Genomic DNA, 225,876 nt, shown 5'->3' with positions numbered 1-225,876 from the left:
ACGGTGCCCGACTGCTCGACGTGCACTGGCGTGTCTTCGAACGCACCGAAGAGGGAAGCGCCCCCGACCACAGCCGTCGTCGCGCCGTGCAGTCCGAAGACCCCCGTGCGCCGATCGTCGAGCAGTCGCGCCACCGGCAACGGGATGCCTGCCGCACCGAGCATCGTGTCGTCCGCGGCCGACACCGCAAGCCGGATCAGCGAGACCATGCGGGGATCGCGCAGGATGCCGGCCTTGCTCTTCAGCAGCCCGCCGACATCCCGTAGGAACGCCTGCGGGGACCCCGTCGCGATCGACCCGACGCCGAGCGTCGCGGCCGCGGCGGTCAGGATGCCCGGCAACGCCGCCAGCGCCGCCAGTGCGGCGAGCGGCGCAAGGCCGCCGAGCGCCCACCCCGCCACCTCGCTCAGGCCGGTGAGGAACGAGTTCGCCCCACGCTCGGCCGCGCCGTAGCGCTCCGCGGCATCGTTCAGGCTGCGAGACAACTCTCGCGACTGGGCGGACGCGGACCCGATGCGCGACGCGGCGGCACCCACCAGTCGCGCGGTGTCGGGTGCGACGACCAGCCCCTGCGCAGGAGACAGCTCCCCGATGAGGTCGGCCAGGATGCCTGCGAGGGCTGCGAGCGTGCGCTCGGCCGTCAACAGCGCATCCGGGGCCACCTCGGTGCTGCCACCACCCGAGATGACGATGTCATCGGACACGTGCACTCGCCTCCGCTGGTTCGTTCTGTCTGTGCATCGCCTCGCGCTCGTTCTGCTGGTTCTGATCGTTCTGGACCCGAACGAGCTGAGCGCTCAGGTCCTGGTCAGCAAGATCCAACGCAGCGATCGCGTCTTTCAGCAGGCCGGACAGCTCGTCGAGTCTCGTTTCGAAGAGCCGCTCCGCGCTGGATCGCCAGCCGAGCTGCGAGGCATCCGGAATCTGAGCGGTTGCCGCGGTGAGCTCCGAACGCACGTATCGCACCGCCGCTTGGGCCGTGTGCAAGGTCGTCTGGTGCAGACGATCACCTCCTTCGACGGCATCAGCTTGGCGACGATCGTGAGGTCGTGGGCATGAGATCGGGTCGTTTGCGCACAATTCACCGGATCCGTCGCCTGTGGAGGGGAGTCGCGGGGCACCGCACTGCAGCAGAATGGAGTCATGACCTTCGCGCCCGATTCGCTGGAGGCGCAGGATTCCCTTCGCGAGCCGTCGCGATTCCGAATCTGCTTCGTCTGCAGCGGCAACATCTGCCGCTCGCCCATCGCCGAGGTGGTGTTCCGGCAGCTGGCCGAGGATGCCGGACTCGGCGACCGTGTGCAGGTCTCCTCCGCGGGAACCGGCGACTGGCACGTCGGCGAGCAGGCCGACCCGCGCGCGCTGGAAGTGCTGCACGCCCACGGATACGACGGGTCGACTCACCGCGCACGGCAGTTCGACTCCGGCTGGTTCGACCGCCTCGACCTCGTGGTCGCATTGGATCGCAGCCACGAACGCATTCTGAAGGCATGGGCGACGAACGACATCGACCGCAGCAAGGTGCAGCTTCTGCGCAGCTTCGAGTCGCCGCGCTCCGATTCACTGGATGTGCCAGACCCTTATTACTCGGACCACACGATGTTCGCGGCCGTGCTCGGCATGATCGAGCGCGCGAACCGCGCCCTGCTCGCCCAGTTGGCACCGGCCCTGCGCCTGCCACCCCAAGAACAAGGACGACCATGACCTCCCTTCCTCCCCAGCCGATCAGCCCGCTCGACGGCCGCTACAAGGCCGCCGTCGTCGAGCTCGGCGACTTCCTCTCCGAGGCCGGGCTCAACAGGGCTCGCGTACAGGTCGAGGTCGAGTGGCTGCTGTACCTGACGTCGCACAGGATGTTCGGGAGCGAGCCGCTCACGCAGGCACAGGCATCCGCTCTGCATGCGCTCGTCACCGACTTCGGTCAGAGCGAGATCGACCGCCTCGCCACACTCGAGGCGACGACCCGGCACGACGTGAAGGCCGTCGAGTACCTGGTGCGCGAGAAGCTGCACGAGCTCGGTCTCGACTCCATCGCCGAGCTGACCCACTTCGCCGCCACGAGCGAAGACATCAACAACCTCTCGTACGCGCTGACCGTGAAGCAGGCCATGACCGAGGTGTGGCTGCCGAAGCTGCGCACGGTGATCGATGCGCTGCGCGATCTCGCGGTCGAGCTGCGGGATGTTCCGATGCTCGCCCACACGCACGGCCAACCGGCGACGCCGACCACCATGGGCAGGGAGCTCGCGGTGTTCGTGTACCGGCTGGAGCGGGTGGCGTCCCTGGTCGATGCGAGCGAGTATCTGGGCAAGTTCAGCGGCGCCACCGGCACGTTCTCGGCGCATCTCGCCGCCGACCCGAGCGCCGACTGGCCGGCGATCTCGCAGGAGTTCGTCTCCTCGCTCGGCCTCACCTGGAACCCGCTCACCACGCAGATCGAATCGCACGACTGGCAGGCCGAGCTCTACGGCCGCGTTGCGCACGCGAACCGCATTCTGCACAACCTGGCGACGGATGTCTGGACCTACATCTCGCTCGGCTACTTCAGGCAGATTCCGCAGGCCGGTGCAACAGGGTCGTCGACAATGCCGCACAAGATCAACCCGATCCGCTTCGAGAACGCCGAGGCGAACTTCGAACTCTCCAGCGCGGTGCTGGACTCGCTGGCATCCACGCTCGTCACCAGCCGTCTGCAGCGCGATCTCACCGACTCGACGACCCAGCGCAACATCGGCGTCGGCCTCGGGCATTCGTTGCTGGCGCTCGACAACATCCGTCGCGGACTCGACGAGATCGCGATCAACGAGGATGCCCTCGCCGCCGATCTCGACGCCAACTGGGAGGTGCTCGCCGAGGCGATCCAGACCGTGATCCGCGCAGAGGTCGTCGCTGGACGTTCGTCGATCAGCGACCCGTACGCACTGTTGAAGGAACTGACGCGCGGCAAGCGAGTGGACCGGGAGGGTCTCGCCGTCTTCGTCGAGACGCTCGACATCGGGGCGGATGCGAAGGCACGACTGCTCGCGCTGACCCCCGCCGGTTACATCGGGCTCGCGTCACAGCTCGTCGACTACCTTCCGCCGGCGGAGTAAGCGCCGCGGCATCGCCCGCCGCTGGTCGAGTAGTGCCCGCGAAGCGGACACGTATCGAGACCTTCCCTCGAGAGGTCTCGATACGCGACGCCTTCGGCGGCGCTACTCGACCAGCGGGGAGCGGCTCAGCCGTGCGGGTTGCGCGGGGCTTTCGGGCCGGCATCCGTGCCGTCCGTGCCGCCGGGAAGCTCGGGATGCTCGTGGTTCTGCTCCGCGAGATCGCGTCGCTCCTCGTCGTCGGGCTTGAGTCCGAGCACGAAAAGGGCGATGACGACGAGCGTCACGATGAATGCGATTCCGAAGAAGATCAGGGCGAGGATCGGCTCGCGGCTCGCCATCAGCACGATCAGGAAGACGAAGATCGAGAGCACGCCGGCGATGCCGAGGAACTCGACCGGACGCATCCTGTCGCGCAGGCTCGGCTTGCGCCCTTCTGGCGTCTTGTTGTCGTCGGTCACGCGTGTTTCTCCGATGCGTTCTCGTCGTCGGTGTTCGCGTGTGCGAGGCCGAACTTGAGGGTGAAGGCTCCGATTCCCACGTAGACGCCGACGATCACTGCGTAGGCGCCGAAAAGTCCGACGGCGAGCAGAGCGTCGGGCGGGATGAACAGGTAGACGAGGGCGAGCACTACGGTGAGCACGCCGATGACCATCCAGTCGCGTGCCGATTCGGATCGACCGCGAGTACGGATGCCGCAGTACAGCTCTGCGAAGCCCGTGAGCAGCGCCCACACGCTGACGCCGTAGAGCAGCACGCCGAGGCCGGCGCCGTTCAGCGACAGCGCCGCGATGCCCACGATCACGCCGAGGATTCCCTGCGCCACGAACAGCCACTTGGTGACGGCATCCTTCAGCAGGAGCGCGCCGAGACCGACGACGATGCCCTCCACCAGCGCGTAGGACCCGAACACGATCAGTCCGACTCGCGCCGAGTGCTCGGGGTCGAACGTGATGAAGCCGCCGGCGACGAGAGCGACGATCGCGCGCACGAGGGCGACGATCCAAAAACGGTCCGGGCTGACGCGCGGAGACGCGGCTGTGCTCACGTGACTTCTTTCGTGCGGGTGATGGCGGCATTCCGGCTCGCTGGGATCGGCGGATGCCCGGGTTCGATTGTATCCGTCGCGTCTGAGCGGTTTTCCAGGAGTCGGCGCTGCCGCATGCCCTGCCCGACTCGCCGCGCATCAGCCGGCCGGGCCGAGGCGGCCGATCACCGCCGTGCCGTCCACCTCGTCGTCGCGCACGATCGCCACCGACAGGCCGGCGTGCTCGAGGATGCCCGCCGTCGCGGATGCCTGCCTCTCGCTCGTCTCGATGAGGAGGTGACCGCCGAGCGTGAGCCATTCTCGCGCTCCGTCCGCCACCCGCCGGTGGAGCGCCAGTCCGTCCGCACCGCCGTCGAGTGCCGCACGTGCCTCGTGATCTCGTGCCTCCGACGGCATGAAGGCGATCTCGTCCGTCGGCACGTACGGAGCGTTCACCGCCAGGACGTCGACGGTGCCCTTCAGGGAGGCGGGAAGCGGGGAGTAGAGGTCGCCGGTGTAGACATACGGGGGTGTGGGGTCTCGATACGCGTCGCGTTCGGCGGCGCTACTCGACCAGCGGTGAGCGTCACCTCCGGCGGCACTACTCGACCTGTGCTGGGCGGCGAGGGTTCGGCGTGCGCAGTCCGTCGCCGCGGGGTCGATGTCGGCGGCGTAGACCGAGGCATCCGATCGAGCGGCGAGGATCGCGGCGCCGATCGCGCCTGCTCCACAGCAGAGGTCGAGCACGACGGGACGTCGCGGCGCGACCCGCAGCGCCTCGCGCACAAGGAGAGTGGTGCGCTGCCTCGGAACGAAGACTCCGGGCGCGACGCTGACGCGAAGACCGCAGAACTCGGCCCAGCCGACGATGTACTCCAGCGGTTCGCCCGCGACGCGGCGTGCGACGCGGGACTCGAGTTCGGCGGGGGTGGCGGCATCCGCGAGAAGGACCGTTGCCTCGTCTTCGGCGAAGACGCAACCTGCGGCTCGGAGGCGGGTGGTGATCGCTGCGGGGGTGAGGGCTGGTGGGGAGGGGCTCATGCGGGCGGCTCTTCGACTCGCGCCGTTCGCTCAGGGGACTGGAGCGTGAGGAGCTGGGATAGCCGCTCTGCGGCATCCGTTCCGGGTACGGGGGTGTAGATGACGATGTGCAGGTCGGGGTGGTCGGACGGCGAGAGCTGGTGGTGCTCGAGCGTCAGCAGGCCCGCGGTCGGATGCCGGAACAACCGCTCGCGCGACGCGAATCCCTCGATGTCGTGCGCGGCCCATGCTGCACGGAACTCGGGGCTCGCCTGCTCGAGGCGCGCGACGAGATCGAGGTAGGCGGGATCGCCGAGGCGAGGGCCGGCATCCGCTCGGAACTCGGCCACGAAGCGCCGGCTCGTCAGCTCCCAGTCGGGCAGCAGCTCGCGCACGTAGGGATCGGTGAAGACCAGCCAGAGCAGATTGCGATCCTCGCCGCGGGCGGTGGCGACGCCCGGGTAGAGCGCGGCGTACGCGGCGTTCCAGCCGGCGATGCGCCAGTCGGCCGTCACCGTATAAGAGGGGGAGCCGGCGAGGGCATCCATCAGGCGTTGCACCTGCGGCGGCGCGATCGCGACCGGCGGTGTCGCAGAGGTGACGGCGGGGGAGTAGCCGGCGAGTGAGAGCGCGTAGGCGTGCTCCGTGACGGTGAGACGAAGGGTGCGGGCGAGCGCGTCGAGCACCTGTCGGGACGGGTGGATGTCCCGCCCCTGCTCGAGCCAGGTGTACCAGGTGACGCTGACGCCGCTGAGGTACGAGACCTCTTCACGTCGCAGTCCGGATGTGCGTGCCCGCCCGATCGTCGGAAGCCCGGCATCCGAGCGCGACAGGCTTTCACGCCGGGCACGAAGGAATGCGCCGAGTTCAGCCCTGCTCCGGTCCTCGATCGCCACGCGACAAGGGTAGTGCGGGCGGTGCTAGTGGTGGCGTCGCATCCGTCCCCGGTCATCCCGCACTGCGGCGACGCGAACGACGCTCGCGGACGGCACGACGGCTCAGCGTCGGCCGGAACGGCAGCAGCAGGAAGACCGCAACGGCCAGATAGCCGAAGATCGAGACCTTCGGGAAGAACGCGCCGAGCACGATGAGCAGGGCGTATCCACCGAGCCCAGGGGTGAGCCGTGTGGTCAGCAGGCTGATCTCGTCGTCATCGAGATCGGGCGAGACGAGCTTGGCACCCACGGCGTATCGCCATACCGCGGAGAGCAGCACGGAGCACAGCAGCAGCATGATGCCGTAGGTGACCGACGCAACGCGCTCGGCGCCGTCGGTCTTGAAGAACTCGGCGAGCAGGCCGGTCGCGAACGGGAGCAGGCAGACGAAGAAGAGCAGAAGCAGGTTGAGTCGCAGTATCGCGGGATCGACGTGGTCCAGGTACTCGGTCATCGTGTTGTGACCGAGCCAGATCGCGCCGATCGTCGCGAAGCTGACCAGGAAACCGAGGTAGCCGGGCCACTCGTCGGCGAGAGCGCCGATCAGATCGCGAGAGCCGCTCGCGAACGGAATCGCCAGGTCGAGCACGAGCAAGGTCATCGCCACAGCGAAGACTCCGTCGCTGATGGCCTCCATCCGGCCTTTGCCCTGCCGGAGGTGCCGCCGCGGATGCTCGGAGTGCTCGTCGCTGTCGGCCACGGGCTCATTATCAAGCGCGAGCGACGGCACCACGGTCACCGACAGACGTTTCGGCGGACAGGCATCCGCGGGGCTCGACGATCGCGCCGCCGGTCAAGGCGTCTCAGACTGGACGGCTAGCATCGAGCCCGTGCTGAACGTGCCGACCGGCATCGAACTCGCCCGCGCCTACTACGTCGAGGTGGTCGGGCCGCTGCTGGCATCCGCGTTCCCGGGGATGCCGCACGCCGCCGGCCGCTTCGGTTCCGGTTCCGACGTGCTCGGCCTCGACGACGCGATGTCCCGCGACCACGATTGGGGTCTGCGACTGAGCCTCTTCGTTCCGCCCGCCATGGTTCCGGCTGTGGATGCGGAACTCGCACGCACGCTGCCGCCCTCGTTCAGCGAGCTGCCGACGCGATTCGCTTTCAGCGGACAGGTCGATGAGCGGCATCACGTCGACGTCGGCACGCTCTCGGGGCTCCTGCGCGACCGGCTGGGCTTCGATCCGCGAGCGGGGATGTCGACATCCGACTGGCTGTCTGTCACGGGTCAGGCCGTGCTCGAGGTCACGGCAGGTCCCGTCTTCGCGGATGAGACGGGCGCGGTCGCCGAAGTGCGCCGCGTGATCGAGTGGTACCCCGACGACGTCTGGTGCTACGTGCTCGCGAGCGACTGGTCGCGTCTGGAGCAGGAACTCCCGCTGATGGCCCGCGCCGCCGACGCGGGAGACGAGCTCGGCTCGCGCGTGATCGCCGCACGGCTGGTGCACGTCGCCATGCACCTCGCATTCCTGCTCGAGCGCCGCTGGGCGCCGTACTCGAAGTGGTTCGGCACGCTCTTCGGTCAGCTCTCCCTTGCGACCAGCACCGCCGATCGGCTTGCGGGCGCAGCGAACGACGAGACCTGGCAGCAGCGGCAGGAGCACTTGGCATTCGCACTCCAGGTGCTCCTCGACGCGCAGAACGGGCTCGGCCTGAGCTCCGTGGCCGAGGCGACGGTTCCGTTCTGGGACCGCCCGTACGTGCACCCCGACCCGCGCATCATCCCCCAGCTGATGGACGGGGTGACCGATCCGGGCATCCGGGCGCTCCCCGTGGGTGTCGGCAGCGCGGAGCAGCGCACCGACAACGTCGCGTTGCTGACGGATGCCGCGGCGCGGCGCAGACTCGTCGGCTAGCCGAGCGCGACCGCGAGCACGGCGACCACCGACAGCATGAGGCCGGCAACGTGCATCCTGGTCCAGTGCTCATGCAGCACGAATCGCGCCAGAAGCACCGTCGCGGCGGGATACATGGCGGTGATCACCGCGACGACCACCAGCTCTCCGAGTCCGGTCGCGATCAGGTAGACGAGACCCGCGAGGCCGCCCGTGAGCCCAGCGACGACCGCGAGCCAGACCGCGGGTCTGGACGGCGGGCTCGAACGCAGGCCGCGGAGCACGAGCGGCGCCACGAGCAGGCACGCGACGAGTTGGCCAGCCGTCAACGGCCACGCCCCAGATGCCGTTCCCGCCTGATCGAGTGCGATGAACAGCAACGCGAACGCGGCACCGGCGATGACGCCGTAGAGGGCACCGCTCCGTCCTGCGCCCGACGCGCGCGGCGTCCATGAGGTGAAGCCGACGGCAACGACGGCAACGATCAGACCGATCGCCATGAGCACCGAGACCCTGTTGCCGAGCAGGATGCCCACTACGGCCGGCACCACCACGGTCAGCACACCCGCGAGTGTCGCGACGATGCTCATGCGGCCGACGGCGAATCCCTGGTACAGCGCCAGTGTGCCGACCGCGCTGCCGATGCCGCTCACCGCGCCCCAGATCAAGGCCTGCGAGGTGGGTCCGGAGCCCGGAAAGATGGCTGTTGCCACGATCGATGCCAACAGCTCGACGATCAGTGCGATGGCCGTCACGTTGGTGGCCGTCGAACGGCGGCTGGCGAGTCCGGCGACGAAGTCGGAAGCGCCGTACGCGATCGCGGCGATCAGTCCGAGCAGCGCACCCATCGTTCGGACACTACTCGGTGACCGCCACGCAATGGCGACGTCAACGTGGCAGGCAGCCGAGCCGCCCGTCTCCGGTACCCCTGGAACCTCCCTTCATGTGACGGGCCGGCGTGGCATCCGAGGGGCCGACTCCGTCAGCCCACGACGCCGGCGACGCTTGGCACGAGGTGCCGAGGGAAGAATCTCGTGTCGAAGCGCTCCGTCGGCACCCGGAAGTGGCCGCCCGGGAACGCGTGCAACGTCTTCTCCTGTGAGCCGAACGCGTCGAAGACCGCGAGACCGTCTTCACGGGGGAGCTCGGCGTCGTCGAGCGGCAGCAGGAACTCGACAGGGATCGTGATCCGTCGCGCATCCTCGAGAAGGGACTCGTAGGCGAGAACGCCTCCGAAGATCGCCGCTCGGATGCGCGGCTCCACCGCGGCGAGCGCAATGCCGATCGTGCTCGCCAGGGTCATGCCGGTGTAGCCGATCGGGGCATCCTGCGTGATCTCCGGAAGGGCTTGCAGTCGGTCGATCGTCGCCTGCCATTCGGGCACTGCGCGCCGTGCGAGTGACGTGTTGAACTCCGCGACGATAGCGCCGATCGGCTCGCCCGCTTTGCGGGCATCCATCATCGCGTCGACCCAGCGCTGGTCTTCGTCGGAGCGGGGCCGGGCTCCGTGGCCCGGAGCGTCGATGGAGGCGACGACGTAGCCGTCGTCGACCACGGCGGCGCGGGCACGCGCTACGAGCCCCGGCGCTCGCTTGTGAAGACCGCCGCCGTGCCCCATGAGGATCAGCGGAGTGCCGGGTGAAAAGGACGGTGGCGACCAGAGAACGCCCGGAACATCGCCGATGGCGAAGTCGCGCTCGAGGACGCCGTCAAGCGTCGTGCGCGCAGAGAACTGAAGTTGATTCATGGTGTTGCCTTTCGGAATTGCCGTTATGAGGCACTCCCGGCGACACCGAAGTCAGTCGCGCGATCGTGAACTCGAGGGGAGCACCCACAGGGATACGCAGTTCATGGGTCTCACCTCCGAAAGTCGTGTCACGAACTCGACGACGGTAGCACCTGCACGCCGCCGAGACCAGGGATTCGTTGGTACGGATGCCCGGGTAGGCGTCGATCAGCGCTCCGACGTCCGTCTCCAGTCCGCGACGAGACGCTCGAGTTCCACCATGAAGTTCGACGGATTTCCGCTCGAGCGGATCCAGTCGATGTGCGATCGGTAGTTGTCGAAGACCGAGACGAGGCGCGGTCCGACCAGGGCGTGCAAGACGTCCGCGTCGAGAACGCCGAACCGCACGCCTGTGGCGATCGTCTCCCAGTAGTTGAGGTAATCGCGTATTGCGAGGCGATGCGTCTCATCCGTCATCGCGGTCGCAACGAACGCCGCAATACCGTCGGCATCGCTGTCACGGGGAAGCCCGACGTTCGAGGTCCGTCGGCTGTCTTGGGTGGCCGAGTACAACCGCAGAGTCTCTTGGCGCCGAAGGAAGGTCGTCTGCGCCTTGCGCGCCCGTGTGCCGTCGACGAGCTGCCACACCACGAAGCCGGCGCTGAACAGCGTGACGGCGGCCAGTACCCAGGTCGCGATTGCCGTTGCATCCATGTGCATCACGCGTCTTTCTTGGTCGGCGAAACGTCGCGGACTGCCGTGCGCGCAGTGGCGCGCGCTGGCCGGACATCAGCTCGAACTTAGTGGGCGGAAGCGCTGATGCGAGACTCAAAAAGGCGCCTACCGCTCGAAAGGACCCACCCCGGTGCCTACTGCCGTCACCCTGATCCGCTCCGCCGAGCTCTATCCCGGAGCGCCGTACGCCTACGCCGCGACGGCGCCGTCGGATGCTCGGCTCATCTTCCTCGCCGGCTCGTGCCCCCTCAATCAAGACGGCAGCACCGCCGCAGTCGGCGATTACGCCGGGCAGACGAAGAAGTGTCTCGAGAACTTGACCCTCGCGCTGAAAGCCGCCGGAGCATCCCTCGACGACGTCATCAGCACCCGCGTGCTGGTCGCGTCGTCGAAGCAGGAGGATCTCGGGGCCGCCTGGGCCGTCGTGCATGACACGTTCGGCGAGCACGACGTTCCGAGCACGCTGCTGGGCGTCACGGTTCTGGGCTACGACGACCAGCTCGTCGAGATCGAGGCGGTCGCCGCCGTTCGCTAGTTGGCCGACAACCACAACTTACGTCGGCCGAGCGGATGTCGCGAGTCCTGCGGACGCTTGATGCTCGCCTGTCGAATGCTGGTGCCCGTCGAAGACGCCGGCCGGTTGCCCTCCTCGTTGGCAGACGGAGGGACCCGCTGACCCACCGGGTTCGCGGCTGGCTGGCGGCTCGTCAGACGATCCGGCCACCCAGCGCGTGGGCGAGCCGGAAATCTGCCAGGGACGGGCCACTCTCGCGTCGATTTGGAGAGAACGTATCTTCTATTTATGCCGAGCTGGTTCGAACAGTCACAAACTTTCCGTCCCCGTTAACAAGGGAATAACTTGTCCACAGTTCGCAGCTATCTACTAATCTCACGGCTACGATAGAAGCATGTCATCCAACCTGAGTCGCCTCACCGCCGTGGTCGGCCACGTGTGTGCTCTGGTCAACGAGATGGATGACGGCGAGCTCACCGTCATCCACTCGACACCCGGTGTTGTGCGCCCTCAGCGAGCAGCGGCGGCAGAGTCTTTGGTCGAGTCGATTCGGATGCTCTCCGACGACCACCTGCAAATGTTGCTTTCCGAGGCCGGTTCGGGTCGCGCCGAGCTCGATCGGGTGATCTCCATCGCTGCCGGCGAGATCGCCAAGCGTTCACGTCGCGAGCTCGGCCATTCCGGGCTGGCCCAGCGCGCCGGCCATCCGTCCGCGACCCGACTCGTGCAGGTTCTGACCGGCGAGTCCCCCACTGAAGCCCGTCGCCAAGTGCGCATCGGAGAACTGCTCGGCGAAGCTGACGCAGTGCCTCCGGCATCCGAATCGTCGACGCCCCTTCGCGATGCTCCGGTGTTGCCTTGGCAACACCCCGTGACCACAGCCATCAACTCCGGCGAAATCTCGCCAGAACTCGGTCACCTGATCGTGCGAACGCTGGACGACGTATCGGAGTCGTGCCCGGTCGAGGATCGTCGGGCCGCCGCGAGCGAATTGGTCGAGTACGCCACGCGAGAGCCCGGTTCGGGGAACGCAACTGACACGGTCGCAGGAATGCCTCGCGATGATCTGCAGCGACGCGCTCGACTGGTGCGCGACCGCATCGACGCCCACGGCGTTGCCGACAGGTTCGAACGCCGGTACCAGAAGCGCTCGCTCAAGACCTGGCGGGACGCCGACGGCTCGTTGAATCTGCTCGCAGTCGCCGACGACGAGTCCGGTGTCTTCCTCACCCAACTGTTCGACCTTGCGCTGAGCCCCCGGCGCGGAGGCCCGCGATTCATGTCGAGCGAAGACAGAGCGTGGGAGAACGCTCTATCCGAAGATCCCCGCAGCAACACCCAGCTGATGTTCGACACGTTCATTCAGGTCGTACGTGACGGCGCTGGTTGCGACGAGAGTTCGGTCTTCCGCGGCAAGCGCCCCGGTGTACGCGTGATCACGGTCGTCGACACAGTGGGCGTCGACGGCGTCCACGACGACGAGCACGACGGAGTGCTCGAGGGCTCAGCAGACGCTGTCCCCGCGGCTTTCATTCAAGCAACGGCATGCGACTGCGGAATCGTGCCGATCACCGTAGATCGCAGTGGCCGCGCTTTGAACCTGGGCCGCACACAACGCACGTTCTCGGCAGCGCAACGGGTTGTGCTCGCCGCACGCGACGGCGGATGCCTCTGGCCCGGCTGCGAGATTCCGGCTTGGCAGACCGAAGCCCATCACAATAACGAGTGGGAAGCCGATCACGGACGAACTGACATCGCCGACGGCGTGCTGCTCTGCAAGTTCCATCACCTGAACCTCCACAACAATCGCTGGCGAATCAGGCGCAGGGGCACGGAATATGAGCTCGTCCCGCCGCCAGTACCGGGCGCCGTTCGCCGACCGATTCCGCTTCGACCGAAGTCGACCACGTGGGAACGCGTGAGAAGCAGCGCATGAACGGGCGAGGTTCGCGATGGACCACTCACTCGTGCAAGCCCGCGTCCACGGTCTTTGCCACGATGCAGGCCAGTGCCCGCCTCCTAGCCGTCCGAGACGTTCCCCCTCGCCTAGACCGATCCCATCGCCGCGAGCCGGGCGTCACGATCACGAGCCCGCGCATCGAGCGCTTCCGCGGCCGCGAGGATCGACGGCGAGACATCCGCTGCCTCAGTCAAGGCGGATGCTTGCGGCACCCCCGCATGCACCGCGAGCGGCAGCACCCCGGCCCACACCCCGTGGTCCTCGCCGTCGTCGGCGGCCTCTCCGACACCCGCGAACCGCACCTTGACGCTCACCGTGTCGAGCGGAAGCTGGAGCACCTGCGTCGCGGCGATCTCCTTGTCGGTCATCTCGCGAACCTCGGCGCGACGCCCGGGCATGAGGTGATCCGCGATCTGCCAGAGCGCCTCGGCCCGTTGCTCGGCCGGAACGACGGTCGCCCGCCCGAACACCATCGCGCTGCGATAGTTCGCCGAACTGTCATTGGTGGAACGCGCGTATACGAGGCCGTCGAGATGCGTGATCGTGACGGCCACGGGCATCCCTCGGCTGCCGGCTTGGATGAAGGCTCCGCCACCGGTCGACCCGTGCAACAGCAGGCGCGGACCTTCACCAAGGTCCCCGACCGCGTAGAGATAGGGGAGCACAACGGGCAGTCCGTCGCGCACCATACCGACGTGGGCGAAGTAGCCCTCCTGAAGAATCTCGTCCAGCTGCTCGGGGTCATGCGACTGGCGTTCACGCTTGCGGCGCACGGTCATGGAAGGGGTTCGGGATGCCTCGTCACGGGCGGCATCCGAGGTCTCGGGAATCACACTCATGCCATCACGATATGGTGCAGCTGGACCACTCACTTGGTCCAGATAGGGGCTATGCGAGTGGACCAGTCCGGAAAAGTCGCTGATGTTGCAAGTCGCGTCCGCGAGATGGTGCATTCCGGCACGCTGCATGCCGGGGACGCACTGCCCTCGACGCGCTCGCTCGCCGTACAACTCGGTGTCGCGCGGGGAACCGTGGTCGCCGCCTACGAACAACTCGACGGCGAGGGGTACATCCGCACCCGCCAGGGCGCCGTTGCGCGAGTGGTGTCGGACGTCTCCATCGGTGTCGCGGCGCACGCCGGATCGAACGCAACCCAGGGCGGAGCACCTCGAGCGCCGAGGACCATTCCACCACCCACTGACACGAGCACAAGTGCAAGGTCGAGCACAAGCACAAGCACAAGCACAAGCACAAGCACGAGCCCGAGCACGAGCACGACCACGACCACGAGCCCGACCACAAGCCCGCCCATGAGCCCGCCCATCGACCTGCGCCCCGGTATCCCAGCGGTCACGGCCTTCCCAGCCCGCGACTGGCGCGCGGCCTGGCGCGCCGCTGCCGAACTCCCGCTGACCAACGCGCTGAGCGACCCGTTCGGTACGGCCCTGCTACGCGAGCAGGTCGCCGCGCTCGGCCTCACGCGAGGGTTCGTCCCTGACCCGTCGCGGGTGATCGTGACCGCCGGCACGTCCGAGGCGCTGTCGCTGGTGACAGATGCCCTTCGCACACTTCACCAACGCACCCCGCGCTTCGCGGTCGAGGACCCCGGCTACCGCTCCGGCCGCCGCGCGATTCTCGGCTCCGGCGGCGAGCTGGTCGGCATCCCCGTCACCGACGAGGGTCTCGATCTGGATCGCCTCGAAGCCGTCTCCCGCGAGCGCGGCCTCCCCGACGCGGTGATGGTGACGCCGACGCACCAGTATCCGCTCGGCTCCGTGATGCCGGTCTCCCACCGCCGACGACTGCTGGAGTGGGCGGGTGCGAACCAGGTCGTCGTCATCGAGGACGACTACGACTCCGAGTTCCGTCACCGCGGTGTTCCGATGCCGGCACTGGCATCCCTCGACATGGAGGGCGTGGTGCTGCACCTCGGCGGCTTCTCGAAGATCCTCGACCCGCGACTCCGGTGCGCCTACATGGTGCTGCCCGCCGCCGCGATGCCGGGCTCCAGCGGACCGCCCGACACCAGTGGACCGCCCGACACCAGCGGCCAGAAGGACGAACGCGGCGAGCGCAGGGGCGGCGAGCACATCGGCGCGCGGTTCGCGGATGCCCTCACGCGGGCCCGCGCCGCCCGCGGCCCCGTAGTGTCCGAGGTCGCGCAGCAGGCGCTCGCTCACCTGATGCGCACGGGCGCACTCCGCCGCCACCTCGGCCGGGTGCGCCGCGACTACGTGCACCGGCGCGATCGGATCGCGACGCGGCTCGCCGACGCTGCGATCCCGGGACTCCAAGTACGCGCCCTTGCCGGCGGACTGCACGCCGTGCTGATGTGGCCGCTGCCAGGCGACGTCTCCGTGCCGCGGCCCGACGACACGGCCGCGCCGATACCCACTCCGCTGCCGGATGCCGCGAGCATGCGCACGCGACTGGCGCGCGATGGCATCCTCGTCGAGGAGCTCGCGAACTACGCGGTCTCTCCCGCCACAGCGCTCAACGGTCTCGTGCTCGGGTACGGTGCCGCATCGCTGACCCGGCTCGATCGGGCACTCGACATCATCCTGCGAAGCTGAAGCCCCGACCCGGCCTACGCTGCAATGCTCTATGGAGTTCTCCGCGGTGGCGCAGTGCAAGTGCTCGCCAGGAGGGGAGTACACCGTCCCGCCACGCGGCACGGACGACCCGGCCGTCGTGCGTTCCGACCGGCGCCACGCCCTCCGTGATGTGCAGGTGCCAGAACCGTGGCGTCGCACACCGGCGAGGCATCCCTCGCACTACCCGTGAAGCACGCGCCACAACACACGCGCCGAGCGGCCGACGATCTCCTGAAGGCGATCCGGCCGAACGTCGATGGCCCATCTGACGACATCCAGCGCATTCAGAACGGCAAGCTCGTTGAGCATCGCTTCGGCCTCGGCTTCGGCCTCGGCTTCGGCCTCGGCTTCGGCTTCGGCCTCGGCCTCAGCCACGCCCGCCCCCGCGAGCACCTCGCGCCATGCCCTGTCGCTGACCGGCGATTCCTGGTCGTCGAGCAGCTTCCAACGATGAATCTGCTCGAGGTCGCTCCAAGGAGTCGGCCCGACGTGAGCCGATCCCCAATCGATCAGGGTGTAGTCACGATCCGCGACAAGATTTCGCGTCGACATGTCACCGTGCACGAGGCCTTGCACAAGAGTCCGCCGCTGGAGCGAGGCGAGCATGGCTTGCAATCGGTCCTGTCGATCACGTTCGTAGACACCGAGGTCGATGAGCGGATCGCCGTCGGCGAGCGCCGCCCGGTTGTAATCGAGGTGGGCCCGCCACGCTGCGTCGAGATCGCGACCGAACCGGGGGAACAGCGCATCGGGTGCGTTCGAGACGTCCACTCGTGCGAGCGCGGTCGCGAATCGACCAAGCGCGCGCCAGGCCTCCGGGTCGTCCGGTGATGCGGTGACGCCGTCGACGTATTCGACAGCAAGGTACGAGACCTCTGCCAGCCACCCGCGCGAAACGACCCTGGAGCTGCGGATGCCCACCTGCGCCACCGCCTTCAGGCACCACTCCTCGACGTCGAACGGATCGCCCGTACGTTCCGGGGCCTTCGCGAATCGCACGACCACGTCGCGACCTTCGCCGATCACACGAATGACATGGTTCTGGTTGCCGCCCGGCAGCTCGGCTATGCGAGTGGCGACGATATCCAGGGTGTTCGCTATCGCTTCCGCGCGCTCCCGGGGTTCCACCTCTCGACGGTATCGCGCTGCCACTCCCGCTCCTGCGACTGAGCAGAGCCGCTGAAGGTGTATCGCCGCCATATCGAAAACCGCATACCTCGTCGCAACACCCCGCTGTCTTGACTGGATCGCATGGCCGGCAGCAAGCAACCACGAACAACCTCATGGCACGTCCGCACGTCGCCACCACGGTCCGCCGTACCTGAATGGAGCCACAGCGACGCCCGGGGCACGACGCAAGCGCTCGCGCGACGCGTCGGGATATCCCTGTACGGATGCGAGCCGGACGAGGCCGCCCTGTTTCGTGAGGTCGCGCCCCGCTTCGGCGTCGAGCTCAGTATCACCGAGGCGGCGGCATCCGAGTCCACCGCCGAGTTCGCGACCGGGAACCGATGCATCAGCGTCGGCCACAAGACCCGCATCACGAATCCCGCGCTTCGCGCGCTCAGTGACGTGGGCGTCTCATACATCTCGACCCGAAGCACCGGGTACAATCACATCGACGTCGACTTCGCGCGCAGCCTCGGCGTCGCGGTCGAGGGCGTCGCATACTCGCCCGACAGCGTCGCCGACTACACGCTGATGCTCATGCTGATGGCCGTGCGGAACGCGCGATCGACCGTCACCAGCGCCGAGGCCCACGACTTCAGACTGCAGCCGGTTCGCGGCAGGGAGCTCCGCGACCTGACCGTCGGAGTCATCGGAACGGGACGCATCGGCTCGGCGGTCATCGACAGACTGCAGGGTTTCGGATGCCGCGTGCTGGCCTTCGACCGACCTTCCAAGGTCTCAGCGGACTACGGCGAGCTCGACGAGCTGTTGCGGCAGAGCGACATCCTGACCCTGCACACGCCGCTCAACGACGAGACGAAACATCTGCTGAACCGCACGCGGCTCGGGCTCCTGAAGCCCGGAGCGTTCGTCATCAACACGGGGCGGGGGCCCCTCATCGACACCGAGGCGCTGGTGTCGGAGTTGGAGAGCGGCAGGTTGGGAGGCGCCGCGCTGGATGTCGTCGAGGACGAGGAAGGCATCTTCTACACCGACCACAGCCACGACCCGATCGACAGCGAACTGTTCCTGCGCCTTCAGCGACTCCCGAACGTGATGATCACCCCGCACACCGCGTACTACACGGATCACGCCCTGAGCGACATCGTGCAGAACACCCTCCTCAACTGCCTCGAATTCGAAGGAACTCCGAATGCCTAAAGCGAAGGTCGCGATCGTCTTCGGCGGCGCATCCGAAGAGCACCCCGTCTCCGTAAAGTCAGCGCACGAGGTTGCACGCAATCTGAATCTCGCGAAGTACGAACCGTTCTATGTCGGGATCACGACGCACGGTGAGTGGAAGCTCTGCGAGAGTCCAGGTCCCGACTGGGAGAGCAGCGGATGCCGTCCGGTGACGCTGTCGCCCGACCGAGCCGTGCACGGTCTGCTGGTCGACGAGGGCGACCGCACCGCGATCATCCGTCTCGACGTGGTGCTCCCCGTCCTGCATGGCAGGTTCGGCGAAGACGGCGCAATCCAAGGACTGCTGGAACTCGCCGGGATCCCCTACGTCGGCTGCGACATCCAAAGCTCCGCCCTGTCCATGGACAAGTCGCTCACCTATCTCGTCGCGAGAAGCGCTGGCATCGCCACCCCGAACTTCTGGACCATCACCGCCGACGGCCACGTCGACGCGGTCCGCATGTCCTATCCCGTCTTCGTCAAGCCGGCGCGCTCCGGGTCCTCGTTCGGCGTGAGTCGCGTCGACGCCAAACAAGACCTGCCTCGCGCGGTGGATGCCGCCAGCCGGTTCGACTCCAAGATCCTGATCGAGGAGGCGGTCGTCGGCAGCGAGGTCGGGTGCGCCGTGCTCGAAGGCGACACCGAACTGATCGTCGGCGAGGTGGACCAGATCCGCTTGTCGCACGGCTTCTTCCGCATCCATCAGGAGGACGAGCCGGAAGTCCGCTCCGAGAACTCGATGATCGTCGTTCCCGCCGAGATCTCCACGGAGGCTCGTCTCCTCGTGCAGCAGACGGCACGGACCGTCTATCGGGCGCTCGGATGCCGCGGGCTGGCGCGCGTCGACATGTTTCTGAAGGCAGACGGAGACGTCGTGCTGAACGAGGTCAACACCTTTCCCGGCATGACGTCGTACAGCCGCTACCCGCGCATGATGGCCGCTGCCGGCATCCCGCTGGCAGAGATCCTCGACCGGCTGATCTCCTTCGCCACCCGGGAGCGGGGCCGATGAACAACGAATTCGTGTATCTGGACGAGCAGCTCCCTGGCATCCGCTGGGATGCGAAGTACGCCACCTGGGACAACTTCACCGGCCGGCCCGTCGACGGGTACCTGGCCAACCGGATCGTCGGCACCAGGGCGCTGGGTGAAGCCCTCGAGCGTGCACGCGACGAAGCCGCGTCGCACGGCTTCGGGCTTCTGATCTGGGATGCCTATCGCCCGCAACGCGCCGTCGACGACTTCGTGCTGTGGTCGAGGCAGCCGGAGGACGGCCGCACCAAGCCGCGGCACTATCCGAACATCGAACGGGCCCAGATGTTCGACCTCGGATACGTGGCAGCGAAGTCCGGGCACAGCCGAGGCGGCACCGTCGACCTGACGCTCTATCGCAAGGCGACCGGCGAGTTGGCGGCGATGGGCGGCGACCACGACCTGATGGATTCGGTGTCGCATCACGGCGCCGACGGCATCCCGCAGGTCGAGGCTCAGAACCGGCTGCGGCTTCGCTCGATCATGGAGGAGAGCGGATTCCGTTCGTATCCGGCGGAGTGGTGGCATTACACGCTGCGGAACGAGCCGCATCCCGATACCTACTTCGACTTTCCGATCACCTAGGAAGCGGTGGCACCGAGGAAGCGGTGGGCACCGAGGAAGCGGTGGGCACCGAGCGAGCGGCCGGCGCTCAGGGAGCGGCCGGCAGTTCCACGGTGACGCGCAGACCGCCGGTCTCCACCGGCGAGAGGGTCAGTGTTCCGTCGTGCGCTTCGGCGATGCTCTTGGCGATCGCCAGTCCGAGGCCGACGCCCGCATGGTCGCTGCGGATGCGTCCGCTGCCGCGCTGGAACGGTTCCGTGAGTGTCGCCACCAATTGCGGCGAGAGCATTTCCCCGGTGTTCTCGACCGTGAGCACTGCCGACCCGGCGTCGGTGGCCGTCTGGACCTGAACAGTGCCGTGCTCCGGAACGTTGTGGACGATGGCGTTGTGCACGAGGTTCGTGGTCAGCTGCAGCACGAGCGAGTAGGAGCCGAGGGCGAACGCCGCTTCTCCTGACGTGTCGATGGCGATGCCGTTCTTCTCCGCGAGGGGAAACAGGGCTTCCGACGCGTCTTCCGCGACGAGCGACAGGTCGACCTTGCCGCGGGCGAAGGAGCGCTGCTCGGCGCGGCTGAGCAGGAGCAAGGCCTCTGTGAGTTCGATCGCCCTGACGTTGACGTTCCGAAGTCGCTCGAGGAGCTCGGCGGTGTCGCGGTTCGGATCGCTTCTCGCGACATCGAGCAGGGTCTGCGTGACCGCCAGGGGCGTGCGCAGCTCGTGGGACGCGTTCGCCGCAAACCGGCGCTGCTCGGCGTCGTGCGCCTCGATTCGAGCGAGCATGGCGTCGAAGCTGTCGGCGAGCTCGCGGAACTCGTCCGCCCGGCCCTCCAGTTCGATGCGATGCGAAAGGGATCCGTTGGCAGCCTTGCGCGTGGCATCCGTGATTCTGGTCAGCGGCGCGAGCATACGGCCTGCGAGCACCCACCCGCCCAGCAGACCGAAGAGCAGCAAAAAGACCAGAGCCCCCGCGGCCGGAGGAGCGAATGCCCGCCAGAGGTCGTAGCGGCCCGGCATGAAGAATCCGGGAATGCTGATCGCGTTCACTGGTACGTAGCGCAGGATGAACACCCACACCACTGCGAGCAGCAGGGCACCCGCGACGATGAGGAGCACCGCGTAGCTGAGGGTGAGTTTCAGACGAACGCTCACGCCGGGCTTCCTAGTCATGCTCGGCTCCCTCGCCAGCGGATGCCGGTCGCACGTCGATGCGGTACCCGACACCCGGCACCGTGGCGATCAGCCATGGTTCGCCGAGCCGCTTGCGCAGTGCCGAGACTGTGATGCGCACCGCATTCGTGAACGGATCGGCGTTCTCATCCCAGGCCCGTTCAAGCAGCTCCTCCGCGCTGACGACGCCACCACCGGCGGATGCGAGCACCTCGAGCACCGCGAACTGCTTTCTGGTGAGCGCGACGTACCTGCCGTCCCGGTAGACCTCGCGGCGGAACGGGTCCACGCGCAAGCCGGCGATCTCGAGCACGGGCGGCCGTTTGTGCACGCGCCTGCGGTCGAGCGCTCTGAGTCTCAGTACGAGCTCCCGCAGCTCGAACGGCTTGGTCAGGTAGTCGTCGGCGCCGAGCTCGAATCCGGATGCCTTGTCGTCGATGCGATCCGCCGCCGTCAGCATCAGAATCGGCATGCCGCTGTCTGAGGCCACGATGCTCTCGGCGACCTCGTCGCCGGAGGGCCCAGGGATGTCGCGATCGAGAACCGCGATGTCATAGGCGTTGATGCTCAGCAGCTCCAGAGCCGTGTCGCCGTCGCCCGCGATGTCGGCTGCGATCGCCTCCAGACGCAGCCCGTCGCGGATCGCCTCCGCCATATAAGGCTCGTCCTCGACCACCAAGACACGCACCCTCCCCATGCTAGGAGCCGGCACATATCGTCGGCCTATCGAAAACCGCAGTCGGCGCCGTCGCCGTCACCAGGGCGCTTCGGTCACCACCGGCCGTTCCTGGCTCGTGTCGTACACGCGGACCCACCTCGGTCGCACCACGACGAGCGACATGGTGTCGGATGCCGCGCGCGAGCCGGGCGACTGGCGCTCGTACTCCGCTGCGAACCGAGCGCGCGATTCGCCCTGCGTGACGGTCGCGTCGCCTTCGAGCTGCACTGTGACGGCGCCGTCGACTCCGACGACCAGAGCAATGCGCGGGTGCGCCAGCAGATTGGCCATCTTGCGGGTGCTGCTGAAACTGTTGAAGAGGATGGATCCGTCGTCGAGCGCCGCCAGGCCGACGAGTGCAGCTTCGGGATGCCCCTCCGGCGACACGGTCGCCACCACGCCGCGCCCGCACTCCCGGATGAACTGCGCGATCTCGCGTGGTGACTGAGGGTCGAGTGCCATGACGCCAACCTAACCACCTGAGCCAGCTGAGCACCCGAGCCAGCTGAGCACCCGAGCCGCCGGAGCTACCGGAGCCAACCAAACGACCCGCGCCAACCAAACGACCGTGCCAACCAAACGACCCGTGCCGCCGGGCCTGGCATTGACGCGAGATTCGAAGATGACAAGTCTCCTTGACTAGACCGCCATCCGCTCGTACCATCGAGACATGACAAGCGACCTTGACTCCGGCGGAGAATCCCCGACCGAACGGCGGCGCCGGCGCAGCTTCCGTGTGCGGCTCTGGGTGGGAACCGCCTGCTATCTGCTCGCGAGCTTCGCGCTCTTCGAATGGGGTCATGCGACCAGCCCGTGGCGTGTTGTCTGGGCGGTGCTGCCCCTGCTGTTCATGGTCTGGGTGATCGTCGTCATCGTGCTGCGTGTGCGCCGGCTGGACGAGTACCAGGTCAAATTGCTCTTCCCCGGGCTGGCGGTCGGCTTCACCGTGGCGATGTTCGCCGCCGTGACCTTGGGCACCCTCAGCGGAGCCGGCTTCGACGTACCGAACGCGGGCTGGCCTGTCGCCTTGATCGGGATCGTGGCCTGGGAGTTCACCAACCTCGTGACCGGGGCATCCAGAGCCTGATGCAGAATCTGATCCGTTCTGAACGCGAAGCGCGCGGGTGGACCCAGGCTGTGCTCGCCGAGCATCTGCAGGTGTCGCGCCAGACCGTCGTCGCCCTCGAGACGGGAAAGTACGATCCCTCACTCCCGCTCGCGTTCCGCATCGCCCACCTCTTCGACAAGCCCATCGAAGTCCTCTTCACACCTGCGCTCACGTCCTGAGCGCGGTGGAAGAGCTGGTCCGTCAGTGCGAGGAACGCCGGAACGGCTGAGGTCTGCTGCAAGCATCCGCGGCGCGACCTGACCCGTCATATGGAGAGCTCGGGCCCGACCTCGTTCCCGTTGTTGTGCTTGCGCGACATCACGGCGATCCCGATCGCACCGAGCAGGCAGTAGAGAGCGGGCATCAGGAAGACGAGTGGCAGGCCGACCACCCCGACGCCGAGACCGCCGGTCAGTCCGCCGAGAGCGCTGGCGATCGCGGTGGAGCTCATGAAGATCGCCGACGCGGTGGCGACCGCCTGCGAGAGGAGCCGTTGCGCGAGGATGATGCCGAGCGCGGCGAAAATCCCCCAGACGCCGCCCATGAGGACCTGGCCCGCGAACATCCCCACGACGTTGTCGGTGAGCGCGAAGCACAGGTAGGCGCCGACTCCGAACACGGCGCCGACCACCATCAGCCGCATCATGCCGGTGCGGCGGGCCACGATCACGCTGAGTGGCATGAGAAGCAGTTCGATGAGCGGCTGGATGCCGATCACGGCTCCGCTGACCACCGCAGGAAGGTGCATGTCGTCTCGCATGTAGATGGGCAGGTAGCCGTACTTGATGGGTTCGCCGGCATAGACCAGGATGTACAGCCCGGTGAACACGAGCAATGGCCACATCGCCTTCAATCCGGGACGCTGGTGGACCACGACAGGAGTCGTCGGAGTCGTCGGAGTCGTCGCCGTGCCCTCCGCTGCCGGTGGCGCGTCGCGCAGGAATCCGATCGGAATGATCTGCGCGAGATTGCAGGCCGCGATGACGAACAACATCGCGTGGTAGCCGAATGCGGATGCCAAGAAGGAACCGACGACCGGGCCGATCACCCACCCAGCCGTGACAGACATCCGCACGATCGCAACGATGCCTTCGCCATCCGGATGCCCCTTGGCATAGTCGTGAATGGCGGCGAACAGCTGCGACCCGGCAGCGCCGGCGAAACCGAGCACAACGGCACTGATCGCGAACGGCATCCAGATCTGAGTCGAGAACGCGATGCCGATCCAGCCGAGGAACCCCGCCAGGGCGCAGAGCCGGAACAGATTCAGTCGCTTGCCGGTGTGGTCCGATCGCGATCCGACGAGATAGCCGGCGATCGGTGCAGTGAGGTTGGTCAGGTAATAGAGGCCCGCCACCGTCAGGGATGCGTGCAGATCGTTGACCAGGAACGACGCGATCTGCGGCGCGGCAGCAGAGACGCCCAAGCTGGAGATGAAGACCGCGATCGTCGCCCCACGGAACATCGGTGACGACATCGTCGTGACGAACGACGATTGCTTCTTCTGGGTGGTTGGGGCAGCGGGCACCGGGCTCCTCGGCGCTGAGAACAGAATGGAAGACAGCTGGCCCACGGTGAGTCGAATCGATTCGAGCAGGAGCTGACTGGTCAATCATGGCACCGCGCGGAGCAAGCTCCAAGAAAATCTTTACAGCGTACGTTTTTCACGCACGCGACGAGTGTCCCCGGAGCATCTTGCGCATCAGAATCTCGCGCCCCGATCCGTCGCGGAGCAGATCGCCGAGTTCAGGTACCGGCTCGAACCCGTGACGCGAGTACAGGCCGATGGCGCGATCGTTCGCCGGCACGACGGCCAGCCACAGCTCATCAGCCCGACCGGATGCCCACCGCTCGATCGAATCGATGAGCCCGTCCCCGACGCCCGCACCACGTGCCGAGGGATCCACCCACATCGAGATCAGTTCGATCGTCCCGGCGCGTTCACCGGGCATCCCGCTTGCCATGCCGACCGGTGATTCGTCGAGGTAGGCGATGAGGTTCAGCGCCTGCGCGGTCTGCAGTCGCTGCCGCCAGCGCGATTCCGGCGCATCCCTCCAGTCGTCGTACGTCGAGCCGAAGGCGAAGGATGCCTCCCGCAGCGCACGCAGGCGAAGCGCTCGCCACGCCATCCAGTCGTCCGCGGAGACTGCCCTGATATCGATCATCCCCGCCAACATGCCACACTCCGTCGGGCCGCGTACGCGACAGCCGGGCGATGCGCCGGCTACCGCGCCGCGAGCAGCGCGAGTACCTCGGCCGTCGTGCCGAGCTCGCCCAGCTTCGGGAACTGGTGTGCGATCGACGCCTCGTGCGCCTCGGCGTTGTCGGACATCGCATCGGTGACGAAGGCCACGTGGTAGCCGAGCTCGTACGCCGAACGGGCGGTCGACTCGACACCCGAGGTGGTCGAGACGCCGGTCAGCACGATCTGCGTGGCGCCGACCGCCTTCAGCTGCGCGTCGAGATCGGTCGAGAGGAAGGCACCGAGGGTTCGCTTCGTGACGGTGATATCGCTCGGCTGCTGGTTGAGCTCCGGCACGAGCACCGTCGCCTCCGCCGGAAGCGTCTGCGCCCCCGACCGTCCGGAGGCCTTTCCGCGCTCGGTGCGGCCGGGCGCAGTGCCGGCGACATTCACCAGAACAACGGGAAGACCCTTGGCGCGGAACGCCTCGGCGAGCTTCGCGGAATTGCCGATGATGGTCTCCAGCGGGTGTGCAGTCGGATGGCCCAGGATGCCTGACTGCAGGTCGATCACGACGAGTGCCGGGGTCTGTTCGAGTTCGATGCTCACGCTGTTCTCCTTCGTGGGGCGCGTGCCGGTGATGCCGGAACGTTCTTGGACACAATAGTCGGTAGTGCCGATGATTTGCACAAGGTATGATTCCGTCATGGTGAGTCAGAGCCGACCGGCGCGCGATCCCGGCGACATGCTCGGATACCTCGTCAAGCACGTGCAACGTCGCCTCAGCGCGCAGGCCGACGCCGCGCTCGAACCACTCGGCATCGATCGCGCGGAATTCGGCGTCCTCTGGGTTCTCGCTCGAAGCGAGCCCCTGTCGCAGCAGGGGATCGCAGCGAATGCCGGCGTCGACGCAACGACCATGGTCGCCTTGATCGATGCGCTCGAGGCAAAGGGCATGCTCACCCGCCGGCCCGATCCAGGCGATCGCCGACGCAACCTCATCGAGCTCACCGCGGCGGGGCAAGCGACATGCCGTGAAGCTGAAGTCGCTCACACCGCCGCGGAAGAACAATTCCTCGCCCCTCTGAGCAGCACACAAGCCACGCAGTTCCGCCGCATGCTGCGAGCTCTTCTCGAGTCGGATGCCGCTCCGGGCCCGGGCTGACGGCTGCGCGTCACCCAGGCGCGGGCATCCTGCAACGCGAAATCGCTCAGCTGATGACCGTGAGCGGCCCTTCGTCCTCCGTGGGCGGCTCGAAGTGATCGAAGTACGCTGCGGCGAGTTCTTCGTCGAGCCGGTAGTCGTCCCCGCCTGCCGCGGCACGAGCGTGCACCCGGCCGAGCGCGACGTCGCGGGGCGTCGCCAGATAGACGGTCTCGGGCTCGACGCCCAGCGGGCGCAGCAGCTCGCGGTATTCGGTTCGTGCGCGCTTCGACCAGAACGAGAAGTCGAGCACCACATCGGCGCCGGCCGCCACCAGATCGAAGAGCCTCGAACGAAGGTGACCCTCGATCTCGCGGTGCAGTTCCGGCGGCAGAGGCATCTCGTGAATTCCGCGCTCCCACGCTTCCTGATCGAAGGAGAGGCGCGTCATGCCCTGCGCTTCCAGATGTCGGGCCACCGTGGACTTGCCCGCGCCCGCCGGACCGCACATCAGCACCACTCTGCTCATCGCGTCGACATCCTCTCAGCGACCGCTGCCATCGGGCGGGCTCTGATGAACGACGCGATAGTCGACGAGCAGATACCCGGCCGGTGAGCGCTCGCTCCGGATCGGCTCGAGCCGGATCGACGGAAGACCGTCGAGAAGCCGACGTCCACTGCCCGCAATCCTCGGGGCGATCACGAGCCTGAGTTCGTCGACGACATCGGCGGCGAGCAACGCCTGGGAGACCGAGATGCTCGCGTGCACGCCGACGTCGCCTCCACTCTGCTTCTTGAGATCGCGAACGAAGTCGACCAGCGTCCCGTTGATCGCGGTCGCGCTTGCCCATTCCCGGTCGAGCGGTGTGGATGTCACGACGTGCTTCGTGACCCCGTTGATGAATGTCGCAAAGGGCTCGGTCGTGCTGCTCGGCCAGTACTGCGCCCACTCGTCGTAGCTGCGGCGGCCGAGGATGACGGCATCCTGCGACGAGATCACGCTGGCGAGGTTGGCATCCATCGCGTCGTCCCAATCGAGGACGAACTCATCCGGATCTTCGGCGACCCCGTCGAGGGACATCAACTCGTACACGACGATCTTTCCCATGCCACTCATGCTGCGCCTTCATCGACGATCCCGCACGATCGGATTCACGGGGAGACCAAGCCGACGCTGCGCGAACGCCCCGACCACGTCGAGCGCTTCCGAGGCACGAGCGAGCCCACTACGGCCTGGGAAGACGTGCGGCATGCCGGCGCCGACCACGAGATCCACGTCCACATCGGCAGCCGCGGCACGCGCCACGAGAGCGAGAGCGTCGTCGAGCAACAGCTCGTGCGTGCCCGCCACGACGAGCAGCGGCGGCAGCCCGCGCAGGTCTGCGTGGAGCGGGCTCACTCGCGGGTCATCGAGCGGCACACCATCGGCATACGCACCGAACACCTCGGAGAGAAGGGCCGGCGTGAGGGCATCGTCGACATCGACCTTCGTACGGTGACTCGCTCCCGTCATCGCCAAGTCGGTCGGCGGCGAGTACAGCACCACGCCGCGTGGAAGCGGCAGCCCTGCGTCACGTGCCGCGAGTGCCAGGCCGAGTGCGAGTCCAGCGCCCGCGGACTCGCCACCGATGATCAGCTCATCGGCCGGCACTTCCTCGAGCACAGCGCGGTAGGCCGCGAGCGCGTCGTTGGGGGCCGCGGGGAACGGATGCTCGGGGGCGAGCCGGTACTCCACGCTCCGTACTCGCATCTTCGTCGCACGTGCCGTCGCCGCGGCCTTTCCGATCGTGACGTCGGGCGTCCCCGCGACGAATCCGCCGCCGTGGAACCAAAGCAGAGTCCCGCGAGGCTCGACACCCTCGATCGTGATGTCGAGCACCGGGACGCCCGCCAACCGGCTGGTCGATCGACGTACCCCGTCCGGTACGGGTCGCGACCCCATCACTTCGTCGAGTGCTGCGCGGATCCCGAGGAGACGGGCGTGCGATTCGCTTTGGACGTACGGCTCGGTGTTCGTGTCGTCTGCGGTGGTGCGTTCTGTAGTCATGTACCGTGATTACATGTTTCCCGCGATTATTATTCCCAGGAATGTAAATTGAGTACGGCGGATCTTCCGCTGCTGCTCTCGCGGCTCATCGCCGTGCAGGTCGAGCTCTTCGACGCGGCCGACACCCGGCTGCGCGCGGAGGCCGGGATGCCGCTCGTCACCCTGCTTCCACTTCGAATCGTCCGCGCGACACCGGGATGCCGCGTGCAGGAGCTCGCCGCAGGGCTCGGCCTGAGCGTCGGGGGAGCGAGCAAGTCGGCCGACCGCCTCGAGCGGCGCGGATGGCTGACGCGAGTCGCACATCCGTCCGATCGTCGCTCTCTGCTGCTCGAACTCACGGATGAGGGGCTCGCCGCCGCGGCTACCGGCGACGAGATCGTCGAAGGTGTCATGCGCGAGCTGGTGGTCCCCGTGATCGGCGAGGTCGAGGCCGAGCGCCTGTCATCGAATCTCGAGCGGTTGCGTCGCACCACCGTCTAGCGATTCTCTTGCGGTCGAACTGTCGCGCAACGCTACTCTGACCGTAGACGCGGGGGCAGGGGCGACCATGGCGGAAGCGGGCGATGATGCATCGGGCACGGCGGAGCCGGGGGACTCGCCGCAGCACGGTCCGGCTCCTGATCGTGGCAAGAAAGCCAAAACACCCCGAGCCATCCGGCCCCCGTCGCTCGCAGACGCACTGATCCCGCTGATCTGTCTCGCGATCCTGATCGCCGGAAGCCTGGCGCTCTTCGGACTCGACGCGTTGGACGGTCCAATCCAGGTGGCCCTGATCCTCTGCGTCATGATCACAGCGCTGATCGCGCTCAAGAACGGCCATTCGTGGAGCCGGGTCGAGCACGCCGGGCAAACCGCGCTGTCGTCGTTGACGAGCGCGATCTTCATCCTGCTGGCAGTCGGGGCCCTGATCGGCACGTGGAATCTCTCCGGCACCATTCCGACGCTCGTGTACTACGGCATTCAGGTGCTGTCGGCCTCCTGGTACTACGCGGCATGCGCGCTGATCTGCGGAATCATCGCGCTGTGCATCGGCAGCTCGTGGACCACGGCCGCCACGATCGGCGTCGGCATGGTGGGCATCGCGGGGATGCTCGGCGTCTCGACCGCGATCACCGCGGGCGCCGTGATCTCGGGCGCGTACCTCGGCGACAAGCTGTCTCCACTGTCGGAGACCTCGATCCTCACCGCTCAGATGGTGAAGGTCGACATCTACAAACACATCCGGGCCCAGGCATGGACGTCGATTCCCGCCTTCGCCATCGCGTTCGTCGCGCTTCTCGTCATCGGATTCGCCGGAGCGCCTGCCGTGCATGCACCGCTCTCCGAAGAGGTCGAGCTCGCCAGCCTGAACGGCATCTACTGGATCACCCCGCTCAACCTCCTGCCGCTCCTTCTGTTGATCGTGCTCTCGATGCGCAAGGTGCCGGCACAACTCGCGTTGATGACATCCGCCGTCTTCGCCGGCATCCTCGGCGCATTCACCCAACCGTCGGTTATGCACGATTTCGTCACGGGCTCGGGGCAGGGCCCGGTGCTCGGTTCCATCAAGGGCATCTGGCTCGCGATGGCGAACGGGTTCCGTATCGATACGCCGTTCGCGGACATCAATCGGCTCCTGAGCCGGGGCGGCATGGAGAGCATGCTGCTCACGATCCTGCTCATCATCGGCGCCGTCACGCTCGGTGCGATGCTCGAGGAGTTCGGACTCATCTCCAGAATCCTCAACCCGGTCATCGCGGCGGCGAAGTCTCGCGGCGCTCTCTACCTCACGGTGTTCGGCACCGGATTGGGTCTCAACCTCGTCGCCGGCGACCAGTACATCGCCCTCGTCCTGCCGGCGCGGATTTTCCGGATGGAGTTCGAACAACGGGGTCTCGCACCGACGAACCTCTCCCGGCTGGCCGCCGACAGCGGTACAGTGACGTCCCCGCTCGTGCCGTGGAACTCGTGCGGCGCCTTCATGAGCGCTGTCCTCGGCGTGGCGACACCGCTCTACCTTCCGTTCGCCATCTTCAACTATGCGAGTCCGATTCTCAGCGTGCTCTACGGCGTGACCGGTTTCAGAATCGAGAAGCTGCCTGAGGCCGCGACGGATGCCGCAACAGCAGCCGACGCCGACCCTCCCGTCTGACTCACGCCCGGCGCCGGCCCCGAGTGAGCTGTCGTCTCAGAAGTCCACAGCATCACGAGAGATCGGACACGTCATGCAGTGGCCGCCACCGCGTCCGCGTCCCAGTTCAGCGCCGACGATCGTGATTACCTCGACGCCCGCTTTGCGAAGTTCCGTGTTGATGTGGGTGTTCCGGTCATAGGTGAAGACGACACCCGGTTCGACCGCGACGGCGTTGTTGCCGCTGTCCCACTGCTGACGTTCTCCGGAGTACCAGCCACCGCCGGGCTCGATGGCGCGCAGGGCGGGCAGGCCGAGCGCATCCTTCACGACGTCGAGGAACGCGTCCTTCTCGTCGGTGACCTCAACCGTGCCGTCGTCCGCCGGGCGCAGCGAGAACGCGTGGATGCCGTCGACGATGTCGGGGTAGTACGTCACGAGATCGCGGTCGGCGAAGGTCATCACCGTGTCGAGGTGCATCGCAGCACGCAGCTTGGGCATGCCCGCGACGACCACCCGCGTGGCGGTACCCGACTCGAAGAGCTTCGCAGCGACCTGCGTGATGGCCTGACGGGAGGAGCGTTCGCTCATGCCCATCAGCACGGCGCCGTTGCCGACCGGCATGATGTCGCCGCCCTCGAAGGTGGCCTGACCCCAGTCCTGCTCCGGGTCGCCCCACCACACGGTGTTGCCGGTGTAGCCGGGGTGGAAATCGTAGATGGCCTTCATCAGCAGCGTCTCGTCGTGTCGTGCCGGCCAGTACAACGGGTTGAGCGTGAGACCGCCGTAGATCCAGCACGTGGTGTCACGGGTATACAGCGTGTTGGGCAAGGGCGGCAGCAGATATTCGTTGACGCCCGTGGACTCGCGGGCCAGAGCGACATAACCGGGTCGGAAGTCATCCGGTAATTCACGCGTCGAGAGTCCGCCGATGAGATATTCGGCCAGAACGGCGTTGTCGAGCGACTCGAGAAAAGAACGAGTATCGGCCAGAAGCCCGAGCCCGACCTCGTTCGCGGTCACCTTGCGGTCGAGGATCCACTCCTTCGCTCCTGGCACGCCGAGCGTCTGCGCGAGCAGGTCGTGCAACTCGACGACGTCGACACCGCGGGCCTGCATCTTGCTCACGAAATCGGCATGATCCCGTTTCGCGTTCTGCACCCACATCAGATCATCGAACAGCAGGTCGTGATTGTTCGTCGGGGTCAAGCGTTCGTGGGCGAGCCCAGGGCGGCACACAAGCACCTTGTTGAGCTTGCCCACTTCGGAGTACACGCCGTATGGCTGGTTCGGCATCGGGGATCCTCGGTTCTCTGTCTCGGTTCCGGTCGGTTGGTCAAGTACACCGCGAGGGCGCCACGCGTCAGTGGTCCAGCGTCGGTCAGTGCTCCAGGTAGTCGACGGGCGCCGGCGGAGCGATCTCCACGACCCCTGTCGCGAGCAGAACGATGCCCACGATCGCGAACACCACGAGCACGATGAACACGACCCAGCCTGGTCGCGTGAAGATCCTCACGCGCTCCCCGGGCAGCGCCGACGCCTGTCGCTCCCGTCGGGCGAAGTAGTACAGCACCGTCGCCGGCGCGAGCAGGATGCCCGAGAGGATCATGAACACGTACCCTGCCGCCCACATCAGGAACAGCGTGTACACGGTCGAGATGATGGCGATCACGAGCTCGCCGACTCGGCGGCCGGGTTTGTCGCGCGCGTATCCGTCGCGCTGAAGTGCGATCTTCACCGCGTATCCACTCGCCAGCGCGTAGGGCACCAGGGAAAGCGCGGCCGTGAGGTCGAGCGTGAAGTCCAGGGCGTTGTGCAGGAACTGCACGACGAACAGGATGATGGTGACCAGGATCGACGTCCACAACACCGCGTTCGCGGGCGCGTCGTGTTTGTTCAGCCGACCGAAGTACTTCGGCATGTCCTTGTCGCTCGCTGCGGCGAACACCACGTCGGCGGCAAGCAGCTGCCACGCGAGATAGGCGCCGAGAACGGAGATGATGAGGCCCACGCGAATGAACGCGCCGCCCCACGGGCCGACGGCCGCTTCGAGCACGCTTCCCACTGAGGGCTGCGGCAGCTGAGCGATCTCGGCTTTCGGGAGGATGCCGTACGACAGGATCGAGATCGAGGCGAACAGCGCCAGCACGGACAAGAACCCGATGACCGTCGCCTTACCGACATCCGACCGCTTCTTCGCGTGGCGAGAGTACACGCTCGCACCTTCGACGCCCAGGAAGACGAAGACGGTGATCAGCATGGTGCCCTGAACCTGGCTGAAGAGGCTGTCACCGCCCGGCAAGTCGTATCCGCCTGTCAGGTTGTCGACGAACACCTGGGGGTGGAAGAAGAAGATCACCAGGACGAGGAACAAGGCGAGCGGCACGAGCTTCGCCACCGTGACGATGGCGTTGATCGCCGCGGCCTCCTTCACGCCGCGAACGATCAAGAGGTAGAACGCCCACACCGCGACCGCCGAAATGGCGAACGCCGGCCACGTGTCGCCATCGCCGAGCACCGGCTTCAGTCCCGGGAAGAGCTGACTGACCGTCGTCATGATGAGGATCCAGTAGAAGGCGTTGCCGGCACACGCCGACCCCCAGTAGCCGACCGCCGACAGGAACCCGGGATACACCCCGAACCCCTCGCGCGCGTAGACGTAGACGCCGTTGTCGAGCTTCGGCTTGCGGTTCGCGAGGTTCTGGAAGACCAGGGCCAGCATCAGCATGCCGACGCCGGCGACGGCCCACGCGACCAGCGCGCCGACCACACCCGTCTCCCGGGCGAATCTCGACGGAAGGTTGAACACCCCCGCACCGACCATCGAACCCACGACCATGGCGGTCAGGGCGGGAAGGCCCAGCTTGCTTGACTTCGTTACTGTGGCCGTCTCCGTCGACATCGGTGGGAGTCTCCCTCAAAGCTAGGTGGAGCCGTGATCGTCGCTTTTCATCCTTATCCTGGCCCCGGCGCGCGCACCACTGGGGAGGAAAAATGAACATCACCCGTTTTGCGTCTTCGCTCTCCTACGGCGACATCGGTCCGGATGCGTCTACTGCGCAGGCCAGTAGCGTGAGCGTCATGATTGCCGAACCGTTCCGCATCGACGTGCCCGACGAAGTCCTCACAGACCTACGCGACCGCTTGTCGCGCACCCGTTACGCCGCTCCGCTCGGCGGCGGCTGGTCGGCCGGCATCGACTCGAGCACGCTGCACGAACTCGTCCGCGCCTGGCTCAACGACTTCGACTGGCGGGCGCAGGAAGCCCACCTGAACTCCTACGACCAGTTCGTGGCGCAGGTGAATGAGCACAGCATCCACTTCGTCAAGATCGCCGCGGCGGGCTCTGCGGAGTTGCGCGTTCCCATCCTGTTGCTGCACGGATGGCCGAGCTCCTTCATCGAGTATCTTCCGCTCGGCGACCGGCTGGCGAACCCGGCCGCGTTCGGTTCCGATTCGCACATCGCCTTCGATGTCATCATCCCGTCGTTGCCCGGCTTCGTCTTCTCAGAGCTGCCCGATCCGCCGCTCACCCGCCAGGCGATCGCCGACGATCTGCACGAGCTGATGACCGCGGTTCTCGGCTACGACCGTTACGCCGCATTCGGGGGAGACATCGGCGGCGCCGCGGCAACGTGGCTCGGCGTCGACCATGCCGACCGGATGCTCGGGGTGCAGCTGCTGAACGCCCCATTCCCGTCTGACACATCTTCGGTCACTCCCGAGGAACGGGCCTATCTGGATGCCGTCGACACGTACGACGTCGGCGACGGCGGCTACAGCGAGATCATGTCGACCAGGCCTGACACGATCGCAGCGGCCCTCGTCGACTCGCCTGCCGGGCTGCTCGCCTGGATCGTCGACAAGTGGCACGACTGGGTGGACGGCGACCTCGATCAGGTGATCGAGCGTGACGCTCTGCTCACCCTCGCCACGCTGTACTGGGTCACGGAATCGATCGGCACCTCGTTCCGCCAATACTTCGACTACGAGTCGAACCCGCCGCGGCCGCCCATCCGTGCACCGCTCGGCGTGTACTTGAACCGGGAACCCGTGATGCAGGGATTCCCACGATCCCTCGCCGAGCGTGCCGCACGCGACCTGCGCGAGTTCGTCGAAGCACCGGCGGGAGGGCATTTCCTGGGGCTGGAGCGGCCGGAGGAAGCGGCCGACGCCATCCGCGGGTTCGTCGCATCCCTCAGCTGACGGACTCACACCCGCAGGGTCAGGAAGTGACCTCGACGGCGAGCGCGGAGATCCGGTCCTCGAGTTCCTCCTCGTGCCCCGTGATCGTGACGACGGCGTCGCCGTTGATGACGACGAACTGGCCGTACCGACCTTCGAAGCGCCAGGCGTCTCCCGGACCGGCCCAGGTGGCGATCCCGTAGCGGTCCATCGGTGCCGGGTTTCCGGTTTCGACCAAGGACGCGTGCATCGCGTCCACCCATCCGGCGCTCACAAGACAGCGGCCGTGCCACGTGCCGCGGTCGAGGAGCAGGTCTCCGATGCGTGCCAGCTCATCGGTGCGCAGCTCGAGACCGGTGCCGCCGATGATCCAGCCGAGTGGACAGCGATGCCACTGCGGATTATCGATCTCGAGAGGATCGAAGAGCCGGGGGAGCAGCCAGTCGCGCACGTCGCCCACGACCGATCCGAGCATCCGCATGGCCACGTAGGTGCTCGCGTCCGAGTATTGGAATCGCCCACGGACCGAAGGGCGCGACAGCATCTCGGCCGCGAGGTCGGGCCAGACCACCGGTTCGTGACCGAACCATCGGAAGTCGATGCCACTGCTCATCGTGAGAAAGTCGCGCAAGGACGCATCAGGGACACCTTCGCCGAGGGGGATGCCTGTGAAGACCTCTCCGACTGTCAGGTCGAGCGAGATGAGTCCCTCGTCGATCGCGATCCCGGTCGCGATAGCGCTGACACCCTTCGACACCGAATAAAGGTTCTCTCGATCGTCACTGCGCCATCGGCGCGAGACCGACTCGTCGCCGATCCGGATGCGCACGCCGTAGACGCCCAGCCCTTCAGAATCGACGGCGGCCGAAAATCGCTCGAGAGCCGATTCAGCGGAGGCCACGTGTTCCCCTTTCGATCGCACGATGGAACAAGGGCGAGCTTAGGATGCCTCGCCCGCGCGTGACGAGAGCGGCCTCGCTCGATGTGCGCGCCGCATCCGACCGCATACGCGTCCCGCAACCAGCCCACGAACACCGATGTCGCCCTTGGGTCGGGCTCCCACGAACCCTCGTCGCAACCCCTTGAAGGTGACCGGGCCCGACTACTGTCGAGCGCAGAAGGCGTGAGGGAGTGGACTGATGGGCGAGGCGCACAGTCAGGCCCGTCGCTCGTCATTCGCCCGTTATTGGACGGCTGCCACGATCAGTTCCTTCGGCACGGCCGTGACAACGGTTGCGATGCCCGTGCTGGTCGTACAGCTGCTGGATGCGACCCCGTTCGAGGTCGGCGTTGTGAACGCGGCGCAGTTCGTACCGTATGCGCTGCTGGGGCTCCTCGCTGGCGTGTACACGGATCGGTGGCGTCGCAAGCCCATCCTCGTGTGGGCAAGTGTCGGGCGTGCTCTTTCGCTGGGTGCGATTACGGTTCTGTGGCTGCTCGGCATCCTGCAGATCTGGATGCTGGTCGTCGCCCTTCTGCTGTTCGGTTCGTTCTCCGTCTTCGGGTTCGCCGCGACCCAATCGCTGCTTCCCCGCCTGGTGCCGCGTGCGCGGCTGCTGTCGGCCAACGCACGCCTCGATCAAACGGACGCGGCCGCCCAAACCCTCGGCCCGGCACTCGGCGGTGGGCTCGTCGGCCTGCTCGGCGCGCCCGTGGCGATCGTCGTCGACTCGATCAGCTACCTCGTCGACGCGGTGCTCAATGCGGGCATCCGTGTGGACGAGCACCGACCGTCCTCCCGCACTCGGAATCTCGGCAAAGAGATCCGTGAGGGTCTCGCGTGGACATACCGTCACCGCACGCTTGGCCCGTTGGCGGTGTCGACGCACATCTGGTTCATCGCCAACGGCGCAGCGATGACGGTGCTGTCGCTCCTCGCCCTCAGGTCCCTCGGGTTCTCGGCTTACGCGTTCGGACTGTTGTTGACGGTCTTCGGCATCACCAGCCTGATCGGTGCGTCTCTCGCGCCACGGTTCGGTGCGCGACTCGGACCGGGACGCGTGATAGTCATCACGCGCGTGGCCTACCCGATCGTCTGGATTCTCGTGGCGATAGCCCCTCCAACGGTCGTCGGCGGGGTCCTCCTGTTCGTCGCGCTGGCCCTCCAGGGGCTCGCCATGGGCACAGAGAACTCACCCGAGCAGGTTCTGTGGCAGACACTCACGCCAGACGAACTCCTCGGCCGCACCAACGCAACCAGACGCTCGGCCAATCGAACCCTGGCTGCGATCGGAGCCCTCGCCGGTGGCTTCCTCGTCGGGCTGATCGGTCCCCGACTCACGCTCGTCGGAATGATCCTCGTCTTCGCGGTCGCCGCGCTCACCGCGGTGCTGTCGCCACTACGCGAAGCACGCCCGGCTAGTCGACCGCCGACTACGCGCGAACAGCCCGGTCGCTAGAGTCTTCGGATGGCGCACCGCACCCTCCTGCCGCGATCATCGCCGGCCGCCGTGGGAGTCTCCTCTCGTGCGATCGGTGCACTTCTGGACAGGCTCGGCGAGCGCTCGATCGAGTGTCACTCGCTCATGGTCGTGCGCGGCGGACGCGTCATCGCCGAGGGCTGGTGGGCGCCGTACTCGGCGGAACGCCCCCACCTGCTGTACTCGCTGACGAAGTCGTTCACGTCGATCGCTGTCGGGCTGGCCGTCGCCGACGGCGTGCTGTCGCTCGAGGACCGCGTGGTGGATCTGCTGCCGGACCATGTGCCCGGCGACGTGTCGGACCAGGGTCGTCGCATCACGGTCCACCATCTGCTCTCGATGACGGCAGGGCACCCGACAGACAGCCTCGAAGAGGCCTGGCAACTGGAACCGAACGACCTGGTCAAGGGCTTCCTGCGGATGCCAGTGGCCACGGCAGAGGGAACGCGTCACACCTACGACAACGCGACGACGTTCATCCTGGCCCGGATGGTGGAACGTGCCACCGGCCGCAATCTTCCGGAGTTCCTCGACGAACGGCTCTTCCACCCCATGGGCATCGAGGATGCCGAATGGGACCGAGTGGGCAACGGTGCCGCGTTCGGATTCCACGGGCTGCACCTCAGGTCCGAGGCGGTCGCCGCGTTCGGTGAACTGCTGCTGCGTGGCGGTCGCTGGGGCGACCAACAGCTGGTTCCGCGTGACTGGGTCGAGCTTGCGACCAGCAAGCGAATCGACAGCCGACACTATGCGGAAGGTGCTGACGGTGCCGATTTCCTCTGTGGTTACGGCTATCAGTTCTGGATGTCGCGCCACGGCTTCCACGGCAGTGGCGCGTTCGGACAGCACTGCGTGGTCGTCCCCACCCATGATCTCGTGGTGGTCGTGACCTCGGCCCAGCGCGAGGTTAGACAGGCGCAGGACGTGCTCGACGCCATCTGGGAGTGCCTGCTTCCCGGCATCGAGCACGCGGACAGTGCGCGCGACGACGGGTCCCTGGCGGTGCGGATGCGCAGCCTGTGTCTGCCGCTGGTGCAGGGCTCGGCTGGACCGCTGCGATCCTTCGCCGCAAGGCTTGACGCGTCGGCCCAGGATTCCGCCCTGCCTGATGGCACCCCAGTACTGCTTGAGCACATCGACGGCGGCTGGCTGCTGCGTTTCGAGGGCCTCTTCGCTGTCGAGATCGGCCATGAGAGATGGAGGGAAAGCTCGCCTCTCAGCCGCCCGGTCTGCGCGAGCGGCGGCTGGCGGGGGGACGTGTTCGCCGCAGACCTCTACATCATCACCAGCCCGCACCACGTGCGGCTCGTACTGGATGCCGACGCGCAGACTGCGGTCGCGACCTGGACCACGGTCCCCCTCACCGGTCCCGACCTTCTCGTGCACCTGCGTTCACCACTGATGACCCGACCTGACGTCGAGCTCAGCGCGGTCGGACCGCAACCGCCGACGTTGGTATACACGTCAGCGTTCGGAGGACCCCGCCGCCCGTACGAGTCCTGAGCCCAGCGGCAAGAGACTGTGACGCATGCCGTTGCGGTCGCGAGTCGAGGTGATCAGGCCGACCGATCGCAGAGTCGAGGCGTGCTCACTCGCTGACGCCACTGATATGCCGAGGCTGGCAGCCAGCTCGGTCGTCGTCAGATCCGGCCGGAACCCGATCGCGACGAGAACGCGGGCCCTGGTCCAGCCCAACAACCTCACCAATCGTGGACTTGTGGCGGCGTCCGACGAGTCGAGAGGAGGACTTGCGCAGATCGGATATCCGATCGTCACCGGCTCCCAGGGATTGATCATCGTGGTCACCGTGCGCATGCGCCCGATCCCGGGAACCAGCACGATCCCTTGGCCGTGTCGCTCATACTCGCCGTCGTAGCTGTTGCCGCTGATCGTGAGCACTGGCCGTCGCCAGTGGACCGAAGGATGAATCGTCGACAGCACGTAATCGAGGCCGTGATCTTCTAGCTCCTGGCGGCGGCGATCAGCCTCCGCGCGCAACCTTCGGTGCGCGTCGCCCCACGAATCGCCGTACGCGGCACGATGGAACGCCAACACAGCATGAATGACGCGAGCACCTACTTGCCGGTCCCCGGCGACGAGCGCATCGACGATCTCGCTGCGGCCGGCGAACGGCTCGAGGTGCCGCGAGTCCCGAGCCACGCGCCAGGCTGGTGCGGACATCGCCAGGTCCAACTCGTCGCCGATGGAATTGTCGTCGCTCATCGGTGACGGAGTCAGGAAATCGGGCACATGGAATCCGTCGAGTTCCAACAGCCGTGCCAACGGCGCACCCGGTCTGCCCGCGCGCCGTACAAGCCGCGACCGCTCGGCATGAACCACGGCCGGCTCGCTCGACCCAGCCGCCAATGCCTCTGTGATGGTCTGGAACAGAGGGGAGACACTGATGCGGATCGCATCCAGGTCCGAAGAGGAGAACAAGATTCTGAGCATCGAAAGTCCGATCGCTAACGAATCACGAGCAGCCTAGCGAGACCGTTATCGGATGTCATTCGGCCTGGCCCGAAACAACTGGCGGCTCCGCCTGACCACTGGTTCTCTTGGAGGGTGTTCAGCTCGCAAGTCTGACCGATCAGGGAGCATCAACAATGGGTCGATTCGTCAACTCCACGTACATCACGCTCGACGGCGTCATCGAGAATCCGCAGGACTGGCCGTCGCTCGGCAGCTTCTCCGAGAGTGGGAATCGCATCCAGACCGAGTTGCTGCTCGCGAGTGACGCCGTCCTCATGGGACGACGGACGTACGACGGCTTCCTTCCCGTGTGGCCCACGATGTCGGGCGACCCGTACAGCGACCGCATCAACGCGATGCCGAAGTATGTCGCCTCCAGATCCCTCACCAACCCGAGCTGGAACAACACGACAGTGATCGAGAGAGACCTCGTCGACCGGGTGGCCGAGCTCAAACGTCAGACAACCGGCAATATCGTCCAATACGGCTTCGGCGACGTCTCGCGCGAGTTGCTGCGCGCCGGACTGATCGACGAACTGCGGCTGTGGTTGCACCCGTTCTTCGTCGGAACCGGCGGTACTGACTCACTGATCTACCGAGACTCACTCGCCGCCACCTTCGAGCTCACTGACACCACACGCCTGGACTCCGGCATCGTCATTCTCAGCTATTCGAGAGCGGCGACCCACGACGAGCCATGAGTACCTCGACCGGGCTATCTTTGTCGCCGTGAGCGATGACCCCTGGGCCAGCACGAGCCTGGCGAATCTGTTCGTGGATGAGACGTATGCCTCTGTGAAGGGATACGTGCGCACCTACGTGCTGCACCACCACCTGTTAGAGCATCTGCCGAAGCCGCCGGCCAAACTGCTCGATGTCGGCGGCGGTGCGGGCAACCAGTCATTCCCGCTCGCCCAGGCCGGGTACGACGTCACGATCCTCGACCCATCCTCGGCGATGCTGGACAAGGCACGGCAACGCCTCGAGCTCTTGCCCGTCGACGCGCAGCAGCGGGTGACGCTGCTTCAGGCCGACGGCGAGCACGCGTACGAAGCTGTGGTGGGCCAACGATTCGCCGGCGTCCTGTGCCACGGGGTGCTCGGGTACCTGGAGGATCCCGAGCCGTTGATCGCAGAGCTGTGCCGGTGCGCCGAGCCCGGCGGCATCGTCTCGATCATGACCGGCAACGCCAACGCCATGGCAGTCCAACCCGCACTCGAAAGACGGTGGGCTGACGCGCTGGCATCCTTCGACGTCCGCACCGGGATCGGCGTGCTCGGAGTTCGCGGACGCGCAGACACAGCGGAAGAACTCAGTGAGATGATCGCACGTCACGGGGTCGATCCGGAGCGCTGGTACGGAACGTGGCTGTTCGTCGATTGGCTCGAACTCGGCGGAACCAAGCTGGACCCGACCGACACGACAGAAATCGCGGCCATCGCCGCCGTCGAGCTCGAAGCAAGCCGACGCGATCCGTATCGCCAAGTCAGCCGCGCCTTCCACCTCATCGGTCGGAAGATCCGGGATTCCTGAATCTCGGGTCGGCGGTGGGGCACTACTACCAGGGAAGATGCCGAATTCCTACACGTGGGCGCACCGTGACTCACGTGCGGATGGGCTGCTTGGGTTGAGCCGATATGGAGAGGTGCCGGAGCCGTGGGGGAATCGCCGGGAGGTTACGAACGCATGGTGATGATGGTCTTGCCCTTGTGTCGCTGGGTTGGGTTCAGTGCCGCGAGGGCGTCATCGAGGGTGCTCACCGTGCCGATGTTCGTGCGGAGGCGGCCGTCGCGCGCCCGCTGCGCGATCTCGGCCAGTTGAGCACGGTCTGACTCGACAACGAAGTCGATGGTCCGTCCGTTTTCGGGCCGATGCTCGGTCGGGCCGACGATCGTGACGAGCGTTCCGCCCGCTCGGATGACGTCGGCCGACTGCGCCTGGACGTCGCCGCCGATGACGTCGAATACCAGGTCGACTTGCCCGACGTCCTTGAGGTCGTCGCTGCCGAGGTCGAGGAACTCGTTGGCGCCGAAGTCCAACGCAGCCTGACGGTCGGTGGCTCGGCCGGTGCCGATCACGTAGGCACCGAACTCGCGAGCGAGCTGAGTCACTGCCGATCCAACTGCGCCGGCCGCGCCGTGAGCGATGACCGTCTGTCCTGACCGAAGGTGTCCGTGTTGGAGGAGTCCTTGCCATGCGGTGAGGCCGGAGATGGGAAGGCTCGCACCCGCCACGAAGTCCATATCACCGGGCAACGGGGCGAGATTACGCGACTCCACCGCCGTGTATTCGGCCAAGGTGCCGTCGCGATGCCAGTCAGTGATCCCGAACACACGCTGTCCCAGGGACAGTCCGGTGGTGCCATAGCCCAATCCGGACACCACTCCAGCGAACTCGTGGCCGATCACCGCCGAAGTGCGGTCGTGGCCGGCGCGATCAACCCAGGTAGAGGGCCACTCCCACTCGGCCGGGACGAATCCCGACGCATGTACCTCCACGACGACGTCGTTGATCGCCGGTTCCGGCTCAGGCAGTTCCGCCAGCGTCAGTCCGGCGGCTTCGGCGGTGTGGTCCGTCGCAATGATCGCCTTCATCAGTTCCTCCTCATGTCAATGCGCGAGATCGGTGTTCGAGAGCAGTTGCAGATGGGCCAGCGACACGTCGACCGCGGCCGCCATGGGAGCCACATCACCGGCGGTCTGCGCGAGCAAGTACCCGCCCTGCACTGCCGCCACCAGACCGGTCGCGAGCTGTGCGACATCGGCATCCGCGGGGATCAACTCGTTGCTCTGGAAGCGGCGGAGGACATCCTCGAAGAGCTCCCCCCACGTCGTGAACAGTGCCTGAAGCTGTGCGCGCGCAACCACGTCATGATCTGAAACCTCGTTCGCGAGTGAGCCCAGCGCGCATCCGTACCGGCCCTGCTCGAGCGCGTTGTTGGCGATGAGCCCATCACGCCAGCGTTTCAGTCCCGCGAACGACTTGACCTTGCCTAGGCGTTCGCGCTCCCCGCCGACGGTGCGCTCACCCACGTACTCGATGACAGCACGCACCAGTGCCGCTTTATCGGCGAAGTGGCTGTAAAGCTGCGACTTGCTCACACCGCTGGCACGGACGATGTCGTCCAGAGTTGTTCCGCCAACTCCTCGCACGCGCATAAGTTCGGCGGCCGTCGAGACAATGCGGCCCCGCGTTTGAACTCCACGCGCGGTCCGTTGCGCGGGCTGTGCTGCGGTCGTCAGAATTTCTTCCACGCACCCATTGTACGCACACAATGGACTATATCGTCCATTTAGAAGACGAGGAGATCGATATGACAACAGACCGACGAGACGAAGCCCCCGATCAGAACGAACCCCTTCAGCACAGCCAGAAGGACTCGAAGGTCGAGGGAGCTGTGGAGTGGCTCGACGAGAGACTCCGTGGAACGCGGGATCACCACGCTTCTCCTGCCGCGACCGACATCACCGAACGACGAACGCTTTGACGCTGTACTTCAGCTCGCGATCTGAGCTCCCCAGGCCAGCCGTCACCCGGCCGCCGTGTAAGGAGTCCGGCATACGACGACGCTCTGCTGAGCGCCTTTGTCGCGGGATGAGCAAGCGCGCCAAACAGCTCGGGATCCGTTCGCTGTCAGGCCGATTCTCTTGCACGACAACACCCATCATCGAGCGGGAATCGATCGTTCGCGAGGTTGGCTGCATTCGCCGTCGGTGACCACCTCTACCATTCACACATGCAGACGGACGCTTTGGACAGCGGTACGCACCTCGATGAGCAGCGGCAGGCCCACCTACGCAGGCGCTTGACGCACAACCTCATGGCATGGTTGACAACCGTTGACCCTCGCGGACGTCCGCACTCCGTGCCTGTGTGGTTCCTCGTGCTTTCCGACGAGCAGATCTTGGTGTATTCACGGTCAGGCAAGCAGAAGCTCGATAATCTCGCGGCCAATCCCTGGGTGTCGCTCACACTGGATGTCACGGATATCGGACGGGATGTCGTTCGCATCGAAGGTCAGGCTCGTCTCGATCCGAGTCAGCCGGCAGCCGATCAGAACGTCGAGTATTGCGCAAAGTACGCCGAACGCATCGGTGCGCTGTTCGACACCCCGGCCGACTTCGCCCAGCAGTTCAACGTGCCGCTCGTGATCACACCGCGACGCGTGTTCGCTTAGGCAAAGGTCCGCGAATTCCTACCTGTCCCACCGACGACGTGTTTCCAAGTGAATCCGCGTGCGTGCGTCGGGCTACGGCGCGGAGGTAAGGTCTCGACGCTTGATGTATCCGTTGCTGCTGACGACGCAGTTGGCTGGGACGTCTTTTGCAATGACGGCCCCTGCGGCGATGACGGAACCAGCACCGATGCGCACTCCGGGTGTCACGGTCGCGTTCGCACCGATCCAGACGTTGGACTCGATCACGATAGGCGCGACGGTAATGCCGTCGAACCGCTCCGCAGGCTCGACGGGATGCCCAGCGGTGCTGAGTGTGACGCCGGGTCCGATCATGGTTCGATCGCCGATGGTGATTCCGCCGAGATCGTAGAACGCGCAATTCTGGTTCACGAACACCCGGTCGCCGAACTCCAGGTTGAGACCGTAGTCGCAATAGAACGGCGGGTACACGGTAAGTGTCCCGGGTACAGGCCGGCCGAGTATCTCGCTGAGAAGCGCCCTGCGCCCATCGATGTCGTTGTGGCGCAGCACGTTCAGGCGCGAGGTCAGATCCATGACCAACTGAACCCTCTCGACCACGGCGCGTGACTCGGGAGTCCGCCTCGGGATCAGACGTTCATTTCGCATCGTCTCATGATGACACCGCACTCCTTGCACGCTTGGCATCGGCGCGGGGCCCTGACGACGGAACATCCGCAGGCTGGCCCCCAAGGCGAGCGAGCCCTCATGACAGCAGTACCGAGGGCCATAGTGCGCCTGCGAGCAGCGTGTGCTGCGACGAGTTCGACGGTGGGAGCGTTCCGGGTGCGAAGTTTCGTGTCGGTGGCAGAGGAATGGGTACACGTTGGCCCCGGCTTGACGGCCTGACTTGGCCCCGATCATGGTCACTATGTTGTGTTCGTGACCTCATACGATTCTCAAGCGACAGCGCGTTCCGCCGGGTCCGGCGGAGGAGACTCGAGCAGACCGTGGACGGAGCTTGCCTCGGGTTACGAACGAGCACGAGCCAAGGAGGACTCACTCGATCGGCTTGTCGAGTGGCCCGCGCAGCGCGATCTTCTCGGCGACGTCGACGGGCTGTCAGTGTTGGATGCCGGCTGTGGGAACGGCGGCAAGGTAGCCGAACTGGTCCGTCAGGGCGGCGCGGTGGCGTCGGTCGGGGTCGATATCGGTGGCAGCTTCATCACTGCGCCACCGGCAGGTCTGGAGCTCATCCAAGGTGATCTTTCCAACCTGGCCTCGGTCCCCGGCCTTGCTGATCGATGGTTCGACCGGATCGTGTTCCTGCAATCGTTCGGGTACGCGAAGGACCCCGTCGGTGTGTTGCAGACGGCGCGGAGGATGCTCGCCGAGGGCGGCTTCATCCTGCTGACCAGGACTCAACCGGTCCGATATGCGATCGAACGGGCCGAGCAGAATGGGACCTCGCTGGGCGAGGAGTACTTCTCCACTGCTTCGTTCTCCTACCGGCACCAGGGCTGGAACGAACAGATCAATCTCACGAAGCGGCCGTACACGATGTCAGATCTGCTCAACATCTTCAGCGCAGCAGGGTTGTGGATCGAGACTGCGGTAGAGCCCCAGATGCCTGAGGAAGCCCGCCAGCGGTATCCGCACAAGCAGGCAGTGTTGAACAAGTATCTCGGCATCCTCATGTTCAAGCTCAGGCCACTGCCGAGCTGATCGCTCCGAGAGACGTGCAGCACCCGATGAGTTCAGCGGCGGCTGCACCCGCTGTGCTCTACAGGGTTGCGATCGTGACTGTCGATTCGCACAACCTCATGTGGCGTCCGATGGCCGCACCCCACCGGCTTCAACCGCACCACTCCTGTGGCAGGGGGATGAACTCGACCACGGCCAGAAGACGGCCATCAGCTCCGGCGCCTCGGGCCAATACACCGAGGACTCCACCAGGCATCGGATGGCTGATGCTCACTGCCGTCACATCGTGCTCTCACGCGGAGTGATCGGATAGGGATCGATCAGCGGGCAGTTCGCGTACGGAATCAGGATCGGACGCTGACCGCGTTCCCAGTGCGAGGCGGCGCACTGCAGCGAGGTCGAGGATGTGCAGCGCGAGGGCCAATGGCACCGCCGTCGTCGGAATAAGCACGAGCGGGAGCAGTGTGAGTTCGGCGCTCGACGGCGTGGTGGCGATCAGTTGCGTTGCCGCGCTGAGACCGGTCAGAGCGCCAAGAGTAAGTGCGACGAGGAGGTCCAGGATGCCCAGCACATTGAACCAGACGGCGCCCCGGTGCGCACCCCGCGCCACCCGACGCATGGCGAAGGGGGCGGCGATGCCCACGGCGATATCGCCAACGCCCGCCGGGAGTGCGAACAGCCACGGCAGGCGGCCCAGCATCATGGCCAGCAGGAAGATGAGACCAGCGATGCGTAGCGTCTGGGGAGAGGTGAGGAAGGACGCTGCTCCCGACGCGCGAAGGGCCGTCGCCACAACCGGCATCCGCGACCATCCGAGCACGGCGAGCAGCCAGAGGGCAGCTCCGACCGGCATCAGCACGGTCGTGTGCGTGAAGAGGCCGGATGCCGCGGCCCAGCAGATCACGGTGATCCACACGACCGCGCAGGCCGCCGAGATGAGGACGGTGGCCACGGCGGCACGTCGATCCGAACCGTTCGACCGTGCGCCTCGATAGACGACTGCGAGAGTCACGGTGGGAATTCCGAGAACGGCCACGGCGACCAGAACGAAGAAGTACCAGGGCAGAGTAGTCATGAGTCGACCCGTTCCCGAACTAGTGTGGTGTTAACGAACATTACGTTCGACTATGGGTCGAGACCGCGGCGGTCCGCCAGGGTCAATCAATGTCCTTTGTCGGATAGGGGACGAATGCACTGATTTCGTTCCGAAACGGCACGCGGAAGGAAAGGCCGATGACCACTCTTGTCGAGGATCGCCGGGTGCGGCGATCGAAGGCCCTGATCGTGCGGGCGTTCGCCGATCTCGCCGTCGAAAAGGATTACGGACGCCTGACGGTACAGGACATCATCGACCGCGCGGACGTCGGCCGTTCCACGTTCTATGCACACTTCCGCGACAAGCAGGCAGTGCTGCTGTCGTGCTTCGACGAGGTCGAGACCGGTCTGGCCGTCTTGGCAGACAGCCCCTCGTCCACGAACTCCGCGGCGGCCAACGTGGTGCTGAACCACGCATGGGAGTACCAACGCGTCTATCGCGCGGTGTGCGCGAGCTCGGCGAGCGGGCTGGTCCAACGCCACCTTCGACAGCTGCTGCTGCCGTTCCTTGATCGTTCCCTCCCTCAGGACACCCGACCGGGCGAACGCGTCATCGCCAGAGAGTTCTACGTGAGCGCCCTCATCGGACTGCTCACCTGGTGGGTTACCACGGGATTCCGTATCGATCCCGATGAACTCGCTGCGGACTTTCAATTGCTTGCAGCGCGAGGCATCCCCGGACTCAAGGCCTGACGCGCCGGCCACTCGGATCGCGGACCCCCACTGGGCAGCCTCGCCGACTCAGCCGCCGGCTACTCGGCGCCGTTGTTTCACAAGGGGATCCTCCTCAGCGTCGCAGGTTGCGTTGCGCCCACACACCGAGTTCTTGCATCGTCGGCACAAGTTCCGCTCCGGCCGAAGTGAGCTCGTAACTCACTGTCACGGGCGGCCCCACGGCAACCTTGCGGGACACGAGTCCCACCTCGACGAGCTCGACGAGCCGGTCGGACAGCACGGTGTCGCTGATGCCGGCTACCGCTTTGCGCAGTGAGACGAAAGATGAAGGTCCAGGTCCGAGCACGCTCAGAATCATTCCGTTCCAGCGTTTGCCGAGCACAGAGAAAGCGAGCGTGATCGCCGAGTCGCACGCATGGACTTCCTGTTCAGCCTCGGGCATGCCATCCATGATATCCGTGCTACGCTCCAGCTAGTCACTTTGTTTTTATTAGTCACTAGTTTCTTGGAGTCCTCATGTCGTTGTTCCGGCTCGATGCGAGCATCACCCCCACCACATCCCAGAGCCGCGCCCTGGCCGACCTAGTCGAGGCAGAGTGGTCCGCCGAGCATCCGGACTCGGTCGTCACGCGACGCGATCTCGGTTCCTCCCCACTGCCCGCGACGGCATGGCGGGACATCATCACAAGCACGGGTGTCGCGGACCCCGACCTCAGCGACGAACAGCGACATGCCCGCGCACTCGCGACGACGCTGGTGGATGAGCTGATCGAAGCCGACGCGCTGCTGCTTGCGATTCCGCTGTATAACTGGGGCGTCGCCGCCCACGTGAAGTCCTGGTACGACATCGCCTACACAGATCCCCGCATCAGCGGCGGCGCCTTGAAGGGCAAGCCCACGGTGCTCGCCACGGTTCTCGGCGGCAACTACAGCCCAGGAACCCCGAAGGAAGGGTGGGACCACTCGACCCCATGGCTGCGCCACGTGATCGAAGACGTGTGGGGCGCCGATCTTCTGATCGTGCAGCGACAGTTCACCCTCGTTGGCGTGAACCCGGCCCTGGACCAGTTCACAGAGCAGGCCGCCCACATCAAGATCGCGGCCGAGGAACTCGCCGTCCAGCACGGCCGCTCCCTCGCCGCGCGACAACACGCGACCGCCGGATAGGCGCACCCGCTCAACCCAGACGCACGGATGCCTCGCCCACCAGCAACACGATCGGTCAGCGATGTGGATGCGTCGCGAAGAATGCCCAGATGTCCGGTGCGCCGAACCCCTTGGCGGCGACCCACGGGATCTCATGATCCATGCCATCGATGGTGACGACCTCGACAGTCCGACCGTGCGCACAGGCCGCGATCGAGCGGTGGACACCCCCGCTCTGCGTCACATTCGGCGGATCGCAGTTGTCGGACTTGCGCCACGGCGCCTCTGAGCCAGAGTCGAAGGCCACGGTACTGTCCGCCAGCCCGTGAACATGCAGCACGGAGGCCGCAGCGGGATGGTTGCAGCCGCTCTCCACATCACCGGCGATCGGCGCGATCGCAGCGAACAGATCCGTCTCGCAACCGAGCCGGTACGCCATCATCGCGCCGTTGGAGAATCCGGTGACATAGACCCTTTTCGGGTCGATCTTCGTTCGCGCCTCGACCCGCTTCACGACCGAAGTGAGGAATGCGACATCGTTCGTGTCGTTGTCCGCCGCATCGCCGCAGCAGCCGCCGGCATTCCACGATCCGTCGAGTCCATCGGGATAGGCCGCCACGAACCCGTCAGCGTCGACCAGCGGATCAAAGCCATAGCCCATCGCCAAGGCTCCGCTTCCGGGGAACTCGTGCAACACCAGCACCAGCGGCGCAGGCCCGGCGAGATGAGCCGGCACGTGGACCGTCACCAGACGGCCACCCTTCATAGCGACTGCATGGATCCCGGCCTTCAGCGGCGGCTCGGCTGGGGCGTGGGCCGAGCATCCGGCGAGAAGGCCGCCGAAGAGCAGGATCATCAGCGCGGCTGCAACCGCCCGCAGGTTCGCACGCATCACGGAACTGCACTCACCGGCGTCGGCATGGACACAACAGTCGGACACCGAGAAGGTCCGCGTCAAGCGGATCACGCTGCCTTCTGGAGTGAACAACGAAGTAGGGTGCCCACCAGCTCTCGGCGATAACGCTCCCCGTGGCGCATCACCGTGATCGAGTGGCACTCGATCTGCTGGACCCCGATGTGATCGAGGAAGGCTTCGAGCGCGTCCGATGGGCCTTTGATGTCTCTATGCCCTCGCGGATGGCGAAGCCGGCGATCATCTCTTTTAGCCGGCCGTCTTCTCGACCTGCTCGAGCCAGGTGGTCGTCGACGACGGGTCGTCGCTGGTTTCGAGGATCGCGTAATGCTCCATGAAATCATCGGCGGTCGCGCCGTGCCAGTGCTCTTCGCCGGGCGGTGTGTAGACCGTCTGACCGGCGTGTGCGACCAGGATGGTGCCATCGCGTCCGCCTATTTGTGCGGTGCCGCTGACGATGTGGAGGTATTGGCCTCGGGCATGGGAATGCCAGGCCGTGCGGGCGCCTGGGGCGAACCGGACGAGTCCGACGGTGGTGCGTTGATCGGCGTCGTGCGGTGCGACGATGGGGGTGAGCCAGACGTCGCCGGCGAACTGCTCAGGCGGGTTCTTGACCGTCGGTTGCTGTTTTTCGATGTTCACGATCTTCTTCCTTCAGCGGCGGCGGGCGTGGGCGGTCAGCTCGGTAGCGCCGTAGCTGTTGTCGTCGGGGTTGATTGTCACGCCTGGGGTGACGATCTCATCGATGCGGTCAAGGACGTTGTCGCTGAGGTCGAGGTCGAGGGCGGGCAAGTAGGACTCGAGCTGTTCCATCGTCCGCGGCCCGACGATCGCGGAGGTGACGGCGGGATGCCGGATCACGAACGCGATTGCGAGTTCGATCAGGCTCGTTCCGTTCTCCTCGGCAAGGACCGCGAGGTCTTCGACGACGTCGAGCTTGCGCAGGTTCGCGGGTTGCGACATGTCGAACCGTGCCGGCGGTCGGTTCGCCGAAGCCGGCGTGCCGGGTCGATCCTTGCGCCACTTGCCGGAGAGCCATCCACCGGCAAGCGGACTGTACGTGAGGCAACCCATACCGTGACGCTGAATGGTCGGGAGAACATCCTCCTCGATCCCGCGAACCAGTAGCGAGTACGGCGGCTGCTCCGTCACGAACCGCGACAGGTTCCGGTCACGGGCGAGGACCTGCGCTTCGACGATCTGGCTGGCTGAATACGAGGAGGAGCCGATATAGCGCACCTTCCCCTGGTGCACGAGGTCGGTGAGTGCAGAGAGCGTCTCCTCCACATCCATCGTCGGGCTGGGGCGGTGCACCTGGTAGAGGTCGATGTAGTCGGTGCCGAGCCGGCGCAGCGAATTCTCAACCTCGCGGATGATCCACTTCCGGGATCCGCCTGAGTGGTTCACGGTGCCGTCGTCCATCGGCATGAAGAATTTCGTGGCGAGGACGACATCGTCGCGACGACCCTGCAATGCCGCACCGACGATCTCCTCGGAGCGGCCGGCGGAGTACACATCGGCGGTGTCCACGAAGTTGATGCCCGCGTCCAAGGCGCGGTGAATGATGCGGATCGCGTCCTGCTCATCGTCGTTGCCCCACGGCCCGAACATCATCGTGCCGAGGCAGAGGGGGCTGACCTGCACTCCAGTGCGGCCTAGCAGTCGATACTCCATGAGTTTCTCCTAGTCGATCGGGATGATACCGACGGTGACGTGATGCGCAGCAGGGCCGACGACGCTGTCAACGGTGTGGCCGTAGCGGCCGTACTTGGCGCGGTATGCCGCGTCGATGCCGGCGTGGTCGGCGTCCTCGGATGCATCGACGTAGCGGACCTCGAATTCAGTGTCGACGACACGGATCCGGCCGTGCCCGGACGCGAGGGCGCGACGATACCAGGCGCCCCGCGCCCCGCGCGCGGAGCGGGCGTAGAGCTGGCCGTCGTGTTCGACAGCCCAGACGATGACGAAGCCGCCAGGCGTGCCGTCCTTCCTGTCCGGGGCGACGCGGATCTCGTCGGGGCCGACGACCGCCGCAAGGTCAGCCTTGTTCCACGGCATCAGCTCTCCTCCCTTTCGAGGACGGAGCGGGCGACGGTGACCGCCGAGAGACTCTTGGGCCAGCCTGCGTAGAACGCGAGGTGCGTGAGGACCTCAGCGATCTCGTCCCGGGTAAGACCGTTGGTGATGCCGCGCTGCAGGTGCCCGGGGAGTTGCTCGGTGTTGCCTCCCATGATGAGCGCCGCGATGGTGATCAGGCTGCGGTCCCGAGGGGAGAGCTCCGGTCGTTCCCAGACGTCGCCGAAGAGGACGTCGTCGGTGAGCTCGGCGATTTTCGGGGCGAAGTCGCCGACGATTCGCTGGATTGGGGTGGGGTCTGCCATGGGGTGCTCCTTCGTGAATCAGTGGGTGGGGGCCGCGCCGGTCTCTGTCGACAGAACATCCGATCCGGTCGGGACTGCTGTGTGGTCCCGACCGGTCGCGGGCACGAGAAGGACGAGGCTGAGGACCAGCCCCATCGCGAGGGTGAGGCTTCCGGCCGTCAGCGCACTCGACACCCCCGCGCCCAGACGAGCGCCGCCCGTGTGCCGGGGGCGGTGCCCGCCGCTGTCGCGGTGGCTGCCGTGCACGAAGACCGTGGAGACCTCCGTCGCGCCCACCGGGGTCACGCCTCCGGGATGTCGCGGTGGAAGGACTCCAGGGTGATGGATGCCGGCTCCGGCCCACCGCGCACACCAGTGTCCAGGCCGTCGATCCGGGCGAGCTCGATGCTGGTGAGCTCGAAATCGAAGACGTCGAAGTTGGCGGCGATGCGCTCCGGGTTCACAGACTTCGGGATCGCGGAGCGGCCCTCCTGCAGGTGCCAACGCAGCATCACCTGCGCAGGGGTCTTCCCGTGCGCAGTCGCGATCTCCCCGATGATCGGGTCGTTGAACGTGGATCGGGTGGAGTCGCCGCGGTAGCTGGTGATGCCACCCATCGGCGACCACGCCTGGGTCACGATGCCGTGCTGCGCGTTCGCCTTCTGCACGTCGGGCTGGGAGAAGTACGGGTGGCATTCGACCTGATTCACCGCCGGCACCACACTGGTCTGCTCGAGCAGGTTCGCCAGGACGTCTGGCATGAAGTTGGAGACACCGATCGCGCGGACCTTGCCGTCACTGAGGAGCGTCTCGAGCGCCTTGTACGCGCCGATCGTCTTCTCGAAGTCGGTGGACAGCGGCTGGTGCAGCAGCAGGAGGTCGATCTGGTCGACGCCGAGCTTGCCGGCAGACTTCTCGAAGCCGTGCAGAGCCCCGTCATAGCCGTAATCGCTGATCCACAGCTTCGTCTCGATGAAGACGTCCGACCGGTCGATGCCGGACTGGCGGATGCCGTCGCCCACCTCGGGCTCGTTGAAGTACGACGCGGCGGTGTCGATCAGCCGGTAGCCGACCTTGAGGGCTTCGGCGACGGAGGCGACGGTCTGCTCGGGCGGGGTCTGGAAGACGCCGAAGCCCAGCGCCGGCATCTCGACACCATTGTTCAGGGTGATGTTCGTGCTCATACCTTCCACGCTAGGCACGCCGGATCGGGTCAGGAAGGAACTGCTAGTTCACCTTTGCGGGCTGCTCGGTGGCAGCGAGGCTGCCCAGCAGCAGGAGCCGCTCCGCCGTAGGCGAGCCGGGTACCGCGGTGTACGCGAACATGAACCAGTCCGGGTTCGCAGGGAACTCCATCGCCTGATAGCTCAGCTCGAGATCGCCGACGGCGGGGTGGTGGATGCGTTTGAGGCCGGCACGGTGATGGCGCACGTCATGCCGTGCCCACCGGTACCGGAAGGTGTCGGAGCGGGTGACGAGTTCGCCGATCAGGTCCGTAAGCGGCTTGTCCAGCGGGTTCTGCCCGGCATAGGTACGCATCGTCGCCACCAGGTCGTCGGCGTTCGCCTCCCAGTCCGGGAAGAAGATCCGGGAGGCCGGGTTCAGGAACGTGAACCGCGCCGTGTTGCCCTGGTTTGCCGGATCGTCGAGCATCGGCGCGTACAGGGCACGGCCGAGCGGGTTCGCGGCGACGAAATCCATACGTCGATCCCGCACCCACATCGGAGCACCGGTCACCGCGTCCAGAAAGTGCTGCAACTCGGGTCTCACCGTCGGCACTGACGGACTGCCATGACGGCGCCGCGGCGGCGTGGGACCGGCAGCACGGGCGAGATCGGCGAGGTGATCCTTCTCCGCGTCGTCAAGTCTCAGGGCCCGGCCCAGGGCATCCAGCACTTCCAGGGACACCCCGGCCAGGTCGCCTCGTTCCATCCGGGCGTAGTACTCAACGCTGACCCCGGTGAGCATCGCCACCTCTTCCCGGCGCAGCCCGGGGACGCGGCGGCGCCCCCCGCCGATGATTCCAGCCTGCTCCGGGGTGATCCGATCCCGCCGGGTGCGAAGGAAGTCGGATACCTGCTCTCGATGATCCATGCCCTCCACGGTAAGCGCGGATGCGGCCACGGTGGGAGGAACTGGCAGTGCACCGATAACCGGTGCCTTCTTCGTCGTCGCCCTTGGATCCGCCGCTCGCGGCGCGGGTGGGCTATCACCCACTGGCCCGACGCCCACGAGAAGGGGAACTGCCAGTCCCTTCCTCAACCCACACCGGGCTGGTGCGATGGAAGAGGACATACCCGCCCTTGACGAATCGAAGGAACCACACCCATGAGCACCAACCTGAACACCGGTCGCGTCGCCGTCATCACCGGCGCATCCTCCGGAATCGGCGCCGCAACCGCCCGAGCCCTCGCCGCCGACGGCTACACGATCGCCCTCCTAGCTCGACGCCTCGATCGCATCCAGTCGATCGCTGCCGAGCTCGGCAACGGATCCATCGCGATCCAGGCGGACGTCACCGACCGCGATCAGCTCCTTGCCGCCGCAGTGCGCGTGCACGACGAGCTCGGCGGAGCCGACGTCCTGATCAACAACGCGGGCGTCATGCTGCTCGGCCCGTTCTCGCCCGAGCAGCACCAGGACTACCGCACCATGATCGAAGCGAACCTGCTCGGCGCGATCACGGCCACTGAAGTCTTCCTCGACCAACTCACGCGGAACGGCGCTGGGGATGTGGTGAACATCTCGTCCGTCGCCGGCCGCACCGCTCGCGCCACCAACGGCGTCTACGCCGCCACCAAATGGGGCATCAACGGCTGGTCCGAATCCCTCCGCCAAGAACTCCTCCCCGGCGTCCGCGTCAGCCTCATCGAACCCGGCGTCGTCGACACCGAACTACCCACCCACATCACACACGAAGCCACCCGCGAAGCCGTCCAGAAAGGCTACGACCAGGCCACCGTCAAGCCCGAAGAAGTCGCGGAGATTATCGCCTTTGTCCTCTCCCGCCCCCGCCACCTCGCCGTCAACGAGATCCTGCTCCGTCCAGCCGACCAACTCGGCTAAGAGCCAACCCGAAGGACGGCAGCGCGGGTATTCCGCGCAAATGTCAGATCCGACATTCTCCGACATCGGGAGTGTTCGCCATGTGCTTGTCATTAAGTCGAGAATTCGCCACGCTTCGGGAAAACCTACGACCTACACAAAGCGGACCTACCCCGCCGCCATGTCTGCGAACCGCGAGAAGTGCCCCTGGAACGCCACGGTCACGGTGCGGGTCGGGCCGTTGCGGTGCTTGGCGACGATGAGGTCGGCCTCGCCGGCGCGCGGGTTGTCTTTCTCGTAGGCGCTCTCGCGGTGCAGCAGGATGACTACGTCGGCATCCTGCTCGATCGATCCCGATTCGCGCAGGTCGGAGAGCGCCGGCAGCTTGTCGGAGCGCTGCTCCGGTCCACGGTTCAGCTGCGAGAGCGCCACGACGGGAACCTGCAGTTCCTTGGCCAGGAGCTTCAGCGCACGGGAGAATTCGCTGACCTCTTGCTGGCGGCTCTCCACGCGCTTGCCGCTCGTCATGAGCTGCAGGTAGTCGATGATGACCATCTTCAGGCCGACCCGCTGCTTGAGCCTGCGGCACTTCGCGCGGATCTCGACGAGCGTCATGTTCGGGCTGTCGTCGATGTAGAGCGGTGCGTCGTTGATGCGGCCACGGGTGGCGGCGATAGTCGTCCAGTCGCGCTGGTCGACGGTTCCCTTGCGCATGTTCTGCAGTGGAACGGATGCCTCTGCAGACAGCAAACGCATCGCGATCTCGCTGCGCCCCATCTCCAACGAGAAGAAGATGGTCGGCATGTCGTGCTTGATCGCTGCAGCTCTTGCGAAGTCCAGCGCGAGCGTCGACTTACCGAGCGCGGGACGCGCGGCGACGATGACCATCTGCCCGGGGTGCAGACCGTTGGTCAGGTCGTCGAGGTCCGCGAAGCCGGTCGGCACCCCTGTCATCGTGCCGTCTTTGTGCTTGGCGGCCTCGATCTCGTCGATGGCGACGGTGACGGCATCCGTGAGCGGGATGTAGTCCTCTGTCTCGGTCGAGCCGGTGACGGAGTAGATCTCGGCCTGAGCCTGGTTGACCAGGTCGAGCACCTCTCCCTCGCCCGAGTAGCCCATCTGAGTGATGCGGGTGCCCACCTCGACGAGTCGGCGCAGCAGCGCACGCTCGGCGACGATCTCGCCGTAGTATCCGGCGTTCGCCGCGGTCGGCACCAGGCTCGTCAGAGTGTGGAGGTACTCCGGTCCGCCGGCGCGACTCAGATCGCCGACCTTGGTCAGCTCGTCTGTCACGGCGATCACATCGGTGGGCTCGCCGCGTGAGTACAGCGAGAGGATCGAATCGAAGATGACCTCGTGCTTGGGAATGTAGAAGTCGCCGCCGCGCACCGTCTCGACCACGTCGGCGACGGCATCCTTGCTGAGCAGCATGCCGCCGAGGGAGCTCTGCTCGGCGAGCAGATCATGCGGAGGAACGCGCTCCGACGACCGACCTTCGGGTAGGTGAGCGATCGACACCCGGACCTCCTGTTTCCCCTGGCGCCGCTGTGACGCCCATGAGTCGTACTACTTCGTGCTTCGCCCCCGTCGCGAGTTCTACTCTCGGGCACGGCAATGCCGCGATGGCTTTCAGCCGTGCACCTCTACGGTCTCAGCCACCCCCGACAAAGACCGTTCCCTTGGCCTGGAACTCCACCGCTACGCGACGCTGATTCACCCTAGGGAGTGCCTGCACACCCCCACAACTCGACCTGTGGATAACTCTGTGCACAATCTGGGCGAAACGCCGGGCGCCGTGTGCAGAAGGTGTGAGTAGTTGTGTGGATAACTAGAAACTTTTGGTACCTAAACACCGATTGACCAGCCATTTAGTTTCCCCACACCTGTGTGTAGAAACTGGTCGGATGCCTGTGGCAACGCCGTTGCGCGACACTCCCGACATGTGGACAAAGGTTGCGGAATACCCCTTCGGGTGGTAACCCGCCCGAGAAAATCGCCGCGCTCAGATGAGCGACGAGCGCCAGTTAAACGCATGTAGCGGCGGGCATGCAACCCGCCGCTACATGCGGCTTCAGGAGTACGTCCTCAGACGTCCCCGGAACTACTTGGCAGCGACCACCTGAAGGGTGATCGTGGCGTTGATGTCATCACGCAGGCGAATGGTCGCCTCGTGCACGCCGACCGACTTGATCGGAGCGCCGAGCTCGATCTTGCGCTTGTCGATGGAACCGATGCCGGCGGCCTGCACCGCATCGGCGATGTCGCCCGTCTTGACCGAACCGAACAGACGTCCCTCGGCGCCGGCCTTGACGGCCAACTTCACTTTGGTGGCCTCGAGCTTCAGCTTGAGGTCCTGAGCCTCTTCGATCGTGGCGTGCTCGCGTGCGACGCGAGCCGACCTGATCTGCTCCACCTGCTTCTCGCCGCCACGGGTCCACGCGATCGCGTAGCCCTGCGGGATGAGGAAGTTGCGGGCGTAGCCGTTCTTGACGTCGACGACGTCGCCGGCCGAACCGAGGCCGGAGACCTCGTGCGTCAGAATGAGTTTCGACATGGGTGACTCCTAACGGCCAGAGCCTGCGTAGGGCAGAAGAGCCATCTCGCGGGCGTTCTTGACGGCCTTCGCGATGAGGCGCTGCTCCTGCACGGAGACACCGGTGATGCGGCGAGCGCGGATCTTGCCGCGCTCGGAGACGAACTTGCGCAGGGTTGCGACGTCCTTGTAGTCGATGACGCCGACGTGGACGGTCTTCGCCGGAGCGGCGTTCTTGCCGTCCTTGCCCTTGCGGATCGGCTTGCGGCGATCGCCGCTCGACTTTCCAGCCATGGTTCTTCCTTATTTCGTTGATCGAGTAGCGCGCGAAGCGCGCGTATCGAGATCTGAGCTATTAAAAGGGGGTCTCGTCGTTGAAGCTGCCCGGCGCGTTCCACACGTCGGCGCTCGCTTCGGACGAGGGCGCGGATGGTGCCCACTGGTCGTCGCTGGGCGCGCCGCCGCTGCGGCCGCCTCCCGATGACTGGGCTCGCGTGATGGAGGCGGTGGCATAACGCAGCGACGGCCCGATCTCGTCGATCTCGAGTTCGATCGAGGTGCGTCGCTCGCCTTCCTTCGTCTCGTACGAGCGCTGCTTGAGCCGCCCGCTAGCGATGACCCTTGAGCCCTTGGTCAATGAACCAGCGACGTGCTCGGCGAAATCACGCCAGACGCTCGCGCGCAGGAACAGAGCCTCGCCATCCTTCCACTCGTTGTTCGCACGGTCGAAGGTGCGGGGAGTGGATGCGATGGTGAAGTTGGCAACCGCCAGCCCGTTCTGCGTGTACCGCAGTTCCGGATCTGCCGTGAGGTTGCCGACCACGGTGATGATGGTCTCGCCTGCCATGGGACTAGGCGCTCTGCTTCGTCGGGGCCGCGGCACCTTCGACAGGCTCGGGACGGCGCTTGCGGGCCGCCTTCTCGTCGGCGCGCTTGGTGGCGGCGTCGACCTGTGCGATGGCTTCCTCGGCACGCAGCACCTTCGTGCGCATGACTGCCTCGGAAAGGTTCAGCTGGCGATCGAGCTCTTGCGTGGCATCCGATTCCGCCGTGAAGTCGACGACGGCGTAGATGCCCTCGGCCTTCTTGTTGATCTCGTAAGCCAGACGGCGCTTGCCCCAGATGTCGACCTTGTCGATGGTTCCACCATCCGTGCGGATGACGTTGAGGAACTTGTCAAGGCTGGGAGCAACGGTGCGCTCATCGATTTCCGGATCGAGGATGACCATCAACTCGTACTGATGCATGACTAACCCACCTCCTCTGGACTAGAACGGCTGCAGACTTTCTGCAGCAGGAGGGTATGTGCATCGTCATCCGCGTTCGAACGATGCTCGCACGGCAGACAACCTGGTCATCTTAGCTGACCGGCAGCCGATCGGCCAACTCGAGGCTGGGGGCTGCCTGCGCGTCATGGTACTTAGGCTGGACCCATGCCTGCAGGTCGTCTGAGCATCGCGGTCGTGGCGCTGCACACCTCGCCGTTCGCCGCGCCCGGATCCGGTGACGTCGGCGGCATGAACGTGCTGGTGCGGGCGACGTCGGAGCGCATGGCATCCGCCGGCCACCACGTCGAGGTCATCACACGGCGCTTCTCGCCGACGCTGCCGCCGGTCGCCACGCTTCCCTCGGGCGTCGTGCTCCGCTTCATCGACGCCGGGCCCACGGAACTGCGCCCGAAGGCCGAGCAGGAGCATTACATCGAAGCTTTCCGGGTGGGACTCGACGCGATCGGCGACATCGACATCGTGCACTCCCATCACTGGCTCGCCGGGATGTCGGCACTCCCGTTCGCGCACAGCCGTCACCTTCCGCACGTGCAGAGCTTCCACAGCATCGCGGCCGAACCGATGACGGACCTGAGCGAGGGGGAGCGACCCGAGTCATCAGGACGCCTCGACGGAGAGGCCTGGCTCGCTCAGTCCTCGGATGCCATCGTGGCAGTGAGCCACGCGGAGCAGCGCACGATCATCGAGCGACTTCACGCCGATCCCACCCGCGTGCATGTCGTGCTCCCCGGTGTCGACGCCTCATTGTTCCACCAGGGCGAGCGGCGCACGTCGCCCCGGCCGTACGTCGTCGCGGCCGCACGCATCGAACCTCTCAAGGGACTAGACCTGGCGATCAGAACCGTCGCGGGCATCCCGCCGGAACTCCGGCCCGACCTCGTGATCGCCGGCGGCCCCACCGACGGATACCAGTGGCACCTCGACGAGCTCCGTGCCCTCGCAGCAGAGCTGGGCATCACGGAGCGAGTGCACTTCGCCGGGCCGCTCTCGCGCGACGATCTCGCAGATCTCTTGGCGCACGCATCTGCGGCGCTCATCCCTTCGCACTCGGAGACCTACGGGCTGGTCGCGCTCGAAGCAGCGGCGAGCGGCGTGCCGGTTCTGGCCGCCCCGTCCGGCGGGCTGCGCGAGGGGGTGAACGGCAAGAGTGCGGCTCTGCTGCCATCCCGAGACCCGCGTGAGTGGGCGGACCGACTGTCGGAGTTGCTCTCAAACGACGAAATCTGGCGGGCACGTTCGGCGGAAGCACATCGTTTCGCTGCGGAGCGCACCTGGGCTCGCTCTGCCGAAGAGACGGTGGATGTCTATCGCCACCTTCTCGACAGCATCGGCACGCAAGCGCCCCGGCGCGAGCGCGCGTGAACCCGTTCGCCGCGGCGGGGTCCGTGCTCTTCGTTCACGCGCATCCCGATGACGAGACGCTGTCGTCGGGGGGACTGATCCTGTGGCTCGTGTCGCGCGGCGTCCGTGTCGACCTGCTCACGGCGACGCGGGGGGAACGGGGCGAGGTCGTGCCCGCGTTGCGAAGCCAGGTCGGCGATGACCCGGCGGAACTCACACGCACACGTCTCGCGGAGTTGGACCGCGCAGTGCGCTCGCTCGGCATCACGGATGCCTTCTACCTCGGCGACCCGCCTGCCCGCGCCGCCGGCCTTCCGCCGCGCCGCTACAGCGACTCCGGCATGCGCTGGGTGACACCGGTCCTCGCCGGCCCCGTCGACGACGCGCCCGAGGAGGCGCTCACGCGTGCGCCGGTCGGCGAGGTGGTCGCTGATGTGACCGCCCTCATCCGCCACCTCGGCAGTGCCCTCGTCATCAGCTACGACGACGAGGGCGGCTACGGGCATCCGGATCATCGGTACGTCCGCGTGGCCGCCCTGCAGGCGAGCCGGGCGGCCGGCGTACCGTTCGCGGAACTCGTGCCGCCCGAGACGCCCGGCGCCTTCGTCGTCGACGCGACGGATCGCGCCGGCGAGCTCGCGGGTGCCCTCGGCGCCCACGCCACGCAGTTCACCGTCGACGGCACAGACGTCGTGCACTCCGGCGGTCAGCGCGAGCCAATTCGCTTGATCTACGGGGTGCGACTGCTCCCTGCGCCCCCAGCTCCCTGAGCGAGTTGGCGGTCGGCGGGGGCACGCTCAGCGCTCCTGCGCCGCCCACCACGTGCGCAGCCGGCCCTCGGCGTCGTCGGGGTCGAGCGGCCCCTCGTCGAGCCGTAGCTCGAGCAGGAATCTCATGGCCCGCCCGACCTCCGGCCCCGGCCGCAGGCCGAGGATGCGCATCACATCCGTTCCGTCGAGGTCCGGACGCACGGCATCCAGTTCCTCCTGAGCCTTCAGCTCCTCGACCCGCGCCTCGAGGTCGTCGTAGGCGAACCCGAGACGATCGGCCTTGCGACGATTGCGAGTCGTGACGTCGGCGCGGGTCAGCTCGTGCAGCCGCTCGAGCTGGTCGCCGGCATCCCGCACATAACGTCGGACCGCCGAATCGGTCCAGGTGCCGTCCGAATAGCCGAAGAACCGCAGGTGCAACTCGATCAGCCGGCTGACGGCATCCACCGTGTCGTTGTCGAAGCGCAGAGCCTTCAAGCGCTTGCGCGCGAGTTTGGCACCGACCACGTCGTGGTGGTGAAAGCTCACCACTCCGCCCGGTTCCAGTCGCCTCGTCGCGGGTTTGCCGATGTCGTGCAGCAGAGCGGCGAGCCGCAGCACCAGGTCGGGCTCTTCGCCCGGATGCCGTTCCTTCTCATATCCGATCGCCTGGTCGAGCACCGTGAGGGTGTGCCGATAAACGTCCTTGTGGTGGTGATGCTCGTCGATTTCGAGTCGCAGAGCGGGAAGCTCGGGCAGGATGCGCTCGGCCAGGCCGCTCTCCACCAGCAGTTCCAGTCCGGCACGAGGGTTGTCGCTGGTGAGCAGCTTCACCAGCTCGTCGCGAATGCGCTCGGCGCTGACGATCTCGATGCGATCCGCCATGGCACTCATCGCCGCGACGGTGTCGTCACTCACGGCGAAGCCGAGTTGCGATGCGAAGCGGGCCGCGCGGAGCATCCGCAGCGGGTCGTCGCCGAACGACACCTCTGGGGAGATCGGTGTTCGCAGCACCCGTGCCATCAGGTCGTCGACGCCGCCGGACGGGTCGACCAGCACGATCTGCGGCACCCGCAGTGCGAGCGCGTTCACCGTGAAGTCGCGTCGCACCAGATCGCCATCGAGCGTGTCACCGAAAGCCACCTCGGGCTTGCGAGTCGCGCCGTCGTAGCTGTCGGCGCGGTACGTCGTGATCTCGACCGTCTCGTCGCCAATGCGGGCTCCGACTGTGCCGAACTGGCGTCCGATGTCCCACCAGGCACCCGCGAGCGGCTTCACGATCGCGATCGTGGCCTCGGGACGCGCATCCGTCGTGAAGTCGAGGTCGTGCACGGCACGTGCCAGAAGCGCATCCCGCACCGGACCACCGACCAGAGCAAGTTCATGCCCGGCCTCCGCGAACGCCGTCGCGAGACGCGAGACGACGGGGGATTCGGCCGTTTCGCGCAGGCGCGCGAGTGACTCGGCGACGCTCTGCATAGTGCTGAACAGTGTACCGGGGGCCACCCGCACGAGACGACGTGCCCAGCTCCGCTGGGAGGCGGGCAGCGGATGCCTGTGAGCCCGGGCCATCCGCCGCCTCACCCGGCCTTTCACGACCGCACGACCCGTACAATTGCGGTCATGCTCCCCGACGACCCCTGCGCTGCCGCATGCGTGTAAGGGGTCGTCGCATGGGAATCGGTCGGGGCGCGCTGGTCGCGGCGTGCGTCGCTGTGATGCTCGGGGCGCTCGCGCCGGCGCCTGCGCCTGCGTCGACCGAGGCGTCGTCGTTTGCTGCAGCGGATGCCGCTTCGGCGACCGTGTCGATGTACGCGGGCAACGCGGGCACCGAGACGGCCGGGGAGTCCGTCACCGTCACGATCTCGATCGACAACACCTCGGGAGCGTCGATCGCTCCAGGAACCGCGACGGTGTCGATCACCGAGGAGCCCCTGACCACCCGCGACGCACTGGATGACTGGACCAAGCACAGCGGGGACGAGCCGGCCACCCGGGTCATCAACACGACGGCCACGATCGGCATCACCGCCGGCACCTCGAGTCGGGTCGCCACCGTCACCATCCCCGCATCGGCCGTTGCGCTGAGCGGCGAGGCCGCTGTCTATGGGCTGAAGGCTACGGTGAAGCAGGCATCAGGAGACGTCGGAACCGCGTATTCGACGCTGGCGTATTCGGCGGCCACCGACTCGGCGCAGGTCGGACTCGCGGTCGCGATGCCCATCACGGTGCCACCGGTCTCGACCGGTCTCATCCCGTCGGATGACCTCGCGACCTACACCGCGAGCGACGGCCTGCTCACCAAGGAGCTCACGCTCGCGCGCAACCACCCCTCGATCGCCATCGGTATCGACCCGATGATCATCGCGTCGATCCGCGTGCTGGGGTCCTCAGCACCACCGAGCGCGCGCACCTGGCTCGAGAACCTGGAACTGCTCGACAACGATTCCTTTCCGCTGCAGTACGGTGACGCCGATGTCGCCACCGAGCTCCAGTCCGGCATCACGCCGTTGCTAACCCCGACGTCGTTCGGGTACGCGCTCGATCCCAAGAACTTCCCGACGCCCATCACCGTCGGTGAGACGCCGGAACCGACACCCACCCCGACCACCAACCCGTTCATCACACCGACGCCGACGCAGACCGCGGCTCCGACGAACGTTCCGACCATCGAACAGCTGCTCTCGTGGCCCTACACGTTCAGCGGAATCGCCTGGCCCGCCGATAAGAGCCTGCGCAGCGCTGACCTCCAGACCCTCGCGACACAGGGATATCAGTCCACGATCGTCTCCGGCTCGAACACGAACGCGTCGTCGCTCTCGACCACTCCGAACGCCCCGCTGGCGGTCAAAGGCGGCACTGCCCTCGTGACAGACCAGGGCATCAGCACGGCACTGCGAAAGGTCGTCGGCGCCACGACGGTCGACGAGCAGAACGCGGCACTGGCATCCGTCTCCTCGCAACTCGCCGTGGTGAGCGAGCAGGGCTCGGGCGGAACGATCGTGCTGGCGGGTCTGGACCGCAACTGGCCGAGCAATGCGAACACGACCTCCGACGCGCTCGACGCCGTGTACTCGCTGCCGTGGGCTCACGCGTCATCGCTGCGCGAGGCGTTGACAGCGCCGATCACCAGCGGCCTCGCGCTGACGGATGCCACGCAGGACGCCACACGCACGGCCTCGGTGACAGCGCTCACCAGCTCGGCGGGCGACCTCGATGCGTTCTCAACGGTGCTCGCGGATCCGACCCTTCTCACCGGCCAGACGCGCAACGAACTGCTGTCGCTGCTCGGGGTCGGATGGCGGCAAACGGACGAGAATTGGGCTTCGTCCGTAACCGGCTTCACCGGTCATGCCGCGAGCACCGTGGCCTCGGTGAAGATCAACCCGACCGGCAAGATCACGGTGGCCAGCGCGCAGAGCCTCATCCCCGTCACCGTCACGAACGGCTTCGATCTGCCGGTGAACGTCGTGCTCAGAGCCACGCCGTCGAACGGTCGGCTCGACGTCGATTCCGACACCGCCAAGACCATCCCGGCGAATTCCAGCGCAAAGGTGCTCGTTCCCGTCAAGGCCAAGCTCGGCAACGGCAGCGTCAAGCTCGGGCTGCAGCTGTACAGCCCGACCGGCATCACCATCGGTGGCGGTGCGACCGCGGCCATCGAGGTGCATGCGGACTGGGAAGGCCTCGGAGCCCTCATCTTCGGCATCGCCGTCGTGCTGTTCTTCGGGTTCGGCCTGGTGCGCAGCATCCTGCGCCGTCGCTCCGCCCGGCGGCGCGGCAGCGAACCGAGTACCGACGACACAGATGACGCCGCAGACACGGATGCGGTCGGCGACGACGCCGTGACGGATGTCGGCACCGACGCCGCAGAAGCGGAACCTTCTCGTGACGAGCAGTCCGTCTCCGAGCACGCCGCCATCGAGTCGGCCGACGGAGACGAGTCCCGGAACGGAGCGCCGCGTGGCTAGCATCGGCCGCGCCAGCGCGATGCTGGCCTCCGGCACCATGGTCTCCCGCGTGCTCGGATTCGTGCGCTCGTGGATTCTGATCCAGGCCATCGGCGCCGTCGCCCAGGGCGCGAACGCATACAGCACGGCCACGGTGGTGCCGAACGGCATCTACGCGATCATCGCGCAGGGCATCCTGAGCGCCATTCTCGTGCCGCAGATCGTGCGCGCCTCCGTCCACAAGGACGGCGGCAAGGCGTACATCAACAAACTGGTCACGCTGGGGATTCTGATCTTCTTCGTCGTCACAGTCGTCGCCACGCTGATGGCGCCGTGGTTCGCTGCGCTCTACGGTGCGCACGGAGCCTTCGGCGAGTTGGTCACCGCGTTCGCGTACTGGTCGCTCCCGCAGATCTTCTTCCTCGCGCTCTACACCCTGCTCGGCGAGGTGTTGAACGGGCGCAAGTCCTTCGGACCGTTCACCTGGGCCCCCGCGATCAACAATGTGGTCAGCATCGCGATGCTCATCGTGTTCATCGTCGCGTTCGGCAGCGACCCGAAAAGCCTCCGTCCACTCGAGGCCTGGACGCCTGGCATGATCGCGCTGCTCGGCGGCGGCGCCACTCTTGGCATCGCAGTCCAGGGACTCGTGCTGTTCCTGTTCTGGCGCCGGGTCGGACTCACGTTCCGCTTCGACTTCAAGTGGCGTGGCGTCGACTTGGGCAGCGCGGGCAAGGCCGCCGGATGGACGTTCGCCATGATCGTCGGCACCCAGATCGCCGGCATCGTCGAGACCAACGTGGCGAACACCGTCGCAAACGACCACTTCGCCTCCGTCACCGTGATGGCGACCGCGTGGCTCATCTTCATGCTGCCGTTCTCGATCGTCGCGGTCTCGATCGTCACCGCCTATTACACGCGCATGGCCGAGCACGCCCGAGCGGACGACATGGGCTCGTTCCGGTTCGATTTTTCCACGGCAATGCGCACGATTTCGCTCCTGATCAGCTTTTTCTGTGTGTCGATCATTGTCGCTGCATATCCCATCTCGGTCATCTTCACCACCTTTTCGTACTCTCAAGTGGGCAATGTCCTCATCGCCTACGCGATCGGCATGATTCCGTTCTGCATGCTCTTCGTCGTGCAGCGCGCCTTCTACTCGCTCGGAAACACCCGCACCCCGTTCGTCTACACGGTGGTTCAGACGGTGATCGTCGTCATCGGTGTGATCGCATGCCTCTTCGTCGCCCCCGAGTTCCGTGCGATGGGCATTGCGCTCGTGGTATCGATCGGCGGAATCGTGCAGGCGCTGATCGCCGCGGCGCTCCTGCATCGCAGGATGGGTCGTTTCGACGGTCGGCGCATCGTCCGCGGTCTGTGGCGATACCTGGTCTCCGCGGTCGTCGCTGGAGCCTTCGGCCTCGCCGTCCTGGCAGTGCTCGGCGGGACCTCAGACGGCTTCGCGGTCTCAGGCAAGCTCGCTGCGATCGTCTCGATCGCGGCCATCGGCGTCGTCATGCTCGCGGTGTACGTGGGCATGCTCAGGATGCTCCGCACCGAGGAGCTGGACGTCGCGATCGGCGCCCTGCGCGGTCGCATTTCGCGGCGCTCGGGACGCTCGGGCGGCGCGGAATAGCATCCGCCTACACTGTGTTTCACACCACAGTGAGCGCTTTTCCCGCGGGTGACGCGCTTGCGAGGCGCACCGGCGCCGCGACTGAAGGAGTGCACGTGCGGCAGATCATCATCATCGGGTCCGGCCCTGCCGGGTATACGGCGGCGATCTATGCCGCCCGAGCCAACCTCGAGCCGCTCGTGATCGCGAGTTCGGTCGAGGCCGGCGGCGAATTGATGAACACCACCGAGGTCGAGAACTTCCCTGGCTTTCCCGACGGCATCATGGGCCCGGATCTGATGGCGAAATTCCAGGTCCAGGCCGAGAAGTTCGGTGCAGAGGTGCTGTACGACGACGTCGTATCGCTCGACCTGTCGGGCGATGTCAAGACCGTTCGCGTCGGCAGCGGCGAGACGTTCGAGTCGAAGTCCGTCATCTTCGCGACGGGTTCCGCCTACCGCAAGCTCGGTCTGCCCGAAGAGGAGCACCTTTCCGGCCACGGCCTGTCGTGGTGCGCCACCTGCGACGGATTCTTCTTCCGTCAGAAGACGATCGCGGTCGTGGGTGGCGGAGACTCCGCCCTCGAAGAGGCGACGTTCCTCACGCGCTTCGCCGACAAGGTCTACGTGATCCACCGTCGCGACTCGCTGCGGGCATCCAAGATCATGCAGAACCGCGCGTTCGAGAACGCCAAGATCGAGTTCGTCTGGAACAGCGAAGTCGCCGCGATCAACGGCGAGGGCGCCGTCAACGGCGTCACCCTGCGCAACACCGTCACCGGTGCAACCAGCGACCTCCCGCTGGAAGGCGTGTTCGTGGCGATCGGAAACGACCCACGTACCCACCTGATCCATGGCCAGCTCGACCTCACCCCGGCCGGAACGATCGCCGTCGACGGCCGTAGCTCCCGCACGAACCTGCCGGGCGTCTTCGCCGCTGGCGACGTGATCGACCCGACGTATCGCCAGGCGGTCACCGCCGCGGCGAGCGGGACGGTCGCCGCCCTCGACGCGGAGCACTTCCTCGCGGCGCATGAGCAAGACGAGCTCGAAGCTCTCACGCTCGCCAACTGAATACCGCCGGACGATCGATCGCCCGGCGACTAGACCGATAGAAGGAGAAACACATGTCCACCGCCAAGTCCGTCACAGACGCAACGTTCGACCAGGAGGTCCTGGGATCCGAGAAGACGATCCTGGTCGACTTCTGGGCCGAGTGGTGCGGTCCGTGTCGCGCGGTGTCGCCGATCCTCGACCAGATCGCGGCCGAGCACTCCGACAAGATCGAGATCGTCAAGCTCAACGTGGACGACAACCCGCAGACCGCGGCGAAGTACCAGATCACCTCCATTCCCGCGATGAAGGTGTACCAGGGCGGCGAGGTCGTCAAGACCGTCATCGGCGCCAAGCCGAAGCCCGCCCTCGAGGCAGACCTGGCCGCCTACATCTCGTAGTCGGCACTGGCTTCCACGCCCGTCCGGCTCACGCCGGGCGGGCGTTTTTCTTTACCCGCCAACAGCCTCGGCGCCTGTGCTCCCGACCTCTCCGGCCGGTGCGGGCATACATCAGGCATCCCATAGCATGGAATTCACGCCCAGAACGGAATGACACGTGATCGAAAACGGCCGCCAGCACGGCACTGGCAACAATCTCGACCCCTGGTATTCGCACTACGCGCAGCGCACGGCCGGCCTGGCCGCGAGTGAGGTTCGAGCTTTGTTCGCCGTCGCCTCGCGGCCGGAAGTGGTCTCGCTGGCGGGCGGGATGCCGTACGTCTCGGCTCTGCCCGAAGACCTCGTCGTGGGTGCGATGGACAAGGTCATGCGAGAGCAGGGCGCAGTGGCCTTGCAGTACGGCTCAGGCCAGGGGGTTCCGCTCCTTCGCGAGCAGATCACCGACGTGATGGCGCTGGAGGGCATCAGCGCCAGCGCCGACGACGTCATCGTCACGACGGGATCGCAACACGCGCTCGAACTCTTCGCGAAGCTCTTCATCGATCCGGGCGATCTGGTGCTCGCCGAGGGCCCGAGTTACGTGACTGCACTGGTGATCTTCAAGTCCTACCAGGCTGAGGTCGACCACGTGCCGATGGATGAGCACGGGTTGATTCCCGAGGCGCTGCGTGAGCACATCGCGAACGCCCGCGCCATCGGACGTCGCGTCAAGTTCCTCTACACGGTCCCCACCTTCCACAATCCCGCCGGTGTCACCCTCACGTGGGAGCGCAGGCTCGAGATCCTCGAGATCTGCCGCGAGAACGGCATCCTGGTGCTCGAGGACAACCCGTACGGTCTGCTCTACTTCGGTCAGAAGCCGCCGGCAGCCATGCGGTCCGTCGATGACGAGGGTGTGGTCTACCTCGGAACGTTCTCCAAGACGCTCGCCCCCGGATTCCGCGTCGGCTGGGCGCTCGCACCGCACGCGATCCGCGAGAAGCTCATCCTCGCCAACGAGGCGGCGGTGCTCAGTCCGAGCTCGTTCACGCAGCTCGTCGTCTCGCAGTACCTCTCAGAGGCCGACTGGCGCGGCCAGATCGATTCGTTCCGCGATGTCTACCGCGAACGCAAGCAGGCGATGATCTCCGCACTCGAGGAGCACCTGCCCGAGCTTAACTGGACCGATCCGAACGGCGGGTTCTACGTGTGGCTGACGCTGCCCGAGGCCCTGGACTCCAAGGCGATGCTGCCGCGCGCCGTCACGGAACTCGTGGCCTACACGCCCGGAACCGCGTTCTACGCGAACGGCGACGGCACCCAGAACATCCGTCTCTCGTTCTGCTATCCGACACCGGAGTCCATTCGGGTCGGCATCCGCAGGCTCGCCAATGTCGTGAACGGCGAACTCGACTTGCTCGATACCTTCGCCGGGACCGGCTCACTTCGCCAGGAACGCACCGCGGCGAACACGTTCCCTCCCACCGACCTCCGCTGACACGCACGAGAGAAGCGCACCGATCATGACCGATTTCGAACGCCTCAACGTGCTCGTTCTCGCCGGCGGCATCTCCCACGAGCGCGACATCTCACTGCGATCGGGCCGACGAGTCGCCGACGGCCTCGCCGCGCATGGGCATCGCGTGACCGTTCGGGAGCCGGATGCCTCACTGCTGACCGCGATCAACGACATCCGCCCCGACGTGGTGTGGCCCGCATTGCACGGTGCGAGTGGCGAGAACGGCGCCCTCCGTGCACTGCTCACAGCTGCCGGCGTTCCCTTCGTGGGCGCCGACGCCGAATCGGCCCGCCTCGCATGGCTCAAGCCTGTCGCGAAGACCATCGTGACCCGAGCCGGTGTCGATACGCCGGCCTCGGTGACCCTCCCGACCGAGACGTTCCGCGAACTCGGCGCCGTGAGCGTGCTCGAGGCGTTGGGCGACGCGCTCACTGCACCGCTCGTCGTCAAGCCCGCCGAGGGCGGGTCGGCACAGGGCGTCACCTACGTCGATGACGTCACCGACCTGCCGCGAGCCATGGTCAACGCCTACACCTACAACGACGTCGCGCTGATCGAGCGACGTGTCATCGGCATCGAGGTCGCCGTCGCGGTGCTCGACACCGGCGCAGGCCCGGTCGCACTTCCGGCCGTCGAGATTGTTCCGCGCAACGGGATCTACGGATTCGAAGCGCGGTACAACGCGGGGGAGACCAACTTCTTCACGCCTGCCAGGCTGACGGATGCCGCAGCCATCGCGGCAGCCGACGTCGCCGTGCGCTCCCACCAAGCCCTCGGACTCCGGCACCTCTCCCGCGTCGATCTGATCGTCGATCCCGAAGGCACGCCGTGGTTCCTCGAGGCGAACGTGCTCCCCGGACTCACAGAGACCTCACTCGTTCCGCTTGCCATCGAGGCCGCCGGATTCGATCTCGGTGCCGTCTACGCCGGTCTGGCTGAGCAGGCCATTCGTGACACTCTCGACTTCGCCGGCTGACCACCATTCTCGGCTACGCCCTTCGCCGACGCGATGTTTCACGTGAAACATCGCGTCACGGAACCATCACATCTCCGCAGATTCGCTTGGCGGGTCGCCCTCCATCACCCACCTTTCGCGTCAGATCGGCTGAGGTCAGATCATGTGCCGCGAATCTGAAGCATCACGCCGAGTGCTGCCGACTGGCGCAGCGCCACATCATGCACGCCGCCCGAGCACAGGGTCACGCCGAGAGGCGATGGTGCACCCATCCATCAGCACCGAGGTCGTAACGCAGACGCAGATGGTCGCGACTCGGATCGCCCTGCCAGAATTCGACGCTGACGGGTGCGATCCGCCAGACACTCCAGTCCGAGGAGCCGGTATCGGGCGCTGAAGCGACAAGCCGCCTGGCCTCCACCAGAGACCGTTCGTGCTCCGCCGTGTCGTCGATGATGCTGCCCTGCGCGCCGGCGAGCACGAGCGCTCTGGCATCCGGGTGCCGAGCGGCGAAGTCGGTTGCTGCGGTCGCCGGGTCCGCCCGTTCGGCCACGCCCCGGATACGCACGGCTCGAGCGAGAGATGCCCAGTGGAACGAGAGCGCGCAGCGCGGGTTGTTCTGTAACTGGAGCCCCTTGGCGGAGCCGAGCGTGGTGGCGATTTCGAAGGCGCCGTTCTCGGTCACATTCTTCAGGATGAGCACGCGGGCATCCGGCCATCCGTCGGCATCGACCGTCGACAGTGTTGCGGCGTGGGGCTCGGTGACTCCGGCGTCGATTGCGGCGAGCAACCACTCGACGGTGAGGTCGCGCGGGTTCTCCGGCGCATCATTGAGATCGAATGGCAGCGGCACACCAACGATCGACGGCAGGGCTCTGAGGGATTCACGCAGTGAGGGCACGACGACAGCCTGTCACCGGCAGACGACGGGATCCAAACCGGCCGACGGCTGAACGATCCCACTCGCCCCGCCTCGAACGACGGGCGCCGAACGACTGGCACCGATCACCGATGGCCAGACTCCGGTGTTCGACGGCCAGACGTCGGGTCACCACTGTGCGTGGCGGGCAGCCGAGCACACGCCCGTTCCGTCAGAGCTCGGCGACGTCCGTACTCATGGAATGTTTCACGTGAAACATCGCGCGGGGGAGCGGTCTCCGCCCGGGCGGCCGAAATCCTGCGTAATCAACCGACTATCGGCGGCAGTCAACCGGCGAAGGGATCTTCGCCGATCTCCTGCAGAATACGGTTCAGATCCTGCACCGAGGCGAACTCGATGGTGATCTGCCCCTTGCGTACGCCGAGTGCCACCTTGACCCGAGTGTTGAGGCGGTCACCGAGCCGATCGGCGATGCCGTCGAGGTGACCCTGTCGCTTTCCCGCTGCGGGGCGAGGCTTCGCTTCCTTGGGCTTCGCACTCACGAGTGCCTCGGCCGACCGCACCGAAAGGTCTTCGTTGACGATCTTGTCTGCGAGCTTCTGCATCGCCGCGACGTCGCCCGCCGAGAGGATCGCACGAGCGTGTCCTGCGCTGAGCACGCCTGCGGCAACCCGCTGCTGCACCGGCGCCGGCAGCTTCAGCAACCGGATCGTGTTGGTGATCTGCGGGCGGGATCGACCAATCCGGGTAGCGAGCTCATCCTGCGTGATGCCGAAGTCGGCCAGGAGCTGCTGGTACGCGGAAGCTTCCTCCAGCGGGTTCAACTGCGACCGGTGCAGGTTCTCGAGCAAGGCATCCCGCAGCATGTCCTCGTCAGCGGTGTCTTTCACCACGGCGGGAATGGCGGACAACCCGACGATCTTCGTCGCGCGAAGCCGTCGCTCGCCCATGATCAGTTCATACTTGCCGGGCGTCGCGGTCAGCGGCCGCACGACGACCGGCTGCAGCACGCCTACCTCGCGGATGCTCGCAACGAGCTCGTCCATCGCGTCCGCGTCGAACTCGGTGCGGGGTTGCTGAGCGTTCGGCACGATGTCATCGGGGGAGAGGCTGGCAAGCCTGGCCCCCGGTACTGCCACCAGTCCATCCGGCTCCGCGCGGGTGTCTCTGTCCTCGGAGAAGAACACGTCGATGGGACGCTGCCCCTCGGTGTCGGTCGTGGGGATCAGTGCCCCGATCCCGCGTCCCAAGCCGGTGCGCTTCGCTGCCATGGTGGCCTTTCCTCGTCTGCCGCGCGAGCGCGGCGCTGTCAACGTCGTGTTCGGTTCAGCGGACCGACTCCTCAGCGCGGTACCCCGCGACGTGCAATCTCCGCCGCCGCCTCCAGATACGAGAGCGCACCGGGTGAGGCCACGTCGTAGCTGATCACGCTCTGTCCGTAACTCGGCGCCTCGGAGATGCGCACCGACCGGGGGATGATCGTCTCCAGCACCTCCTTCGGAAAGTGCTGGCGCACTTCTTCCGCGACTTGGTGCGCGAGGTTGGTGCGCGAATCGAACATCGTCAGCAAGATGGTCGACACCTTCAATTTCGGATTGAGGTGCTTCTCGATCATCGAGATGTTCTTCAGTAGCTGACCCAGGCCTTCCAACGCGTAGTACTCGCACTGAATCGGAATGAGCACCTCGGTCGCAGCCACGAAGGCGTTGATGGTGAGGAGTCCCAGCGACGGCGGGCAGTCGATCAGCACGTAGTCGATGCCCTCGGCGATCTCGTCGAGGAACGTCCGCAATGCGCGGGACAGCCGTTGCTCACGGGCCACCATCGAGACGAGTTCGATCTCGGCGCCCGCCAGGTCGATCGTCGCTGGCACACAGAACAGATCCGCTTGCTCAGGGGACTCCTGAACCACCTCGGCCATCTCGGTGTCGTTGACGATCACGTCATACACGCTCGGGGTGCCCTCACGGTGCTCGACTCCGAGCGCCGTGGAAGCGTTGCCTTGCGGGTCTAGGTCGATCACCAGAACACGAGCACCGGAGCGAGCCAACGCAGCAGCGAGATTCACAACCGTCGTGGTCTTCCCGACGCCTCCCTTCTGGTTGGAGACGGTGAAGACGCGAGTCCGCGACGGCAAGGGCAGGGTCGTCTCCTCGAGGGCTTGGCGGCGGCGATTGAGGTCGCTGATCTCGCTTGCCAGGGGCGTCGACATGTCCAACGGCGAACGCACCTCCGTGTCCTCGGTGTCGGGATGTTTCACGTGAAACCTGGTGACTTTCTGAACTACTGTCGGGCTCGGCCGGCGTGCGAACGGGCTATCTCACTGTAGCCCGGATGATCCTCGTCACCTCGTCGACGACGCCCTCGCCGAGCACTTCGACGTGAACATCACTGAGGTGCAAACGACGAATCTCCTTGGCAGCAGCATCGATCTCAGCGCTCGCGTTCTCGCCCTTCATCAGGACGAGTTCTCCGCCGTCTCTCACCAGGGGTGCGGCGATCGGCGCCAGCTTGCGGAAGGCGCTCACTGCGCGAGCCGTCACCTGGTCGAGTTTGCGCGGAAGCTTCACGTCTTCCGCGCGCGCACGTACCACCTCGACGTTGTCCAGGCCGAGTGCTCGCACCTGCTCCTCGAGCCACACGACGCGACGTTCCATCGGTTCGATCAGTACGAAGCGAACGTCCGGCCTGGCGATCGCCAACACGATGCCCGGTAGCCCGGCCCCGCTCCCGATGTCGCCGACGACACCGGGCGATAGGACCGGCGCGACCAAAGCACAGTTGATAACGTGCCGCGTCCACAGCCGGGGAGGCTCGAGCGGGCCGATCAGACCGCGCTCCTCGCCTTCGCGGGCCAGCGCATCCGCGAAGGCTCGAGCGGAGTCGATACGCGCGCCGAAGATCGCAGCGGCGGCCGCGGGTTCAGGCTCGACGATTGTCGTCATGTTTCACGTGAAACTATGCGCGAGTGACGACCGTGTGGCGGTCGGATGCCTCGCCGACGGAATGCGATGAGAACCCACGCTCGGCCACCACGTCATGCACGATCTTGCGCTCGTACGATGACATCGGGGGGAGAGCAGCCTGCGCCGACCCCTCCTCGATGCGAGCGATCGCCCGATCGACCAGCACCGTCAACTCCTGCTTGCGCGCGTCACGCGAACCGCCGATGTCGAGGATCAGACGCGAGAACGCGCCCGTCTTCGACTGAACGGCGAGGCGCGCCAGTTCCTGGAGTGCATTCACGGTCTCTGCACGGTTCAGAAGACGAAGAGCCTCGGGATCCTCGGCGGTCACGGACACATAGGGGCGTCCGTTCTGAACGTCGATATCGATGTCACCGTCGAGGTCGCAGATGTCGAGGAGTGCCTCGATATAGTCTGCGGCCACATCGCCCTGGGCCTCGAGACTCTCGGGACTCGTCGGCTCGTCAAGGGTCTGGGGTGCCGATTCCTGCGCCGACACCGGGGACTCGTCTGTCATGCTCACTATTTCTTTCCGCCGGTCGACTTCTTCGCCCGGGACTTGCTCAATGGCTGCTGCCTCTGCGTGGTGACGGGCTTCGCGGGAATCTCGTCGACGATGAGCACGGGTGCTCCATCCGCCGCCGCCTTCAGCTTGCCCTTGCGTGCCAGTCGCGCTTCGCGGGCCTTCTCGGCCTCGCTACCGGGCGTCGGCATATTGCGGATCACCAGGAATTGCTGACCCATCGTCCAGAGGTTCGAAGTGAGCCAGTAGAACATCACGCCGAGCGGGAAGGCGACACCTGAGAACAGGAAGACGAAGGGGAGTAAGTAGAGAAGGATGCGCTGCTGGCGGAACTGCGGGCTCGCCTTGGTCTCCGGCGACATGTTCTTCGAGACGATCTGCAGCTGAGTGAGGAACTGCGAGCCGGTCATCAGAACGACCATCGTCGCCGCGATGATCATGACTTCCCAGCTGAAGGGTTTGCCCGCGACCATGAGCGACCACTGAGATCCGAACGACGCGTTGAGCGGCGCCCCGAACAACTGCGCATGCTGGAACGACTGGACCAGGCCGGCCGAGCTGAGCAATCCCACGCTGTCGTGGCCGCCCTGCGCGTCGTTGAGAACGTGGAAGAGGCTGAAGAACACCGGCATCTGCAGCAGCAGAGGAAGACAGGAACTCAGCGGGTTCGTCCCGGTGCGCTTGTAGAGCTCCATCGTCTCGCGCGACATCGCCTCGCGGGAGAGCTGGTCCTTCTTGCCCTTGTACTTGTCCTGGATCTTCTTGAGTTGCGGCGCCACCTCGAGCATGCGCCGCTGGTTCTTGATCTGGCGCACGAAGATCGGAATCAACGCGGCGCGGATCACGGCGGTGAGGCCGACGATGGACAGCACCCAGGTGAGGCCCTGCGTGGGATCGAGTCCCGCGGTCGTCCAGAGCCAGTGCCAGCCGATCAGGAGCAGCTGAACCAGCCACTCGATCGGCCAGAGGATCGTATAGATGAAGTCCATCTGTTACTCGGTCATCCTTTTGCGTGGCCGCGTGCCACCACGAACCCGAATGGGGTGACGGAATAGCGGGGGGTCTTCTTACGGGGAACGTCGTCTACACCGCCGGCGGCCCACGGGTGGCAGCGAGCGATGCGCGCCGTTCCCAGTGCCACGCCGATGATCAGGCCGTGTTCTTGGATCGCCCTCAGCGCGTACGCCGAGCACGAGGGGTAGTAGCGACACACGTCGCCGTACAAAGGGGAGATCACCTTTCGATAGGCGCGCAGAATCAACACAGCGACGTTCCTCGGAATGAGGATGACGGTGGTGATCAGGGCATGCATCGGGCGCCTACTTCGTCGACGGCTCGGCGGATCTCACCTTGCAGGGTAGTCCAGGATGCCTGCACGGACGCTGGCAGCGCACGCACCACGATGTCGTGGCCGGGTGCCAGCTCGGGTAGCAACTCACGGGACACCGCTTTGAGGCGGCGACGCACGGTGTTGCGCACGACAGCGATCCCGACGGCCTTGCTCACGACGAAGCCGAACCGCACAGGAGTCGCGTCGGAGACACGACGCACATACGTGATCGTGTTCGGAGCGTGCACACGCACACCGCGACGGATGGTCAGCCGATAGTCAGCGCCGGTCCTGATTCGGTTCGCCTTGGCGAGCACCGCACTGCTGCTACGCGGAGAGTTCGGTACGGCCCTTGCGACGACGGTGCGCCAGGATCGCACGACCGGCACGCGTACGCATGCGCAGGCGGAAGCCGTGCACCTTGGCGCGACGACGGTTGTTCGGCTGGAAGGTTCTCTTGCTCATCAGACAGGTCTCTCGATCGATATCAGTTCTTCGTGAGGCGATCCCGATGGGAGACGTTCGCCCTAGGCGCCCGGAGAAGGAAGATGTGCCGCTGGTGCGGCCTGCGGTCAACCCATTAACGGTACGGGCTGGTTCGCCACAGGTCAAACCGGCGTACCTCGAGCCGTTGATTATCCACACGGAGAGGACTAAGCCTGGAGAGGCACGCCGACGATCCGAAGATCTCGCCTGCTCCATGATTTGAGCGGGCGGGCTCGATTCGTTAGCGTGACATGCGAAGTTATCCCCAGGTTGTGAATCAACCGGTTCGAAGCACCGCGCGGACGTTGAGAATGCCGTTGCAACACGTTGGGGATAACCATGTGGATAAGAGCGGCCGGGACATGCTGCATCCGGCCGGAAGATTCACAACGGGGTGGATCGGGCTGCCGGGCAGGGTCCGTGAGAAATGATCTAGGGGAACTATGGCTGACGGCAATGCGTCGTTGACGAGCGCATGGAGGTCGGTGCTGTCGACCCTCGAGACCGATGAGAGGGTCACTCCGCAGCTCTACGGATTCCTCAGCCTCGTCGAGCCGAAGGGCATCATGGCCGGCACCTTCTATCTGGAGGTTCCGAACGAGTTCACCCGGGGCATGATCGAACAGCGCTGCCGCGTTCCACTCCTCAATTCGATCGGCCGTCTCGACGACGCACTCTCGGTATCCAACTTCGCGATCGTGGTCAACCCGAGCATCACGCACGATGCACCGCAGCTCGAGCCTGAGCGTATGGAGTCCGGGTACATCGACACACCCGAGACAGTGAGCCAGCCATCGGCCCCGATCACCGACATCACCGCCGCTCCCCGCAACGCCGACTCGAGGCTCAACCCGAAGTACAGTTTCGACAACTTCGTCATCGGCCAGTCCAACCGGTTCGCGCACGCCGCTGCAGTGGCAGTGGCCGAAGCACCGGCGAAGGCGTACAACCCGCTCTTCATCTACGGCGACTCCGGGCTCGGCAAAACTCACCTGCTGCATGCCATCGGTCACTACGCCATGAGCTTGTATCCGGGCATCCGGGTTCGCTACGTCAGTTCAGAAGAGTTCACGAACGACTTCATCAACTCGATCGCGAACAACCGCGGTTCCTCGTTCCAGGCGCGCTATCGCAACATCGACATCCTGCTGATCGACGACATCCAGTTCCTGCAGCGCGCGGTCGAGACGCAAGAGGCCTTCTTCCACACCTTCAACACGTTGCACGACCACAACAAGCAGGTCGTCATCACGAGCGACCTCCCCCCGAAGCACCTCACCGGGTTCGAAGACCGCATGCTCACACGGTTCGAGTGGGGCCTCATCACGGATGTCCAGGCTCCCGACCTCGAGACCCGCATCGCGATCCTGCGCAAGAAGGCGCAGAGCGAGCGCATCCTGGTGCCGGACGACATCCTCGAATTCATGGCGACGAAGGTCTCAAGCAACATCCGCGAACTCGAGGGAACACTCATCCGAGTCACCGCGTTCGCCAGCCTCAACAAGACTCCGGTCGACATGAGCCTCGTGCAGACGGTACTCAAGGACCTCATCACCCTCGATGACGACAACGTCGTGTCGCCGGCCGACATCATCACGGCCACCGCCGACTACTTCAAGCTCAGCGTCGACGATCTCTACGGCTCCTCACGATCGCAAGCCATCGCAACGGCACGACAGATCGCGATGTACCTGTGCCGTGAGCTCACCAATCTTTCCCTGCCGAAGATCGGACAGCTCTTCGGCAACCGCGATCACACCACCGTGATGTACGCGAACAAGAAGATCAGCGAACTCATGAAAGAGCGCCGCTCCATCTACAACCAGGTCACGGAGCTCACCGCTCGCATCAAGCAGACCCATCGCTGATGGCGCTCTCGGTGGTCGAGTAGCGAGCCGAAGGGTCCGCGGGCGCTACTCGACCAGCGGTGTCGTGCGATCAGCACGCATATTCACACTGTGGATAACCCTGTTGAAAGTTAATGAACAACAGGCGTCAGGGTGTGGGCAGGGTGGACGAGCTTGTGAAATGTGAGCCGTCACGCCAGCGTCGCTCCTCCCCGCGTCAGACGTTTCATCAACAGTCGTTCGACAACTCACACAGTTGTAGTTCCCATGTGCCGCCTGCCATCCACCGAGTTATCCACAATTTCCACAGCGGTTAAGCCGATTAAGAGAACAAGATTCTTTAAGCAGGCGATGCGACAACCTGAACGCTTGGCTCGTCGTCACCGTCCTCGCCGCTGTGCTGTCCTCGTCGGGGGATAGCATTGAGCGGATGCATCCGTGTGCGTACCGACAGGGGAGAACTTCGTGAGGTTTCAGGCCAACCGCGATGTGCTGAGCGAAGCGGTTTCTTTCACAGTCAAGCTGCTGCCTCAGCGCACGACCCTGCCGATTCTCAGTGGTGTGCTGATCAGCACGACCGATGACGGCATCTCGCTCTCGGCCTTCGACTACGAGGTCTCGGCGCAGACCCAGATCTCCGCAGCCGTCGAGGAACCTGGCAGAGTCCTCGTGTCGGGACGCCTGCTCGCCGAGATCGCATCGAAGCTGCCGAACGCTCCGGTCAGCTTCGCCACCGACGACAACCGCATCGTCGTGACGTGCGGCAGTGCGAGCTTCACGCTGTTGTCTATGCCTGTTGAGGAATATCCGACGCTCCCGCAGATCGAGGGCGAGTCCGGTCTGGTTCCCGCCGACGAGTTCTCGGAGGCCGTCGCACAGGTGGCCGTGGCTGCGTCACGCGACGACGTCACGCCCGTGATCACCGGTGTGCAGCTCGAGATCAGCCAGAACAGGTTGAGCCTGGTCGCGACAGATCGGTACCGAGTCGCGGTTCGCGAGATCGACTGGGACGGTTCTGTCGGTCGATCGGAACCTTCGACAGCGCTGATTCCTGCACGCACCCTGCAGGAGATCGGCAAGACATTCGGCCACAACGGCAACATCCAGGTGACGCTGGTGGCCAAAGACGATCGCGAATTGATCGCCTTCACCGCCGAGAAGAAGACGGTGACGTCGTTGCTGATCAAGGGCAATTTCCCTCCGGTGAAGCGATTGTTTCCGGAGACCGTCGAGAACTACGCCGTCATCAACACCGCGGACCTGATCGAGGCGACCCGACGTGTGTCGTTGGTGCTGGAGCGCGAGGCAGCGCTGCGTTTCACGTTCAACGTCGACGGGCTGACGCTCGAGGCCATCGGTTCCGAGCAGGCACAGGCATCCGAGAGCGTCGAGGCTCTCGTCACCGGCGACGACACCGTCGTGTCTCTCAAACCGCAGTTCCTGCTCGACGGGCTCAGCGCCGTGCACTCGGAATTCGTGCGCATCTCGTTCACGAAGACCGACAACCCCAACAAGCCCGGCCCGGTTCTGGTCACCAGTCAGACCAGCAAGGAGCAGGCCGGAAGCGACAGCTACCGTTATCTGCTGCAGCCGAACCTGCTGTTGCGCTGATCCGGGACATCTCCGGTTCGGTTCCCATTCGGCCCAGACGACAAAAGGATTCATCATGCACATCGGTCTCATCGGTCTCGGAAAAATGGGCAACAACATGCGTTCGAGGCTCGAGCGCAAGGGCATCGAAGTGACCGGCTACGACACCAATCCGGCTGTCTCCGACGTCGCATCGCTTGCCGAGCTCGCAGCCGCACTGCCCACCCCGCGAACGGTCTGGGTGATGGTTCCGGCAGGCAAGATCACCGACTCCGTCGTCGACGATCTGGCCGGCGTCCTCGAAAAGGGCGACCTGATCATCGACGGGGGCAACTCGAAGTTCACCGACGACTTCAAGCACGCCGAACAGCTCGCGAAGACGGGTGTCGACTTCATGGACGCCGGTGTCTCCGGTGGCGTGTGGGGACTCGACAACGGTTACGGGCTGATGGTCGGTGGCAGTGCTGCGCAGGTCGAGCGTGTGATGCCGGTGTTCGACGCGCTTCGCCCTGACGGTCCTCGCGACGAGGGATTCGTCCACGTCGGCGAGGTCGGCGCCGGTCACTACGCGAAGATGGTGCACAACGGCATCGAATACGCGCTCATGCAGGCGTATGCCGAAGGCTACGAGCTGCTCGACACACGCAAGGACATCGTCAAGGACGTCACCGGCACGTTCAAGGCGTGGCAGCGTGGAACCGTCGTTCGGTCGTGGTTGCTCGATCTGCTCGTGCGGGCTCTCGAGCAGGATCCCGAGTTCGAGCAGATCGAGGGGTACGTCGAAGATTCCGGCGAGGGCAGGTGGACGGTCGAGGAAGGCCTGAACAACGCCGTCCCGATGCCGACGATCAGCGCCTCGATCTTCGCGCGTTTCGTCTCACGCCAGCAGGACTCTCCCGCCATGAAGGCGGTCGCTGCCTTGCGCAACCAGTTCGGTGGGCACGCCGTGAAGGCCGTCGACTGACCGTCGATGTTCGCCGGTTCGAAGTGGGCCGGACTCCAGTGATGCGAACGACGGGCGCCCGGCGATGAAGGTGACGCACCTGTCGCTGACCGACTTTCGCAACTACCAGCATGCCGAAGTCGAGTTCGCGGCCGGCCCGAACCTCTTCGTCGGCAGCAATGGCCAGGGCAAGACGAATCTGGTCGAGTCGTTGGTCTACCTCTCGACATCGGGATCGCATCGCACCCCCGTCGACACTGCGATGATCCGCCAGGATGTCGGTGCGGCGGTGATTCGGTGCAGGGTCGAGAGCGAAGGCCGTTCGGTGCTTCTCGAGCTGCAGCTGAACAGGTCGTCCGCGAACAAGGCGATGCTCAACCGGTCGGCGTCGAAGCCGCGCGAGTTGGTCCGCTACCTGTCGACGGTGTTGTTCGCGCCGGAAGATCTCGCACTCGTGCGCGGTGAGCCGGCCGTGCGCCGGCGCTTCCTCGACACGGTGTTGATTCAGAGGGCACCGCGGCTCGCGGGCGTTCTGGCGGATTACGACCGAGTGCTGCGGCAGAGGAACACACTACTCAAGTCAGCTCGCGCATCGGGTGTGCGGGGTTCGGCGTTGTCGACACTGGATGTCTGGGACGAGCGACTGGTCGCCCTCGGTTCCGAGATCATCGACGAGCGATCCGCACTGATCGCCGATCTCGTCGATCCGGTGCGCGACGCCTATCGTGCCGTCGCGGGCGGTGATCACGGCCCGCGCCTGGTTCCACTTCTCACGGTGGACGGAGCACAGCCAGACGACGACGATGCGAGCGATGTTCGCGCCGAGGCGGCATCAGGGTCAACGAGAGATCGCTTCGCCTCCGCGATTGCGGGTCTGCGCAGCAGGGAGCTCGATCGAGGGGTCACGTTGGTCGGGCCGCACCGTGACGACGTGCGGTTCGAGCTCAATGGACTGCCGGCGAAGGGATATGCCAGCCACGGTGAGTCGTGGTCGTTCGCGCTTGCGTTGAGGCTGGCATCCGCGCAGTTGTTGCGGGAGCGGTCGACGACCGGTGACCCGGTGCTGATTCTCGACGACGTGTTCGCTGAGCTCGATCAGGCGAGGCGGGCGCGACTGGCGGCATCCGTGCAGGGATACGAGCAGGTGCTCGTCACAGCGGCGGTGTTCGAGGATGTTCCGGCCGCGCTTCGAACGCACACCGTCAGGATCAGTGCGGGCACGGTGGTCTCGCAGGGAGACGAGTCGCAAGAATGGGCGCCGGACGAGATCGTGCCGAGCGACGTGGGAGCCTCGGATGAGTGAGTCGGCGGAGTTCTACCGTCACCTCAAGCAGTTGTTCGGTGCCGATCCGGGACGAGGACAGCGCAACGCACGCCGTGAAAGTGCACGTCAGGGGCGCAACACGAGTCAGCCGTTCGAACCCGGACGGGAACCGCTAGGACTCTCCGGCGCAATCGCGTCCCTCGCCGACGAACTCGGCTGGAGCTCGCCGCTGGCGAAGTCCGAACTGCTCGCGGCATGGGCGGAGGTGGTCGGGGAAGAGACGGCGAAACACTCCGATCCGGCCGGAATCGAGGGCGGAGTACTCACTGTGCGGTGCGACTCCACCAGCTGGGCGACACAGCTTCGCCTGATGCGTGGAGAGTTGCTGCTGCACATCCAGAAGCGCTATCCGGACGCGGCTGTGGAAAGCATGCGGTTCGTGGGCCCTGACGTCCCCTCATGGAAACGCGGCCCCAGGTCGATCCCAGGGCGCGGTCCACGCGACACCTACGGCTGAGCAGACAAATCTGGTCAACCGAGCATTTTCATCGCGTCAGACGGCCGTTTCTCGCCCGATCGTCAGCCACTACTTGATAGACTGAGTAGTCACCAAAATAGTGCGGTCAGGAGCTCAATTCCCGATGACGACGGAACCGAAAACGGCTGGATCCGACAACGAGTACGGCGCAAGCCAGATTCAGGTTCTCGAAGGCCTCGAGGCGGTACGCAAGCGCCCCGGCATGTACATCGGCTCGACAGGGCCGCGAGGACTTCACCATCTCGTGACGGAGATCGTTGACAACGCCGTTGACGAGTACCTCGCTGGCCAGGGCGACCACATCGACGTCACGTTGACCGCGGACGGCGGGGTGCGAGTCGTCGACAACGCGCGCGGCATCCCCGTCGGCATCCATCAGCCCGAGGGCATCTCGACGGTCGAGCTCGTGCTCACCGTGCTACATGCCGGTGGCAAGTTCGGAGGCGGCGCCTACGCGGTCTCCGGCGGCCTGCACGGTGTCGGCTCGTCTGTGGTCAACGCCCTCTCGAGCCGGTTCGAGGTGGAAGTGAAGCAGCAGGGCCACGTCTGGAGGCAGAGCTACCACATCGGAGTTCCGGATGCCCCGCTGAAGCAGGCTGAAGAGAGCACCGAGACCGGAACGACCATCACGTTCTGGCCGAACGCCGAGATCTTCGACAGTGTCGAGTTCGACTACGACACACTGCGTACCCGCTTTCAGCAGTACGCCTTCCTCAACAAGGGTCTGACGATCAGCCTCCGCGACGAGCGTCCGCAGGAGACGCTCGACGAAGACGGCGAACCGATCCAGGGCCGGAACGACACCTATCTCTATCAGCGTGGTCTCGAGGACTACGTCGAGTACCTCAATTCGGCGAAACGCGCTGAGGTGGTGAACGCCGAGATCATCTCCTTCGAATCCGAAGACACCAATCGCAAGATCGCACTCGAGGTCGCGATGCAGTGGACCACTGCATACACCGAGAGCGTGCACACCTACGCGAACACCGTCAACACTCACGAGGGCGGAACCCACGAAGAGGGATTCCGCGCCGCGCTGACGACGCTCGTCAACAAGTACGCCCGTGAGAAGGGCATCCTGAAGGAGCGCGACGACAACCTCTCGGGCGAAGACGTGCGCGAAGGTCTGACCGCTGTCATCTCTGTGAAGCTGGCCGAACCGCAGTTCGAGGGTCAGACGAAGACCAAGCTGGGTAACACCGAGGCGAAGGCATTCGTGCAGAAGGTCGTCGGCGACCAACTGGGCGACTGGTTCGATCGCAACCCTCTGCAGGCGAAGGAGATCATCCGGAAGGCGATCCAGGCGGCGACCGCCCGTTTCGCGGCTCGCAAGGCGCGTGACACCGCTCGCCGCAAGGGGCTTCTCGAGGGCGGCGGCATGCCGGGCAAGCTGTCCGACTGCTCCAGCCGCAACCCCGCCGAAAGCGAGATCTTCCTGGTCGAGGGCGACTCGGCCGGCGGTTCGGCGAAGCAGGGGCGCAACCCGGCGACTCAGGCCATCCTTCCGCTGCGCGGCAAGATTCTGAACGTCGAGAAGGCGCGACTCGATCGCGCCCTGGCGAACGCCGAGATCCAGGCGATGATCACGGCTTTCGGCACGGGCATCGGCGAGGACTTCGACGGCTCGAAGGCCAGGTACCACAAGATCGTGCTGATGGCGGATGCCGACGTGGACGGCCAGCACATCACCACCCTGTTGCTCACCCTGCTGTTCCGCTACATGCGGCCGTTGATCGAGATGGGCTACGTCTACCTCGCGCAGCCGCCGCTGTATCGCTTGAAGTGGTCGAATTCGGAACATCAGTTCGTGTACTCGGACCGTGAGCGCGACGCGCTGCTGGTCGACGGTCAGGCCAAGGGATGGCGGCTTCCGAAGGACAACGGCATCCAGCGCTACAAGGGCCTCGGTGAGATGAGCTACCAGGAGCTCTGGGAGACGACGATGGACCCCGAGACACGCACACTGCTACAGGTGACCATGGATGACGCGGCCGCCGCGGACGAGATCTTCGCAACCCTCATGGGCGAAGACGTGGAGTCCCGTCGTCATTTCATTCAGAAGAACGCGAAAGACGTGCGCTTCCTCGACATTTGAGCGGGTCTCGATACGCGGGCGACTCCGTCGCGCGCTACTCGACCAGCGGCAACATGGAAACGCAAGAAGAGAAGTAGAGAGATAGATGGCAGACGAGACCGGCGACGTGGAGAGCACGCAAGCATCCGACGGCATCGTGCACGGCAACATCGAGCCCGTCGATCTGCAGCTGGAGATGCAGCGCAGTTACCTCGACTACGCGATGAGCGTGATCGTGGGCCGCGCGCTCCCCGAGGTGCGAGACGGACTGAAGCCGGTGCACCGCCGTGTGATCTATGCGATGTACGACGGCGGGTACCGCCCCGACCGGGCATACTCCAAGTGCTCTCGAGTCGTCGGCGACGTGATGGGCCAGTTCCACCCGCACGGTGACTCGGCCATCTACGACGCGCTCGTGCGCCTCGTCCAGCCGTGGAGCCTGCGGTATCCGCTTGCCCTCGGCCAGGGAAACTTCGGCTCGCCCGGTAACGACGGCGCTGCCGCCCCTCGATACACCGAGACGAAGATGGCCCCGCTCGCGCTGGAAATGGTGCGCGACATCGACGAGGACACCGTCGACTTCCAAGACAACTACGACGGCCGTACGCAGGAGCCGGCCATTCTGCCCAGCCGGTTCCCGAACCTGCTGGTCAACGGTTCTGTCGGCATCGCCGTCGGAATGGCCACGAACATCCCACCGCACAACATGCGTGAGGTGAGCGCCGGCGCACTCTGGGCCCTCGAACATCCGGATGCCACGCGCGAGGAGCTGCTCGAGGCTCTGATCGAGCGCATCAAGGGACCGGACTTCCCGACCGGCGCGCAGATTCTCGGTGTGAAGGGCATTCACGACGCCTACCGAACGGGTCGTGGCTCGATCACGATGCGCGCAGTGGTCAATGTCGAGGAGGTTCACGGCCGCACCTGCCTGGTCGTGACCGAGCTGCCGTACCAGGTGAACCCCGACAACCTCGCCATCAAGATCGCCGAGTTCGTGAAGGACGGCCGCATCGCCGGCATCGCGGATATTCGCGACGAGTCCAGTGGCCGCACCGGGCAGCGCCTGGTGATCGTGCTCAAGCGGGACGCCGTGGCGAAGGTCGTGCTGAACAACCTCTACAAGCACACTCAGCTGCAGGAGAACTTCGGCGCGAACATGCTCGCGATCGTCGACGGAGTGCCCCGCACGCTGCCGCTCGACGGCTTCATCTCCGCCTGGGTCGATCATCAGATCGATGTCATCGTGCGTCGAACGCAGTACCGGCTGCGCAAGGCGGAAGAGGACGCGCACATCCAGCGTGGACTGGTCAAGGCACTCGACGCACTCGATGAGGTCATTGCCCTGATCCGTCGCTCGCCCAATACCGAAGAGGCTCGCGTGGGCCTGATGGATCTGCTCGACGTCGACCAGGTGCAGGCTGATGCCATCCTGTCGATGCAGCTGCGCCGGCTCGCGGCCCTCGAGCGACAGAAGATCATCGACGCTCTCGCCCGCCTCGAGGCGGAGATCGCGGACTACAAGGCGATTCTCGCGGACAGCGCCCGTCAGCGGTCCATCGTGAGCGAGGAGCTCACCGAGATCTCCGACAAGTTCGGAGACGATCGGCGCACGAACATCCTGTACGGATTCGACGGCGACATGAGTGTCGAAGACCTCATTCCCGAAGAAGAGATGGTCATCACGGTCACGCGCGGCGGTTACATCAAGCGCACGCGCAGCGACAACTACCGTTCGCAGCATCGTGGCGGCAAGGGCGTCAAAGGTGCGCAGTTGCGCGGCGAGGATGTCGTCGATCACTTCTTCGTGACGACGACCCATCACTGGCTGCTGTTCTTCACCACCAAGGGCCGTGTCTATCGTGCGAAGGGCTACGAGCTGCCGGAGGCCGGCCGCGATGCCAAGGGCCAGCACGTGGCGAACCTGCTGGCGATGCAGCCCGATGAGGAGATCGCCGAGATTCTCGACGTCCGGGACTACGCGGTCGCCAAGTACCTCGTGCTCGCGACACGTGACGGTCTGGTCAAGAAGACCGCACTGGCGGAATACGACACGAATCGCACCGGCGGGATCATCGCGATCAAGCTTCGCGAGGAGGACGAGCTGATCTCGGCGCTGCTCACCGAAGAGGACTCGGACATCCTGCTCGTTTCACGCAAGGGCATGTCGATTCGCTTCACGGCGACGGACGAGGCGCTGCGTCCGATGGGCCGTTCGACCTCGGGTGTGATCGGCATGCACTTCCGTGGCGACGACTCGCTTCTGGACGCTGCGGTGATCTCCGGCCCGGGCGCCGAGGGCGTGGATTCTGAAGATTCCGCCGAAGACGGTTACGTGTTCGTGGTGACGGAGGGCGGGTACGCGAAGCGCACTGCAGTCGACCAGTACCGCCTCCAGGGTCGTGGTGGATTGGGCATCAAGGTGGCCAAGCTGAGTGATGACCGAGGGGACCTTGCGGGTGCTCTCATCGTGCAGGAAGACGACGAGGTTCTCGTGGTTCTTGCCAGCGGCAAGGTGGTACGCTCTGCCGTGGCCGAGGTGCCGGCCAAGGGTCGGGACACCATGGGTGTCGTATTCGCCCGCTTCGCCGATGACGACAAGATCATCGCGATCGCGCGGAACAGCGAGCGGAATCTGGACGCTCACGACGCCGAGTCGGAGGAGACTGAGACCGACCCGGGGGCCGAGCAGCCCGGAAAGGATGACACGTTAGATGAGCACGGTAGCGGAACAGTTGGCGCGTAAATCCTCGCGCAAGCCTTCAACCAAGCAAGTCAGGCTTCGTCTGGTCTACGTCGACTTCTGGTCGGCAGTCAAGCTCTCGTTCCTGATCGGACTGTGCCTTGCGATCATCTCGATCGTCGGTGCGTTCTTGATCTGGACGGTGCTCGATCAGACGGGAATCTTCGACAACCTGAACAGCCTGTTCAAGGACATCTCGGGTACGAGCGGAACCGACTTGAAGTCGATTCTGAGCCTGGGCACGGTGATGGGATTCTCGATCGTGGTCGCGATCCTGAACCTGGTCGTCACGACGGCTCTTGGCGCCGTGTGCGCGCTGCTGTACAACCTCAGCGTCAAGATCACCGGCGGCCTGCTGGTCGGGTTTACAAATAACTGAAGGCGGCCGGGGCTCGATTCGCGTCAGCGCAGGGGCTCCGGTAGTCTGTCCTTCGGTCATTTGCACGTGATCGTTCGGGGATATAGCTCAGGCGGTTAGAGCGCTTCGCTGATAACGAAGAGGTCCGAGGTTCAAGTCCTCGTATCCCCACGGATGAGTTCCTCCTGCAGCAGGAAGTCACCCACGCAGTTGCACGACGCGACGTGCCCGCCTTCCGCACCACAGCGATTCGGCGGCGTGTACGGCGAATCGCGCAGCGACGCACGCCGGGCAAGGACCAGCGTGCCATGAACACGGGGCCTTAGCTCAGTTGGTAGAGCGCCTGCTTTGCAAGCAGGAAGTCAGGAGTTCGATTCTCCTAGGCTCCACACTTTCAGTCCTTCTTCGCCGGTCGATGCCGTGTCCTGTCCACGCCGTCGCGGCGACACACCGCCTGGAGACGGGCGTGCTGAGAGGCGCTCCGCCCTAGCCGCCTGACGGAAAGAGGATGGAACCGAAGATAAGGGCCAGCGGCAGAAGCAGGGAACGCCCGAAGAGGGCGAGCCAGAGCACGACGGCCAGAGCCGCGCAGAGTCCGACGAGAGTTGCGAATCCGACGCTCACGCCGACGAAGCCGAGCGCGGAAGGCCCCCAGCCTGGCTGCGGCCGCGGCTGCGAGTCGAGCGCTCCGTCCGCGGGGACGTACACCGCGTCATCGCCCGCCGGAATCAGGATGTCCAGGTCGCTCTCGTTCACGCGCCGCAGTCTACGACCGGCGTACCCGGTCGGTGAGTTGAACGCACTGTCGGCGGCTCCGGAGAGTATGCACACCATGGACATCACTCTCATCCAGCCGCCGGGCCTCGTCGTCAGTCCGGCGTTCAGTCATGTCGCGGTCGTGCCTGCCGGTTCTACGACGATCTACCTCGGCGGACAGAACGGCGTCGACGAGACCGGCGCCGTGGTCTCCGAGGATGTCGCCACCCAGGCAGCGAAAGCACTCGACAACGCTGAGATCGCACTCGCCGCTGCAGGGGCATCCCTCGGCGACGTCGTGTCGTGGTCGGTGCTGTTTCATCAGGATGCCGATCTGCGCGCCGCGTACGGAACGATCGCGCCGCGCCTTGCGCGTAGCGGGCCTCCGCCCCTCGTGACGGGCGCGAGGGTGGTCGCACTCGGAGTGCCAGGCGCGCTCATCGAGCTGAGCGCCGTAGCGGCGCTGCCCCCGGTGTAGTCGCGAACCCGGATCGGGCCGCTCACCTCCCAGCGGTTCGCTTCGACGTCGCCTTGCTAGCGTTGAGGGATGCTGTATTCCTCGACGTCGTCCGCAGAGAAGCGCGCCGACTTTCGCGGGCGCCTCGCCTCCGGTGAGATCCTCCGCTTTCCCGGTGCGTTCAACCCGTTGAGCGCCCGGCTGATCGAACGCAAGGGGTTCGATGGCGTCTACGTCTCCGGCGCCGTGCTCTCGGCTGATCTCGGCCTTCCCGACATCGGGCTGACGACCCTCACCGAAGTCACCGGACGGGCGAAGCAGATCGCTCGCATGACGGAACTTCCCGCCATTGTGGATGCCGACACCGGTTTCGGCGAGCCGATGAACGTGGCACGCACGGTGCAGGAGTTCGAGGATGCCGGCGTCGCCGGCCTTCATATCGAGGACCAGGTCAATCCCAAGCGGTGCGGCCACCTCGACGGCAAGCAGGTGGTGGACGAGCACACGGCGTTGCAGCGCATCCGTGCGGCCGTCGATGCGCGTCGCGACCCGAACTTCTTGATCATGGCGCGCACGGACATCCGTGCCGTCGACGGGTTGCAGGCTGCGGTCGACAGGGCGAAAGCGCTGGTGGATGCCGGCGCCGACGCGATCTTCCCCGAGGCGATGGCGACCCTGGAGGAGTTCGAGGCCGTGCGGGCGGCGGTCGACGTTCCGTTGCTCGCCAACATGACCGAATTCGGCAAGAGCGAGTTGTTCACGGTGCAGCAACTCGCCGATGTCGGCATGAACATCGTGATCTGGCCGGTCTCACTGCTGCGGCTCGCGATGGGAGCCGCCATGCGCGGGCTCGATGAGTTGAACGAGCGAGGGACGCTCGCGGGCAAGCTCGGCGAGATGCAGCACCGGTCGGAGCTCTACGAACTCATCGACTACGAGGGTTACAACCACTTCGACACATCGATCTTCAACTTCACGATCGAGCGCTGAGGACCGAGCCGCCCCGAGGGGCAGCAGCCAGGTCGACGCGTATGGTGTCTGCATGGACATCCGCGTCGCCGCCTACGCCGTCATCTTCGATGGCTCGAAGGTGCTGCTGGCCCACTGGAACGAGCACGGGCGCAGTGGGTGGACGCTCCCCGGCGGAGGCCTGGAGCCCGGTGAGGACCCGGCGGATGCCGCGGTACGCGAAGTGCAGGAGGAGACCGGCTACGACGCCGAGCTCGACGAACTCATCGGGGTTCACTCGCACGTCATTCCCGAGGAGCAACGCATCTCTGGCGATGGTCCGCTGCAAGCGCTGCGGATCCTCTACCGCGCGCACGTGGTCGGTGGCGAGTTGGTGAACGAAGCTGACGGCTCCACCGATGAGGCGCAATGGTTCGAACTGAGCGAAATCGCGTCCCTACGCAAGGTGTCCCTCGTCGACACGGGCTTACGCTTCGCGGGGCTGATCGCCTGATCGGCTACCGCACCCGCCGCACTCGGCGCGCGCGAAAGGGCGGATGCCACGGCATCCGCCCTTTACTGCGCTCGCGTCAGTCCTGAAGCGGCGGTTCGGTGGCGTCGTCCTCAGCGACCCAGAGCTCGTCGTCGGCGCGGAACGTCTGCCACACCGCGTAAGCGATGCCGACGAGTGCGATGCCGCCGAGCGCAAGAGCGAGATACGTGCCGAAGCCCGGACCGGACTTTGCGGCCTTCTTGCCGAGGTCGCCCTTGGCGGTCCGGAGCCGCTTGACCGCGGCCTGCACACGGGCGTCGTGTGCGACATCCGCGACGCTCAGGGCGGTGCCGAGAGCCGTACCGAGTGCCGGCACGACGTTGTTGGTGACGACATCGCCCGCAGCACGGGTGACAGGTCGTACGTACTGGTCGTAGCCCTCCTTGACTCGGGGGGCCACTTCTTCTCTCGTCAGATGGGCGGCCTGGCGGCCGGCCTCCTGCGCGACGACGTTCGCCCTTCCAAGAACCTGCTGCTGGGAATCCCACAGCTGCTGGGCCTCTGCGCGAAGCCGATTGAGTTCCTTCTGGCGCTTGCGTGACAGACTCACGTTTCCTCCACCCAGTCGAATGTGCGGGTTTCTCCATCTTGCCACCGAAAGCTTGGACGACCAGGGGATGCACGAAACCCCTATGTAAGAATTGACGCCATGTCCAAGCACACTGCAGTGGCTACTCTGCACACCAACTATGGCGACATCGCCGTGAACCTCTACGGCAACCACGCCCCGAAGACCGTTAAGAACTTCGTGGGTCTCGCCACCGGCGAGCAGGAGTGGACCGACCCCAAGACGGGCGAGGCCCGAACGGACAGCCTGTACAACGGCGTCGTGTTCCACCGCATCATCCCCGGGTTCATGATTCAGGGTGGCGACCCGATCGGCACCGGCACCGGCGGACCCGGTTACCGCTTCGACGACGAGATCAGCCCGGACCTCGACTTCACGCAGCCGTACATGCTTGCCATGGCGAACGCCGGCATTCAGGGCGGACAGGGCACCAACGGTTCGCAGTTCTTCCTCACCGTCGGACCGACGACCTGGCTCCAGGGCAAGCACACCATCTTCGGCGAGGTCGCCGATGACGCCTCACGCCGCATCGTCGACAAGCTCGCCGGCGTTCCGACGGACGGCCGTGACCGCCCGCTCGACGACGTCGTGATCGAGTCGATCACGGTGGAGCAGGCGTAGTCGGCTCAGGCATCCGATCGCGCCCAGAGAACCCGAGACCCGAGTGACGCAACCGTCTCCGGCGGGCGAGTCGTCGCCCCCGACTTGCTACCGGCATCCCGACCGGCCGACCTATGTGCGCTGTCAGCGCTGCGGTCGTCCGATCTGCGGGGAGTGCCAGACGCCGGCGCCCGTCGGGTTCATCTGCCCCGAGTGCATGCGTCAGCAGCGCGCGACGGCGCCCCGCACGAAGTCCGCGTTCCTGACGAGGCTGACCGGCCCACGGCAGCCGGCTGTGACGTATGCGATCATCGCGATCTGCGTCGTCGTGTTCATCCTGCAGTCCTTGCCCGTGGTCGGCTCGTCGGTGACCAGCGCGCTGCAGTACGCCGGGATCTACGGGTATCCGACGGGCACAGTTGCCGGTATCGCGTTCGAGCCCTGGCGAATGCTCACGTCCGTGTTCGCGCACGCGAACATCCTGCACATCCTTCTGAACATGTACACCCTGTGGATCTTCGGCATCGTTCTCGAGCCGATGTTGGGCAGAGTGCGATACGGCGTGTTGTTCCTACTCAGCGGGATCGCGGGCTCCGTAGGGGTCTACCTGCTGGACACGCCGTTGCAGCCTGTGGTCGGAGCATCCGGCGCGATCTTCGGAATGATTGCCGCACTGCTGATCATTCAGCGGCACCTCGGCGGTCCCATCACCCAATTGCTGGTGCTCGTGGGCATCAACCTCGTGATCGGATTCGTGCCGGGCTTCCAGATCGCCTGGCAGGCCCACGTCGGAGGGCTCGTCGGCGGTGCCCTCGTCGGGCTCATCTATACGCAGACCCGCGCCAGGTCGAGACGGCCGCTGCAGATCGTGCTTCTTGCTGTGCTGGCCGTGGTGTTGATCCTGATCGGCAGCTGGCGCGTCTTCGCCGGCTGAGCCGGTCGGGGCATCCGATGATGCTGCCGATCGGATCGGCCGAGAGTTATCCACAGGTTTACCCACACGTGGGGATAATTACACCGGTGTAATTGCTCTTCGGGTGCCGCGTGTTCCAGCAGCGCGAAACGTGCGGTTCCGCAGGGGGCACGTCAGTAGATCAGCGCCACCGTGTGGTCATCAGGAACCCGACGAAAGCGATCGCGAAGCCGATCAGGATGTTCCACGCGCCGAGCTGCGGGATGGGGAACTGGCTGCCGCTCACGTAGAAGACGACGATCCACAACAGGCCGACGATCATGAAGCCGAGCATGACGGGCAGGAACCACACCGGGTTCGGCGCGTCGCCGGTGGACCGGACCTCGTCGACCGATCGGGAGGAGCGCTTGGTGCGGGTCTTGGATGCCATAGTCCGAACATTCTAGCCGTAGCCGATGTGCGGTTCCGCGGTCGAGAGCTATGAATCTGAGGCTCGCTCGGCTGGCGTAGAGAGTGCCGGATTAGACTTCCCCCTCGTGACCGATCGCCACGACTCCGCGCCCGATGAGGAGGCCCGCCTCGCGGAGACGCTGCCGACTCCGGCCGATCGGCCGGGTGACCATCCGACACGTGTCGGCCAGCCGATGCACGCACGAGGACGAGGCGGATCGGTCGCGCGCAAGCCGCGGCAGAGGCTGTCGGTGATCGGTGTCGTCGGTGAGTTGCTCGTGACGGCTGGTGTGCTCGTTCTGCTCTTTCTCGGCTGGCAGACCTGGTGGCAGTCCGGTGTTCTCGCCGCGCAGCAGAACAGCGCCGCTGCGCAGCAGAGTCAGAAATACCTCGAGCAGGCGACGAAGTCGCCGACGCCGACGCCGACCACGAAGGTGGCTCCTGACGGCACGAAGACGGCCGACTACGGAACACCGCCGGTGATGAAGGCTCCAGGATTCGCCCAAGCGTTCGCCGTGATCTACGTGCCGCGCTTCGGAGCCGACTGGAAGCGGACGATTCGTGAATCCGTCGACGTAGAGGCCGTGCTGAACAGTTACGACGCAGGCGTCGGGCACTACCCGGGAACGAAGATGCCCGGCGCTGTCGGCAACTTCGCCATCGCCGCACACGACACCGGTTACGGCAACACCTTCATCGACGTGTCGAAGCTTCAGGTCGGCGACGCCATCTACATCCAGACGAACGAGGGCTATTACACGTACCGATTCCGCAACATGGAGTACATCACCCCGAACACCGTGCAGGTGCTCTACGACGTTCCCCAGGTCGCGGGCGCAAAGGCGACCGACCGCTACATCACGCTGACGACGTGCAATCCGCCTTACCACGCGCAGGAACGCATCGCCGCGTTCGGGACGTTGGAGTCGTGGCAGCCGTTGTCGGCTGGACCGCCGAAAGAGATCGCGGCAGAAGTGGGAGGCAACTGATGTACGGAGCGCTGTGGCGGGTGCTTCCCGGTCCGGCCTGGGTGCGCATCCTGATTCTCGTCGTGCTGTTCCTGGCCGTGCTCTACTGCCTGGTCACGTGGGTCTTCCCGTGGGTCGATAGTCTGCTGCAAGGCAACGAGGAAGGGACGGTGACCGTATGACGCGCGTGCTCGTGATCGACAACTACGACAGCTTCGTGTACACGCTGAACGGTTATCTGCGTGAGCTGGGTGCCGAGACGGATGTCGTGCGGAACGACGCCATCGCACCGGACGACATCTCGGAGGTACTCGCCGGCTACGACGCCGTGCTGCTGTCGCCCGGTCCGGGAACCCCTGCGGATGCTGGCGTCTCGGTCATCACCGTGATCGCCGCGTTGCGATCGCAGACGCCGCTGCTCGGCGTGTGTCTCGGGCACCAGGCCATCGCCGAAGCGTTCGGCGCGACGGTGACTAACGCCGAAGAGCTGATGCACGGCAAGACGTCGATCGTGGAGCACGACGGCTCTCCGTTCTACGACGGCGTGCGACAGGGCTTCACCGCGACGCGATATCACTCGCTTGCGGTCGTCGACGGGACGGTTCCGGACGACCTGATCGTCACGGCTCGAACGCCCGGTGGCGTGATCATGGGCGTTCGGCATCGCGAGGCGCCCATCTATGGTGTGCAGTTTCACCCCGAGTCCGTGCTCACGCAGGACGGCTACCGCATGCTGGGCAACTGGCTGGCCGTCGCAGGCCTCGAGGGAGCACAGGAGCGCGCGAAGGGACTCGACCCGCTCCTCGCCGTCGGGTAGTGACCGTTCGATTGGGCATTGCCGTTGAGGAGCGCCCTTCGACTCCCTTCGCTCGCTCAGAGAGCTGGGGCGCGGACTAGCCGGTGCAGTACGAGAACGTGATTGTGGAGCCCTGAGGGACCGGACCAGGGGCTTGCGACTGGTGATTCACCGGCGCGCCCGTCTGCGTGGCGCAGCTCGGATCGCCCACAGCATTGGGTACGAGGGCCAGCTTGGGATCCTGCAGAGTGTTGGTCGCGTCCTGCACGCTCATGCCCGTGAGATCGGGCAGCGTGACTTGACCGTTGGAGACGACGAAGTTGATGGTGTCGCCCTCGTGCGCCGTGGCCCCTGTGGCCGGATCGGTCGAAATCACGACGTTCGACGGCACCGTCGGCGAATCCTGATTGTTGATCTGCCCCGTCTTGAAGCCGAGGTCTTGGAGCGCCTTCTCGGCGTCCGCGATCGACTTGCCCGAGACATCCGGAATGTTCACCGCCTTGGCGCCGCTGGACACGTACACGCTGATGCTGTCGCCCTTGCTGGCGATGACGCCCGCACCGGGGTTGGTGCGGATGACCCTGCCCTTGGTGACGGTGGTGCTGGACTCGTCGATGAAGGTGGGGTCGAGCTTGGCGTCCTTGATCTTCTCGGTCGCCTGGTTCAGCGTGAGTCCTGCGACGATCGGCACTTTCGCGGCATTGTCGGCGAGGTGCTGTGTCGGCGTCTGGTTGAAGACCCAGAGCAACAGCGCTGCGATGATGACGGCGACGCTGAGCACTCCCGCCCAGATCCACAGCACGGGAGGGCGATTCTGGGTGCGGACCACCTCGTCGTCATCCGCGAGTTGGCGCAGCGCCGCCACGGCGGGCGTCGGTGTTGTCCCCGCGTCACCGAACAGGGTCTCGGCGAAGGCGTCCCGCTTGTTGTGCACCGGAACCTTGCCGGATGCCGCCAGCTCCAGATCGTCCCGGAACTCGGCCGCCGACTGGTAGCGCTGCACCCGGTCCTTGGCCAGGGCTCGCAACACGACCATGTCCAACGCGGGCGACACCTTGGGATTGACGCTGCTCGGCTTGACCGGCTGTTCGCTCACGTGCTGATACGCGACCGCGACGGCGGTGTCACCGCGGAACGGCGGCCTGCCGGCGAGCATCTCGAAGAGAACGACACCCGTCGAGTACAAGTCGGTGCGGGCATCCACCGTCTCGCCCTTGGCCTGTTCGGGGGAGAAGTAACTCGCCGTGCCGAGAATGGCTGTGGTCTGCGCGACTGTCGCGGACGAGTCGCTGATGGCACGCGCGATGCCGAAGTCCATCACCTTGACCTGGCCGGCGCGGGTGATCATGACGTTGCCTGGCTTGATGTCGCGGTGAACGACGCCGGCGCGGTGCGAGTATTCGAGCGCCGTCAGCAGGCCTGAAGCGACTCGCGCCGCTTCGGTCGGTTCGATCGGACCGTTGCGCAGGATGTCACGCAGCAGCACGCCGTCCACGAACTCCATCACGATGAACGGGGCCTGCACCTCGTTGCCCATCGAGTCGCGAACGGTCTCTTCGCCTGCGTCGAAGACGCGCACGATCGTGGGGTGCGCCATACGCGCCGCAGCCTGCGCCTCTTGGCGGAATCTGGTGCGGAACGCGGGGTCGGTCGCCAGCGAGGGCTTGAGCAATTTGATCGCGACCGTGCGGCCTAGACGGGTGTCGACACCCTTGTGCACGTCGGCCATTCCGCCGCGCCCGATGAGCTCGCCCACGCGGTATCGCCCCGCGAGCATGCGGGGTTCATCTGTGGAAGGAAATTCGACGTCAGGCAACACTGCGAACAGTGTACTGGGGAGAGGTTGAGTGTTCGGTACACTCCGCGAGGTGGTACGGAGTTGTGCGTCGATTCGTCAGATCGGCGCACAAAACCTGGACTACTGAACGACGACAGCCAGCGGCTTCGACTGCCCGGATTCGATCGAACCATCACCGCAGAAGATCGTGTAGGTGACCTGAACCGTGTTGCCCGAATCAGCCGTCGGAACAGTCCACGTCGTACCGGATGTGCTGCCAGAGACGGATCCCTGGCCCTGTCCATTCACGTACAACTGGTGACCGGTGAGGTTCTGACCGGCGGGACACTGGCCGCCGCCCCAGTTGAACTGGACCTGATCGCCCGCACTCACAGGGTTGTTGCCGCCGACCTGCGACACGGTGTCGGTCGGCGCGCTAGGCGAGGTCATCTGGTCGTAGTACGTCAGCGTGATGGTGGCGTCGAAGTCGACCGTTCCCGTCGGCGTGATCTGATACACCGCGCCGACTGCCGACTGGGTGGTGGCCGGGGTTCCGAGCACTTGCTTGACGTTCTTGTATCCGGCGGTCCCCAGCGCCGAGACTGCGTCGTTGATGTTCTTGCCGATGTAGTCGGCGCCGTTGATGACGGCGCTCGTCGGTTGAGGCGCCGGTGTTGTAATAGTCGGCTTCGGGGACTTCGAGGTGGTGTGAGCGGTCGTATGCGCTGTGGTTGTGGAACTGGGTGCCGGTGCACCGTGGCCTTGCGTGAACAGGGCGATGAGCGTCGCGATCAGGATGATCGCGAGAAGTGCGATCAACGCGATGAGCGGCCATGTCCACGGACTGCGCTTCTTCTTTTTCGGCTCTTCCTCTTCGCCTTCTTCACCTTCGACGCCATCGGCATCGGCTGCGGAGAGCACGGTCGTGGCTTGCGTCGCACCGGCAGCAGCTCCGGACGGCATGAGCAGGGTGTTGAAACCGGTCGTGCTCATGCCGTCGCCGAGAATGGCCGGCACGGCGGCAGCAGCCGCCTGAACATCTCCGCGGCGCAGCGCCGTTGCCGCGCGGGCGAGGTGTGCAGCGGACTGCGGCCGCTCTGCGGGGTTCTTGGCGATGCATGCATAGACCAGGTTGCGCACCGGCTCGCTCACCGTCACGGGGAGCGGCGGCGGCTGCTCGTTGATCTGGGCCATCGCGATGGCCACCTGGGATTCGCCGGTGAACGGCCTGCGGCCCGCCAGGCACTCGTACGCGACGATGCCCAGCGAGTAGATGTCGGTCGTCGGCGACGCCGGGTGACCGGATGCCTGCTCTGGTGACAGATACTGCACCGTGCCCATCACCTGACCGGTGGCGGTCAGCGGCACCTGGTCCGCGATGCGCGCGATTCCGAAGTCGGTGATCTTCACCCGGCCATCGGGTGTGATGAGCAGGTTTCCGGGCTTGATGTCGCGGTGCACCAGGCCCGCGGCGTGAGCGGCATGCAGAGCTGCGGCGGTCTGCGCGACGATGTCGAGCACCTTGTCGGTGGAGAGCGTGTGCTCGCGCTCCAGGATGGTGGAGAGCGCCTCACCGGGCACGAGCTCCATCACGAGGTAGGCGCTACCGTCTTCCTCGCCGTAGTCGAAGACGTTCGCAATGCCCTCGTGGTTGACGAGGGCTGCGTGGCGGGCCTCCGAGCGGAAGCGTTCGAGGAAGGTCGGGTCGCCGAGGTACTCGTCCTTCAAGATCTTGATGGCGACCTGGCGGCCGATGACGAGGTCGGTGGCCTGCCAGACCTCGCCCATGCCGCCGATCGCGATCCGCGACTGGAGTTCGTATCGTCCGCCGAACGTGAGCCCTGTCGTGGGTCTCATTTTCCAAGCACCGCCTCTAGTACCTTCTTCGCAATCGGAGCAGCCACGGAATTCCCGTCGCCCCGCTGACCTAATCCGCCGCCGTTGTCGACCACCACCGCAATAGCGAACTGAGGATCATTCGCCGGAGCGAACCCGGTGAACCACAGCGTGTACGGGTCGTTCGTGCCGTTCTGCGCGGTCCCCGTCTTACCGCCGACCTGGACCCCGTCTATTCTTGCATTGCTCGCAACGCCCTCAGAGACGTCTTTCACCATGGTCTGAGCGACCGAATCGGCTGTGGTCTCGCTCGTCGCACGACCGAACGTCGTGGGGTTGAACGTCTCGCGAACCTGCAGGTCGGGCGTGACGACCGACTCCACCAGGTTGGGCTGCATCACGGTGCCTCCGTTGCTGATCGCCGCCGCGTTCATCGCCATCTGCAGGGCGGTCGCCGTGTCATCAGCCTGACCGAAGCCGCTCATGGCCAGCTTCGCCTGGTCCGAGTATCCCGGGTACTGGCTCGCCGAGGCATGCATGGGTACCGAGAAGCTGGTGTTGAACCCGTACTTCTGCGCCTGAGCCTTGATGGCCTGCGAGCCCAGCTTGATCGCCAATTCCGCGTACGGAATATTGCACGAAAGTATCAGCGCCGTCTCGAGCGAAACGGTGCTGCCCGCACCGCACGACGTCAGTGAGTCGTTGTGGATGACGGTGCTCGTGCCGGGAAGTGTGAAGCTCGACGGGTTCGGCATCTGCGAGCTGAGCGTGTAGTTACCGCTCTCCAGTGCAGCGGAGAGCACCACCGGCTTGAACGTCGATCCTGGCGGGTTCAATTCGTTGATCGTCTTGTTGATCAGCGGATCTCCGTCGGCCTTCAAGAGCTTCTGGTAGGTGGCATCCACTTGCGTCACGTTGTGCACCGCGAGCGTGTTCGGGTCGAAGTCGGGCTTGGAGACCATCGCGAGGATGCGACCGGTTTTCGGCTGCAGCACCACGACGGAACCCTGCTGCGAGCCGAGTGCGTCGTAGGCGGCCTGCTGCGCGACCGGATCGATCGTGAGCTCGACCGAATTGCCTTGCGGGTGGTGCCCGGTGACCAGGTTCTGCAGCTGGTCGATGAAGTCGTCGTTCGAGGTGCCGCTCAACTCGCTGTTCATCGAACCCTCGATGCCCGTCGGAGCGCCGCTGATCGGGAAGAAGCCGGTGACGGCGGAGTACAGCGGTCCCTGCGGATACTCCCGCTGGTAGTTGTAGGTGTCTTTGCTCGGCACGGATTCCGCCACCGGCTGGCCGGCGACGAGGATCGAGCCGCGCTGCACCTGGTAACTGGCGTAGAGGGTTCGGGAGTTGCGGGCATCCGCATTGAGGCTGTCCGCCGCGCCGACCTGGATGATCGAGGTCGAGACGAACAGCGCGAGGAACATCGCGAGCACCACGATGCTGACCCGTTTGATCTCACGGTTCACTCAGCTCACCACCAATCGGGGCTGGTTGCGCACCGTGTCGGACAGGCGCAGGAGCAGTGCGACGATGATCCAGTTCGCGACAAGCGACGATCCGCCTGCGGCGAGGAACGGGGTGGTGAGTCCGGTCAGCGGGATGACGCGGGTGATGCCGCCGATCACGATGAAGACCTGCAGGGCTACGGCGAAGGCGAGGCCCACGCTGAGGAGCTTGCCGAAGTCATCCTGACCCGCGAAGCCCACCCGCAGTCCGCGCGAGACGAACAGCAGGTAGAGGCAGAGGATGGCGAACAGCCCGATGAGGCCGAGCTCCTCGCCGAGGCTCGCGATGATGTAGTCGCTCTCGGCGAGCGGCGTCACCGTCGGATAGCCCTGTCCGAGCCCCGTGCCGAGCAGCCCGCCGTGCGCCAGACCGAAGAGGCCCTGCACCAACTGGTAACTGCCGCCGGTCGCGTTGTAGACGTGGTCGCTGAACGGGTTCAGCCAGTTCTGGAATCTGCCCTGCACATAGTCGAGCACTCGGCTCGCTATCAGAGCACCGCCGACGAAGAGCACCAGGCCGATGACGACCCAGCCGACCCGTGCCGTTGCGACATAGAGCATCACCAGGAAGAGCCCGAAGTAAAGCAGGCCGGTTCCGAGGTCGTGCTGGAAGACGATCACCGCCATCGAGACGATCCAGAGCACGAGGATCGGCCCGAGATCCCTCAGGCGTGGGAAACGGATGCCGAGGAACTTCTTGCCCACCATCGACAGGGAGTCGCGGGATTGCACGAGGTAGCCGGCGAAGAAGATCGCGAGGGCGATCTTGGCGATCTCGCCGGGCTGAAAGCTGAACGGGCCGATGCCGATCCACACGCGTGCGCCGTTGATGTTCTTGCCGATGACCGGCAGCATCGGCAAGAGGAGCAGTACGAGGGCACTGAATCCGAACACGTAGGTGTAGCGCTGGAGCACCCGGTGGTTGCGGATGAACACGATGACGGCGATGGCGCAGAGGACCGCGATCGCGGTCCAGACGATCTGGCGTACGGCGGCCGATTCCCAGCCGGAGTCGTGGTTGGCGATGTCGATGCGGTAGATCTCGGCGATACCGATGCCGTTGAGCACGGTGGCGATCGGGAGCACGAAGGGATCGGCATCCGGAGCCAGATACCTCATGACGATGTGCATGGCGAACACGAGCACCGAGAGGCCTGCACCCAGAAACACCAGGGTGAAGTCGAGGTGGCCGAGCGCACCCAACTCGACGAGCACAACGGCGATGGCGTTGATGGCGCACGCGAAGATGAGCAGGCCAAGCTCGAGATTGCGCAGCTTCTTGGGCAGGCGGATGCGACGCAGCGGTGCCGTTGCCGCTCCCGGCCGCGATGACACGGCCGTGGTCGAGCTAGTTGGAGCTGTCATTCGAAAGCTGCTCCACGATGCGCCTTGCGTCGTCGAGCGACGACGCGTTGATGGTGTCTTCGACCTGCTGTTGCTCGTACGGGCTCAGGTTGTCGACGTCGACTGCGGTCTCCTTGTAGACGTGCGAAAGCGAAATGGGTCCGAGATTCTGCTGCACGCCCTGGAAGATGGCGACCTTGCCGGAGGACTCGCCGATGAAGTATCTGGACTGGGTCCACTGATACCCGAGCAGCACGGCGAGTGCGATGGCGACCACCAGCAGGACGCCGCTGAGCAGCCAGGTGAGCCTGCGGCGGCGCGCTCGCCGCTGATCCTCTTCGATGAGCTCGTCGAGGTAGTCGTCGGTCTGAGGCTCGAAGTGGGTCGGGCCGGTCGCCGGTCGCGCCGGATGCAGCCGCAGAGCCGGAAGACGAAGCGCTCTGGTGTGTGTGCTGGGTTCCCGCTCGAAGTGCACGGGAGCGGACGCTGAACCCACCGTGACGGGTTCTCGCGCCTCTTCCTCCGCTGTCGTGACGTCGACGATCACTGCGGTCACGTTGTCGGGAGCACCTGCGTCGAGACTGGCTCTGACGAGGCGTTCCGCCGCCACCTTGGGCGACTCGACGTTGCTCAGGATGGCAGCGATGACCTCCCGCTTCACCACACCGCTGAGCCCGTCCGAGCACAGCAGCCAGCGGTCGCCGGGCAGGGTGTCGACGGTCCAGGTGTCGATCTCGGGCGAGGAATCGACGTCGCCGAGCACGCGCATCAGCACCGACCGACGCGGGTGCGTGAGCGCCTCCTCCTCTGTGATGCGGCCGGTGTCGACGAGGCGCTGCACGAACGTGTGGTCGACGGTGACCTGTTTCAGCTCGCCGTCGCGCAGCAGGTAGATGCGCGAGTCGCCGATGTGCGCGAGCGCGAGCTTGTCGTCGACGCGGATGATCGCGCTGACGGTCGTGCCCATGCCCGTGAGCTCCGGATGCTCGAACACCGTCTCGGCGAGCAGTCCGTTGGCCGCGAGCAACGCCGACTGCAGAGCGACCTGCGCGTCTTCGGCCGTCGGATAGTCGTGGTCGATCTCCTTGATGCGGTTCGTGGCGATCGCTGATGCGACGTCACCGCCCGCGTGCCCGCCCATGCCGTCGGCGACGAGGAACAGCGAAGCTCCCGCGTACCCGGAGTCCTGGTTGTTCGAGCGCACCTTTCCCACATGGGAGACCGCCACGGCCCTGATCGACGTCGCCATGGACTACCGCCGCAGCTCGAAGGTCGTCGTGCCGATCTTGATGGGAGCGTCGAGCGGAACCTGGGTGGGGACGGTCACCCTCTGACCGTCGAGGAACGTGCCGTTGGTGGAGTCGAGGTCTTGGATCATCCACTCGTTGTTCCACAGCATGAGGCGTGCGTGGTGGGTCGAGGTGTAGTCGTCGCGGATCACCAGGCCGGACTCGCCGGAGCGCCCTATGGTGATCGGCTCGTTGCCGAGCGTCACCTCGGTGCCACGCCGTGGCCCGGAGGTGATCACGAGCTTGCTCGCGGTGAGGACCGTCGCCATCGGACGGTTCGGGAGGGACCCGGTGGGAAAGCCCGCTTGCGCTCGCACGCCCGAGGTGCCCGACCCAGTAGACGGCTGCGTGATCTGCCCGGTCATCGGCCTGGCGAGGCCGGCGAGCGGGGAGTCTCCGGTCGACAACGCGCCGGTCGGCGCCGTCGGTGACGCCTGCGGCCGGGCGGCGGCCGCAGGCGCCGAGGACGGGACGTTCGTGAACGGGCCGGCGGAGGCATCCGATTGGAGCTTGCGAACGCGCTGTCCGAACAGGTCGCTGCGGAGTGCGTAGACGATCGCGAACACGAAGACCCACATCAGCAGCAGAAAGCCGATGCGCAGAACGAGGAGGGTGAGGGTGCTGACCGTCATGACCTGTCCCAGAACCCGTCGATGTCGTGCCGTCGGGTGACGTCGTCCGGCTCGCGGCGGGAGGGCACGGCGGCGGATGCCTGTGGCAGCACACGGAACACGATACGGGTGCGTCCGATGGTGATGACCGAATCGGGCTCGAGTACCGCTTTCTTGACCGGATTCCCGTTGAGCTGTGACCCGTTCGTGGAGCCGAGATCGCGCACCTGGGCGTGCGAGCCGTCCCAGGCGATCTCGATGTGCTTGCGCGACGTGCCGGTGTCATCCACCGTGATGTCGGCCTCGCTGCCGCGGCCGACGACCGTGCGCGAGTGCTTCAGCGGGTAGCGCTTGCCGCCGATGTCGAGCACCGGAACCCAGGCGACGTTGCCCTTCACGTTCTGAGACTCCACGTGCAGGATGCCCGTGCTCAGCGAGTCGTCAGGTCGCATGCTGATCGAGATGCCTCCCGCGAACTGGTAATGCTGTGCGCTCGCGTGCCGCTGCACGAAGTCGGTCAGCTCGTCGGTGAGCGCCGGGCCCATGGCGTGCATGCGCTTGTAGTCGTTGGGCGCCAGCAGCAGGGTGAAGTCATTGGGCGCGAGAATGCGGTCGCGTGTCACAACGGCGGCCTTCGTGTCGAGTTCGCGGCGGAGAGCGCTGGTCAGTTCGACCGGCTGCAACCCTGACCGGAACGTCTTCGCGAAGGCACCGTTGACAGCACGCTCGAGGCCTTTCTCGAAGTTGTCCAGAATGCCCACAGGTCTCCCGATCTGCCCGACGACTATGTGAATGTTAGCCGCACACCGTGAGAAGGAGCCCGTGAGCGGCGGTGGGGTGGCGATGGGCGTGCTGGATTTCGGAGAAACGTCGTTGGGGACGGCGTGTCATGAGCCGTGAGCGGCGTGTCGGGGAAGAACTCCGAAACTCAATACGCTGCACGAGGTGAAGCGGGTGAGGCATGGTGCCATGAGAGGCGACGACCCAAATGGCGTACCCAGCTGCTGCATGCTAATCTCGCTGGGTTGGTACGGAGACGTACCGGCATGCGCGAGTGGCGGAATAGGCAGACGCGCACGGTTCAGGTCCGTGTGCCCGTGAGGGCGTGGGGGTTCAACTCCCCCCTCGCGCACCAGTGATGAAGACCCCCGGGAAACTGGGGGTCTTCGTCATTTGCCTGTGTCGGGCTGCTGCGAATTGACGGATGTGGGGTCGTTGCTATGGCCGCGCGATGACGATGCCGGCGGACGACGGTTGCGGGGCATCCATCGCCACGAGTGCGTCGATGGCACCACCGAGATCGGTGATCTCGCCGATCAAACCGGCCGGGTCGATACGGCCGTCGGCGATCATCGCCAGCATGGCCGGATAATCGCGCGCGCTCATGCCGTGGGAGCCGGACACGGTGAGCTCCCAGGCGACGACGCGGTCCCACGGCAGCGGAGCGGCGGCCGCGTCACCGAGCATCAGACCGACCTGCACGTGGATGCCTCGGCGGCGCAGGCTCCGAACAGCGGACGCCGCGGTGCCCGCCGATCCCAAGGCGTCGACGCTCACGTGGGCGCCCCCGCCTGTCACCTCGGTGACGGCTCGCTCGAGTGCGGGACCGGAGTCCGTCGCGCGGATGGTGTGGGTCGCGCCGAGTGCGGTGGCCCGGCCGAGTGCGGCATCCGACACGTCGACGGCGGTGACGTTGGCACCGAGCGCCGAGGCGATCATCACGGTGGAAAGACCGACTCCGCCACAACCGAAGACGGCGACTTCGTCACCGGCGGCCACCCGTCCGTGCACGGTGACCGCGCGGAACGCCGTGGCGAAGCGGCAGCCGAGAGCGGCGGCGGCGTCGAAGCCGACGGCATTTGGAAGCGCCACGAGATTGATGTCGGCGGCAGCGACCACGACGAATTCGGCGAACGAGCCGTCTCGGGTGAAGCCGGGCTGCGTCTGATCCGGGCAGACCTGCGCGTCGCCGCGGAGGCACCACTCGCACCGGCCGCAGCCGTTCACGAACGGGGCCGTGACGCGGTCGCCAGGAGCGAAGCCCGTGACGTCGTGGCCGACCCGCTCGACCACGCCTGCGAATTCGTGGCCGGGGACGATCGGCAGCGGCACGGGGTCGTGACCACGCCACGCGTGCCAGTCGGACCGGCACACGCCGGTCGCCGCGACGCGAACGAGTGCGCCGTCGTCCGGGCACGTGGGAATCTGCACCGCGGTCACCCGAGGCCTCTCGCCGACCCGGCCGTATACGACCGCGCGCATCGTCTCTGGCATCCGACCATTCTCGCCGGGCGGTCTCTGACCGATCGGTCGGATCAGGATGCCTTCTTCTTCGACTTCTTCGTGGGCTGCGGGTGACGGATGCCCGCGACCAGCCCCTTCGCCCATGGCGCGTCGACGGCGTCGAGGCCGGCGGTCACGATCAGGTGGCACAGCTGCCCGTACGCCATGAAGGCCTGCACCGCGTCGTCGCTCGCGCCGGAACGGGTCGACGCGTACCGGGTGATGCTCCCGATGCCGTCACGAAGTGCCTGACGGATGACGTCGATGTCGCAGGCCGATTGTGCGTGCACCTGCATCATGAGCAGGTCGCGATCGGCGATGAGTTCCGCGTACTGCTCACCCATCGCGTCGAGGATGCCCTTCGGCGTCTGATCCTTCGCGGCTGCGGCCCCTCGTTCGAGCGTCTGCACGATGAGTTCGATGCATCGCGTGAGCGCGGCGACGAAAAGGGCCTCCTTCGTCGGGAAGAGCTTGAAGACGTAGGCGGTCGAGATATCGGCCTCCTCGGCGACCGCGCTGGTCGGCGTTCCCAGATAGCCGCTGCGCGCGAATGCGGTGATCGCGGCGGTGATGACGGTCTCGCGTCGCAGGTCTGAGGTGGACAGAGTCGAAGACATGTGAGTGATCGTACACTCACCAATTCTGTGGATGCCCTTGCCTGCGCCAATGAGTGAGTGTACGGTCACTCACAACGACGCCGACCGCGTCTTTTCTTTTTCCATCGAGAGTGACTGACTGCTCACTCACCACCATCCTCACCGAAGCGCACTCCTCACGAAAGGACCACAAGGCCATGACACTCAACACCGCAGACCGCACCGTCGACACAGGGGTAGCGAAGCCCACCCAGCGAAGGTGGATCGCGCTGGCGATCCTGGCCATCGCCGAATTCCTCGTCATGCTCGACGCGTCCATCGTCAACATCGCACTGCCCTCGATTGGCGCGAACTTGCACCTCGACACGGCCCAGCTGAGCTGGGTGATCACCGCTTACGTGCTGCCTCTCGGTGGGCTCTTGCTGTTGGGAGGACGGCTCGCCGATCGCTTCGGGCATCGTCGTGTCTTCTTCGTCGGCGTCGTCGGCTTCATCGCGGCATCCGCGCTCGCCGGGTTCTCGCTGAACGGCGGGATGCTGCTGGGCGCCCGCGCGATTCAGGGCGCGTCCGCAGCGCTTCTGATGCCTGCGTCGCTCGCGCTCGTGACTCGGCTCTTTCCGATCGCATCGGATCGCGCGAAGGCGCTCGGCGTCTGGGGAGCCGTCGCTGGAATCGGCAGCGCGGCCGGCGTTCTGCTCGGTGGCGTACTCACAGCGGCGTTCGGCTGGGAGGCGATCTTCTTCGTCAACGTGCCGGCCGGCCTCGTCGTGCTCATCGCACTGCCCTTCCTGATCGGCCGCGATCGAGAGTCCGCCCGCGTGCGTCTCGACCTCGCCGGCGCGCTGACGGTCACGGGTGGGCTCGTCTCCCTTGTCGGCGCGCTCAGCTTGTCCGAGCAGTTCGGGTTCGCCGACCCGCTCATCATCGGTCTCTTCGTGGCGGCGGCCCTGCTGCTCACGGCCTTCGCGATCATCGAGCACCGCAGTGCGCAGCCGCTGATCGACCTGCGGATCTTCCGTCTGCCGACCGTCGCCGGCGGCAATGCCGCGATGTTGTTCGCGGGCGCCGCAACCACGGCAACGTTCTTCGCGCTCTCCGTCTTCATGCAGCAGGTGCTCGGCTTCAGCGCGTTGGAGTCCGGGCTGACCCAGTTGCCGCTCGCCGGCACGCTCGTCATCATCGCCGGCGTGGTGCCCTCCGTGCTCGCCAGGTTCGGTGCCCGCCGCGTGCTGGTCGTCGCCTTGCTGGTGCTCGCAGCAGGGCTCGTGTGGCTTTCGTTCGCCCCGGCCGATGCGACGTTCGTCGGCTCGCTTCTCGTACCGACGATTGTGATCGGTGCCGGGCTCGGGGCATCGTTCATCGCCACCACGCAGCTTGCCGTCGACGGCACCTCCGGGTCGGACGCGGGCCTCGCCAGCGGGCTCGTCAACACCAGCCAGCAGGTCGGCGGTGCTCTGGGGCTGGCCGTTCTCTCCACGATCGCGGCGAACCGGGTGACAGAGCTGATGGCATCCGGAACGGCGAAGGCCGACGCTTTGACCTCGGGATTCGGCTTGGTGTTCCTTGGCGCTGCTGCAGCAGCTGTTCTCGGGGCGATCACCGTCACGGTGATCACGCGTGGCCGCGCGAACTCCACCACGGCCCAGTGACTCACGCCCTAGTCTCGAGATCGATGCCGCGCAGGCGGCGGGAGCGGGAGCGAAGGTGCGCGCGTTCGTGATCACGGCGCCGGGGCAGGCAGAGGTGGCCGATGTTCCGGAGCCGGTTGCGGCATCCGGTGAGGTCGTCGTCGATGTGCAGCGCGCGGGCGTCTGCGGCACCGACGTCGAGTTCTACACCGGGCACATGGCCTACCTGCACGACGGCAATGCGCGGTATCCGGTACGCATCGGGCACGAGTGGATGGGCGTGGTCACCGAGGTGGGCGACGGCGTGGATGCCTCGTGGCTCGGCCGCCGCGTCACGGGCGACACGATGCTCGGATGCGGGCGCTGCAGGCTGTGCCTCAGCGGGCGCCAGCACGTGTGCGCCGAGCGTGAGGAAGTGGGCATCCGCCGCGGTCGCGCGGGAGCGCTCGCCGAGCGGATCGCCATGCCGGCCACCTCGCTGCACGCGTTGCCGGACACGCTGGACGACACGCTCGGCGCCCTCGTCGAGCCGGCGGGGAACGGGCTGCGCGCCGCACGGGCGGCGGCATCCGCGGAGCACGTGCTCGTCGTCGGACCCGGCACCATCGGTCTGCTCGCTGCGATGTTCGCCAGGGCCGAGGGAAGCGATGTGCATCTTGTCGGGGTGTCGCAGGCATCCGTCGACTTCGCACGCACGCTCGGATTCGACGCGTGGCTCGGCCGGGATGCCGTGCCCGACCTGCCGTTCGATGCGGTGATCGATGCCGCCACGGATGCCGCGACGCCCGCACGAGCCGTCGATCTCGTGCAGCCTGGTGGTCGCGTGGTGCTCATCGGCATCTCGCCGGCTCCGAGCCTGGTCGACACCCGCTCGATGCTGCTCAAGGATGTGACGGCCGTCGGCATCCTGAGCGCATCACCAGGACTGGATGGCGCGATCGCCGGCTTCGCGTCGGGTGCAGTGGATGCGCGGCCGCTGGTGGCCGCGACCGTCGGACTCGACGGGGTCGCCGCCGTGCTTGCCGGCGAGCGGCCGGTGGGCGCCGGCAAGGGACCGAAGGTGCACGTCGACCCGCGCGCGTGAGCGAGGCGCAGGGTCAGCGCTCGTTCAGGCGCTCCGTGAGGTAGGCGTCGAGGGCGTCGATCGGGATGCGTTCCTGGCCCATGCTGTCGCGGTCGCGCACCGTGACGGCGTTGTCGTCGAGCGAGTCGAAGTCGACCGTGACGCAGTACGGCGTGCCGATCTCGTCCTGTCGGCGGTAGCGACGTCCGATCGCACCGGAGTCGTCGAACTCCACATTGCGGTGCCTGCGCAGGTCGTCCGCCAGCGACCGTGCCAGCGGTGAAAGTCGCTCGTTGCGTGACAGCGGCAGCACCGCGACCTTCACGGGCGACAAGCGCGGGTCGAGCTTCAGCACCGTGCGGGTGTCGGTGCCGCCCTTCGCGTTCGGCACCTCCTCTTGGTGGTACGCGTCGACGAGGAACGCCATCATCGCGCGCGTCAGACCGAACGACGGCTCGATCACGTAAGGCACGTAGCGCTCACCGGATGCCTGATCGAAGAACGACAGATCCTTGCCGGATGCCGTGATGTGGTTCTTGAGGTCGAAGTCCGTGCGACTCGCGACGCCCATGAGCTCGCCCCAGCCTTTGCCCGAGAAGCCGAATTCGTACTCCAGGTCGATGGTGCGATCGGAGTAGTGGGCGCGCTCGCCGTCGGGCACATCGAGCCTGCGCATGTGCGCGGGGTCGATTCCGAGATCGACGAACCAGTTCCAGCTGGCCTCGACCCAGTGGTCGAACGACTCGGGGGCACCCGCCGCCGGCACGAAGTACTCGATCTCCATCTGCTCGAACTCGCGGGTGCGGAAGATGAAGTTTCCCGGCGTGATCTCGTTGCGGAACGCCTTGCCGACCTGCCCGACGCCGAACGGCGGCTTCATGCGCGCCGCCTGCACGACGTTCGCGAAGTTCACGAAGATGCCCTGGGCTGTCTCCGGCCGCAGATAGTGCAGGCCGGATTCGTCGTCGACCACACCGACGTACGTCTTCATCAGACCGGAGAAGGAGCGCGACTCCGTCCATTGGCCGCGCGTGCCGCAGTTGGGGCAGACGATGTCGGCCAGGCCGCCCTCGGGGGACCTGCCCTTCTTCGCCTCGAACGACTCGATCAGGTGGTCTTCGCGGAACCGGTGATGGCAGTGCAGACACTCGACCAGCGGGTCGGTGAAGGTGGCGACGTGGCCGGATGCCTCCCAGACCTTCGTCGGCAGGATGACGGCCGAGTCGAGGCCGACCATGTCACCTCGGCCGCGTACGAACGACTGCCACCACTGGCGGCGGATGTTCTCCTTGAGCTCGACGCCCAGGGGGCCGTAGTCCCAGGTGGAACGCGATCCGCCGTAGATCTCCCCCGACTGGAACACGAACCCGCGGTGGCGGGCGAGGGCGGTAACGGCATCGAGTGCGTTCTGGTCGGGCATGGCATCCCCTTTGGAGGATCGGGCGGAGGGAAGCAGGTGGTGCGACCGCATTCCACCCGAGAATCGTCGGACCCCCCTAGTTTAGTGAGTGAGGGACGTTGGGCCCTGAGCGCTCCAACAGCGCAGCGGCTCGAACAGCACGGCGAGGTGACATGGCACAACGGTCGAGACGGCGCATCGTGATCGCCGGCGCATCAGGTCTGGTCGGCTCGGCGCTCGCGGAGCGGTTGGAGACCACGGGCGACGAGGTCGTCCGGCTGGTGCGGCGACCGGTGCGCGCGCAGGGCGAGGCGCGCTGGGACCCGGCTGCGGGCATCCTGGACCCGGCTGTCGTGAGTGGTGCGGATGCCGTGGTGAGCCTCGCGGGAGCACCGATCAGCCGCCTGCCGTGGACGCCTGCATATAAGAAGGTCGTGCTGCAGTCGCGGTTGGATGTGACGCAGACGGTCGTGGACGGCATCCGTGCGGCGGCGAGCCCGCCCGGTGTCTTCGTCAGCGCGTCGGCCGTCGGGTACTACGGCGACCGAGGCGACGAGGACCTCACGGAGCAGTCCGAGCGCGGCAGCGGATTCTTGTCGGCGGTCGTCACCGCCTGGGAGCAGGCGGCGGCACCGGCATCAGAGGTCACGCGGGTTGCGTTCGTACGCACCGGTCTCGTGGTCGGCCAGGGCGGCGCGATGACGCCGCTTCGGCTGCTGGCACGGGCCGGCCTGGCGGGCCCGATCGGCTCCGGGCGGCAATGGTGGCCGTGGATCAGCCTGCGCGACGAAGTCGCGGCCATCGACCACATCATCGGCTCCGGCCTGGCCGGGCCGGTCAACTTCGCGGGACCGACGCCCGCGACTGCCGGCGAATTCGTACGCTCGCTCGCTACCGCGCTGCACAGGCCGTACGGATTCCCGGCACCGGCATTCGCGCTGAGGCTGGCGTTGCAGAGCGCGGCCGACGAGCTGCTTCTCGGCAGCCAGAGGATGCTTCCTTCCGCGCTCCTGAACGACGGCTTCCGCTTCGCTGACGCGACGGCCGGTGACGCGATCGCTTCGCTCGCTCAGGGACTTCGGGTGAATGTACCGTGACGTTATGTCGCGCGACGACGCCGAGCACCTGCCGCTCGAGACCACAGCACAGTGGCGGCGCTGGCTCGAGGAGCACCACGAAACGTCGACCGGGGTGTGGCTGGTGTCATGGCGTCGCGTCACCGGGCGTACGGCCATGACGTACGACGAGGCGATCACCGAGGCCGTCGCGTTCGGCTGGGTGGACAGTCAGTCCAAGACCATCGACGACGAGCGCTCAGCGCTGTGGTTCGTGCCGCGCAGAGCGGGTTCACCGTGGTCGCGAACGAACAAGGAACGGGTCGCCAAGCTCGAGGCCGAAGGACGCATGACGGATGCCGGCCGCCGCCTCGTCGAAGCCGCCAAGGCGGACGGGATGTGGAGCATTCTCGACGACGCCGACGCCCTCGTCGTGCCGGAGGATCTCGGGGCAGCGCTCGCCGCGGCCGGCGCACACGAGGCGTGGGGCGCGCAGACCCCCGGCGTGCGCCGTGCTGCGCTCACGAAGCTGGCGCTCGCCAAGCGCGCAGAGACACGAGACCGGTACGTCGAACAGATCGTCGTCGGGCTGACCCGAGGGAACTGACTCGCCTCGCGCGCTCAGGGAGTCGGGGCTAGCCGAGCCCGACAGTGGGTGCGAGGGCGGAGGTCCAGGACTGCTGGCCGGGGCATCCGCTCAGGATGCGGGCGAGCGCATCGTGTTCGGCCGGCGTGACCCACAGGTGATACGCCGCCTTCACCGAGATCTGCTTCGCGGCATAGCTGCAGCGGAACGCCTTGTTCGGCGGCAGCCAGGTGGCGGCATCCCCGTCGCCTTTGCTCTCGTTGGTCGGTCCGTCGACCGCCAGAAGTTCGAGCGGGTCGTTCGCAAGGGTCTCGCGCTGCTGCTGGGTGAGCTGCTGGGCGCCGGTCTCCCAGGCATCCGACAGGGCGACCAGGTGGTCGATCTGCACGGCGACGGATGTCTGCACCCCTCGCACGAAGTTGATGGTCTTGCCCGTGTACGGATCGTTCAGAACGCCGGACTCGACGGTGCACGATCCCTTCGTGACGATGGCGGTGAGGTCGCGCGCGAGCACATCGTCTCGGGTGTCGCAGTGGTTGCCGTCGATGTCCTTCCACGCCGGGCCGAAGTCGCCCACCCTGTCGTAGTCCGTGTGCGGGGCGCGGCCCTTCACGGGGATCGTCGTGAGCAGCGCGGCCGCCGCGCCTGAGGGGCCCGGGGTCCCGGCCGTCGGTGCGGCGGTTGCGACGCTCCCGTCAGAGCCGATCCCGGCCACGAACGACCCCTCGACGGAGCAGGCCGCGAGCAGCACACCCGCCGCAGCGACCGCGACGATCGTCGCGGTGAGACGGCCGACTCGGTGCGGAAGACGTGCTGTTCGGGCGGTGTTGCGGAGTGCTGCGGGCAAGCTCGTTCCTCGGGTTCACGCGGCGAATCGACGCAGGGAATGACTCTATCGACGCCCTACGACGCGCGGCGACGGTGAGATCGGGGCGGGGGCGGAGAATAACGAACGCACGGCGTCGGCGGGGCTGTCGGAGCCATCCGCCGGGCGCCGGCGTCTTCGTTCGGTCGAGGCGTAGCGCGTCGGCCGAAAACGTGGCATTCACGCTACGCCGCAGGCGTGTGCGCGTAAAGACCGGGATAGCCTCAACTGCATGTCGACGCACATCCTCGCCATCGACCAAGGGACCACCAGTACCCGCGCGATCGTGTTCGACCACGCGGGAACTGTCGTCTCGGTCGGGCAGCTGGAGCACACGCAGACCTTCCCCAAGGCCGGATGGGTCGAACACGATCCGATGGAGATCTGGCGCAATGCCCGCGAGGTGATCGGCGTAGCTCTCGGCAAGGCCAATCTGACCAGGCACGATCTTGCGGCGGTCGGCATCACGAACCAGCGCGAGACCACCGTGGTGTGGGACAAGCAGACCGGCAAGCCGGTGTACAACGCCATCGTGTGGCAGGACACGCGTACGCAGGACATCGTCGACCGGCTTGCAGCAGACGGGGGAGTGCGCAGGTTTACGGATGCCGTCGGCCTGCCGCTCGCCACCTATTTCTCCGGCACGAAGATCGCCTGGATCCTCGAGAACGTCGACGGCGCGCGCGAGCGGGCGGAGCGCGGCGACCTGCTTTTCGGCACCACAGACACCTGGCTGCTCTGGAATCTCACCGGCGGCAAGCACGGCGGTGTGCACGCCACGGATGTGACGAATGCGTCGCGCACCCTTTTCATGGATCTCGAGACGCTCGACTGGCGCGACGACATCCTCGACGCATTCGGTGTGCCGCGGTCGATGCTCCCGCAGATCCGGTCGTCGAGCGAGGTGTACGGCCAGGCGGAGTCGCACAGTCTGCTGCGCGAGGCGCCGATCGCGGGCATCCTCGGCGACCAGCAGGCCGCCACGTTCGGCCAGGCGGCGTTCGACGCAGGCGAATCCAAGAACACCTACGGCACGGGCAACTTCGTCATCGTGAACACCGGCGAAGAGATCGTGCGCAGCGGGAACGGCCTGATCACCACGCTCGCGTACCGTTTGGGCGACGAGGCGCCGCGGTACGCGCTCGAGGGGTCGATCGCCGTCACGGGATCGCTCGTGCAGTGGCTGCGCGACAATCTGGGCATCATCCGTGATGCGAAAGAGGTGGAGAAGCTCGCGGCATCCGTCGACGACAACGGCGGCGCCTACATCGTTCCCGCTTTCTCCGGCCTCTTCGCCCCCTATTGGCGGCCGGATGCCCGCGGCGCGATCGTGGGCCTCACCCGTTTCGTGAACAAGGCGCACCTCGCGCGGGCCGCTCTCGAGTCGACCGCCTACCAGACGCGCGACGTGATCGAGGCCGTCGAGCAGGACACCGGAACGCCGCTGACCGAGCTGCGGGTCGACGGCGGCATGACGGCCAACGAGCTGCTCATGCAGTTTCAGGCGGATGTACTGGGCATCCCTGTCGTGCGGCCGACGGTCGCAGAGACCACGGCACTCGGCGCTGCGTACGCGGCCGGCCTGGCTGTCGGCTTCTGGAGCGGGCGCGACGAGTTGCGCGCCAACTGGCAGGAGGGCGCGCGCTGGACGCCGACCTCCGACCGCGATGGTGTGGAGGGTCTGTACCGCACCTGGAAGAAGGCGGTCACGAAGACGTTCGACTGGGTCGACGAGGCCTGAGCGCACTGGCGCTCGCCGGACACCCGACCGATAGGGTGACCGGATGGACTGGCTGGTGCTCTTCGGAATCGTCGCGGTCGTGCTCGCCGGAATCAGCGTGCTGGCATATCTGCGACGCATCGCCGCGGCAACCGAGCGCATCGCCGACTCGCTGGAACGGGCGAAGGCGCCCGAGACGAGCGCGAGCGAAGTGCACGACAGAGGGAGAGATTGACATCGTCGGATATTCGTTGTTCAACGGAGTCGCAATAGCCGTCGTCATCATTTTTTACGTGCTGATCGCGGCGCTGTTCGTGTGGATCGCTTACCTCGTCATCCGGGCGGCGGTGCGCAACGCGATGGACGACCACTACCGCAAGGTGCAGTGGTATCAGCAGACAGGGCTCTGGTACGGCGGACGACCGCCCAAGGGGCTGCCGGGAACCGCCGAGCTGAGCAAGAGCGAGCGTAAGGACCTCCCGAAAGACGAGCACCCGGAGGCGTAGGGGGCGTCAGCCCTCGGCTCGGTCCCTGACCTGTTGCGCGGCGCCTTCGATGCGGCCGACGAATGTCGACCACGCTTTCGGGTCGTCCTGCACCGGATGCTCGTTGCGGTTGCCCGTCGCTCCGTCGATGTTCTCGCGCAGGATGTCCGCGTGCCCGGCATGCCGCGCCACCTCGACGCAGAGGTGCACGAGCACGCGGTGCAGGGTGACGTCCCTGCGCTCGGCGGCCCACCACGGTACGACGCCAGGAGAATCCAACTCGAGGGCCCCGATGGTCGCGTCGGCTCGTTCGCAGGACGTGCGGTAGAAATCCAGGATGAACTCGCGGGATTCGTCGGCCGTCGCCCACATGTCCGCACCCTCGGCATCCGCTTCGTCGTCGAGCCACGGGAGGTCGAGGTCATAGGAAGCCCGGCCGAAGACTTCGCCCAGATAGCCGAGCTGCACGCTGCCGACGTGCTTCACCAGCCCCAGGAGGTTGGTGCCCGTCGGCGTCATGGGGCGGCGGATGTCGTACTCGCCGAGTCCGTCGAGCTTGGCCACGAGCGCGTCGCGCTGAGCGCGCAGGTACTGGTGCAAAACGGACTTCGCGTCTTCGGGGGCGGCCATGTCTCGACGGTAGCTCTCGGGAATCCGCAGGCATAGTGGAACGACGGCATCCGTTCACACGGCACTCACACGCGCCGGGTATCATCGCGTCACCCGACCTCACCGCAAGAAGAAGTGATCGCCCTGATACGAATACTGAGCTACAACCTCCGCAAGAACCGTGCGACGGGCGAACTGCTCGATTTGGCGGCATCCAGCAACGCTGACGTCATGTGCCTGCAAGAGGCGGACACCACCGTGCTCCCTGCAGAGGTCGGCACGCTCAAGCTCGCGGACTCGACCAAGCGCAATCGCCTTGGCCTCGCCGTCTACTTTCGCGAGGATCGATTCCACCTGCGTGAGACCGACACGTACGAACTCAAGAAATCGCTGCACGACCGGGTGCTGGCGCCCGCGCACGAACGCCTGGTCGGCACACTGCTCGAGGATGTCGACACCGGCAACGAGATCGTCGTCGCGTCGTTCCATGCGGCGCCGCTCACGGCGCTGAACTCCCTGCGGCGCACGCAGATCCACGCGGCGCACGCCGAGCTGCTGCGGCTGGGACATGGAGCGCCGACGCTCATGATCGGCGACTACAACTACCCCTTCTTCACCCAGTCTCTTGGCGAGAAGGTGAAGGCATCCGGGTACGACATGTCGCTCAGCGATCGCAAGACCTACACCCGGTACAAGTTCTTCAAGGGGCACTTCGACTTCGTCACCTCGGCGGGGCTCGACGTGCGAACCGTCGAGACGCTTCCGCGCGGAGACTCCGACCACATGCCGATCGTGGTGGCGGCCGAATACAGCGCCGAGAGCGCTCAGTAGACTCATCGCACCGGATGCCGGGTGGCGCGCAGGGCGCACCTCCAGCACCACGACCACCATCGTTCGAGCCGCGCGAATCGCCGGCGAGGGCGACTCGATGCGGGGGAATGCAGTGAGCGACGCGCAGGACCAGAACACAGCCGATGCGGAAGGCCGACCGGTCGAGCCTGCTGCACCGGATGCCCCGTCGCCCACGACCGAATCCGGGCAGGCGCAAGCCCCGCAAGCCCCGCAGACGGTGCAGGGCGCGGATTACGGGCCACCGCCTCCCGGCGCATACCCACCGCCACCCGCTGGTGCATACCCGCCGCCTCCCGGTGCGTACCCGCCGCCCGTCGGCGCGTATCCTCCGCCACCAGGTGGCTATCCACCTCCGCAGCCAGGCACCTACCCGCCCGCCGGCGTCTACCAGCCCAACGCGGCCGCATACCCTCCGCCGTACCAGCGGCCGACCCGTCGCGGGCTCGGCTTCGCCATCACCTCGCTGGTGCTGGGCGTCGGCGCACTGCTGTTCAGCTGGGTTCCGTTCATCGGCATCATCGCCGGGCTGGCCGGCATCGCGGCTGTCGTGCTCGGAGCGATCGCCCTGGCGCGAGCGTTCGCAGGCAAGGGAATGTCGATCGCCGGACTCGTCACCGGCGGGCTGGCCGTGATTCTGAGTGTGCTGCTCACCGTGACCTGGTTCGGTCTGTTCTTCTCGTCGATCAACGGCTCTCCGTCGCATCCGCTTGCGACGGCATCACCGCCCCCGTACAGCGACGGCGGAAAGGACACCTTCCACTCGACGACGCAAGACGGACCGGTCGGCTTCGGCGACACCGTGTCGTACGACAACGGCGTGACCGTGACGATTCCGGCCGGAACGCCGTACACCCCGAACGACCCGATCTGGTCGACGCAGAAGGTCGACCTCGGCTACGACGTCACGGTGCACAACGGCTCGAGTGCGAAGATCACCGTCAACCTGATCGGCGAGGCGACGGCAGGCGGCACCGATGGTGACGACATCCTCGACAAGAGCCTCGACACCATGACCGACTTCTCGCTCGCCGCCGGAGCGACGCACACGTACCACATCGCCTTCTCGCTTGCGTCGCAGAGTGACGTCGCTTTGTCCGTGAGCATCGCCGAACACTACGACTACGCGGAGTTCAGCGACTGACCTCGGAACGGTCATCGGCGATGGCTACGATCGAAGGGTGACCCCCGCCCTCACCGATCTGTCCTCTGCCGAGCTGAGCGAGTTGCGCTCGCACCTGGCCGCCGAATACGACGCGCTCGTCGCACGCGGGCTCTCGCTCGACATCACGCGAGGCAAGCCGTCGCCGGCCCAGCTCGACCTCTCGAACGAGTTGCTGTCGCTTCCGGGCGACGGTGACTACAAGGATGCCGCCGGCACCGACCTGCGCAACTACGGCGGCGCCCAGGGCGTGCCGGAGCTGCGGTCGATCTTCTCCGACGCCTTCCGGGTGCCGGTGCCGCAGCTTCTCGCGCTGGGCAACGCCAGCCTCACGGTGATGCACGACGTGGTCGTGCACGCCCTTCTACACGGCTTGCCGGAGAGCGAGCGGCCGTGGTCGAAGGAGCAGACCGTCACTTTCCTGTGCCCGGTGCCCGGGTACGACCGCCACTTCGCGATCAACGAGCACCTCGGCATCCGCATGGTGCCGGTCGCGATGACGGATGCCGGCCCCGACATCGCCGAGGTCGAGCGCCTGCTCGCCGAGGACCCCAGCATCAAGGGCATCTGGTGCGTGCCCGTGCACTCCAACCCGACAGGTGCGATCTACACCGAAGAGGTCGCGAGGGCGCTCGTGTCGCTGCCGGCCGCGGCAGACTTCCGCATCTTCTGGGACAACGCGTACGCGGTGCACCATCTGACGGATGACGTGCCGGCACCGATCGACATCCTGAAGCTCGCCGAGGAGGCCGGCCACCCCGACCGGGTGTTCGTCTTCGGCTCGACGTCGAAGGTCACCTACGCGGGCTCCGGCGTTTCGTTCTTCGGCTCGTCGCCGGCGAACGTCTCGTGGTACCTCGGCCACACCGCCGTGCAGTCGATCGGCCCCGACAAGATCAACCAGCTGCGTCATGTGCGTCTGCTGCGGGATCCACAGGGCCTCACCGACCACATGCTGAAGCACCGCGAGATCATCGGTCCGAAGTTCCAGGCGGTGCAGGAGGTATTCGAGCGCAGGCTCGCGCCCTACGGCGCCGGGTCGTGGACGAACCCGACAGGCGGGTACTTCGTGAGCCTCGACGTTCGTGACGGATGCGCCGCGCGGGCGATCGCGCTCGCCGCGCAGGCGGGCATCAAGGTCACGCCCGCCGGCTCGACGCATCCGTACGGCAAGGACCCGCGCGACGCGAACATCCGCATCGCGCCGACGATGCCGCCGCTCGCCGAACTCGTCGAAGCGCTCGAGGGACTCTGCACCGCGATCCTGCTGGCCGAGCTGGAGAAGCTCGTCGCGCCGCCGCTGGTCGAGTAGCGCGGGCGCTGCTCGACCAGCGGCGGCGGCGCCCGCGCTACTCGACCGACGGGGCGGAGGACACCGTGGCGACCTGCGGTGCGGGCACGGGTTCCACGGCCTTCTTCGGGCGGCCGGGCAGCGCCAGCGCCAGCAGCGTCGCGAGACCGGCGAAGCCGATCGACCACCAGAACGCCTGGTCGTAGGCGTCCGCGGCGCCTGCCGGCCCTCTGGATGCGTTCGCGACGAGTGCGGACTGCAGGACGACAGCCAGAATCGCCGTGCCGAACGATCCACCGAGTTGCTGCACCGTTCGCGTGATGACGCTCGAGTGCGGGATGTCCGCCCGATCGAGATCCTGATATGACGCGACCATGAGGGGCAAGACGACGGCTCCGAGTCCGAACCCGCGCACGAAGAGCACGGCCATCAGGTACCACTCGTTCGTGGTCGCCGTGCTGAACCCGAACGGGATCGTGGAGAGGCCGACGATCGCGAAGCCCGCGAAGCCCACCCAGCGCGCGCCGATCTTGTCAGTGAGGCCTCCGGCGAGCGTGCGGCTCGCCAGAGTGCCGAGACCCTGCGGCACGAGGAAGAGACCGGCCGCGAGCACACTGGCACCGCGCAGCTGCTGCAGATAGAGAGGAAGCAGCAGCATGATGCCGTACGCGGCGATTCCGGAGAGGAACAGCAGACTCGACGCCGACCAGACCGATCGATGTCTGAGCAAGCGGATGTCCACCAGCGCGCGATCCCGCACGATCAGGGCGTAGATCACGAACGCGATCAGCAGCACGGCGCCGACGACGATCGGGATCCAGGCATCCGTCGCTGCGAAGCCTTTCGTTCCCGCGGAGTTCGAGAGTCCGACCAGAAGCGTGACGAGCGCCGGTAGCAACAGGATCATGCCCACCACGTCGAGCGGTGGCCGCACGGTTGCCCTGGTGTCGCGGGCGAGCATTCGCCAGGCCAGTATGAGGCCGACGACACAGAACGGAACGTTGACCCAGAAGATCCAACGCCAGTCCAACCAGTTCAAGATGATGCCGCCGATCGCCGGGCCGAGGATCGGACCGAGCATGGCGGGGAGCCCGACCGTGGCGGCGATTCTTCCGAGGTTCTTACCGCCGGCTGCCTGTATGATCAGGGTCTGCATGAGCGGGAGCATCAGCCCACCGCCGATGCCTTGGATGATGCGGAAGATGATGAGGCTCTCGGCATTCCAGGCGGCGCTGCAGAGCACGGAGCCCACGAGGAACAGCGTGAGTGCGAGCATCCAGGCGCGTTTGCCTCCCAAGCGGTTCTGCACCCATGAGCTGAGCGGAACGGTGGCTGCGAGGGCGAGCACGTAGCCGGTGGTCACCCACTGGATCGTGGAGACCGGCGCCTTCAGCTGCACAGACAGCGTATGCAGCGCAACGCTCATGATCGTGGTATCGAAGACCACGGCGAGAACGCCGACGATGAGCACGCTGGCCGTGCGCGTGACGTTCTTGTCGAGGCCCGGCTTGGCGGCCTTGGTGTTCTTGCTCATGACACTCCTTGGTTAGATACAAATGTGTATCTAAAGGCAAAGAATACGTCCGCACGATAAGATACACAAGTGGATCTTGAGAAGTCGCCCCCGCAACAGCGCCGCCGAGGCGAGGAGTTGGAAGACGCCCTTCTCGAGGCCGCGTGGCACGAGCTCGAGCGGAACGGTTTCACCGGACTCACGTTCGACGCCGTCGCGGAGCGTGCGCACACGAGCCGGCCGGTGCTCTACCGACGTTGGCCGGACAAGACGGCGCTGGTCCTGGCCGCGATCAGATGGCACTACGACCGCGACGCCGTCGAGGTGCCGGACACCGGCAGCCTGCGGGGAGATCTGTACGAGTTGCTGCGCCTGGCGAGCGACCGACGGGTCGAGATGGTCGTCATGCTCAATGCCCAGTTCGCAGGCCTCTTCAGCGAGATGTCGCTCGGGGAGGTGCGGGAGCGCCTGGTCGGACCGCGAACGGTCTGGAGCAGCGTCATCCTCACACGGGCGCAGGAGCGCGGGGAGATCGATCTGCGCGTCGTGCCCGAGCGGGTGCAGAGCCTGCCGTTCGACCTCTTCAGGCACGAACTGCTGATGACGCTGACGACCGTTTCCGACGAGTTCATCGCGTCCGTCGTCGACGAGATCTTTCTTCCGCTCGTCGATCACTACATGGAACCGGGTGCGGATCGCGCTCTGTGAGGTTCGCGCGAACCCGGCTCGCGCGTTGGCGGCATCGTGGCAAGAGCCTGCCGTGCTTTTGCTCGCAGCTCCATAGCGCAGCAGACTGACAGGATGCCCCGCTCAGCGACCCTGAACCGGCCGCTCGCGCTGCTGGCCGCGGTCGGCCTGTCGATGGAGAACCTCGACGGCACGATCATTCAGACCGCCGCGCCCGCCATGGCGCACGACTTCGGCGTGCGTGCGGTCGACCTCAACATTGCGATGACGGCCTACCTGTTGACGGTGGCGGTGTGCGTACCGGTGAGCGGATGGCTCGCCAACCGGTTCGGCGATCGCCGCGTGTTCGCGACGGCGATCGCCGTGTTCACACTGGCATCCGTTCTCTGTGCCGTGTCGGGCACGCTCCCCGAGCTGACAGCCGCCCGGGTGCTGCAGGGCATCGGCGGCGCGATGATGGTGCCGGTCGGCCGGCTGGCGGTGCTGCGGGGACTGGATCGCCGCGACCTGCTGGATGCCATGGCCTACCTCACCTGGCCAGGGCTCGTCGCCCCCGTGGTCGCGCCGGCCCTCGGCGGTGTGCTCACCGACACGGTGGGCTGGCCGTGGATCTTCCTCATCAACATTCCGTTCGGCATCGCCGCGTTCATCGCCGCGCTGAAGATCGTTCCGCGCTCGCCGATGACGGATGCTCGCAGGCTCGACTGGACCGGCTTCGGCCTGACAGGTGTGGCGTTGGCCGCGCTCGTGCTCGGCATGGAGGAGGTCGGCTCGGCGTCGACGAACTGGGCCTGGGCTGTCGGCTACCTCGTGGTCGCGGCCGTCGCGGGGGTCGGCGGGGTGGCCTGGATGCGGCGGGCGAGGCATCCGCTTCTGGACTTCTCTGCGCTGCGCATCGATACATTCCGTGTCGGGAATGTAGGCGGCGGCGTGTACCGGCTCATCATCAGCGCCGCGCCGTTCCTGTTCACGCTGCTGTTCCAGGTGGGATTCGGGTGGAGTGCCGCCCAGGCGGGACTGCTCATCGGCGCCGTGTTCGTCGGCAACATCGCCATCAAGCCGGCGACCACGCCGCTCATCCGTCGCTTCGGTTTCAAGAACGTGATCGTCGGCAGCAATCTGATCGGGGCGATCGTCTACGTGGGGTGCGTGTTCATCGACCCCGCGACGCCGATCTGGCTGATCGCCGTTCTGCTCTTCTTGAGCGGCGTGTTCCGTTCGATCGGGTTCAGCGGCTACAACTCCTTGCAGTTCGCCGACGTGCCGACCGAGCAGATGGCGCCGGCGAACACGCTCGCCTCGACGATGCAGCAGGTGGCCGTGGGTGTCGGCATCGCCGTCGCCGCCCTCATCGTTCGGCTGACGACGGCCGCCGCTGGCATGATCGCGCCGACGGATGTCTGGCTCGGCTATCGCTGGGCCCTCGCGGTGGTCGCGCTGCTGCTGGTCTTCCCGCTGATCGAGGCGGCGCTGCTGCCTCGCCACGCCGGCGAGCACGCCACGAAGAGGTGACCGCAGGGAGCCGAGGTGAGCGTCCGCCAGAATAGTGCTGTGCCCGAACGAATTCTGACCGTGACCGATGTCGACTTCGTACGGCAGGGGAGGGCCATCCTCTCCTCGATCTCGCTGGAGGTCGACCGCGGGCAGCACTGGGCGCTGATCGGTGCGAACGGCGCGGGCAAGTCCACGTTGCTGAGCCTGCTCGGCGCGGTGCAGCATCCCACCAGCGGCAGTGTCGACGTGCTCGGCAGACGTCTGGGCCGCGTGGATCTTCGCGAGCTCCGCTCGATCATCGGACACGTCAACCCGCGCCACGAGGTGCGCTCGCCGCTCACCGTGCGCGAGGTGGTCTCGACCGGAGTCACGGGCACCCAGGAGCTCATGATGCGGTGGGAGCCGACCGCCGGGGATCTCGCCCGCGTCGACGAGCTGATCGAGCTGATGGGCATGTCGGCTCGCGCGGATGCCCGCTGGCCCAACCTGTCCCAGGGAGAGCGCGGCCGCACGCTGATCGCGCGCGCCCTGATGCCCGATCCGCACCTGCTGCTGCTGGACGAGCCCACAACCGGACTCGACATCGCCGCCCGGGAGCACCTGCTCGACCGGGTGGATGAACTGAGGCAGCGGCATCCCGACCTGGCGAGCGTGCTGGTCACCCATCACCTCGAGGAGCTGCCGGCGTCGACGACGCACGCCATGCTCCTGCGCGACGGCAAGGTGCTGGCGCAGGGCGATGCGGATGCCGTGCTCACCGGCCCCCGCGTCAGCGACGCGCTCGACTACCCCCTCGCGATCACTCGCATCGAGGGCCGCTGGAGCGTGCGCACTGCGAAGTAGTTCCGCCACATCCGCGCTCCGCTGTCACATGTCGCCGCCTCTCGTGCCCGCCGGCGGCGATATGCGACAGCGGAACAGAGGGAAGGCGACGCTTCGTGTCAGCGGAGGCGTGAGCGGATGACTGCGCTCAGCGCAGAGCGTCGTCGAGCACCTGCAGGATGTGCCGGTACTCGTGCCCGGTCGCCCTGGTCATGCCGAGCTCGCACGTGCGATTCAGGGACGCGTGCGTCGAGGATGCCGCGGCCGCGACATCGCGCGCCTCGGGCGTCGTCGCCACTGCCGTCAGTTCGGGATGCAGCATGCCGCGGTCGCCGGCGAAGGCGCAGCATCCCCAGTCCTCAGGGATCACGACGGTCTCGGCAGTGGCCTCGGCGACGTGCTGCAGCGCGGCGTTGATGCCCAGGTGCGTGGACGAACACGTGGGGTGAAGGGTGACCGACGTCACGCGGCTCGGCTTCGGCAGTAGCGGGAGCACGCTCTGGTCGACGAACTCGACCGCGTCGACGATGCGCAGACCGCTCTCTCCTGCGGCCTCGACGAGAATCTGCAGGCCCTCGGTGCACGACGAGGCGTCGCACACGACGGGGAGACGTCCGCCGTCCGTCGCTCGCAGCAGCGACGCGACGACCTTCTTCTTCATGACCTCGTATCCGGCCGTGAGTCCCTTCGACTTCCAGGGCGTTCCGCAGCACAGGGACGGAATGTCGTCGGGTGTGGACACCGAGATCCCCGCCCGCTCGCAGAGCCGCAGGAACGACTCGGAGACGCTCCCATCACCGACGCCGCCGAACATGGTCGTCGTGCAGCTCGAGAAGTAGACGGCGACGGCATCCGACGAGTGGATGACCGCGCGTCGTTCGCCGCCCGCGGGCAACTCGGCGGAGTACAGCGGCACGGTGTCCGAGCCCAGAACGGCACGCGCGGCCTTCGTCGCGAGCGTCGAGGCCGACGGCAGGGCATGAGCGGCGCTGAGAGCCAGTCCGCCGGCCGAACTCACGGCGCCCCACGCGCCGGCCGCGGCCTTCCAGCCCGCTTGGCTCAGCGCACCCTGCTGCTCGGCGCGAAGCCGGCGAACCAGGTCGCCGGTGTTGATCAGCACGGGGCACGCCGTCTGGCACATCCCATCCACCGCACACGTCTGCACCCCGTCGTAGTCGTACTCCTTCTCCAGGGTGCGCACGAGCTCGACGTCACCCGCGATTCGTGCACGCTCCAGCTCGCGTCGCAGCACGATGCGCTCGCGGGGCGTCACTGTGAGGTCACGGCTGGGGCACACGGGCTCGCAGTAGCCGCACTCGACGCAACGATCCACCTCCTGCTCGACAGTGGGCGAGGTCTTGAGGTTCTTCGTGTGGGCGTGTGGGTCATCCGTCAGCACGACGCCCGGATTGAGCGTCATCTCCGGGTCGATGAGGCGCTTCACCGCCCACATCACGTCGTACAGCTCATCGCCGTACTGCCGCCTGACGTACGGGGCCATGATGCGGCCGGTGCCGTGCTCGGCCTTGAGGGTTCCGCCTTGGCTGAGGACGAGGTCGACCATGTCCTCGGTGAAGGACTCGTAGCGTGCCAGATTCTGCGGCACGTCGAACCGCTCGTTGATGAGGAAGTGGATGTTGCCGTCCTTGGCGTGCCCGAAGATCACGCTGCCCTCGTAGCCGTGTTTATCGAACAGGCCGATCAGTTGCGCGCAGGTGTCGTTCAACCGATCAACGGGAACGGCGATGTCTTCGAGCAGTGCGGTCGTGCCGGACGGCCGAGCGCCTGCGACGGCGGTGAAGAGCCCCTTGCGGATGTGCCACAGCTGTCCGCGGGTCGCGGAGTCGGTGGTGAGCGCGGCGTCGTTGACCAGCGGCAGTGTCGTGAAGAGAGCGGCCGCGTCGTCCGTCAGCATCTGAAGCCGCTCAGCGCTGTCGGTCTGGTGCTCGACGAGCAGTGCGGCGTGGTCGACGACGTGCACCGCGAGCAACTCCGGCGTCGCTTCGGGGTCCTGCTGCGCGACTCGCAGGGATGCGGCATCCATCAGCTCGATCGTGGCGAAGCCGGCTTCTACCAGCTCCGGAAGTGCCGCGGTCGCGTCGGAGAGGTTCTGGAAGATGAGGAGTCCGGTGGCCAGGTGAGCGGGCGCCGCGACGGTCCGGAACGTCGCTTCGGCGACGAACGCGAGCGTGCCCTCCGAACCGACGACCAGGTGCTCCAGGATCGTCAGGGGATCGTCGTGGTCGAGGAACGAGTTGAGGCCGTAGCCCATCGTGTTCTTGATCGAGTGCAGCCGGCGCAGGGTGGCTACCGAGTCGTGATTCGAGCGCACCCTGTCGCGCAGCGACTCGAGGCCGGCATGGATGCCCGGCTCGCGGTCGCGAAGAATGCTCGCGGCACCCGCTGCTCCCGTGTCGATCACCGTTCCGCTCGGCAGCACGAGCACCGCCGACTCGAGCGTGCGATATGTGTTCGCGTGCGTGCCGCACGACATGCCACTGGAGTTGTTCGCCACGACGCCGCCGATCGTGCATGCGATCTCGCTCGCGGGATCGGGGCCGAGCTTGCGTCCGAACCGTGCGAGTCGGGTATTCACGGCTCGCACGGTCGCGCCTGGCTGGGCGCGCACTCGAGCACCGTCGTCGAGGACGGTGATCGTGCGAAACCCTTTGCGAGTGTCGACGAGAACGCCGTCGGTTCCGGCCTGCCCGGACAGGCTCGTTCCGCCTGAGCGGAACGTGACGGATACCCGCTGATCGCGTGCGGTGGCGAGGATGCGGCCGACTTCGGAGGCGTCATCGGCCGTCGCGACGGCGACGGGCGTGAGCAGATAGTGCGACGCGTCGTGCGCTCCGGCGAGACGGTCGGACGCCCGCACGGCCACGTGCCCGCAGGCCGTCTCGAGCAGCGAGACCAGGTGCGCGTCGGGCGCGGTGAGGGTGGCTGGTGCTGGCGCGTCCACGGGATGCCTCCTCAATTGAAACAGAATTCATTATAGAATGGATATACACCCCGTTTGGATGAGGAGTACGACGACGTCCATCCACGAAGGAACCACACTCGGCGCGATCACCGTCGGCACGTCAGCATTGGGCGGGAACGCCCGTCGCAGCGCGACCGATGAGCTGATCACTGCCATGGCCATTCTGCGCGGTCCGTTCCCCCTGGTCGATACTTCGAACGCGTACTCAGGGGGTCGTTCGGAACAGATCCTCGGCAGAGCTCTCGCCCGACTCGGCGATGTTCCTACCTCCGGCATCGTGACGAAGGTCGATCGCGACCCGATGACGGGCGCGCTCGACCGGGACAGAGTGCTGCGCTCGTTCGAGGAGAGCCTTTCGCGGTTGGGGCTCGAGCGAGTGGGTATCTTGCACCTGCACGACCCGTACACGATCACGCTCGCCGAGGCGGCGGCGCCCGGTGGTGCGATCGAAGGGATGCTCGAGCTGCGCGAGTCGGGAGCGGTTTCGGCGATCGGCATCGCCGCCGGTCCTATCCCGCTGATGCGGTCGTACGTCGAGACCGATGCGTTCGACGTGCTGCTCACACACAACCGCTACACCCTCGTCGACCGCAGCGCCGAGCTGCTGCTGACCGAGGCCCGATCGAGGCGGATGACGGTGTTCAACGCCGCACCGTTCGGTGGTGGCATTCTCGCATCTGGTGCGCCCCCTGGCGCCACCTATGGCTACCGGCCGGCATCCGACAACCTGATCTCATGGGTGAAGTCGGCTGAACGGGTCTGCTTCGATCGCGGCGTGTCGCTCCCCGCCGCGGCACTGCACTTCTCGACGCGCTCACCGCTCGTGGACTCGACGGTGGTGGGTGTCTCGTCGCAACAGCGTCTGCAGGAGCTCGATGAGCTGAGCCGTGCGCGGATCCCCGACGAGCTCTGGAGTGCGCTGGCCGAGCTCGGCCCGGCGCCGAGCGCCTGGGAAGAGGAGTGAGCGTGAGAGCGTACTGGGAGAGCTTCGAGCCAGGGGCGGGACGCAGGAAGCCGAGGGCGGATGCGGTCAGCACGGCGCGGATGCTCGATCTGAATGGCCGGTGGCGCTTCCGCTTGTCAGCGACCTCAGCGGGAACGGGCCGGGACTTCATCGGCGACGACTTCGACGATTCCGAGTGGGACAGCATGGCCGTGCCCTCGCATTGGGTGCTCGAACCTTTCACCCCGCTGGCAGGCGGGCCGATCAGGTCGATGCGCGGCACGGCAGAGGGACCGCTCTACACGAACACGGCGTTTCCGATTCCGCTCGATCCGCCTCATGTCAGCATCGAGAATCCGACGGGGGACTATCGGCTCGTCTTCGAGGCGCCGGCCGACTGTGGGCACGCTGTTCTGCGCTTCCAGGGTGTTGACTCGTGCGCCAAGGTGTGGCTCAACGGCGACGAGCTCGGCTGGTCGACCGGAAGCAGGCTGCCCTTCGAATTCGACGTCGCAGTGCGACCTGGGCGCAACGTACTGGCCGTTCGGGTGCACAGGTGGTCAGCCGGAACATACCTTGAAGATCAGGACATGTGGTGGCTCCCCGGCATCTTCCGCGACGTGGAGCTGATCGAACGGCCGCCGGCCGCGATCGACGATCACTTCGTGCACGCCGACTACGACCCGCAGACCGGGCTCGGCACCCTGAGAATCGACTCGTCCGAGCCGGCGAGGGTGGACATCCCGGAGCTCGGCGTTCACATCGCAGCAGGCGAGACCGTGACGATGCCCGTCGAACCGTGGAGCGCCGAGGTGCCGCGGCTCTATCGCGGCGAGCTTCGCTCCGACGGCGAGATCGTCGCGCTCGCCGTGGGGTTCCGCAGGGTCGAGATCAGGGACGGCGTGTTCGTCGTGAACGGTCGACCCGTGAAGTTCCGCGGCGTGAATCGGCACGAACACGACCAGGAGAAGGGACGAACGCTCGACCGGGACACGATGATCCGCGACATCGAGACGATGAAACGCGCGAACATCGACGCCGTCCGCACGAGTCACTACCCGCCGCATCCGGAGTTCCTGAGGCTCTGCGACGAGTACGGCCTCTGGGTGGTCGAGGAGTGCGACATCGAGACGCACGGATTCGTCTTCACCGCGCCAGAGGCCAACCCGCCGGCCGACCCGCGGTGGCGCGGTGCGCTGCTCGACCGCGTGCAGCGGATGGTCGAGCGCGACAAGAACCACGCGAGCGTCGTGGTCTGGTCGCTGGCGAACGAGAGCGGGTCGGGCACGGCGTTCGACGAGCTCGAAGCGTGGGTGCGCGACCGCGATCCGTCGCGCCCTCTGCTCTACGAGCGCGATCCGAGCTATCGCGATTCCGACTTCTACGCGGTGATGTATCCGTCTCTCGACGACCTGGAGCGCATCGGTCGTCGAGAAGAGGATGCCCCGGACGGCGTGAGCGCGAGCGACGACGAACGGCGGCGTTCGCTGCCCTTCCTGCTGATCGAGTACGGGCACGCGATGGGCAACGGCCCTGGATCTCTCGGTGACTACTGGGACATCATCGAGAGGCACGACCGCCTCTGCGGCGGATTCGTCTGGGAGTGGATCGACCACGGTTTCACGGCGACGACCTCGAACGGCGTGCCCTTCATCATGAACGGTGAGGATGTCGACTACGAGCCGTGCGGGGGACGCTTCAGCCTGCACGGTCTTGTCTTCAGCGACCGCACGCCCACTCCGGGGCTCGTACAGCTCTCGAAGGCGTACCAGCCGATCCGGATCGACATCGCCCGGTCGGAGGTCCTGGAGTCTGTGGTGATCGGAAACACGCGGCACACCGCCGACACCTCCGACCTGGCCTTCCGCTGGCGCGTCGAGCAGGACGGTGTGCTCGTCGACGAGGGAGACCTGGCGGTGCCGGTCATCGAGCCCTCGCAGGAGGCGAGCGTCGAGCTGCCGGCTGCGGTGACGAGCGCCGATCACGAGACAGTCGTCACCGTCACCGCTGTGCTCGCAGACGACACCCGGTGGGCCGAGGCCGGCCATCTGATCGCCTGGGGCCAGCACGTGGTGCAGACGCCTCCCAGAGAGGCTGTCGCGTTCGACTTCGATGCTGCGCGCACAGCCAGCGCAGACGCGGTGCACCTCGGTGCCGCCGTCTTCGATGGACGCACGGGTCGCCTGAGACGATGGGGGGACCTCGAGCTCGACGGGCCGTGGCTCGACCTGCACCGCGCCCCGACCGAGAACGACAGGGGTCAGGGCGACCTCAACGACATCGCAGCTGTGTGGCACGACACCGGTCTCGATCGCCTTCTGCATCGAACGGATGCCGTCGAGCACGGAGACGGATGGCTGCGGTCACACGGGCGCACCGCTCCCGCTTCGCATCCGCACGCCGTCGAATGGACGATGCTGTGGGCGACCGACGGCGACGGGCTCGCGCTCTCGGTCGATGCATCCTTCGTCGGTCCGTGGAACGACACACCGTATCGCCACCGCGACATCTGGGTGCCACGGCTCGGGCTGCTCTTCTCATTGCCGCGCGGGTACGAGACCGTCGAATGGTACGGACGCGGGCCGGGAGAGACATACGTCGACTCGTTCGACGGCAGCCGGATCGGCCGATATGCCGCCGACATCGATGCCCTGCAGGTGCCCTACCCGGTGCCGCAGGAGAACGGCAATCACGTGCACACGCGCAGCCTGGAGCTGCACGGCGCCGGGCTCCCAACGATGCGAATCGACGGCCGGCCGCAGTTCGACTTCACCGCACGACGCTGGACATCGCTCGACCTGCAGCGAGCCGTGAAGCCGTACGAGCTCGTGGACTCCGGCCGGGTGTGGCTCAATCTCGACCACGCACAGCAGGGGCTCGGCTCGGCATCCGTCGGCCCCGCACTGCCGGAGCGCTATCGCATTCCGCGGGAGCGAACGAACTGGAGCGTCAGGCTCGAGGCGAACTGAGCGCTTCGAGCCGCAGTAAGAAGTCGTCGTCGCCGACCTGGCCGCCCTTGAGCACGAGCTCGAGGCCGTCCATCGCCTGATCACTGGAGTGGGCGTGCAGCACCACGATGTTCGCCCACGGATTGGCGGCGATCGACAGCGAGTCGACGCCGAGCAGGCTGGTGACGCGACTCGACGTGTCGCCGCCGCAGACGACGATGCGTCTGGAGGCCCCGCTGTTCGCCGCTGCCGAGACGAACTCGGCCGCGCGTGCGGCGATCGACTCCAGTGTGATCGTCTCGCCCGTCGCAGCGGTCTCGACCCCGTCCGAGGCGAGCACGACGCTTCGGCCGGACTGCAGGGCACTCGTGACGTCGGCGAGCACGCCGGGAACGGGCCATGCCGACGTCGGAAGAGGGCGCACCAGCCAGCCGGCATCGGCGGCAGCCTGAACCTGTCGACGGGTCTGGGCCGAGCGACTGCCCGAGACCGCGAGGATCGGGCCGCCGGCGATCGCGGTCTGCGGGCGTACGTCCCCCGGCGCCGGCCAGGCGGCGGCGATGGCGTGGCTGAGGCCGCCGGAGCCGAGGGCGAACAGCGGCTCGGGAAGCTGCAGGAGCGCCTCGCCGATCATGGTCAGCTGGGTGTCGTCGATCGCGTCGAGAACGACGGCCGCGGCGTCCGTGTGCCGAATGTGATCGGCGATGGCCGTGGCCGTCGCGTACGCGGTGAACGGGATGCCCGCGATCGGCAGCTCCGTCTGCCTGCCGAGGTGCACGGCGAGGTCGGACTCGTCCATCGGCGTCGAGGGGTGGGTCGACATGGTCGGCTGACGATCGAGCCGATACACCACGCCGTTCTCCGCAGCGAAGTGGTGTCCGAACGCCGTGTAACGACCGAAGTCGGGCTGGGCGAAGAGCACCGGCACCGTGTGCGTGGGGACGGCACGCCGGCCGAGTTCGATCACGCGGCCGAGGCTGCCGATCTTCGGCGATGAGTCCGCCGTCGAGCAGGCTTTGTATTGCAGCACGCGCGGCTGCAGAGCAGCCAGCGCCTCGAAGACGGGGGTCAGCTCGTGGTCGAGTGCGTGCGTCGGCAGGGAGCGGGCGATGCCGGCGATGCCGACCGCGTCGCTGCTCGCCGCCGCTTCATCGAGAAGCCGCTGCGACGGCAGGCCGACGAATAACCTCGCCTTCCAGCCGCGACGGGAGAACTGGAGAAGCGCGTCGACACTGCCCGTGAAGTCGTCGCCGTAGAACGCGACACGTGGGTGCGCAGTGCGCTCAGACACGCACCGGTCCGAACAGTTCGGCCGCGCGTCGCAGCGACTCGGAGTTCTCCAGGGCGGTGAGCGCGTCTTCGCCGCGTACAGCCGAGTCCCAGGCATCCCGCATGCTGGCCACCCCCGCGGCCACGCCATCCGGATGCCCGTGGATGCCGCCGCCGGCGAGCACCAGCAGGTCGGTGGAGCCGACGGCATCCAGCGTCGCGTGGGCGAGACCCGCCCACTGCCCAGACGAGAGCACCGGAACGGTGGAGGTCAGGCCGAGCAGCGGCTCACGCACCGCGGCGATGGAGTCGAGCACTTGGTCGTCCGTCTCGTAGAACTTGTTGCTGATCCCGTTCGTGTGCAGGTGATCGGCGCCGCAGAGGCGCACGAGCTTCTGCCACGCACGGAACCCTATCCCGAGTTGCTCGGAGCGGCTGATGGCGCCGAACATGGCGCGGTGTCCGTGGATCGGCACCGACGAGCGCCTGCGCAGGTAGTCGAGGCCGGCCAAGCCGATCAAGTTGACGCACGCCATGACGCACGTGCCGCCTGCGTTCACGACGAGGTCGTGGTTGGCCTCGAGCCGGTCGATGTCGTCGGTGATGTTGAACGCGTACATCGGCTTCACACCGGTGCGGTCCGCGTGGCGCTCGAGCACCGGCATCACGGCCTTCACGCGCTCGGCGAGCGGTGCACCCCTTCCGTTGCCCTGCAGCTCATCGTCTTTGATGAAGTCGATGCCCGCCGCTGCGAGCTCGGCGACGACCTCCGCGATCTCCTCCGGTGAGAGGCCGATGCTGGGCTTGATGATCGTTCCGAGCAGAACGCCGGATGGCCGGCTCATCAGGCGTCTCGTGCCCTCGACTCCGAACTGCGGACCCGCATAGCGCTCGGCGAACTCCGAAGGAAGGTCGAGGTCGATGAGCTTCACCGCGGCGAGCTCCTTGACCTCGAACAGGTTGCCGGCGACAGCGGCGAGCAGGTTGGGCACGGATGGCCCGAAGTTGTCGAGCGGGAAGCGCAGCTTGAGTAGTGCCCTGCGTCGCCTCGTCGGGTCCCCGACGGTGCCGGGGAGGGGCGACGCGCCGGTGAGCGGAAGCTCGTGGAGCGAGTCGATCCGCGCCGCGAAGCGGGCTCGCACGTCGTCGGACTCGCGCGCGACGCGAACGAAGGTGCCTGTCGACTGCTCTCCAGCGAGGATTTCGGCCGCCCTGCGGAGCGGGAGCGAGGTCTCGATGATGTATGTCGCGATGACGAATCCGGTGCTCATCGCGATCACCACACGACCGGGAGCCACACGGACATCTCGGACTGGCCCCTGTTTCCCCAGGCGTAGTAGGGGATCAGGCGCGTCTCGACCACCTCGAGCTCGTCGTCGGAGAGATCTTCATACAGCGAATCTGTGCCGCCGCGCGGAAGAACGCTGAGGCTGACCGGGATCACCTGCATGCGGTGCCCCGCCACCTCGCCGTCTTCGGCCTGGAGCTCCGTGCCGCGTCGCAGCGCGATCCGCTCCAGCGGCATGCCGGCGGGAAGATCGGTGCTTTCCAGGCAGAACACCACAGGTCCGCGCTGCACGGCGACCTGGTTGGTCACCTCTTCTGCGAGCCGGTTCGCGCGGATGACCCTCGAGGGCATCGGGATGCTCAGAACGATCGTGTCGCCTGCCCGCCACTCGCGATCGATCTTCACGTAGCTGCCCGGCGCGGAGACCTCCGCCGGCTCGCCGTTGACGAGAAGGGATGCGCCGCGCGACCACCCGGGAATGCGCAGCCGAACGGGAATCCCGCCGTCCGTCGCCTCCTCGACCGTGAATCGCACATCTTCGCCCCACGGGTACTGCGTGTCCTCCCGCAAGGCGAGAGTTCGATCTCCGTGCGAGACGCGGATGTCGCTGCCGCCGTAGAGATGAACGTAGAGCTCGTCATCAGTGACGGATGCCGCCCGCTCGTGGAATCGCGCCAGCGTGCGCGCCGTGTTGGGCGGACAGCAGAAGCAGCTCAGGTAGCTCTGCCTGAGCCGTTCGTCGGAGGGCGGTGGCGCCGGGACCGGGTCGAGCGCTGTGTCGCCCGGTCGTCGCAACGGGTAGGGAAGGTCACGAACCTGACGCAGCGGGTTCGTGTAGAAGTAGTCGTTGCCGCCGAGGCCGATGCCCGCGAGCAAGGAGTTGTAGGCGATGGTCTCGATGGCGTCCGCGTACTTGGCGTCGCCGGTGAGCGCGAGCATCCGTTCGCTCCACAGGATCATTCCGATGTTCGCGCACGACTCGCTGTGTGCCGTGGTGTTCGGCAGCTGGTATGCGCGCCCATAGGACTGGTGCACCTTGCTGATCTCCCACTGCCACGGGTCGCCGTCGGGCGATGCGCCGTCGTAGAGTGCACCGCATCCGCCGGTGATGTAGAGCTTCGTGTCGGCGACGTCGTCCCAGAGCCCTTCGAGCACGGTTCGCAGCCCGTCGTCGCCGTTCTCCGCAACGAGATCGGCGAGCCCGGCGTAGAGGTAGTTGGCGCGCACGGCGTGGCCTGCGACGACACTCTGCTCACGAACCGGCAGGCGGTCCTGGTTGTCGTCTCCGCCGTCGAAGTCATCGCGAACACGAACGAACGCCTCGGCGAGACGCAGGTACCGCTCGTCGGCGGTCACCCGATAGAGCTCGATCACCGCCATGTAGTGCGAGGGGCAGATGGCGCTTCTCGCGAGCTCGACCGGCTTGTTCGTCGCGAGGTCTTCTAGATAGCCGGCCGCCTTGCGCGCCGCATTCAGGAGCGTCGTGCTCCCAGTCACCTCGTAGTGCCGCACGCCCGCCGTGATGAGATGGCCGAGGTTGTACGTCTCGAACGCGAAGCGGTCCGACAACTCGACGACGCCACCGTTCGCTCGAGCTGAGATGAGCGTCGGGGTGTGCAGATAGCCATCTTCGCGTTGCACGGAGGCGATGAGCTGTGCGACCTCTTCGACCGTGTCGGCCAGCCACTCCTGCGGCTCGACCTCGAGCTCGGCGATGGCTGCCTCGAGCCACTTGTAGAAGTCGCCGTCCATGAACGGCGGTCCGACGTGCTCGCCTGATTCACGTCCGGCGGCGATCTTGAAGTTCTGCAGCCCCGGGCTCACCTCTGGATTGCTGAGGGAACGCCACATCTGAGGCACCGTGACCTCGAAGGTGCGTTGCTGTACTTCCTGCCAGAATCCGCGGCCCCACCGAACTTGCTCGGCATGAAGGGGACGAAGCAGCCCTGTGGGGAGCGGGGTCGTCGTCGACATGTGTTCCTCTCGAGTGTGCCGCAATCTTCCTCCAGCCGCGCTGCCCGAGCAGTGCGAGCGGCACGAATCGTGGCTGGTGCACTCAGGCTAGAAGCGAGTGCAAGAATTCGCAACCCTGCATGAATTTGCAGATTGGAGTGCCTCAAACCGCTTAAGAGTGCATAGAATTTCACTGCTGATTGTTGACACACTTGAAATCGACGCCTAGTCTCACTCCCGTAGGTTCCGCATGCCCCCGCAATCCACGTCGTCAAGGAGGACGCTATGATCACCCGCCGAACCCGCCGCACTCTTGTGGCGGTGTCAATGGCCGCTGTGACGGCCGTCGCGTTGGCTGCCTGTTCCAGCGGAGGCGCCGGGTCATCCGGCAGCACCGCGACAGGCAAGGACCCGTCGAGCTTCACCGTTCTGACGGCCAACGAGAACCCCACACTCGCCACCGAGCTCAAGTCGCTCGCGTCGGGCGCATGCTCGGCCGAGAACAAGGCGCTGCCGCTGAAGAGCCAGACGGTCGCCCAGGCAGATGTCGTGCAGAAGGTCACGCTGCTCGCCAGCCAGAACGCGCTTCCGGCGCACTTCATCGCAGGCACCGCGATGGTCACTCCGACGGGAGACCTCGGCAAGAACAACCTGGTGCTCGACTATGAGAAGCAACTCAAGAAGCTCGGCGTGTGGGACGACATCCTTCCCGCCGCGGCCTCGACGGTGAACTCGGTGTACGGCCAGATGGTGTCGCTCCCGTATCAGTACAACATCGAGGGCATCTGGTTCAACAAGAAGATCTTCGACAAGCTCGGCCTGTCTGAGCCGACCACGTTCGATGAGCTGATGGCCGACGCCGCCAAGATCAAGGACGCCGGCTATACGCCGTTCGCCACCGACGGCAAGGATGCCTGGCCCGTCACCCGCCTCATCGGCGACTACATCTTCAGGAGCGTCGGCCCCGATGCGATGAAGGACATCCAAGACGGCAAGGCGAAGCTCACCGACGCCAAGTACGTCAAGGCCGCCACCGAGATTCAGAAGATGGCCGAAGACGGCTACTTCGGGCAAGGGTTCGTGTCGACCGATGCGGCAACGGCCACGAACGACTTCCTCACCGGCAAGTCCGCGATGATGTACAACGGCTCCTGGCTGCTGAGCAACATCAACGACAAGACGCAGGATGTCATCGGCTCCGACAATGTCGGCCTGATGCCGTTCCCTGGCGTTTCGGGCGGCAACGGCAGCATCGACCAGTGGCCGGCGAACGCCGGTGCGGCGATGGCGATGAACCCGAAGGACTACGGTCCCAAGGTGAGCGACTGGCTGAAGTGCATCGCGAACAACTACGGCTCGGTGGCGCTGAAGGAGAACGGCGTCGTGTCGGGCTTCAAGATCAACAAGGCCGTCTCCGATGTGCCTGCACCCACGAAGATGGTCCAGACGAAGGTCGCCGACATCAAGGAGACCGTGCTGTGGTTCGAGGCTCTGATGGACGCCAAGTCCACAGCGCTGGCCCAGTCGAACGTGTCGCTCCTCACCACGGGGCAGATGTCGGCTCAGACCTACATGTCGCAGCTGCAGGCCAGCATCGACGCCAACAAGTAACGAGAAATCGCAAGACAGGGCATCCACTGGCTCGGGTCTCCTCCGAAAGGCGAAGATCCGAGCCGGTTGGTGTCAGGAGGACTTCCATGAAACGTGTGTTCGGCGATCGCAAGACGATCATCATTCTTCTTGCGCCAACGCTCATCATCTACGTGCTTCTGAAGATCGTTCCCGTGATGTGGTCGCTCGGGCTCTCGTTCTTCGAGGGCAACACGCTGAGCGGATTCTCGTTCGTGGGCTTCGCCAACTTCGGCAAGTTCTTCACCGACCCGATCGCCATCCAGTCGCTGTGGGTGAGCATCATCTTCGCCATCCTCGCCACCGGCGGGCAGATCATCCTGGGCTATCTGCTCGCGCTGCTCTACGTCTTCGTCTTGCGCAAGGGCTCGGCGTTCGTGCGCACCGCGGTGTTCTTCCCGATGGTGCTGCCCACCGTCGCTGTCGCTCTGCTGTTCCGCAACCTCGTGTCGGTCGGCCAGAATCAGGGGCCGATCAACGACATCATCAACTTCTTCGGCGGCAAGAGCGTGGAGTTCCTCGCCTCCAACGTCGGCACCATGACCGTTGCGCTTCTCATGACGTATTGGAGCTCGATGGGCTTCTACGCCGTGCTGCTGTACACCGGCCTGCTCGACATTCCCGAGGAGGTGATCGAGTCGGCGCGGCTCGACGGCGCCAACGGTGTCAAGCTCATTCGGCACATCATCGTGCCGCTGTCGCTGCCGATCCTCATCAGCTCGATCATCTTCAGCTTCAACTCAACGCTGAAGGTCTTCGACAGCCTCCTCGCGCTGAACAACGGCGGCCCTGGAACATCGACGACACCGCTCACCCTGTACATGTATCAAACGGCGTTCAACTACTCGGACTACGGCTACGCCAGCACGATCGCGTTGATGCTGACCATTCTGTGTCTGCTCTTCACGCTCGCGATCTTCCGTTCATCGAGCAGGAAGGCCGAGAGCTGAGATGACGACGTCGAAGACGATTCCCGAGACCGGATTCGCGGCCCGCCGCGCGACGGCATCCGCGGTGCGCTCACGTCGAGCCGGCCGCATCCTTCGCCGCATTCCGGTCTGGATCCTGATCGCGGTTCTGCTGATCGTGGTGCTGTACCCGCAGTTCTGGATGGTCATGGGCTCGTTCAAGACCCAGACCGAGTTCCTCTCGAACCCCACCTGGAGCCTGCCGCAGTACTGGGACTTCAACAACTACATTCAGGCGCTGACGACCGGCAATGTCGCGGTGAACTATCGCAACAGCATTCTGGTGACCGTCCCGTCGGTGATGCTCATCTTGATCCTGGGCGTCGCAGCGGGCTATGCGCTCGAGGTGATGGTCTGGCGAGGACGCAACCCCGTTCTGCTGCTGATCCTCGGCGGGATCATGGTGCCCGGCCAGATGATCCTCGTTCCGCTGTTCACCTTCTACTTCAAGATCGGGATCACCGACAGCCTTTGGCCGATGATCATCACCTACACGGTGGACGGTCTTCCGCTGACGACCTTCTTGATGGCCGCCTACTTCCGGTCGGTGCCCCGCGAGGTGTTCGAGGCGGCGACGATGGACGGCTCGGGTCCGCTGCGGTCGTTCTTCAACATCGGCATTCCGCTGATGCGGAATGCCATCCTGACCGTGGCCCTCGTGGAGTTCTTCAGCATCTGGAACGACCTGCTGGTTGCGCTCACGTTCACGACAGACCCGTCGTTGGCTACGATCCAGGTCGGTCTTCTCAGCTTGAACGACCAGTATGGATCCACGCAGTACGGGCCGTTGTTCGCCGCAGTGAGCATCAACATCGTCGCGTTGCTCATCGTGTTCATCTTCCTCAACAAGAGGATCATGTCCGGCCTCGCGGCCGGCTCGCTGAAGGGATAGGGATTGTGACGAGAGTTGCCTTCTTGCACACCGGAGCCGTCGTCATCCAGCCGGTGATGGACCTCGCACGGGAGTATCTGCCCGACGTGACGGCCATCAACTACCTCGACGACCGCATCGTCGCCGACCTCGGCAACGAGAGCACGGCGTCCACGGTGCCGACGAGGGTCGCAGCTCTGGTGAGTGCGGCCGAGACCGCGGGCGCGGATGTCGTCATGCTGACCTGCTCGTCGATCTCGGAGCTCGCGGCGCCCGTCTCGCGGGAGCTGGGCATCCCGGTGCTGCGCATCGACGAGGCGATGGCCGACCAGGCGGTAGCCGAGGGTCATCGGATCGCCGTACTCGCGACATTGCCGACGACCTGTGCACCGACGATCCGGCTGATCGAGGAGCGCGCCGCGCTCGCGAATGCCGATCCTGTGATCAGCAGCGAGGTGGTCGAGGGAGCCTTCGAGGCGGTGTCGCATGGCGATCGTCCCACCCACGATCGGCTCGTCGCAGCGGCGATCGAGCGAGTGGCGGCCGATGCCGACGTGATCGTGCTCGCTCAGGCATCCATGGCCAGTGCCGCCGCGGCGGCCGACGTGAGGGTTCCTGTGCTGACCAGCCTGGTGCCGGGCATCCAGCGCCTGCAGGAGACCGTCGCCGCTCTCTGAGCGTCGTGGGCGGTCTGCACGTGCGCGAGCTCAGGCCTCGGCGAGAGCCTCTGCCGTCTGCAGGTCGGTGACCAGGGTGTTCACCCAATTGCCGGCCAGCGCGCCCTGGATCGCCTCGTGCTTGCGTTGGCCTCCGGCGATCCCGACTCGGCGGGGCACGCGTCGCAGATCGTCCACCGGGATGGCGATGATGCGATCGTCGACGGGGCCGGCGACTCCCGAGCCGTCTGCGCGGAAGATGCGGTGGCAGATGTCGCCGACCGCGCCGTCGGAGATGAGCTGCTGCCGATCGGACGTGGAGAACGCGTTGCCACTCACGGCCAGGATGTCCGACGGCTCGATGCTGCCGATGCCCATGACGGCCATGGTGAGCTCGCGCCAGTGCCGTGAGACCTCTTGCATCGACGGGTCGGAGAGCAGGCTGTCGCGGATCTCGGGGCCGGCGACGATGCCGGGTGCCTGCACGTAGACCGCATCAGCACCGAGGATGCGCGCGAGGTCGCCGAGCAGCCGGTGCGAGTGGCTCTGCACGTCGGGCGAGCCGATGCCGCCCAGCAGCTGCACGACCTCGGTCGCGCCGCGGGTGGTGAACGGCCGCATGCGTTCGGTCATCGCCAGCAGGGTCTGGCTCCACGATGAGACGCCGATGCGGTCGGCACCGCTGAGTGTCGCCTCGAGGTAGGCGGCGGCCCCCGCGCCGATCGCGCCGATGCGTTCTGCGTCGTCTGCATCGGGATCGCAGTCGACCACGACGGCCTCGGCGAGGCCGTAGCGCTCTTCGAGCGACTCCTCGAGCTCCGAGTACACGCCGGGCGCAACGGTGACGATCGTACGCACGATGCCGAGGTTGGCCGCGCGCTTCAGGAGGCGCGAGACCTTCGCCTGCGAGATGTTCAGCGACTGGGCGATGTCGGCCTGGCGTACGCCGCGCTCGTGGTACATGCGCGCCACCTTCGTGAGAAGGCGCACCTGTCCGTCATGCTGACGGGTGTTGTGGCTGGTGGACATGTGTGCTCCGATCGGCGGTGTCATCGACCCTAATCCGTGATCGGGCCGGGGGCTGCGACGGACAGGCGGTGGACTCCCGGCAGGATCGACTCCGGATGCCGCCCCTGAAGCTCGAGCGTCGCCGCGACACCGACCGGCACCGTCAGATCGAGGTGAAGCGTCTCTCCCTCGAGACGCCAGGCGATGGCGACCTCTCCGTATGGTGAGAGATGACGCGCGGAGGCCGAGGTGAGGCCGCCGCCGGGCCGCGGCGCGAACCGCACCTGCCGGTAGCCGGGACCCGCTGGTGCGAGCCCCGCCACCGTGCGGTGCATCCAATCGGCGATCGCGCCGAGTGCGTAGTGGTTGAACGACGTCATCGTTCCCGGGTTGACCGTTCCATCGGGCAGCAGGGAATCCCAGCGCTCCCACACCGTCGTCGCGCCCATGTCGACCTGGTAGAGCCACGATGGGCACTCGCGTTCCAGCAGCAGGTCGTATGCGGTCTCGATGTGCCCCGCCTCGGTGAGGGCATCGCTCACGATCGGGGTGCCGACGAAGCCCGTTGCGATGTGGTTTCCCGATTCCCGAACGAGCTCGGCGAGCCGGTCTCCGGCCGCAGCGCGTCGGGCGTCGTCGGGGATGAGGTCGAACTGCAGCGCGAGTGCGTACGCGGTCTGGGCGTCGCTGGTCGCCGTGCCGTCGGCGTTCAGGTACTCGGCTGCGAACGCTGCGGCCACGGCCTTCGTGAGTGCTGAGTAGTGCTCGGCATGCTCGTCATAGCCGAGCAGCCTCGCCATCGCGGCGACCGTCGCTGCGGAGCGCGCGAAGTAAGCCGTGGCGACCAGGTGACGGTCGGTGCGGGCATCCGCCGGGTCCTGCGGGGGCGCAGCCGGGTCGAGCCAGTCGCCGAGCTGGAAGTCGGTGTTCCAGAGGTGTGAGTCGCCCGCGCGCCGATCGATCAGGTCGACCCAAGCGCGAGCGCTCTCGAACTGATCGCGAAGCACCTGCGGATCGCCGAAACGCTCGTAGATGGTGAACGGCAGCAACGTCGCGACGTCACCCCAGGCCGCGCCGGGCCGGATCGGCGTCCACATGTTGTGGGAGGGGATGACCGGCACGTACCACGGCACCGTGCCGTCCGGCAGCTGTTCGATCGCGACGTCGCGCAGCCATCCGGAGAGCATCCCGGAGACGTCGAAGAGTGCGGACGCCGTCGGTCCGAAGACCTGGATGTCGCCCGTCCAGCCGACCCGCTCGTCGCGCTGCGGGCAGTCGGTGGGGATATCGACGAAGTTGCCGCGCATGCCCCACACGATGTTCTCGTGAAGCCGGTTGAGCAACGGATTCGAACTCTCGAACCAACCGGTGCGTTCGAGGTCAGTGTGGTAGACGCGGGCGACGAGCCTGCCTGCCGCGGCCTCTCGGTCGAGATCGCCCGGCCAGCCCGAGACCTCGACGTAGCGGAAGCCGTGGAACGTGAAGCGCGGCTCCCAGGTCTCGTCGCCCTCGTCGCCGGCCAGAGTGTAGCTGTCGGCGGAGCGTGCGCCGCGCAGTGGACGGGTGTAGAGCTCGCCGTCTTGCAGCACCTCGGCTGTTCGCAGCGTCACGGTCTGTCCACGGTCGCCACGCACCGTGATGCGCACGCGGCCGACGAGGTTCTGGCCGAAGTCGAGGATGCGCGATCCTGATGGCGCGGTGAGTACGGCGACCGGCTGCACCTCCTGCGTGCAGCGAACAGGTGGAGCGGTCGGTGCGACGAGGGTCTCCGGCGAGCGGTGCCGCTCGGCGACGCCCTCCCATCCCGCGTCGTCGAAGCCGGGCGATGACCACCCGCGCTGCTCCTGACGAGCGTCGTAGTCCTCTCCGTCGTAGATGCCGGTGCGGATGATCGGGCTCGGCGCAGCGCGCCAGGATGCGTCGGTCGCGACGACCTCCCTCGACCCGTCGGCATAGGTCAGTTCGAGCTGACCGAGAAACGAGAGATCGTCGCCGAACACGTTGTGGAAGCCACCGCGCCAGCCCAACCTGCCCCGGTACCAGCCGTCGCCGAGCCATGCGCCGAGCACGTTCTCGCCTGCGACGATCAGGTCGCTGACGTCGTACGCGTAGTAGCGCAGGCGTTCCCGATACACGGTCCAGCCCGGTGAGAGCGTGTCGTCTCCGACCCGTTCGCCGTTCAGTTCGGCCTCGTACAGCCCGTGGGCCGACGCGTACAGCCGGGCCTTCACGGGCCGCTCGGCCACAGTGAAGGAGCGCCGCACGATGGAGGGGCGACGCTCGTCGGAGGTCGGGTCTTCGTTCCAGTAGGCGCCGACGGGTCTGGCGATCCAGTCGGATGCCTCCAGCAGGCCGGCCTCGAGCCGAACGGTGTTCGAGGCGGGTGACCACGCGCCGTCGGCACCGCGCACCGCGACGGTCACCGATGCCGACTCGCGCGAGCCGAGGTCGGCATCCGGCCACGGCACGAGCACCTGGTCGGCCGACTCGGTCTCGAACGTCGTGCGAGCCGCGCTGCCCCTCGTGATCTGGATGCGGTAGGCGGCCTGGGCCCAGCCGGCCGGGGCCGACGTCATCGACCACGAGATGCGCGGCGCAGCTTCACCGATGCCGAATGCTCGCCGGTGGTGCTCGATTCGCGGAGTGTCGACGATGAGATCCATCTCGTCATTCTAATGTTCTTGCGGGCCAGAATGAATATGCATATTGTGGCTGGCATGATCATCGGCGTGACAGGCAGCCAGGGCAAGCTCGGGCGGGCGACCGTCGCCAGATTACGCGCCGATGGCCACGACGTCATAGGGTTCGACCTCGCAGGACCCGTCGGCACGGGATTCACGCGCGTCGACCTCACCGATTACGGTCAGACGCTCGACGCGCTGCTGTCGGTCACCGCCAGGCACGATGGTCTCGACGCGCTCGTGCACCTGGCCGCGATTCCGGTGAACGGCATCGTTCCCGACGCCGAGACCTTCCGGAACAACGTGATGGTCTCCTTCGACGTGCTGTTCGCCGCGTACCGAGCAGGTATCGGCACGATTGTGACGGCATCCAGCATCACGGCGATGGGATTCCCGTTCGACGATGCACCGCCGGCGCTGCCGGTCGACGAGACCTACACCAGCGCGAACAACACGTATGGGCTCGGCAAGGTGGCGGAGGAAGCGATCGCTGCGCAGCTCGTGCGCTGGGGCGACGGTGTCTCGATCACCGCGCTGCGCTTCACGAACGTCGTCGCCGAAGACGAGTACGACACCTTCGACCGCGCGGCCGAGGCGGACTACCGGCGTGACCTGCTCGGCTCGTGGGTCGACGCCCGTGACGGCGCCGCTGCGATCGCGTTGGCACTGGCCACGGCACGGCCGGGGTTCGAGGTCTACAACGTCGCCGCACCCGACTCGGGATGTTCCGCCACGTCCCGCGAGCTCGCCGCGCGGTGGTTTCCCGGCACACCCGTGGCCGACGACCTCGGAGAGTTCGAGTCGCTGATGTCGACGCGCAAGATCAGAGAGCTCGGCTTCGTGGCGGAGCACGACTGGCGAACTGCCGGCTGAGTCGCGACTCACCCACTCGGCGTAGCCGAACCGCCGTCGGCGGCGACGGCGGTCGAACATCGTGATCTCCTCTCATCGGATCGTGGTCAGGACGGGAGTTCGACCCAGCCTCCGGCCGGAACGGTCGCCGTCGAGACGCCGGAGGGCGTGCGAACGGTCGCCGTTCGCACGCGGTCGTCGAGGTTGGCGACGAGGACGATCGCCGCGCGATCGGCCGCTATGCCGTGCGCCGGTCCGCCGTGCGGCGTCACCGCACCGATCGCCCAGACCATGCCGTCCGCGCTGTCTCCCGACAGCAGCTCGCACCCGGACAGCTGCGCCATCCGGCGCACGGCGGCAGCGACGGGCAGGTCCTCGCCCGACGCCGACCGGATGCCGCGGGCACCCCACTCCTCGAAGTACGCGAGCGTCGCGACCCCGGGCACGGCGAGGGCCGCAACGCTCGCGATCGTCCAGGCGGCAAGCTCGCGGGCATCCTGTCTCGGATCGCTCAGCTCGAGGAGCTCGGGACCGTAGCCCTCGGTGAGGTCGTCGTGTCCGGGTCGTGGAGGCGGCGTGGTGGCGACGTCGTTGAAGTGCGGTCTCAGAGTGATCAGGCCGATGTGCACCGGTAGGCCGCCGGCTCCTGCGACTGCCTGCCGTGCAATGCGTCGCTGAACGGGGAGTGACTCGATCAGCTGTTCGGTGCGCAGCGAGTGGAAGAGCGGGGTGATGCTGAAGACGATGCCGTCGAGGTCTGCCGGAAGGCGGTGATGCTCGCGGTTCAGCTCGGTGAAGTGCGAGCGGGCACCGCCCACGACGGGGGCGGAGATGCCGGCGCGTGCCATCGCGGTGCGCAAGCGGCCGATCGCGGCGGCATCCGACACATGGCGCGCGCCACCAGAGGGCTGGAAGGCGGAGATCCTGGCAACCTGGTGGGCGCGCAGCGCGACGACGGCCCGGTCGAGCGTGTTGGGAGCGGCGGCACCACCGTCGCTCTCGAGCACGATGCGAACGTCGAGGGGCAGTTCGGCCGCCGCGGCGCGGTCGAGTGCTGCCCGCCAATTCGGGGCGCCCAGATCGAGCTCGACGAGCACCGCCGATCCGATCGGGTCGGGCTCTGGCGGCGGTGCGGCTGGCGACGAGGGCGCGGTCGCGGCCCCGAGGGCGATGTCGGGAAAGACGCCGCCCGGCGTGAGCACGATGATCTCGTCGTCGTGCTGCGCCGAGTGCGGTTCGACGCGGGCAGCGTTCACCTCCACTCGCTGCAGCACTCGCTGGCCGGCCGCGAGTCGATATGGAAAGGGCAGGGAGAGCGGCCGGCTGTACGTCTTGTACGAGGCATCCGTCCAGTTGCGCTGGTCTTCCATCTCGAACACGTCGCCGTGGAACAGCACATCGGCCTCGATGCCGTCGTCGCTCCAGCACAGTTCGGCGATGTCACGCACGGGTTGGTGCGGGCTGATCGCCTCGGGGAACGCAGTCGTCTCGGATGTGCCGTCGCCGTGCAGCACACTCAGCGGATGTCCGGCCGCCTGCGGCGCGTGCAGCACGACGAGGCCGACGCGGTTCGTCAGGTAATCCGCGTCGCAGACGAGGTCGAGCGATGCGATGAGACGATGCTCAGATGTCTCGATCACCACGGTTCCGTGCAGTCGGGCGCCGAATCCCGCGGTGTGCACGGCTAACCTGAGAGCGGCATCCGTGCTCTCGACGTCGTCGATCACGAGCGCAGAGGTGTTCCAATCGTGGTCTCGCACGACTGCGCGGATGCTGCGCAGCACGCGGCCGCCGTCGAAGCGCACCTCGGCGAACTCATCATCGCGCAGCTGCAGCGACCAGTCGCCGCTGCTCCAGGCCCGCGATGGCTCATGCCAGCTCATGTGAGGTGCTGCTCCGCTCAGAGCGTCGTCATGCTGCCGTCGACCGCGAACACCGAACCCGTCGCGAACGCGCCGTGGTCGGAGGACGGGAACATCATGATGCCTTCCACATCGCGCGGCGATCCTGCGCGCCCCAGCGGGATGTGCCTGATGATCGCGGCGTGGGCATCTGGGTCGTCGATGGTTCAGCGCTCGATGCTGTCGAGGTGCAGCATCCGTGCCAGGTTCTTGTCGAGTTCGTCGTCGCGGAAGATCTTCTTCCAGTCAGCCCTGATGATGCTCTCGCGCCCGTAATCCATCGCGATGAGGCACGCGTCGCTGAACGGGTTGTCGCCGCGCAAGCCATTCGCGAGCGCGACCTGTGTGTGGCCGTACAGGATGCTCCGGGCGGCCGCCTCGGGAACGCCCATCGTGTTCACGGCCTCCGAGAGCGCCTCGTTCAGGAGCGACCCGATCATGCAGGCGACCGTCTCGACGAGTGTCGGCTCCAGCTGCGCGAGTTGCTTGATCGTGACGAAGTGCACGTCGATGATGGGGGCGTAGATGGCACGTACCGTCGCCTCGACGATGTGCCTCTTGGCCGGGTCATCCGACTCGATGGCCGCGATGGCATCCTGCGGCGCCGCGATGCCGCCGAACGTGTCGGCGTACTCCTCCGGTGTCGTGCGTTGCAAGAAGATCGACGGGTGGCAGGGGTGAGCGACGGCACGGATGACGTCGTCGCGATCGGTCAGCAGGCCGGCGTACGCCGCTGCCGGGTCGAGCGTCAGCGCGATCGCCCCCGACTTCATCTTGGGTACCAGGTCGGCGGTGACGGACTGCAGCGCAAGATCGGGCACGGCGAAGACGACGATGTCGGCGTCCGCGACCGCGGCCGGGGCATCGGTCAGCGTGCGACCGGTGTCGAGTGTGCGCTGCCGGCCGCCAGGGGAGTTCTCGACGTATGCGACGACATGGTCGGTCTTCACGAGGTTGTTCGAGACGCGCATGCCCATCTTGCCGCCCGCGCCGATCACGGCGATGGTGTACTTCTCGCTCATTGTGTGCTCCTCAGATACTCGATGGTGGTGCGGGTCCACTCCCGCTCGATTCGGATGGTGGTCTCGGCGTCGCCCTGCCAGCTCAGCCAGTGCTCGACGATCTCGTCGACGCCGCGCTCCCGCGGGCGCACTGTGTGCAGCAGGTGCCGGTAGTCGTGCAGGCCGGTGCCCATCGCGGCGCCACCGTAGGTGAAGCCGACCCATCCGGGCTGCCGGGCGAACGCGAAGTCCTTCACGTGCACGTTCTTCACGTGCTGGGCCGTCAGCTCGATGCAGTCGCTCGGCAGCTCGAGGCGGGCGACCACGTTCGCCGGATCGAGGCAGATGCCGAGTGCCGGGCTCTCGACCCGTTCGATCAGCGACACCAGATCGCCGGTGGCGATCTGCTCGTACGTCTCGATCGCGAAGGCGACGCCTGCCGCCTCGTAGCGCGGCATCCAGGTGCGCAGGATGCCCTCGGCCTCGCCGAGTGTCGGACGGAACGCGTCGCTGTATGGCATGCCGCGCACGAGCTTGGCGTCGAACGCCTCGGCCAACGCGAGGAATCGCTCGAGGCGCTCCGGCTCGAGACCCTTCGTGCCGAGCTGAACGCTCAGGCCGAGGGCGCGTGCCGCGCGGGCGGCATCCGCGATCTGCGCATCGGTCATCCGGTCGAGCGGTGCGTAATCACAGATCTGGAACAGGGCGACGCCCTGCGCTCTGGTCGCCTCGAACGCGTCGATCAGCGACATCGGACGTTTCGCGCGCTCCGAGTGCTGCCAGAAGAAGGCGTAGGTTCCCAGGCCGATCACGCGCGCGCTCCGCTGCGCCGCTCGGCCAGGGCGGATGCCTCGTCGAGCACGTCGACCAGGGCGTCGACGTCGTGCGCGAACCTGCCGAGGAAGAGACCGTCGACCGCGTCTCCGAGGCCGGTCAGCAGGCCGGGCCCGGCGGATCCGCCGTAGATCACCGCGGATCCGGAGCGGCCCGGGAGCGTGCCGAGCGCTGCCAGCAGTCCTGTGCACACCCGCGCGATGTGTTCGCGCGGAGCCGGCTCGGCGGCGCCGATCGCCCAGACCGGCTCGTACGCGACGATCACAGCACCGTCCGGCGCGCCGGCCAGGCCGGCCTCCATCTGGGCGACTGTCGCAGCGGTCGCATCGGCCGCCGTGAGGTTCGAGGTCTCACCGACGCAGAGCAGTGGCGTCAGCCCGTTGCGCAGGGCGGCGGATGCCTTCGTTGCGACGATCTCGTCGGTCTCGCCGAACATGCTGCGGCGCTCCGCGTGACCGATCTCAGCGAAGGAGACACCGACCTCCGCGAGCTCGGCTGCCGACACCTCTCCCGTGCACGCGCCGGAGTCCGCGGCGGCGACATCCTGCGCTCCGACGAGCACAGGCGAGGCTGCGAACGTCTCGAGGGCCGGCAGCACCTGGAGGTACGTCGGAATGACGATCAGGCGCACCGCGCCCGATGCGATCCCCCGGTGTGTGCGCACGGCATCCGCCACGCGCCCGAACCACGTTGTCGCCTCGGCGTGCCCGAAGTACATCTTGAGGCTGACGCCGATCGTGATGGCAGGCGTCAGCACGATCCCGTCGTCTCGTACTCGCCGATCACGGCGACCTTCGCCGCCGAGGCCGAACCGGTGTCGAAACGATAGGTGAGCCACTCGCGCACGAGGCGGCGGGCGAGCTCGAGGCCGACGACGCGCTGTCCCATGGTGAGCACCTGGGCGTTGTTCGAAAGAACGCCGCGCTCCACCGAGTAGCTGTCGTGCGCTGTCACCGCCCTGATGCCGGCAACCTTGTTCGCCGCGATCGCGACGCCGAGACCCGTGCCGCAGAACAGCAGTGCACGATCGGCCTCGCCGCGGGCAACGCGCTCGGCGGCCTCGATGGCGACCTTCGGGTAGGCGGTGTGGCCGTCGCTGTCCACGCCGACATCCACGACGGATGCCACGCCTGGGTTCTGCTCCAGGTCGCGCTTGAGAACCTCCTTATAGTCGAAGCCGGCGTCGTCCGATCCGATCACGATGCGCAGGGGCTCGGTCATGTTGCTTCCTTGTCGTCTGTCCGGTCATCTGTTCGGTCGTCGGCGAGCACCTCGCCGATGGCGGTCACGATGAGGGCGAGGGAATGCGCGCCGGGGTCCGGCGTGCCGACACTGTGCCGGCCGTGCGCCCTGGCACGGCCCATGCGGGGCACGAGATCGGCGGTGGCGGCTGCAGCCCGCGTTGCGGCATCCGCTGCCACGCGCCAGGCGTCGGCGAGAGTGGCACCCGTGCCGACGGCATCAGAGAGCCGTGCGCTGAAGGGCACGAGTGCGTCCACCATGGTCTTGTCGCCGAGCTGTGCCTTTCCGTGTGCCATCACGCCCGATGCCCCTGCCGCGACGCCGGCGGCGACAGCGCTCGCCGCAGGCGTGCCGTCATCGCCCAGTCGTTCGGCGACGGCGGTCAAGATGACGCCCCACAGTGCACCCGAGGTGCCGCCCGCTCTGTTGGACCAGGCGTCCGCGGCTCGGCCGAGGGTGGTGCCTGCGCCCGCTCCGGCGTCGGCAGCGACAACGGCGGCCGCGAGTGCCGCGTGCGAACCACGCTGCATGCCGATGCCGTGGTCTCCGTCGCCGGCGATGGCGTCGATGCGTCCGAGTTCGTCGACGTTCGCGTCCACCGTCGCCACGATCGTCTCAAGGGCTCGTCGCACGTCGCGAGCTGCAGAGCGCGACGCGTCGTCGCTCGGCGGGATGCCCGTCGCCTCGTCGTCGACGACGGTCGCGGCCGTCGCGCGTTCGCGAGGGGCGACCGATCCGCGCCGGTATGCGGGCGTGTCGACCGGGGCTTCCCACAACTCGGCGAGCTCGTCGTCCGGCCAGAACAGCGTGAGGGAGGTGCCCGCCATGTCGAAGCTCGTGCAGTACTCGCCGACGTGCGGGTCGATGATCTCGATGCCGGCACGCTCGAGCAGCTCGGCGATCCTGCGATAGACGACGAACATCTCCTCGTACTTGAGCGACCCGAGTCCGTTCAGGATCGGAACGACCCGCGCGCCGTCGACGCCGAGACCGTCTGGGGCCTCTTCGAGCAATCGCGACACGAGAAGCTCGGCCAAGCCGTCGGCGGTCGGGATGCCGGTCTCGTCGATGCCGGGTTCGCCGTGGATGCCGAGGCCGACGGCCATGCGCCCCTCCGGCACCGTGAACAGCGGAGCCTCGGCACCGGGCAGCGTGCACCCCCTGAAGGCGACGCCGAACGACCTGGTGCGCTCGTTCGCGAGTGCCGCGATCCTGGCGACGCCAGCGAGGTCGTAGCCCGCCTCCGCAGCGGATGCCGCGCTGCGGAACACGGTGAGGTCGCCGGCGATGCCGCGCCGCTTCTGCTTCTGGGCGGGGGAGGCGCTGACGACGTCGTCGGTGACGGTCACGGTCTTGCATGGGATGCCCCGAGCCAGCAGGCGCTCCTGCGCCCCATCGAAGTTGAGCACGTCGCCCGCGTAGTTGCCGTACGTGAAGAAGATGCCGCCGCCGGCATCCGCGGCCTCGGCGACCGAGACGATCTGCTGCGTCGACGGCGACGCGAACAGGTTGCCCATCGCGGCGCCGTGTGCAAGGCCGGCGCCGACGAGACCGCCGAACGCCGGGTAGTGCCCTGATCCGCCGCCGATGACGACGGCGACCTGACCGTCTGGCACCGCTGTGCTCCGCACGACACCGCCGGGAACGCGGTGCACGTACCGCTCGTTGGCTGCCACGAATCCCGCGATCGCCTCGTCGGCGAACTGTGCGGGGTCGTTCACCAGTCGAGTCATTCGGTGCTCTCCGATCGTGTGGGCAGCAGTCGTCCCGCCGGTTCGAGTTTGGCAAACCGGTTGACCAATTGCAAGCCTGAGTGCTCGGCCTCACGGTAGGTTGTCTGCATGCCCGCGTATCCAGGAGATCAATCCGCCGCCATCAGTGCGGCGCTGGGCGCGCTGCCGAGCGGCACGCCGGTCTCCGAGGTCGCGCGCCGTCTTCTCGACCTCTTCACCAGCGGCGATCTCGAGCCGGGCACACGGCTGCCGCCGGAGCGACAGCTCGCCTCGACGCTCGCGGTCGGGCGGTCTGCTGTGCGAGAGGCGCTGGCAGCGCTGGAGATCCTGGGCATCGTCGACGTGCGTCCCGGCTCCGGCACCTACCTTCGTGGAACGGCCAGCGAACTCCTGCCTCAGACGCTGCGCTGGGGGCTGCTCATCGGCCAGCAGAACACGGAAGAACTGCTCGAGGTGCGCTCCGGCCTCGAGATCTACATCGCGAGACTCGCGGCGATGCGTGATGACACCGAAGGTCGGCAGCGGCTCGATCGCTCGCTCGATCGGATGCGCGACTCGCTGGCCAACCTGCGCGCTTTCGCGAAAGCCGACAGCGAGTTCCACGATGCGCTGGCATCCATCTGCGGCAACGCGCTGCTCTCCGACCTGCTGAACGTGGTCAGATCGCTGCTGCAGGTCTACGCGGACCGGGCGGTGCAGTCAGCGGATGCCGCCGAGACGGCGCTCGCCCAGCACGAGACGATCGCGGCAGCGGTGCGCGCGGGTGATGCCGATGCGGCGGCATCCGCAATGGCGGTGCACATGGCGACGGCGTCCGCACGCATCGCGTCGCGCAGCACCGCCGACGCGGCGGGGTGAGTGGTGTCGAGTGGAGCGGCCCGCCGACCGCTGGGTCAGGCCTTCTCGATGTCCGAGAACAGTCCGGTGAAGGTGACACCGGTGCCCGCCAGCTCTTGGAAGAACGCACCGGCGGCCGGGACCGCGACGGCAGCTGAGGCGTCGTCGTAGCTGTCGAAGTACAGGTCGAGCGTGCGGTGCGCCGGGGTCGGTGTGCCGTCTTCTTTCGGCCAGACCTTCGCGGCCTCGAGTCGGCGCAGTGCCGGCAGCCGGCCTGCAAGCTCCTCGATCTTCGGGTAGGCGCTCTCGAACGCGGCCGGGTCGGCCGGGTTGTCGATGATGAGGGTGATCTTCGTTGCCATGATGCGTTCCTTTTCTCTTGGTCGCTCGAATGGAGCTGGTGGTGGCTTGAGGGTCATGCCGTTGCGTCACGCTTCGCGGAGCGCTGCAGTCGGATGGCCGAGATGAGGAAGAAGATGCCGCCGAGCGTCGCGTAGCCCGCGGGTCCTACCAGGGAGGTGGAGCCGGCGGACATCAGCATGAAGCCGACGCCGGCGAGCACCGAGATGCCTCCGCTGAGGATCATCGGCCACTGGGCGCCCAAGCGGTAGCGCGTGATGGCGACGATCAACTGCACGGCGCCGGCGGTGACGGCCCAGATGCCCCAGACGACCAGCACTGCGGTGACTCCCGCGGTGACGGCGAATCCGAGGGCGATGGCGGCGAGGAGGCTGAGCCCCATGTTCACGAACAGTAGCGGTGCGGACGCAGTCGCACGCGAGGCGCGGTGATCGACGATCGCCGCCACAAGGTCGAAGGCCGGGTAGAGAACCAGGAGGACCGCGCTGAACGGACCGATGGTCGAAGCGGTGAAAGCGACGAGAACAGCCCAGATGATGGCGAACCCGAACCTCACGTAGTAGAGGTTCCGGAGCGCGGCGGCGAACGTCGCCGGCCGTTCTTCTGTTGTGGCGGTTGTCATGCGAGATCCGTTTCTGTCGAGGGCGGTGAGACCGTGTAGAATGACTAGTCACTCTACTTGATGTAACGATAGACAGCGAAGGGTGATCGCCGCAAGTGCCGACGAAGGGAGCATTTATGATCGGGAGCGTGAAAACGTCGATGCGGGAGCTTCTGATCGGCGCGGCAACCGAACTGTTCTACGCCGAGGGGCTCCGCGCTGTCAGCGTCGACAAGGTCATCGAGCGTGCCGGCACCACGAAGGTCACGTTCTATCGGCACTTCAAGAGCAAGGACGACCTGGTCGTCGCGCATCTGCAGCGGCGGGCGGAGCAGGAACGCGATGGCATCGGCGCTGCGATCGCGGCGGCCGACGGCGACGCAGATCGAGTGTTCCAGCTGATCGCGGAGGAGCTGGGCGTGCTGGCATGCGGGCAGGGATTCCGCGGATGCCCGTTCATCAACGCCGCCGCCGAGTATCCCGACCCGGCCAGTGCGGTACGCAAGACGGTCGACGAGCACCGAGCGTGGTGCAAGAGCACCTTCGAGAACATCGTGCGGCCTCTCGGCCTCGACGACCCCCGCGGCGTCGCCGACGACCTCATGCTCATCCGCGACGGAGCGATGGTCGCCGGCTACCTCGACGAACCGGATGCCGTCGCAGCGTCGTTCCTGCGAAGCGCCCGGGCGCTGACGCGCACGAGCGTCCCGGCCTGATCGACCCGGCCTGATCGGCCGGCCGAACCGACGTCGAGGGTTACAGCGACGCCATGGCGAGACCTGCGGCCGCGGCGAGCACGGTGAGCACGAGCATCCCGAGGCTGTTCAGTACGGATGCCACTCCCTTGCGCTCGATCACCAGCCTGGCGGTCTCGAAGCTGGCGGTGGAGAACGTGGTGTAGCCGCCGAGGAACCCAGTGCCGAGCACCACGCGCCAGTCCGTCGGCACTGCGTGGAACAGCACGATGCCGGTGAGCACGCCGAGCAGCAGAGAGCCGCTGACGTTGATGATCATGGTGCCCGAGGGGACGACCCAGCGCAGCCGGCCGCGCAGCGTGCCGTCGAGCACGAAACGGGCGACTGCGCCCACGCCGCCGCTGACGGCCACGAGTGCGGCGATAGCGGCCGGGTTCATCGTGCGCCCTTGCTCTGCGCCGATCGTGGCCGGGTGATCGCGCCGCCGAGCGCGATGCCGCCGAGGGATGCCCCGAGTCCGACGACGAGCGTGCCGATCGCGTAACCCGCGCCCAGCCATCCGCTTCCGCCGCCGAAGAGCTGTGTCGTCTCGACGGCGAGCGAGCTGTACGTGGTGAAGCCGCCCATGAAGCCGGTGCCGATCAGCAGGCGCAGCGTGCGTCCGCGGCGCGATTCGTCACCGCGTCGGGCGAGGCCGCCCAGAAGCGCACCGAGCAGGAACGCGCCGACGACGTTGACGAGCAGCGTGGCGATCGGAAGTCCGCCGATCGGCGGCAGCGCGAGGGCGAGCAGGTAGCGCGCGAGCGTGCCGACGGCGCCCCCAGCGAAGACGACCAGCATCGCTGTGGGACGAAGGTGCAGGGGGCGCGGAGGGCGGGGCATCCGCTCGGGCGACGAGCTCACGCAGCGTCGGGTGCGTCACCGCGGCGAGCCGGGTCGTGGCCCTCGATCGTGTGCGCGACAGGAATGACGACGACCGGCCGTGCCTGGTTGTGGGCGAGGCTGACGGCGATCGATCCTGCGAGGAACTCCTCGAGGCTCGCTCGGAACCCCGGCTTGCGGGTGCCGACGGCGATGACGCGGGCGTTCCGCTCCTCTGCCAGCCTGCCCAACTCGATCGCCGGGTCACCTGCGCGGGCGATGAACTCGGCCGCAAAATCGGCGACAAGACTGCGGATGCGAGCGATCAGGTCGGGATCGAACGTCTCCTCCTGCGTGTCGGCCACGTCGGGATCGAGCGGCATCGACAGCACCGAGCCGTCGGGCAGCGTGCTGATCGAGTACCGAAGGGGCTCGACCGTTGCGAACACCAGCGGTGCACCGAGATCGCGCGCAAGCGCCGCTGCCTCGGTGATCACGACGTCGGGCACGTCGGCGATGACTCCGACGAGGACGGGACGGGCGGATGCCGCATCGCCGCCGGGCTGCGAACCTGCTGCCTCGCTCATGGTTGGCACTATACCGTCGGGCCTTCGGCGCGCGACCTCGCGCGCGCCGCCGCGGTCGGTCGGGCGGATGCCGCGGCGATCTCGGCCAGCAAGCGACGGTCTCCGCGCAGTTCGTACTCGACGTCTGCCGGCACCCAGACGAGTCCGGAGAGCAGCTGGACAACGCTCTCGCCGAAGATCGGCCAGACGCAGCGGTCCGGTCCGTCGTCGACGAGGCCGGCATCCCATCCGCCGAGACGTCCGCGCATGACGTCGATCGGAGTGTGCAGCACGACGTCGACGCGCAGCGGCTCCTTCACGGTGCGGATGCCCGTGCGCACGTACCCCGCAGCGTCGCCTCCCGGTATCTGCCGCGGTTCGAACCGCACCCTGGTGCCGAAGACCCCTGCGATGCGATCGATGCGGAACGTGCGCCAGCCATCGCGATCGCGATCCCACGCAACGAGGAACCAACTGCGGCCGAGCGTCACGACCGCGTGCGGTTCGACGCTGCGATTCGATTGAGTGCCGTCCGCCGCTCGATACCGGAAGCGGATGCGCTCCTGGTCGCGGCAGGCGAGTGCCAGCGTGCCGATCAGCTCGGCGGCGACCGGAACGCCTCTCATCGATGGCGTGTGCATCGTGGCGGAGAGTGCGTTCGTTCGTGCGCGGAGGGCGGGGGGAAGCAATTGCTCGAACTTCGCCAGCGCACTCAGGGTGGTGTTCTCGCCATCCACGAGTCCCTGCGCGACGGCGGAGCGCAGACCGACCGCCACGGTCACGGCTTCCTCCTCGGTGAGCAGCAGCGGCGGGAGATGCGCGCCGGCCTCGAGCCGATACCCGCCGGCGGCACCGCGCGTGGCGTCGATGCGGTAGCCGAGCTCGCGCAGCCGTTCGATGTCGCGCCGCAGCGTGCGCTCGGTGATGTCGAGCCGGGCGGCGAGCCCTGGACCCGGCCACTGGCGGTGGGTCTGCAACAGCGAGAGCAGTTCGAGCACGCGGGATGCGGTGGCGGCCATGCCATCCATTCTCCGATCAATCAGGACGAAATCTGACCTGATTGCTTCGTAGCGTGAGGGTGTCGGTTCGAGTCGCGCCGCGGCATCCGGATCGAGGCGAAACGAAAACGAAAAGGAGAATCCCCATGGACTTCAAGATCGAGCTCATCTTCGTTCCGGTGAGCGATGTCGACCGGGCGAAGCACTTCTACGCAGACCAGCTCGGATTCAATGTCGACTATGACCAGACCGTGAGCGACGAGATCCGCTTCGTGCAGATCACTCCGCCAGGATCGGCGTGCTCGATCGCGTTCGGCAAGGGTCTGACCGAGATGCCCGTCGGCAGCCAGCGGGGTGTGCAGATGGTGATCGACGACGCGGATGCCGCCCGGGAGCAACTCATCGCCAACGGCGTCGACGCGAGCGAGGTGGAGGACCTCGCATGGGGCCGGTTCGTCACGTTCGAGGACCCGGACGGCAACCGGTGGACGCTGCAGCAGATGCCGGTGCGAGGCTGATCGGGCCGCCGCACCGGATATGTCCGCGGCGTCACCCATGTCCTGATTCGCGGTGAACCGCCCCCACTGCGCATCCGCCCTGAGGCTCAAATGGCCGGGGAGCCCCGTGGTACTTTCCCCCTGTGTCCCGTATCGTGGCGGCCGCGCCGGCCGTCCCCGTTCACCGCTATTCGCAGGCGGAGATCACCGGTGTGCTCGAACCATTGCTGACACACGATCCTGGGCGGGCCGCCGTGATGCGGCGCATCCACGCGTCGTCGGGCGTCGAGAACCGCAACCTCGTGATGGAGCTCGACCGGTACTCCGGCCTCGACTCGTTCCACGAAGCCAACGACCTCTTCATCTCGGCGGGCACGGACCTGGCCGAACAGGCGACGAGGGATGCTTTGAGCTCGGCCGGCATCCGCGCCGACGAGGTCGACTTCGTGCTTTTCACCTCGGTGACCGGAGTGGCCGCGCCGTCGATCGACGCGCAGCTGGCGACCCGCGTCGGCATGCGCAGTGACGTGAAGCGGCTGCCGTCGTTCGGCCTCGGATGCGTTGCGGGCGCCGCGGGGCTGGCGCGCGTGCACGACTACCTGGTCGGGCATCCGCACGACGTCGCCGTGCTCGTCTCGGTCGAGTTGTGTTCGCTGACCGTGCAGCTCGGTGACGACTCGATGGCCAACATCGTGGCCAGCGGGCTGTTCGGTGACGGTGCCGCCGCTGTGGTGGTCGTCGGCGATGACTTCGCCGCAGAACGCGGCCTCGACGGCCCGGACGTGATCGATACCCGCAGCAGTCTCTATCCGCAGACCGAGGATGTGATCGGCTGGGACATCGGCGGCAGCGGCTTCCGCATCGTGCTCAGCGCCGGCGTTCCTGACGTGATAGCGAAGCACTTCGCCGGGGATGTTCACGCGCTGCTCGGCGAGCACGGTCTCAGCGTCGGCGACGTGTCGACGTGGCTCGCGCATCCCGGCGGCCCGAAGGTGCTCGAGGCGTTCGCCACGGCCCTCGGACTGACGGATGCCGCACTGGCGCCGAGCTGGCGCGCGCTTGCCGCGACGGGCAACCAGTCGTCGGCCGCGGTGCTGGGCATCCTCGCCGACGCGCTCCGCACCCCTGCGCCGGGGGAGACCGGCCTGCTGTTCGCGCTCGGCCCCGGCGTGACGGCCGAGCTCGTGCTGTTGCGCTGGCCGGAGCATCCTGCCCCGCTGGAGGATGCGTCGGGGAATATCGCCGCGTGATCTGGTACACCGCGTTCATCGTGCTCGTGGGGTTCGAGCGGGTCGCCGAGCTCGTGGTCTCTGCGCGCAACGCCAGGTGGTCGTTCGCGCACGGCGGCAAGGAATACGCCCGCGGGCAGGTGGCGCCGATGATCGTGCTGCACGTCGGGCTGCTCGTAGGTTGCCTCGCCGAGGTCTGGTTCGCCGGCCGCGTCTTCCTGCCGTGGCTGGGCTGGCCGATGCTGGCGCTCGTGCTGCTCGCGAACGCGTTGCGCTGGTGGTGCATCCGCACGCTCGGCCCGCAGTGGAATACGCGTGTCATCGTCGTGCCGGGGCTGAGCGCGGTGACTCGCGGGCCGTACAGGTGGCTGCCGCATCCGAACTATCTGGCCGTCGCGGTCGAGGGTGCCGCTCTGCCGCTGGTGTACACGGGGTGGATCACGGCCATCGCCTTCACGGTGCTGAATGCGGTGTTCCTCGGCGGGTTCCGCATTCCCGCAGAGGAACGCGCGCTGTCGGATCTCGCCACTGCCACTCGACCACCGGGGCGCGGGTGACGCCCGACGTTCAGGTCGCCGTCGTCGGTGGCGGTCCGATCGGGCTGATGACGGCGCTGTTCGCCGCCGACGCAGGGCTCGACGTCGTGGTGATCGAACCGCGCGAGGCGCCGATCGACAAGGCGTGCGGCGAGGGCCTGATGCCGGGCGCGTGGCGACTGCTGCGCCGTCTGGGCCTCGAGCCTCCAGGCGCCGATCTTCTCGGAGTCGCGTATGTGCAGGGTGCGCGGCGCGCAGAACACCGGTTCGAGCGCGGCATCGGCCGTGGCGTGAAGCGCACGACGCTGCATGCCGCGATCGCTGCTCGGGTGGCGGAGCGAGGCATCCGTGTCGTGCGGGGTCGAGCGGATGCCATCACCCAGCACGACTCGTACGTCATTCTGGGCGGTCCAGGCCTCGAGACTCTGACAGCCGCGCACGTGGTCGGCGCCGACGGGCTGCACTCGCGTGTGCGGGAGCTCGTCGGGCTCGGTGCGGGGCCGCAGCGGGCATCCCGCCGCCGATTCGGAGTGCGCAGGCACTACGCGCTGGCGCCGTGGAGCGATCTGATCGAGGTGCGCTGGACGCCGAGCGCCGAGTTCTACGTCACGCCACTCGGACCCGACCTCGTCGGACTCGCGTTGCTCGGTCGTCGGGGTGCGAGCTTCGAGTCGGCGCTCGCCGACGAGCCAGAGCTGGCCGAGCGGATCGGAGCGGACGCTGATGGCGAGTCTCCCGCCCAGGTCGGCCACGTGCGCGGTGCCGGGCCTCTACAGCAGCGCACGCGTGCTCGCACGGCGGGCCGGGTGCTGCTGGTCGGCGACGCGTCCGGATACGTCGACGCGCTCACCGGTGAGGGGCTACGGCTCGGAATCGCGCAGGCCGAAGCGGCCGTCGCGGCGGTCGTGGCAGAGGACCCGCGAGGTTACGAGCGGGAGTGGACGCACATCACGCGGGATTTCCGCATGCTGACCGGCGGGCTGGTCACGGCTGCCGGATCGCCGCTGCGAACGGCGATCGTGCCGACGGCCGTTCGGCTGCCGCGGGTGTACGCGGGAATAGTCGAGCGCTTGGCCCGCTGAGCTCATCGCTGGTCGAGTAGCGAGGGTGACCAGCGGGGCGGGCGGTCAGCTCAAGAGCAGGGTGCGCAGCTGGTCGGCCGAGTGCACGATGGCGGTGGCGCCGACGGCCTCGACCGGTGATCCGTAGCCCCACTCGACGAGCACGACAGGGATGCCGTTCGCCTCAGCGCCGAGCACGTCGTGGCCGCGGTCGCCCACCATCACGAGGTTCGAGGTGTCGACGCCGTGGGCATCCAGCTGCTCGCGCACCCATCTGATGACCTCGGCCTTGCTGTTGCGGGTGCCGTCGTCGCCTGCGGCGCCGATGACATCGAAGTAGGGCAGCAGGCCGAAGTGCTCGATGATGCGGGTGGCGCGGCTGACGGGCTTGCTCGTCGCCAGCGCGATCGGGATGCCGGCATCCTGCAGCGCGCGAAGCACTCCGAGCATGCCGGGGAACACGGCGTTGTCGTGCAGGTCGGTGAAGTCGGCGCGCGCACGGTAGGCGGCGGTGGCTCTTACGGCCTCGTCGTCGTCGAGGCCCAGTGCACTGAACGTCTCGGTGAGAGGCGGCCCGACGTGAGCGGTCAGGGAGTCGGGGTCATCGACGGGTCGGCCGATCTCCTCCAGTGCGCCGGCGAGCGATGCGGTGATGCCGGGGGCGGAGTCGGTCAGGGTGCCGTCGAGGTCGAACAGCACAGCGGACCACGCTCTGGTGGTCTGGGGGGACTGTTCGCTCATGATGGAAGTCGGGATACTCATGGCCCGGCCATGTTACGACCTTTTCACGAGAGTCAGGTCAACGTCGTTGTCGAGCCGGCATCGGCTAGCGGTGGCGACCGGCCACGGATGAATCATGGACGCCCGTCCATTCGCAAACAAGTTCACTAATTCGCAGAAGTCGTATCGAATTCACCGGTGTATTCGCCGTGTGGAGGAATCGAATATCCACATTGTCTGCCGATGACTTTCGCAATTGCCCGTGCATTCCGTAGGGTTGAGTCATGGCAAAGAAAACCACTGTGGTCTTGGTCGACGATATCGACGGCATCGAAATCGAGAACGGAAAGGGCGAGACCGTCTTTTTCGCCCTTGACGGCATCTCCTATGAGATCGATCTGACCGACGCGAACGCGAGCGCCTTGCGCGCCGCCGTTCAGCGCTATGTCGACGCCGGTCGGCGCACCGCGCGCGGCACCCGTCCCGGGCTCGCTACCGGGCGCACCGCTCGCACGTCTTCGAAGGAAGACCTCGGTGCCGCACGCGAATGGCTTCGCGCGAAGGGCCACAAGGTCTCGGACCGGGGCCGCATTCCCGCGGTGCTTCTCGAGGAATACCGCGCAAGCAACTGAATCGACGGCCGCGCTTCGACGCTCTGCATTCGTCGCGCGCTCCTCATTAGTTGACGAGAAGCTCGCGGCAGTAGCGCGAACCAGTCGTCAGAAGAGCGTCGGAACTCCGCTGTCGACGCCTTTCATCGCGTCGTAGTCGAGTACGAGACAACGGATGCCCCTATCTTCGGCGAGCGTGCGCGCCTGCGGTTTGATCTCCTGGGCAGCGAACACCCCGGTGACTGGTGAGAGCAGCGGATCGCGGTTCATGAGTTCGAGATACCGCGTCAGCTGCTCGACGCCGTCGATGTCGCCGCGGCGCTTCAACTCGATGGCCACGGAGCGTCCGTCGCCGTCCCTGGCGAGGATGTCCACCGGCCCGATCGCCGTCATGTACTCGCGCCGCACGAGCGTGTGGCCATCACCCAGCAGTCCGAGCTGCTCGGCAAGCAGCTTCTGCAGGTGAGCCTCGACGCCGTCCTTCTGCAGTCCAGGGTCGATGCCGAGTTCGTGGCTGGAATCGTGCAGCACCTCGTGCACGCTCACGATGAGACGGTCGGAGGTCTTCGTGTGGGTGACGGTCCAGATCTCAGTGGCACCGGCATCCGTCTGCACATCGTCCGGCTCGGAGACCGCGAAGGTGCAGGGCGGGCTCATCCAGTTCAGCGGCTTGTACGAACCGCCGTCGGAGTGCACGAGCAGGCTGCCGTCGGCCTTGATCACGAGTAGCCGGGTGGCCAGAGGAAGGTGGGCGCTCAGGCGTCCCGCATAGTCCACCGAACACCGGGCAACAACCAATCGCACCCGTCGAGGCTATCCGATGCCGGCGACGTGTCGGCGTTCCCATCCTGCGAACGCCGCTCGGGCGGTCGTCCGGGTCGGAGGGCGGCTCAGGCGGGGTCGTGCTGGGGGTCGGGCTGCGGCATCCGCTCGGCGAGCCTGGGCTCTCGGTGGCGGAGCGCCGGTGCGCAGAAGAACGCCGCGACGAGGAGCACGAGAACCACGTACAGGGCGTTCAGGATGCCGAACTGCTGGCCGAGGAACCCGATGATCGGCGGGCCGGCGAGGAACGCGAGGTAGCCGATCATCGCGACCGCCGCGACCCGAGCCGTCGCGTTCCGTTCGTCGTCGGCCGCTGCGGACATGCCGAGCGGGAACCCCAGCGATGCGCCGAGGCCCCACAGAACCACACCCGCGATGTACGCGCCCGGTGACGGAACGAGGATGAACAGCAGCAGGCCGATGACGCCGAGAGCCGCGGTGATACGAATGGACCAGACCCGTCCGATGCGGTCGACGGCCGGACCGCCGATGAGGCGGCCGACGGTCATGGCAGCGACGAAGACGTCGAGCACGAGCGCGCCCCCTGCATTGTCGAGGCCGTGGCCGTCGACGGAGGCGAGTGCGATCCAGTCGTTCGCGGACCCTTCGGTGAACGCCATGCCGAGCATGACGACGCCGATCAGTACGAGACGCCAGTCAGCCCAGACGACGACCTGCGACTTGACGGTCTCGAGGAAGGTTCGACGGCGCGGACCGACGGCGACGGTGGGGTCGTCGAACGTGTCGAGGGATGCCTTCGCTGCGTCGTCATCGAGAACGTCCTGCGTGTTGGGCACGAACCGCACGGCGACGATGCCCGCGACGATCGTGATCACGGCCATGACGGAGAAGTGCCAGAAGATCGAGATGCCGAGTGCGGCGCAGGCGGCTCCGATGCCGGCTCCCGCCACGGTGCCGATGCTGAAGCAGGCGTGCATCAGCGGCATGATGGTGCGCCCGATGCGCTTCTCGACAGCGGCCGCCGACACGTTCATCATCACGTCGACGGCGCCGTTGCCGAGGCCGAGAAGCGCGAGGCCGACGACCACGACGGGGAAGGACGCGAGCACGGTGGCACCGAAGCCGACAACCGCGAGTCCCAGGCCGGCGGCGATCAACACGATCGTGATGCCGCCCCGCGTGCCGAAGCGCGCCTGGAGCGGTGGCGCGACGGTGAGGCCGACGATGGCGCCGATCGAGACGCCGAGCAGGATCAGCCCGACGACATCCGTCGACAGGTGCAGCGAATCGCGCACGCCTGGCACGCGCGAAACCCAGCTCGAGAGGAAGAGTCCGCTGACGATGAAGACGACGAAAAGCGCGTTGCGCCATGCCTTCAGCTCGGGAGCGACGTTCGGTCGTGCGGTAGTGGGTGCGGTGCGTGCCATCTGTTCGTTCTTGGTCTGCGTCGGGTTGACGGTGCTGGAGGGAGGGCGAGTCGGGCCGCTTCGCCGGCATCCCGAGGCGACCACCGGAACCCTGGTGGTCGCCTCGGGATGGGCGTTGCGGACTGCGCGCGACGCGGCGCCCCCGCCGCATTACTGCGCGAGACGCGATTCATCCGCAACCCACCGGAGGTTGAGCTCATCGTGCCGAGTACACTCGAATCGATTCGATCGCGCCTGTCGCCTAAGCTAGCGAATCGGATGCCCACCGTCAAGGAGGGTGCTCCAGGTGTGCGGCCGGCGCGTTCGCACACACTCCAACCGGTTCCGTTGACGCCCTCGAGCTCGCGGAATCGGCACCCATGCACGAGGCTGGTGATCGCCGCCCGATCCCGGTCTCAGAAAGGGAGTCGGATGCCCGATCACGATTCCAGCCGCCCGACTCTCGCCGACGTCGCGGCACGCGCCGGCGTCTCGGCGTCGACCGCCTCCCTCGCGTTCAGCGGCTCCGGCCCCGTGGCCGACGCCACGAAGGAGCGAGTGCTTGCTGCGGCTCGCGAACTGCACTACGCCGGCCCCGACCCTCGGGCGCGATCGTTACGTCGCGGCCGGTCGGGGATCATCGGCGTCGTGATCGAGGAGCGGGTGCGAGAGGCGTTCCGCGACCCGATCCAGATCGCCCAGTTCGACGGCATCGCCGAGGAGATCGGCCGAATCGATGCTGCGCTCCTGATTCTCGCGGCGTCCGGGCCGGCCCAACAGCTCGCCGGCGTGAAGGCCATGCCCGTGCAGCCCGCACACCCGGTCACGGTCGAAGATGCGCCGATGGATGCCGCCGTGCTGATGGGATGCACCCCTCGGCTCGCAGACAGCATCTCGGCACTGCGTGACAGGGGACTGCCCGTCGTGGCCATCGAGGGCTTCCCGGTCGAGGGGGTGCTCGTCATCGAGCAGGACAACCGCGACGCGACGGAACGCGGCGCACAGCACCTGCGGCAGCTCGGGCACGGGCGGGTCGGCATCGTCACGCTTCCGCTCGATGCAGCACACCACAGGGGTCTCGTCACCGACGAGCTTCTCGCGATCAGTTCCTCGGCGACCGCCCTGCAGCGCCTGGAGGGCGCGAGGGCCGTGTTCCCGGATGCCGTCGCCCACGCCGCTGCCGGAAGCTTCGTCGACGAGGGTGTGCGTGCGGCGCGGGAGATGCTGTCCGGCCCTGCGGACGAGCGCCCCACCGCGATCATCGCGCAGAGCGACCTGCTCGCCGCCGGCGTGATCCGGGGCGCGGAGGAGCTCGGCATCAAGGTTCCCGACGAGCTGAGCGTGATCGGATTCGACGGCGTGCGCGTCGACGGCCTCTGGCCGTACGAGCTGACGACGCTCGAGCAGCCGGCCTACGAGAAGGGTCGAGCAGCAGGCAGGGCCATCGTGCGGATGCTCGAGGGCCGCGAGGCCGAGTCCGTCTCCTTCACGAGCGTGCTGCGCGTCGGCAACACCACGGCTCCGCCGCCGTCTGCCCCGATCGCCTGATGCTCAGGGGGCGGGGCGCACCGCGCCTGCCACCATCCAGCGGTGGCCGTGGGCGCGCAGTCCGAGCGTGACGGCGCGGGCGCCGAGATACCCCAGACCGAAGGCGAGCGTCAGCCAGCCGAGCGAGGCCGCGCCGCCACCGCCGAAGGCGAGGGCCAGCCACGCCAGCGGAGCGAACACCGCGAGGTTCGCCAGGCCGGTGACGGCGAGGTAGCGGGCATCCCCGGCACCGATCAGCACCCCGTCGAGCACGAACACATAGCCGCCGAGCGGGGTCGTCGCTCCGATGATCGCGAGCGGCACGGGAAGAATCTGCAGCACGGCGGGATCGCTGGTGAACACCCAGCCGAGCACAGGGCTCAGCGCGATCAGCACAATGCCGAACACGGCCCCGCCGCCGACGCCCCACCAGAGGCAGCGGTGCAGAACGGCACGAACGGCATCCAGATCGCCTCGGCCCAGGTCGCGTCCGACGAGCGCTTGCGCAGCGATCGCCAGCGCGTCGAGGGCGAGCGCGACCGCGTTGTAGACCGCCATCGTCACCTGCCATCCGGCGAGGGCGTCGGCCGAGATGCCGGTGGCGAGGAACACCGCCAAGAGGATCGCGACGCGCAGGCTGGCCGTGCGCAGGAACAGCCACCATCCGGCGCCCGACAGCCCGCGGATGCCCGCCGGCCTCACCCCCAGCCGCGCCCCGACCCGCCGGGCGTGCCGCACCGCGACGACGAGGTAGGCGGCCGCCATGCCCCACTGCGCGATCACCGTTCCGGTCGCCGATCCGACGATGCCGAGTCCCACGCCATAGATCAACAGCGCGTTGAGCGCGATGTTCGCGGCGAACCCCGCGGATGCCACGACCAGCGGCGTGCGCGTGTCCTGCAGCCCCCGGAGCAGCCCGGCCGCCGCGAACACGATGAGCATGGCAGGGAGCCCGGCCATCGATATGGCGAGGTAGGCGGATGCCTGCGCCGAGACATCCTGAGCCGCCCCGAACAGCGAGACCAGCCACGGCGTCGCGAAGACGCCGGCGATCGCCAGGATCGCGCCGATGCCGAGCGCCAGCCACAGTCCGTCGATGCCCGCCTCGACCGCTTCGCGCGATTGCCCTGCGCCAAGGCGCCTGGCGACGGCCGGCGTCGTTCCGTAGGCGAGGAACACCATGAGGCCGACGATCGTCTGCAGCAGGGCGCCGGCGATGCCGAGAGCGGCGAGTGGAGTGGCGCCGAGGTGTCCGACCAGGGCGGAGTCGGCCAGCAGGAAGAGCGGCTCTGCGACGAGAGCACCGAATGCGGGGATCGCGAGCCGCATGATCTCGCGGTCGACGGCGCGGCGGGGCATCCTTCGAACGTAGTGGCCCCTGCCGCCCGCAGCGGTCGTACTTTTTCAGGCCGATGGCTCGCCAGGGGGCTACTTTTGTAGACGGCTGGTCGCCACAGCCCGAACACGACCGGTGGCGGGTCGCGATGCGCCGGGTGGCCGGGGCCTCGGGTGGAGGTGGTCTGGGGCGGTCGTCAGGATTCCGTTAGGATAATTCACAAATTTGTGAAATGGGCGTAGCGTCTCGCTCATGACCTCAGTAATAGAAACCCGCGGCCTGCAGAAACGCTTCGGCCGCGTCCACGCTCTCGACGGTCTCGACCTCTCGGTTGCCGAGGGCGAGGTGCACGGCTTCCTCGGGCCGAACGGCGCCGGCAAGTCGACGACGATCAGGGTGCTGCTCGGCCTGATCCGCTCCAGCGGCGGTGAGGCACGCGTGTTCGGCGACGACCCGTGGGGCAAGGCGAGCCGCCTGCACCAGGGCATCGCCTACGTGCCGGGCGACGTCGCGCTCTGGCCCAACCTGTCGGGCGGCGAGACCATCGACCTCATCGCACGGCTCCGCGGTGCCGACACCGGAACCGGCGAGTACCGGCAGCGCCGCGCCAGGCTGGTCGAGGCGTTCCAGTTCGATCCGCGCAAGAAGGCAGCGACCTACTCCAAGGGCAACCGGCAGAAGGTCTCGCTGATCGCGGCGTTCGCCGTTCCGGCGCGCCTGTACATCCTCGACGAGCCGACCAGTGGCCTCGACCCCGTGATGGAGGCCGTCTTCTCCGAGGAGGTGACGCGCATTCGAAAGAAGGATGGCGCGAGCATCCTGCTCTCCAGCCACATCCTCTCCGAGGTGGAGGCGCTCTGCGACCGGGTGACGATCATCCGGGCCGGCAAGGCGGTCGAGTCCGGCAGTCTCGCCGAGCTGCGGCACCTGACGCGCACGGAGGTGTCGTTCGCGGCGGACGGCGTGAGCGTCGCGGCGGTCGAGGCGATCCCGTCTGCGCACGACGTGGTCGAGGCATCCGATCGCATCCACTTCACGGTGGACAGCTCGGATGTCGCGTCGACGCTCCCGGGCCTCGGCGCGCTCGGCGTGCAGGGGCTGACCATCACCCCCCCGTCTCTCGAGGAGCTCTTCCTTCGCCACTACGGCGACGAGATCACCGCGGCCGACAGTTCGCTCGTGCAGGTGTCGCGATGAGCGCCACCGCAACGCTGCTGCGGTTCCGATTGCGCAGGGACCGCGTGCTGATGCCCGTCTGGGTCGTCGTGATGGCGTTCAGCGTGCTGTTCGTCGCCGCGGCGCTCTCGTCGACGTACAACACGGAATCGCTGCGTACCGCGGTGATCCGTCTCGCCGCAGCAGACCCGACCCTGCTGGCTCTGCGCGGGGATCCCGACGGCGCGTCGGCAGGCGCGTTCTTCGTCATGGAGATCGGGGCCTACCTCGGCATCCTCGTCGGGTTCATGAACACGTTCCTCGCCGTGCGGCACACCAGGGCCGATGAGCAGGCCGGACGTACCGAGCTCGTGCTCGCCACCCGGGCATCCCGAGGGTCGATGACCGTGTCGACGCTCGTGCTCGCCGTGCTGGCGAACGTCGGCGTCGGACTCTTCGGAGCTCTCGCGGCGATCGCGACCGGCTATGACGGTTACGGTTCCATCGTGCTCGGCTGGTCGTTGGCCACGACCGGTCTGGCGTTCTTCGGAATCGGCCTGCTGTTCGCGCAGATCTTCTCGACCTCGCGCGCGGCGAACGGGTGGGGCACCGCCGCGATCGGACTGTTCTGGGTGATCGCCGCCGCGGGCAATGCGGCGGGCACGGTTTCGGGCGACGGGCTGCACGTCACGCCAGGCGCCGCGATCTGGTTCAGCCCGATCGGCTGGGGGCTGCGCACGCTTCCGTTCACGCAGAACCTGTGGTGGCCGGGGCTGCTCAGCCTCGCGCTCGGCGCCGTTCTCGTCGTGATCGCCTGGATGCTTCAGGGCGCGCGCGACACCGGCGCCGGCCTGGTCGCCTCCCGGCTCGGCCGGGCGACGGGGTCGTCGGCCCTGCGCGGCCCGATCGGGCTCGCCTGGCGTCTGCAGCGAGGCTCGATCATCGGGTGGGGCATCGGCGCCGTGCTCGGAGCCGCCGCAATCGGCGGACTGGGCAAGACGCTGAACGACAGCATCAGCAAGAACCCTGACGTTTCGAAGGCCATCGAGGAGATGGGAACCGGCAAGGGCACGGTGTTCGAGGTGTTCGTCGGCGTGATGATCGCGCTGATCGGGCTGGTGGTTGCGGGCGCCGCCGTGCAGACCGCGATGCGACTTCGGCAGGAAGAGGCCGCCACCACGGCGGAGACCGTTCTGGCGACGCCCGTATCGCGACTGCGCTGGTTCGTGTCGTACGTGGTGGTCGGGCTGGTGGCATCCGCCGTCATCCTGGTGCTCGCCGGCCTCGTGGCAGGAGGCACCCTGGCGAACATCGACGGCGACCTGTTCGGGCAGACCATGGTGCTGGCCATCGCCCAGTTGCCGGCCGTCGCGGTGTACATGGGCGTGACGGCTCTGGTGTTCGCCGTGCTGCCGAAGCTGACCATCGCGGTCGGATGGATCGTGTTCGGCATCGGGCTCGTGCTCGGCGAGTTCGGCAGCCTGCTCAACCTTCCCGACTGGGTGCGACAGATCGCTCCGACGGCGCACACTCCGGTGCCGCCGCTCGCATCGGCGGACTGGAGCGGTACCTGGTGGCTCATCGCGATCGCCATCGTCGCATTCGTCGCGGCGGGGGCGATCTTCACCCGGCGCGGACTCGTATCGAACGGCTGATCGCGCGTCGCGAGGCGCCGCAAACGGTCCGGCGGCGAGGGGTGCCGCCGGACCGGCAGAATAGAGGGGGAGGAAACGTGGCGCGAGACGAGCAGCAGGTGCGCGAGTATGTCGAACGCGCCGCCGCGCTGCTGACCGGCGCCGGATTTCCCCGCATGCCGGCTCGCGTGCTCATGACTCTCACGGCGGCGGAGACCGGCCTGACGGCAGCCGAACTCGCCGACCGGCTGGATGCCAGTGCCGCCGCCGTCTCCGGCGCCGTGCGCTACCTGCAGACCCTCGCGATGCTCAACCGGGTGTCGATTCCCGGTAGCAGACGCGATCTCTACGTGCTGCCTCACAACGCCTGGTATGCCGCATCGATGGCCGAGGGCCGCATCTTCGATGCGATGGTCACGATGAGCGAGGCCGCTGTCGACTCGGTGGGCGGCCTCGAATCGGATGCCGGCCAGCGCGTGCAAGAAATGGCCGACTTCATGCGGTTCATCCAGCATCGCTTGCCGGAACTTCTCGGCGAGTGGGACGAGCAGGTCAGGCAGGAGCGCGAGCAGCGCAAGGCTGCCGGCGAATCCAACGTGGATTAGCGGCTGATAAGCGCGGCGCAAGCGTTCCGGCGGGTTCAGAGTCTGCCGAGAATGCGAAGAGAGCCACGCCTTAGGCTTGAACACATGAGCGACGCGGTGCAGCAGCCTGATGACAACACCGAGCCCGAGGTGTCACGAAGCGGTTCGGAATCGCCGGCCTCCGGCATCCTGATCGAAGAGCTCGACGCGAGCGTTCGGCCGCAGGACGACCTCTTCAGGCACGTGAACGGCAAGTGGCTCTCCCGAACCGAGATTCCGGCCGACAAGGCGAGGTGGGGCTCGTTCATGGTGCTCGCCGAGCAGTCCGAGAAGGCGGTCAGCGAGATCATCGACGACGCGAAAGATGCCGAAGAGGGCACTGAGGCGCGCAAGTTCGGCGACCTGTTCAGAAGCTTCATGGACACCGATCGTGTCGAGGCGCTCGGGGCGGCTCCCGTGCAGTCGCGTCTGGCGCTCGCCGGCAACGTCAGCTCCGTTCCCGGCCTGCTCGAGACGATCGGACGTCTCGAGAAGAGCGGACTGAGCGGGTTCTATCAGCTGTTCGTCGACAACGATCCTGGTAACCCCGATCGCTACCTGGTGTTCTTCGAGCAGGGCGGCATCTCGCTGCCCGACGAGAGCTATTACCGCGAGGAACGGTTCGCGGCCGTGCGCGACGCGTTCGTCGCGCACGTGCAGCGCATGTTCGAGCTGGCGGACATCACGGATGCCCCGCGCCGCGCGCAGAACGTGCTGGACCTCGAGACGAAGATCGCCGAGCAGCATTGGGACAACGTCGCCAGCCGCGACAGCGAGAAGACCTACAACCTCTTCGGTTGGCGCGACGCGATCTCGTGTGCTCCCGGTGTCGACCTCGACATCTGGGCGAAGGCGCTGGGCGCGCCGGATGGCGCGTTCGACGAGGTCGTGCTGCGTCAGCCCGGATTCACCGCTGGGCTCGCGGCGCTGTTCACCGAGCACAGGCTGCCGCAGTGGCGCGACTGGCTGAAGTGGCGCGTGCTGCACGATGCTGCGCCGTACCTCAGTGGCGACTTCGTGAACGCGAACTTCGACTTCTACGGGCGCACGCTCACCGGCACGCCCCAGATCAGGGAGCGGTGGAAGCGTGGCGTCTCGCTCGTCGAGGGCGCGATGGGCGAGGCCGTCGGCCGCGTGTACGTCGAGCGGAACTTTCCGCCGGAGTCGAAGCGGCGCATGGACATCCTGGTCGGCAACCTCATCGAGGCGTACCGGCAGTCCATCGGCAAGCTGGAGTGGATGGGGGAGCGCACCAGGAATCGTGCGCTCGAGAAGCTCGAGAAGTTCACGCCGAAGATCGGCTACCCGGTGAAGTGGCGGGATTACTCGGGACTACTGGTCGACCCCACCGATCTGATCGGCAATGTGCGACGGGCAGCGGAGTTCGAGTTCCACCGCGAGCTCGGCAAGATCGGCAAACCGATCGACCGCGACGAGTGGTTCATGACCCCTCAGACCATCAATGCCTACTACAACCCGGGTTTCAACGAGATCGTGTTCCCCGCGGCCATCCTTCAGTTCCCGTTCTTCGACCCGGCGCGCGACGACGCCGCCAACTACGGAGCGATCGGTGCGGTGATCGGGCACGAGATCGGTCACGGCTTCGATGACCAGGGCTCGAAGTTCGACGGCGACGGCAAACTTCAGGACTGGTGGACTCAGGCGGACCGCAGAGCGTTCGAGAAGCGCACCAGCGCGCTCATCGAGCAGTACAACGCGCTCGCGCCCGCTCAGGTGCCCGACCATCACGTGAACGGTGCACTGACCATCGGAGAGAACATCGGCGATCTCGGCGGCCTCGGCATCGCGTGGAAGGCGTACCTGATCTCCCTCGACTCATCGATGGGGTCCGGACTGGCCGCGGTCGAGCCAGAGGTCATCGACGGGCTGACGGGTGCCGAGCGGTTCTTCCTCTCCTGGGCGCAGGCCTGGCAGCAGAAGGCACGCGACGCCGAGGTCGTCCGTCTGCTCGCGATCGACCCGCACTCGCCGAACGAGTTCCGTTGCAACCAGATCGTGCGCAACATCGACGCGTTCTACGACGCGTTCGAGGTGCAGAAAACGGATGCCGCCTGGCTCGATCCGGAGCGCCGCGTCACCATCTGGTGACAGTGCTCGGCGAACGCATCGCCTACCCATCACCGGCGCATCGTCGTACGTCGTGAGCATCCTCCTGCGCGTGGTTTGATGGAGACACCATCGGTGGCCGCGGCGGGGGCGGGGCGACCGATCCCAGCCACGACTCGACGAGGATGAACAGACCGTGAGTGCCCCCGTGCAAGGCTCCGAGCGTCGAGCCAGGCACATGACGGCGCGCCGCGGCAAGCATCGTGGGCACGACGCGGGCGACAGCTTCAACAAGGGTTTCACCGCGCTCGGCGAATTGGCGCTCGCCGGTGTGCAGGTCTCTGCGAGAGCGGTCGACCTGGCGACGGGCGCCGTGCTGTTCTCGGTCGACGATCACGTCGTCATGCCGACGGCATCCATCGGCAAGGTGCTCCTGCTCGTCGAGGTCGCCGCTCGACTCGAGTCGAGGGAGACCAGCCCGCTCAGCCTCGTCGACCGGCTGCACACCGACGCGGTCGGCGACTCCGGCATCTGGCAGCACCTCGCCGTGCCCTCGCTGCCGCTCGCCGATCTCGCGGCACTCGTCGGCGCGACGAGCGACAACCTCGCCACGAACGTGCTGCTGCGACGCATGGGCCTCGACTCGGTCAGCGCGCGCACACAGCAGCTCGGGCTCACCAGAACGGCCCTGCTCGATCTCGTGCGCGACCACCGCGGTCCCGACGACGCACCTCAACTCTCGGTGGGCAGCGCCAAGGAACTGACATGGCTGTTCTCGGCACTCGCGCGCGGCGAGGTGGTGGATGCCGGCACGAGCAAGCGCGTGGTCGCCTGGCTCTCGCTCAACCATGACCTTTCGATGGTGGCCGGTGCGTTCGGCCTCGACCCGCTCGCGCATCGCGGTCCCGACCACGGCGTGCTTCTGATGAACAAGACCGGATCGGACCTCGGCGTGCGCAGCGAGGTCGGCGTGCTCCGCGGTCCGCGGGCCGGCGTGACCTACGCGGTGTCGACGCACTTCGATGACACGGATCTCTCAGCGAGGCTCGTCGTGCTCGACGGGATGCGCGCGGTCGGGCGCGACCTGCTCGAATACGTGCACTGAGGCATCCGCCGGCTCGTAGAAGCCATATGCTTGCCGCGGCATATGCGAATGGTCCTGTAACGTAAACCCCCATTACGGGGCAGGCGTCGTTGGCTGGAAATCAGCGGACGTTGGCTGCGTGCGCGTGTAAGCGTTTTGTAAAGATTTGGGACAATGCGTGGCCTTGTCGTTGCGGCCCGTCTTGACCGTCGTCTAGCGTTCACCACATTGCAACCGTGCAAGGCAGGGGTCCGACACGCCCCTTCACTGAGGTGAAAGGCAATACAACATGGCATCGAAGAGGATCATCGGGGCGGTGGCCGCAGCAGCAGCGGTCATGCTCCTGACGGCTGGGTGCGTCAACCAATCGTCGACCGGCGGATCGACCAGCAGCGCTGCAAGCAAGGTCGACCTGCCAGCACAGACCACGATCAGCGTCCCGAAGGACGCTGTGCTCCCTGCCGGTGACGGCAATGCGAAGTGCAGCAGCGGCCTCACCCTCGCCTACATCGGTGCGGAGACCGGCCCGAACGCTCAGCTCGGAATCAACATCTACAACGGCGTGCAGCTCGCGATCGACCAGCACAACAAGGCCAACCCCGGTTGCCAGGTGCAGTTCAAGAAGTTCGACACCGAGGGCGACCCGACCAAGGCCACCGGCCCGGTCACACAGGCCGTCAACGAGAAGGACATCATCGGCGTCGTCGGCCTCCCGTTCTCGGGTGAGTCGCAGGCGACCGGCGGCATCTTCGAGCAGGCCGGCCTGGTGCACATCACCGCATCGGCGACGAACCCCGGACTGACCAAGAACGGTTGGACGACGTTCTTCCGTGCACTCGGCAACGACAACGTGCAGGGGCCGGCAGCGGCCACCTTCATCACGAAGGAGCTGAAGGACAAGAAGGTCTACGTCGTTCAGGATGACTCGGACTACGGCATCGGCCTCTCGACTGCCATCCAGAAGTCACTCGGTTCCGATGTCGTCGGTACCGACAAGGTGACGACCGGTCAGAAGGACTTCTCGGCGACGGTCAGCAAGATCGTCAACGCCAAGCCCGACGCGGTGTTCTACTCCGGCTACTACGCGGAGGGCGCGCCGTTCGACCAGCAGCTCGTCAACAAGGGCTACAAGGGCGTGTTCGTCGGCCCCGACGGCGTGAAGGACGACCAGTTCATCAAGCTGGCCGGCGACGCATCGAACAACGCCTACTTCACCTGCCCCTGCATCCCCGGTGAGCTGATCAAGTCGTTCTCCGACCAGTACCAGTCCGCATTCAACGCGGCACCCGGTACCTACTCGATCGAGGGTTACGACTCCGCGACGATCCTGCTTGCGGGCATCGACAAGGGCAACACCGATCGCAGCAAGCTCAAGGACTGGGTCAAGAGCTACAACGCGGACGGCCTGAGCAAGCACTACCAGTGGGACTCCGTTGGTGAGCTCGCCAAGTCGACGGTCTACGGCTACAAGGTCGACAACGGCAAGATCGTGTCGGTCGGCGTGATCGGCTAAACGAAGCAGAGATATTCAGCCGCGCCGTGGGGCGGTGAGCTTCCGCCCCACGGCACGGTCATGCTTGACCCGAAACTGCCGAAACCCGACGACGCGGTCGGAGTTCGACACGGCACCGGAAGAACCACATGCTCGCAACTCTGTTTTCCCTGTCGGCCGCCCTGCCGGCATCCGTCTCAACCGACAACAGCTGGATCAACTTCGACGTCACGTCGCTGCTCCAGAATTTCTGGCCGGCGACGTTCGACGGACTCACGTTCGGCGCCATCTACGCGCTGATCGCTCTCGGTTACACGCTCGTCTACGGCGTGCTCAACCTCATCAACTTCGCGCACTCCGAGGTCTTCATCATGGGGTGCTACGGCGTGGTCTTCACGCTGACCAGCCTCGGCTTCGGACCGAACGCCCCGAACCTCTCGATCTGGGCGATCATCTTCAACCTGATACTCGCAATGCTGGTCGGCATGGTGTTCTCGGTCGTGACCGCGTTCGTCGTCGAACGGGTGGCGTACCGGCCGTTGCGTCGCAGAGGCGCATCCCGGCTCGCATTCCTCATCACCGCGCTCGGGGCGTCGTTCTCGATCCAGTACCTGATCTTTCTGGTGCGCGGCAGCAACGCGGAGCCCGCGGTGACGATGTTCATACCGACGCCGATCTTCCAGGTGTTCGGCGCCATCATCGACAGCCAGCAACTCACGATCGTGATCGCCGCGATCGTGATGATGGTGGCCACCGACCAGTACATCCGGCGTACTCGCGTCGGGCGCGGCATCCGTGCCGTCGCTCAGGATCCGGACACCGCGACGCTGATGGGTGTCAACAAGGACCGCATCATCGTGACGACGTTCGTGATCGGCGGCATCCTCGCGGGTGCTGCCGCGTTGTTCTATGTGATGAAGGTGCCGAGCGGCGTCATCTACAACGGTGGTTTCGTACTCGGCATCAAGGCGTTCGCGGCGGCCGTGCTCGGTGGCATCGGCAACGTGCGCGGCGCTCTGCTCGGTGGTCTGTTGATCGGCGTGATCGGGAACTACGGTCAGCTGCTGCTCGGTGACTCGCAGTGGACTGACGTCGTCGCGTTCATCGTGCTGGTGCTGGTTCTGCTGATCAGGCCCTCCGGTCTGCTCGGGCAGACTCTCGGAAGGAGCCGCGCATGAGCGAGCAGACTCCCGTGCGCACGACGCGGGCGGTTCAGCTGACCGAATCCCGCGAGGCACTCGGCGGACGCAAGCAGTTCCTCGGCGGCTGGCGCCGGCGGTGGAACCGCATGGCTCGTTGGCAGCAGTGGCTGTTCCTGATCATCGTGCTGGCTGCGGTGTATTACCTGCCAGTCGCCAACCCCTGGCTCATCACGACCGAACCGGGCAACGACTTCCCGATCGCCTGCTTCCAGATGGCGGTCTACGCACTGGTTGCCGTCGGCCTGAACGTCGTCGTCGGATTCGCCGGGTTGCTCGACTTGGGGTACATCGCGTTCTTCGCGATCGGCTCCTACACGGCGGCGTTCTTCACGTCTCCGGACTCGTCGCTCATCCACATTCCGTACCTGTGGACGCTTCCGCTCGCCCTCGGCATCGCCATGCTGTTCGGTGTGGCGCTCGGACTTCCGACGCTGCGTCTCCGGGGCGACTACCTGGCCATCGTGACGCTCGGCTTCGGTGAGATCATCCGCATCCTGGCGACGATCATCCCCGCCGCACGCGGGCAGGTCGGATTCAAAGAGGTCGGGCATCCGCCGGGGACCGCCTCCGATGGGCAGCCGATCTTCTCCGTCTCGAACGGCGTCCCGTGGTACTGGCTGGCGGTGACGGTGATCATCGTCATCCTGCTGCTGGTCGGCAACCTCGAGCGCAGTCGGGTCGGCCGGGCGTGGATCGCCATTCGTGAAGACGAGGACGCGGCGGAGATCATGGGCGTTCCGACGTTCAAGTTCAAACTGTGGGCGTTTGCCATCGGCGCGGGCGTCGGCGGTCTCTCGGGCGCACTGTTCGCCGGTCAGGTCGGCTTCGTGAACAACCAGAAGTTCGACGTGGCGACATCGATGCTGTTCGTCGCGGCCGTCGTGCTCGGCGGCTCGGGCAACAAGGTCGGGGCGATTCTGGGTGGCGCGATCGTTGCATACATCCCGCTGCGCTTCACGGCCATCGCCGACTACAAGTACCTGATCTTCGGCATCATCCTGATCGTGTTGATGATCTTCCGCCCGCAGGGGCTGGTCGCCGCCAAGGCGCATCTGCTCACGTACTCGCGTCTTGCGCTCGACAAAGTGAGCGAGTTCAGAGCCGCGAGGGTGGCATCCGAACAGGAGAAAGCGGCGGCAGCCGAAGCGGCGAAGGGGGTGCCGAATGAGTGAGCCACGCGACGAGAAGCGCGAACGCGTTCCTGTCGAGAACGATCCGAACCTCGGGGCCGTTCCCGAGTCGGTCCCCAACGAAGGGCCGGCGGATGCCGACCTCACCGACATCGGACCCGACCCGACTCCCGAGGCCGACACGGACGTGCCAGACGAGGCGGAACTGGCGGAGGTGCTCGCCGAAGCCGGCATCGACGAGGAGGTCGCGGAGGCCGCGGCATCCGAGCGCGAGATCGCCGTCGAGGTGGGCGAGAAGATCATCGAGGTCAAGGCGGTGACCGTGAAGTTCGGCGGCCTCACCGCGCTCGACGACGTGACCTTCCACATCAATCGCGGCGAGATCCTGGGACTGATCGGCCCCAACGGCGCAGGCAAGACCACGGCCTTCAACGCGATGACCGGGGTCTACAAGCCCACCAGCGGCGATGTTCTGCTCGAGGGCAAGTCGATCAAGGGCAAGAAGCAGCACAGGATCACCAGGGCGGGCCTCGCACGCACGTTCCAGAACATCCGTCTCTTCGGGGAGATGACGGCGCTCGAGAACGTCGTGGTCGGGTTGGATGCCCGCCACAAGACGAGCGTGCCCGGCGCGCTGGTGCGCAGCCCGCGCCACTACCGCGAGGAGAAGTCGGCGGTGGAGCGCGGTATCGCGCTGCTCGAGTTCGTCGGGATCGCCGAGTCGGCGAACACACTCTCGCGCCACCTCCCCTATGGAAGCCAGCGCCGGCTGGAGATCGCGCGTGCGCTGGCGACGGACCCGAAGGTGCTCTGTCTCGATGAGCCGGCCGCCGGGTTCAACCCCGCGGAGAAGGACCAGCTGATGGATCTCATCCGCACGATCCGTGCCGACGGGTACACGGTGCTGCTGATCGAGCACGACATGCGCCTGGTGATGGGCGTCTGCGACCGCATCGTGGTGCTCGAATTCGGAAAGAAGATCGCGGACGGATCGCCTGCCGAGGTACGTGCCGACCAGCGCGTGATCTCCGCCTACCTGGGAGAGCCGGATGACGACGCTGCTTGAACTGAAGGATGTCGTCGTCGGCTACGGCCGCATCGAGGCGCTTCACGGTCTGTCGTTCTCCGTCGAGGAAGGCGAGATCGTCTCGCTGATCGGCGCGAACGGGGCAGGCAAGACCACGACGATGAAGGCGATCTCTGGCCTGCTGAACCTGAGCAAGGGATCGATCACCTTCGACGGCGACGACATCAGCAAGGTCAAGGCCCACGTCAGGGTCGCGAGAGGCATCTCGCAGGCGCCGGAAGGCCGCGGGATCTTCCCGGGCATGACGGTGCTCGAGAACCTCGACATGGGCACCTACGGTCGCAAGGACCGCACCGGTGTCAAAGAGGATCTCGAGAGGGTCTTCACGCTGTTTCCGCGTTTGCAGGAGCGTCGTACACAGGCGGGCGGCACGATGTCGGGCGGCGAGCAGCAGATGCTCGCGATCGGCCGTGCGCTGATGGGGCGGCCGCGACTCCTCCTGCTCGACGAGCCGTCGATGGGGCTCGCGCCGCAGTTCATCAAACAGATCTTCCGCATCATCACGGAGATCAACGAGCAGGGCACGACGATTCTGCTCGTCGAGCAGAACGCGAACCAGGCGCTGGCACGCGCCCACCGCGCATACGTGCTCGAGACCGGCACAATCACGCACTCCGGCACGGGCCGCGAGCTCCTCAGCGACACCGCGATCAAGGAGGCCTACCTGGGCGTCGCGTAGCTGCCAGCAGGGCAGCGGCTCAGCCGCGAGAGCTCAGGAAGGCGTCCTCGGCGGCGTAGTCGAACCAAGCATCCGCTCCGTAACGGAGCACCAGGTGCGGGAACAGTTCTCGCCACGAGATCTGCCTGCGTTTGGCGCCGTCGACGACGTCGACGATCCACTCGATGTCGTCGCGCACGGAGCGGTGATAGGGCGCCGGCAGCACGAAGCCGAGTTCGTCGCGTGCCCGTGCCGTGCTCAACACGACGGGCGTCGGCGTCGACCACGGCGTGCTGCCTACCCCATGGTCCGGCGCGCCCGGCACCGGGATCAGTTCGAGCTCGTGGCCCATCGCGTCGAACACCGCGCGGGCGATGTCTGTCACCGACACATCGTCGTCGGCCACGTTGAGCACGCGTTTGCCTGGCTGTTCACCGCAGAGCCTCGTGACCTCTGCGATCGCGGAGGTCGATGTCGGGTTGAACCGGCTCTCGCCTTCGTACGCCAGCACCGCGTGGTCACGTCGATCGCGCACCCGCGCCACGAAATACCACTCGCGCAAGGCCTCGCTGAACGGTCCGTGCACGGCTCCTGGGCGCAGGATGCTGACCGGCAGGTCGTCGACATCCATCAGCGCCCGTTCGAGCTGCGCCTTGAGCACCCCGTACGTCGGTGGACCATCGATCACCGTGGGCTGCGTCTCGTCGATGGGCACGGCGAACCGCGGGAATCGCGCCTCGTCGGAAGCGCCGTCGATGTTGCGACCCTCGGCATCCCGATACACCGCGGCCGTCGAGATGACGACGATCGAGCCGACGCACCCCGCGAGCTTCGCGAGTTGGTCGGCGTGCTTCGGTTCGTAGGCGATCGTGTCGAGCACCAGGTCGTTGCCGTCGGCGAGCTGCACGAGGGCATCCGTGTCGTCCCGATCGACGCGCACCGTCGTCACGTCGAGTTCGGCGAGTGATGGGTCCCCTCCGTGCACACCGCGATGGCCGACGAGAACCGACCAGCCGGCCTGGGCCAGATGTCGCGCGGCCGCCGAGCCGATCTGGCCCGTGCCGCCGACGATGAAAGCCGTCTTGCCGAATTCCATGCATCAACGCTAGATGGCGGCGGTCGCCGAAGCGAGGGCTTCTGCCCGGCGCAGAGAGGGCGGAGGCGCGCTATTGCGGCGCGACCGGGGTGGTGACCGTGAGCAGGTGCACCGCGCTGTTCTGGCACGCCGTGAGATTGGATGCCTTCACGAAGACGGACCGAGTCGAATGCGGCGGGTAGACCCGCAGTCCGTCCGCTGCGAGTGGCTGGCATTCGGCCGAGTCGTAATTGCCGGCGAATGCGATCTGAAGGTTCGCGACGACGACCGAGTTCGGCTGGAGTGTGTTCTGCACGATCGGTTTCGAGGTTGCCCAGTCGGCGGCGGCGCCGAGCTGCGTGCCGTTGCCCTTGCCGACGAACGAAACTCCGGGAAAACCGTGCAGTTCGCATGGCGATGACGAGGTGTTCGTGAACGTGATGGGCACGTATTCGCTGCCGGCCGTCCCGTCGAACGTGCCGAGCGTCACCGACAGATCGTCGACTGTGCACATCGCAACATTGCCGCCGCTCGTCGATGTCGACGTAGGCGTTGGGCTCGTCGTCGTGCTGGGGGCGGTCGGTGTGACGATCGGGCTGGCGGTCGGCGAGATCTTCGTCCCCTGGGCGAACACGAGCGAGGTCACCACGACGACCAGCACGACCACCGCGACCGCGAGCACGATGATCGCGATCGTGCGGCCCCGGATGCCCCGCCGCGCCTTGTTCGGATCGTCTGGGCCGCCGCTGCCGTCCCCCGAGCCTCCGCCGTCGCCGAAGGGCTCCGGGAATCCCTGCTGATCGCTCATGCCCCCATCGTGCAGCAGATGAGGCGGTGCATGCTGGCGAATCGCCAGGACACGCGCACTCACCCAACTCGGTGCGGGCGGTCAAGCGGCTCGGCGGGACTCCTCTGCAGCCTGCTCGCCCGAGGTGACGAGCGGGATCGGGGCATCCTGAGCCTTCGCCCGACGCCCGCCCACGTTGCCCACGACACCGGCGGCCACGGCCAGCAGCACGAGCACCACGGAGCCGATCTCGATCGCGGCCAGCAGGCCGGACGACGTCGCGATCACCCCGAGGGCAAGGGCGGCGATCGCCTGCACGAGGTATCCGACCGTGTAGACCGCCGAGATCACGGCAGCACGGTGGTGGGCGGGCGCGCTCGCGGTGACCATCCCCAGCCCGCCGGAGAACAGCAGACTGTAGCCGGCACCCGTCAGCACAGAAGCGATGACGAAGAAGATGAGGGAGTGGACCAGTCCGGCACCGACCAGAGCCGCGAGGCCTGTGACCATCGCGATCGGGGCGAACGCCAGCGACATGCGGGGCCGTAGTCGGCGGGCCAGGATCGCCACAACGCCGATCGCGACGGCCGAGACCGAGATCACGGCACCGTTGATGAACGCGTCGCCCGAGCCGATCAGCTGCTGTGCGACCTGCGCCCCCAGAGCCAGGAAGACCGATCCGACGGCGAACGCCGTGGAAACGCCCAGCGCGGCGGCGGCGAACTCGCGACGGATGCCGGCAGGGACCCTCGGCGCACGGGGGCGCCACCGGCCGATGCTGGTGTCGCGAGTGCGTGGAAGGAATGCGACAGCCGCGCCCACCAGCACGGTCACCACGAGCAGTACCCAGAACGTGAGATGCAAAGGGAACGGGGCATGCTGCACGAGCAGCCCACCCACGAGGGTGGCGAGAGCGAGCCCTGTCGCGGTGGCCGCCGTCGTCACGGAGCTGGCGCGAGGCGCGCGCTCGGCACCGCCGAAGTCGATCATCGCCGCCGTTGCGGGACTGAGTGACAGGCCGACGCCGATGCCCATCAGAGCGCGGCCGATCAGTACGGCGGTCAGGTCGCCGGCGAGGCCGAACGCCACAGTACCCGCGGCGAGGAGCACGAGCCCGAGCAGGATTGCCGCTCGCCTGCCGATGTGGTCGGAGAGGTTGCCGAACACGAGCAGCGTCGGAATCAGTGCGATCGGGTAGATCGCGAAGATCAGCGTGCCGGCAGCTGCGCTGAGGTGCCACTGGGCTTCGTACAACGGGTACACGATCGTCGGCGCACCACTGGCCCAGAGCGCGAGGCCCGCCACGGCTGCGGCTGTCCAGAACGATGCACGTGGTGAAAGGGAAGTCATGCGATGAACGTACACCTCTGGATAGGAAAAACCAACTAAGGTAGGATCATCGTTATGAAACAACCCACCGAGGTCAACCAGCGGTGCTCCATCGCCCGTTCTCTCACCGTGCTCGGTGAGAAGTGGACGTTGCTCGTGGTGCGTGACGTGAGGCTGGGTATCACCCGGTTCAGCGACATCAGGGCGAGGCTCGGAGTAGCACCCGACGTGCTGACCGATCGCCTCGGCAAGCTCGTGGAACTCGGTGTTCTGGAGCGTCGCACCTACCGTGCGGACGGCGCACGCGCCCGCGACGAATACGTTCTCACGCCCGCCGGAGACGAGCTTGCACCTGTGCTCGCCTCGCTCTCCGAGTGGGGTGACAAGCACCTGCCGACCGGTTACGCACCATCGACGCGCTATGTGGAGGCCGAGAGCGGACGCCTGCTCCACCTCGCGTTCGTCGACGAAGACGACCACCCGGTGCCGCTCGACGACGTCGTGGTCGAACGGGGATCAGGCGCGATCGGAGTGCCTGCCGGTTAGCCCGCATGCCGGAGAAGCCCGGCCGCTCCGATAACCCTCAGGCCTTCGCGGCAGCCTCGAACTCGCTGTCGAGCAGTCCGAAGATCGCCACGTCGTGCCACTCACCGTCGATGTGGTCGCGCTCGCGCAACAGCGCCTCGCGCGTCATGCCGAGAATGTCGCAGAGGCGAGCGGATGCCTCGTTCGCGGCATCCAGCTCCGCATAGACGCGGTGGGCGCCCAGCTCGCCGAACGCGATTCCGAGCAGCGCGGTCGTCGCCTCGGTGGCGTAACCCCGACCGTGCACGGCCGGGTGGAACACCCAGCCGATCTCGACCTGCGCATCTCTCGCGCTCTTCACGGAGATGCTCACGTCGCCGATCACTCTGTGGTCGTCGGACCCGTCTGTCGCACAGAGCTCGACGGCGAAGATCAGGCCGTCGCCGTCGTGCGTGAGCCGTTCGAGGGCGATGCGCTTCTCGAGATTCTTCGCTGGCTCGTCGTGGTCGTGCGCCTCCCAGCGGAGGTAGCGCACCACGTCGGTGCGCTTCTGGTAGTTCTCGCTACGGTGCTCGAGGTCGCTCTTGGTGAGCGGACGCAGCCTCAGCCGCTCCGTTCGCAGCTCGCGGGTCTCGAAGGGCAGCGCCAGCAACCCGGCGTCGCTTTGCGTCGTCTCAGTGCTCATGCTGCCAGTCTCCTCGTCGTGCACGTCATCGTGCTCCGTCGTCCAGGTCAGGATGCCCGGCCCTCGTCAGCAACGATACGCAGCCCGGGCGCTGCTTCCGAATCGAGCCCGAACACGGCGTTCACGCCGGCGACGAAGGTGTCGGCGTCGCCGTCGCGCGACAGTTCGCGCGCCTGGAGCGATGGTGTGTGCAGGAGCACGCCCGCGAGGTGTCGAAGCGCGGCCTCCGTCTGCTGCGAGGAGTCGCCGCGGGCGCGCGCCCGCTCGATCTCGGCATCCACGAGGCCGAGCACGTGGGAGCGCAAGGCGACCAGCGCCGGCTCCGCGGCCCGCTCGTCGCCCTTCGCGGCGAACTCGGCAGCCGCACCGTTCACGATGGAGCGTGCCCGCTCCGTCGCCTTGAAGTCTTCAAGTGGTGCGTGCAGTCCGATGGTCTCGAGGTCGAGAAGCTCTGTGCCGGTGACCCAGGCGACATCGCTGTCGACGTTGCGAGGAAGTCCGAGGTCGACGATCAGGCGATGCACGACGGCGTCGTCGAGTCGGCTCGCTCGCTCGACGAGCTCGCGGTCGAGCAACACGGTCGGCGCGACACTGCACGTGACGACGAGCTGGGATGTCGCGATCGCCTCGACGAGCCCGTCACGATCGACCGCCTCGATATCGTGCTTGATCGCAAATGCCCCAGCGCGACCGGTGCGCGACCACACCCGCACCTCCTGCGCACCACGGTCGCGCAGCGCCTTCAGGCTCGCCGCAGCGTAGTTGCCCGTGCCGACGAGCAGGATGCGCGCGCTCGCCCAGTCTGCGATGCGGCTCTCAGCAAGTTCGAGTGCCAGTCGCACGATCGAACGGCCGGCCGAGCCGACCTTCGTGCCGTTCTTCACGTCGCGCGACACACGAGACGCGTTCTGGAACAGCCGCTCGAGCTCGCGGGTCGCACTGCCGTTGGCACGCGCCTTCTCGAGGGATCGCCGAACCTGGCCGGCGATCTCGCCCTCGCCGATGACCAGCGACTCGAGTCCGCTCGCCACCGAGAACAGGTGATCGGCCACCGCGTTCTCGTGGACAACGACGGTGGATGCCTCGAGCTCGTCGGCCGGCACCCCCGTGATCGTGCTGACGGTGTCGAGCACGAGGGCAGAGGCATCCGCACGGGCGGCATCCGTCACGTCGAGGTAGGTCTCGAAACGGTTGCACGTGGCCAGCACGACGGAGCCCGCGAAGGCATCCGTGTGCTCTCGCAGTGCCGAGTCGACGTCGTCCGCGTGCCGCTCGAGCCGCTCGAGCAGCTCGAAATCGGCCGTGCGGTGACTTGCGGTGAAGCAGAGAAGCACGGGTTAGATCGTACGCCGCTGAATCTGTGCACATTGACGGTCAAGAGTTTACGATAATGAGGAACCCTCATTTCGGGGCGTCTTCGGTGAACGGAGAGTGCCGTGGCCCCAGAACCGCAGAGACCGGCGTCGAAACCGGTCGCTCGACGGGTGGTGCGCGCACTTTTCGCTGTGGCGCTCGGGGTCGCCATGGGGGTGCCCGCGCTCGCCACGGCCATCGTGCCGGACGCTTCGGCGTCTGGGACCCAAGGGCCGCCGGCCGGTATGAATCAGGTCGCCATCGGGACGCCCGGGAACGACGCGCCGTCTGTCGCCGTTGCGCAGACCGGTGCCTCCCGGGCCGGCGTCGCTGCTGTCGTACCGGCCGGCCTATCGGGAACCGGCGGCCGTCCGCAGCCGGCACCGTTCCGCGTCACTTCGCCCGCTGACGGGGCGGTGCTCACGGGTCCGGTGACCACCGTCTCGGGTACCGGAGGTGGCCCGAGCACTCCGGTCGTGGTCTTCGTCGACCACCACTACTGGTGCACGACCGGTCCGCTGCGTGACCTCTCCTGGTCGTGCTCCGGCCCGGCCGTGTCCGCCGCCGGCGTACACGTCATCGACGTGCTCCGGCTCGCCTGGGGCGATTGGTTCGGGCGGTCGACCTTCACGATCACGCCCCCACCTCCGACCCCCGCGGCACCACGGATATTGAGCATCGACGGCGAGACGGGCGGAGCGATCTCGGTCGGCGCATCAACGGTGAAGGGTGGTGTCGAGATCGCCGGCATCGCCGTGTACGACCCGAACTACGCGGCACAGGTGTCCGTCGCGAGCGCCGGGGGCTCGTGCACGTCCGACGTCTCGCCGGACGGCCGGTTCGGCTGCACGCTGCCGGACCCCGGTGTCGGCACGTTCACCGTCTCTGTGACCGAGACGATCGCGGACGTGCCGTGCGGGACATCCGTTCACCTCACCATCATCGATGACACGCTCGTGCCGCCGGTCGCCCCGAGCGTGATCAGCGTGGCCGGAGTGACGGCGGGAGTCGAGACGGTGCAGGCATCCGCTCTCGCTTCGGGACTTGTCGTCTCGGGCGTCGCGGCGTACGACCCGAACAATCCGGCAACCGTGACGGCACACATCGCGGATGCCGACACATCCTGCTCCACGACCGTCGCCTCCGACGGCGGTTACAGCTGCACGCTGCCCGCACCGGCCGTCGGCACGCACGAGCTCACCGTGACCGAGACGATCGCCGGTGTCTCCGATGAGAAGACGATCAAGCTGGTCGTCACCGCCGAGCCGGTTGTGGCGCCGGCGCTGCTCAGGTTCGGCTCGTGGTCGCTTGCCGTCACGGACGGCCTAGGGGTCGACCTGAGCTCGCATAACGTCACTCCCGGCGAGACCATCAGGGTGACCGGGCACGGGCTCGGCGCAGCAGCGACCGTGGTGATCGAGCTCCATTCGACGCCGGTCGTCCTCGCCTCCCTCGACGCGACGGGTGGTGAGTTCGCACGCTCGGCGACGATCCCCGCCGACACCGAGATCGGCGATCACACGCTCGTCGTTCTGGTCAGTGCTCCTGGGTATGCGGACGACGAGCGCGACATCCCGATCACGGTGAGCCCTGCGGATGCCGTCGCAGCGGCTGCACCGACGCCGATCGCCTCCCCTCCGGCGACGATCCCTCCATCGCCCGCTCCGACTCCCGAGCAGAAGGCGAGCGGCGACGCCCCGACCAAGACGTACCAGGTGCACAACACCGCGAAGCACGACCCGAGCTACAAGACGATCCTGTCGGCGCTGCCGAGGATCGAGGACATCCGACTCGGGCCGCCGCAGCTCGTGGCGGCCGGCAGTCTGATAGCGGGACTCGTGTTCCTGATCGCGCTGCCCGCGATCCTGCTCGAAGCGACGTTGCGCGAGAACTACGACAGGATCTTCCGGTGGGCTGGGCCGGTGCGGCGGGTGTTCCGTCCGCTCGGAACGCGCATCACATCGCACACGACGGGGTTCTGGGCGTGGGTGACGCTCTACACCCTGATCGTCGGGTTCATCCTGTCGTTCGCCGACCCCAAGGTCGCGCCCGACCTGACCTCGCTGCGCCTCGTTCTGGCTCTCGTCATCGCTCAGGTCGTGCACGATCTGGTGCTCGTGCTCATCTCGGGACGCCTGGCGAGGTCGTCCCTTCACATGCCGGTGACGCCGGTGCTGCGACCGGGCGGGCTGATCTTCGTGGTGGCCGGCGTCATCCTGACGCGTGCCCTCGGTCTCGAGCCGGGAGTGCTCTTCGGCGCATGGCTCGTGCTGATGGCGCTGGGGAGCAGCGAGCGCCAGCGCGGCAGCCTCGCACTGTTGCGTGCGGCGGTTCTGGTCGGCGTCGGTCTGATCGCGTGGGCGGGTTACAGCCTTCTCGCCGGGGGCGAGGAATCGTTCTGGTCGCTGCTCGGTGTCGAGTCGCTCTCGGCCGTGATGGTGGGTGCGCTCAGCGAGCTGGTGATCGCCATGCTTCCGATGGCGTTCCTCGAGGGCCACGAGATCTGGGAGTGGTCGAAGCGGGCCTGGTTCGCCACCTACATCGTGGTTGCCGCGCTCTTCGCGATCATCGTGTTGCCCCAACCCGAATCGTGGATCGAGCTGCGCGCACCCACGATCGTGCTCGGTGCCGTCTTCGGATCGTTCGGCGTGCTCTGCATCGGGGTGTGGGCGGCGTTCCGCTTCACGACGTCGAAGGTGCAGCTGGAACGCGAGGAGGAGCGCGACGCCGCTGGGTGAATCAGGAGGCCCGAGACGTCAGGGTGACGGCGAAGCGGCGATGAGCCACGATGTGTAGCTCTCCGAGACGGCTCCGCCGCGTGCATCGACCGCGGATGCCGCCCGATCGACCTCCTTCGGCGTCCAGTCGCTGAACGTGCCGAACAGAGCACGCACCTGTTCCGTTGTCAGATCGATGGTCCAGCGGTAATGCCGGAGCCGTTCGATGGTGAAGAGTCCGGAATCGGTGATCTTCTTCACAGTCGCGTCGGCGTCCTCGGGCCTTCCTGCTCGCGGGATGCCGCGGCGCTGGACGATGCGCTCGATCTCCAGACGGAACGGCGTGACCTCTGCTGCAGCATCGCCGAACACGTTGCGCCACACCAGCAGACGCCCGTCAGCAGTCAACGAGCGGTGGATGATCGGCAGGATGATGTCGAGATCCATCCAGTGCATCGAGGTTGCGGCGACCGCCAGATCGAACGTGGCGCTGGCGGGACGGATGTCTTCCGCGCGAACGGATGATCGTGGCCTTCGGGAACCGCTCATGAAGTGCTGCCGCGAGATTCGTCCCAGGTTCGACCGCGACAACATCCATTCCCCGAGCGATGAGCTCGCCCGTCGCCTCTCCACTGCCGGCGCCGAGCTCGAGAGCGCGGTGACCGGGACCGACGAGTCCGGTCGCAAGGACATCGCGCCAGAGCTCTGGTGGATACGGCGGTCGCGCGGCCGCATAACCGGTCGCCACACGATCGAAGTGCATCGGGCCGGCCACTTTTGCGAGCCTAGTGAGCTGTGGCTGATTGATACGGTGGCGCGGTGGATTCGGTCTTGCTGATTCATGCGCATCCGGACGATGAGTCCTTCGCGAATTCCGGCCGCGTCGCGCAACTGACCGCCGAGGGATTCAAGGTCGTCGCGATTGTGGCGACGGCGGGCGAGGCCGGAGAACTGGCGGAGACACGTGACCTGGAGCGGGCTCGCCGGCGCCGGTTGGAGAAGTACGAGCGCGCGTTGGACATCCTCGGGGTGAGCTCGTGGGAATGGCTGGAGCCGGGCGCGGAGTGGACAGATGCTCCGGGCCGTCCGTTGGTCTCCCGGGCCGACCCCCTACGACTGCAGGGTGCTGTGCGTCGCCGATTGGAAGAGCATGATCCGTGGGCCGTCTTCACCGTGGGCGCGGATGGATTGACTGGACATCCCGATCACGTCGCGATCGGCTATGCCGTAAGGGTGGCGGCCCGCGGCAGTATCATCCGCGGCGGCGTGTGGGGCGCTCGGCTCGCTGCCCCTGACGTGCGGGCTGGTCTACGTCTTGTCTCAGAGGATGCGGGCAACCGAGAAGTGGGGTCAGGCCGCGTGATCGGGACCGGCACGTCCTTGACCGCGTTCGATGTCGCGGATGTGGAGACCAAGCGTCGGCTGGCGCTCGACGCTTACATGGGCGGTTTGGGCACGGGCGATCTGGGCGGACTGATCGGCACCGCAGACCGAATTGGCGACTCTCTTCTCCTCCGAGCGGTTTATGACGCTCAAGGCTGGGCGACCGAGCGATACGAACGAATCGATGCGGCGCTCCGACGAATAGCTGTCTGCGCGCCCGTAGGGTGATCGAATCCGACCGTGCAAAGGAGTCCAGGTGATCGGAGAGCGTGAAGAGCGACCATGGGGAACCTGGACGATCCTCGACGAAGGCGACGGGTTCAAGGTCAAGCGCATCGAGGTCAAGCCGCACTCGCGCCTCTCGTACCAGACGCACCAGCACCGAGCCGAAGTGTGGACCGTCGTGGCGGGCGCTGCCTCTTCGGTCATCGACGGGGCCACCGTCATTGCTCGCGTCGGAGAGACCATCTCCATCGCCGTCGAGCAGCCTCATCGCATCGTGAATGAACAAGACGAGACTTTGATCATCATCGAGGTCCAGTTGGGCGACTACCTCGGAGAAGACGACATCGCCCGGCTCGAAGACGACTTCGGCCGGGCGTAACTGCGACTGCAAGCGCACCGACGAAGTCGCCGCACCCAGCCGTTCAGGTGCAGGTGTGAGAATTCAAGGCGTGACTTTCACCCCCGCGCAGCCGGACGCCCGACCCGCAGCCACCCGATCCGATTCGGCAGGGGAGGCGCGCGGCGGACTCGCGGCGCAGCATCCGCTCGTCGACGGCCGCACCTCCCGCTCGCCGCTGATCACCGCGTACTCGGGGCGGAGGCCCGACGTGCTGCCGGTGTGGTTCATGCGGCAGGCGGGTCGGTCACTCCCCGAATACCGTGAGCTGCGCGTGAGCACAGCCATGCTGGATGCCTGCCTCGACCCCGCGCTCTCCAGCGAGATCACGCTGCAGCCGGTGCGCAGGCACCACGTCGATGCGGCCATCTTCTTCAGCGACATCGTCGTGCCGCTCAAGCTCGCCGGAGTGGACGTCGACATCGTCCCGGGCAAGGGGCCCGTGCTCCGCGCCCCGGTGCGAACGGCCGCCGACGTAGCAGCGCTGCCGGCTCTCGACCCGAGCGCTCTCGCACCGATCGCCGAGGGAGTCCGGCGCACCGTCGAGGAACTCGACGAGCTGGGCGGCACTCCACTTATCGGGTTCGCAGGTGCGCCGTTCACGCTCGCCGCCTATCTCGTGGAGGGCGGGCCGTCGAAGGATCACATCCGCGCACGCGCGCTCATGCACGCAGATCCTGATGCCTGGCACGCCCTCATGACCTGGGCCGCCGACATCACCGGAACGTTCCTGCGTGAGCAGGTGCTGGCCGGTGCGAGCGCGGCGCAACTGTTCGACTCGTGGGCCGGTGCACTGTCGCTGGAGGACTACACACGGCACGTGGCCCCTGCGTCGGCGAGGGCCCTTTCGCACGTGCGGGACCTTGCGTATCCCGACCCGGAACGGGCATCCGACCCGCTCTCGTCCACGCCGGTGGAGCGCAACGTGCCGATCGTGCACTTCGGTGTGGGCACCGGCGAGCTGCTGAGAGCCATGCACGACATCGGCACCGATGTCGTTGGCGTCGATTACCGGATGCCGCTCGACGAGGCCAGCAGACGGCTCGGCAACATCGTGCCGCTGCAGGGCAACATCGATCCCGCCTATCTGGATGCCCCATGGCCGGTCATCGAGGCCCACGTGCGCGACGTGGTGGAGCGCGGTCGCAGCGCACCGTCGCACGTCGTGAACCTTGGTCACGGAGTGCCGCCCGAGACGGATCCCACCGTTCTCACCCGCATCGTCGACCTGGTGCACGGGCTTCCGGCATGAGCGAGCCTGCAGAGAGCGATCTCGCACGGCTCGCGGTCGAGAATCCGACCCGTGTCGTCGTGATCGGCGGCGGTGCTGCCGGGCTGGTGGCGGCGCGGGAGATCGCACGCCCCGGGTTCGAAGCCACCGTGGTCGAAAGCTGCAGCGAGCTCGGCGGGAGCGTCGCGCGGCACGAGCTCGCTGGCATCCGACTGGATGCCGGCGCGGAGAGCTTCGCAACTCGCGGCGGGCACGTGGCCGCACTGCTCGACGAGCTCGGCCTCACCGACGAGGTCGTGACGCCGCTGGCCGCGGGAGCGTGGCTCCAGCTGCCGGGACGCGCCGTGCCGACACCGAAGGCGGGCATTCTGGGCATTCCGAGCACGCCGCTGGCCGAGGACGTCATCGCCGCCGTCGGGTGGGGAGGGGCGTTCCGTGCCTACCTCGACCGGTTGGTGCCCGTGCTCAAGATCGGCAAGGAGCGCAATCTCGGCAAGCTCGTGCGCAGACGAATGGGGCGTGCCGTGCTGGAGAGCCTCGTCGCCCCCGTGACGACCGGGGTCTACTCCGCCTCGCCGTACGACATCGATGTGACGGTTGCGGCCCCCGGGCTGAACGAGGCGATGACCAAGGCGGGCTCGCTCTCAGGAGGCGTTTCGATGCTTCGAGGGTCGGCGAAGGCAGGCTCGGCAGTCGGCGGCGTCGTCGGCGGAATGGCGAGACTGATCGACGCGCTGGTCGAGGATGCCGTCGCACGTGGCGCCGTGATGCTCACCGGTGCGAGCGTGGTCGCGTTGCGCCCTGCAGGTGAGGTCGATGCCGAGGATGCGTCGGCTGACCAGGCTTCACCCACCGACGACGGCGCGACGGCAGCCGACGCGAGCGTCGAAGCACAGATCGCCGCGTCGATCGACGAGGTCTTCGGCGCGGAGGATGACGCCGCCGCAGCACCGCGGCGTCCTGGCCGCTGGCGGGTTCGCCTCTCCGACGGCAGGGTGCTCGACGCCGACGAGGTGCTGCTGGCCGTGCCGGCGGATGCCGCGCTGCGGTTGCTGGGACAGGCATCCGAGTCACTGGCGCCGCTCGCGGATCTCGGGTGGCCTCAGGCGTCGCCCGTCGACATCGTCACGCTGGTCGTCGACGACGATCGGCTCGACGCCGCGCCACGCGGCACCGGCATACTCGTCGCCGAGACCGTGCCGGAGGCGCAGGTCGCGGCGAAGGCTCTGACCCACGTGACGGCGAAGTGGCCGTGGGTCGCCGAACAGCTCCCGGCCGGACGGCACGTGCTGCGGCTGTCGTACGGCAGGGCGGGGTCGCCGAGTCCGCTGGAGGGGTTGGATGCCGCCGGCATCCGTTCGCGCGCACTCGCCGATGTGTCAACCCTCTTGAATATTCCGATTTCGGAATCTAGTGTCGTCGCGTCGGACGTGGTGCGCTGGATCAACAGCCTTCCGGTTGCCGCAGAGGGGGAGCGGGAGCGTATCGACGCGGTGCGCGGGGCCGTCGGAAAGGTGGACGGACTCGAAGTCACCGGGTCGTGGATCACGGGCACCGGGCTGGCCTCGGTGGTACCGGATGCCCGTAAGGCAGCCGAGCGCATCCGGGCACTACGCTGGAAGATGCTGACCGACAAAGACTGAACGCAGCGAGGGGCGGGGGCACCATGAAAGGCAAAGTTCTCTTCGTCGTCGGACTGGGGGTCGGGTATGTTCTCGGTACTCGCGCCGGACGACGCAGGTACGAGCAGATCAAATCCGCAGCGCTTCGCGTGTGGGATTCTCCAGCAGTGCAGAAGCAGGTGCACAACGCTCAGGACTATGCGGCCGATCGCATCGGCGATCTCGGCACCGTGGTGACCGAGGGCGTCAAGCGAGCGGTGACGCGGTCGGGCGGGACGAAGTCGACTTCCGACTCTTCCGCGACGTCGGCCGCGAAATCCCCCGCCAGCAAGGCGTCGGGAGCGAAGACTTCCAGCACCAAAGCCTCGGGCCCGAAAGCGTCAGCCGCGAAGACGACTGCGGCGAAGACCTCGAGCGGAAGTAAGACTGCCGCGAACAAGTCGTCGACATCATCGTCGAAGTCGAGCACTCCGCGGCGCGGGTCTGCCGGATCGGATGGGCAGGCATCCTGATGGCCGACGGCACGCAGCCGCGCGACAAGCGCTCGCTGATTCAGCTGCTGCGGGAGTTGCCCGGTCTCGTGGTCGCGCTGCTCAAGGCCGAGTTGGCGCAGCTCAAGGCCGAGCTGGTACGCAAGGCGATCAATGCAGGAATCGGCATCGGACTCTTCCTCGTCGCTGGAATACTGCTGTTCTTCATGCTCGGCGTCCTCGTCGCGGCTGCCGTGCTCGGCATTGCGGTGGCGCTGCCAGGATGGGCCGCGGCGCTGATCGTCGCGGGCGGGCTGCTGATTCTGGCCGCAGTCTTCGGTCTGGTCGGTGTGCTGGTCTTCAAACGAGGGATGCCGCCTGCTCCGACCGAGACCATCGAGAGTGTCAAGCAGGATGTGAACGCGGTGAAGGGGCTGGGCGACTATGACCACTGAACCGACGGCGAATGCCGATCCGGTCGACAAAGCAGAGCCGGTCAAGAACACCGAATCGACGAAGAAGGCCGATCCGGTGGCAGACGTCGCTGCCGCGCGGGCCCAACTGGCATCGACCCTGGATGCACTGCAGGACAAGCTCAACGTGCCGAAGCGCATCGGCACCGCGGCACGCGAGAATCCGATCGGCCTGGCGACGGTCGGCGCCGGTGTCGCGGCAGCGATCGCAGGAGCCGTGTGGCTGGCCGTGCGGGTCATCCGCTCCAGATGAGCTGAAGCGGGCCGAACGGGCTCGCTTACGCGACGCTTCGCGAGCGCTGCTTCCACGAGAGGATGAGCGCCTCGAGCTGCCCGTTCGGCAGATCGCGGGGGTGGTGCGCGAGCTCGTCGGCAAACTGCTGCTGCTCCGTGTAGGAGAGATTCTGCGCCCAGGGGAACGCAGAGATCACCTTGGCACGGGCATCCATGATGGGCCGCGCCTTCGCACGGCTCGGTCGCTTGCGACGGGTGGTCGTGTTCGTGGAGGTCTGCTCCGCGACACGGCTGGAGTTCTTCAACGATTCAGACATTTGCATCTATCAACACCACGAAGTCCGTTTTTATTCGGTTCATCCCAGAGGTTTCGTCGGATTTGTCCAGCTTGCGTTCAAATACGCCGCCGACGCAAGGGGTGCAGAGGTGTACGGCCGGTGTACATCACCCGACGGCCGGGAGACTGCGCCCCGAGAGACGGTGTTCGCCCTGCTTTTGCCCGACAGGGCGCAACGGGGGAGACTGGATGCCATGACTCACCCGGCGGCTGCCGAAGCGGCATCCGAATCTCCCGCCCCCAGCACAACAGCACACGAACCCGAGCACGACGCATCGCCCCAGCCGGACGGCTTCACGCTGTGGGCAGTGTGGCGGCGCGATCCCCGACGCCCGCTGGCGCTCGACGCGGATGCCACGGCCCTGGCAGTCTCTGACCTCGCGACTGCAGTCGACGAGGTCGAGGCATCCGGCGTCACGGTGCGCGGCTTCTACGACGTCTCAGCGCTGAAGGCCGACGCCGATCTCATGGTCTGGCTGCACGGCCCCGTCGCCGAAGATATCCAGGCCGGGCTGCGCCGTCTGCGGCGAACCGCCCTGCTGCGCGACCTGCTGCCGACCTGGAACGCGATGGGAGTTCATCGAGCGGCCGAGTTCAACAAGGCCCACGTTCCCGCGTTCCTGCGAGGTCTCGAGCCGCGGGAGTGGCTCACCGTGTACCCCTTCGTGCGCAGTTACGAGTGGTATCTTCTCCCCGACGCCGAGCGCAGCCGCATGCTCGCCGACCACGGCCGGAAGGGTGCGGCGTTCCGCTCGGTGTTGGCCAACACGGTCGCCGCTTTCGCACTCGGCGACTACGAATGGCTTCTGCCGATGGAGTCAGATCACCTCGTCGATCTCGTCGACATGATGCGCGACCTTCGCGCCACGGATGCCCGCAGGCACGTGCGCGAGGAGGTCCCCTTCTTCACGGGTCGACGCATTCCTGTGACAGACGTTCCCGAGGTCTTGCAATGACGAAATACGACGCGATCCTGCTCTCCAGCTTCGGCGGGCCAGAGGGCCAGGACGACGTCATCCCGTTTCTGCGCAACGTGACGCGCGGCCGGGGTGTGCCCGACGAGCGGCTCGAAGAGGTCGCCCACCACTACCGCGTGCACGGTGGCGTCAGCCCGATCAACGAGCAGAACCGGCAGCTGAGGGCCGCACTCGAGGCGGAGCTCGCCCGACGCGGCATCGATCTGCCCATCCACTGGGGCAACCGCAACTGGGACCCGTACTTCGCGGATGCCGTTCGCGACGCTCACCGCGCCGGCCACGACCGCCTGCTCGCGCTGGTGACCAGTGCCTACACGTCGTACTCCGGCGTCGGACAGTACCGCGAGGACTTCGAGAAGGCGCTCGCCGAGACCGACCTGGCCGACGTCGTGACGATCGACCGCATCCGCGAGTATTTCGACCACCCCGGCTTCGTGACCCCGCTCGTCGAGGGCGTCGATGCGGCGGTCGCGGAGCTGACCTCCGACTCGAGCGCCGGCGCAGCGGATGCCGTGGCTCGCGACGACATCCACGTGCTGTTCGTGACCCACTCCATTCCGACCGCGGCCGCGGCGGCATCCGGACCGCAGTTCGGCACCGGCGGCGCCTACGTCGCGCAGCACTGCGCCGTGGCGCACGCCGTCTCGGAGGCGGCGGCAGCGGGCATCCCGTGGTCGCTGGTCTATCAGTCGCGCTCCGGCGACCCGCGCACGCCGTGGCTCGAGCCGGACATCAATGACGCGATCGCCGACCTCGCCGCTGCGGGTGACACCCGCGCGGTCATCATCGTGCCGTTCGGTTTCGTCAGCGACCACATGGAGGTGGTGTGGGACCTCGACAACGAGGCGCTCAGCACCGCTGCCGACAACGAGTTGCGCGCCGTACGCGTGCCGACGCCTGGCACCCATCCGGCATTCGTCGCGGGCCTGGTCGACCTGATCGAGGAGCGCCTGAACGACATCGCGCCCGAGCGGCGCGCCCATGTGACCGACCTCGGGCCATGGCCCGACCACGAGCCGGTCGGCGCACGGACCGACAAGGTCGAAGCGCGATGACCGCTCTGCGGGTCGGCACACGCGGCAGCGCGCTGGCGCTGGCGCAGACGCGTCAGGTCGCCGACTCGCTGGCGAAGGCATCCGGTCTCGAGATCGAGCTCGTCACGATCACCACCCACGGTGACACGACCACCGAATCGCTCGCCCAACTGGGCGGCACCGGCGTCTTCACCGGTGCGCTGCGCGACGCGCTCCTGAACGAGGAGATCGACGTCGCGGTGCACTCGCTGAAGGATCTTCCGACCGCGCCGCACCCCGACATCCTGCTCGCCGCAGTGCCGAAGCGCGCGGATGCCCGCGACGTGGTGTGCGCACGCGATCACCTCACTCTCGAGACGCTCCCCGCCGGGGCTCGCGTCGGTACCGGTTCGCCGCGACGAGTCGCACAGTTGTTGTCGGCACGAGCGGATCTCGAGGTCGTCGACATGCGCGGCAACATCGACACCAGGTTGAACAGGGTGTTCGGCGAGGTCGAAGAGGACAGGCGGCTCGATGCGATCCTGCTCGCCGCTGCCGGCATCGGACGGCTCGGCCATGCGGATGCCGCATCCCAACACCTCGAGCTCGCTCAATGGCCCACCGCCCCCGGCCAGGGTGCGCTCGCGCTCGAGACTCGCAGACAGACCGCCGCATCTCCGGAGGGCCGCGCGATCGCCAAGGCGCTCGCCGCAGTCAATCACGTGACGAGCCGAGCGAGCGTGGCCGCCGAGCGCGGTGTGCTCGCCGGGCTCGAGGCGGGATGCGCCGCCCCGCTCGGCGTCACAGCTCTCATCGAAGACGGGCTCCTCTTCGTGACCGCGACCGTGTACAGCCTCGACGGCACCGAGAAGCTGACCTCGTCGCACGCTGCGAGCCTCGAGGGCAGTGGGCAATCCGCACTGCTCGAGGCCGCGGAGGACGTAGCGCGGCGCGTCGTCGACGAACTCCTCGACGGCGGCGCCGCGCGGCTGGCGCCGCTGAAGGGTGCGACCCGATGACGACCGGTCCGATTCCGACCCAGGGTCCGAAACCTCTCGCCGGCTGGCGTGTCCTCGTGCCGCGCGGAGGTCCGTGGGGGGACTCGGTGGCCGCTGACATCCGTGGGCACGGCGGCATCCCCGTCGTGGCGCCGATGATCAACTTTGCTCCGACCGCTGATGAGAATGCCCTCGAGCAGGCGCTGACGGCCCTCGCCACCGGCTACTTCGACTGGCTCACCATCACGAGCGCGACCACCGTCGATGTGCTGTCGGCGCACCAGACGCGCATCCCGTCGCACACCCGCATCGCGGCCGTCGGCGAGACGACCGCCGCGGCGCTGCTCGCCGCCGGCTACCGCGCCGATCTGGTGCCGGCCGACGACAACTCGGCTCACGGGCTGCTCGACGAGTGGCGCGAGGCCACTCGCGGGGTCGTTCCGCTCAAGGTGCTCACCCTGCGCAGCGAGATCGCGAAGCCGACTCTCACCGAGGGTCTCGCGCGACTCGGGCACGACGTGCAGTCGGTCGTCGCGTACCGCACCGTCGGCGTTCCGATCGCCGCGAACGTGATCGGCGACGTGGCATCCGGCCGCATCAACGCCATTCTGGTCACCTCGGGCAGCGTGGCGGAGCAGGTGCAGCAGCAGCTCGGCCCCGTGCCGTCGTCGACGCTGGTCGCCGCGATCGGACCGCGCACGGCTCGGGATGCCCGTGCCGCCGGCCTGCGCGTCGACGCCATCGCGGTGGACCGCACGGCCGAATCTCTGGTCGACACCGTCGCCGGGTACGCGGCCAGACGAGCTGCGTCGTGACGGTCACCGTCGACTCGAGCCTCGTCGTGCTTCTGAATGACGCTGGCCAGCCGATCGGGACCGCGCCGAAAGCATCCGTGCACTGCGCGGAAACCCCGCTGCATCTCGGATTCTCGTGCCACGTACTGCTCGACGACGGCCGCGTGCTCGTCACGCGACGAGCCCTGTCGAAGCGCACGTTCGCCGGTGTGTGGACGAACACGTTCTGCGGGCATCCCGCGCCAGGGGAGTCGGTCGAGGATGCCGTCCGCCGGCACGCCCGCGACGAGCTCGGCCTCGAGCTGGCCGGTCTCGAGCTCGCACTCCCTGACTTCAGGTACAAGGCGGCCGACGCGAACGGCACCGTCGAGTACGAGATCTGCCCCGTCTACGTAGCACGGGCGGTCGGCGCCCCAGCGGCGAATCCCGACGAGGTTGCGGAGTTCGCGGCGGTCGCGCCCGCCGAGCTCGGGGCATCCCTGCAGAGCACCCCATGGGCGTTCAGCCCCTGGCTCGTGGAGCAGGCCAAGCTGCTCCCGCTCTATGCCGTCCGGTGAAGGGGCACATCGAGTGAAGCGATCGCGTCGGCGGGCCGAACTGGCGGTCGTGTTGGTCGCCGCAGCCTCGTGCATCTCGCTTCTGGCCGCGTGCACCGCGGAACATCCGGCGCACGAAGCTACGCCGTCTGCGGTCCACGCCGCTGCACAACCTGCACCGTCGGGAGTCATCAAGGATGTGCGGCCGCAGGACGGCACCATCGCCACTGCTGCGCTGACGTCGCCGGACGGAACGACGTCAGCGACGTTCACCGTCAGCCGGCAACCGGGCCGCACAGTGTTCGCTCTGTCGGATCTGCACACGGACGTTGCAGGGGAGATCGACTTCTCGTTGAGTCCATACGGGCCGGATGCCACGTGTCCCGCCGACATGTGGAACGTGTCGAACGGGTCGGTAACGCCGTCGACCATGTCGTGGACGATTCCAGACGGGATCCCGGGGAGCCCCTTCGATCCCGACCCGACCTACCTTGAGAGCGCCGTGTTGGCGCATACCGGGAACTCATCCGATGCGCACGGCTGCGTGGATTCGGTGGTCGCGATCGGCGTGTTGCACTGGACCATCCCCGGGGCGCTGACGCACCTCGACGTCATCGACCACGGATCCGAGCCGCACGCGAGGGGCGCGGTCACGGTGAAGCACGGGCATCCGGATGTCTACACGATCGCATCGGATGACACGGTCACCGCGATCGTCGCACGGTTCGGCATCACTCAAGACGAGCTGTACTACCTGAATCCGTTCGGCCCGCAAGCACCGAACATCGAGGCCGGCGACAGGATCAATCTCTCGCTCGCGGATCGCGGCGCACCGCCGGCGTGAGCATCGCCACCGGGTGTGGCGAGGGGTGTTGCATGCCGCACGGCGCATGACGTAGCCTCGTGCTCGCGCCTCACGGCGCGTGCGAGTTGAAGTCCCAGTCCGACCTGTCTGGCAGCTCGCGGTGATGAGCCGCTGGAGTTCTGCTGTGCGCACAGGTCGGGTTTCTTTTCTTTCGCGATTCGCGGATCGATACGGCCGGGTCTTCGCGATACCCGGAACCGCGAGATTCTTCGCGCCAGGGGCGATCGCCCGACTCGGCGTCGCAATGAGCGGTCTGGCCGTGCTGTGGGCGGTCCAGGGATCTTCCGGATCGTTCGCCCTGGGCGGCGCAGCCTCCGGGGCGTTCGCCCTCGCCGACGCGATCGTCGGGCCACAGGTCGCCCGTGTCATCGATCGGCACGGTCAGCGAAGGGTCGTGTTCGTGACGGCAACGGTGTTCGCAGCGGCGGGGATCGGGCTCGTGCTCGCGCGCTCGTGGTCGTCGTCGGGCGTGGTCATGATCGGACTTGCCGCCGTCGCCGGAGCGACCGCTCCTCCGGTGGGGGCGTTGTCGGCCGCACGTTGGCGCAAGACCGTCGGCTCTCCGCCCCTCCTCGCCGCTGCGCTCTCGCTCGAGGGCTCGCTCAACGACGCCGCCTTCCTGGTCGGTCCGGTCGTGGTGACGGTGCTGAGTGCGACGGTCGCGACGTGGTGCGGCCTGCTCGTGTCCGTCCTGCTGATCTCGGCGGGAATGACCGGGATGCTCACCGCTCGCCCGACGGAGCCGGTGTGCGACCGGTCGTCTCGGGGCATCCTCGTCGACAGCCGGCTCGTCAATGTACGGTTCCTCGCGCTCTTCGCCGCGAATCTGGCGATGGGGCTGTTCTTCGGCGGCATCGGAGTCGCCATCACAGCCTTCGCCATCGCACACGGGGCAGGTGCTCTTGCCGGGGTGATCTCGGCGGCCGGCGGAGTCGTCAGTCTCTCCGTCGGCCTGGCGTACGGCGCTCTCGAGCGAGGCCGACCGGTGAAGACGATGATCGCGGCAGGCGGCATCCTCGCGGTCGGATGCGCACTTCTGGCGTTGGCGCCGAACCTGCCCGTCATGATCGTCGGCTACGGCCTCGTCGGAGGGTGCGTCGCGCTGGTGCTGATACCCGGTTCGATATTGCTCCAGAGGACGACCGCGAGCGGTGCCTACACGCAGGCGATGACGTGGATCAACTCCGCCAGCGCGATCGGGATCGCGACCTCCGCGCCGCTGGTCGGCTACGTCATCCAGGTGCACACGTGGGCCGCCGGATTCCTGGGGCTTGCAGCGCTGACCGCGTTGCTTCCGGTGACGTTGCTGGTCGCCTACCCGGTTCTCGGCAGGATGGAACGGCGTCGGTGAGTGCGGGTCTACGCCAGGGCATCCTTCGGCAGCTTGCGCACCTTGGCGCGGCGGTGGCGGCGGGCAGGGATCATCGAGCGCATCTCCTCGAGCTTGCCGAAGCAGAGCAGCCGGTCGCCCGCCTCGAGCTCGGTGTTCCCCTTCGGATTCGGGATGACAGCCGCTCCGCGATGCAGCGTGAGCACGGTGATGTCGCGGTCGTCGAGCCCCGAGTCGCGAAGACGCTTGCCGACCAGATCGGCTCCGATGCCGACGGCGAGTTCGGCGACGCCGTAGCCGGTCGAGACGCTCAGCCGTTGGCGTACGTCGATCTCGGGGAATGCCACCTGGTTGTCGATGTGGTCGACGATCGCGCCCGCGACATCCAGACCGGTCGCCGACTCGATGCCCTGCAGGCCCGGTGAGGAGTTGACCTCCATGACGAGTGGGCCGTCGTTGCCCTCCAGCATGTCGACGCCCGCCACCCGCAGGCCCATGATCTGGGCGGAGCGCACGGCCGCTTGTTCGTACTCCGGTGCCAGCTCCACGCGCTCGACGGAGCCACCGCGGTGCACGTTCGAGCGGAACTCGTCGCCGCTGGCCACCCGACGCATCGCCGCGACGACCCGGTCGCCGACGACGAGCGCACGGATGTCCCGTCCCCGGCTCTCCGAGATGAACGCCTGCACCAGCACGTTCTGCTTCGTCGAGTGCAGGGTCTCGATGATCGCCTCGGCGATCTTCGCCGCGGGCGCCAGGATGACCCCGACGCCCTGCGTGCCCTCGAGCAGCTTGATCACGACGGGAGCGCCGCCGACGGACTCGATCGCCGTGCGCACGTCGGCGCGGCTGTGCACGAAGGCGGTCGCCGGCATGCCGATGTTGTGCCTGGAGAGGATCTGGGTGGCGCGCAGCTTGTCACGCGAATTCGTGATGCCGTTCGCGGTGTTGGGTGTGTAGACATCCATCTGCTCGAACTGACGCACCACGGCTGTGCCGAAGTAGGTGATCGAGTTGCCGATGCGCGGGAGGATCGCGTCGTAGTCCGACAGCAGGCGACCGCGGTACTGCAGGTCGGGTTCCTCGCCCGACAGGTCGATCGAGAACCGCAGGGTGTCGAGCACCTTGACGCGGTGGCCGCGGTCGTGGGCGGCCTGACGCAGGCGCTGAGTGGAGTACGACTGCGGGGCCCGCGAAAGGATGGCCAACTTCAACGTGGGGCTCCTGGAAAGATGGGGGTATGGGCAGGGGTGCGCTAGCGGGGACAGTCCATTCAAGCACCGTGTTGGGGTGGCGTGAGTGGGTCACTCTTCCGCGCATCGGAGTGCCGTGGGTGAAGGCGAAGCTCGACACCGGCGCGCGCAGTTCCGCACTGCACGCGTTCGACATCGAGGAGCTCGACGACGGTGCCAGGGTGCGGTTCAGGGTGCGCCCGTGGCAGGACTCCAACCGCGACGCCGTCACGGTCGAATGCCCGGTGTACGACCGGCGCATCGTGCGCAGCTCCAGTGGCCATACGCAGCGCCGCTATGTCGTGCTGCTCGAGCTGGAGCTGAACGAGCGCACCGTTCAGGCCGAGACGACGTTGACCAACCGCGACCAGATGGGCTTCAGGATGCTCGTCGGCCGGCAGGCCCTGCGCCAAGGCGGCTTCGTGGTTGATCCCGGCCGCTCGTTCATGAGCGGCCGTGCGCCGCGTCCGATCCGCCGCCGTAATCGCGGTCGGCTGTAGCTACGCTCGCTCAGCGTCCTGGTACGCCCGCGGATGCCACGCGCCCAGCAGCACCGCGTGCACGACGGCCAGCGCGGTGGCGATCGCGACGATCGTGATCCACTGGGGTGCGGCATCCGGTCCCGAGCCGCCGACGAAGACGATGCCGAGCAGCGTCGTCGCGAGAATGGCCCCGACATAACGCGAGGTCTGGAAGATTCCGGCCGCGACGCCGGCATCCTTCGGCGCGGCGGACGCGTAGAGCGCCTGGCTCATCGCGATGCTCACGACGCAGTACGGCGCACCCATCGCGGCCGTGATCAGCAGGATCGCGATCGGACTGACCGTTACCGCCGCTATCGCGAGCAGCCCGGTGCCCACGATGAGCCCGAGGCCGCCGACGATGAGGGTGAAGCGCAGGCCCCGGGTCTCGATCCAGCGCGCGCCGAGCGGGGTGAGCCCGATGGTCACGGCGGCGAGCGGGAACATCAGCAGCCCGGTGATCCCGGCGTCGTAATGCCCGTGCTCCTGCAGCAGCTGCGGCAGGCCGAAGAACGCCGTGTAGTACACGAGGTTGAACACCGCGAAGCAGAGATAGACCATCATCAGCGACCGGTTCTTGGCCAGCAGCCGCAGGTCGATGAACGGAACGGATGCCGTCAACTCCCTCCACACGAACCCCGCCGCCGCCGCAACGGCGACCGGCAGCAGCCACCAGATCGGAGTCGGCGTCAGTCCGAGCAGGAACACCAGGAGTGCGACGAGCGTGCCGACGAACAGCACGATGCCGGGGATGTCGGACTGCAGCACCATGGTGCGGATTCGTTCCCGGCGGCGTGCGGCATCCGTGGGGGCGAGCATCCAGGTGCCGATCAGCGCGATCGCCGCCAGCGGCACATTGACCGCGAAGATGGCCTGCCAGCCGAGGGTGCTGACGAGCAGTCCGCCGATCACAGGGCCGATCGCCGCGCCCGCCGTGTTGGCGATCTGGATGCGTCCCAGCAGCCGCGGAGTCGACGTTCCGGTGCGCGCGCTGAGCGGTCGCACCATCGCGACGGCAGACGGGAACGCCGTCGCCGTCCCGATCGCGAGCCCGACCCTGCCGACGCAGACCCAGGCGAACGAGGGTGCGAACGGCGTGAGCACGCACACGACGATCACGACGGCCATGCCGAAGACGAACAGCCGGCGCGGCCCGAATCGGTCGCCGAGACGCCCCATCAGCGGCTGGCCGGCGGCGGATGCCAGATAGAACGCCGTGATCACCCAGGTCGCCTCGGCGATGCCGAGCGTGAACGTCTTCTGCAGGTCGAAGAGCGCGACGGCGATCATCGACGAGTTCAGCGGATTGAGCAGCGTCCCGAGACTGATGCTGCCGACCGCCCACGTCGCACGACGCTTGCTCTGAAGCGGTGTCGACTCGTCGTCACCCGCACCGCCAGCCATGTCCTCGATCGTATGCGGCCGGCCAACCCCCTGGCGTCGCCCCGGCACTGTATTGCCGCGCCACCCTCGTATTCACGTGAATTCGATGCCCGCTCGGCAAGACAGTGCCGGGGCGACGCAAGGGCGGGACGACATCGCTGCCCGCGGCGCGGGGCGGTCAAGCGAGGGAGAAGCCGCCATCGCTCGTGATGACCTGGCCGACGATCCAGGCCCCGGCGTCCGTGGCGAGCCAACCGATCAGCTCTGCGGGGTCCTCCGGGCGCCCGAAGCGGCCGAACGGCGTCGCGGCGACCACCTCGGTCAGCTCTTCGAGCGGACGTTCCGTGGTCTCGGCATCCAGGTAGCCGGTGTTCACCGGACCTGGGTTGATCGTGTTCAGCACGATGCCCGACTCGAGCAACTCTGCGGCAACCGTCGCGGTGACGCCCGCCAGCGCCGCCTTGCTCGTCGCGTAGGCGACCTCGCCGCGCATGGGGCCGTGGATCTGGCCGGACGTCATCCAGAACACCCGGCCGACCGGCGCTGCGAACGGCGTGCGCTCGACCCGTTCACCGGGCCGACGCGGTTCCGTGGCGGTGACGCCCCCCTTGCGCCGCGCGAACTCCGCGGTCAGCAGCAGAGTGGACCGGGTGTTCGTGCTCCAGAATGCGTCGAGGCGCTCCGGGGTCATGTCGAGGATGCCGCCATCGTCACCGCTCTTCGCGTGATTGCAGACCAGAATGTCCAAGCTCCCGGTGAGCGCGTTCGCCGCGTCGAGCAGGGTGGCGATCGAGGCATCCTGCATCAGGTCGGCCCCGAGGTCGCCCATCACCGCCTGCGGCGCGAGCGCAGAACGGATGCCGTCACGCACGGCATCCAGATCGTCCCCGCCCCACGGCAGGTCGAGGTCGTGCGGGCGGTAATGGTGGATGAAGACGCTCGCGCCGAGCGTCGCGAGCTTGCGGGCGACGGCGTAGCCGATGCCGCGTCGCCGCGAGACCCCGGTCACGAGCGCGGTCTTGCCGAGAAGGGGGAGGGCGTTGTTCTGCATGGTCCGATTCTCGAGCTCTACAACACGCGGCGCCACAATTCAGGACAGGTGGCCGGCCGACCACATATCCCGCACGAGTGCCCGTATGTCCTGAATTGTGGTGGTGGGTGGGAACGGTCGTGGGCCGAAGGCGTGGGTCAGTGCCGGGGCCGGGGCCGGGGGCCAGGGGCCAGGGCTCGGGGCTCACGGTTCGCTCAGCGCCATCCCGCTAGCCTTGACGGGTGAACGACGTGCTGCACCCGACTGTTCGCCCCCGCCGCCTCCGCACCACGCCGGCCATGCGCCGGCTCACCGCGGAGACCCGGCTGCACCCTGCGGAGCTGATCCTCCCCGTGTTCGTGCGCGAGGGCATCGACGAACCCCGCCCCATTGCGTCCATGCCGGGTGTCGTGCAGCACACGGTAGACAGTCTGAAGGCGGCCGCGAACGAGGCGGCCGAGGCCGGTATCGGCGGGCTGATGCTGTTCGGCGTGCCCGAGGTTCGGGATGCCGTCGGCAGCGGCGCCACCGACCCGAACGGCATCCTGAACGTCGCAACCAGGGCGGTGGCGGCCGAGGTCGGCGACGCGCTCGTGGTGCAGACCGACCTCTGCCTCGACGAATTCACCGACCACGGCCACTGCGGGGTACTGGATGCCGCCGGCGCCGTCGACAACGACGCCACCCTCGAGCGCTACCGCGACATGGCGCTCGCTCAGGCCGATGCCGGATCGCGCATTCTCGGCCTCAGCGGCATGATGGACGGCCAGGTCGCCGCGGTGCGCGACGCGCTCGATTCCGAGGGCTTCACCGACACGGCCGTACTTGCATACGCGGCGAAGTATGCGTCGAGTTTCTACGGTCCGTTCCGTGAGGCGGTGGACTCGCAGCTTCAGGGCGATCGCCGAAGCTACCAGCAGGATCCGGCGAACCGACGCGAGGGCCTGCGCGAGGCGCGGCTCGATCTCGACGAGGGCGCGGACATCCTGATGGTGAAGCCGGCGCTCTCGTACCTCGATGTGCTGAGCGACGTCGCCGCGATCAGTGATATTCCCGTATGGGCATATCAGGTCAGTGGCGAGTATTCGATGGTCGAAGCGGCTGCGGCGAACGGTTGGATCGATCGCGAGCGGGCCGTGCTCGAGACGCTCACGAGCATCCGTCGGGCGGGCGCCGACGCCGTGCTCACCTACTGGGCGGTCGAAGTTGCTGGATGGTTGAAATGACGAACCCCGAGACCCCTGAGCGAACCCCGCGGGTCGAAGGGTCCGCGCCGGCGATGACGAACGCCGCCGCCTTCGAGCAGGCGCGCCAGGTCATCCCTGGCGGAGTGAACTCGCCCGTACGCGCGTTCCGCTCGGTGGGCGGCACCCCGAGGTTCCTCGTGTCGGCACGCGGACCGTACGTGACTGATGTCGAGGGCCGCGAATACGTCGACCTCGTCGCATCGTGGGGTCCCGCGATCCTGGGGCACGCGCATCCCGAGGTCGTCGCCGCCGTGCATGATGCCGCCTCTCGCGGCCTGAGCTTCGGTGCGTCGACTCCGGCCGAGACGGAGCTCGCCGAGCTCGTCATCGACCGCCTCAGCGTGACGCCAGGCTCGCATCACCTCAACGGCAAGTCACTCGTGACGACGAAACTCATCGATGAACTCCGCCTGGTCTCCACCGGCACCGAGGCGACGATGACGGCGATCCGTCTCGCTAGAGGGTTCACCGGTCGCGATCTGATCGTGAAGTTCTCCGGGCTCTACCACGGACATTCCGACGGCCTGCTCGCCGACGCGGGCAGCGGTCTCGCGACCCTGGCACTGCCTGCTTCGGCGGGTGTCCCCGCGGCGATCGCCGGCCAGACAATCGTCATCCCCTACAACGATCGGGACGCCGTGCGCGCGGTCTTCGCCGAGCACGGCGACCGCATCGCGGCGATCATCACCGAGGCGGCCCCCGCGAACATGGGCGTCGTCACTCCGAGGCCCGGCTTCAACGCATTCCTCGCCGACACCGCGCACGACAACGGAGCACTGCTGATCCTCGACGAGGTACTGACGGGATTCCGCGTTTCGGCCGCGGGGTTCTGGGCGCAGGATGCCTTCGCCATCCGCGAGGAGGACGACGGCTCCCTCCACCTCATCTCGCCCACCTACCTGCCCGACCTCGTCACCTTCGGCAAGGTCATCGGCGGCGGGATGCCCCTGGCGGCCCTCGGCGGACGCCGCGAGATCATGGAGCGGCTCGCCCCGGTCGGTCCGGTCTATCAGGCGGGGACGCTGTCGGGCAATCCGGTCGCGGTGGCCGCGGGCCTGGCGACGCTGCGCTTGGCGGATGGAAATGTCTACGGTCGGCTGAACGACGTCGCCGAGGTGATCTCCGACGCCGTCGATGACGCCCTGACGGCAGCCGGCGTTCCGCATTTCATCTCCCGCGCCGGCAATCTGTTCAGCATCCAGTTCTGCGAGACGCCGGCCCTCGACTACGCCGCCGTCCTGGCACAGGACGCCTTCCGCTACGGCCCCTTCTTCCACGCCATGCTCGACGCAGGCGTTTCGCTGCCGCCGAGCGTCTTCGAGGCCTGGTTCGTCACGGCCGCCCACGACGAGGATGCAGTCTCGCGCGTTCTCGATGCGTTGCCCGCGGCGGCCCGCGCGGCAGCATCCGTGTCGCCCGTCTAGATTCTGCTTGTTCACCAGGTCGTGCCGGCGCTAATGTGAGCCTGCCCTCAAGCACAGTGCCGATGCCACGACCCGAGCAATGGGGTGCTCGAGGAGTTCGGCGGGCACCCGATCGCCGCGTCGGAGCGGAGCGTTGAGCCTCCTCCTCGATCCAGACTGGATGCCGTTGTCCCGCCACCGATTGCTCACCATCGCGACCCTGTCCACCATCGCCGTCATCGGCTGTTCGCTCGCCCTCGGCGCCGCACCGGCGAGTGCCGAAGCGGCGGGTGCGTGGAGCACGTCGCCCGCACAACTCTTCGTCGGCGAGACCGTCGATGCACAGATCGAGTTCGACATTCCGTCGGACGCCGCCCCCGAAGAGCTGCCGACCTCGATCTCGTTCGCCGCCGTGTCTGACGCGGATCCGTCCGCGACGGCCGTCGCGTTCGACATCGCGTCGACCACGCCGAACCTGTCCGGGTGCACCATCGACGCGGGCGGCTCGGCCGGCTCGTGCCAGTGGGATGGTGCGGCCCCTGGAGACTCCGCCGTGATCACGGTGCACGAGACGGGGGTCAGCGGACCGTTCGGTGTGCAGCATCTCACGTTCTCGCAGACGCTGGCAGATGGAACGGGCGGAGCGGCCGGGTTCCAAGACATGACGGTGATCCCCAACCCCTTGTCGGAGAGTGTGTCGCTGTCAGCGGACACGGTGGCAGTCGGCGGGACCGCGACGCTGTCCGCGACCTTCGTTCTCGCGGCCGGAACGCCGGCAGAATACCTTCCCTCGTACGTCGGCCTTTATGCGCGCCAGGACCCGAATGCCGGTCTCGGCGCGCTGCGGTTCACGATCCAGTCCTTCGCAGGAGCATCGTCGTGCCAAGTGGAGCCGGGCGGGCGTGGTTTCGAATGCGCACTGAGCGATCCCGCTCCGGGCGACACGATCACGGTCACGGCTGTCGTGACGGCGACCACTGCCCCCGCCGGAGACAACCCGGCGCCAAGCCCCCTTGGACCCCAGTACCTGTTCTTCAGCTATGGCGGACCGAATCTCATCGGCCGCAACGACAAGTCCGACCAGGTGATCGACGCGGTGGCCGGATCGGGCACGACGCCCACTGATCCAGCATCTCCCGTCGCTGGAACGACGCTCGTCGCAGGGTCGTCGGCGTCCGATCCTCGGGATGCTGCGGCCCTTGCCGACACGGGCTCGGACACAGCGCCTGGGCTCGCCGTGGCGGCCTTGTTCGTCTTCGGCGGCGCTGCGGCGCTCGTCGTCACGGCCCGCAGAAGAAGGCACGCCCGCAGCTGACGTGCATCCCTGGCCGCTCGCCGTGCGCAGCCGCACCGCGAGCGCCCCGCCCGCCCTCACCCACCACCCACTCGCTCGCTCACCCGCTCACTCACCCGCTCACTCACTCGCTCATCCATTCACCACAGCGAGAAGGCGTTTCAACTGCAGAAATGGTCCTTCCCAGCGAGCGGAGTAGCCATTTCTGCAGTTGAAACGACTTTTCGCGAGGAGAAAGTGCGGGGCATCGAGGAGATAGTGCGGAGCGGCGAGGGAAGATGCGAAGCGCGGCGGCGACGGCGGGGCCGTCGGGCGGGATGACGCGGGGCGCCTAGGAGACGGCATGACGCGCGGTCGAGACGGCGTGACGCGCGGCTGAGACGGCGTGACGCGCGGCTGAGATGACGTGACGCGCGGCTGAGACGGCATGACGCGCGGCTGAGACGGGGCGCCGGGCGAGACGACGAAGGGCCGCCCGCTCGCGCGGACGACCCTCGTCGTGGTGCTGTGGTGCTGTGCCTTACTTCGCGCCTGCCTTGGCCAGGGCCTCGAGGGTCGGGTTGTTGGCGTATGCCTCGACCGCGTTGTCCTTGGTGACCAGGATCGGCGTCAGGGCCTTGTAGGGAACGGTGATCTTGCCGTTGCCCGCGTTGGTCTTGTCGTTGTAGTCGACACCGGAGGGCTTGGACTTGCCCTTCGAGAGGTCGGTGATCAGGCTGACTGCGCCCTGCGCCTCTTCATCCGTGTTCTTGTAGATGGTCGAGTACTGGGTTCCTGCCATGATCAGCGGGATCGAAGCGGTCTCGGAGTCCTGACCGGTGACGATCGGAACGGAGAGACCCGCCGACTGCACGGCCGTGATGATCGAGCGGCCCAGCGTGTCGTTCGGGGAGAGCACTCCGTCGAGCTTGGTGCCGTTGGAGTACGTCTTCGTGAGGATGTTCGACATGCGGGTCTGGGAGTTCTTCGGGTCCCAGTTGTCCGTCTGCGTCTGCTGGAAGGATGTCTGACCAGACGGAACCTTGAGCTCGCCCTTCTTGATCAGCGGGTTGAGAACGCTCATCGCACCGTTGTAGAACACCGTCGCGTTCGCGTCGGTGTTTGCACCGGCGAAGATCTCGATGTTGTACGGGCCGGTGGACTTCTTGGCCTTCATGCCGTCCACCAGGGCCTGCGCCTGCAGCTGGCCGACCTTGTAGTTGTTGAACGCGACGTAGTAGTCAACGTTCTTCGTGTTCAGAATGTTGCGGTCCCACGCGATGACCGTGATGCCGGCCTTCTTGGCCTGTGCGACCTGCGTGTTGAGCTGCGAGCCGTCCTGTGCCGCGATCACGATGACCTTGTCACCCTTGGTGATCATCGACTGGATCTCGTTCTGCTGGTCCGCCACCGTGTTGGTCGCCGCCGCGTACTGCACGTCGGCCTTGAACCCGGCCTTCGAGAGAGCGTCCTGGAACGACGCCTTGGCGAGCACCCAGTTCTGCGAGGTCTTGGCGGGAAGCGCGACGCCGATGGTGTCGCCCTTCTTCACGGTGGTGTCGGAACTGCTGGTGTCGGCGCGCGACGAGCATCCCGTCAGCGCCACACCGGCAAGGGCAACGGCGGTGAGGCCGATGAGCAATTTCTTGCGCATGGATCTTCCTTCTTGTTGTGGATTGCAGGGCGATCCGACAATGGATCGCGCCTTTTTACCGAAGCTGGCCCGGATGGTGCGCCGGAACAGCAGGATCAGGACAGCCGAATCAGGACAGCGGGACCTTGTCGACCTTCTCGGCGGCAGGCTGCTCGGGATTCTGGGGCTGCGCCTCGAGCGTCTCCTCTGTCACCGTCGACGACTTCTTGCGGCTGAAGCCGCGCAGTAGCAGCCCGGTGATGGAGGGTCGGCCCTGGGTCTTGTTGTAGACGTCGAAACCCACGGCGAGGAGCAGGACGAGGCCGCGGATGACCGATACCCACGAGCTGTCGAGGCCGAGCAGCGACAGTCCATTGGCGAGGAACGCCATCACGAACGCACCGATGATCGATCCGGCGACGGTTCCGATCCCGCCGAAGATCGCGGCGCCACCGACGAAGACCGCAGCAATGGCATCCAGCTCCCATCCGGTGCCGTCGAATGGACCGGATGCCTGTGCGTTGCCGATGAAGACCATGCCGGCCACGGCGGCGAGCACGGACATGTTCATCATGAGCAAGAAGTTGACGCGACGGGACTTCACGCCGGAGAGCACGGCGGCGCTCGAGTTTCCGCCGATCGCGTAGATGTGACGGCCGAAGACGGTGCTGCTGGTGATGAAGCTGTAGAGCAGGATCAGGACGCCGGCGATGATGCCGACGACAGGGAAGCTGGTGCCGACACGACCGGTGGCGAACAGGTAGGTGGCGAACACCGTGATGCCGCAGAGCACGACCAGCTTGACGACGCTGACCCAGACAGGCTGGGATGTCGCGCCCATCGCAACGCGCTTGCGGCGGTCGTGGAGTTCCTTCCAGATCAGCGCGACCACGACGATGAGGCCGAGGATGAGCGTGGGATTGCTGAAGCCGAAGTCCGGTCCGAAGTCGGGCAGGAAGCCGTTGCCGATCCAGTTGTACGAGGCGGGCGTCGGAACGGCGGTCGAGTTTCCGACGACCTGGTTGAGGCCACGGAAGATCAGCTGGCCGGCCAGCGTGACGATGAACGCGGGCACCCGCACGAATGCGACCCAGAAGCCCTGCCATGCGCCGACGACGGCTCCCGTCACCAGGCCGAGCAGCATGGCGACGCCCGCTGGCAGGTGCCAGATGGCCATCGACTGTGCGACGACGACGCCGACGAATGCGGCCACGGACCCCACCGACAGGTCGATGTGGCCGGCGATGATGAGCATGACCATGCCGATCGCGAGGATCAGGATGTAGCTGTACTGCTGCACCATGTTGATCACGTTCGTGGGGTCCAGGGTGTAGCCGCCGGTCATGATCTCGAACACGACGATGATCGCGACGAGCGCGATGATCATGCTGTACTGGCTGATGCCACGGCCCCCCGTGAGGGTGCGCATGGTGTTGGAGAACTTGCTCATTCCGCGGGTCCGGTCTTTCGTGTGGAGGTCATGCTGACCATGAGGGATTCGGGGTTGGCCTCTTCGGCGGAGAGCACGTTCGTGATCTGTCCCTCGAAGATCGTGTAGATGCGGTCCGACATGCCGAGCAGTTCCGGCAGCTCGGAGGAGATCAGAACGATGCCCTTACCCTGGGCGGCCAGCTGGTTGATGATGTTGTAGATCTCGAACTTGGCGCCGACATCGATGCCCCGCGTCGGCTCGTCGAGAATGAGGATGTCCGGGTCCGAGAACATCCACTTGGCCAGCACGACCTTCTGCTGGTTTCCGCCGGAGAGCTTGCCGACGCTCTCTTCGACCGAGTTCGCCTTGGTGCGAAGCAGCTTGCGATACTCCTCGGCGACCTCGTACTCCTTGAGCCCATTGACGACGCCCCCGCGCGAGATCTTGTCGAGCCGTGCCGAGACGGTGGCGCGCTTGATCGAGTCGAGAAGGTTCAGCCCGAGCGTCTTGCGGTCCTCGCTCACGTAGCCGAGGCCGTGGTGGATCGCGTCGTGCACGTTGGCGAGCTTGATCTCCTCGCCGTCCTTGACGATCTCGCCGCTGAGGTAGGTGCCGTAGCTGCGTCCGAACACGCTCATCGCAAGCTCGGTGCGCCCTGCGCCCATCAGGCCGGCGAACCCGACGATCTCACCGCGTCGTACGAAGAAGTTCTCGTCCTTGCACACGAGACGATCGGGATCGACGGGATGCTGAACGGTCCAGCCCCGCACCTCGAAGAACGTCTCGCCGATGTTCGGCGTGCGCTCCGGGAAGCGACTCTCGAGCGAACGGCCGACCATGCCGCGGATGATGCGGTCCTCATCGACGCCGCCCGCCGCGACATCCAGTGTCTCGACCGTCTTGCCGTCACGGATGATCGTGATCGAGTCGGCGATGCGCTCGATCTCGTTGAGCTTGTGGCTGATCATGATCGACGTCATGCCGGAGTCCCTGAACCCGCCGATCAGGTCGAGCAGGTGCTGCGACTCCGCCTCGTTGAGTGCGGCGGTCGGCTCATCGAGGATGAGCAGCTTGACGTCTTTGTGCAGGGCCTTCGCGATCTCCACGAGTTGCTGCTTGCCGACGCCGAGCGTCTTGATCTTGGTGTCGGGGTCCTCGTCGAGTCCGACCAGGTGCAGCAGTTCTCGCGCGCGCTTCTGGGCGCCGACCCAGTTGATCACGCCGAATCTGCCCGGCTCGTTGCCGAGGAACAGGTTCTCGGTGATCGACAGCTCGGGAATGAGCGCGAGCTCCTGGTGGATGATCGCGATGCCCGCGTTCTCGCTCTGCTTGATGTCGGAGAAGCGAACCTCCTCGCCCTCGAAGACGATGTCGCCGTCGTAGGTGCCGTACGGGTAGACGCCGGACAACACCTTCATCAGGGTCGACTTGCCGGCGCCGTTCTCACCGCAGATCGCGTGGACCTCGCCGCGTCGGACCGTCATCGAGACCTCGGAGAGCGCAACGACACCGGGGAAGCGCTTCGTGATTCCGCGCATTTCCAGAATGGGGGCGTTCGCCACGGATGATCCTCTCGCTTGCGGGGCGGGGCATCCGTTGCAAGCCGGGCAAGAAGCCCTGGTCAAGGTGCGTGACGACGCCATCGTCCCGTGGTGCTGCGGTCATCGAGGGACCGCTCTTCGCTGTCTCAGGTGCGACAGCGGAAGAAACGCTAACACACTGCGTTCATCTTCTGAACACAAACCACAAGTGAGCAGGCGGGCATGGTCAGGCGTCCTGAACTCAAGGAGGCCATAGCCCAGTGATTTACTGGGCTAGGCCCGTCCGTGGCTGGTTCTGGACCGTCTGGAAAGTGAATCCGCGATGACGGCGAGCAGCAGAACGGCGCCCGTGATCATGTAGCGAACGGATGCGTCGAGGTTGAGCAGAGTGAGCCCGCTCGAGATCGCCGAGATCACCAGAACGCCGAGCACGGCGGACCAGGCGTTTCCGCGGCCGCCGAACAGGCTCGTTCCGCCGATGATCGCGGCGGCGATGGCGTTGAGATTCGTGTCTGCCGTGCCGGTCAGCGTGGTCGCCGATCCCAGTCGTGCCGCGGAAAGCACGCCTCCGAGCGCCGCGAACGCCGAGCAGATCACGAAGGCCGTCACAAGGGTGCGAGTGACGCGGATGCCCGCCCGCCGCGCCGCCTCGACGTTGCCGCCGACCGCGTAGATCGACCGCCCCCACCGGGTGCGTCGGAGCAGGTACGACATGATGACGACGAGCAGCACGAACAGCACCGGCATCACGGCGGTGCCGCGATCGAGCGACAGGTACCAAACCGCGATGCTGAGCAGCACGAGCAGCGAGGCGGCCTTCACAATCGTGATCGAAATGTGAGAAAGCGGAAGGTCCGCCCTTGCTCGTCGGCGCCGCCTAGCGAGCCCTTCGACGAGCATCCCGATGGCGGCGATCCCGACGATCAGATAAGCGGCCCACGGCGGCAGAAACCAGGTGTTGGCGAACTGCACGAGCGGGTTCGAGAACGGGATGTTGATCGAGCCCGTCGGTCCGAGCAAGGCGAGTTGAAGGCCGAGGAATCCCAGCAGGCCGGCGAGCGTGATCAGAAAGCTCGGCACACCGAACCGGCTGAGCAGAAAGCCGTAGAACGCGCCGATCAGGGCACCGGCGGCGATCGCGGCGACGATGCCGACGAGCATCGGCCACTGCAGCCGCATGGCGCACACGCCGACGATCGCGCTCGCAAGGCCACTGACCGACCCGACCGACAGGTCGATCTGCGCGGCGAGCAGTACCACCACCGTGCCGAGGGCGATCACGCCGAGCGGCGCCGCCTGCAGCGTGAGGTTCACCAGGTTGCCGGGCGCGAGGAACCGCGGATTCAGCGCCTGGAACAGCACCGCGATGATGACGAGGCCGACCACGACGGGCAGCGATCCGAGATCGCCTCCGCGCAGCTTCGACGTGAACCCGGCGACGGCGTCGCCGATGGTGCCCGTGTCGTCGGGAGCGCTCACTTCGCACCCCCGCTGTCCGGCTTGCGATCGCCGAGGTTCATGGCTCCTGTGATCGACGCGATGATGTCTTCATAACTCATCTCCGGTGCGCGGAATCGGCCGTTCACGCGCCCGAGGCGCAGCACGATCACCCGGTCGGCCACGGCCTGAACGTCGGCCATGTTGTGGCTGATGAGCACCACGCAGAGGCCTCGATCGCGCAGCAGCTCGATGAGGTTGAGCACCTCGGCCGTCTGGGCGATGCCGAGCGCCGCCGTCGGCTCGTCGAGCATCACCACGCTCGGTTCGCCGACCAGCGACCTGGCGATCGCCACGGTCTGCCGCTGTCCGCCGGAAAGCGTTGCGACCGCAACCCGAACCGAGGGGACGCGCGCGCCGAGCTGCCTGAGCAGCTCCCACGAGCGCTGCTCCATCGCCTCCTCGTCGAGAGGTCCGTGCCCGAGCTCGCGCCCGAGGAACAGGTTCGCGACGACGTCGAGGTTGTCGCAGAGCGCGAGGTCTTGGAACACGGTGGCGATGCCGAGATCTTGGGAGCCGGCGGGGGACGGGATCGAGACATTCTCGCCATCGAAGGCGATCGTGCCCGAGTCCTGCGGATGCACGCCGGCAAGAATCTTCACGAGCGTGGACTTGCCCGCACCGTTGTCGCCGACGAGAGCGACGACCTCGCCGCGATACAGGTCGAGGTCCACGCCGCGCAGAGCCTGGATGTGCCCGAAGGACTTGCTGATGCCGCGCATGCTGATCACCGGGTCGAGCAACTCGTCCCTCGCGGAACTCACGTCGTAGGCGGTCATGTGATGCCGTGCTCCTTGCAGTAGACCGCGTACGCGGGAGTGCAGATCTGCGCGACGGTGTGGAAGCCGCTGTCGATGACGACCCTCTTCACGTTGTCGAGTGTGACGGTGACGGGCGTGAGGGTGGTGGTCGGCACGTCGTGATCGCCGACCTTCGTCGTGCTCGTGCCCTTCGGATGTCCGCCTCGCACGAGAGTGAGCGCGGCATCTGCAGCGAGCTGAGCCTGCTTGCGGATCGGCTTGTAGACGGTCATGTACTGGGTGCCGGCGAGAATGCGCTGCACTGCGGCCACTTCGGCGTCCTGCCCTGTGGTCGGTGGAACGGGGTCCACGCCTGCGGCCTGCAGCGCGGCGATCGCACCCTGCGCGAGGCCGTCGTTGGCGGCGTAGACACCGGCGATGCGGCTGCCGAACTGCGTGATCTGGCCGGCCACCCAGGTCTGCGCTTCGGAGCCGGCCCAGTCCGGTGTGTCGTACTCGGCGAGCACGGTGAAGCCGGAGTGATCGAGCACCTCGTGTGCCGCCTTCTTGTAGAGGATCGCGTTGTTGTCGGTTGGCGAGCCGTTGACCATCAGGATGCCCGAGCCTGCCGGCTTGCCCAGCTGGTGCAGCCGATCCACCAGCGCCTGTGCTTGCAGCTGGCCGACCTTGTGGTTGTCCGCCGACACGAAGTACGCCACGTCGGGGCTGTCGATGATGCGGTCGTAGGCGATGACCGGCACGCCTTTGGCGGCCGCCTCGTTGACGATGGATGCCGCTGCCTCGCCGTCGACGGCGTCCAGCACGAGGACCGCGACGCCCTGGGCGAGCATGGACTCCGCCTGAGTCTGCTGCCGTGCGGCATCGGCCGAGGCGTTCTGGTAGGCGACGGTGCAGCCGGGGCAGCGCTGGGCGATGCGGGCCTCGAACGAAGGCCTGTCGGCCGACTCGTACCTGGTGTTGGTGGAATCGGGCAGCAGCAGGCCGATGGTGGCGTGTGCAGGATCCACCGTCGCGTGCGATGAGTCCCCGGGTGCGACGGCATTGGTGCAGCCGGCGACGGCGAGAAGACAGGCGACGGCGGCGAGCACGGAACCCGCGCGGAGCAGCCTCATTCCCGGTGTTCCTCCGCTGCGATCTGGGTAGTGGCGATCTGTGTTGTAGCGATCTGTGACGTTGCGATCTGGGTCTCGTCGGCGTTGAGGGAGACCCGGTCGACGGCCATCGCCATGGCGCCCATGGCCGAGGCGTTCTGTCCCAGCTGGCTCTGAACGATCTCGGGGGCGAACCGGGTGCCCGCCAGTACGGCGCGCTCGACCTCGCGGCGCATCGGGCCGAGCAGTAGCTCACCGGCGCGGCCGAGCTCCCCGCCGATGACGATTCGCTCGGGGTCGAGCAGGTTGGACAGGTTCGCGGTGGCCACGCCGATCGCGGTGCCGGCGTCGGCGATCGCGCGAATGGCATCCGAGTCGCCCGCCATGGCGCGAACGATCACGTCCTGGAGCTTGAGCCCGCGGTTGCCCGTCTGCAGCTTCTGGATCAGGGCGTTGCCGCCGGCGATCGCCTGCACGCATCCGCGGTTGCCGCACTCGCACGGTGGACCGTCTTCTTGGATGACCGTGTGCCCGAGCTCGCCAGCCATGCCGCCGTGACCCGAGTACACGCGGCCGCCGAGCACGAGGCCGGCGCCGATCCGGTCGCCGACGTCGACATACACCACGTCGTTCTTGCCGCGGGCAGCACCCATGCGCAACTCGCCGAGGGCGGCGGCATTGGCATCCGTGTCGACGAAGACCGGACGCTTGAGCGAGCGCTGCAGCACGTCGGCGACTTCGACGCCGTCCCAACCGCGCAGGATGCCGCGCCTCGCGACCGTACCGGTGCGCTGGTCGACCGGCGCGGGAAGCGCGACTCCGACCGCCAGCAGGTCGAGCATGCCCGCTCCGGCCGACTCGAGCATGTCGGCGAGCAGCAGAGTGAGGCGATCGAGCTCGCTGTCGGCCCTGTGGTCCTTGGCGAGCGGCATGTGCGTCTCGGCGACGACGGTGTAGCTCGCATCGGAGACGGCGATGCGCAGGTGCCTGGTGGAGTAGTGCACACCGGCGACGAGGCCCAGCGCGTGGGCGAGCGTGACGTTCTGCGCGCGTCTGCCGCTTCGAGTGCCGGGAGCGGTCGTGAGAACGCCGGCTCCGGAGAGCTCCTTGACGATGTTGGACACGGTCGCGGGCGAGAGACCGGTGAGTCCCGCGAGTTCGATCTGGCTCAGCCCGCCGTACTTCTTGACGGCATCGACGATTCGGCCACGATTGGCTTCACGAAGTGAAGTCTGCGACCCCGGCGTCCGACGGTGGGCTTCCACGGGACCACGATACGGTATGCGCGCTATCAGGCCGCAGATAATCGCAATCCCCGCCGACGAGGTGCGTCGCCTTTCAGTTCGGTAACGTCTGGCGCTCTCGCGGTCGCATGCCGGAACCCGTTCACGGTCACCCGGCAGACTAGTGACATGGCCGACTTCCACGTGTACCGCGATCGCCTCGAGATCCGACTCACCCGTGCGGAGAAGCTGCTGGCCCTGCGGCGCGATGACATCGTGGTTCCGCGCGAGAGCATCCGATCGGTCGCCATCACAGCCGACCCGTGGATCTGGATCCGCGGCGTTCGCGCGCCGGGCAACAGCGTTCCGCTGACGCTCGCGGTCGGAACGTGGAAGTTCCACGGCGGCAAGGACTTCCTCGTGCTCAAGGGAAAGCAGCGATCGGCCGTTGTGATCGACATCGATCAGCCGGACAGGCGCGATGAGGCCTACGAGGTAGATGAGAACGCCGAGACGGGCGAGCCCGCGCAGATCGCCGAGGGATTCTCGCGCGTCATCGTGTCGACGCAGCACGCGGCGAAGCTCGTCGAGGCGCTGCGCGACATCCGTCCCGGTTCGGAGGATGGTCCCGTCGACGAAGTGATCGGCTAGCGATGGCCCAGCCGCGATCGAGCGGCACGCGCCGTCGCACGCGTGCTCGCGCCACGGAACCGACTACGGAGCCCACGAGTGTCGACGTCGACTGCTGCATCGTCGGGGGCGGCCCCGCCGGCATCATGCTCGGGATGCTCTTGGCCAGGGCGGGCGTGCACGTCGCCGTCCTCGAGAGGCACGGCGATTTCTTGCGCGACTTCCGCGGCGACACGATCCACCCTTCGACCCTGCAGGTGCTCGACGAACTCGGCCTGCGTGATGCGTTTCTGACGCTGCCGCACACCGAGGTGTCGACGCTCGACGCGGTCGTCGACGGCACCCGCATCACGCCGGTGGACTTCGACAGCCTGCGCGGTCGCAACGACTTCTTGGTGCTGATGCCGCAGTGGGACTTTCTCGACTTCCTCGTCGAGCACGCGGCGGCGTATCCAGGCTTTCACCTCTTCATGAACACGGATGCCACCGAACTCGTCACCGACGGTGACCGGCCGGGAGCGCCGGGCGGCGGGCGCGTGGTCGGCGTGCGCGCCACCGGACCGGACGGACCCGTCGAGGTGCGGGCGGCGCTCACGGTCGCTGCCGACGGGAGGGACTCGGTGCTGCGGCAGGCATCCGGCCTGCCGTCGACCGATTTCGGTGCACCCATCGACGTCGTCTGGTTCCGCCTGCCGTACCCCGAGAATCGTCCGCCGGACACGCTCGGGTACATCGACGAGCACCGGCTCGTTCTGACGATTCCGCGCGAAGGCTACTACCAGGTGGGGCTCGTGATCCCGAAGGGCGGATTCGACTCGATGCGCAAGCAGGGACTCGAGTCGGTGCGCGAGGCGATTACGCAGACGGCGCCGTTCCTCGAACCGGTCGTCGGCGAACTGGACTCGTTCAAGCAGCTCAAGCTGCTCTCCGTGCAGATCAACCGCCTCGAGACGTGGTGGCGTTCCGGCCTGCTGTGCATCGGGGACGCCGCTCACGCGATGTCGCCGGCGTTCGGCGTGGGGGTGAACTTCGCTGTGCAGGACGCCGTCGCCTCGGCGAACAAGCTCGCGCCGCTCCTGCGCGGGGCCGGGTCGGTTGTCGGGGCACGGGCATCCGAGCTGGATCGGGCCTGCGCCGCGATCCAGCGCAGACGGATGCCGCCGGTGCGCGCCATGCAGGCGGTTCAGCTCGCCGCGCACCACGTGATCAATGGTGCGGGAGTCGCTGTGCTGCCGAACCCGCTGTCCGGGCCGCGGCGCATCGTGCTGTCGGCGGTGATGCCGCTCGTGCAGCGCGTGGCGGCACGTGTGATCGGTCGCGGATTCCGCCCGGAGCACGTCGCGCCGCAGGTCAGAGGCGCGACGAAGCATCCGCTGAGCTGAACGGCGCCGGCGCCGCACGGGCGGTGAACTCAGAGCGGCTGGCTGAGGAAGATCAGCACGATCCCGATGAGCGGCAGGATGCCCTGAATCAGCGCCGCGCGAATGTACCGCGCGCCCGTCGTCACGAGCACGACTGCCGCCAGCACCATGCAGCCGAGCGTGAAGAACACGAGCGTGAGGCCGATCTCGTGTTCACCGACGCCGTAGACGATGATGCCGACGAAGGCGCCGATCGCCAGAAACAGGTTGTAGAACCCCTGGTTGTAGGCCATCGGCCGGGTGATGTCTGCGGATTGCTGGTCGGCGACGGCGAACCGTTTCCAGATGGCGGGCCGCGACCAGAGCACGCTCTCGAACACGAAGATCACCACGTGCAGCACCGCAGCGAGGGCAACGAACAGTGTCGCGATCACGATCATGGCGCAAGCCTATGGCCAGACCGGCGGCGGGAACGGGTGTCAGCGCCGAACCTCGACGACGGTGCGCCCGCGGATCTGACCGGCGAGGATGCGGTCGGCTGCGCCAACGGCATCCGCGAGGCCGATCGTCGCGGTCATCGCGTCGAGCAGGCGCACGTCGAGGTCGCTCGCGAGCCGGCGCCATGCCTCTTCGCGCAACGCCCTCGGCGCCTCGACCGAATTGATGCCGGCCAGCGTCACGCCGCGCAGGATGAACGGCATCACCGTCGCCGGCAGATCGGCGCCCCCTGCCAGGCCGCAGGACGCGACGGTTCCGCCATATGACGTCTGCGCGAGCACGTTGGCGAGGGTCGCGCTTCCGACCGAGTCGACGGCGCCTGCCCAGCGGGCCTTCTGCAGCGGGCGGCCGGGCCGTGCGAAGTCCGCGCGGTTCACGATGGCGGATGCCCCGAGCTCGCGCAGGTAGTCCGCTTCCGTCTCGCCGCGGCCCGTGGATGCCGTCACCGAGTACCCGAGCTGCGCGAGCACCGCGATCGCCACCGACCCGACCCCGCCGGCGGCCCCGGTGACGAGCACCTCGCCGGACTGTGGGGTGACGCCGCCGCGCTCGAGCGCCAGCACGGCGAGCATGGCCGTGAATCCTGCGGTGCCGATGGCGGCGGCGTGCGCCGATGTGAAGGCATCCGGAACCCGCACGAGTGCCTCGGCTCGCACCGCGGCGAGCTCGGCCAGCCCGCCGTTCTTCGTCTCGCCGATGCCGTCGCCGTTCAGCACGACGTGATCCCCGGGTGCGAACCGCGGATCGGCGGATGACCGCACCCGCCCGACCAGGTCGATGCCCGGAATGAGAGGCGAGCTTCGCAGAACTCCCGGGCGGCCGGCGAGCGCGAGACCGTCTTTGTAGTTGAGCGCGGAGTAGTCGACGTCGACGGTGACCTCGGCGGGATCGAGGTAGTCGTCGTCGAGAGTGCGCAGAGCGACGGAGTGCTCGGTGACGGCTCCGTCTTCGAGTCTTTGGTCGACGATGAGCGCGCGAAACGACATGGCGTCAGCCTACGGCGGAGCCATCTCGCGGTGGCGGTCGCGTCGGCGGTGGCGTCAGGAGACCGGCGGCTGTCCGTCGTCAGGTCGCTGCACGGGAGGCTCGGTCGTCGTGGCGCCCGCTGCCCGCTGCTCAGGAGTGACGGGCATGGCCGTCGTGTACGGCGCGGCAGGCGCCGAGTAGGCGGATGCCGGCACAGGGGTCGACGCGCGGAAGTAGGCATTCGCGCCAGGCACGTACATCAGGATGATCGCGAGCAGCAGTATGACGATGCCGACGAAGTTCCACGATGACGACGAGCTCCAGCCGCCGGTGAACCACGGCAGAACCGTCCCGAGCAGCGACAGGATGCCCAGCACCGTCAGCGTCACGCGCGCCCAGTTACGTCCGTCGCGCATACGGTTCACGATCACCAGCTCGATGATCGCGACGACGAACACGAAGATCGAGAAGATCAGGATGACGGATCCGACCGCCGCTCCGGCGATGCCCCCGAACACGGCGCCGCCGGTGAGCGCAAGGATGCCCACGAAGAGCGCGAAGATCGCCCCGATCAGCGACAGGATCGCGCCGATCAACCAGATGACATAGGACGCGGTCACGGCGCCAGGACGTCGTGCGGATGCTGCTGTGCTCATGGACTCCCCCTCAGTCAAGCCAGAGCCTACTCGCAGCCCTTCGCCGGGCAGCATCCGCTTCGCCGTCAGTGCCTGACCAGGCTCCCGCCCGCGCGCACGCGGGAGACCGCATCCACCGTCGCCGCCAGGATCAGCACGCCGCCGGTGACGGCGTAGTTGACGCCTGCCGGCAGGTTGAGCAGTCCGAGACCGTTCGTGATCACCGCGATCACGACGGCGCCGATCGCGGCGTGCATGAGGCGTCCGCGTCCGCCGAAGAGGCTGACGCCGCCGACCACGGCCGCCGCGACACCGCTCAGCACGATGGCCACACCGGCCGACGGATCGACGGAACCGACCTTCGAGATGCTGAACAGCTGCGACACCACGGCGAGGAACGAGCAGATGATGAACGCGATCCAGCGGATCCTGATCACGTTCACGCCGGACCTGCGCGCCGCCTCTGCGTTGCCGCCGACGGCATAGAGGTAGCGACCGTACTTGGTGCGATCCAGCACGAACGTTCCGATCCAGAGGATCGCCAGCGTGATCGGCACGACGATGGGCACGCCCTCGACCTTGATGAATCCGGTGCCGCGGTTCTGGCTGAGCAGCCCGACCACGATGCCTCCGATCACGGCGACCACGAGCACCTTGATCCAGACCAGGACGACCGCACGGTTCGGCACTCCGGCCGTGCTGCGCCTGCGCCGATCCCAGAACGATGTGCCGATCGAGATCAACACCATGATCGCGAGCATGACCCAGCCGCCCCAGATGGGCAGGTTGTTGTTCATGATCGCGAGGATGGCCGGGTCCTGCACGTTGTACAGGCCGCCGTTGCCGATGATGATCAGCTCGATGCCCTGGAACCCCAGGAATAAGCCAAGGGTCACGACGAACGAGGGTATGCCGACTCTCGCGACGAAGAACCCGATGAAGGCACCCGTGGCGATTCCGATCAGGAATCCGACACCAAGCGAGACCCAGGTGTTCCATTTCGCGACGTCGACGAGCACGATGAACGCGCACATCGCGACGCCGCCGGTCACGCCGGCGGAGAGGTCGATCTCGCCGAGAAGAATGACGAACACCAGCGCCATTCCGAGCATGACGAGCGTCGCCGCCTGCGTGAGCAGGTTGGCGAAGTTACGTTCTGTCAAGAAGTAGGGACTGAGGAAGGCGAACAGGATGGCCAGAACGACCAGGCCGCCGATCGCCGGCAGCGCCCCCATCTCGCCGCCACGAAGGCGCTGGAAGTAGGCCCGTACCTGATCGCCGACGCCGCCTTCGACGCCGCTGCCGATCATGTCGCCGACGATCGGGTCTGGGGATGCCTCTGTGGTCTCCGCGTCACGTGCTGCGGTGCTCATGCCGGTTCTCCCGTGTAGGTCTTGCTGCCGGTGATGTATCCGACGACGTCGTCGTAACTGGTGTCCACGGTCTTCACCGATGCCACCATCTGGCCCAGGTAGAGCACGCTGATGAAGTCGGCGACCTTGAAGACATCTGCCAGGTTGTGGCTGATGATGATGACCGCGACGTTCTGTTCCGCAAGACGCTTCACCAGATTGATCACCTGCTCCGTCTGGGCGACACCGAGCGCTGCGGTCGGCTCGTCGAGAATGACGAGGCGTGACTTGTTGATCACCGAGCGGGCGATCGCCACGGTCTGACGCTGACCGCCGGAGAGCGATGCCACCTTCTGCCGAACCGACTTCACGGTTCGAACAGAGAGCTGCTGCAGCGCCTTGCTCGTCTCGAGCTCCATGCGGCCCTCGTCGAAGGTGCCCCAGCTGGTCTCTTCGCGTCCGAGGAACATGTTCTGAACGATGTCGAGGTTGTCCGCCAGCGCGAGGTCCTGGTAGACGACCTCGATGCCCAGACGGGATGCCTCGCGCGGGTTGTGCAGGGTGACTGTCTCACCGTCGAAGCGCACCTCGCCTTCGTCGTACGGCTGCACGCCCGCCAGACCCTTGATGAGGGTCGACTTGCCTGCTCCGTTATCGCCGACCAAGGCTGTCACCTTGCCGGGATACGCCTTGAGATCGACGCCACGGAGCACGCTGACCGGCCCGAAGCTCTTCTTCACTCCCGTCAACGAGATGAGCGGCTCATCCATGCGTCGGGTTCCTTTCATTGGGATGGATGTCTGAGGTCGCGTTCGCGCTGCCGGCGGGGGCGCCGCATTCATGATCGCGAGAATCGGCCGTGCATGACATGGCCGAAGGGGCTTCGCGACGGACCACCTGGTCCGAGCGCGAAGCCCCTCTACCGTTCGGCGCTGGTGACTACTTCACGCCGTACTTGGTGCAGGCGGCTGCCACCGCGGCGGTGCAGATGTCACTCGCCTTGGCTGCGCCGTCGTCGACCACTTTCTGCACGGTGGCGGCGGTGATCAGCTGAGGCGTCTCGGCGATGAACGGAACGCCGTCCACCTTCTGCGATTCCTTCGGGTGCTTGCCCTTCAGGAGCTGGATGGCCAGGTCAGACGCGGCCTTCGCCTCGTCCTGGTACGGCTTGTAGACCGTGGAGGTCTGCTTGCCGAGCAGCACGTTCTGCAAACCGGCCGTCGAGGCATCCTGCCCAGTGACGGGAACGGTCAGACCGTTCTTGTCGAGCACCGAGATCACACCGGACGCGTTCGTGTCGTTCGCGACCCAGACGGCGTCGACCTTGCCACCGAGCGAGGTCAGCGCCTGCTCGAAGTTCGTGGCGGTCTTGTCGGCGTCCCAGATCCCCGGGGGCTCTGCGGCCGGCTTGATTCCGGCCGCCGACATGATCTTCACGGCGCCGTCGTGGAACATCTTGGCGTTGCCGTCGGTCGGGTCTCCACCCATGTAGATGACCTTGGCCGTCGACGGGTCCTTGTTCTCGGCCTTCAACGCGTCGACGATCGACTGGCCCTGCAGTTCGCCGACCTTCTCGTTGTCGAACGACACGTAGTAGTCGGCACCTGCGATGGGGCGGTCGTAGGCGATGACCGGGATGCCTTGCGCCTTCGCCTTCTTGGCCACGGTCACACCCGCGCCGTTGTAGTCGACGAGCAACATGACACCGCAGCCCTTGTTGAGCTGCTGGTCTGCGATGGTGGCGTACTTGCTGGTGTCGCCCTGCGCGTTCTGGATGTCGGCCGTGAAGCCGGCATCCGTGATCGCCTTCTGCAGGGCTGGCCTGTCGCCGTTCTCCCAGCGCGGTGAGGACACCGCGTCGGGAAGGATCACGCACGCACGCGTCGAGGCCTTGGTGGTGCTGCCACCACCACTACCTCCGCTCGAGCAGCCCGCCAGCAGAAGTGCTGACGCGCTGGCGAGAACGGCGAGCGAAATCATTGATGATTTCTTCACGTCTCTTCTCCTTTGATGAGACTCGGACTCCTCCGGGAATGCCGCGTTCAACTTCTGAATGCGGCATGAGTGATACTGCCCCGTTTTATTCGAACTCGGCACCCTTCGCAGGAACAATCCGATAACGGTTGCATAACTCACTAACCGGTCAGTAAGAAGTCCGTCCGATTGGCGGCTGCCGCGTGTTTCCGCGGGGAATCGCCGGTGCAACCCTAAAGGGGGTCACCAGGACCGGCCTGCGATTTTCGGGTGAGCGGCCGATACCATTGGCCCATGTCAGCAGGGGGAGCTGAATCGTCGGCGACCGGTTCGACCGGCTCGACCGAAGCTGTTGACGCGTCCGGCGAAGGCGAACGCGAGCCGGTCAAGCGGCCTGCCAGGAACATCCGTCTTCGGGTGTCGAAGACGGTCGACTATGCCTTCTTTCTGTTCGGCACACTTGCCGCCATCTGGCTGGCATGGCTGCTGATCACCGAGAGCTTCAGCTGGGGATGGTGGCTCATTCTCTTCTTCGTGCTCTTCTGGGCGCTGCTGGCCTACCTTGTGCTGCCGCGTCTGCACAGCATCCTGACGCGCATCTACGTGCCGAACTACTTCATCGGGCGGGCGCGGACGAGCGACGGTCTGCTCGGGGATCCGATCAACCTCGCACTGCTCGGAAGTCAGGCACAGGTGGAATCGGTGATGACCGAGGCGGGGTGGACGCGCGCTGATCCGGTCACGCTCCGATCGAGCTGGCGCATCGTCACGTCTACGCTGCTGCGGCGCAGCTACGACGAGGCCCCGGTGAGTCCGCTGCTGCTGTTCGAACGGCAGCAGGACCTCGCCTATCAGCAGGAGGTGCGCGGCAATCCCGCCAAGCGGCACCACGTGCGATTCTGGAAGTGCCCGCCCGACTGGTACCTTCCTGGCGGATTTCCATCCGATTGGCTGGGCGCCGCGACTTTCGACCGCAGCGTGGGGCTCTCGCTGTTCACCCTCCAGGTCACGCACCGCATCGACGCCGACACCGACATCGAGCGCGATCACGTCGTGAAGTCGATCGAGTCACCGGATGCGGCGGTGCGGGTCAGCGCGATCCGCGACTTCTCCTCCGGATACCACTCACGCAACGGCGGAGGCGACTCGATCATCACCGACGGCGACCTGCCCGTCATCGATCTGCGAGGCATCCGCACACTGCCGGAGTTCGACACGGAGCCTGATGTCGTCGAGAGCGCGGCGGACAAACGCCCGGTGTCGATCGTTCTGGGCAGCGGCTTGCTGGTGCTTCGGGTGATCGCAGGGGTCGTCGGCATCGTCATCGCGTCCATCGGATGGAAGGCGTACGTCAACTCGGTGACCATCGACTACGCGGAGGGCGAGGTGTCGGAGACGCTCAATACGGCGGCCGCGGTGATCGCGCTCAGCGTCTCCATCATCGCGGTGCTGGTGCAGCTCGGTCTCATCACCTTGATCTTCCGCGGCAGCAACTGGGCGAGGCTGCTCGCGATGATCGTCAGTGCGCTGACCGTGATCTTCGCAGCTGTCGACTATTTCAACGGCGGTCCGAACGTGAATCTGCGTGCCAACCTGCTCGGGCTCCCGCTGGACATCCTGGTGCTGCTGGCGCTGTCGGCGGAGCAGTCCAGCGCGTGGGCGCGACGCATCAGATACCTCAAGATCGAGCGCAAGTGGGCGAAGAGGCATCCGTCGAGCATCGTGTCATGACGCTGCTGCACGTTCGCCGGCGATGGGCCCGATGCCGTCGTCGATCGACGGGTACTCGGGCGCCCAGGCGAGCTCCCGCCGAGCTTTCGCGTTGGATGCCCGCATGCTGACCCCCGCCATCATCGCCGCCGCGTAGGGCGCTGCCGCACGCAATGCCCAGACCGGCAGAACGTAGGGCCGCGGTGCATCGTATGCAGCCGCGATCGTGTTCAGCAGATCGCGGAAGGTGTGCGGGGTGTCGTCGACGATGTTGTACGCCTGGCCTGGGCGTCCGCGTTCGATCGCCGCCGCGGTCGCCTTCGCCGCGTCGTCGTGGTGCACGAATGGGAGAAGGCCGCCTGCGTGCGGAACCGGGATGGCGCGCTTGCGGAGCATGGTCGCGACGGATGCGGCATCCGCCCCGTAGAAGAGCCCGTAGCGCAGCGCGATCCCGTCGACGCCGGATGCCTCGAAAGCCTGTTGCTCGGCCGACCGCATCGCCGCGAGGTGCTCGTCGAACGCGTCGCCCTGCGGAACGCCGAACGGGGCATCCTCGGTAAGAGGAGTGTCGCCGAGGTCGCGATAGCCGTACCCGAACACCATCGATTGCGTGACGAACCTCCCGGCTCCGGTCTGCCCCGCCACCTTGAGCAGGTGAGCCGTGCCCTCCGTGCGCAGACGGTCGGTGGCGCGCATGTCCGCGTGGCGAGCCGGCGGCTTGGCGAGAGCGGTGAGTTCGTGCACCACGGCATCCGCGGCGAGGCCGTTCGTGGCGCGCAGGAGTGCGTCGCGGTCGAGCACATCGGCGACGACCCCTTCAGCTCCGATGCCCGTGAGGGTTGCGACGCCGCTTTGCGTGCGCGTGATGCCGACGACGGAGTGGCCGTCGGCGACCAGCTGCTTCACGAGTGGGATGCCGATGGCTCCGGTCGCTCCGGCGATGATCATGCGCATCATGAATTCCCTCCATATAAGTAAGCACTTACTTTCTAGCTCCACTATGCTGAGATCGCAAGGGGTCGCTACGAATCGACCGCGGAGGAGCACCGAGTGACACCAGTGTCAGACGCAGCAGAGCCGCCGGTGCGCGCGTCGGCGGCCAAGCTCCGAGTGCTCGATGCGGCGATGCGGCTCTTCGGTGAGCGGGGGTACGAGGCGACATCCATCGCCCAGATCGAGGAGGCGGCCGGGCTGCGACCCGGGTCCGGCGGCCTCTATCGACACTTCGGGTCCAAGCGCGATGTGCTCGAGCAGGGCATCGAGCACGTGCTTGCCTCGAGGCGAGACGTGTTCGAGACCCTGGATGTTGTACCGGTCGGCACCACTCAAGCCGAGTTCGGTACGCAGCTTCGCGCCCTTGCGGAAGCGGGCATGGCCCGGCTGGACCACGACCGGGACCTCAGCCGCATCATGCTCCGCGACCTGCGTGAGCTCCCCGATCTGGCTCGTCTGGTGCGGCGCCAGGAGGTGGACGCCGTGACGGCGGCGCTCGCCGCGTGGCTCCGCGGGTGGATCGTGGGTGAGAGCGGGGCGCGGGAGAGTGCGGCGGACGAGAATGCAGCGGGCGAGAGCGGGGTCGACACCGATGCCGTCGCCTCGGTCGTCGTCTCTGCTATCAGCCACTACTGGACGATGGTCGACGCGACGGGGGAGGCTCCCCTCGAGATGGAGCGGGCGCGCTTCGTCGACGCGCTCGTGACGATGGTGGAACGAGTCATCGCGGTGCCCCGCCCTAATTGATGCCGCGACCCAGAGGGGGTCGCCGACCCGCCGAAGCTGGAAGGGCGGTGGGCCTTTAGAACGGTGGTGGGTCGGTGTCGTAGCCGGTGGGTGTGCGGATTCGGATGGTGCCGTCGGGTTTCGGTTCGATGGTGATGCGGGTGATGGTTTTGATGCGGTGGAGGCGTTTCTTCATCGGCAGCAGATTGCTCACGTTGGTCGTGCCGCCGTGTTGGTATTCGATGGCGTGGTCGATCTCCGCGTCCGGTGCCAGGTAGGGGGCGGCATCGTCGATGAGTCCGTATCGGATCTTCAACCAGCGTCGTTGTGCTGCGGTGGGTCGGTAGCTGCGCCGGTCCAGGTTCAGGTTCGCTGGTGCGACCGGGTCGTTGATCACCCGGTGAAACGACGGTGCGTTGTGCAGGCTCGCTGCGGCGCTGCGCGGGTCGATGGGTCCGTAGCCGAGGAGTTCCGCG

The 225,876-nt window shown here is 66.7% G+C and carries 229 protein-coding genes, 3 tRNA genes and 1 pseudogene (1 of these 233 only partly in view); 115 read left to right on the top strand and 118 right to left on the bottom strand.

The window, feature by feature from the left end; translation table 11 throughout:
- Both MJ603_RS01165 and MJ603_RS01160 read right to left on the bottom strand, forming a co-directional pair.
- Positions 1-704, bottom strand: partial view of a hypothetical protein gene (locus MJ603_RS01165; protein ID WP_243061831.1) — the 5' portion only. It extends 688 nt beyond the left edge of the window; the window shows 704 of its 1,392 coding nt (coding positions 1-704); the start codon lies at positions 702-704; the stop codon falls past the left edge of the window.
- Positions 694-987 (bottom strand): hypothetical protein, encoded by a 294-nt coding sequence (locus tag MJ603_RS01160; protein WP_243061830.1) that lies wholly within the window; start codon positions 985-987, stop codon positions 694-696. Before MJ603_RS01160 ends, MJ603_RS01165 begins: the two co-directional genes overlap by 11 nt.
- A 156-nt stretch (positions 988-1,143) precedes the next feature.
- Between MJ603_RS01160 and MJ603_RS01155 the strand changes: the two genes are divergently transcribed.
- Both MJ603_RS01155 and purB read left to right on the top strand, forming a co-directional pair.
- The gene (locus MJ603_RS01155; RefSeq protein ID WP_243061829.1) at positions 1,144-1,704 is read left to right on the top strand and encodes a low molecular weight protein-tyrosine-phosphatase; all 561 of its coding nucleotides are present in this window, start codon (positions 1,144-1,146) and stop codon (positions 1,702-1,704) included.
- On the top strand, positions 1,701-3,092 hold the full coding sequence (gene purB / locus MJ603_RS01150) for an adenylosuccinate lyase (protein WP_243061828.1): 1,392 nt from the start codon (positions 1,701-1,703) through the stop codon (positions 3,090-3,092). The genes MJ603_RS01155 and purB overlap by 4 nt, the downstream gene beginning before the upstream one ends.
- A 125-nt stretch (positions 3,093-3,217) precedes the next feature.
- On the opposite strand, the gene MJ603_RS01145 is transcribed toward purB, so the two are convergent.
- The 5 genes from MJ603_RS01145 to MJ603_RS01125 all read right to left on the bottom strand — a co-directional run bounded on the left by MJ603_RS01145 (position 3,218) and on the right by MJ603_RS01125 (position 6,771).
- Entirely contained in the window at positions 3,218-3,550 is a 333-nt protein-coding gene (locus tag MJ603_RS01145; protein WP_243061827.1) for a hypothetical protein, read from the bottom strand.
- Positions 3,547-4,137, bottom strand: coding sequence for an HdeD family acid-resistance protein (locus MJ603_RS01140; RefSeq protein ID WP_243061826.1), 591 nt, complete (start codon positions 4,135-4,137; stop codon positions 3,547-3,549). Before MJ603_RS01140 ends, MJ603_RS01145 begins: the two co-directional genes overlap by 4 nt.
- 138 nt (positions 4,138-4,275) lie before the next feature.
- Positions 4,276-5,157 (bottom strand): methyltransferase, encoded by an 882-nt coding sequence (locus MJ603_RS01135; RefSeq protein ID WP_243061825.1) that lies wholly within the window; start codon positions 5,155-5,157, stop codon positions 4,276-4,278.
- On the bottom strand, positions 5,154-6,026 hold the full coding sequence (locus tag MJ603_RS01130) for a helix-turn-helix transcriptional regulator (RefSeq protein ID WP_243062696.1): 873 nt from the start codon (positions 6,024-6,026) through the stop codon (positions 5,154-5,156). Before MJ603_RS01130 ends, MJ603_RS01135 begins: the two co-directional genes overlap by 4 nt.
- Before the next feature lie 58 nt (positions 6,027-6,084).
- Positions 6,085-6,771 carry a TMEM175 family protein gene (locus MJ603_RS01125; RefSeq protein WP_243061824.1) on the bottom strand — a complete coding sequence of 229 codons (687 nt, stop codon included), beginning with the start codon at positions 6,769-6,771 and terminating at the stop codon, positions 6,085-6,087.
- 130 nt (positions 6,772-6,901) lie between these two features.
- On the opposite strand from MJ603_RS01125, the gene MJ603_RS01120 reads away from it, so the two are divergent.
- A complete protein-coding gene (locus MJ603_RS01120) occupies positions 6,902-7,930 on the top strand; it encodes a DUF4037 domain-containing protein (protein WP_243061823.1) in 1,029 nt (342 codons plus the stop codon).
- Here MJ603_RS01120 and MJ603_RS01115 read toward each other — a convergent pair.
- The 3 genes from MJ603_RS01115 to MJ603_RS01105 form a co-directional block, all read right to left on the bottom strand.
- Entirely contained in the window at positions 7,927-8,757 is an 831-nt protein-coding gene (locus MJ603_RS01115) for a DMT family transporter (RefSeq protein WP_243061822.1), read from the bottom strand. The two genes, MJ603_RS01120 and MJ603_RS01115, sit on opposite strands and share 4 nt — an antisense overlap.
- 134 nt (positions 8,758-8,891) lie before the next feature.
- Positions 8,892-9,656 carry a dienelactone hydrolase family protein gene (locus MJ603_RS01110; RefSeq protein ID WP_243061821.1) on the bottom strand — a complete coding sequence of 255 codons (765 nt, stop codon included), beginning with the start codon at positions 9,654-9,656 and terminating at the stop codon, positions 8,892-8,894.
- A 207-nt stretch (positions 9,657-9,863) separates the two neighbouring features.
- On the bottom strand, positions 9,864-10,349 hold the full coding sequence (locus MJ603_RS01105) for a DUF4760 domain-containing protein (RefSeq protein WP_243061820.1): 486 nt from the start codon (positions 10,347-10,349) through the stop codon (positions 9,864-9,866).
- A 151-nt stretch (positions 10,350-10,500) separates the two neighbouring features.
- Here MJ603_RS01105 and MJ603_RS01100 point away from each other — a divergent pair, with 151 nt between their 5' ends.
- Both MJ603_RS01100 and MJ603_RS01095 read left to right on the top strand, forming a co-directional pair.
- Positions 10,501-10,905, top strand: a complete 405-nt coding sequence (locus tag MJ603_RS01100) for a RidA family protein (protein WP_243061819.1) — start codon at positions 10,501-10,503, stop codon at positions 10,903-10,905.
- A 373-nt stretch (positions 10,906-11,278) separates the two neighbouring features.
- Entirely contained in the window at positions 11,279-12,820 is a 1,542-nt protein-coding gene (locus MJ603_RS01095) for an HNH endonuclease signature motif containing protein (protein WP_243061818.1), read from the top strand.
- Positions 12,821-12,930: 110 nt separating this feature from the next.
- Here MJ603_RS01095 and MJ603_RS01090 read toward each other — a convergent pair whose 3' ends face one another.
- Positions 12,931-13,683: a pyridoxamine 5'-phosphate oxidase family protein gene (locus MJ603_RS01090; protein WP_243061817.1), complete on the bottom strand. Its 753-nt coding sequence runs from the start codon at positions 13,681-13,683 to the stop codon at positions 12,931-12,933.
- Between MJ603_RS01090 and MJ603_RS18685 the strand changes: the two are divergent.
- Positions 13,588-13,878 (top strand): annotated as a pseudogene (locus tag MJ603_RS18685) (GntR family transcriptional regulator); the annotation flags it as partial. The gene MJ603_RS01090 and the pseudogene MJ603_RS18685 sit on opposite strands and share 96 nt — an antisense overlap.
- A gap of 8 nt (positions 13,879-13,886) precedes the next feature.
- On the opposite strand, the gene MJ603_RS01085 reads toward MJ603_RS18685, so the two are convergent.
- A complete protein-coding gene (locus MJ603_RS01085; RefSeq protein WP_243061816.1) occupies positions 13,887-14,156 on the bottom strand; it encodes a hypothetical protein in 270 nt (89 codons plus the stop codon).
- Between MJ603_RS01085 and MJ603_RS01080 the strand changes: the two genes are divergently transcribed.
- Positions 14,155-15,417, top strand: coding sequence for a PLP-dependent aminotransferase family protein (locus MJ603_RS01080; protein ID WP_243061815.1), 1,263 nt, complete (start codon positions 14,155-14,157; stop codon positions 15,415-15,417). The two genes, MJ603_RS01085 and MJ603_RS01080, sit on opposite strands and share 2 nt — an antisense overlap.
- A 201-nt stretch (positions 15,418-15,618) precedes the next feature.
- On the opposite strand, the gene MJ603_RS01075 is transcribed toward MJ603_RS01080, so the two are convergent.
- The gene (locus MJ603_RS01075; RefSeq protein ID WP_243061814.1) at positions 15,619-16,566 is read right to left on the bottom strand and encodes a phosphotransferase family protein; all 948 of its coding nucleotides are present in this window, start codon (positions 16,564-16,566) and stop codon (positions 15,619-15,621) included.
- A gap of 123 nt (positions 16,567-16,689) precedes the next feature.
- Here MJ603_RS01075 and MJ603_RS01070 point away from each other — a divergent pair, with 123 nt between their 5' ends.
- Genes MJ603_RS01070 through vanX form a run of 3 tightly spaced genes read left to right on the top strand, consistent with a single transcriptional unit; the run spans position 16,690 to position 19,407 of the window.
- Positions 16,690-17,769: a D-isomer specific 2-hydroxyacid dehydrogenase family protein gene (locus MJ603_RS01070; RefSeq protein WP_243061813.1), complete on the top strand. Its 1,080-nt coding sequence runs from the start codon at positions 16,690-16,692 to the stop codon at positions 17,767-17,769.
- The gene (gene vanA / locus MJ603_RS01065; RefSeq protein WP_243061812.1) at positions 17,762-18,802 is read left to right on the top strand and encodes a D-alanine--(R)-lactate ligase; all 1,041 of its coding nucleotides are present in this window, start codon (positions 17,762-17,764) and stop codon (positions 18,800-18,802) included. The genes MJ603_RS01070 and vanA overlap by 8 nt, the downstream gene beginning before the upstream one ends.
- Positions 18,799-19,407, top strand: a complete 609-nt coding sequence (gene vanX / locus MJ603_RS01060) for a D-Ala-D-Ala dipeptidase VanX (RefSeq protein ID WP_243061811.1) — start codon at positions 18,799-18,801, stop codon at positions 19,405-19,407. Before vanA ends, vanX begins: the two co-directional genes overlap by 4 nt.
- Positions 19,408-19,474: 67 nt before the next feature.
- Here the strand turns inward: vanX and MJ603_RS01055 are convergent, their stop codons facing one another.
- From MJ603_RS01055 to MJ603_RS01045, 3 genes are all read right to left on the bottom strand, one after another.
- The gene (locus MJ603_RS01055; protein ID WP_243061810.1) at positions 19,475-20,554 is read right to left on the bottom strand and encodes a HAMP domain-containing sensor histidine kinase; all 1,080 of its coding nucleotides are present in this window, start codon (positions 20,552-20,554) and stop codon (positions 19,475-19,477) included.
- Positions 20,547-21,242, bottom strand: coding sequence for a response regulator transcription factor (locus tag MJ603_RS01050; RefSeq protein WP_243061809.1), 696 nt, complete (start codon positions 21,240-21,242; stop codon positions 20,547-20,549). The genes MJ603_RS01055 and MJ603_RS01050 overlap by 8 nt, the downstream gene beginning before the upstream one ends.
- Positions 21,243-21,308: 66 nt before the next feature.
- On the bottom strand, positions 21,309-21,734 hold the full coding sequence (locus MJ603_RS01045; RefSeq protein WP_243061808.1) for a pyridoxamine 5'-phosphate oxidase family protein: 426 nt from the start codon (positions 21,732-21,734) through the stop codon (positions 21,309-21,311).
- Positions 21,735-21,942: 208 nt separating this feature from the next.
- On the opposite strand from MJ603_RS01045, the gene MJ603_RS01040 reads away from it, so the two are divergent.
- Entirely contained in the window at positions 21,943-22,359 is a 417-nt protein-coding gene (locus MJ603_RS01040) for a hypothetical protein (protein ID WP_243061807.1), read from the top strand.
- On the top strand, positions 22,359-22,559 hold the full coding sequence (locus MJ603_RS01035) for a helix-turn-helix transcriptional regulator (protein ID WP_243061806.1): 201 nt from the start codon (positions 22,359-22,361) through the stop codon (positions 22,557-22,559). Before MJ603_RS01040 ends, MJ603_RS01035 begins: the two co-directional genes overlap by 1 nt.
- Positions 22,560-22,645: 86 nt before the next feature.
- Here the strand turns inward: MJ603_RS01035 and MJ603_RS01030 are convergent, their stop codons facing one another.
- From MJ603_RS01030 to MJ603_RS01020, 3 genes are all read right to left on the bottom strand, one after another.
- Positions 22,646-23,908 (bottom strand): MFS transporter, encoded by a 1,263-nt coding sequence (locus MJ603_RS01030; protein WP_243061805.1) that lies wholly within the window; start codon positions 23,906-23,908, stop codon positions 22,646-22,648.
- A 136-nt stretch (positions 23,909-24,044) separates the two neighbouring features.
- Complete coding sequence (locus MJ603_RS01025) at positions 24,045-24,545, bottom strand: GNAT family N-acetyltransferase (protein ID WP_243061804.1); 501 nt, start codon at positions 24,543-24,545, stop codon at positions 24,045-24,047.
- A gap of 59 nt (positions 24,546-24,604) precedes the next feature.
- Complete coding sequence (locus MJ603_RS01020; RefSeq protein WP_243061803.1) at positions 24,605-25,171, bottom strand: isochorismatase family protein; 567 nt, start codon at positions 25,169-25,171, stop codon at positions 24,605-24,607.
- A gap of 97 nt (positions 25,172-25,268) precedes the next feature.
- Between MJ603_RS01020 and MJ603_RS01015 the strand changes: the two genes are divergently transcribed.
- Positions 25,269-25,727, top strand: a complete 459-nt coding sequence (locus tag MJ603_RS01015) for a MarR family winged helix-turn-helix transcriptional regulator (protein ID WP_243061802.1) — start codon at positions 25,269-25,271, stop codon at positions 25,725-25,727.
- A 46-nt stretch (positions 25,728-25,773) separates the two neighbouring features.
- On the opposite strand, the gene MJ603_RS01010 is transcribed toward MJ603_RS01015, so the two are convergent.
- The 3 genes from MJ603_RS01010 to MJ603_RS01000 are packed head-to-tail and all read right to left on the bottom strand — an operon-like array spanning position 25,774 to position 27,753.
- Entirely contained in the window at positions 25,774-26,235 is a 462-nt protein-coding gene (locus MJ603_RS01010) for an ATP-binding protein (RefSeq protein ID WP_243061801.1), read from the bottom strand.
- A 15-nt stretch (positions 26,236-26,250) separates the two neighbouring features.
- Positions 26,251-26,823 (bottom strand): dihydrofolate reductase family protein, encoded by a 573-nt coding sequence (locus MJ603_RS01005; RefSeq protein ID WP_243061800.1) that lies wholly within the window; start codon positions 26,821-26,823, stop codon positions 26,251-26,253.
- Positions 26,824-26,832: 9 nt separating this feature from the next.
- Positions 26,833-27,753, bottom strand: coding sequence for an alpha/beta hydrolase fold domain-containing protein (locus tag MJ603_RS01000; RefSeq protein WP_243061799.1), 921 nt, complete (start codon positions 27,751-27,753; stop codon positions 26,833-26,835).
- 48 nt (positions 27,754-27,801) lie between these two features.
- Between MJ603_RS01000 and MJ603_RS00995 the strand changes: the two genes are divergently transcribed.
- Positions 27,802-28,233, top strand: coding sequence for a MarR family winged helix-turn-helix transcriptional regulator (locus tag MJ603_RS00995; protein ID WP_243061798.1), 432 nt, complete (start codon positions 27,802-27,804; stop codon positions 28,231-28,233).
- 67 nt (positions 28,234-28,300) lie between these two features.
- Complete coding sequence (locus MJ603_RS00990) at positions 28,301-29,884, top strand: Na+/H+ antiporter NhaC family protein (protein WP_243061797.1); 1,584 nt, start codon at positions 28,301-28,303, stop codon at positions 29,882-29,884.
- 36 nt (positions 29,885-29,920) lie between these two features.
- Here the strand turns inward: MJ603_RS00990 and MJ603_RS00985 are convergent, their stop codons facing one another.
- Both MJ603_RS00985 and MJ603_RS00980 read right to left on the bottom strand, forming a co-directional pair.
- Positions 29,921-31,159: an arginine deiminase gene (locus MJ603_RS00985; protein ID WP_243061796.1), complete on the bottom strand. Its 1,239-nt coding sequence runs from the start codon at positions 31,157-31,159 to the stop codon at positions 29,921-29,923.
- Between the two features lie 85 nt (positions 31,160-31,244).
- Positions 31,245-32,765, bottom strand: a complete 1,521-nt coding sequence (locus MJ603_RS00980) for a basic amino acid/polyamine antiporter (protein ID WP_243061795.1) — start codon at positions 32,763-32,765, stop codon at positions 31,245-31,247.
- Between the two features lie 179 nt (positions 32,766-32,944).
- On the opposite strand from MJ603_RS00980, the gene MJ603_RS00975 reads away from it, so the two are divergent.
- Entirely contained in the window at positions 32,945-34,069 is a 1,125-nt protein-coding gene (locus MJ603_RS00975) for an epoxide hydrolase family protein (RefSeq protein ID WP_243061794.1), read from the top strand.
- Positions 34,070-34,088: 19 nt separating this feature from the next.
- Here MJ603_RS00975 and MJ603_RS00970 read toward each other — a convergent pair whose 3' ends face one another.
- Entirely contained in the window at positions 34,089-34,949 is an 861-nt protein-coding gene (locus tag MJ603_RS00970) for a serine hydrolase (protein WP_243061793.1), read from the bottom strand.
- A 238-nt stretch (positions 34,950-35,187) separates the two neighbouring features.
- Between MJ603_RS00970 and MJ603_RS00965 the strand changes: the two genes are divergently transcribed.
- Positions 35,188-36,447, top strand: a complete 1,260-nt coding sequence (locus MJ603_RS00965; protein WP_243061792.1) for an MFS transporter — start codon at positions 35,188-35,190, stop codon at positions 36,445-36,447.
- A 9-nt stretch (positions 36,448-36,456) separates the two neighbouring features.
- Positions 36,457-37,971, top strand: a complete 1,515-nt coding sequence (locus MJ603_RS00960; RefSeq protein WP_243061791.1) for a serine hydrolase — start codon at positions 36,457-36,459, stop codon at positions 37,969-37,971.
- On the opposite strand, the gene MJ603_RS00955 is transcribed toward MJ603_RS00960, so the two are convergent.
- Positions 37,933-38,919: a helix-turn-helix domain-containing protein gene (locus tag MJ603_RS00955; RefSeq protein WP_243061790.1), complete on the bottom strand. Its 987-nt coding sequence runs from the start codon at positions 38,917-38,919 to the stop codon at positions 37,933-37,935. The genes MJ603_RS00960 and MJ603_RS00955 overlap by 39 nt on opposite strands.
- Positions 38,920-39,074: 155 nt before the next feature.
- Here MJ603_RS00955 and MJ603_RS00950 point away from each other — a divergent pair, with 155 nt between their 5' ends.
- Positions 39,075-39,641 (top strand): dihydrofolate reductase family protein, encoded by a 567-nt coding sequence (locus MJ603_RS00950; protein WP_243061789.1) that lies wholly within the window; start codon positions 39,075-39,077, stop codon positions 39,639-39,641.
- Positions 39,642-39,669: 28 nt separating this feature from the next.
- Positions 39,670-40,473, top strand: coding sequence for a bifunctional 2-polyprenyl-6-hydroxyphenol methylase/3-demethylubiquinol 3-O-methyltransferase UbiG (locus tag MJ603_RS00945; RefSeq protein ID WP_243061788.1), 804 nt, complete (start codon positions 39,670-39,672; stop codon positions 40,471-40,473).
- A gap of 143 nt (positions 40,474-40,616) precedes the next feature.
- On the opposite strand, the gene MJ603_RS00940 is transcribed toward MJ603_RS00945, so the two are convergent.
- Together MJ603_RS00940 and MJ603_RS00935 are read right to left on the bottom strand one after the other, a co-directional pair.
- Complete coding sequence (locus MJ603_RS00940) at positions 40,617-41,534, bottom strand: NADP-dependent oxidoreductase (protein ID WP_243061787.1); 918 nt, start codon at positions 41,532-41,534, stop codon at positions 40,617-40,619.
- Between the two features lie 15 nt (positions 41,535-41,549).
- Complete coding sequence (locus MJ603_RS00935) at positions 41,550-42,194, bottom strand: TetR/AcrR family transcriptional regulator (protein ID WP_308220552.1); 645 nt, start codon at positions 42,192-42,194, stop codon at positions 41,550-41,552.
- 59 nt (positions 42,195-42,253) lie between these two features.
- Here MJ603_RS00935 and MJ603_RS00925 point away from each other — a divergent pair, with 59 nt between their 5' ends.
- Positions 42,254-42,427: a hypothetical protein gene (locus MJ603_RS00925; RefSeq protein ID WP_243061786.1), complete on the top strand. Its 174-nt coding sequence runs from the start codon at positions 42,254-42,256 to the stop codon at positions 42,425-42,427.
- Positions 42,428-42,676: 249 nt separating this feature from the next.
- Positions 42,677-43,117 (top strand): pyridoxamine 5'-phosphate oxidase family protein, encoded by a 441-nt coding sequence (locus MJ603_RS00920; protein WP_243061785.1) that lies wholly within the window; start codon positions 42,677-42,679, stop codon positions 43,115-43,117.
- Between the two features lie 72 nt (positions 43,118-43,189).
- Here MJ603_RS00920 and MJ603_RS00915 read toward each other — a convergent pair whose 3' ends face one another.
- A complete protein-coding gene (locus MJ603_RS00915) occupies positions 43,190-43,672 on the bottom strand; it encodes a sugar O-acetyltransferase (RefSeq protein ID WP_243061784.1) in 483 nt (160 codons plus the stop codon).
- A gap of 339 nt (positions 43,673-44,011) precedes the next feature.
- On the opposite strand from MJ603_RS00915, the gene MJ603_RS00910 reads away from it, so the two are divergent.
- Complete coding sequence (locus MJ603_RS00910) at positions 44,012-44,800, top strand: class I SAM-dependent methyltransferase (protein WP_308220551.1); 789 nt, start codon at positions 44,012-44,014, stop codon at positions 44,798-44,800.
- A gap of 271 nt (positions 44,801-45,071) precedes the next feature.
- Here the strand turns inward: MJ603_RS00910 and MJ603_RS00905 are convergent, their stop codons facing one another.
- Positions 45,072-45,854: a hypothetical protein gene (locus tag MJ603_RS00905; RefSeq protein ID WP_243061782.1), complete on the bottom strand. Its 783-nt coding sequence runs from the start codon at positions 45,852-45,854 to the stop codon at positions 45,072-45,074.
- A 158-nt stretch (positions 45,855-46,012) separates the two neighbouring features.
- On the opposite strand from MJ603_RS00905, the gene MJ603_RS00900 reads away from it, so the two are divergent.
- A complete protein-coding gene (locus MJ603_RS00900; RefSeq protein ID WP_243061781.1) occupies positions 46,013-46,567 on the top strand; it encodes a TetR/AcrR family transcriptional regulator in 555 nt (184 codons plus the stop codon).
- Between the two features lie 94 nt (positions 46,568-46,661).
- On the opposite strand, the gene MJ603_RS00895 is transcribed toward MJ603_RS00900, so the two are convergent.
- The gene (locus MJ603_RS00895) at positions 46,662-46,991 is read right to left on the bottom strand and encodes a helix-turn-helix domain-containing protein (RefSeq protein ID WP_243061780.1); all 330 of its coding nucleotides are present in this window, start codon (positions 46,989-46,991) and stop codon (positions 46,662-46,664) included.
- 74 nt (positions 46,992-47,065) lie between these two features.
- On the opposite strand from MJ603_RS00895, the gene MJ603_RS00890 reads away from it, so the two are divergent.
- Positions 47,066-47,716: an FMN-dependent NADH-azoreductase gene (locus tag MJ603_RS00890; protein WP_243061779.1), complete on the top strand. Its 651-nt coding sequence runs from the start codon at positions 47,066-47,068 to the stop codon at positions 47,714-47,716.
- Positions 47,717-47,771: 55 nt separating this feature from the next.
- Here the strand turns inward: MJ603_RS00890 and MJ603_RS00885 are convergent, their stop codons facing one another.
- From MJ603_RS00885 to MJ603_RS00850, 8 genes are all read right to left on the bottom strand, one after another.
- Positions 47,772-48,587 (bottom strand): PHB depolymerase family esterase, encoded by an 816-nt coding sequence (locus MJ603_RS00885; protein ID WP_243061778.1) that lies wholly within the window; start codon positions 48,585-48,587, stop codon positions 47,772-47,774.
- A 270-nt stretch (positions 48,588-48,857) separates the two neighbouring features.
- Complete coding sequence (locus MJ603_RS00880) at positions 48,858-49,250, bottom strand: cupin domain-containing protein (RefSeq protein ID WP_243061777.1); 393 nt, start codon at positions 49,248-49,250, stop codon at positions 48,858-48,860.
- A 12-nt stretch (positions 49,251-49,262) separates the two neighbouring features.
- The gene (locus tag MJ603_RS00875; RefSeq protein WP_243061776.1) at positions 49,263-50,282 is read right to left on the bottom strand and encodes an aldo/keto reductase; all 1,020 of its coding nucleotides are present in this window, start codon (positions 50,280-50,282) and stop codon (positions 49,263-49,265) included.
- 9 nt (positions 50,283-50,291) lie between these two features.
- Positions 50,292-50,666: a DUF2255 family protein gene (locus tag MJ603_RS00870; RefSeq protein ID WP_243061775.1), complete on the bottom strand. Its 375-nt coding sequence runs from the start codon at positions 50,664-50,666 to the stop codon at positions 50,292-50,294.
- The gene (locus MJ603_RS00865; RefSeq protein ID WP_243061774.1) at positions 50,666-50,989 is read right to left on the bottom strand and encodes a carboxymuconolactone decarboxylase family protein; all 324 of its coding nucleotides are present in this window, start codon (positions 50,987-50,989) and stop codon (positions 50,666-50,668) included. The genes MJ603_RS00870 and MJ603_RS00865 overlap by 1 nt, the downstream gene beginning before the upstream one ends.
- A gap of 18 nt (positions 50,990-51,007) precedes the next feature.
- Positions 51,008-51,265, bottom strand: coding sequence for a hypothetical protein (locus tag MJ603_RS00860; protein WP_243061773.1), 258 nt, complete (start codon positions 51,263-51,265; stop codon positions 51,008-51,010).
- 5 nt (positions 51,266-51,270) lie between these two features.
- Positions 51,271-52,152, bottom strand: coding sequence for an aldo/keto reductase (locus MJ603_RS00855; RefSeq protein ID WP_243061772.1), 882 nt, complete (start codon positions 52,150-52,152; stop codon positions 51,271-51,273).
- Positions 52,153-52,195: 43 nt separating this feature from the next.
- Positions 52,196-53,062 (bottom strand): helix-turn-helix transcriptional regulator, encoded by an 867-nt coding sequence (locus MJ603_RS00850; RefSeq protein WP_243062694.1) that lies wholly within the window; start codon positions 53,060-53,062, stop codon positions 52,196-52,198.
- A 234-nt stretch (positions 53,063-53,296) separates the two neighbouring features.
- Between MJ603_RS00850 and MJ603_RS00845 the strand changes: the two genes are divergently transcribed.
- Complete coding sequence (locus MJ603_RS00845) at positions 53,297-54,034, top strand: SDR family oxidoreductase (protein ID WP_243061771.1); 738 nt, start codon at positions 53,297-53,299, stop codon at positions 54,032-54,034.
- 147 nt (positions 54,035-54,181) lie between these two features.
- Here MJ603_RS00845 and dnaB read toward each other — a convergent pair whose 3' ends face one another.
- The 5 genes from dnaB to rpsF all read right to left on the bottom strand — a co-directional run bounded on the left by dnaB (position 54,182) and on the right by rpsF (position 57,793).
- Positions 54,182-55,531: a replicative DNA helicase gene (gene dnaB, locus MJ603_RS00840; RefSeq protein ID WP_308220550.1), complete on the bottom strand. Its 1,350-nt coding sequence runs from the start codon at positions 55,529-55,531 to the stop codon at positions 54,182-54,184.
- Positions 55,532-56,114: 583 nt separating this feature from the next.
- Positions 56,115-56,567 carry a 50S ribosomal protein L9 gene (gene rplI, locus MJ603_RS00835; RefSeq protein ID WP_243061770.1) on the bottom strand — a complete coding sequence of 151 codons (453 nt, stop codon included), beginning with the start codon at positions 56,565-56,567 and terminating at the stop codon, positions 56,115-56,117.
- Between the two features lie 9 nt (positions 56,568-56,576).
- Positions 56,577-56,840, bottom strand: a complete 264-nt coding sequence (gene rpsR, locus MJ603_RS00830; protein WP_022902101.1) for a 30S ribosomal protein S18 — start codon at positions 56,838-56,840, stop codon at positions 56,577-56,579.
- A 61-nt stretch (positions 56,841-56,901) separates the two neighbouring features.
- Complete coding sequence (locus tag MJ603_RS00825; RefSeq protein ID WP_243061769.1) at positions 56,902-57,393, bottom strand: single-stranded DNA-binding protein; 492 nt, start codon at positions 57,391-57,393, stop codon at positions 56,902-56,904.
- 4 nt (positions 57,394-57,397) lie between these two features.
- Positions 57,398-57,793 (bottom strand): 30S ribosomal protein S6, encoded by a 396-nt coding sequence (gene rpsF / locus MJ603_RS00820; protein ID WP_243061768.1) that lies wholly within the window; start codon positions 57,791-57,793, stop codon positions 57,398-57,400.
- A 186-nt stretch (positions 57,794-57,979) separates the two neighbouring features.
- Here rpsF and MJ603_RS00815 point away from each other — a divergent pair, with 186 nt between their 5' ends.
- On the top strand, positions 57,980-59,197 hold the full coding sequence (locus tag MJ603_RS00815; protein WP_243061767.1) for a glycosyltransferase: 1,218 nt from the start codon (positions 57,980-57,982) through the stop codon (positions 59,195-59,197).
- Entirely contained in the window at positions 59,194-59,946 is a 753-nt protein-coding gene (locus MJ603_RS00810; protein WP_243061766.1) for a PIG-L family deacetylase, read from the top strand. Before MJ603_RS00815 ends, MJ603_RS00810 begins: the two co-directional genes overlap by 4 nt.
- A 27-nt stretch (positions 59,947-59,973) precedes the next feature.
- Here the strand turns inward: MJ603_RS00810 and MJ603_RS00805 are convergent, their stop codons facing one another.
- On the bottom strand, positions 59,974-61,404 hold the full coding sequence (locus tag MJ603_RS00805; RefSeq protein ID WP_243061765.1) for a CCA tRNA nucleotidyltransferase: 1,431 nt from the start codon (positions 61,402-61,404) through the stop codon (positions 59,974-59,976).
- A 194-nt stretch (positions 61,405-61,598) separates the two neighbouring features.
- Between MJ603_RS00805 and MJ603_RS00800 the strand changes: the two genes are divergently transcribed.
- The 6 genes from MJ603_RS00800 to MJ603_RS00775 all read left to right on the top strand — a co-directional run bounded on the left by MJ603_RS00800 (position 61,599) and on the right by MJ603_RS00775 (position 69,417).
- Entirely contained in the window at positions 61,599-63,896 is a 2,298-nt protein-coding gene (locus MJ603_RS00800) for a DUF6049 family protein (RefSeq protein ID WP_243061764.1), read from the top strand.
- Positions 63,889-65,511 (top strand): murein biosynthesis integral membrane protein MurJ, encoded by a 1,623-nt coding sequence (murJ, locus tag MJ603_RS00795; protein ID WP_243061763.1) that lies wholly within the window; start codon positions 63,889-63,891, stop codon positions 65,509-65,511. Before MJ603_RS00800 ends, murJ begins: the two co-directional genes overlap by 8 nt.
- A 95-nt stretch (positions 65,512-65,606) precedes the next feature.
- A complete protein-coding gene (gene trxB / locus MJ603_RS00790; RefSeq protein WP_243061762.1) occupies positions 65,607-66,563 on the top strand; it encodes a thioredoxin-disulfide reductase in 957 nt (318 codons plus the stop codon).
- 53 nt (positions 66,564-66,616) lie between these two features.
- A complete protein-coding gene (gene trxA / locus MJ603_RS00785; protein WP_243061761.1) occupies positions 66,617-66,943 on the top strand; it encodes a thioredoxin in 327 nt (108 codons plus the stop codon).
- A 157-nt stretch (positions 66,944-67,100) separates the two neighbouring features.
- Entirely contained in the window at positions 67,101-68,420 is a 1,320-nt protein-coding gene (locus MJ603_RS00780) for a PLP-dependent aminotransferase family protein (RefSeq protein WP_243061760.1), read from the top strand.
- A 25-nt stretch (positions 68,421-68,445) separates the two neighbouring features.
- Complete coding sequence (locus MJ603_RS00775) at positions 68,446-69,417, top strand: D-alanine--D-alanine ligase (protein ID WP_243061759.1); 972 nt, start codon at positions 68,446-68,448, stop codon at positions 69,415-69,417.
- Positions 69,418-69,640: 223 nt separating this feature from the next.
- Here the strand turns inward: MJ603_RS00775 and MJ603_RS00770 are convergent, their stop codons facing one another.
- The 9 genes from MJ603_RS00770 to rpmH form a co-directional block, all read right to left on the bottom strand.
- A complete protein-coding gene (locus MJ603_RS00770; RefSeq protein WP_243061758.1) occupies positions 69,641-70,297 on the bottom strand; it encodes a pyridoxal 5'-phosphate synthase in 657 nt (218 codons plus the stop codon).
- 305 nt (positions 70,298-70,602) lie between these two features.
- The gene (locus MJ603_RS00765; RefSeq protein WP_243061757.1) at positions 70,603-71,547 is read right to left on the bottom strand and encodes a ParB/RepB/Spo0J family partition protein; all 945 of its coding nucleotides are present in this window, start codon (positions 71,545-71,547) and stop codon (positions 70,603-70,605) included.
- Between the two features lie 71 nt (positions 71,548-71,618).
- On the bottom strand, positions 71,619-72,488 hold the full coding sequence (locus MJ603_RS00760; protein WP_243062692.1) for a ParA family protein: 870 nt from the start codon (positions 72,486-72,488) through the stop codon (positions 71,619-71,621).
- Positions 72,489-72,591: 103 nt separating this feature from the next.
- Positions 72,592-73,221, bottom strand: a complete 630-nt coding sequence (rsmG, locus tag MJ603_RS00755) for a 16S rRNA (guanine(527)-N(7))-methyltransferase RsmG (RefSeq protein WP_243061756.1) — start codon at positions 73,219-73,221, stop codon at positions 72,592-72,594.
- A gap of 13 nt (positions 73,222-73,234) precedes the next feature.
- Positions 73,235-73,759 (bottom strand): R3H domain-containing nucleic acid-binding protein, encoded by a 525-nt coding sequence (locus tag MJ603_RS00750; protein ID WP_243061755.1) that lies wholly within the window; start codon positions 73,757-73,759, stop codon positions 73,235-73,237.
- Between the two features lie 5 nt (positions 73,760-73,764).
- Positions 73,765-74,754 (bottom strand): membrane protein insertase YidC, encoded by a 990-nt coding sequence (yidC, locus tag MJ603_RS00745; protein WP_243061754.1) that lies wholly within the window; start codon positions 74,752-74,754, stop codon positions 73,765-73,767.
- 11 nt (positions 74,755-74,765) lie between these two features.
- Positions 74,766-75,077, bottom strand: a complete 312-nt coding sequence (gene yidD, locus MJ603_RS00740) for a membrane protein insertion efficiency factor YidD (RefSeq protein WP_243061753.1) — start codon at positions 75,075-75,077, stop codon at positions 74,766-74,768.
- A complete protein-coding gene (gene rnpA / locus MJ603_RS00735) occupies positions 75,065-75,412 on the bottom strand; it encodes a ribonuclease P protein component (RefSeq protein ID WP_243061752.1) in 348 nt (115 codons plus the stop codon). The genes yidD and rnpA overlap by 13 nt, the downstream gene beginning before the upstream one ends.
- Before the next feature lie 10 nt (positions 75,413-75,422).
- Positions 75,423-75,560 (bottom strand): 50S ribosomal protein L34, encoded by a 138-nt coding sequence (gene rpmH, locus MJ603_RS00730; protein WP_243061751.1) that lies wholly within the window; start codon positions 75,558-75,560, stop codon positions 75,423-75,425.
- A gap of 464 nt (positions 75,561-76,024) precedes the next feature.
- Here rpmH and dnaA point away from each other — a divergent pair, with 464 nt between their 5' ends.
- The 10 genes from dnaA (at position 76,025) to MJ603_RS00680 (ending at position 87,324) form a co-directional block, all read left to right on the top strand.
- Positions 76,025-77,449 (top strand): chromosomal replication initiator protein DnaA, encoded by a 1,425-nt coding sequence (gene dnaA, locus MJ603_RS00725; RefSeq protein WP_243061750.1) that lies wholly within the window; start codon positions 76,025-76,027, stop codon positions 77,447-77,449.
- 444 nt (positions 77,450-77,893) lie between these two features.
- A complete protein-coding gene (dnaN, locus tag MJ603_RS00720; protein ID WP_243061749.1) occupies positions 77,894-79,039 on the top strand; it encodes a DNA polymerase III subunit beta in 1,146 nt (381 codons plus the stop codon).
- Between the two features lie 55 nt (positions 79,040-79,094).
- Complete coding sequence (gnd, locus tag MJ603_RS00715; RefSeq protein ID WP_243061748.1) at positions 79,095-79,982, top strand: phosphogluconate dehydrogenase (NAD(+)-dependent, decarboxylating); 888 nt, start codon at positions 79,095-79,097, stop codon at positions 79,980-79,982.
- 64 nt (positions 79,983-80,046) lie between these two features.
- Positions 80,047-81,264 (top strand): DNA replication/repair protein RecF, encoded by a 1,218-nt coding sequence (gene recF / locus MJ603_RS00710; RefSeq protein WP_243061747.1) that lies wholly within the window; start codon positions 80,047-80,049, stop codon positions 81,262-81,264.
- Positions 81,257-81,742, top strand: a complete 486-nt coding sequence (locus MJ603_RS00705; protein ID WP_243061746.1) for a DUF721 domain-containing protein — start codon at positions 81,257-81,259, stop codon at positions 81,740-81,742. The genes recF and MJ603_RS00705 overlap by 8 nt, the downstream gene beginning before the upstream one ends.
- Positions 81,743-81,866: 124 nt before the next feature.
- Positions 81,867-83,858, top strand: coding sequence for a DNA topoisomerase (ATP-hydrolyzing) subunit B (gyrB, locus tag MJ603_RS00700; RefSeq protein ID WP_243061745.1), 1,992 nt, complete (start codon positions 81,867-81,869; stop codon positions 83,856-83,858).
- A gap of 85 nt (positions 83,859-83,943) precedes the next feature.
- A complete protein-coding gene (gene gyrA, locus MJ603_RS00695) occupies positions 83,944-86,580 on the top strand; it encodes a DNA gyrase subunit A (protein ID WP_243061744.1) in 2,637 nt (878 codons plus the stop codon).
- Entirely contained in the window at positions 86,549-86,956 is a 408-nt protein-coding gene (locus MJ603_RS00690; RefSeq protein ID WP_243061743.1) for a DUF3566 domain-containing protein, read from the top strand. Before gyrA ends, MJ603_RS00690 begins: the two co-directional genes overlap by 32 nt.
- A 76-nt stretch (positions 86,957-87,032) precedes the next feature.
- Positions 87,033-87,106 (top strand) — tRNA-Ile (locus MJ603_RS00685).
- 145 nt (positions 87,107-87,251) lie between these two features.
- A tRNA-Ala gene (locus tag MJ603_RS00680) sits at positions 87,252-87,324 on the top strand.
- Positions 87,325-87,421: 97 nt separating this feature from the next.
- Here MJ603_RS00680 and MJ603_RS00675 read toward each other — a convergent pair.
- Positions 87,422-87,691: a hypothetical protein gene (locus MJ603_RS00675; RefSeq protein WP_243061742.1), complete on the bottom strand. Its 270-nt coding sequence runs from the start codon at positions 87,689-87,691 to the stop codon at positions 87,422-87,424.
- A gap of 76 nt (positions 87,692-87,767) precedes the next feature.
- Between MJ603_RS00675 and MJ603_RS00670 the strand changes: the two genes are divergently transcribed.
- The 3 genes from MJ603_RS00670 to MJ603_RS00660 all read left to right on the top strand — a co-directional run bounded on the left by MJ603_RS00670 (position 87,768) and on the right by MJ603_RS00660 (position 89,610).
- Positions 87,768-88,169 carry a RidA family protein gene (locus MJ603_RS00670; protein ID WP_243061741.1) on the top strand — a complete coding sequence of 134 codons (402 nt, stop codon included), beginning with the start codon at positions 87,768-87,770 and terminating at the stop codon, positions 88,167-88,169.
- Positions 88,170-88,238: 69 nt separating this feature from the next.
- Positions 88,239-89,138 (top strand): methylisocitrate lyase, encoded by a 900-nt coding sequence (prpB, locus tag MJ603_RS00665; protein ID WP_243061740.1) that lies wholly within the window; start codon positions 88,239-88,241, stop codon positions 89,136-89,138.
- A gap of 52 nt (positions 89,139-89,190) precedes the next feature.
- Positions 89,191-89,610: an NUDIX hydrolase gene (locus tag MJ603_RS00660; RefSeq protein WP_243061739.1), complete on the top strand. Its 420-nt coding sequence runs from the start codon at positions 89,191-89,193 to the stop codon at positions 89,608-89,610.
- A gap of 76 nt (positions 89,611-89,686) precedes the next feature.
- Here the strand turns inward: MJ603_RS00660 and MJ603_RS00655 are convergent, their stop codons facing one another.
- Complete coding sequence (locus tag MJ603_RS00655) at positions 89,687-90,199, bottom strand: hypothetical protein (RefSeq protein ID WP_243061738.1); 513 nt, start codon at positions 90,197-90,199, stop codon at positions 89,687-89,689.
- A gap of 99 nt (positions 90,200-90,298) precedes the next feature.
- On the opposite strand from MJ603_RS00655, the gene MJ603_RS00650 reads away from it, so the two are divergent.
- Together MJ603_RS00650 and MJ603_RS00645 are read left to right on the top strand one after the other, a co-directional pair.
- Positions 90,299-90,838 (top strand): peptidylprolyl isomerase, encoded by a 540-nt coding sequence (locus tag MJ603_RS00650; RefSeq protein ID WP_243061737.1) that lies wholly within the window; start codon positions 90,299-90,301, stop codon positions 90,836-90,838.
- Positions 90,839-91,034: 196 nt separating this feature from the next.
- Entirely contained in the window at positions 91,035-91,751 is a 717-nt protein-coding gene (locus MJ603_RS00645; protein ID WP_243061736.1) for a rhomboid family intramembrane serine protease, read from the top strand.
- A 160-nt stretch (positions 91,752-91,911) separates the two neighbouring features.
- Here the strand turns inward: MJ603_RS00645 and MJ603_RS00640 are convergent, their stop codons facing one another.
- On the bottom strand, positions 91,912-92,160 hold the full coding sequence (locus MJ603_RS00640; protein ID WP_243061735.1) for a cell division protein CrgA: 249 nt from the start codon (positions 92,158-92,160) through the stop codon (positions 91,912-91,914).
- A gap of 106 nt (positions 92,161-92,266) precedes the next feature.
- Here MJ603_RS00640 and MJ603_RS00635 point away from each other — a divergent pair, with 106 nt between their 5' ends.
- The 3 genes from MJ603_RS00635 to MJ603_RS00625 are packed head-to-tail and all read left to right on the top strand — an operon-like array spanning position 92,267 to position 93,965.
- Positions 92,267-93,169, top strand: coding sequence for a class E sortase (locus MJ603_RS00635; RefSeq protein WP_243061734.1), 903 nt, complete (start codon positions 92,267-92,269; stop codon positions 93,167-93,169).
- Positions 93,169-93,330 (top strand): hypothetical protein, encoded by a 162-nt coding sequence (locus MJ603_RS00630; RefSeq protein ID WP_243061733.1) that lies wholly within the window; start codon positions 93,169-93,171, stop codon positions 93,328-93,330. Before MJ603_RS00635 ends, MJ603_RS00630 begins: the two co-directional genes overlap by 1 nt.
- Positions 93,327-93,965, top strand: a complete 639-nt coding sequence (locus tag MJ603_RS00625) for an aminodeoxychorismate/anthranilate synthase component II (RefSeq protein WP_243061732.1) — start codon at positions 93,327-93,329, stop codon at positions 93,963-93,965. Before MJ603_RS00630 ends, MJ603_RS00625 begins: the two co-directional genes overlap by 4 nt.
- A gap of 76 nt (positions 93,966-94,041) precedes the next feature.
- Here the strand turns inward: MJ603_RS00625 and pknB are convergent, their stop codons facing one another.
- The 7 genes from pknB to MJ603_RS00590 form a co-directional block, all read right to left on the bottom strand.
- A complete protein-coding gene (gene pknB, locus MJ603_RS00620) occupies positions 94,042-95,721 on the bottom strand; it encodes a Stk1 family PASTA domain-containing Ser/Thr kinase (RefSeq protein WP_243061731.1) in 1,680 nt (559 codons plus the stop codon).
- Between the two features lie 141 nt (positions 95,722-95,862).
- Positions 95,863-97,578, bottom strand: coding sequence for a serine/threonine-protein kinase (locus MJ603_RS00615; RefSeq protein ID WP_243061730.1), 1,716 nt, complete (start codon positions 97,576-97,578; stop codon positions 95,863-95,865).
- Positions 97,575-99,026, bottom strand: a complete 1,452-nt coding sequence (locus MJ603_RS00610; protein WP_243061729.1) for a penicillin-binding protein 2 — start codon at positions 99,024-99,026, stop codon at positions 97,575-97,577. The genes MJ603_RS00615 and MJ603_RS00610 overlap by 4 nt, the downstream gene beginning before the upstream one ends.
- Positions 99,027-100,430 carry an FtsW/RodA/SpoVE family cell cycle protein gene (locus MJ603_RS00605; RefSeq protein WP_243061728.1) on the bottom strand — a complete coding sequence of 468 codons (1,404 nt, stop codon included), beginning with the start codon at positions 100,428-100,430 and terminating at the stop codon, positions 99,027-99,029.
- A complete protein-coding gene (locus MJ603_RS00600) occupies positions 100,414-101,658 on the bottom strand; it encodes a PP2C family serine/threonine-protein phosphatase (protein ID WP_243061727.1) in 1,245 nt (414 codons plus the stop codon). Before MJ603_RS00600 ends, MJ603_RS00605 begins: the two co-directional genes overlap by 17 nt.
- 3 nt (positions 101,659-101,661) lie before the next feature.
- Positions 101,662-102,330 (bottom strand): FHA domain-containing protein, encoded by a 669-nt coding sequence (locus MJ603_RS00595; RefSeq protein ID WP_243061726.1) that lies wholly within the window; start codon positions 102,328-102,330, stop codon positions 101,662-101,664.
- The gene (locus MJ603_RS00590) at positions 102,327-103,070 is read right to left on the bottom strand and encodes a DUF3662 and FHA domain-containing protein (protein ID WP_243061725.1); all 744 of its coding nucleotides are present in this window, start codon (positions 103,068-103,070) and stop codon (positions 102,327-102,329) included. The genes MJ603_RS00595 and MJ603_RS00590 overlap by 4 nt, the downstream gene beginning before the upstream one ends.
- A gap of 287 nt (positions 103,071-103,357) precedes the next feature.
- Here MJ603_RS00590 and MJ603_RS00585 point away from each other — a divergent pair.
- Positions 103,358-103,444 (top strand) — tRNA-Leu (locus MJ603_RS00585).
- 83 nt (positions 103,445-103,527) lie between these two features.
- On the opposite strand, the gene MJ603_RS00580 is transcribed toward MJ603_RS00585, so the two are convergent.
- Complete coding sequence (locus MJ603_RS00580; RefSeq protein ID WP_243062691.1) at positions 103,528-104,571, bottom strand: zinc-dependent alcohol dehydrogenase family protein; 1,044 nt, start codon at positions 104,569-104,571, stop codon at positions 103,528-103,530.
- A gap of 53 nt (positions 104,572-104,624) precedes the next feature.
- Positions 104,625-105,209 carry a TetR/AcrR family transcriptional regulator gene (locus MJ603_RS00575; protein ID WP_243061724.1) on the bottom strand — a complete coding sequence of 195 codons (585 nt, stop codon included), beginning with the start codon at positions 105,207-105,209 and terminating at the stop codon, positions 104,625-104,627.
- Positions 105,210-105,385: 176 nt separating this feature from the next.
- Here MJ603_RS00575 and MJ603_RS00570 point away from each other — a divergent pair, with 176 nt between their 5' ends.
- Complete coding sequence (locus tag MJ603_RS00570) at positions 105,386-106,837, top strand: DHA2 family efflux MFS transporter permease subunit (protein WP_243061723.1); 1,452 nt, start codon at positions 105,386-105,388, stop codon at positions 106,835-106,837.
- Between the two features lie 55 nt (positions 106,838-106,892).
- The gene (locus MJ603_RS18680) at positions 106,893-107,900 is read left to right on the top strand and encodes a zinc-binding dehydrogenase (RefSeq protein WP_243061722.1); all 1,008 of its coding nucleotides are present in this window, start codon (positions 106,893-106,895) and stop codon (positions 107,898-107,900) included.
- Between the two features lie 13 nt (positions 107,901-107,913).
- Here the strand turns inward: MJ603_RS18680 and MJ603_RS00560 are convergent, their stop codons facing one another.
- Positions 107,914-109,299 (bottom strand): glycine--tRNA ligase, encoded by a 1,386-nt coding sequence (locus MJ603_RS00560; protein ID WP_243061721.1) that lies wholly within the window; start codon positions 109,297-109,299, stop codon positions 107,914-107,916.
- Positions 109,300-109,451: 152 nt separating this feature from the next.
- Between MJ603_RS00560 and MJ603_RS00555 the strand changes: the two genes are divergently transcribed.
- Together MJ603_RS00555 and MJ603_RS00550 are read left to right on the top strand one after the other, a co-directional pair.
- On the top strand, positions 109,452-110,375 hold the full coding sequence (locus MJ603_RS00555) for a TIGR01777 family oxidoreductase (protein ID WP_243061720.1): 924 nt from the start codon (positions 109,452-109,454) through the stop codon (positions 110,373-110,375).
- A 4-nt stretch (positions 110,376-110,379) separates the two neighbouring features.
- Entirely contained in the window at positions 110,380-110,940 is a 561-nt protein-coding gene (locus MJ603_RS00550) for a YdeI family protein (RefSeq protein ID WP_243061719.1), read from the top strand.
- A 28-nt stretch (positions 110,941-110,968) separates the two neighbouring features.
- On the opposite strand, the gene MJ603_RS00545 is transcribed toward MJ603_RS00550, so the two are convergent.
- Positions 110,969-111,766, bottom strand: coding sequence for an HNH endonuclease family protein (locus MJ603_RS00545; protein ID WP_243061718.1), 798 nt, complete (start codon positions 111,764-111,766; stop codon positions 110,969-110,971).
- A gap of 250 nt (positions 111,767-112,016) precedes the next feature.
- Between MJ603_RS00545 and glpK the strand changes: the two genes are divergently transcribed.
- Genes glpK through MJ603_RS00530 form a run of 3 tightly spaced genes read left to right on the top strand, consistent with a single transcriptional unit; the run spans position 112,017 to position 114,010 of the window.
- Complete coding sequence (gene glpK, locus MJ603_RS00540) at positions 112,017-113,525, top strand: glycerol kinase GlpK (RefSeq protein ID WP_243061717.1); 1,509 nt, start codon at positions 112,017-112,019, stop codon at positions 113,523-113,525.
- Positions 113,526-113,568: 43 nt separating this feature from the next.
- Entirely contained in the window at positions 113,569-113,739 is a 171-nt protein-coding gene (locus tag MJ603_RS00535; RefSeq protein ID WP_243061716.1) for a hypothetical protein, read from the top strand.
- 16 nt (positions 113,740-113,755) lie between these two features.
- A complete protein-coding gene (locus MJ603_RS00530; RefSeq protein WP_243061715.1) occupies positions 113,756-114,010 on the top strand; it encodes a hypothetical protein in 255 nt (84 codons plus the stop codon).
- A gap of 6 nt (positions 114,011-114,016) precedes the next feature.
- Here MJ603_RS00530 and MJ603_RS00525 read toward each other — a convergent pair whose 3' ends face one another.
- The gene (locus MJ603_RS00525) at positions 114,017-114,619 is read right to left on the bottom strand and encodes a DinB family protein (protein WP_243061714.1); all 603 of its coding nucleotides are present in this window, start codon (positions 114,617-114,619) and stop codon (positions 114,017-114,019) included.
- A gap of 126 nt (positions 114,620-114,745) precedes the next feature.
- Here MJ603_RS00525 and MJ603_RS00520 point away from each other — a divergent pair, with 126 nt between their 5' ends.
- The 3 genes from MJ603_RS00520 (at position 114,746) to MJ603_RS00510 (ending at position 117,921) form a co-directional block, all read left to right on the top strand.
- The gene (locus MJ603_RS00520; protein ID WP_243062690.1) at positions 114,746-115,429 is read left to right on the top strand and encodes an endonuclease/exonuclease/phosphatase family protein; all 684 of its coding nucleotides are present in this window, start codon (positions 114,746-114,748) and stop codon (positions 115,427-115,429) included.
- A 112-nt stretch (positions 115,430-115,541) separates the two neighbouring features.
- Positions 115,542-116,591 (top strand): DUF4190 domain-containing protein, encoded by a 1,050-nt coding sequence (locus tag MJ603_RS00515; RefSeq protein WP_243061713.1) that lies wholly within the window; start codon positions 115,542-115,544, stop codon positions 116,589-116,591.
- Between the two features lie 37 nt (positions 116,592-116,628).
- Positions 116,629-117,921 (top strand): aminotransferase class I/II-fold pyridoxal phosphate-dependent enzyme, encoded by a 1,293-nt coding sequence (locus tag MJ603_RS00510; RefSeq protein WP_243061712.1) that lies wholly within the window; start codon positions 116,629-116,631, stop codon positions 117,919-117,921.
- Between the two features lie 37 nt (positions 117,922-117,958).
- Here MJ603_RS00510 and MJ603_RS00505 read toward each other — a convergent pair whose 3' ends face one another.
- On the bottom strand, positions 117,959-119,434 hold the full coding sequence (locus tag MJ603_RS00505; protein ID WP_243061711.1) for an MDR family MFS transporter: 1,476 nt from the start codon (positions 119,432-119,434) through the stop codon (positions 117,959-117,961).
- 69 nt (positions 119,435-119,503) lie between these two features.
- Here MJ603_RS00505 and MJ603_RS00500 point away from each other — a divergent pair, with 69 nt between their 5' ends.
- From MJ603_RS00500 to MJ603_RS00490, 3 genes are all read left to right on the top strand, one after another.
- Positions 119,504-120,121: a TetR/AcrR family transcriptional regulator gene (locus MJ603_RS00500; protein ID WP_243061710.1), complete on the top strand. Its 618-nt coding sequence runs from the start codon at positions 119,504-119,506 to the stop codon at positions 120,119-120,121.
- Between the two features lie 93 nt (positions 120,122-120,214).
- Positions 120,215-121,612, top strand: coding sequence for an MFS transporter (locus MJ603_RS00495; protein WP_243061709.1), 1,398 nt, complete (start codon positions 120,215-120,217; stop codon positions 121,610-121,612).
- Positions 121,613-121,651: 39 nt separating this feature from the next.
- Positions 121,652-122,437 carry an ABC transporter ATP-binding protein gene (locus MJ603_RS00490; protein WP_243061708.1) on the top strand — a complete coding sequence of 262 codons (786 nt, stop codon included), beginning with the start codon at positions 121,652-121,654 and terminating at the stop codon, positions 122,435-122,437.
- 127 nt (positions 122,438-122,564) lie between these two features.
- On the opposite strand, the gene MJ603_RS00485 is transcribed toward MJ603_RS00490, so the two are convergent.
- Complete coding sequence (locus MJ603_RS00485) at positions 122,565-125,378, bottom strand: FAD-binding and (Fe-S)-binding domain-containing protein (RefSeq protein ID WP_374230773.1); 2,814 nt, start codon at positions 125,376-125,378, stop codon at positions 122,565-122,567.
- A gap of 58 nt (positions 125,379-125,436) precedes the next feature.
- On the opposite strand from MJ603_RS00485, the gene MJ603_RS00480 reads away from it, so the two are divergent.
- Both MJ603_RS00480 and MJ603_RS00475 read left to right on the top strand, forming a co-directional pair.
- Positions 125,437-126,363 (top strand): aldo/keto reductase, encoded by a 927-nt coding sequence (locus MJ603_RS00480; RefSeq protein WP_243061707.1) that lies wholly within the window; start codon positions 125,437-125,439, stop codon positions 126,361-126,363.
- A 2-nt stretch (positions 126,364-126,365) separates the two neighbouring features.
- Complete coding sequence (locus MJ603_RS00475) at positions 126,366-129,311, top strand: glycoside hydrolase family 2 TIM barrel-domain containing protein (protein WP_243061706.1); 2,946 nt, start codon at positions 126,366-126,368, stop codon at positions 129,309-129,311.
- On the opposite strand, the gene MJ603_RS00470 is transcribed toward MJ603_RS00475, so the two are convergent.
- Genes MJ603_RS00470 through MJ603_RS00460 form a run of 3 tightly spaced genes read right to left on the bottom strand, consistent with a single transcriptional unit; the run spans position 129,292 to position 133,821 of the window.
- The gene (locus MJ603_RS00470; RefSeq protein ID WP_243061705.1) at positions 129,292-130,581 is read right to left on the bottom strand and encodes a four-carbon acid sugar kinase family protein; all 1,290 of its coding nucleotides are present in this window, start codon (positions 130,579-130,581) and stop codon (positions 129,292-129,294) included. The two genes, MJ603_RS00475 and MJ603_RS00470, sit on opposite strands and share 20 nt — an antisense overlap.
- The gene (locus tag MJ603_RS00465; RefSeq protein WP_243061704.1) at positions 130,574-131,830 is read right to left on the bottom strand and encodes a RuBisCO large subunit C-terminal-like domain-containing protein; all 1,257 of its coding nucleotides are present in this window, start codon (positions 131,828-131,830) and stop codon (positions 130,574-130,576) included. The genes MJ603_RS00470 and MJ603_RS00465 overlap by 8 nt, the downstream gene beginning before the upstream one ends.
- Positions 131,831-131,835: 5 nt before the next feature.
- Positions 131,836-133,821 carry a glycoside hydrolase family 127 protein gene (locus MJ603_RS00460; protein WP_243061703.1) on the bottom strand — a complete coding sequence of 662 codons (1,986 nt, stop codon included), beginning with the start codon at positions 133,819-133,821 and terminating at the stop codon, positions 131,836-131,838.
- Between the two features lie 264 nt (positions 133,822-134,085).
- Here MJ603_RS00460 and MJ603_RS00455 point away from each other — a divergent pair, with 264 nt between their 5' ends.
- The 4 genes from MJ603_RS00455 to MJ603_RS00440 all read left to right on the top strand — a co-directional run bounded on the left by MJ603_RS00455 (position 134,086) and on the right by MJ603_RS00440 (position 137,945).
- Positions 134,086-135,411, top strand: a complete 1,326-nt coding sequence (locus MJ603_RS00455) for an ABC transporter substrate-binding protein (RefSeq protein ID WP_243061702.1) — start codon at positions 134,086-134,088, stop codon at positions 135,409-135,411.
- Between the two features lie 86 nt (positions 135,412-135,497).
- Positions 135,498-136,379 carry a carbohydrate ABC transporter permease gene (locus MJ603_RS00450; RefSeq protein WP_243061701.1) on the top strand — a complete coding sequence of 294 codons (882 nt, stop codon included), beginning with the start codon at positions 135,498-135,500 and terminating at the stop codon, positions 136,377-136,379.
- Between the two features lies 1 nt (position 136,380).
- Entirely contained in the window at positions 136,381-137,289 is a 909-nt protein-coding gene (locus MJ603_RS00445) for a carbohydrate ABC transporter permease (protein ID WP_243061700.1), read from the top strand.
- A 5-nt stretch (positions 137,290-137,294) separates the two neighbouring features.
- Positions 137,295-137,945 carry an aspartate/glutamate racemase family protein gene (locus MJ603_RS00440; protein WP_243061699.1) on the top strand — a complete coding sequence of 217 codons (651 nt, stop codon included), beginning with the start codon at positions 137,295-137,297 and terminating at the stop codon, positions 137,943-137,945.
- 30 nt (positions 137,946-137,975) lie between these two features.
- Here the strand turns inward: MJ603_RS00440 and MJ603_RS00435 are convergent, their stop codons facing one another.
- Both MJ603_RS00435 and MJ603_RS00430 read right to left on the bottom strand, forming a co-directional pair.
- Positions 137,976-138,977 carry a sugar-binding transcriptional regulator gene (locus MJ603_RS00435; RefSeq protein ID WP_243061698.1) on the bottom strand — a complete coding sequence of 334 codons (1,002 nt, stop codon included), beginning with the start codon at positions 138,975-138,977 and terminating at the stop codon, positions 137,976-137,978.
- A 5-nt stretch (positions 138,978-138,982) separates the two neighbouring features.
- Positions 138,983-141,595 carry an alpha-L-rhamnosidase gene (locus MJ603_RS00430; protein WP_243061697.1) on the bottom strand — a complete coding sequence of 871 codons (2,613 nt, stop codon included), beginning with the start codon at positions 141,593-141,595 and terminating at the stop codon, positions 138,983-138,985.
- Between the two features lie 54 nt (positions 141,596-141,649).
- Here MJ603_RS00430 and MJ603_RS00425 point away from each other — a divergent pair, with 54 nt between their 5' ends.
- Positions 141,650-142,486 carry an NAD(P)-dependent oxidoreductase gene (locus tag MJ603_RS00425; protein ID WP_243061696.1) on the top strand — a complete coding sequence of 279 codons (837 nt, stop codon included), beginning with the start codon at positions 141,650-141,652 and terminating at the stop codon, positions 142,484-142,486.
- 86 nt (positions 142,487-142,572) lie between these two features.
- Here MJ603_RS00425 and MJ603_RS00420 read toward each other — a convergent pair whose 3' ends face one another.
- Genes MJ603_RS00420 through MJ603_RS00390 form a run of 7 tightly spaced genes read right to left on the bottom strand, consistent with a single transcriptional unit; the run spans position 142,573 to position 149,176 of the window.
- On the bottom strand, positions 142,573-144,348 hold the full coding sequence (locus tag MJ603_RS00420) for a hypothetical protein (protein ID WP_243061695.1): 1,776 nt from the start codon (positions 144,346-144,348) through the stop codon (positions 142,573-142,575).
- 17 nt (positions 144,349-144,365) lie between these two features.
- A complete protein-coding gene (locus MJ603_RS00415) occupies positions 144,366-144,530 on the bottom strand; it encodes an SDR family oxidoreductase (protein WP_308220571.1) in 165 nt (54 codons plus the stop codon).
- A gap of 3 nt (positions 144,531-144,533) precedes the next feature.
- Complete coding sequence (locus MJ603_RS00410; protein WP_243061694.1) at positions 144,534-145,388, bottom strand: phosphogluconate dehydrogenase C-terminal domain-containing protein; 855 nt, start codon at positions 145,386-145,388, stop codon at positions 144,534-144,536.
- Complete coding sequence (locus tag MJ603_RS00405) at positions 145,385-146,179, bottom strand: sugar phosphate isomerase/epimerase (RefSeq protein ID WP_243061693.1); 795 nt, start codon at positions 146,177-146,179, stop codon at positions 145,385-145,387. The genes MJ603_RS00410 and MJ603_RS00405 overlap by 4 nt, the downstream gene beginning before the upstream one ends.
- Positions 146,176-146,958 (bottom strand): triose-phosphate isomerase family protein, encoded by a 783-nt coding sequence (locus tag MJ603_RS00400; protein ID WP_308220548.1) that lies wholly within the window; start codon positions 146,956-146,958, stop codon positions 146,176-146,178. Before MJ603_RS00400 ends, MJ603_RS00405 begins: the two co-directional genes overlap by 4 nt.
- A complete protein-coding gene (locus tag MJ603_RS00395) occupies positions 146,952-147,422 on the bottom strand; it encodes a ribose-5-phosphate isomerase (RefSeq protein WP_243061692.1) in 471 nt (156 codons plus the stop codon). Before MJ603_RS00395 ends, MJ603_RS00400 begins: the two co-directional genes overlap by 7 nt.
- A complete protein-coding gene (locus MJ603_RS00390) occupies positions 147,419-149,176 on the bottom strand; it encodes a dihydroxyacetone kinase family protein (protein WP_243061691.1) in 1,758 nt (585 codons plus the stop codon). The genes MJ603_RS00395 and MJ603_RS00390 overlap by 4 nt, the downstream gene beginning before the upstream one ends.
- A gap of 108 nt (positions 149,177-149,284) precedes the next feature.
- On the opposite strand from MJ603_RS00390, the gene MJ603_RS00385 reads away from it, so the two are divergent.
- On the top strand, positions 149,285-150,034 hold the full coding sequence (locus tag MJ603_RS00385; RefSeq protein WP_243061690.1) for a FadR/GntR family transcriptional regulator: 750 nt from the start codon (positions 149,285-149,287) through the stop codon (positions 150,032-150,034).
- A gap of 35 nt (positions 150,035-150,069) precedes the next feature.
- Here MJ603_RS00385 and MJ603_RS00380 read toward each other — a convergent pair whose 3' ends face one another.
- On the bottom strand, positions 150,070-150,375 hold the full coding sequence (locus MJ603_RS00380) for an EthD family reductase (RefSeq protein WP_243061689.1): 306 nt from the start codon (positions 150,373-150,375) through the stop codon (positions 150,070-150,072).
- A gap of 53 nt (positions 150,376-150,428) precedes the next feature.
- Positions 150,429-150,995: a hypothetical protein gene (locus tag MJ603_RS00375; RefSeq protein ID WP_243061688.1), complete on the bottom strand. Its 567-nt coding sequence runs from the start codon at positions 150,993-150,995 to the stop codon at positions 150,429-150,431.
- Positions 150,996-151,123: 128 nt separating this feature from the next.
- On the opposite strand from MJ603_RS00375, the gene MJ603_RS00370 reads away from it, so the two are divergent.
- Positions 151,124-151,690: a TetR/AcrR family transcriptional regulator gene (locus tag MJ603_RS00370; protein WP_243061687.1), complete on the top strand. Its 567-nt coding sequence runs from the start codon at positions 151,124-151,126 to the stop codon at positions 151,688-151,690.
- Between the two features lie 40 nt (positions 151,691-151,730).
- On the opposite strand, the gene crcB is transcribed toward MJ603_RS00370, so the two are convergent.
- Genes crcB through MJ603_RS00350 form a run of 4 tightly spaced genes read right to left on the bottom strand, consistent with a single transcriptional unit; the run spans position 151,731 to position 154,115 of the window.
- Positions 151,731-152,108 (bottom strand): fluoride efflux transporter CrcB, encoded by a 378-nt coding sequence (gene crcB / locus MJ603_RS00365; RefSeq protein WP_243061686.1) that lies wholly within the window; start codon positions 152,106-152,108, stop codon positions 151,731-151,733.
- The gene (locus MJ603_RS00360; RefSeq protein ID WP_243061685.1) at positions 152,105-152,572 is read right to left on the bottom strand and encodes a CrcB family protein; all 468 of its coding nucleotides are present in this window, start codon (positions 152,570-152,572) and stop codon (positions 152,105-152,107) included. Before MJ603_RS00360 ends, crcB begins: the two co-directional genes overlap by 4 nt.
- Entirely contained in the window at positions 152,569-153,117 is a 549-nt protein-coding gene (locus tag MJ603_RS00355) for a universal stress protein (protein WP_243061684.1), read from the bottom strand. The genes MJ603_RS00360 and MJ603_RS00355 overlap by 4 nt, the downstream gene beginning before the upstream one ends.
- A gap of 8 nt (positions 153,118-153,125) precedes the next feature.
- Positions 153,126-154,115 (bottom strand): YafY family protein, encoded by a 990-nt coding sequence (locus MJ603_RS00350; protein WP_243061683.1) that lies wholly within the window; start codon positions 154,113-154,115, stop codon positions 153,126-153,128.
- Positions 154,116-154,240: 125 nt separating this feature from the next.
- Here MJ603_RS00350 and MJ603_RS00345 point away from each other — a divergent pair, with 125 nt between their 5' ends.
- The 4 genes from MJ603_RS00345 (at position 154,241) to MJ603_RS00330 (ending at position 157,438) form a co-directional block, all read left to right on the top strand.
- Positions 154,241-154,612: a glyoxalase superfamily protein gene (locus MJ603_RS00345; RefSeq protein ID WP_243061682.1), complete on the top strand. Its 372-nt coding sequence runs from the start codon at positions 154,241-154,243 to the stop codon at positions 154,610-154,612.
- A gap of 122 nt (positions 154,613-154,734) precedes the next feature.
- A complete protein-coding gene (locus tag MJ603_RS00340; protein ID WP_243061681.1) occupies positions 154,735-155,841 on the top strand; it encodes a 3-oxoacyl-[acyl-carrier-protein] synthase III C-terminal domain-containing protein in 1,107 nt (368 codons plus the stop codon).
- A complete protein-coding gene (locus MJ603_RS00335; RefSeq protein WP_243061680.1) occupies positions 155,838-156,377 on the top strand; it encodes an isoprenylcysteine carboxyl methyltransferase family protein in 540 nt (179 codons plus the stop codon). The genes MJ603_RS00340 and MJ603_RS00335 overlap by 4 nt, the downstream gene beginning before the upstream one ends.
- On the top strand, positions 156,374-157,438 hold the full coding sequence (locus MJ603_RS00330; RefSeq protein WP_243061679.1) for an NAD(P)/FAD-dependent oxidoreductase: 1,065 nt from the start codon (positions 156,374-156,376) through the stop codon (positions 157,436-157,438). Before MJ603_RS00335 ends, MJ603_RS00330 begins: the two co-directional genes overlap by 4 nt.
- Before the next feature lie 45 nt (positions 157,439-157,483).
- Here the strand turns inward: MJ603_RS00330 and MJ603_RS00325 are convergent, their stop codons facing one another.
- Positions 157,484-158,158, bottom strand: a complete 675-nt coding sequence (locus tag MJ603_RS00325; protein ID WP_243061678.1) for an HAD hydrolase-like protein — start codon at positions 158,156-158,158, stop codon at positions 157,484-157,486.
- A 263-nt stretch (positions 158,159-158,421) separates the two neighbouring features.
- Between MJ603_RS00325 and MJ603_RS00320 the strand changes: the two genes are divergently transcribed.
- Positions 158,422-158,769, top strand: a complete 348-nt coding sequence (locus tag MJ603_RS00320) for an Lsr2 family protein (protein ID WP_243061677.1) — start codon at positions 158,422-158,424, stop codon at positions 158,767-158,769.
- Between the two features lie 87 nt (positions 158,770-158,856).
- Here the strand turns inward: MJ603_RS00320 and nucS are convergent, their stop codons facing one another.
- Both nucS and MJ603_RS00310 read right to left on the bottom strand, forming a co-directional pair.
- A complete protein-coding gene (nucS, locus tag MJ603_RS00315; protein WP_243061676.1) occupies positions 158,857-159,552 on the bottom strand; it encodes an endonuclease NucS in 696 nt (231 codons plus the stop codon).
- 86 nt (positions 159,553-159,638) lie between these two features.
- Positions 159,639-160,958 carry an MFS transporter gene (locus MJ603_RS00310; protein WP_243061675.1) on the bottom strand — a complete coding sequence of 440 codons (1,320 nt, stop codon included), beginning with the start codon at positions 160,956-160,958 and terminating at the stop codon, positions 159,639-159,641.
- 411 nt (positions 160,959-161,369) lie between these two features.
- Here MJ603_RS00310 and MJ603_RS00305 point away from each other — a divergent pair, with 411 nt between their 5' ends.
- Positions 161,370-162,485, top strand: a complete 1,116-nt coding sequence (locus tag MJ603_RS00305; RefSeq protein WP_243061674.1) for a LacI family DNA-binding transcriptional regulator — start codon at positions 161,370-161,372, stop codon at positions 162,483-162,485.
- A gap of 3 nt (positions 162,486-162,488) precedes the next feature.
- Here the strand turns inward: MJ603_RS00305 and MJ603_RS00300 are convergent, their stop codons facing one another.
- On the bottom strand, positions 162,489-163,823 hold the full coding sequence (locus tag MJ603_RS00300; RefSeq protein ID WP_243061673.1) for an MATE family efflux transporter: 1,335 nt from the start codon (positions 163,821-163,823) through the stop codon (positions 162,489-162,491).
- A gap of 229 nt (positions 163,824-164,052) precedes the next feature.
- Between MJ603_RS00300 and MJ603_RS00295 the strand changes: the two genes are divergently transcribed.
- From MJ603_RS00295 to MJ603_RS00250, 10 genes are all read left to right on the top strand, one after another.
- Complete coding sequence (locus MJ603_RS00295) at positions 164,053-164,997, top strand: ABC transporter ATP-binding protein (protein ID WP_243061672.1); 945 nt, start codon at positions 164,053-164,055, stop codon at positions 164,995-164,997.
- On the top strand, positions 164,994-166,610 hold the full coding sequence (locus MJ603_RS00290) for an ABC transporter permease (RefSeq protein ID WP_243061671.1): 1,617 nt from the start codon (positions 164,994-164,996) through the stop codon (positions 166,608-166,610). Before MJ603_RS00295 ends, MJ603_RS00290 begins: the two co-directional genes overlap by 4 nt.
- A 77-nt stretch (positions 166,611-166,687) precedes the next feature.
- Positions 166,688-167,194 carry a GbsR/MarR family transcriptional regulator gene (locus MJ603_RS00285; protein WP_243061670.1) on the top strand — a complete coding sequence of 169 codons (507 nt, stop codon included), beginning with the start codon at positions 166,688-166,690 and terminating at the stop codon, positions 167,192-167,194.
- An 84-nt stretch (positions 167,195-167,278) separates the two neighbouring features.
- A complete protein-coding gene (locus MJ603_RS00280; RefSeq protein WP_243061669.1) occupies positions 167,279-169,321 on the top strand; it encodes a M13 family metallopeptidase in 2,043 nt (680 codons plus the stop codon).
- A 196-nt stretch (positions 169,322-169,517) separates the two neighbouring features.
- Positions 169,518-170,384, top strand: a complete 867-nt coding sequence (locus MJ603_RS00275; protein WP_279238681.1) for a class A beta-lactamase-related serine hydrolase — start codon at positions 169,518-169,520, stop codon at positions 170,382-170,384.
- Between the two features lie 268 nt (positions 170,385-170,652).
- Entirely contained in the window at positions 170,653-171,876 is a 1,224-nt protein-coding gene (locus tag MJ603_RS00270; RefSeq protein WP_243061667.1) for a branched-chain amino acid ABC transporter substrate-binding protein, read from the top strand.
- A gap of 128 nt (positions 171,877-172,004) precedes the next feature.
- Positions 172,005-173,033 (top strand): branched-chain amino acid ABC transporter permease, encoded by a 1,029-nt coding sequence (locus tag MJ603_RS00265; RefSeq protein WP_243061666.1) that lies wholly within the window; start codon positions 172,005-172,007, stop codon positions 173,031-173,033.
- Positions 173,030-174,229: a branched-chain amino acid ABC transporter permease gene (locus MJ603_RS00260; RefSeq protein ID WP_374230771.1), complete on the top strand. Its 1,200-nt coding sequence runs from the start codon at positions 173,030-173,032 to the stop codon at positions 174,227-174,229. Before MJ603_RS00265 ends, MJ603_RS00260 begins: the two co-directional genes overlap by 4 nt.
- Positions 174,222-175,253 (top strand): ABC transporter ATP-binding protein, encoded by a 1,032-nt coding sequence (locus MJ603_RS00255; protein WP_279238567.1) that lies wholly within the window; start codon positions 174,222-174,224, stop codon positions 175,251-175,253. The genes MJ603_RS00260 and MJ603_RS00255 overlap by 8 nt, the downstream gene beginning before the upstream one ends.
- Complete coding sequence (locus tag MJ603_RS00250; RefSeq protein ID WP_374230832.1) at positions 175,246-175,953, top strand: ABC transporter ATP-binding protein; 708 nt, start codon at positions 175,246-175,248, stop codon at positions 175,951-175,953. The genes MJ603_RS00255 and MJ603_RS00250 overlap by 8 nt, the downstream gene beginning before the upstream one ends.
- A gap of 19 nt (positions 175,954-175,972) precedes the next feature.
- Here the strand turns inward: MJ603_RS00250 and MJ603_RS00245 are convergent, their stop codons facing one another.
- From MJ603_RS00245 to MJ603_RS00235, 3 genes are all read right to left on the bottom strand, one after another.
- Positions 175,973-177,028 (bottom strand): NAD(P)-dependent oxidoreductase, encoded by a 1,056-nt coding sequence (locus MJ603_RS00245; RefSeq protein WP_243061664.1) that lies wholly within the window; start codon positions 177,026-177,028, stop codon positions 175,973-175,975.
- Between the two features lie 70 nt (positions 177,029-177,098).
- Positions 177,099-177,815, bottom strand: coding sequence for a DUF4232 domain-containing protein (locus MJ603_RS00240; protein ID WP_243061663.1), 717 nt, complete (start codon positions 177,813-177,815; stop codon positions 177,099-177,101).
- An 81-nt stretch (positions 177,816-177,896) separates the two neighbouring features.
- The gene (locus tag MJ603_RS00235; RefSeq protein ID WP_243061662.1) at positions 177,897-179,144 is read right to left on the bottom strand and encodes an MFS transporter; all 1,248 of its coding nucleotides are present in this window, start codon (positions 179,142-179,144) and stop codon (positions 177,897-177,899) included.
- 54 nt (positions 179,145-179,198) lie between these two features.
- Between MJ603_RS00235 and MJ603_RS00230 the strand changes: the two genes are divergently transcribed.
- Positions 179,199-179,669: a helix-turn-helix domain-containing protein gene (locus MJ603_RS00230; RefSeq protein WP_243061661.1), complete on the top strand. Its 471-nt coding sequence runs from the start codon at positions 179,199-179,201 to the stop codon at positions 179,667-179,669.
- 37 nt (positions 179,670-179,706) lie between these two features.
- Here the strand turns inward: MJ603_RS00230 and MJ603_RS00225 are convergent, their stop codons facing one another.
- Both MJ603_RS00225 and MJ603_RS00220 read right to left on the bottom strand, forming a co-directional pair.
- The gene (locus MJ603_RS00225) at positions 179,707-180,333 is read right to left on the bottom strand and encodes a GNAT family N-acetyltransferase (RefSeq protein ID WP_243061660.1); all 627 of its coding nucleotides are present in this window, start codon (positions 180,331-180,333) and stop codon (positions 179,707-179,709) included.
- Between the two features lie 47 nt (positions 180,334-180,380).
- Positions 180,381-181,667 (bottom strand): glutamyl-tRNA reductase, encoded by a 1,287-nt coding sequence (locus tag MJ603_RS00220; protein ID WP_243061659.1) that lies wholly within the window; start codon positions 181,665-181,667, stop codon positions 180,381-180,383.
- 102 nt (positions 181,668-181,769) lie between these two features.
- Between MJ603_RS00220 and MJ603_RS00215 the strand changes: the two genes are divergently transcribed.
- A complete protein-coding gene (locus tag MJ603_RS00215) occupies positions 181,770-184,424 on the top strand; it encodes a hypothetical protein (protein ID WP_243061658.1) in 2,655 nt (884 codons plus the stop codon).
- Positions 184,425-184,442: 18 nt separating this feature from the next.
- Here MJ603_RS00215 and MJ603_RS00210 read toward each other — a convergent pair whose 3' ends face one another.
- A complete protein-coding gene (locus MJ603_RS00210) occupies positions 184,443-184,952 on the bottom strand; it encodes a hypothetical protein (RefSeq protein WP_243061657.1) in 510 nt (169 codons plus the stop codon).
- Between the two features lie 270 nt (positions 184,953-185,222).
- On the opposite strand from MJ603_RS00210, the gene MJ603_RS00205 reads away from it, so the two are divergent.
- From MJ603_RS00205 to MJ603_RS00175, 7 genes are all read left to right on the top strand, one after another.
- Positions 185,223-186,014 (top strand): PIG-L deacetylase family protein, encoded by a 792-nt coding sequence (locus MJ603_RS00205; RefSeq protein ID WP_243061656.1) that lies wholly within the window; start codon positions 185,223-185,225, stop codon positions 186,012-186,014.
- Between the two features lie 28 nt (positions 186,015-186,042).
- Positions 186,043-186,390 carry a phosphomannose isomerase type II C-terminal cupin domain gene (locus MJ603_RS00200; RefSeq protein ID WP_243061655.1) on the top strand — a complete coding sequence of 116 codons (348 nt, stop codon included), beginning with the start codon at positions 186,043-186,045 and terminating at the stop codon, positions 186,388-186,390.
- A gap of 196 nt (positions 186,391-186,586) precedes the next feature.
- Positions 186,587-187,660 carry a uroporphyrinogen decarboxylase gene (gene hemE / locus MJ603_RS00195; RefSeq protein ID WP_243062684.1) on the top strand — a complete coding sequence of 358 codons (1,074 nt, stop codon included), beginning with the start codon at positions 186,587-186,589 and terminating at the stop codon, positions 187,658-187,660.
- Complete coding sequence (locus MJ603_RS00190; protein ID WP_243061654.1) at positions 187,657-189,282, top strand: NAD(P)/FAD-dependent oxidoreductase; 1,626 nt, start codon at positions 187,657-187,659, stop codon at positions 189,280-189,282. The genes hemE and MJ603_RS00190 overlap by 4 nt, the downstream gene beginning before the upstream one ends.
- 23 nt (positions 189,283-189,305) lie before the next feature.
- Positions 189,306-189,773 (top strand): YtxH domain-containing protein, encoded by a 468-nt coding sequence (locus tag MJ603_RS00185; RefSeq protein ID WP_243061653.1) that lies wholly within the window; start codon positions 189,306-189,308, stop codon positions 189,771-189,773.
- Positions 189,773-190,186, top strand: coding sequence for a phage holin family protein (locus MJ603_RS00180; protein WP_243061652.1), 414 nt, complete (start codon positions 189,773-189,775; stop codon positions 190,184-190,186). Before MJ603_RS00185 ends, MJ603_RS00180 begins: the two co-directional genes overlap by 1 nt.
- Positions 190,176-190,457 carry a DUF3618 domain-containing protein gene (locus MJ603_RS00175; protein ID WP_243061651.1) on the top strand — a complete coding sequence of 94 codons (282 nt, stop codon included), beginning with the start codon at positions 190,176-190,178 and terminating at the stop codon, positions 190,455-190,457. Before MJ603_RS00180 ends, MJ603_RS00175 begins: the two co-directional genes overlap by 11 nt.
- 25 nt (positions 190,458-190,482) lie before the next feature.
- Here MJ603_RS00175 and MJ603_RS00170 read toward each other — a convergent pair whose 3' ends face one another.
- Positions 190,483-190,755: a hypothetical protein gene (locus MJ603_RS00170; protein WP_243061650.1), complete on the bottom strand. Its 273-nt coding sequence runs from the start codon at positions 190,753-190,755 to the stop codon at positions 190,483-190,485.
- Between the two features lie 214 nt (positions 190,756-190,969).
- Here MJ603_RS00170 and hemQ point away from each other — a divergent pair, with 214 nt between their 5' ends.
- From hemQ to MJ603_RS00135, 7 genes are all read left to right on the top strand, one after another.
- On the top strand, positions 190,970-191,731 hold the full coding sequence (gene hemQ / locus MJ603_RS00165; RefSeq protein ID WP_243061649.1) for a hydrogen peroxide-dependent heme synthase: 762 nt from the start codon (positions 190,970-190,972) through the stop codon (positions 191,729-191,731).
- On the top strand, positions 191,728-192,807 hold the full coding sequence (locus MJ603_RS00160; protein ID WP_243061648.1) for a ferrochelatase: 1,080 nt from the start codon (positions 191,728-191,730) through the stop codon (positions 192,805-192,807). The genes hemQ and MJ603_RS00160 overlap by 4 nt, the downstream gene beginning before the upstream one ends.
- On the top strand, positions 192,804-193,784 hold the full coding sequence (gene hemC / locus MJ603_RS00155; RefSeq protein WP_243061647.1) for a hydroxymethylbilane synthase: 981 nt from the start codon (positions 192,804-192,806) through the stop codon (positions 193,782-193,784). Before MJ603_RS00160 ends, hemC begins: the two co-directional genes overlap by 4 nt.
- A complete protein-coding gene (locus tag MJ603_RS00150; RefSeq protein WP_243061646.1) occupies positions 193,781-194,578 on the top strand; it encodes a uroporphyrinogen-III synthase in 798 nt (265 codons plus the stop codon). The genes hemC and MJ603_RS00150 overlap by 4 nt, the downstream gene beginning before the upstream one ends.
- Positions 194,575-195,114, top strand: a complete 540-nt coding sequence (gene idi / locus MJ603_RS00145) for an isopentenyl-diphosphate Delta-isomerase (RefSeq protein WP_243061645.1) — start codon at positions 194,575-194,577, stop codon at positions 195,112-195,114. Before MJ603_RS00150 ends, idi begins: the two co-directional genes overlap by 4 nt.
- Positions 195,115-195,127: 13 nt before the next feature.
- Complete coding sequence (locus tag MJ603_RS18675) at positions 195,128-195,937, top strand: LysM domain-containing protein (protein ID WP_243061644.1); 810 nt, start codon at positions 195,128-195,130, stop codon at positions 195,935-195,937.
- 265 nt (positions 195,938-196,202) lie between these two features.
- Entirely contained in the window at positions 196,203-197,309 is a 1,107-nt protein-coding gene (locus MJ603_RS00135) for an MFS transporter (protein WP_243061643.1), read from the top strand.
- Positions 197,310-197,317: 8 nt separating this feature from the next.
- Here MJ603_RS00135 and MJ603_RS00130 read toward each other — a convergent pair whose 3' ends face one another.
- Entirely contained in the window at positions 197,318-198,502 is a 1,185-nt protein-coding gene (locus tag MJ603_RS00130; protein WP_243061642.1) for a RimK family alpha-L-glutamate ligase, read from the bottom strand.
- A 26-nt stretch (positions 198,503-198,528) separates the two neighbouring features.
- Between MJ603_RS00130 and MJ603_RS00125 the strand changes: the two genes are divergently transcribed.
- On the top strand, positions 198,529-199,020 hold the full coding sequence (locus MJ603_RS00125; RefSeq protein ID WP_243061641.1) for a RimK/LysX family protein: 492 nt from the start codon (positions 198,529-198,531) through the stop codon (positions 199,018-199,020).
- On the opposite strand, the gene MJ603_RS00120 is transcribed toward MJ603_RS00125, so the two are convergent.
- Positions 199,021-200,445, bottom strand: coding sequence for an MFS transporter (locus MJ603_RS00120; protein WP_243061640.1), 1,425 nt, complete (start codon positions 200,443-200,445; stop codon positions 199,021-199,023). It abuts the gene before it with no gap.
- Positions 200,446-200,602: 157 nt separating this feature from the next.
- Positions 200,603-201,475 (bottom strand): SDR family oxidoreductase, encoded by an 873-nt coding sequence (locus MJ603_RS00115; RefSeq protein ID WP_243061639.1) that lies wholly within the window; start codon positions 201,473-201,475, stop codon positions 200,603-200,605.
- Positions 201,476-201,705: 230 nt separating this feature from the next.
- Between MJ603_RS00115 and hemB the strand changes: the two genes are divergently transcribed.
- The 3 genes from hemB to MJ603_RS00100 all read left to right on the top strand — a co-directional run bounded on the left by hemB (position 201,706) and on the right by MJ603_RS00100 (position 205,419).
- A complete protein-coding gene (hemB, locus tag MJ603_RS00110; RefSeq protein ID WP_308220570.1) occupies positions 201,706-202,680 on the top strand; it encodes a porphobilinogen synthase in 975 nt (324 codons plus the stop codon).
- A gap of 53 nt (positions 202,681-202,733) precedes the next feature.
- Positions 202,734-204,125, top strand: coding sequence for a glutamate-1-semialdehyde 2,1-aminomutase (locus MJ603_RS00105; RefSeq protein WP_243062682.1), 1,392 nt, complete (start codon positions 202,734-202,736; stop codon positions 204,123-204,125).
- A gap of 160 nt (positions 204,126-204,285) precedes the next feature.
- Positions 204,286-205,419: a hypothetical protein gene (locus MJ603_RS00100; protein WP_243061638.1), complete on the top strand. Its 1,134-nt coding sequence runs from the start codon at positions 204,286-204,288 to the stop codon at positions 205,417-205,419.
- A gap of 499 nt (positions 205,420-205,918) precedes the next feature.
- Here the strand turns inward: MJ603_RS00100 and MJ603_RS00095 are convergent, their stop codons facing one another.
- The 7 genes from MJ603_RS00095 to MJ603_RS00065 form a co-directional block, all read right to left on the bottom strand.
- Positions 205,919-207,031, bottom strand: coding sequence for a sugar-binding protein (locus MJ603_RS00095; RefSeq protein ID WP_243061637.1), 1,113 nt, complete (start codon positions 207,029-207,031; stop codon positions 205,919-205,921).
- Between the two features lie 109 nt (positions 207,032-207,140).
- Positions 207,141-208,460, bottom strand: coding sequence for a multiple monosaccharide ABC transporter permease (mmsB, locus tag MJ603_RS00090; protein ID WP_243061636.1), 1,320 nt, complete (start codon positions 208,458-208,460; stop codon positions 207,141-207,143).
- Positions 208,457-209,980 carry a multiple monosaccharide ABC transporter ATP-binding protein gene (mmsA, locus tag MJ603_RS00085; RefSeq protein ID WP_279238677.1) on the bottom strand — a complete coding sequence of 508 codons (1,524 nt, stop codon included), beginning with the start codon at positions 209,978-209,980 and terminating at the stop codon, positions 208,457-208,459. The genes mmsB and mmsA overlap by 4 nt, the downstream gene beginning before the upstream one ends.
- Positions 209,981-210,256: 276 nt before the next feature.
- Complete coding sequence (locus MJ603_RS00080; protein WP_243061634.1) at positions 210,257-211,462, bottom strand: sugar ABC transporter permease; 1,206 nt, start codon at positions 211,460-211,462, stop codon at positions 210,257-210,259.
- On the bottom strand, positions 211,459-212,259 hold the full coding sequence (locus tag MJ603_RS00075; RefSeq protein ID WP_243061633.1) for an ATP-binding cassette domain-containing protein: 801 nt from the start codon (positions 212,257-212,259) through the stop codon (positions 211,459-211,461). Before MJ603_RS00075 ends, MJ603_RS00080 begins: the two co-directional genes overlap by 4 nt.
- Entirely contained in the window at positions 212,256-213,353 is a 1,098-nt protein-coding gene (locus MJ603_RS00070; RefSeq protein WP_243061632.1) for a sugar ABC transporter substrate-binding protein, read from the bottom strand. The genes MJ603_RS00075 and MJ603_RS00070 overlap by 4 nt, the downstream gene beginning before the upstream one ends.
- Positions 213,350-214,597, bottom strand: coding sequence for an ROK family transcriptional regulator (locus tag MJ603_RS00065; RefSeq protein WP_243061631.1), 1,248 nt, complete (start codon positions 214,595-214,597; stop codon positions 213,350-213,352). The genes MJ603_RS00070 and MJ603_RS00065 overlap by 4 nt, the downstream gene beginning before the upstream one ends.
- A gap of 147 nt (positions 214,598-214,744) precedes the next feature.
- On the opposite strand from MJ603_RS00065, the gene MJ603_RS00060 reads away from it, so the two are divergent.
- Together MJ603_RS00060 and MJ603_RS00055 are read left to right on the top strand one after the other, a co-directional pair.
- A complete protein-coding gene (locus tag MJ603_RS00060; RefSeq protein WP_243061630.1) occupies positions 214,745-215,206 on the top strand; it encodes a hypothetical protein in 462 nt (153 codons plus the stop codon).
- Positions 215,207-215,208: 2 nt separating this feature from the next.
- Positions 215,209-216,567 (top strand): FAD-dependent oxidoreductase, encoded by a 1,359-nt coding sequence (locus MJ603_RS00055; protein WP_308220546.1) that lies wholly within the window; start codon positions 215,209-215,211, stop codon positions 216,565-216,567.
- Positions 216,568-216,596: 29 nt separating this feature from the next.
- On the opposite strand, the gene MJ603_RS00050 is transcribed toward MJ603_RS00055, so the two are convergent.
- The 6 genes from MJ603_RS00050 to MJ603_RS00025 all read right to left on the bottom strand — a co-directional run bounded on the left by MJ603_RS00050 (position 216,597) and on the right by MJ603_RS00025 (position 221,992).
- Positions 216,597-216,986, bottom strand: coding sequence for a DUF1304 domain-containing protein (locus MJ603_RS00050; RefSeq protein ID WP_243061628.1), 390 nt, complete (start codon positions 216,984-216,986; stop codon positions 216,597-216,599).
- 39 nt (positions 216,987-217,025) lie between these two features.
- On the bottom strand, positions 217,026-218,030 hold the full coding sequence (locus MJ603_RS00045; RefSeq protein ID WP_243061627.1) for an MDR family oxidoreductase: 1,005 nt from the start codon (positions 218,028-218,030) through the stop codon (positions 217,026-217,028).
- A gap of 54 nt (positions 218,031-218,084) precedes the next feature.
- Positions 218,085-218,666 (bottom strand): hypothetical protein, encoded by a 582-nt coding sequence (locus tag MJ603_RS00040; RefSeq protein ID WP_243061626.1) that lies wholly within the window; start codon positions 218,664-218,666, stop codon positions 218,085-218,087.
- 65 nt (positions 218,667-218,731) lie between these two features.
- Positions 218,732-220,018, bottom strand: a complete 1,287-nt coding sequence (locus tag MJ603_RS00035; protein ID WP_243061625.1) for a sugar ABC transporter permease — start codon at positions 220,016-220,018, stop codon at positions 218,732-218,734.
- Positions 220,015-220,767 (bottom strand): ATP-binding cassette domain-containing protein, encoded by a 753-nt coding sequence (locus MJ603_RS00030; RefSeq protein ID WP_243061624.1) that lies wholly within the window; start codon positions 220,765-220,767, stop codon positions 220,015-220,017. Before MJ603_RS00030 ends, MJ603_RS00035 begins: the two co-directional genes overlap by 4 nt.
- Before the next feature lie 169 nt (positions 220,768-220,936).
- Complete coding sequence (locus tag MJ603_RS00025; protein WP_243061623.1) at positions 220,937-221,992, bottom strand: sugar ABC transporter substrate-binding protein; 1,056 nt, start codon at positions 221,990-221,992, stop codon at positions 220,937-220,939.
- Positions 221,993-222,265: 273 nt separating this feature from the next.
- Here MJ603_RS00025 and MJ603_RS00020 point away from each other — a divergent pair, with 273 nt between their 5' ends.
- Positions 222,266-223,702, top strand: coding sequence for an LssY C-terminal domain-containing protein (locus MJ603_RS00020; RefSeq protein ID WP_243061622.1), 1,437 nt, complete (start codon positions 222,266-222,268; stop codon positions 223,700-223,702).
- On the opposite strand, the gene MJ603_RS00015 is transcribed toward MJ603_RS00020, so the two are convergent.
- Positions 223,697-224,638, bottom strand: a complete 942-nt coding sequence (locus MJ603_RS00015) for an NAD(P)-dependent oxidoreductase (protein WP_243061621.1) — start codon at positions 224,636-224,638, stop codon at positions 223,697-223,699. The genes MJ603_RS00020 and MJ603_RS00015 overlap by 6 nt on opposite strands.
- Before the next feature lie 93 nt (positions 224,639-224,731).
- On the opposite strand from MJ603_RS00015, the gene MJ603_RS00010 reads away from it, so the two are divergent.
- Entirely contained in the window at positions 224,732-225,421 is a 690-nt protein-coding gene (locus tag MJ603_RS00010) for a TetR/AcrR family transcriptional regulator (protein WP_243061620.1), read from the top strand.
- A gap of 55 nt (positions 225,422-225,476) precedes the next feature.
- Here MJ603_RS00010 and MJ603_RS00005 read toward each other — a convergent pair.
- The coding region (locus tag MJ603_RS00005; RefSeq protein ID WP_243061619.1) for an HNH endonuclease signature motif containing protein at positions 225,477-225,876 on the bottom strand (400 nt) is incomplete at its 5' end.

The organism is Humibacter sp. RRB41, assembly GCF_022761015.1.
Taxonomy (GTDB): domain Bacteria; phylum Actinomycetota; class Actinomycetes; order Actinomycetales; family Microbacteriaceae; genus Humibacter.
Note: the sequence above shows the minus strand (reverse complement) of the source record. Positions and strands in the feature narration are given on the sequence as shown.

Bases quoted from the DNA above. Each gene is read 5' to 3' on its own strand.
- MJ603_RS00210 (WP_243061657.1), bottom strand. From the start codon at position 184,952: ATGAGCGGTTCCCGAAGGCCACGATCATCCGTTCGCGCGGAAGACATC.
- recF (WP_243061747.1), top strand. From the start codon at position 80,047: ATGAAGGTGACGCACCTGTCGCTGACCGACTTTCGCAACTACCAGCAT.
- MJ603_RS00990 (WP_243061797.1), top strand. From the start codon at position 28,301: ATGGCGGAAGCGGGCGATGATGCATCGGGCACGGCGGAGCCGGGGGAC.
- MJ603_RS01035 (WP_243061806.1), top strand. From the start codon at position 22,359: ATGCAGAATCTGATCCGTTCTGAACGCGAAGCGCGCGGGTGGACCCAG.
- vanX (WP_243061811.1), top strand. From the start codon at position 18,799: ATGAACAACGAATTCGTGTATCTGGACGAGCAGCTCCCTGGCATCCGC.
- MJ603_RS00295 (WP_243061672.1), top strand. From the start codon at position 164,053: ATGACCTCAGTAATAGAAACCCGCGGCCTGCAGAAACGCTTCGGCCGC.
- MJ603_RS00105 (WP_243062682.1), top strand. From the start codon at position 202,734: ATGACGAACGCCGCCGCCTTCGAGCAGGCGCGCCAGGTCATCCCTGGC.
- MJ603_RS00825 (WP_243061769.1), bottom strand. From the start codon at position 57,393: ATGGCAGGCGAGACCATCATCACCGTGGTCGGCAACCTCACGGCAGAT.
- MJ603_RS00445 (WP_243061700.1), top strand. From the start codon at position 136,381: ATGACGACGTCGAAGACGATTCCCGAGACCGGATTCGCGGCCCGCCGC.
- MJ603_RS00950 (WP_243061789.1), top strand. From the start codon at position 39,075: ATGGGTCGATTCGTCAACTCCACGTACATCACGCTCGACGGCGTCATC.
- MJ603_RS01110 (WP_243061821.1), bottom strand. From the start codon at position 9,656: ATGAATCAACTTCAGTTCTCTGCGCGCACGACGCTTGACGGCGTCCTC.
- pknB (WP_243061731.1), bottom strand. From the start codon at position 95,721: ATGCTCGCGGGGCGATACCGCGTGGGCGAGCTCATCGGGCGCGGCGGA.
- MJ603_RS00300 (WP_243061673.1), bottom strand. From the start codon at position 163,823: ATGCCCCGCCGCGCCGTCGACCGCGAGATCATGCGGCTCGCGATCCCC.
- MJ603_RS00420 (WP_243061695.1), bottom strand. From the start codon at position 144,348: ATGAGCTGGCATGAGCCATCGCGGGCCTGGAGCAGCGGCGACTGGTCG.
- MJ603_RS01070 (WP_243061813.1), top strand. From the start codon at position 16,690: ATGGCCGGCAGCAAGCAACCACGAACAACCTCATGGCACGTCCGCACG.
- MJ603_RS00980 (WP_243061795.1), bottom strand. From the start codon at position 32,765: ATGTCGACGGAGACGGCCACAGTAACGAAGTCAAGCAAGCTGGGCCTT.
- MJ603_RS00760 (WP_243062692.1), bottom strand. From the start codon at position 72,488: ATGTCGACGCCCCTGGCAAGCGAGATCAGCGACCTCAATCGCCGCCGC.
- MJ603_RS00775 (WP_243061759.1), top strand. From the start codon at position 68,446: ATGACCGATTTCGAACGCCTCAACGTGCTCGTTCTCGCCGGCGGCATC.
- MJ603_RS01135 (WP_243061825.1), bottom strand. From the start codon at position 5,157: ATGAGCCCCTCCCCACCAGCCCTCACCCCCGCAGCGATCACCACCCGC.
- MJ603_RS00265 (WP_243061666.1), top strand. From the start codon at position 172,005: ATGCTCGCAACTCTGTTTTCCCTGTCGGCCGCCCTGCCGGCATCCGTC.
- MJ603_RS00650 (WP_243061737.1), top strand. From the start codon at position 90,299: ATGTCCAAGCACACTGCAGTGGCTACTCTGCACACCAACTATGGCGAC.
- MJ603_RS00575 (WP_243061724.1), bottom strand. From the start codon at position 105,209: ATGTCTTCGACTCTGTCCACCTCAGACCTGCGACGCGAGACCGTCATC.
- MJ603_RS00640 (WP_243061735.1), bottom strand. From the start codon at position 92,160: ATGGCATCCAAGACCCGCACCAAGCGCTCCTCCCGATCGGTCGACGAG.
- MJ603_RS00505 (WP_243061711.1), bottom strand. From the start codon at position 119,434: ATGAGCAAGAACACCAAGGCCGCCAAGCCGGGCCTCGACAAGAACGTC.
- MJ603_RS01095 (WP_243061818.1), top strand. From the start codon at position 11,279: ATGTCATCCAACCTGAGTCGCCTCACCGCCGTGGTCGGCCACGTGTGT.
- MJ603_RS00390 (WP_243061691.1), bottom strand. From the start codon at position 149,176: ATGACTCGACTGGTGAACGACCCCGCACAGTTCGCCGACGAGGCGATC.
- MJ603_RS00805 (WP_243061765.1), bottom strand. From the start codon at position 61,404: ATGCAGAGCGTCGCCGAGTCACTCGCGCGCCTGCGCGAAACGGCCGAA.
- MJ603_RS00905 (WP_243061782.1), bottom strand. From the start codon at position 45,854: ATGACTACTCTGCCCTGGTACTTCTTCGTTCTGGTCGCCGTGGCCGTT.
- MJ603_RS00385 (WP_243061690.1), top strand. From the start codon at position 149,285: ATGCCCGCGTATCCAGGAGATCAATCCGCCGCCATCAGTGCGGCGCTG.
- MJ603_RS00875 (WP_243061776.1), bottom strand. From the start codon at position 50,282: ATGGAGTATCGACTGCTAGGCCGCACTGGAGTGCAGGTCAGCCCCCTC.
- mmsB (WP_243061636.1), bottom strand. From the start codon at position 208,460: ATGAGCAAGTTCTCCAACACCATGCGCACCCTCACGGGGGGCCGTGGC.
- MJ603_RS01155 (WP_243061829.1), top strand. From the start codon at position 1,144: ATGACCTTCGCGCCCGATTCGCTGGAGGCGCAGGATTCCCTTCGCGAG.
- MJ603_RS00375 (WP_243061688.1), bottom strand. From the start codon at position 150,995: ATGACAACCGCCACAACAGAAGAACGGCCGGCGACGTTCGCCGCCGCG.
- MJ603_RS00560 (WP_243061721.1), bottom strand. From the start codon at position 109,299: ATGCCCGACCAGAACGCACTCGATGCCGTTACCGCCCTCGCCCGCCAC.
- MJ603_RS00940 (WP_243061787.1), bottom strand. From the start codon at position 41,534: ATGAAGGCGATCATTGCGACGGACCACACCGCCGAAGCCGCCGGACTG.
- MJ603_RS00595 (WP_243061726.1), bottom strand. From the start codon at position 102,330: ATGACGGTCAGCACCCTCACCCTCCTCGTTCTGCGCATCGGCTTTCTG.
- MJ603_RS00190 (WP_243061654.1), top strand. From the start codon at position 187,657: ATGAGCGAGCCTGCAGAGAGCGATCTCGCACGGCTCGCGGTCGAGAAT.
- yidD (WP_243061753.1), bottom strand. From the start codon at position 75,077: ATGCATGCCCTGATCACCACCGTCATCCTCATTCCGAGGAACGTCGCT.
- MJ603_RS00425 (WP_243061696.1), top strand. From the start codon at position 141,650: ATGATCATCGGCGTGACAGGCAGCCAGGGCAAGCTCGGGCGGGCGACC.
- MJ603_RS00150 (WP_243061646.1), top strand. From the start codon at position 193,781: ATGACGACCGGTCCGATTCCGACCCAGGGTCCGAAACCTCTCGCCGGC.
- MJ603_RS00120 (WP_243061640.1), bottom strand. From the start codon at position 200,445: ATGGCTGGCGGTGCGGGTGACGACGAGTCGACACCGCTTCAGAGCAAG.
- MJ603_RS00275 (WP_279238681.1), top strand. From the start codon at position 169,518: ATGACGGCGCGCCGCGGCAAGCATCGTGGGCACGACGCGGGCGACAGC.
- MJ603_RS00845 (WP_243061771.1), top strand. From the start codon at position 53,297: ATGAGCACCAACCTGAACACCGGTCGCGTCGCCGTCATCACCGGCGCA.
- MJ603_RS00855 (WP_243061772.1), bottom strand. From the start codon at position 52,152: ATGAGCACGAACATCACCCTGAACAATGGTGTCGAGATGCCGGCGCTG.
- MJ603_RS00175 (WP_243061651.1), top strand. From the start codon at position 190,176: ATGACCACTGAACCGACGGCGAATGCCGATCCGGTCGACAAAGCAGAG.
- MJ603_RS00895 (WP_243061780.1), bottom strand. From the start codon at position 46,991: ATGCCCGAGGCTGAACAGGAAGTCCATGCGTGCGACTCGGCGATCACG.
- MJ603_RS01090 (WP_243061817.1), bottom strand. From the start codon at position 13,683: ATGAGTGTGATTCCCGAGACCTCGGATGCCGCCCGTGACGAGGCATCC.
- MJ603_RS00235 (WP_243061662.1), bottom strand. From the start codon at position 179,144: ATGACTTCCCTTTCACCACGTGCATCGTTCTGGACAGCCGCAGCCGTG.
- mmsA (WP_279238677.1), bottom strand. From the start codon at position 209,980: ATGCGCGGAATCACGAAGCGCTTCCCCGGTGTCGTTGCGCTCTCCGAG.
- MJ603_RS00095 (WP_243061637.1), bottom strand. From the start codon at position 207,031: ATGCGCAAGAAATTGCTCATCGGCCTCACCGCCGTTGCCCTTGCCGGT.
- purB (WP_243061828.1), top strand. From the start codon at position 1,701: ATGACCTCCCTTCCTCCCCAGCCGATCAGCCCGCTCGACGGCCGCTAC.
- MJ603_RS01105 (WP_243061820.1), bottom strand. From the start codon at position 10,349: ATGGATGCAACGGCAATCGCGACCTGGGTACTGGCCGCCGTCACGCTG.
- MJ603_RS00765 (WP_243061757.1), bottom strand. From the start codon at position 71,547: ATGGCAGCGAAGCGCACCGGCTTGGGACGCGGGATCGGGGCACTGATC.
- rpmH (WP_243061751.1), bottom strand. From the start codon at position 75,560: ATGAGCAAGAGAACCTTCCAGCCGAACAACCGTCGTCGCGCCAAGGTG.
- MJ603_RS00850 (WP_243062694.1), bottom strand. From the start codon at position 53,062: ATGGATCATCGAGAGCAGGTATCCGACTTCCTTCGCACCCGGCGGGAT.
- MJ603_RS00920 (WP_243061785.1), top strand. From the start codon at position 42,677: ATGCAGACGGACGCTTTGGACAGCGGTACGCACCTCGATGAGCAGCGG.
- MJ603_RS00060 (WP_243061630.1), top strand. From the start codon at position 214,745: ATGGCCGACTTCCACGTGTACCGCGATCGCCTCGAGATCCGACTCACC.
- MJ603_RS00020 (WP_243061622.1), top strand. From the start codon at position 222,266: ATGTCAGCAGGGGGAGCTGAATCGTCGGCGACCGGTTCGACCGGCTCG.
- MJ603_RS00115 (WP_243061639.1), bottom strand. From the start codon at position 201,475: ATGCAGAACAACGCCCTCCCCCTTCTCGGCAAGACCGCGCTCGTGACC.
- MJ603_RS00380 (WP_243061689.1), bottom strand. From the start codon at position 150,375: ATGGCAACGAAGATCACCCTCATCATCGACAACCCGGCCGACCCGGCC.
- MJ603_RS00570 (WP_243061723.1), top strand. From the start codon at position 105,386: ATGACACTCAACACCGCAGACCGCACCGTCGACACAGGGGTAGCGAAG.
- MJ603_RS00045 (WP_243061627.1), bottom strand. From the start codon at position 218,030: ATGTCGTTTCGCGCGCTCATCGTCGACCAAAGACTCGAAGACGGAGCC.
- MJ603_RS00240 (WP_243061663.1), bottom strand. From the start codon at position 177,815: ATGAGCGATCAGCAGGGATTCCCGGAGCCCTTCGGCGACGGCGGAGGC.
- trxA (WP_243061761.1), top strand. From the start codon at position 66,617: ATGTCCACCGCCAAGTCCGTCACAGACGCAACGTTCGACCAGGAGGTC.
- MJ603_RS00270 (WP_243061667.1), top strand. From the start codon at position 170,653: ATGGCATCGAAGAGGATCATCGGGGCGGTGGCCGCAGCAGCAGCGGTC.
- MJ603_RS00965 (WP_243061792.1), top strand. From the start codon at position 35,188: ATGGGCGAGGCGCACAGTCAGGCCCGTCGCTCGTCATTCGCCCGTTAT.
- MJ603_RS00955 (WP_243061790.1), bottom strand. From the start codon at position 38,919: ATGCTCAGAATCTTGTTCTCCTCTTCGGACCTGGATGCGATCCGCATC.
- MJ603_RS00900 (WP_243061781.1), top strand. From the start codon at position 46,013: ATGACCACTCTTGTCGAGGATCGCCGGGTGCGGCGATCGAAGGCCCTG.
- MJ603_RS01040 (WP_243061807.1), top strand. From the start codon at position 21,943: ATGACAAGCGACCTTGACTCCGGCGGAGAATCCCCGACCGAACGGCGG.
- MJ603_RS00180 (WP_243061652.1), top strand. From the start codon at position 189,773: ATGGCCGACGGCACGCAGCCGCGCGACAAGCGCTCGCTGATTCAGCTG.
- MJ603_RS00985 (WP_243061796.1), bottom strand. From the start codon at position 31,159: ATGCCGAACCAGCCATACGGCGTGTACTCCGAAGTGGGCAAGCTCAAC.
- MJ603_RS01000 (WP_243061799.1), bottom strand. From the start codon at position 27,753: ATGACTACAGAACGCACCACCGCAGACGACACGAACACCGAGCCGTAC.
- MJ603_RS00040 (WP_243061626.1), bottom strand. From the start codon at position 218,666: ATGAGCACAGCAGCATCCGCACGACGTCCTGGCGCCGTGACCGCGTCC.
- MJ603_RS00660 (WP_243061739.1), top strand. From the start codon at position 89,191: ATGGACATCCGCGTCGCCGCCTACGCCGTCATCTTCGATGGCTCGAAG.
- MJ603_RS01005 (WP_243061800.1), bottom strand. From the start codon at position 26,823: ATGAGTGGCATGGGAAAGATCGTCGTGTACGAGTTGATGTCCCTCGAC.
- MJ603_RS00320 (WP_243061677.1), top strand. From the start codon at position 158,422: ATGGCAAAGAAAACCACTGTGGTCTTGGTCGACGATATCGACGGCATC.
- MJ603_RS00800 (WP_243061764.1), top strand. From the start codon at position 61,599: ATGGGAATCGGTCGGGGCGCGCTGGTCGCGGCGTGCGTCGCTGTGATG.
- MJ603_RS00015 (WP_243061621.1), bottom strand. From the start codon at position 224,638: ATGATGCGCATGATCATCGCCGGAGCGACCGGAGCCATCGGCATCCCA.
- MJ603_RS00355 (WP_243061684.1), bottom strand. From the start codon at position 153,117: ATGAGCGAGGCAGCAGGTTCGCAGCCCGGCGGCGATGCGGCATCCGCC.
- MJ603_RS01010 (WP_243061801.1), bottom strand. From the start codon at position 26,235: ATGAGCAGAGTGGTGCTGATGTGCGGTCCGGCGGGCGCGGGCAAGTCC.
- MJ603_RS00410 (WP_243061694.1), bottom strand. From the start codon at position 145,388: ATGAGCGAGAAGTACACCATCGCCGTGATCGGCGCGGGCGGCAAGATG.
- MJ603_RS00070 (WP_243061632.1), bottom strand. From the start codon at position 213,353: ATGAGGCTGCTCCGCGCGGGTTCCGTGCTCGCCGCCGTCGCCTGTCTT.
- MJ603_RS00305 (WP_243061674.1), top strand. From the start codon at position 161,370: ATGCCCGATCACGATTCCAGCCGCCCGACTCTCGCCGACGTCGCGGCA.
- yidC (WP_243061754.1), bottom strand. From the start codon at position 74,754: ATGGACTTCATCTATACGATCCTCTGGCCGATCGAGTGGCTGGTTCAG.
- MJ603_RS00555 (WP_243061720.1), top strand. From the start codon at position 109,452: ATGGCACAACGGTCGAGACGGCGCATCGTGATCGCCGGCGCATCAGGT.
- MJ603_RS01055 (WP_243061810.1), bottom strand. From the start codon at position 20,554: ATGACTAGGAAGCCCGGCGTGAGCGTTCGTCTGAAACTCACCCTCAGC.
- MJ603_RS00550 (WP_243061719.1), top strand. From the start codon at position 110,380: ATGTCGCGCGACGACGCCGAGCACCTGCCGCTCGAGACCACAGCACAG.
- MJ603_RS00645 (WP_243061736.1), top strand. From the start codon at position 91,035: ATGCGTCAGCAGCGCGCGACGGCGCCCCGCACGAAGTCCGCGTTCCTG.
- MJ603_RS00870 (WP_243061775.1), bottom strand. From the start codon at position 50,666: ATGCCGTGGAACAAGGCTGACCTTGCGGCGGTCGTCGGCCCCGACGAG.
- MJ603_RS00865 (WP_243061774.1), bottom strand. From the start codon at position 50,989: ATGGCAGACCCCACCCCAATCCAGCGAATCGTCGGCGACTTCGCCCCG.
- rpsR (WP_022902101.1), bottom strand. From the start codon at position 56,840: ATGGCTGGAAAGTCGAGCGGCGATCGCCGCAAGCCGATCCGCAAGGGC.
- MJ603_RS00460 (WP_243061703.1), bottom strand. From the start codon at position 133,821: ATGTCGACGACGACCCCGCTCCCCACAGGGCTGCTTCGTCCCCTTCAT.
- MJ603_RS01015 (WP_243061802.1), top strand. From the start codon at position 25,269: ATGGTGAGTCAGAGCCGACCGGCGCGCGATCCCGGCGACATGCTCGGA.
- hemQ (WP_243061649.1), top strand. From the start codon at position 190,970: ATGACTCACCCGGCGGCTGCCGAAGCGGCATCCGAATCTCCCGCCCCC.
- MJ603_RS00705 (WP_243061746.1), top strand. From the start codon at position 81,257: ATGAGTGAGTCGGCGGAGTTCTACCGTCACCTCAAGCAGTTGTTCGGT.
- MJ603_RS00225 (WP_243061660.1), bottom strand. From the start codon at position 180,333: ATGAGCACTGAGACGACGCAAAGCGACGCCGGGTTGCTGGCGCTGCCC.
- MJ603_RS00050 (WP_243061628.1), bottom strand. From the start codon at position 216,986: ATGATCGTGATCGCGACACTGTTCGTTGCCCTCGCTGCGGTGCTGCAC.
- MJ603_RS00690 (WP_243061743.1), top strand. From the start codon at position 86,549: ATGAGCACGGTAGCGGAACAGTTGGCGCGTAAATCCTCGCGCAAGCCT.
- MJ603_RS00435 (WP_243061698.1), bottom strand. From the start codon at position 138,977: ATGACACCGCCGATCGGAGCACACATGTCCACCAGCCACAACACCCGT.
- MJ603_RS00615 (WP_243061730.1), bottom strand. From the start codon at position 97,578: ATGAGACCCACGACAGGGCTCACGTTCGGCGGACGATACGAACTCCAG.
- rplI (WP_243061770.1), bottom strand. From the start codon at position 56,567: ATGTCGAAACTCATTCTGACGCACGAGGTCTCCGGCCTCGGTTCGGCC.
- MJ603_RS00280 (WP_243061669.1), top strand. From the start codon at position 167,279: ATGAGCGACGCGGTGCAGCAGCCTGATGACAACACCGAGCCCGAGGTG.
- MJ603_RS01085 (WP_243061816.1), bottom strand. From the start codon at position 14,156: ATGGGCGGGCTTGTGGTCGGGCTCGTGGTCGTGGTCGTGCTCGTGCTC.
- vanA (WP_243061812.1), top strand. From the start codon at position 17,762: ATGCCTAAAGCGAAGGTCGCGATCGTCTTCGGCGGCGCATCCGAAGAG.
- MJ603_RS00100 (WP_243061638.1), top strand. From the start codon at position 204,286: ATGCCGTTGTCCCGCCACCGATTGCTCACCATCGCGACCCTGTCCACC.
- MJ603_RS00245 (WP_243061664.1), bottom strand. From the start codon at position 177,028: ATGGAATTCGGCAAGACGGCTTTCATCGTCGGCGGCACGGGCCAGATC.
- crcB (WP_243061686.1), bottom strand. From the start codon at position 152,108: ATGAACCCGGCCGCTATCGCCGCACTCGTGGCCGTCAGCGGCGGCGTG.
- glpK (WP_243061717.1), top strand. From the start codon at position 112,017: ATGTCGACGCACATCCTCGCCATCGACCAAGGGACCACCAGTACCCGC.
- MJ603_RS00170 (WP_243061650.1), bottom strand. From the start codon at position 190,755: ATGTCTGAATCGTTGAAGAACTCCAGCCGTGTCGCGGAGCAGACCTCC.
- MJ603_RS01045 (WP_243061808.1), bottom strand. From the start codon at position 21,734: ATGGCACTCGACCCTCAGTCACCACGCGAGATCGCGCAGTTCATCCGG.
- MJ603_RS00750 (WP_243061755.1), bottom strand. From the start codon at position 73,759: ATGACAGACGAGTCCCCGGTGTCGGCGCAGGAATCGGCACCCCAGACC.
- MJ603_RS00030 (WP_243061624.1), bottom strand. From the start codon at position 220,767: ATGGATGAGCCGCTCATCTCGTTGACGGGAGTGAAGAAGAGCTTCGGG.
- MJ603_RS00960 (WP_243061791.1), top strand. From the start codon at position 36,457: ATGGCGCACCGCACCCTCCTGCCGCGATCATCGCCGGCCGCCGTGGGA.
- MJ603_RS00230 (WP_243061661.1), top strand. From the start codon at position 179,199: ATGAAACAACCCACCGAGGTCAACCAGCGGTGCTCCATCGCCCGTTCT.
- MJ603_RS00625 (WP_243061732.1), top strand. From the start codon at position 93,327: ATGACGCGCGTGCTCGTGATCGACAACTACGACAGCTTCGTGTACACG.
- MJ603_RS00255 (WP_279238567.1), top strand. From the start codon at position 174,222: ATGAGTGAGCCACGCGACGAGAAGCGCGAACGCGTTCCTGTCGAGAAC.
- MJ603_RS00290 (WP_243061671.1), top strand. From the start codon at position 164,994: ATGAGCGCCACCGCAACGCTGCTGCGGTTCCGATTGCGCAGGGACCGC.
- MJ603_RS00975 (WP_243061794.1), top strand. From the start codon at position 32,945: ATGATTGCCGAACCGTTCCGCATCGACGTGCCCGACGAAGTCCTCACA.
- MJ603_RS00350 (WP_243061683.1), bottom strand. From the start codon at position 154,115: ATGGCCGCCACCGCATCCCGCGTGCTCGAACTGCTCTCGCTGTTGCAG.
- MJ603_RS00125 (WP_243061641.1), top strand. From the start codon at position 198,529: ATGGGCAGGGGTGCGCTAGCGGGGACAGTCCATTCAAGCACCGTGTTG.
- MJ603_RS00925 (WP_243061786.1), top strand. From the start codon at position 42,254: ATGACAACAGACCGACGAGACGAAGCCCCCGATCAGAACGAACCCCTT.
- MJ603_RS00395 (WP_243061692.1), bottom strand. From the start codon at position 147,422: ATGACCGAGCCCCTGCGCATCGTGATCGGATCGGACGACGCCGGCTTC.
- MJ603_RS00325 (WP_243061678.1), bottom strand. From the start codon at position 158,158: ATGAGCGAACAGTCCCCCCAGACCACCAGAGCGTGGTCCGCTGTGCTG.
- MJ603_RS00580 (WP_243062691.1), bottom strand. From the start codon at position 104,571: ATGCGCGCGGTCGTATACGGCCGGGTCGGCGAGAGGCCTCGGGTGACC.
- MJ603_RS00430 (WP_243061697.1), bottom strand. From the start codon at position 141,595: ATGGATCTCATCGTCGACACTCCGCGAATCGAGCACCACCGGCGAGCA.
- MJ603_RS00480 (WP_243061707.1), top strand. From the start codon at position 125,437: ATGAGGAGTACGACGACGTCCATCCACGAAGGAACCACACTCGGCGCG.
- MJ603_RS00260 (WP_374230771.1), top strand. From the start codon at position 173,030: ATGAGCGAGCAGACTCCCGTGCGCACGACGCGGGCGGTTCAGCTGACC.
- MJ603_RS00915 (WP_243061784.1), bottom strand. From the start codon at position 43,672: ATGGATCTGACCTCGCGCCTGAACGTGCTGCGCCACAACGACATCGAT.
- MJ603_RS00135 (WP_243061643.1), top strand. From the start codon at position 196,203: ATGAGCGGTCTGGCCGTGCTGTGGGCGGTCCAGGGATCTTCCGGATCG.
- MJ603_RS00035 (WP_243061625.1), bottom strand. From the start codon at position 220,018: ATGAGCACCGCAGCACGTGACGCGGAGACCACAGAGGCATCCCCAGAC.
- MJ603_RS01080 (WP_243061815.1), top strand. From the start codon at position 14,155: ATGAGCCCGCCCATCGACCTGCGCCCCGGTATCCCAGCGGTCACGGCC.
- gyrB (WP_243061745.1), top strand. From the start codon at position 81,867: ATGACGACGGAACCGAAAACGGCTGGATCCGACAACGAGTACGGCGCA.
- MJ603_RS00495 (WP_243061709.1), top strand. From the start codon at position 120,215: ATGCCCCGCTCAGCGACCCTGAACCGGCCGCTCGCGCTGCTGGCCGCG.
- MJ603_RS00890 (WP_243061779.1), top strand. From the start codon at position 47,066: ATGTCGTTGTTCCGGCTCGATGCGAGCATCACCCCCACCACATCCCAG.
- MJ603_RS00160 (WP_243061648.1), top strand. From the start codon at position 191,728: ATGACGAAATACGACGCGATCCTGCTCTCCAGCTTCGGCGGGCCAGAG.
- MJ603_RS00465 (WP_243061704.1), bottom strand. From the start codon at position 131,830: ATGAGCACCGGATTCGTCATCGCGACATACATCATCGAGACCTCGCTC.
- MJ603_RS00535 (WP_243061716.1), top strand. From the start codon at position 113,569: ATGGACTGGCTGGTGCTCTTCGGAATCGTCGCGGTCGTGCTCGCCGGA.
- MJ603_RS00670 (WP_243061741.1), top strand. From the start codon at position 87,768: ATGGACATCACTCTCATCCAGCCGCCGGGCCTCGTCGTCAGTCCGGCG.
- MJ603_RS00310 (WP_243061675.1), bottom strand. From the start codon at position 160,958: ATGGCACGCACCGCACCCACTACCGCACGACCGAACGTCGCTCCCGAG.
- rsmG (WP_243061756.1), bottom strand. From the start codon at position 73,221: ATGACGACAATCGTCGAGCCTGAACCCGCGGCCGCCGCTGCGATCTTC.
- MJ603_RS00525 (WP_243061714.1), bottom strand. From the start codon at position 114,619: ATGGCCGCCCCCGAAGACGCGAAGTCCGTTTTGCACCAGTACCTGCGC.
- rpsF (WP_243061768.1), bottom strand. From the start codon at position 57,793: ATGCATCAGTACGAGTTGATGGTCATCCTCGATCCGGAAATCGATGAG.
- MJ603_RS00605 (WP_243061728.1), bottom strand. From the start codon at position 100,430: ATGACAGCTCCAACTAGCTCGACCACGGCCGTGTCATCGCGGCCGGGA.
- MJ603_RS00815 (WP_243061767.1), top strand. From the start codon at position 57,980: ATGCCTGCAGGTCGTCTGAGCATCGCGGTCGTGGCGCTGCACACCTCG.
- MJ603_RS01115 (WP_243061822.1), bottom strand. From the start codon at position 8,757: ATGGGTGCGCTGCTCGGACTGATCGCCGCGATCGCGTACGGCGCTTCC.
- MJ603_RS00075 (WP_243061633.1), bottom strand. From the start codon at position 212,259: ATGACCGCCTACGACGTGAGTTCCGCGAGGGACGAGTTGCTCGACCCG.
- MJ603_RS00345 (WP_243061682.1), top strand. From the start codon at position 154,241: ATGGACTTCAAGATCGAGCTCATCTTCGTTCCGGTGAGCGATGTCGAC.
- gyrA (WP_243061744.1), top strand. From the start codon at position 83,944: ATGGCAGACGAGACCGGCGACGTGGAGAGCACGCAAGCATCCGACGGC.
- MJ603_RS00055 (WP_308220546.1), top strand. From the start codon at position 215,209: ATGGCCCAGCCGCGATCGAGCGGCACGCGCCGTCGCACGCGTGCTCGC.
- prpB (WP_243061740.1), top strand. From the start codon at position 88,239: ATGCTGTATTCCTCGACGTCGTCCGCAGAGAAGCGCGCCGACTTTCGC.
- gnd (WP_243061748.1), top strand. From the start codon at position 79,095: ATGCACATCGGTCTCATCGGTCTCGGAAAAATGGGCAACAACATGCGT.
- MJ603_RS00600 (WP_243061727.1), bottom strand. From the start codon at position 101,658: ATGGCGACGTCGATCAGGGCCGTGGCGGTCTCCCATGTGGGAAAGGTG.
- hemC (WP_243061647.1), top strand. From the start codon at position 192,804: ATGACCGCTCTGCGGGTCGGCACACGCGGCAGCGCGCTGGCGCTGGCG.
- MJ603_RS00450 (WP_243061701.1), top strand. From the start codon at position 135,498: ATGAAACGTGTGTTCGGCGATCGCAAGACGATCATCATTCTTCTTGCG.
- MJ603_RS00185 (WP_243061653.1), top strand. From the start codon at position 189,306: ATGAAAGGCAAAGTTCTCTTCGTCGTCGGACTGGGGGTCGGGTATGTT.
- MJ603_RS00885 (WP_243061778.1), bottom strand. From the start codon at position 48,587: ATGCGTGCGAACCTGCGGGCGGTTGCAGCCGCGCTGATGATCCTGCTC.
- MJ603_RS00455 (WP_243061702.1), top strand. From the start codon at position 134,086: ATGATCACCCGCCGAACCCGCCGCACTCTTGTGGCGGTGTCAATGGCC.
- MJ603_RS01025 (WP_243061804.1), bottom strand. From the start codon at position 24,545: ATGATCGATATCAGGGCAGTCTCCGCGGACGACTGGATGGCGTGGCGA.
- MJ603_RS00630 (WP_243061733.1), top strand. From the start codon at position 93,169: ATGTACGGAGCGCTGTGGCGGGTGCTTCCCGGTCCGGCCTGGGTGCGC.
- dnaA (WP_243061750.1), top strand. From the start codon at position 76,025: ATGGCTGACGGCAATGCGTCGTTGACGAGCGCATGGAGGTCGGTGCTG.